This is a genomic window from Streptomyces sp. SAJ15, from assembly GCF_007595705.1.
Classification (GTDB): domain Bacteria; phylum Actinomycetota; class Actinomycetes; order Streptomycetales; family Streptomycetaceae; genus Streptomyces.
The window spans coordinates 1-230686 of the sequence record NZ_NISY01000005.1; the positions used below are offsets into that span (position 1 = coordinate 1).

A 230686-nucleotide genomic window follows, 5' to 3' on the forward strand; every position below is an offset into this window, starting at 1 on the left:
CTCCGGCACATGCACCGCGTGCAGCTCACTGGCGACCAACGCGTCCAGCGCCTCCTGCGGGAACCGACCCTCCTCGTCGACCTCCGCCGCAAACGGCGCGATCTTCGCCTCAGCCAGCGCACGCACCGTCTCCCGGAGCATCTCGTGCTCCTCCAACGGCCGGTACAGGTCGAAGTCCTTGTTCATGCTGCGCAACCCCGGTTCCTCGCGGTGGACGACGTCAAGTCCACGACATTACGGCACTCAGTACCCTCAAGTATGCACACTCAGTGCCATCCGACAATGCGGCCGGCATTTCGGGTGCTATGTTCCCGGCATGGGCGAGGAGCGCGGCGCAGGCCAGGGACCAGGGAGTTCGGCCACCAGGCCGTCGATGCGGGACGCGCTGATCGCCGCCGCCTTCCAGCTCTTCCTGGAGCGGGGCTACGAGGCGACCACGGTCGACGACATCGTCGCGCTGGCCGGCGTCGGGCGCCGCTCCTTCTTCCGCTATTTTCCCTCCAAGGAGGGCGTGGTCTTCCCCGACCACGAAGGTTGTCTCGCCGATCTCACGGCCTTCCTGGACGGGGCGGAGGAGGACCCCGAGCCGGTGGCCCGGGTCTGCGACGCCGCCCGGCTGGTGCTCCGGATGTACGCCGAGAACCCCACCTTCTCCGTGCAGCGGTACCGGCTCACCAAGAGCGTGCCGGGGCTGCGCACCTATGAACTGTCGGTGGTCTGGCGCTACGAACGCGCCCTCGCCGACTACCTGCGCCGGCGCTTCGCGGGCCGCTCCGACGGCGATCTGCGCGCCGACGTGATCGCGGCGGCGGTGGTCGCGGCGCACAACAACGCCCTGCGGTCGTGGCTGCGCTCGGGCGGGCAGGACGACGCGGAGGCGGGTGTGGACCACGCGCTGGAGTTCGTCCAGCACTCCTGGGGAGCGGCGGGCGAGGGCCCCGCCGCCGCGTCCCCGGGCGGCGACGCGAGCGAGGACGAGGACGTCGTGGTGGTGATCACCAAGCGCGGGACGCCCCTGTGGCAGGTGGTCCGCGGGATCGAGTCCGGACTCGACGGCACGGGCGGGGCGAACGGCTGAAGACGTGCCCCGCGAGGCCCGAGGCCCCTCCGGGGAGCCGATGGCCGCACCGATCGGGCCCCTTGAGCCACTCAGTGGGTACTGAGTGCCTTTACAGTTGACACTCGGTGCCATACGCTCGCGGTGAGCGTCCGTTTCTCTTCAAGTCCTCCGGCCCAGCGCAGGGAGATGACACCGTGTTCCACACCGTGGCCGAGATCACCGAGCTTGCCCCCGCCCCAGCCGTTCGGCTCGTCCCGGACGCGCCCCCGGCCCTGGAGGCGACCGTCGACGCCCCCGTGGCACCGCCCGCCGACGGCGGCTGGCCGGGCCAGGTCTACCTGGACGGGCTGCGCCGCGGCGAGCTGTACTTCCAGCGCTGCCGCTGGTGCCGGACCGCCTGTTTCCACCGCCTGCTGTGCCCGATCTGCGCCTCCACCGACCTGACGTGGGAGCGCAGCGCCGGCACCGGGGCCGTCCGGCACACCTCCGTCGTCCGTCGCCGCACCGGCAGCCTGCGCACGGTGGCCACCATCGACATGGCGGAAGGCTTCCGACTGCGCGCCACCCTCGCCGGAGTCTTCCCCGACACGGTGCGCCCGGGCACGCTGGTCCGGCTCGACGCGGAGGGCCTCCTCCCCCAGGCCGAGCCGGGCGAACTGGTCTTCCGGATGGCCGCCTAGCAGCGGTGCTTTGGGCCGCCAGTAGGGCTATGTCAGCTGGTCTTGTCGTATTGGGTGTCTGGTACTTCGCTGGCAGTTCATGACACCGAGCATCACCAGCCCCAGTGGCAGCTTGCCGCTGGCGGATCGAGCACGACTACCGCGAGCTGAAGACCGCTGTGGGCCTGGACCACTTCGAAGGCCGCTACGCACCGGAGGCGCCGCGGGGTGCGCGGTGCCTCCGGCCTACGCGATCGGGGTCGGTCAGGCGCGCACGAGGTACCACGCACCCTGGCCGTTGCAGCCGATACGGTTGTGGTCGGTGGTGCGGTAGCCGGGCGGGACGGGTGAGCCCGAGCAGACCCATACGCCTTCACGGGGCAGTTGGTGGTACCACGCGCCCTGGCCGTTGCAGCCGTTACGGTTGTGGTCGGTGTAGACGTACCCGGGCGCGACACGCACCCTGGCCGTTGCAACCGTTACGGTTGTGGTCGGTGTAGACGTACCCGGGCGCGACGGTTGAGCCCGAGCAAGCCCATACGCCGTCGTAGGCGGGCTGCTGGTACCAGGCGCCCATGCCGTTGCAGCCGTTACGGTTGTAGTCGGTGGTGACGTACCCGGGCGGAACGGGCGTCCCGGAGCAGGCCCACCCGGCTGTCGCGGCCTGCGACCCCCGTTGCGCAGCGGCGGCCGTCCCCGCCGTACCGGCGAGCATCGCGGTGGCGATCAGCGCGATCGCTCCGATCACCGCCGCGAGTCTGCCTCTGGCGACCGCCACCCCCGTACGTCTTCTCCCCACCCCGCGGGAGGCGCCGGCCGGTTCACAGCTCTGCGCCCACCCTGGCACACCACGCGGCCTCGACTGCCGTTCTCCGATGCTCATGCATACCCTCCCTGCAAGGACGGCGGCTCATGCCACTGTCACGACGGGCAGAACGTAGCAACGGAATTGCACGCATGACCGGCAGTGGCTGATTTGCCAGGAATAAAGGCTCAAGGCCGCTTCTTGACAGTGTTCGCACACATGAACCATTACCAAGCGTGCGCCTTGAGAGGGCCCTGGCCTCACGGCGGGAGCGCGGCGGGCCCAAGACCGAGTTCTGGGTCAAGCAGGTCAACCTAGCCGCTCGGCAGCCCCTCGCGGGCGAGGAAGTCCGCCAGGTGGGCGGTGCGGAAACGGGTCGCGTCCCAGGTCTCCCGGAGCACCTCACCGCCTCGCCAGACATAGCTGGGGGCCTCTCGCCCATCGGCGAGCCGCACCGAGCGCAGCTCGTACTCGTCGGTCTCGAAGGCGTCGAGGACCCTCCACTCGGCCGGGGTGAGGCCCGTCAACAGCACCCCGGGGGCGGAGCGGTCGGCGTCCGGTATCAGCCCCGGATAGAGCCGGCGGCCCAGGGCCGCGGCCCGCCACCCCGGGGCCTTGACCGGACCGTGCGCCGGCACCCGCCCCAACAGGGCGGTGAGGACCTCGGGGAACTGCAGCGTCCCGTAGGCGAACAGCGTGTCCGCGGGCTCCGACGCTCGACGCGCGTCCTCCGTCATGTGCTCTTCTCCCCTCTCCGTCTCCACTCTGCCGCGCTCGCGGCGGCACGGTTCACCCGCCGAACGGCCCGGGTGGCGGATGGTTCCGCCCGAGGGCCGTCCTCGCCTCCGTCGCGTCGGCGGCTCCTCCTCGTCGCGGCCCCGACGACGATCAGGACGGCCGGCCGCCCAGCACGCTGGGCGTGGCCCCCCGCCGGGCCACCCGCCCGTCGTGCAGCACCAACACGGTATCGGTGCGCTCCGCCACCAGCCGCAGATCGTGGCTGACCAGCACCAGCGCGAGGCGCTGCGCCGCGCGCAGCTCCAGCAGCAGGTCCATCACCGCGTCCGCCGTCTCCCGGTCGAGCGCCGAGGTCACCTCGTCGCAGACGAGGACGTCCGGGTCGGCGGCGAGGGCGCGGGCGATGGAGACCCGTTGACGCTGCCCGCCGGAGAGCTCGTGCGGGAAGCGGTCGGCGTGCTCGGTCGGGAGACCGACCCGCTCCAGGAGGGCGGCGACCCGGCCGGACACCGCGCCCTGCTCGCAGCGGCGGTGCAACCTCAGCGGGCGCCCCAGGGCCGCGGAGACCCGCAGGGCCGGATTGAGCGCGCCCAGCGGGTCCTGCGGCACGAGTTGCACCCGGCGCCGCTGCTCGCGGCTGCGCCGCCCGACCCCCGGCTTCAGCGTCACGCCGTCGAGTGACACCGAGCCGCCGGAGGGTCGTTGCAGTCCCACCAGCGCGCGTAGCAGCGTCGTCTTCCCCGCCCCCGAGGCGCCCACGACCCCGACCGACGCCCCGGGCTCCACGTCGAGATCGACCCCGTGCAGCACCGCGATCTCCCGGCGCCGCCCGACGTGGGCGGTGAGCCCCCGCGCGGACAGACCGCGCGCGAGTGCCGGCGAGGCCGCGGCCCCTTCGGTCGCGTCCGCCTCGCCGCCCCCCGGGGCACCCGGCGCGTCAGGCGCTCCGGACGGGTCGGGCGATCCGGACGGGTCGGGCGATCCGGACGGGTCGGGCGGGGCGACCGCTGAGCGTACGGGGGCACGGCCCCCGGCCGCCGAGCCCCCGCCCGCCGGGGCGCCTCCGGCCGCCGAGCCGCCGACCGGCGAGCCCGCGGCCGGCCCCGGACCCGCGCCCAGGTCCACCACCTCGTCCGCCAGCCGTCCCACGAACTCCGGGTCGTGGCAGGAGAGGAGCACCGCGAGCCGGTGCTCGGCTGCCAGCTGCCGCAGCAGATCGCCCACCTCGTCACGGAGCGCGGCGTCCAGGCCGGCGGTGGGCTCGTCCAGCAGCAGCACCCGCGGCCCGCGGGCCAGCGCACGGGCCAGCGCCACCCGCCGCTGCTGGCCCCCGGACAGCTCACCGCGACGGCGCCGCAGCAGCTCCGGGGTGCCGGGCAGCCGTACCTCCGTCAGCAGGCGCAGCAGGGCCGGCTTCGAGGGGTCGCGGGCCGTCTCGGCGAGCATCCGGCCCACCCGCATCCGCGGGTGGAGGCCCGAACCGGGGTCCTGGCCAAGGTAGGCGAGATGGTGCCGGCGTAGCTCCCGCAGCTCGGCCGGGGTGCGGTCGAGCACGTCCCGGCCCAGTACCCGGGCCGTCCCGGCCGTCCGGGTGGTGCCGTCGGGCAGCCGCCCGACGAGGGCCCGCAGCAGGGTCGTCTTGCCGGATCCGGAGGGGCCGACGAGCGCGGTCACCCGCCCGGCCGACGCGGTCAGCACGCCGTCCGCCAGCAGGACGCCGCCGTCGGCGGCCGTGACGGTCAGCCCCGCCACCCGCACCAGCGGGTCGACCCCGCCCGGGTCCGCCGTCGCGTACGCCGACGTCGAGTCCTTCTCGTGGCTCACCGGACCACCGCCGCCTTCCGGCCGGCCCGCGGCGCCAGGGCGTCCGCGGTGAGGTTGACACTCATCGCCAGCAGCCCGATGGCGATGCTGGGGGCCACGACGGCCCAGGGGTTGAGCAGGATGCCGGGCGCGTTCTCACGGATCATCAGTGCCCAGTCGGCGGCCGGGGGTTGCGGGCCGACCTGGAGGAAGCCGGCGGTGGCGACCACATGGACGGCGGCCACGAAGCGCAGCCCGAAGAGGGCGAGCACGGTGGCGCGCAGATTGGGCAGCACCTCCCGCACCACGAGGTGCCACAGCCGCTCGCCGCCCGCCACCGCCGCCTCGACATAGCCCGTGGTGGCCACCGGCGCGGCCGCGGCGGCCACGAACCGGACGGCGTACGGGGTGCCGAAGCACACCGCCGCCGCGATCACCGCGGACCGGCCGCCGTCCGGCCAGGACAGCGTGAGGAGCAGGATGCCCAACACGGCGGGGAGCAGCATCAGCACGTCCGCGGCCCGCTCCAGGAGTCGTCCGAGCCGTGGGCGCAGCGCCCCGACCGTGCCGAGGACCGCACCGAGCGCGGTGACCGCCAGGGCGACCACCAGCGAGGTGACGATCAGCTCCCGCCCGCCGACCAGCAGTCGGGACCACACGTCCCGGCCGATCTGGTCGCCGCCGAGCGGTGCGCCGTCGGCCCCCGCGTCCTCGTACGGCACGACGACCGGCTGGTCGATGGCCTCCGGCGCCAGCCACGGTCCGGCCAGCGCCACCGCCACGAACACCAGCGCGGGCACGACCCTGATCAGCGCCCGCGCCCCGGGACGCCGCGCCTCCCGGCGGGGACCTTCGACCGGCTCGGCCGCGTCCCCCGGCCGGTCGGGGTGTTCGACCGGGGCGTCGCGGGTCGGGGACGCGGAGACGGGTATCGGACCGCCGAGGTCGTCGGCGGCGGGTATCGGACCGCCGGGGTCGTCGGCGGCGGGTGGCTGTGCTCGGCGGGTCATGTCCGGCCTCCCGCGGCTCGGTCCCGTATGAGGTCGGCGATCAGCAGCACTCCGCTGATGACCGCGCCGGTCAGCATCACCACCGCCGCGATGACGGGGGTGTCCCGGTCGGTGACGGCCGAGGCCAGGACGCCGCCGACGCCGGGGTAGTTGAAGACGGTCTCCACGACCACCGCGCCGCCCAGGAGCATGCCGGTGGAGGTGGCGGCGCCGGCCGCGATGGCGGGGAGGGCGCCGGGGAGGACGTGGTGGGTGAGGACGCGACGCGCCGGGAGGCCGTCGAGGACGGCGGTCTCCACATGGGGGGCCTTGGCCTCGTCGGCGAGCGCCGCGCGGACGATCCGGGTGTTCCAGCCGATCTGCGGGATGGACAGGGCGAGCACCGGCAGCACCAGCATCTCCCAGGAGGCGGGTCGACCCTCCGCGTTCGCCGTGGTGACGGCGGGCAGCAGGTCGGTCCAGAGGGCGAGGACGAGGACCAGCCCGACGGCGACCACGAACTCGGGCAGTGCGAGCACGGCGGTGGCGGTGGCCGAGATGGTGCGGTCCACCGCGCCGTGCGGGCGCAGCGCGGCCCAGCAGCCCAGGGCGACCGAGACGAGGACGGTGAGCAGCAGCGCCAGTCCGCCCAGCAGCAGGGTGTTGGGGAACGGGCCGGACAGCAGGGCGCGCACCGGCTCGCCGCGGGCCGAGGTGCCGAAGTCCCCGGTCGGCAGGGCGGTCATCCAGTCCAGGAACCGTTCGGTCACCGGCCGGTCGAGCCCGAGCAGGGCGCGCCGCTCCGCGATCTCGGCCGCGCTCTCGCCGTGGTCGGAGGTGGCGTCCGCCGCGTCTCCCGGCAGCAGTTCGACGGCGGCGAAGACCAGCGCGAGCAGCGCGGCGAGCAGCAGGGCCCGCCGCGCCAGCAGGGCGCCACAGCGCAGCGCCCCGCGGACGAGCCGGGCGGCCGGGTGCGCGCCGCGCGGCGGCGTGCGGGGGGTGGCCTCCCGGTCCGTGTCGTGCCGGTCGTTCGCGGGGCGGCGGCGCAGCCGGTGCGCCGCCGCCTTCGCCACCTTCAGCGGGCCAGCCATGTCCGCTCAAGTTGGACCCGCCCGTAGCCGGGCAGTTCGGGCAGGTCACGCACGGGGGCGGCGGCCAGGTCGATGCCGTCGGCCATGCCCCAGAGCAGATAGCCCGAGCGCTCGTACTCGATCCGTTGGAGCCGGTCGAGCACCTTGCCGCGGGCGCCCGCGTCGGCGGTGCCGACCGCCTTCTGGTACGTGCGGTCGAACTCGGCGTCGCGCCAGCCGGCCTCGTTCGTCGCGGACTCGGAGACCATGGTCTTGCTGGCGAAGAAGACGACGGAGTCGTTGGTGCCCCAGTAGGTGGTGTAGAGGTCGCCCTTGAGCCAGGTCTGGTCCCAGAACTTGGCGGACTCCTGCTTGACCACCTCCACCTTGACTCCGGCCTCGCGCACCTGGGTGGCGAAGAGCGTGGCCGACTCGGCGAGGCCGGCGACGTCCTCGGTGGTGTGCAGCCGGTAGGTCCGGGAGAGGTCGAAGTCGGCCTCCTTCAGCAGCCGTCGGGCCCGGTCCAGGTCCCGGGTGCGTTGCGGAAGTCCCGTGTCGTAGGCCGGGTCGCCGGTGCCCAGCACGTCGTTGCCGACCCTGCCGTAGCCGCTGAGGACCTGCTTGACCAGGGCCTCGCGGTCGACGGCCAGCCGTAGCGCCTGCCGAACCCTGGGGTCGGCGAACGGGCTGCCGTCGGCGGTGCGCATGACGATGGGCAGCGCCAGGTCGTTCGGGCGGCGCACCACCTGGATGTCCTCGCGCCCCGCGACCGTACGGGCGGCGACCGCGCCCGCGTTGGAGGCGAGGTCGAGCTGGCCGGCGAGCAGTGCGCTGGCCATGGCCTGCGGGCTCTCGAAGATCTTCACCTCGATGGCGTCGAGGCGGACCTCGCCGCCGTACCAGTCGTCGTTGCGGACCAGCCGGGCGTTGCCGGAGCGGTACCAGTCGAGCCGGAAGGGTCCGGTGCCGGGCGCCTTGGCCAGCTCCTTCGCGTCGGTGTCGCGTTTGAGCACGAAGGTGGTGAGGCGGGTGAGCAGCGGCAGTTCGGCGTTGGCGTAGTCGGACCTGAGCACGACCGTGCGGCGGCCGTCCGCGGTGATGCCGGCGGCCTTGACGCCGGGGAGTCGGGAGGCGCCCCCGGGGGTGCCGCGCAGCCGGCGCAGCGACCAGACCACGTCCTCCGCGGTGACCGGCGTGCCGTCGTGGAAGGTGGCGCCGTCGGCGAGGGTGAACCGCCAGGTCCTGAGGTCCTTGTCGGCGCGCCAGTCGGTGGCGAGCCGGGCCACCGTGTTCCGGCGGCCGGCGCCGGGGGCGGTGAGGGTGTCGTAGAGCAGGCTGATGACGAGGTAGTCACTCTCGTTGGACTGCACGCCGTGCGGATCGCGGGTGATGGCTCCGGCGCGACCGAGGGCGCCGACGCGAAGCGTGCCGCCGGAACGCGGCTTCTCGGCGCCCCGCTTGGGGGAGGAGTCGCCGTCGGTGTCGTCGGCTCCGCAGGCGGTGATGAGGGCGGCGGCGCCGATTCCGCCGCCGGTGGCCATGATCTGACGTCTCGACATCTGCACGTCGTTCGTCCTCGCTCTAGCGTGTTGCCTCGTTTCGATGCGCCAAAGACCGCGTCCCCGCCGCGCATTCGCTACGGAGGATAGGGCCAATTCGACGTTTAGGTAAGGCTTGCCTAACTCTTATATGGCTGGTACGTTCCCCTCGCCATCCCCCTCATCGAGCGCGGCCGGCAAGCGGTTGCTCCAGACCGACTTCCCCGGCCGGCTTCCCGTGCCCCCTCCCCACGCTTCACCGGCACGCTCGGCCCCACGGGGCCCCACGGAACGGATGGAACAGCACATGGACTCGTGCCCCGCACCCGTCCGCAAGCTCGACCGCACCTCGATCCGAGAACTCACCGAAGCCGCCGACGCCCTCCTCGCCGCCTACCGCTCGCCCCACCACCCCCGACTCCTCCGCTCCCTCCCCGCCGCGGCCGCCACCCTCGGCCACTCCCTCCGGCACCTGGTCCGCCCCGTCGACGCGCCCGACGGCATCTGTCTGCTCCGCGGACTGCCCGTCGACGACGACGCGATCGGCCCCACCCCCGGACACTGGTCCACCGCGGGCCGCGCGGGCGCCTTCTGGGACGTCGTCCTGCTGCTGCTCGGCACCCTGCGGGGCCGGCCGATCGCCTGGCAGGGCCAGCAGAACGGCCGCTTCGTCCACAACATCGTTCCCTCGCCCGGCCACGAGCAGGAGCAGACCGGAGCCAGCAGCGACGTCCTGCTCAGCCCGCACACCGAAGACGCCTTCCACCCCGGCCGGGCCCATCTGCTGATGCTCGGCTGTCTCCGCAACCACGACCGCGTGGCGACCACCGCGGCCAGCATCCGCCACACCGCGCTCGACCCGGCGGACGTGGCGCTGCTCTGCGAGCCGCTGCTGCCGATCCTCCCCGACGACTCCTACGCCACGGCGCGCGCCAGCGCGCTGCGCCCGCCTCCCGTGCGCACCCTGTGGCCGTCCGAGACCGGTCTGACGCTGCGCTTCGACCCCGCCTACACCCCGCTGGACCAGGCGCCGCCCGCACACCGGGCCGCGTACGCCCGGCTGGAGCGGGAGTTGGCACGGGTCACCGTCACGGTGCGACTGACCCCCGGCGACATCCTGCTCGTCGACAACGACGTGACGGTGCACGGCCGGGTGCCCTTCCGGGCGCGCTACGACGGGACCGACCGCTGGCTGAAGCGGGCCTCCGTCCACATCCCCGACAACCGCACCCGGCCACCCGAGGAACTGCGGGAACACGGCTACGGGCAGGCCGCGCTGGTCGCCCCGGGCCCCGCCGACTGACCCGCGGCCCCGCCCGGCCCCGTCCCGCCTGGCCTCGCCCCCGCCTCGCCTCGCCTCGTACGGAACCGCACCCCCACGGCACCACATGCACCGCACGGCACCGCCTGCGTCGCACGGCACCACACAGCCCGCACACCGCACACCGCTGATGAGGAGTCCCATGCCCGGTGACGACAGCAAGCTGCGCATCCTCAGCACCACCGACCTGTCCGGCATCGACATACCGCTGACCGACGTGGTCAACGTGGTCGAGGGGGCCTATCGGGCGCTCGCCGACGGCACGTCCGTCACCCCGCCCAAGCTCACCGTCAAGCCCGCCGACGGCCGCTCCGTCGCCTACGCCATGCTCGGCCGCGACGGCACCCGGGCGGCCGTGGCCGTGAAGACCTCGTACAAACACGGCCTGAAGGAGGGCCGCGAACTCCAGCACTACTACACGGCGCTCACCCTCTACGACGACACCACCGGGCTGCCCATCGCGATGATGGACTGCGGACGGATCGGCGCCCTGCGCACGCCCGCGGTCTCGGCGCTGCTGGCCCGCGAGTGCGCCGCGCCGGCCGCGCGGACCGCGCTGGTCATCGGCACCGGCACCCAGGGCCGGCTGGCCCTCCCGTTCCTGCTGACCACCCTCCCCGAGCTGGACCGGCTGCTGCTGTACGGCACCCACCCCGACGGCATCGCCGCCGTGCGGGAGCGGTTGGCCGCGCACTTCCCGGACCGGGCGCTGGAGGTGGTTACCGAGCTGCGGGCCGCGGCGGCGGACGCGGACATCGTGCTCGCCACCGCGGGGCCGCTGACCCCCGCCGCCGTCGAGGCCGACTGGCTGCGCCCCGGGACGCTGTGCGTGCTGGTCGGCTACGGCATCCGGCCCTCCACGCTGCACCGGGCCGACCGAGTGATCGCCACCAGCGCCGCGCAGATGGCCGTCACCGGGACCGACATGGCCGACGCGCACGGTCGCCTCCCCACCGTGCACGCCGAGTTCCCGCAGGTGATCGCGGGGCGGGCGAGCGGCCGCGCCGGACCCCGGGAACGGATCTTCGCCTACAACAGCGGTCTGGTCGTCACCGACATCGCCCTCGGCCACCGGTTCGCCGAGCTCGCCATCGCCCGCGGACTGGGCACGGAGGTCGCACTGTGGCGGTGACGGAGACCCCTCCGGCGCCGCTGTCGCTCCCCGCGCACGACGACCCGCAGCTCGCCGCCGTCCTCGACGGCGAGCTGCCGCACGAGCTGTCGTACGCCTTCGGCGGCCCCTACCATCTACTGCTGCCCGAGCGCTTCGACGCCAACGCCGCCGCCTTCCGGACGGTGCTGGACGAGACGGGCACGGCGGGCCACATCCACTACGCGAAGAAGGCCAACAAGGCCGCCGTGTGGATCGAGCGGTGCGCGGCGACCGGCCTCGGTGTGGACGTGGCCAGCGCGCCCGAGCTGCGCGAGGCCCTCGGCCACGGGGTGCGGGGCGAGCACATCGTCGTCACCGGCCCCGCCAAGGCCGACGCGCTGCTGCGCCCCGCCGTGCTCCAGGGCTGCCTGATCACCGTGGACTCGCCGGACGAACTGGACCGGGTGATCGCCCTGGGGCACGGATCGCGCCCGGCCCGGCTGCTGCTGCGCGGCCTGCCGCCGGCCCAGCCGCACAGCCGCTTCGGCTTCGACCGCACCGAGTTGGCGGCGGCGCTGGCCCGCTGCCGGGAGGCGGCCGACGCGGTCCGGATGGAGGGGTTCTCCTTCCATCTGTCCGGCTACGCCGTCCAACCGCGGGCCGACCTCGCCGGGCAGCTCGTCGCGCTGTGCCGGCGGGCCCGCGCCCTGGGGCTGGCCGCCGACCGGATCAGCATCGGCGGCGGTTTCGCGGTGGACTACCTGGCCCGCGCCGACTGGGACCGGTTCACGGGCCTGGACGCCGAAGAGCGCGCCCGGCTCTTCCACGCCGGCCGGAGCTTCCCCTCCTTCTACCCGTACCACTCGCCGACCTCGGGGGCCAGCGCGCTGCGCGCCGTGCTGGCCGCCACCCCGCGCGGTGAACGCGCCCCGCTCAGCGCGCTGCTGCGCGACGCCGGCGTCGCGCTGCTGCTGGAGCCGGGGCGGGCACTGCTGGACCGCGCGGGCTGCACGGTCTTCCGGGTCCAGGGCGTCAAGTCACGGGAGTACGGGATCGTGACGGTCGACGGCACCAGCCTGAGCCTGAGCGAGCAGTGGTTCAACAGCGAGTTCCTGCCCGATCCGGTGCTGGTGCCGCGCACCCCGGTCGCCGGGCCCACTCGGCCCTTCGCGGCCTGCGTGGGCGGGGCCTCCTGTCTGGAGTCGGACATGCTCAGCTGGCGCAAGGTGCCGCTGCCGGCCCGGCCCGCCATCGGCGACCTGCTGGTCTACCCGAACACCGCCGGCTACCAGATGGACTCCAACGAGTCGCCGTTCCACGACCTCCCGCTGCCCCCGAAGATCGTCCTCGACCACGACGGCCGGCGCCGGCGCTGGCGGCTGGACCGGCACACCCCCCTCTGAACCGTCCGCTCTCCCCCCGGGAACCGACATGGACAACGCCCTCCTCCGCCCGACCATCGTGCGCCGGGTCTCCGAACTCATCGGCGCCACTCCCCTGTTCGAGCTGTGCCGCACCGGCGACGGCGGCCGGCTGCTGCTCAAGCTGGAGATGTTCAACCCGACCGGCACCGCCAAGATCCGGATGGCCCGCCAGATGGTGCTCGACGCCGAGGAGCGCGGCGCGCTCCGCCCCGGCGGCCACCTCGTCGAGTCCACCTCCGGCAACACCGGCCTGGGGCTGGCCGTGATCGCCGCGGAGCGCGGCTACACCTTCACCGCCGTCGTCGACCACCACGCCTGCGTCGACAAGCTCCGCGCCATGAAGGCCATGGGCACCCGACTCGTCTACGTCGCCGAGGACGGCACCGGAGAGCTGGCCACCGCCGCCCGCGAGGAGCTGGCCGAGCGGCTGGCGAAGGAGACCGAGAACGCCGTCTTCACCGAACAGCACAACAACCCGGCCAACGCGGTGGGGTACCACCGCGTCGCCCACGAGCTCGACCAGGCCCTCGACGGCCGCGTCGACGTGCTCGTCGGCGCCGTGGGCACCGGCGGCGGACTCTGCGGCACGGCCCGGGAGCTGCGCCGGACGGTGCCCGGAGTGCGGACCGTGGGCGTCGAGCCGAAGGGCTCCATCGCCTTCGGCGGCCCCGCCCACGACTACTACCAGTCCGGCACCGGCACCCCCGAGGGTGCTCCCATCGGCGCCCTCGTCGACTTCGCGCTGATCGACGAGGGCGTGAAGGTCGGCGACGTCGAGGCGTTCGCCACCGCGCGGGCGGTCGCCGCCCGCACCGGGCTGCTCATCGGCGGCTCCGCGGGGGGCGTGGTCCATGCGGCGCTGGCCCGTCTGGGCCGGCTGCCGCCCGGCGGCACCATGGTCGCGCTGGTCAACGACGGCGGCGAGAAGTACCTCGACACGGTCTTCGACGACGCCTGGATGGCGGAGCGGGACCTGCTCGATCCGGCCGTCGAGGAGGAGGTCACGGCGCGCCTCACGGCACTCCGCGCGCACCACGTCAGCGGCGGCGACCCGGGCGGCCGGAGCCGCGCTTCCGGTGGACACGAGCACGGTTCCGCGGGCGGCGGATACCGTTCAAGCGATCGGGAGAAGGAGGAGTGACCCATGCCGACCTCGACACCGACCCTGGACACCGGCCCGGTCGCCGCCTTCCGCCGCGACGGCCGCGAACTCGCCGTCCTCGCCGTGCCGCTGGCCCTCACCCAGCTCGCCCAGGTCGCGCTCACCACCACCGACACGGTGATGATGGGCGTCCTCGGGGTGACGGACCTGGCGGCCGGCGGGCTGGCCCTGGTCATCTTCAATCAACTGCGCACCATGGGCGTCGGCCTGGTCACGGCGGTGGGCAACCAGATCGCGGCCGCCTCGGCCCGGACCGAGTCCACCGACGAGCACGCGCGGGGCGAGGTGCGGGAACTGCTGCGCGCGGCGCTGGCGCTGGCCACCCTGGCCGGGGCGGCCGGCGCGGTGCTGATGGTGCTGATCGGCGAGGCCGTGGGCCTCCTCGGCCAGGACCAGGCCGTAGTGGACCGGATGCGTCCGATGCTGCTGGCACTGGCACCGGGGCTGCTCCCCTGCCTCTGGTTCCAGACGATCCGTCAGTTCACCGTCGGGCTGCGCCGCCCCCAGGCGCTGCTGCGCATCACCCTCGGCTCGGTCGCGGTGAACGCGGCGCTCAACTGGGGGCTGATCCACGGCAGCGGGCCGCTGCCCCGGCTGGGCCTGGCCGGCATCGGCCTCGCCACCACGGCGGTCCACCTGCTGTCGTTCCTGGCGTTGCGCGCCGCGGCGCGCCGCGACCCGGAGCTGGCCCCGATGCTGACCCTGGCCGCCTGGCGCGCCCGGCCCGCGACCGTGCGCCGACTGCTGGGCCTGGGCATCCCGATCGCCGCCACCTACGGCTCCGAGGCGGGCTTCTTCTCGGTCGTCGCGCTGGTCGTCGGCAGCTTCGGCAGCGCCGCCCTGGCCGCCCACACCGCCGTCAACCAGCTGGTGTACATCGTCTTCCAGGTGTCGGTGGGCCTCTCACACGCGGCCTCGCTGGGGGTGAGCCGGGAGCTGGCCCGGGGCCGCCCGGAGGCGGCGCGCCGCACCGCCCGCACCGCGCTGATCTGCGGCGCGATGGTGATGAGCGGGGTCGCGCTGGTGTACGCGACGCTGCCCCGACTGGTGCTGCGGCCCTTCCTGGACGGGGCCGAGGGCGGCGGCGCGGCGCTGGACACCGCCACCGGGTTGCTGCTGGTGGCGGCGGTCCTACAGTACGTGGACTGCGCGCAGAACATCGGCGTGGGGCTGCTGCGCGGGCTCGACGACACCCGCGGCGGGTTCCGCGTCACGCTGGTCGGCTACTGGCTGGTCGGCCTGCCCGCCGCGTGGCTGCTCGGCGTGACCGCCGACCTGGAGACCCTCGGCACCTGGTGCGGCCTGTTCGCCGGCCTGGCCACCACGGCGGCGCTGCTGCTCCGCCGCTTCCACCGCGCCCTGCCGTGACCGAGGGCGCGGCACCGGGAGCGGGGCCGGGGCCGGGGGCCAGCCCGTACGGCCGGAGGCACCGGCCATACGGGCAGGCCCGTCGTACGGCGGACTCCGCTCGTAGCGGGCTCCGTGCGTAGCGGCGGACTCCGTGCGTAGCGGCGGACTCCGTCGTACGGCCCCGCGCGGCGCACCGTCACCGCGCGGGGCCGCTCCACGCCGTCACTCCACGCCGTCACTTCGCGGCGTCGCCGCGCGTTCCCGCCGCGGTCAGCTCCTCGTCGGCGCGGGCGTCTCTGCCGCCCTGGGCGGGCAGCCGGGCGGTGTCGGCCGGCGGGTCGGTGACGCCGAGCAGGTGCAGCAGCGGGCCCGCCATGGCCGTGGTGACCAGCGCCATCACCACCATGATCGCGAACAGTCGGGCGTCGATCACCCCGAGTCGGCGGCCGACGTCGAGGATGACCAGCTCCGTCAGCCCACGGGTGTTCATCAGGACGCCGAACGCGGTGGCCTCGCGCCAGCGCAGCCCGGCCAGCCGCGCCGGGACCATGGCGCCCACCAGCTTGCCGGCCACGGCGACCGCCAGGATCGCGGCCAGTACGGCGAGGTCCGACCAGCCGAGCGAGCCGAAGTCGACGGACAGTCCGGTGACGATGAAGAACACCGGCAGCAGCAGGGTGCCGACCTTGCTCAGCGGCTCCTCGATGCTCTCCCGCAGCCCCTGTCGCAGCTGACGGGGCATCGCCAGGCCGAAGGCGAAGGCGCCGAAGATCGCATGGGTGCCGATCCAGGAGGTGACGTACGAGGAGAGCAGCGCCCCGGCGCCGACCACGGTGAACAGCCGCCCGGCCGCCGCCCGCTCCCCGGCCCGGTGCAGCGCCCAGCGCAGGAACGGACGTACGACGAGGGCCATGACCAGCGCGTAGAGGACGGTCAGCACGATCACCTCGACGACCCGTCCCCCGCCGTCGGCCTCGGCCACGGCGACGACCACGACCAGCAGACACCACGCCATGACGTCCCCGATGGCCGCGCACGCCATCGCCAGCACCCCGACGGGGGTGCGGATCATGCCGCTGTCGCTGAGGATGCGGGCCAGCACGGGGAAGGCCGTGATGGACATGGCGGTGCCCAAATAGAGCACGAAGGCACTGGTGCCGGTCTCCCCGCCGTACTCCGCGGCGAGCAGCACCGCGAGCCCGGCGCCCAGGGCGAAGGGCACCGCCATCGCCGAGGAGGCCATGGAGATCACCGCCCGCTGGCGACCGCGCAGCATGGCGCCGTCCAGTTCCCAGCCCGCCAGGAACATGAAGAGAAGCAGCCCGAGTTGGGCGACCGCGGACAAAAGTGGGCGGGCCTCGTCAGGGAAGATCCGCTGCGGAAGGTCTCCCGGTAACAGCCCCAGCACGCTCGGCCCGAGCGCTATGCCGACGGCGATCTCGCCGATGACCGGGGGCTGGCGCAGCCGGCGGGCCAGGGCGAGCACGCCGGCTCCCGCGAGCAGCACGATCGCGATGTCCGCCATGACGATCGCGTCCAGGGGTAGGGCGTGCGGCCCTGCCATCTGTCCTCCAGGGGTGGGGGGGGGCGACAAGCGCGCGCGGAGGCACGCAGGCACAGTCTGCGGAGGGCGGCAACCGGATTGCCACGCATATGCGCGATGCTTCCCGCCAAAGCCCGGAGAGCACTCGCCTCCGGGCGGTGAGACGTCCGCATCGTGGACGACGGACACCCCGGGACGGCGGACCACGGCCCGCGGCGGCCCCGTCGCGCCCGGATGGCTCGGCCGGGCTGCCGGGGGCACCCCAGAGCGCTAGCCTGAGCCCGAGCGTAACCCTGAGTGACAGCCCATGATCCTCCGCGATCCCGGCGGCCCGTCCGGCCCCACCGGCACCTTCTGCCAATCCCGCCGATCCCGTCGATCCCGTCGAAACCCGCCGATCCCGCCGATCCCGTTGATTCCGTCGATTGCATGGAAAAGTCCCCCACGCGACGCAACCGCTTGCCATGGTCGGCTGTCTAACCCGGCAGAAAAGTCAGGAGAAAGGACCGATCATGGGGGTATTCGCGGCATCGGGCCGCCGTGCGGGGGTCGCCTTGGGCGTGATGGGCATGGTGGTGCCGCTGTCGATCGCGCTGGGCTCCCCGGCGCAGGCGGCCCCGTCCTGCACCAAGGACACCGGGCCGTACCAGAAGCAGGTCGAGAAGTTCCTCGGCCGGCCGGTGGACGGCAGGCAGTCCCGGGGCGACTGTCTGGCGATCCAGAAGTTCCAGACCACCCATGGCATCAGCCCGAACGTCGGCTACGCCGGCTCGACGACCTGGGGCGTCATGAAGCTCATGAACGAGCAGAAGGCGGCCGGCAAGAACCCGAACAAGGCCGGTAAGTGCCCCGTCAACAAGGGCCGCATCGCCTGCGTCGACCTCACCCGGCAGCTGAGCTGGATCCAGGACGGCCGCAAGCTGGTCTTCGGGCCGCTGCCGGTCCGCACCGGCCGGGACAAGTTCGAGACGCGGACCGGCCTGAAGAAGATCTACTGGCGGGACATCGACCATGTGTCGGACCTCTACGACGTCCCGATGCCGTACAGCCAGTTCTTCGACGGGGGCCAGGCCTTCCACTCCATCGGCGGCAGCGTGTGGTCGCCGCCCGGTTCGCACGGCTGCGTCAACATGCGCAAGGCCGATGCGAAGAAGTACTGGAGCCTGCTGAAGAAGGGCGACGACGTCTTCGTGTACGGCCGCAAGCCCGGCACGTGACATCGCGCGGTGGACGGCGGCCCGGCCGGCGACGCCCCGGCCGGGGCGCCCCGGCCGGTGTCCCCGCTCCGCCGGGCGGCCTAGGCCAGCGCGTGCCCCGTGGTGCTGTCCACGTGGTCCGGGATCTCCCCCTCGTGGCGGTCCCCCGTCGTCGGCGTCCCGGTCGGTTCGAACATCAGGATCGATCCGCCGGGCGACGAGGGCTTGTGCTCGGTGCCCTTCGGAACGACGAAGGTGTCGCCCTTCCGCAGCACCACCGTCGTCTCCCGGCCGTCGGCGTCGCGCAGCGCGATGTCGAACCGGCCGTCCAACACCAGGAAGAACTCGTCGGTGTCCTCGTGCACGTGCCAGACGTGCTCTCCGAGGGTGTGCGCGATCCGCACGTCGTAGTCGTTCATCCGGGCCACGATGCGGGGGCTGTACACGTCCGCGAAGGACGCCAGGGCCTCGGTCAGGTTCACGGGTTGGGCGTGTGCGTTCATGTGATCGATCTTCGCCGCGGCCGGCGGATCCGTCTTGTACGGAGGTGCGCCCGCGGCGGGTCAGACCGCCGCGCCGCCGAACTCGCTCACCGCGTTCTCCACGATCGTGTTCAGCCGCGCGTGGTGGGCCCCGCGCCAGTAGACCCGGTCGCACTCGGTGCACTCGGCGAAGACGTCGTAGGTGGAGCGCGTGCCATGCTCCAACCGGTCGCCGACCTGCTCCTTGTCGGTGTCCCGGAGCCGGCCGTTGCAGGCGGTGCAGCGCGTCCAGGGGGCGAGGTCGGGGGCGAAGCGGCCCAGGACGTCCCGCAACTGCTCGTCGGGGCGGTCGCTGTAGACGTACGCCCCGGCCCAGATCTCGCGCCGGCGCAGCAGCCCCCGGTCGCGGGAGAGCAGCACCCGGCGCTGCTCGGCGGAGCGGGCGGCCAGCGCCGCGTCGCCGATGTCCTCGCTCTCGTACGCCGCGTCCACGCCGAGCAGTCGCAGCCGCCGGGCGAGCGTGCCCAGGTGCACGTCGAGCAGGAAGCGCAGCGGGGCGCCCGGCACCCGCTGCGGCCGGACGACGGCGTGCACCTCGACGACCTCGCCCGCGCGGGGCACATGGGAGACCGTCGCCTGCCGGCCGTCGACCAGCAGCCGGCCGACCTCGGTGAGCGGAACCCCCAGAGATTCCACGACGTGCCCGAGGGAGGAGGCCCCGTCCGTGCGGACGCTGGTGCGCTCACGACGCCGCTCGGGCACGGCGAAGAGACGCAGCTCAGGGGCGAGGGAAAAGTGGATCTCTGGTCCGTTCACACTGCCAGGATGCCACCTCACAGCACCCTCCACCTGCGGTTTTCGCCAGTGGTGAGCACCTCACGGCACACCGTGGCGTCGCCGCGGGCGGGTGGGAGCCCGGGTGCGCTCCGCTCCGCGTACGGCGCGTCACGTACGGGAGCGGAGCGACACCGGGCGCGTCAGGTGCGGGGAGGCCGGGCCACGGTGGGAGGCCCCACGCGCACGGCGAGTGCGGGCGTCACAGCCCGCGCAGCCGCTCCATATCGCGCCGGTCGCGCTTGGTGGGGCGTCCCGCGCCCCGGTCGCGAACGCCGAGTGCCGCGATCTCCTCGCGCGGGGGCGGCGGCGGGGAGTTGTCGACGTAGCACTGGACCGCCACCGGCGCCCCGACCCGCTTGCGCACCACCTTGGCGACGACCACGATCCGCTCCCGCCCGGCGTGGAAGAGCCGCACCTCGTCCCCCGCCTTGACCGCGTGGGCGGGCTTGACCCGCTCGCCGTTGACCCGCACATGGCCGCCGCGGCACGCCGTGGCGGCCAGCGAACGCGTCTTCGTCAGCCGCACCGACCAGATCCAGCTGTCGACCCGTACCGATCCGTCGGTCCCCTCGTCTGTAGCCATGCCCCCGACCCTACGTCGTCCGGGCCCGCGGCACTCAGAGGCGGATCTCCGGTGGGAAGCCGGTCCAGCGCAGCTCCTCCGGGAGGTGCCCCATGTCGTTGGCGAGGAGCACGGCGGACGGCCGGCCGGGGGTGTAACGGATCACCGTCAGGGAGCCGTTGCCGTGGTTGAGGCCCACCCAGCGCCAGTTCGGGGCCTCCAGGGCGGCGCGCACCAGCCAGCCGATGACGAAGTTGTGGGTGACGACCAACTCGTGGCGCGGCGTGTCGCCGGACACCGGGCCGGCGAACCGCTCCAGCGCGGCGCGGGCCACCGCGGGCCCCTGCTCCCGCTCCTCCGCCGGGAAGCGATGGACGAAGCCGAGCACGAAGTCGGCCACGTCGGGCGGCAGCTCCGAGCGCTTGGGCACCTGCGGGACGCAGTCGGCGGCCTCGGCCGCGGGCGCCACGGGCACCCCGTCGAGCTCCGCGCCGACCAGGCGCGCGGTCTCCGCGGCGCGGGGCAGCGGGCTGTGGTGGACCGCGGTCAGCGGCGCGCTCCGCAGCCGCCGCCCCAGCAGGACGGCCTGGCGGCGGCCGTTCTCGGTGAGTCCGCTCTGGTCCGGGAGGGCCTCGCCGTGCCGGGCGAGGTAGAGGGTTCGGGTGGCCGTTCCGTCCATGGGCCCGATCATGCCAGGCGACCGGGGCGCGGGCAGGCAGAATGGCGACATGTCACGACGCAGCTCACGCCCCCGGCGCGGCACCGCGCCCGCCCAGCCCGCCGGGCGCACCGCCACGCCCACCGCCCCCTCCGCCTGCCCCTGCGGGCTGCCCGCCGCCTACCAGGAGTGCTGCGGCCGGCTGCACACCGGGCAGGGCGTGGCCGCCAGCGCCGAGGCGCTGATGCGCTCCCGCTACAGCGCGTTCGTCGTGCGGGACGAGGCGTACCTGCTGCGGAGCTGGGATCCGCGGACCAGGCCGGAGCGGGTGGACTTCGACCCCGGGCTGCACTGGGATCGGCTGGAGGTGCTGGAGACCACGGACGGCAGCGCCTTCCACACCACGGGCACCGTGACCTTCCGGGCGCACTACCGCCACCGCGGTCACCCGGGCGAGATGGAGGAGCAGAGCCGCTTCGCGCGGCACGACGGGGCCTGGGTGTACGTCGACGCGCTCTAGCGGGCGCCCAGCCGCAGCCCTTCCGGCCGGGGCTCCACCGGTTCGTCGCGGGCCCGGGCCCACAGCGAGCGGATGTGGCCCAGGTGCCGGGCCATGCACGCCTCGGCGCCCTCCGCGTCGCCGGCCAGCAGCAGGTCGAGGAGTTCCAGGTGCTCCTCGGCCGAGGGCAGCAGCTCGCCGCGCTCGTCCAGGCCCGTCAGGCCGTACAACCGGGAGCGCTTGCGCAGCTCGCCGACGGTCTCCACCAGGCGCTCGTTGCCGGCGAGGCCGAGCAGGGTGAGGTGGAAGCGGCGGTCGGCCTCCAGATAGCCGATGAGGTCGTGCTCGCGGGCGGCGCGGACGATCTCCTCGGCGACCGGGCGCAGCGCCTCCAGGTCCTCGCGGGCGGCGGTGCGGGCGACCCGGCCGACCGTCGGGACCTCGATCAGGGTGCGGATCTCGGTGTACTGGTCCAGGTCCCGCTCGCTGACCTCGGTGACCCGGAAGCCCTTGTTGCGCACCGGCTCGACCAGGCCCTCGCGGGCCAGGTCGAGCATCGCCTCGCGGACCGGCGTGGCGGAGATCCCGAAGTCGGCGGCGAGGCCGGGCGCGGAGTAGACCGAACCGGGGCGCAGCTCGCCCGAGATGAGCGCCGCCCGCAGGGCGTTGGCCACCTGGTCGCGCAACCGCTCCTGGGCGGTGATGAGATTGCGCTGTTTGAGATCGCCCATGTCCCGGCCTCCGTGCTTTCGCGGAGCACCAGAGTACAATGTCACGTTTTCCCGGTTACCTCCGGCGCCGCAAGCCGGGCTCCTACCTGGTCGAGGTCGGCCTGTGCGAGGAAGGCGAAAGTCACATCGCCGTCAGCACGCGAGCGTGCGCGGCGGCCAGTGCGACGCGCACTGCCCGGTCTGCGGTCGTCTCGTCGACCGGCTCGCCGGTGAACACGAGCCGGAAGTAGATCGGCGCGGCGAGGGCCTTGAGGAGTTCGGCGGGGTCGGTGTCCGCGGGGAGTTCGCCGCGCTCGATGGCTCGGGTGACAACGGGTTCCGCCCGCCGGAACCGGTCGTCGAAGAGCGCGTGCTTGATTTCGGCGAGCCGGGGGATGCGTACGGCGTCTGAGAGGACCGTGGTCAGCAGGGCCCGGCCGGCTTGCGTGGTCATGGCGGCGACGAGGGAGCGGGCCAGCGCGCGCAGGTCACTCTCCACGGCCCCGGTGTCGGGGATCGGGATGTCTGTGGCGAAGTGGCCGGCCAGCGCGTCGGCGACAAGGCCGTCGGAGTCTTTCCAGTTCCGGTAGATCGTCGTCTTGTGTACGCCGGCCCGTTGGGCGACGCCTTCGACGGTGAGCGCCGCATACCCGGTCTTGGTGAGCTCGGTGATGGTCGCCTCCAGCACGGCGGCGCGCATCTTCTTGCCTCGCCCGACAGCAGGGGCACGCTGTGAGGACGACCCGACGGAATCCATTGCAACTCCAGGTTGCGTTGATGGCGGAACATGCGACAGGATCAGAATATCGCAACCTTGAGTTGCAATGTGGCTGTGCTCTTTCGGGCCGCAGGCACTCCCCTGACCCATGGATCGAGGCCCCCATGACCCGCGACTCCCGGGCAGCCGCCCGAGCCTCACTGTCCGACCACGACGCCGCAGCCGAGTGCAGCGATGCGTACGGCCCTCGCCTGATCGGCCATCGCTCCGCGAACTCGGTGCCGCGAACGGTTCCGCGCATGAGCTGGACGCCGGATTCCATCCCTGACCAGTCGGGTCGACTGGTCGTTGTCACCGGCGCCAACAGCGGCATCGGATACGTCACCGCTCGTGAACTCGCCCGTCGCGGCGCCCATGTCGTCCTGGCCTGCCGCAACCGTGAGCGCGGACGGGACGCGGTGGAGCGGCTGCGAGCCGAAGTCCCCGGCGCCCGCACCGAACTGCGCATGCTCGACCTCGCCGACGTGAAATCCATCCGCGGTTTCGCTGAGGGCTGGAGCCACGACCGGCTTGACCTCCTGGTCAACAACGCCGGCGTGGCCATGGTGCCGTTCTCCCGGACCGCCGACGGCTTCGAGTCCCAGTTCGGCATCAATCACCTCGGCACGTTCGCGCTCACCGGCCTCCTCATGCCTCACCTGCTAGCCGCCGCCGACCCGCGCGTGGTCACGGTCAGCAGCGAGGGCCAGCGATTCGCCCGATTCGACATGACCAACCTCAACGCCGAGCACCGCTACCGCGCGGCGTTCGCCTACGTGCAGTCCAAGCGGGCGAATCTCTACTTCGCCATGGAGCTGCAGCGAAGGGCCGATGCCGCCGGGCTGAGGCTGCGCAGTATGGCCGTCGCCCCCGGACTCACGCGCTCCAACGTGCTCACCGGCGGTGCCCACAGCACCCGAGGTCGCGTATACGGAGTCCTCACTCGCCTGCTCTTGAACGTCGCCTTCCGTCCCACACCAGAGGGCGCCAAGACCTCCCTGTACGCCTCAACCGTCCCCGATCTGCCCGGGGGGAGCTACGTCGTGCCCGATGGGCCGTTTCAGCTCCGTGGCGAGCCCGTCCTCCGCAACCGGGAACGCGCCATCCAGGACGCCTCTACGGCCCACCGGTTGTGGGTGCTCTCGGAACAGCTCACCGGCGTGCGCCACGCGGGCCTCGCAGAAAGCCTTCTCCCCCACGACGACGCCGAGTGGACCGGCCGTTCACCATCCTGAAGTGACCGCCGGGGACATCAGCGCCGGCGACGACGGCGAACTGTGGCCGCCCGGCTGTCACCTGGCATGGCCACTGCCGAGGTCATCCGCGAGCGCCCCCATCCACTCCTCGATCGCGTCGGGGGTCCGGGGCAGCGCGCCGGACATCAGCCGGGCGCCGTCGGCGGTGATGACCAGGTCGTCCTCGATCCGCACCCCGATGCCGCGCAGTTCGGCCGGCAGTGTCTCGTCGTCCGGCTGGAGGTACAGCCCCGGCTCCACCGTGAGCACCTGCCCCTCCGCCAGCACCCCGTCCAGATAGGTCTCCGCGCGGGCCCGCGCGCAGTCGTGCACGTCGAGGCCGAGCATATGACCGCTGCTGCACAGGGTGTAGCGCCGGTACAGGTCTCCTTCCGGGTCCTTCAACACGCCCCAGTCGGCGAGCCCCTCGGCGATGACCCGCATGGCCGCGCGGTGGAAGTCCCGGAAGCTCGCGCCGGGGCGCAGCGCCGCGATGCCGGCGTCCTGGGCGGCCAGCACCAGTTCGTAGACCCGGCGCTGGACGGGTGAGAAGCGGCCCGAGAGCGGCAGGGTGCGGGTGATGTCGGCGGTGTAGAGGGTGTCGGCCTCCACTCCGGCGTCGAGCAGCAGCAGTTCGGTCGGGTCGAGCCGGCCGTCGTTGTGGGTCCAGTGCAGGACGCAGGCGTGCGCGCCGGAGGCGGCGATGGTCTCGTAGCCGGTGCCGTTGCCCTCGGCGCGGGCGCGCAGTCCGAAGACGCCCTCGATCCAGCGTTCGCCGCGCGGATGGGACAGCGCCCGCGGCAGGGCGCGGACCACGTCCTCGAAGCCGGCGACGGTGTGGTCGACGGCGAGTTGCAGCTGGGCGACCTCCCAGGCGTCCTTGACCAGCCGGAGTTCGGCGAGGGCGGCCGCCAGCTCGGGGTCGCGCGAGGAGTCGCGGCCCGGCGGCAGTCGGTCGAGCCCGTCGAGGGGGGCGCAGCGGATGCCGGTCTGCCGCTCGGCCTCGGCCAGGTCCGGGCGGCGCCCCACCCAGAACTCGCCGTAGCGGCGGTCGCGGTAGAACTCCTGGCCGGCGCGCGGCGATCGAGGCCGCAGATACAGCACCGGCTCGTGCCCCGCGGCGCCGTCGGGCTCCAGGACCAGCACATGCCCGGCCTGGTCGGCGCCGGTGAGCCCGGTCAGCCAGGCGTAGCCGCTGTCCGGACGGAAGCGGTGGTCGCAGTCGTTGGAGCGCACCTTGAGTTCACCGGCGGGGATGAGCATCCGCTCGCCGGGGAAGCGGGCCGAGAGGCGGGCGCGGCGGGCGGGGGTGACGGCCGCGGCGGGCAGCCGGAGGTCGCCGGGCAGCGGGGCGGCGACCCAGCCCCGCCCCATGAAGTCGGCCAACTCCGGGGATATGGGCAGGTCATGGCTGCTGGTCTGGATGTGCGAACGCTCGGTCATCGGCGGGCCTCCCGGACACAGGTGGGTAACGGAGATGCGGAGTCGAAGCAGACGGGTTGTCAGTAACATTTCACATTACTATGTTACGGGTCACATTCCAGAGCCGCGCGGCACATTCCCCGTGCCGACCCCGCGGCGTCCATCGACGCGCCACCAGACCAACTCCCCACCCCACACCAGGAGTCAGTGGTGTCCCACCTCCCTCACATCGGCACGACCTCACGCAGATCCACCCGGGCGCGCACACGCGCCACCGGCCGCGGCGGCGTTCGCGGCACCCTCGGCACCGGGCTGCTCGCCGCGGCCCTCTCCCTCGGCTGCGCCCTCCCGCTCGCGCCCGCCGCGCAGGCCGCGCCCACCACCCCGGCGGCCTCCGCTCCGGTGGCCTCCGCCCCGACGGCCGGGGGCGACGAGCACGCTCCGACCGCCGGGGGCGCCCCGACGGCCGGCCGCGCCGCGCCCACCGGCGACGCCCACCCCTTCGACCACGCCGAACACCGCGCCACCGCCCCGACCGTGACCACCGTCGCGCCCCTCCCCCGCGGCGGCCAGCGGACCCTCGACGGCATCTCCCGAGGCCGTACACCCGGCGACATGTCCACCGCCAAGGCCCCCCGTTCCACCGCCCGCCCCGGCGGCGCCCCCTGCACCCTCGACGGCGTCACCGGGCTGTCACCCCAGGGGCTCGCGGACTTCCTCACCGACCCGGCGGTCACCGCCGACGGCTGTCTGCGCGGCCTCATATGGACCTGGGACGCCCGGCTCGCCCCGGTGATGTCCGACGCCCACGTCCAGGCCGTCGCCGGCCGCGCGGCCGCCCTCTCCCCCGGCCACGACGGCACGGACCGCAGCCACCTCTACGAGCTGTTCACCTATCTGCACGCGGCCGCGTACCACGACTTCTCGCGCGACGAGATCGACCACACCGACGCCCCCACGGTCGACGCGGTCCGCGGGGCCGTGGCCGCCTTCGGCTCCGCCGCCCGCACCTTCGAGGCCACCCGTGCCAACGCCGTGACGCTGCGCGAGGCGCTCTACGCCGCCAGCGCCCCCGGGCTGCGCCACCACCAACTGCCGCTGATCAAGCGCACCCTGGGCACCATGGCGCCGGGCGCCGCCACCGCCGGCGACCGGGACTGGGCGGGCGCCGTCCTCGCCGCGCTGTCGGTGAACTACCTGGGCGTCTACCCCGGTAACAAGGACACCGCCTTCCACACCGCGGCCGCCGCCGACGCCGGCTACCGCGCCGCCTTCCAGCGGTTCGGCGGCTACTCCCACCTCAAGGGCACCGTCAACGCCTGGGTGGCCCGCGACGCGATGAGCGAGTACGGCCGCTTCGGCCAGATCGAGGGCCTCAAGGGGGGCGTCGTCACCGACCTCGGCGCGCTGCTCACCACCACGAAGAACAGCTTCGGCGAGTTCTCCGCGCCCTGGGCCAGCGTCGCGAGCTGGCTCAACTTCTTCGAGGCGTGCGCCCCGTACGGCGTGTGCAAGAAGGACATAGAGAACCGGCTGTTCCCGAACACCTTCACCTACGACAAGGGCGCCATCAAGGTCCGCACCGGACTGTCCAAGGCCACCGTCGACCAGCTCTACTACGCCAGCAAGCAGGTCAAGGCGCAGTTCCACCGGGTGCTCGGCACCAGCCAGCCGCTGGCCGGCGACCCGAACACCACCCTCAACATCCACCTGTACGCCAGCCGCGCCGACTACGAGGTCTTCCACCCGCTGCTGACCGGGATGGGCACCGAGAACGGCGGCGTCTACATCGAGCGGGGCGCCACCTTCTACACCTACCAGCGACGGGTGCCGCAGGACTCCACCCTCACCCTGGAGGAGCTGTTCCGGCACGAGTACACCCACTACCTCAACGGCCGCTTCGCGGTGCCCGGCTTCTTCGGCGAGGGGCACTGGTACGAGGGGGACCGCACCACGGCCATGGACGAGGGCACGGCCGAGTTCTTCGACGGCGCGACCCGCGACGACGGCATAGCGGTGCGCAAGTCCCTGGTGCGCTCGATCATCCAGGACACCTCGGGCGGCGGCCCGCGGATGAGCGTCGCGCGGCTGCTCCACGCCACCTACGACGGCGACGGCTTCCGCTTCTACTCCTACGCGGGCACCTTCTTCGAGTTCCTGTGGCGGGAGCGGCCGGCCGAGCTGCGCACCATGTACTCCCTGCTGCGCGCCGACGACCCCGCCGGCTTCGACGCCTGGCGCAACCGACTGGGCGCGGACCGCGGCCTCCAGCAGGCGTACGACGCCTTCCTGGACCAGCAGATCGCCCACGTCGACGACCTCTTCGTGCCCAACACCACCTTCGTCCCCGTCAGCTCGCTGAAGTACCACCGCGCCGACGACGTCCGCATGCGGCTCCAGAGCGCCACCGGCGCCTACCCCAGCTGTGGGGACAACGGTGAAGCGGCGGGCAAGCGCCGCTTCACCTGCACCGGCCGCATCACCGCCAACCTGCGTGACGCGGCCGACCCCGGACAGGTCTTCAAGGACATGTCCGAGACCGTCGACTACTTCATCCTCGACCGGTCCCGGCCCGCGGCGAACAACTTCGCCGACATGAACTGTTCCTTCGGCTCGGTCGAGATCTGGTCCAACGGCCGGGCAGGCTCGGCCGACTACAGCTGTGAGGGGCCGCTGCGCGGCTGAGGGTCATCCCGAGGTCCCACAGTTGTTGCAGCTCCACCTACCGTCGGGGCCCTGGATCACCAGGGCCCCACACCTTGTGCACGTCACGACAGCCTGTCCCTTCGTTTTTCAGCGCTATCGGGAAAGACGCAGTGGCGGCGGTTCAGGCTGCCTCCGCGAGCGATTCAGATGACGTAAAACCGCCGTGGCGGTCGCACGGCCGTCCCGGACGGCCGTCGCGGCCGACGCGGTGGGGCGAACCACGGCGCCCGCCGCGAAGACCCCGGGGATCGAGGTGCGGAAAGCGGCGTCCACGGCCGGTCCGAGGGTGCCGGGATCGAGGGCGATCCCGGCGCTCCGGGCCAGCTCGTGCTCCGGGATCCAGTCGCCCGCGAACACCACCGCGTCGCAGCCGAGGATCGCGGTCGCGCCGTCGCCACGCCGCAGGCCGATGGATTCCAGCCGGTCCCGTCCGGTCAGGCCGGTCACCGTGGCGTCGGTCAGCAGCGGGAAGCCCAGCCATCCGCGCACCGCCCGGTCGAGGGCGGCGCCGGCCGGCGGCCGGGGCGCGTCGGTCACCATCGCGACGATCACGACACCGGCCTGACGCAGCGTCAGCGCCGCCCGGTAGCCCGCCCGCTCGGCCCCGACGACGACCGCCCGCCGGCCGATCGGCTGGCCGTACCCGCGCACCGCCCGCTCCACCTGCCCGGCGGTGAACACGCCCGGCGGCCGGCCGCCCGGCACCAGCCGCGCGGCGCGCGGCCGCTCCCTGGCCCCGGTCGCCAGCACCACCGCCCGCGCGGTGATCCGCTCCAGCCCACCCGGGCCGGTGAGGTCCACCGTGAGCGGACCGGCCCACCCGGTGACCGTGACCCCCGTCCGCACCCGGGCGCCGGCCCGCGCCGCCGCCTCGGCACGCCGCCGGACCGACGCCCTGCCGCCCGGCGGCAGACCCGCCGCGACGGCCGCGAGCCCCGACCACGGGGCGCGCCGCCGCACTCCCCCGACCACGGACTCCCGCTCCACCACCTCCACCGCGCCCGCACCCCACGCGGCGAGGGACGCGGCCGCCGTCAGCCCGGCCGGCCCCGCGCCGACGACGAGGACGTCGACCGTACGCGCCACGGGCTCGGCATCGGGGGCGGCGTGGGGGACGGCGTCGGGAATGGTCGCCTCGGGAACGGTCGCCCCCACGGTTCCGGCCGCCGTTCCGGCCGCGGTTCCGGCCGCGGTTCCGGCCGCGGCGCCGGGACGCTCCGGCCGCGCGCCGGCCTCCAGGAGGGCGCGTACGGTCGGGCCGCAGAAGGTGCCCTGGCAGCGGCCGGCGGTCGCGCGGGTGCGGCGGCGCAGCCCGGCGGCTGAGACGGGCGGCAGCGGACCGGCGAGGGCGTCGCGGATCTCGCCCAGGGTGACCCGCTCGCAGTGGCAGACGACCTGCCCGTACGCGGGGTCGGCGGCGATCGACTCGGCGCGCTGGTAGGGGCGTGCGGACGCCTCGCCGCTCCCCGGCATGCGCTCCGGGCGCGGCCCGGTGTCCGGGGCCCCCGGCTCCAGCCCGGCCTCGGTGAGCAGCCCGGCCACGTGCGCGGCGATCGCCAGCGAGGCGGTCAGGCCGGTGGAGCGGATGCCGCCGACGGTGAGGTAGCGCTGCTCGGGGTGGCTGCGGATGCGGTAGTCGTCCAGTCCGGTGGCGGCGCGCAGCCCGGCGTACACCGCGGTGACCTCCTCCGCGAGCAGGTCCGGCAGGATGCGCGCGCCGTGGGAGCGCAGGAAGGCGAGCCCCTCGGCCGTGGTGCCGGTGGCCCGCTTGTCGTCCAGGTCCTCGGCGGTGGGGCCCAGCAGCACGTTCCCGTGGACGGTCGGCGCCACCAGCACCCCCTTGCCGAGGGCGGTGGGCACCGGCAGCAGGATGTGGCGCAGCAGGGCGCGGGCGGGCTTGTCGAAGACGATCAGCTGGCCGCGGCGCGGAGTGACGGTGAAGTCGGCGTGGCCGAGCAGCCGGTCGATGTCGTCCGCGTACAGCCCGGCGGCGTTGACCAGGTACCGGGTGCGCAGCGGGCCGCGGCCGGTGGCGAGCTCATGGCCCTCGTCGGTGGTGCGGACGTCCGTCACGCGGCAGTCGAGATGCAGTCCGGCGCCGTGGCGCAGCGCCTCGGTGGCGTAGGCGAGGGTCGTGGTCCACGGGCAGATGACGCTCTCGCCGGGGATCTCCAGCGCGCCGAGCGCGCCGGGCCCCAGGTGCGGCTCGCGCCGGCGCAGCTCCGTGGCGTCCAGGAGCCGGGTGTCGGGACGGCCGTTGCGCCCGGCCTTGTCGGCGAGCGTCGGCAGCGCGGCGCGCTGCTCCTCGTCCCAGGCGACGAGCAGCGCGCCGGTCCGCTCCACGGGGATGCCGGCCTCGGCGGCGTACGCCGTGAGCAGCCCGTACCCCTCGCGCACCAGGCGGGCCTCCAGGGTGCCGGGGGTGGCGTCGAACCCGGTGTGCAGGATCGCGGTGTTCGCCTTCGAGGTGCCCTCGCCGACGTCGCCGGAGGCGTCGAGGAGCGCCACCCGCAGCCGGCGACGGGCGAGTTCACGGGCGATGGCGGTGCCGACGACGCCGGCACCGATGATCGCCACGTCGTGGACGCCGTCCGGCAGTCCGCCGCTGGTCGTTACGGTCATGGGTTCCTCGCGTGGTGGTGCGTCGGGGAGGTACGGCCGGCCGGTACGAACGGCACGACCGGTACCGGCGGTGGGGGCGGTCAGTGCGGGTCGACGGGCGACGGGCTCCGGTCGGTGAGCCCGGACGTGGTCGCGTCCCGCTCCAGCACTCCGGCCACCGCCGCGCGGAAGGTGTCGAGGCGCTCCGCCGCCTGGTCCGGGCCGATACGGGGTTCGTAGACGGCGGCCGGACGCCAGGCCGGGGCGGCCTCGTCGGGCGTCAGCCCCGGGTCGAGGCCCAGCCGGGCGGCGGCGGCCACGCCCAGCGCGGTGACGTCCGGCAGCGCGGAGACCTCCACCGGTCGTTGCAACAGGTCGGCCTGGGTCTGCATGAGCAGCGCCGAGCGGGTCAGGCCGCCGTCGACGCGCAGCCCGGTGAGCGGGGTGCCGGTGTCGTTCGCGACCGCGTCGGCGAGGGCGACGACCTGGGCGGCGATCCCTTCGCACAGGGCGCGGACCAGATGGCCGGGGCGGGTGTCGAGGCTGAGGCCGGTCAGCGAGCCGCGGACGTCGCCGCGCCACCAGGGGGCCGCCAGTCCGGCGAGCGCGGGGACGAAGGTGACGCCGCCGGCGTCCGGCACCGCGCCGCCGACCGCGTCGAGCTGGTCGGCGCCGCTGATCACTCCGAGGTCGGTGAGCCAGCGGACCGCGGAGGCCGCGGTGTAGACCTGGCCGTCGAGGCAGTAGTCGGTGCGGCCGCCGAGCCGCCAGGCGACACAGCCGGCCAGCCCGGAGGCGGAGCGGTGGGGGCGCCGCCCGGTCTGGGCGAGCAGGAAGGCCCCGGTCCCGTAGGTGCACTTGGCGGTGCCGGGCTCGGTCACCCGCTGGGCCAGCAGCGCCGCCTGCTGGTCGACGAGCAGCCCGGTGAGCGGGATGTCGGAGCCGAAGGCGGTGGTGGTGCCGAACACCCCGGCGGCGTCCACCACCTCCGGCAGCGGCTCGCCGTCGAGCCCGAACAGGTCCAGGGCGCGCGGGGACCAGGCGACGCGGTCCAGGTCGAGCAGTTGGGTGCGCCCGGCGGTCGCCGCGTCCGTGACGAACGCGCCGGTCAGCCGGTGGACCAGCCAGGTGTCGCTGGTGGTCACGGCGCCCTCGCGGGTCAGCCGGCGGCGGATCCAGGACATCTTGGGCGCCGCGAAGTACGGGTCGAGGGGCAGCCCGGTGAGCTCCCGCAGCTCCTCGGCGTGCGGGGCGAGTTCGGCGCAGACCGACTCCGCCCGCCGGTCCTGCCAGACGATCGCGTCGGTCAGCGGGTCGCCGGTGGTCGGGTCCCAGGCGAGCACCGTCTCGCCCTGGTTGGCCAGCCCCACCGCGGCGACCGGCTCGCCCGCCCGCGCCAGGGCGCGCCGCCCGGCGTCCAGCACCGAGGACAACAGCTCGGCCGGGTCGACCTCGACCCGCCCACCAGGGCCGTAGCGGGGCCGCACGGGCGCCTCGGCGGAGCCGATCACACCGCGCTCCGGGCAGACGACCAGGGCCTTGGTGCCCGAGGTGCCCTGGTCGACGGCGAGTACCGGGCGGGTCTGACCTGTGGTCATATGCCGGGGCTCCTTTGCCTTGCGCGGGTTGCTATAAGTGCTGGAGTGAGTAACCTCCGTAGCCGGCATCGACTCTAGACTGCGCCGGGGCAACGACCCCACCCCGTCGATCTTGAGGAACCATGAACGACAGCGAGTTCCGGCCGGTCTACCATCCGGCGGGCCACGACCACGGGTTACGCATCGCGATAGAGGACCTGCGGACCGGGCGCTGGATGTCGATGCGGGAGCTCCTGGCGCAGACCGTGGACCCGGGGCTGTGGACCCAGCGCACCCAGGTCCTGGCGACCGCGGCCGCCGGGACCAATGTGGTGGCCGCCTGGCGCGCGGAGGAGCCGGAGAGCGTGGCGGTGCTGGTCATGCACGCCCGTGTCACGGTGGAGCGTGCGGTGCGCGCCCGACGCGAGGGGCACCGCAGAACGCGGGAGTTATGGCAGGAGGCGTGGGAGGCGTGTCAGGTGGCCGCCCACAACGCGCCCGACGACCCGGTGCCGTGGGTGTGTCTGCTCGCGCTGGCCCAGTTGGACGGCCGGCAGCGGCTGCCGGAGCACCGGCTGGCGCCGCCGGAGGCGATGCTCTTCCCCGGCCCGTGGGGGCTGTTGCGCGAGGCGCACCGTCGCGACCCGTTCAACCGCGAGGCGTACCACCGGATGCTGCAGTTCGTCTACGCCCGGCGGACCGGCGGGCCACTCGCCGAGGCGGTCAATTTCGGCCAATGGGTGACCTCGTGCGCGCCCCCGGGTTCCGCGCTGCACGCTCTGCCGCTCTACGTCCACGTCGAGCGCTACCGCGAGGAGCACCGCCCGCGGCGGGCGCTGGACCTGCACTGGACCACGGACGAGGCGGTTCGGGACGCCCGGCTGGCGCTGCGCAACTGGTTCGACGCCGCCGATCCGGCGTCCCGTTCGCTGCTGGATCTCAGCCATCTGGCGCACGCGCTGTGGGGCGCGCTCCGATTCGCCGACGCGGCTCGGGTGTTCGCGGCGCTCGGCCCGTACTACACCCCGCCCCCGTGGAACTGCCGCGCCACCGGCCGTGACCATCCGGACGGGGCGGAGGAGGTCTTCCTCCGGGCCCGCGCCCGCGCGTTCGCGGCGTCACCCGAGGCGGACTCCGGCCCGCGCGGCTGACCGCGGCCGGGCTCCGCGCCGCGCTCTCGTCATGTCGACTTCTCGGTTTCTCGATGTCTCGCCTTCTCGTTCCGTGTCGCCCGCATCACCCCGAACCCCCGCCCCGCAGCCCCGAATCCCCGCACTCCCACACCCGCACCCCCGCACCCCCGGAGGAATGTTCATGCCTCGTACACCTTGGTCACGCCCGGATCCCGTCGAGCGACAGGACGACGAGGAGCAGCGGTTGCGGGAGCTGGGATACCAGCCGGTCCTGGCCCGACGCATGGGCGACTTCGGCAACTTCGCCATCAGCTTCTCGGTGATCTCCATCCTCTCCGGCTGCATGACCCTGTACGGGTTCGGCCTGAACACCGGCGGGCCCGCGGTGATGTTGTGGGGCTGGGCCGGGGTCGGCCTGTTCGTGCTGTGCGTCGGCCTGTCGCTGGCCGAGGTCACCAGCGCCTATCCGACGTCCGGGGCGCTGTACTACATGGCCGACCGGCTCGGCGGCCGCAAGTGGGGTTGGTACACCGGCTGGCTCAACCTGCTCGGGCTGCTCGGCGCGATCGCCGGAATCGACTACGGCGCCGCGCTGTTCATCGGCGCGCTGCTGGATCTCCAGTGGGGCTTCGACGCCACACCGGAGAAGACCTTCGTCATCTTCGTGTGCCTCCTGCTGCTGCACGCGGCGCTGAACCTGTTCGGCGTGCGGCTGGTGAGCCTGCTGAACTCGATCAGCGTCTGGTGGCACCTGGCGGGAGTGGGGGTCATCGTCACCGCGCTGACGGTGGTGCCCGGCCACCACCAGTCGCCGGAGTTCGTCCTCACCGAGTTCGTCAACGACACCGGCTGGTCGAATCCGCTCTATGTGGCGGCGATCGGGCTGCTGCTCGCGCAGTACACCTTCTCCGGGTACGACGCCTCCGCGCATCTGTCGGAGGAGACCTCGCGCGCCTCGGTGACCGCCGCCCGCGGGATCGTGCGCGCTATCTGGGTGTCGTGGATCGCCGGCTTCGTGCTGCTGGCCGGGCTGACCTTCGCGATCCAGGACTACGCCCGGACCCAGGGCGCCGAGGTGCCGCCGGCGCAGATCTTCATCGACGCCCTGGGCGTCGGGAGCGCCAAGGCGCTGCTGCTGGTGGTGATCGGGGCGCAGCTGTTCTGCGGCAACGCCGAGGTCGCCGCCGCCAGTCGGATGGTGTTCGCCTTCAGTCGGGACGGGGCGCTGCCCGGCTCGGGGCTGTGGCGCACGGTGAGCACCCGCACCCAGACGCCGGTGGCGGCCGTGTGGCTGTCGGTGGCGGTCGCCTGTCTGCTGGCGGTGCCGTCGCTCTACTCCAAGACGGCCTATGGCGCGGTGACGGCGATCAACGTCATCGGCATCACCCCCGCCTATGCGATCCCGATCTTCCTGCGGCTCCGGGCCGGGGACGCCTTCCAGCCGGGGCCCTGGCACCTGGGACGCTGGAGCCGGCCGATCGGCTGGGTGGCGGTGGTGTGGGTGGCGCTGGTGACCGTGCTGTTCTGTCTGCCGCAGAGCCGCCCGGTGACGGTCGACTCCATGAACTACGCCTCGATCGCGCTGGCCGTGGTGCTGGCGCTGGCGACCGTGTGGTGGTTCGTCGCCCGCCGCTCGTACGGCACCCCGTCCCCGTATGGCACGGCGCGCGAGCAGGCGGAGATCGCGGAGGGCATCGTGTGATCGGGGCCGGGAGCCTCACGGAAGCGCCTGGAGGTCCGCTGAGGTCCTTGGAGCCTTTGGAGCCTTTTGAGCCCTTGGAGTTTTTGGAGGAGGCTCCCCGACGACTGGCATGTGCTCCATGAAGCCGCGCAAGCGATTGCATATGCGAGATCGACACGCCTATCGTGGCGCACATGCAGCAGTACACCATCGGCCAGGCGGCGCGGTTGCTCGGGGTCAGCCCGGACACCGCCCGCCGCTGGGCGGACGCCGGCCGGGTCGCCACCCATCGCGATGAGTCCGGACGTCGGGTCATCGACGGCCGCGACCTGGCCGCGTTCTCCGTCGAGCTGGCTCAGACCGGACACGCCGACGAGGAGACCTCGTACACCTCGGCCCGCAACGCCTTCCCGGGCATCGTCACCGCGATCAAGCTCGGCGACGTCGCCGCCCAGGTGGAGATCCAGGCGGGGCCGCACCGGCTGGTCTCGCTGCTGACGCGGGAGGCGGTCGAGGAGCTCGGGCTGGAGGTCGGAATGCAGGCCACCGCCCGGGTCAAGTCCACCAACGTGCACATCGATCGCGTCTGAGGAGCCCCGCATGCCCCGTCCCCTCTCCCTCCCCCGGCGCCGCGCCGCTGCCGCCGTCCTGACCGCCGCGCTGCTGGTGCCGCTGGTCGGCTGCGGCGGCGATGACGACAAGAAGGGCGACGCCGGCGGGTCGAAGAGCGGCTCGGCCTCCGGCGCCAAGCTCACCGTGCTCGCCGCCGCCTCCCTCACCGACGTCTTCACCGAGGCCGGCAAGGTCTACGAGAGCGAGCACCCGGGCACCAAGGTGACCTTCTCCTTCGCCGGCTCCCAGGAGCTGGCCGCGCAGGTGCGCCAGGGCGTCCCCGCGGACGCCCTGGTCACCGCCGACACCAAGACCATGGACGGGCTGTCCGCCGAGACCGGATCGCCGACCGTGATCGCCAAGAACCGGCTGGTCATCGCCACCGGCGAGGGCAACCCGCACCGGATCCGCGCGCTCAGGGACCTCGCCGACGAGGATCTGAAGGTGGTCCTCGCCGCCCCCGAGGTGCCGGTGGGGCGCTACAGCGAGAAGGTGCTGGACGACCAGGAGATCACCGTCAGGCCGGTCTCGCAGGAGCCCAGCGTCCGCGCCGTGCTGTCCAAGGTGGAGCTCGGCGAGGCCGACGCCGGAATCGTCTACGCCACCGACGCCGACTCCGCGCCCGACAAGGTCGACGCGGTGGAGATCCCCGACGGCCAGAACGCCGTCGCCTCCTACCCGGCGGCCACCCTCAAGGACTCCCGGCACGCGGACGCCGCCGCGCGGTTCGTGACCTGGCTCTCCAGCCCCGCCGCGCAGAAGATCCTGCGCGGCGCCGGGTTCCAGCAGCCGTAGCCGTTCGCCCGCCGGCCCCCCGCAGGAACCGACCATGCCCCGCTCCGGAACCCGTACCCCACTGACCCTGGCGCTCCCGGCGTTGCTGGCCGTCGCGTTCCTGCTGCTGCCCCTGCTCGGCATCCTCAGCCGCACCTCCTGGTCCGATCTGGGCGAGCACCTGGGTAGCCCCGGGGTCACCGAGGCGCTGCGGCTGTCGCTGCTGGTCTCCTTCTGTTCGCTGGGCCTGTCGCTGCTGCTCGGGGTGCCGCTGGCCTGGCTGCTGGCGCGGGCGGACTTCCCCGGCAAGGCGTTGGTGCGCTCGCTGGTGCTGCTGCCGATGGTGCTGCCGCCCACGGTCGGCGGTGTGGCGCTGCTGCTCGGCTTCGGCCGGCGCGGGCTGCTCGGCCCGTGGCTGGAGGAGACCTTCGGCATCACACTGCCCTTCCACACCTCGGGCGCCGTGGTCGCCGCGACCTTCGTCTCCATGCCGTTCCTGGTGATCAGTCTGGAGGGGGCGCTGGCGGGGCTGCGCCCGCGGTACGAGGAGACGGCGGCGTCGCTGGGCGCCTCGCCGGTGCGGGTCTTCCGCACCGTCACGTTGCCGATGGTGGCTCCCGGCCTGGCCGCCGGCGCCGCCCTCACCTGGGCGCGGGCGCTCGGCGAGTTCGGCGCCACCATCACCTTCGCCGGCAACCTCCCGGGCGCCACCCAGACCCTGCCGCTCCAGGTCTATCTGCTGTTGCAGGGCGACCCGGAGGCCGCCACCTCCGTCTCGCTGCTGCTGTTGGCCATCGCCATGGCCGTGCTCATCGCGCTGCGCGGCCGCTGGACCGGCACCCCGCCGACGCGCGGGGGCGCGCCGGGCGGACGACCGAGCGTCGAGGAGCCGGCGCCGACCGACGCGGAGCCCTGGAACCCGGCCGGGGAGCCGTCAGCCGCCGGTGGGAGCCCGGCCCCAGGACCGGCCCCGGCCGGCGGCGTGGCACGGTCCGCGGCGGCCGGACGGGCGGTGCCCGCGACCGGGATGGCGGGGCCCGCGCCCGCGGCCGGCTCCCCCGCCGCGCCCGAGGCGTGGTCGCTGCGCGCCGAGGTGTCCGGCTTCACCCGGCTCGACCTCGACGCCGAGCCCGGCACCACCATCGCCGTCGTCGGCCCCAACGGCGCCGGCAAGACCACCCTGCTGCGGGCGCTGCTCGGGCTGACCCCGCGCGCCCACGCCCGACTCACCCTCGGGGAACGGGACGTGACGGCGCTGCCGCCGCACCGCCGTCACGTCGCCTGGGTGCCGCAGGACGGGGCGCTCTTCCCGCACCTCACCGCCCTGGGCAATACCGCCTACGGCCTGCGCGCCGGCGGCGTGCCGCGCGCCGAGGCCCGGCGCGAGGCACAGCGCTGGCTGGACCGGCTCGGCGTCGGCCAGCTCGCGCACCGCAGGCCCGGGCAGCTCTCCGGCGGCCAGGCGCAGCGGGTGGCGCTGGCCCGGGCGCTGGCCGCCCGGCCCCGGCTGTTGCTGCTGGACGAGCCGCTGGCGGCGCTGGACCAGACGACCCGGGCGCGGGTCCGGCACACCCTGCGCCGCCATCTGGCCGGCTTCGGCGGGGTGTGTCTGATCGTCACCCACGACCCGGTCGAGGCGGTGTCGCTGGCCGACCGGGTGCTGGTGCTCGACCAGGGGCGGGCGGTGCAGGACGCCCCGCCCGTCGAGGTGTCCCGCCATCCCCGCTCCCCCTGGGTGGCCCGGATGCTGGGCCGTAACGCCTGGTCCGGCACCGCCACCCCCGAGGGTCTGGAGCTGCCCGGCGGGGCGCGGATCGTGGCGGCCGAACCGCTGGCCCCCGGCACCGAGGCGTTGGCGATCATCGCCCCGGAGGCGGTCTCGTTGCACCGCGACCGCCCTTCCGGCAGCCCGCGCAACGTCTGGCCGGGCATGGTCCGCGAGCTCACCTCCGTCGGCAGCCGGCTGCGGGTGCTGGTCGGCTCCGAACGGGCCCCGGACCTGATCGCGGAGGTCACCCCGGCCGCGGCGGCGGAGCTGGGGCTGGTGGACGGCGGCGCCGTATGGACGAGCGTGAAGGCCACCGAGGTGACCCTGGTGGCCACCTGACCGGTCACGCCACGGCCCGCGGAGCGCCCCGACGCCCGGACGCCCGGACGCCGGCCGCCGGACGGGCGTCGCCCCGCGCCGCCCGGACGAGGGCTGCCACCCGGGCCGGAGCTGCCGCCCATACGGGAGCTGCCACCCATACGGGAGCTGCCACGCGGTCGTGGGCCGCCGGCCATACGAGAGCCGCCACCCGGCCGTGGGGTGCCGTCCTGCCGCGCGCCTCCGCCCGGTCTGCCGCACCATGTCCTCCGCCGCCCTCCGCCGTCCCGCCGTCCCCGCCCGGCTACAGCTCCGTGTCCTCGGCCAGTTGGCGCACCACGTCGCCCAGGTCGTGGCGGCGTGCGAAGGCCAGGCGCTGGCGGTGGGCACCGGAGCCGTGCCGGCGCAGCGCGGTCATGGCCCGGTCGACGCAGGGCAGGTCGCCGGCGGCCTCCAGGTCCGGGGCGAGCTCCTCGATCAGCGAGGCGGCGAGGGAGGCCGCCGGGCGCAGCGTCCCGGTCATGGGGTCGACTCCGCGGCCCTCGAAGCCGTCGCGGGCGGCTCGCCAGCGGGCCATGCGCAGTTGCTCGTCGGGGATCCGCGGCAGGGGCCGCTCCTCGCGGACCGCGCGCAGCGCCCTGGCCACCAGGGCCCGGCTGAGGGCGGCCTGGAGCAGGGTGCCGTCGAGGCTCGGGGAGATGTCGGCGGCCCGTAGCTCCAGCGTCGGCCAGTGCGAGGAGGGGCGCAGGTCCCAGTAGGCCATCTTCTTGTCGAGCGCCGCCCCGGTCCGGATCATCCGGTGCACGGTCTGCCGGTACTGGGCCGCGGAGGCGAAGACCGGCGGCATCCCGGAGGCGGGCCAGATGGTCCAGGAGATCGCCCGCCAGCTCGCGTGACGGGTGTCGTGGCCGTTCCAGAACGGCGAGTTCGCGCTGACCGCGAGCAGGGTGGGCAGCCAGGGCCGGATGTGGTTGCCGACCTTGATCGCGGTGTCCGGGTCGAGAGTCCCGATGTGCACATGGCATCCGCAGTGGACGATGGTGTGCATCAGGGCGCCGTACTGGTCGGCCTGACGGTGTCGGCGCGGGTCGTCCGTCAGCAGCGGCGGGCCCGGCATCGGCAGCACCGGCCCCGCGCCGGCCACCAGTCGACAGCCGAGCTCGTCGGCGGCCTTGGCGAGCCTGCGGCGTAACGCGAGCAGCTGGTCGCGTAGCTCGGCCAGGGTGTGGGTCACCGGGGTGGCCAACTCCATCTGGTGCCGGGTGCCTTCCAGCTGGAACGCCCCACTGCCGTCGGCCAGCCGGGCCAGCACCCGATCGGCGATTCCGGCGATCTGCCCGGTCCGGGCGTCGACGAGGAGGAACTCCTCCTCCACGCCAGTGGTCAACAGCATCGGCGACGCTCCCCAGGGCGTTCGGCGGATTCGGCATGTCCTGGCGGAACTGGGATCTGAGCGAGTGTTCGACTCCAGAATCCACGCACCACCTGGGGTGGGCAAGACGGCAAACACCTGGCAGCCGATGCCGCTATGGGTAGATTTATCGAGACTTGACACTCTGACGGAAGGCGCGACCATGGCGGGAACGGATCTGGGATCACTCCTCGGCGGCCTGCTCGGCGGTGGGCAGGCCGCCGCACGGGGCAATCTCCTCTCCGCGCTGCTCGACGCCCTGGGCGGCGGCAGCGGCGGGAACGCGCTGCCCGGCCTGCTCCAGCAGCTCCAGGAGGGCGGACTCGGCAAGGCCGTCGAGTCCTGGGTCGGCACCGGCGCGAACGAGCCGGTCAGCGGGCCGGACGTGGCCCAGGCGCTGCCGTACCAGGTGCTGGAGCGGGTGGCTCAGCAGACCGGCACCTCGCCGGAGCACGCCGCCGACGACCTGGCCCAAGCCCTCCCCCAGGCCATCGACAAGCTCACCCCGGGCGGTTCGGTCCCCGAGGGCTCACTGGAGGACCTGCTCCGGGAACGGGGGTGAGCGACGGGCCGCCTTCGGCGGGCGGTCAGCCGACGGCCGGACGGGCCGTGATGGTCACCGTCGCGCCCGGCCGGACCGCGGGGAGCAGCACCGCCACGCCGCCCGGTTCCTCGCGCACCACCGCGCGACCAGCCCCCGTCACGGACACCCGCGCCCCGTCCGGACAGACGGCGGCGGGCAGCTCGAGCCAGGTCCAGGCGCGGCGGGAGGTGCGGTCGGCGGTCAGGGTGAGGGCGTAGCCGCCGTCGGTCGCGTCGTAGGTCTCGGAGCGCGGCGCGCCGGCCACGGCGGTGGCGTACGGGGCGAAGGCGGGCTCCTTGCCGGGGGCGGGGGTGCCGTCGCCGTCGTAGACGCAGTAGCCGGCGCCGCCCGGGGCCGCGCAGGAGTACCACATGGCCCAGCCGGAGGCGAAGCCGCGCAGCGAGGCCACCTGGCGGCGGACCAGCTCGGCGTTGCCGGGGGTGGTGGCCCGCGGCGGGCCCCACTCGCCGACCAGCACCGGAAGCCGGTGGGCCACCGGATAGCGCCCGATGGCCGCCTCGTACGCCTCGATGAAGCCGCCCGTCGGGTCCCAGTCGGCGCCGGACTCCACGGCCGTGTCGTAGTAGTGCGGGGCGTAGCCCAGGCGGTCGGCGCCGGGTCGGGGATCGGTGAAGCCGGGCAGGCTGGTGGGCACGCCCTGGCCGACGAGGACGGTCGGCTCCAGGAACAGCCAGGCGTCGCGGTCGACGGAGCGGATGGCGGCGATCAGCCGCCGGTACATCGCCGGCAGCCGCCCGGTCTCCAGCCGGATCGCGGCGGCCAGCTGGTCCGCGGGGTCGGACGGGTCGCCGGCGATGGGCCCGAACGGCTCGTTGAAGAGGTCGTAGCCGAGCAGCGAGGGGTGCCCGCGCAGGGTGGCGGCGACCTTCGCGTAGACCGCGGCCTGGGCGGCGCGCAGGTCGGCGTCGTCGTAGAGGTGGGTGAAGGCGGCCTGCACGGCGGGTTGGAAGTAGTCGGAGAACCAGTCGTCGGGGTTGGGCTCGAAGGGCAGCCCGTCGGTGCGGGTGGCCCAGGCGGGCATCCCGTTGTGGCCGAAGGCGGGGCCGTAGACGTCCTGGTGCCAGTCGACGAGGACCAGCACGCGGTGTCGGTCGGCCCAGCCCAGGATCCGGTCGAGGTAGCGCAGATAGCCGGTGTCGTAGTGGCCGCGGCGTGGTTCGACCCGCTCCCACTGGATGTTCAGCCGCATCAGGTCGAAGCCGTCGGCCGCCAGCTTGGCCACCCGGTCCTCGGTCACGGTGTCCGTCTTGCCGAGGTTCAGACCGCGTGGCCGCAGCGCCCGGCCGTGCCGGTCGGCGAGGTGGGCGCGCCCGTCGGGGGTGATGACGGTGCCCACCGGGGTCGTGGCCTCCGGCCGCGCCGCCGCCGGCGGCGCCTCCACTCCGGCGGCGCGTGATCCGTCCGCCGCGGGCCCGTTCCCCGCGGGCCCGTACGCCCCGGGTCCGGTCCCCGCCGGTCTCACCGCCCCCGGCGGTGCGGCGGGCGTGGTTCCGGCGGCGCCGAGGAGCAGCGCGGCGGCGAGCGTGAGGGTGGTGGCGGCGCGGTGCAGACGCATGGCGTCCTCCCCTGGACCGAGCTCCCGCTGGAGCGTGTGGTGCGCCGATACTGACCGGCACGGCACACTGGAGCAAGGGTCGTGCCGACGACTGAGCGTTCGCCACAGGCGACTACCTGTGTAAATATGCACACATGGGGCGCTTCCGGCCTTCGTCGACCTCTCCCACCACCCCAGCGCGCGGTCAGTCGCGCGGCGAGCGCCCCCGTTCGATCCTGGGTGTCCGGAGTGTCGCGGGCCAGGCTCTGCTGCTCCAGGTGACCGTCATCCTGCTCATCGTGACGGCCGGCGTGGTCGCCCTCGTCCTCCAGGCGGAGCGCGACAGCACCACCGAGGCGCGCCGTCGTTCCCTGGCGGTCGCGCAGACCTTCGCCAACTCCCCGGGCATGATCGACGCCCTGCGCTCCCCCGATCCGAGCGCGATCCTGCAGCCGATGGCCGAGACCGCCCGGAAGAAGGCCGGGATGGACTTCATCGTGATCATGACGCCCGAGGGGATCCGCTACACCCATCCACAGCCGGAGCGCATCGGCAAGAAGTTCGTGGGCACCATCGGTCCGGCACGCGAGGGCAAGTCCCTCACCGAGACGGTCACGGGGCCGCTGGGCGTCGAGATGCAGGCGGTGGTGCCGATCGAGGACTCCGAGGGCGAGGTGGTGGGTCTGGCCTCGGCGGGCATGAAGACCCGCTCGGTGTCGAGCGTGGTCAACCGGCAGCTGCCCATCCTGCTGGGCGGCGGCGCCGCGGGGCTCGCCCTGGCCATGGGCGGCACCGCGCTGGCCACCCGCCGGCTGAGCCGGCAGACCCACGGCCTGGGGCCGGCCGAGATGGCCCGGATGTACGAACACCACGACGCGGTGCTGCACGCGGTCCGCGAGGGCGTGCTCATCGTCAGCGGCGACCATCGGCTGCTGCTGGCCAACGACGAGGCCCGCCGGCTGCTCGCCCTGCCCGAGGACGCCGAGGGCCGGCAGGTCGACGACCTGGGCCTCAATCCGCACATGACCGAGCTGCTGATGTCCGGGCGGCAGGCCACCGACGAGGTGGTGGCCACCGGCGACCGCCTGCTGGCGGTGAACCAGCGCACCACGGACCGCTTCGGCGGGCCGCCGGGCACGGTCGCCACCCTCCGCGACACCACCGATCTGCACACCCTCTCCGGCAAGGCGGCGGTGGCCCGCGACCGGCTGCGCCTGCTGTACGACGCCAGCGTGGAGATCGGCACCACCCTGGACGTGGCCCGCACCGCCGAGGAACTGGCCCAGGCCACGGTGCCGAAGCTCGCCGACTTCACCACCGTGGACCTGGTCGACGCCGTGCTGCAGGGCGAGGAGCCTCCCCTCGACGACATTCCCGAGCTGCGCCGCACGGCCATCAGCGGCATCCGCGACGACCATCCGCTCTATCCCGCCGGGCGGCTCATCAAGTTCGTCCCCTCCACCCCGCAGGCGCGCGGCCTGGGCAGCGCCCGGGGTGTCATCGCGCCCGATCTGCACAACGCTCCCGGCTGGCAGGCCCAGGACCCCGAGCGGGTGCGGTGGATCCTGGACTACGGCATCCACTCCCTGATGACCGTCCCGCTGCGCGCGCGGGGCGTCGTGCTGGGCGTGTGCAACTTCTGGCGCTCGGTCCGCCCGGAGCCCTTCGAGGAGGACGACCTGTCGCTCGCCGAGGAGCTGGTCGCGCACGCCGCGGTCTGCATCGACAACGCCCGCCGCTACACGCGGGAACACGACATGGCCGTCACCCTCCAGCGCAGCCTGCTGCCCCGCGGCCTCCCCGAGCAGAGCGCCCTGGACGTCGCCTACCGCTATCTGCCGGCCCAGGCCGGGGTGGGCGGCGACTGGTTCGACGTCATCCCGCTGCCCGGGGCCCGGGTCGCCCTGGTGGTGGGCGACGTCGTCGGCCACGGCCTGCACGCCGCCGCCACCATGGGCCGGCTGCGCACCGCCGTGCATAACTTCTCGACCCTGGACATGGCCCCCGACGAGCTGCTCAGCCACCTCAGCGAGCTGGTGGCCCATATCGACCAGGACGAGACGGCCACCGGCAGCGCCGCGATCACCGGCGCGACCTGCCTGTACGCCATCTACGACCCCGTCGAACGCTGCTGCGTGCTGGCCCGCGCCGGCCATGTGCCGCCCGCCGTCCTGCTGCCGGACGGCACGGTGGAGCTGCCGGAGCTGCCGGCGGGCACGCCGCTCGGCCTGGCCGGCCTGCCGTTCGAGGCCGCCGAGCTGCACCTGGCCGAGGGCAGCAAGCTGGTGCTGTACACGGACGGCCTGATCGAGCACCGCGAGCGCTCCATCGACACCGGACTCGACCTGCTCCGCGACACCCTCGCTGGCAGCGACGCCACCCCCGAGGAGACCTGCCGTTCGGTGCTGGACGTGCTGCTGCCGCCCCAGCCCGAGGACGACATCGTGCTTCTCGTGGCCGGCACCCGGGCCGTGGAGGACGACCGGATCGCCGAGTGGGACGTGCCGGCGGACCCCGCCGCCGTCGCCGTCGTGCGGTCCGAGGTCACCCGTCGGCTGGAGGAGTGGGGCATGGGCGAGGAGGCGTTCACCACGGAGCTCATCCTCAGCGAGCTGATCACCAACGCCATCCGCTACGGCGCCAGCCCGATCCGCGTCCGGCTGCTGCTGGACCGCTGCCTGATCTGCGAGGTCTCCGACGCCAGCAGCACCTCCCCGCACCTGCGGCACGCCGCGACCATGGACGAGGGCGGCCGCGGCCTGTTCCTGGTGGCCCAGTTCGCCGAGCGCTGGGGCACCCGCTACACCCCCACCGGCAAGGTCATCTGGACGGAGCAGCCGCTGCCGCCGGAGGTGCGCCCGCCGAACGGGGAGGTCCCTGGAAACGTCTGACGCCGTCCCCGTCGGTTATCGGAAGCGGCCGGCCCGCTCGCCCAGCTGCCGGACCGCGGTCTCCCACGCGCGCGTGACCGCCTGTCGGACGTACGCGTTGGCCGCCGCCATGTCGTCCGACACCGGGGTGCGGGCGCCGACGTGCACGTGCACGCGGGGGCGGCGCACCGGCGCCGTCACCAGCCCCGCGAGCTGCTTGGAGGGAGAACCGGAGACCACCCGGCGGGCGCCGGCCTGCCCGAGGGGGATCACCTGCGCCCCGGTCGCGCACACGAGCCGGGAGACACCGCTGCGGAAGGGGCCCGGGGCCGCCTCCCCGGAATCCCGGCGCGGCGGCAGGCGGCCCTCTCCGTAGATCAGGACGAGCCGACCGTCGCCGAGCGCCGCCGCTGCGCTGTCCAGGGCCTCGCCCGCCCGCACGGTGCCGCGGTGCACCGGTATGTGGCCTTCACGGCGCAGCACTCGGCCCAGGACCGGAACGCGCCACAGCCCGGCGGTGGCCAGCACCACCGGACGCACACCAAGGCGGTGCAGCGCGGCCAGCACGATCGCCGGATCGGCCAGCGACGTGTGGTTCGCGACGATGATGCTGCCCGGGGCGAAGTCCGTGCCGGCGTCGGTGGTGACGGTCAGCCGGCCGAAGGCCGGCACGAGCCGGGTGGCGATGCTGCTGAGCATGGACGTTCCTCGGGCTGGTGTGACGGTGCGCACTGACAGTCTCGCCCATCGACGCCTCGCGGCCCACGGCCGACCCCGGTGGACGCTCCGCCCCGGTGGCCCCCGTCAGGAGGTGGGCTGGAGGAGGAGCAGGGCGATGTCGTCCGCGTGCTGTCCGGTGGGGCGGGCGCGCCGGACGAGGCTGTCGATGAGGTGGTGGAGCGGCAGGTCGCTGGATCGGGCCAGATGCCGCGCGAGATCCGCGGTTGTGTGGTCCACGTCCGCGCCGGGGGTTTCGACGAGACCGTCGGTGTAGAGGGCGAGGATGGACCCGGCCGGCAGCGGCTGGGTGCTGAGCGCGTAGGGGAGTTCGACGCCGATGCCCAGCGGAGGTCCGGGGTCGACGGCCACGACCCGGGGATCCCGGCCGGGGCGGTGCAGGAGCGGCGGTGGATGGCCGGCGCTGGCGAGGGTGACCTGCCGGCCGGCGAGGTCCACCTGGGCGTAGAGGCAGGTGATGAAGCGCCCGGGGTCGAGGTCGGCGAGGTCGCGGTTGGTCCTGGCGAGGACCGTGTCGGGGCCCGCGCCGGCGGTGGCGTGCGAGTGGATGGCGGTGCGCACCTGCCCCATGAGGGCGGCCGCCGTCACGTCATGGCCCTCGACATCGCCGATGACGGCCGCGGCGGTGGTGTCGGTGAGCCGGATGAGGTCGTAGAAGTCGCCGCCGATGTCCATGCCGTAGCTGGTGGGCAGATAGCGGGCGGCGACGTTCACCCCGGCCACGGTGGGCAGGGCGTGCGGCAGGAGGCGCTGCTGGAGGGCGTGGGCGAGGTTGTGCTTGGCGTCGTAGAGCCGGGCCCGGTCCAGGGCCTGGGCGATGAGGCTCGCCAGCGGGGTGAGGATGGCGCGCTCGTCGGTGGTGAAGGTGTGCGGGTGGTCGTAGGCCAGGACACAGCACCCGACGGGGCGTCCGGAGGTGATCAGCGGCAGGAACGCCCAGGCGTGCTTGTCGCTGAGCTGCGGGGTGTCGGGGTAGTCGCGGGCCAGCTCGGCGCGGCTGGCGAAGAAGGAGGGGCTGCCGGTGGCCAGGGCCCGGCCGACGGGGGTGAGTTCGGCGTCCATCTGGAGCCCTTCGAGGCGCTCGACGACGTCCGGGGCGTAGCCGTGGTGGCCGATGGCCTTCAGCCGGCCGGCCTCGGTGGTGGACACGATCAGGCCGTCGGCGCCGAAGGTGGGCAGGATCAGCTCGGCGATCAGGTCGACCACGTCCTGCACGCTCACCGTCTCGGTCAGCGCGGCCGCGAGGTGCACCAACTGGTGGATCCTGCCCGCGGCGGCCGTGGTGACCGCCGCCGCCGTTCCGGGCGGTGGTCGCACCTCGGAGCGGGGGCGCTCCACGGCGGTGTCCTCGGAGTCGACGAGGATGCTGATGCCACTGGCGTCCGGATAGAGGCGGAGCGTGAGCCATCGGTCCGGCGGCCGCGCCACGGCGAGGGTCGCCGGCTCGCCGCTGAGCCAGGCCGCGCGGTACGTCTCCGCGCAGACGGGGTCGCCGAGCCAGGGCACCGACTCCCACAGCACACTGTCGAACAGGTCCTCGGGCGTACGGTCCAGCAGGTCGAGGGCGGCGTGGTTGGCGAAGGTGACGCGTCCTTCGAGGTCCAGGGCCAGGGCGCCGGTCGGCAGTCGTTCGACCAGGTCGGCCGCCGCGAGCGCGGACCGCACCGGACGCTCGGTGGCGAGTCGCACGGGGACCACGCGCGGCCGGTCCGGAATGACCGGGGGGTGGGGCGCCTCGTCCAGTACGCGGGCGACGCGCCGGGCGCTGAACAGCACCTGGCCGCGCTCCCGCCGGGAGATCCGCGGGGACCGACCGGCCGGCCACACCAGCGACAAGGCGCCCCAGCAGCGGTCGGCGCCGCGCAGCGGGGCGCAGGCGATCGCCATCCGGTGGGGCGCGGCCGCCGCGCCGCGCGGGTACAGGCGCGCCATGTCCTCCTGGCCGCCCACCCACACCAGGCGATCCTCGCGCACCGCCTCCGGCGCCGGGCTCTGGCGGGTGATCGACAGCCGCCACCACGGCTCGGTGATCTCGCCCGGAGCGCCGCAGGTCACGACCAGGACGAGAAACCGCCCGTCCTCGTCCAGCAGATAGACGCCTCCCCCCGACGCGCCGGCGCGGTGCACGGCCCGCACCAGGGCCTCGTCCAGCAGACCGGCCGCGTTCGGCCGGTCACCGCGACCGGGCACCGCGCCCCTCCACGCCGTGGTTCTCCGGCACCCCGTCCCCGGCCCCGTCGCCCCCGACGCGAGCCCCGTTCGGGTGCGGGCGCGCCGAAGCGGCCGGCCGCACGTGCCCACGCCGCAGCGCCACCACGCGGCCCGCGCAGCGACAGGTGTCCATAGGGAGACCATAAGTCCGAACGGGAGGGGCGGCATGTCGGTGGGAAAACCCGATGCCCCGGCCCGCGCCTGATCTCTAGACTCACCGTGCGCGCCACCGCCAGAAGGCGGCGCGCGGCCATGAGTTGACGCGGAACGAGTGAGGGGAGCCGACCGTGCGACACCGCACCGACGTCGTCGTTCCCTCCTCGCGGTATGACGTGATCCTGGTGTCCCGGTCCGCCCGGTGCCGGCTGCGCGGCCGGCTCCGGACGCCCGCGACGAACACCCGATCCTTCGTCTGATCCCCGCCCTCCCGGCTCACCTCGGCGTCGCCGCGCGAGTCGGGTCCGGGTCGGGGGTGTTCCGTCCGGGAATCGCGCCGCCCTTCTCCTCATGACCCACGAAAGGCCCCGGGCCGTGCGTACCGACCTGCACCACCGTTCCCCCGATCCGCTGACGACCGTCCGCAACCTCGGCATCCTCGCCCATGTGGACGCCGGTAAGACCACCGTCACCGAGCGGTTCCTCTACCTGACCGGCGCGACCCACAAGCGGGGTGAGGTCCATGACGGGACGACCGTCACCGACTTCGATCCGCAGGAGCGCGACCGGGGCATCACCATCTTCGCCGCGGCGGTGAGCTGCGTCTGGGCCGGCCATCGGATCAACCTCATCGACACCCCGGGCCATGTCGACTTCTCCGACGAGGTGACGCGCTCGCTGCGGGTGCTCGACGGCGCGATCGCCGTGTTCGACGCCGTCGCCGGGGTCGAACCGCAGAGCGAGGCGGTGTGGCACGAGGCCGTCCGGTGCGGGGTGCCGCGGATCGCCTTCGTCAACAAGCTGGACCGGGCGGGCGCCGACCTCGACACGGCCGTCGCCTCGATCAGGGACCGGCTGCGCACGGTGCCGCTGGTGACGCAGTTGCCGATCGGGCGCGAGCAGCACTTCACGGGCGTGGTGGACCTGCCGCGCATGCGCTCCCTGGTCTGGGGCGACGACCGGGGCACCTTCGTGGAGGGCCCGGTCCCCGAGGAGCTCCGGGAGGAGGCGCTGCGCCGGCGCCGGCTGCTGGAGGAGACGGTGGCGGAACTCCACCCGGCCGCGCTGGAGGAGTTCTGCGCCTCCTCGGAGGTCTCCGCCGACACCCTCGCGACCGCGCTGCGCGACCTCACCCACAGCGGTGAGGGGCTGGTGGTGCTGTGCGGCTCGGCCTACCGTGACCGCGGTGTCGAGCCGTTGCTGGACGCTGTCGTGGCGTATCTGCCGTCGCCCCGGGACGTACCGGCGGTACGCGGCACCCTGGACGGGGCGGCCCAGGAGCGGGCCGCCGACCCGGCGGCGCCGTTCTCCGCGCTGGTCTTCAAGGTGAACTCGACCGCCACCGGCCGGCTGACCTGCCTGCGGGTGTACTCGGGGACCCTCCGGAAGGGGGACACCCTGCTGGACATGGGCGTGCGGCGCACCGAGCGGGTCGGCCGGATCCTGCGGCTGCAGGCCGACCGGCACGAGGAGATCGACCTGGCCACGGTCGGGGACATCGTGGCCGTGGTCGGGCTGAAGGCCGCCCGCGCCGGGACCACCCTGTGCGCGCCGTCGGCGCCGCTGGTGCTCGAACCGCCGCGCGCCACCGACCCGGTGGTCTCGGTGGCGGTCGAGGCCCGCAGCAGCCTGGAGACCGATCGGCTGGCCGCCGCGCTGGGGCGGCTCGTCGAGGAGGATCCGTCGCTGGTGTCGCGGAGCGACCCCGAGACCGGCCAGACGGTGCTGTCGGGCATGGGCGAGCTGCACCTGGAGGTGGCGGTGGAGAAGATCCGCCGCGACCACGGGCTGGAGGTCGGCGTGGGCAGGCCGCAGGTGGCCTACCGGGAAACGGTGGCGCGCGGGGTGTCCGGGCTGGTCTACCGGCATGTCAAGCAGGACGGCGGGGCGGGCCAGTTCGCCCATGTGGTCCTGGACGTGGAACCGCTGGAGCTCGCCCCGGGCTCCGCCGGCGCGTTCGTCTTCCGGTCCACGGTCGTCGGCGGCCGGGTGCCCCGGGAGTACGTCCGCGCGGTGGAGGCGGGCTGCCGGGACGCCCTCGCCGAGGGGCCGCTCGGCGGTCACCCGGTGACCGGGCTGCGGGTCACCCTGACCGACGGGGCCACCCACGTCAAGGACTCCTCGGAGCCGGCCTTCCGGACGGCGGGCCGGCTGGGGCTCCGGGAGGCGCTGCGCGCCGGGGCGATGGCGCTCCTGGAACCCGTGGCGGAGGTCACGGTCACGGTGCCCGACGAGGCCGTGGGCGGGGTGCTCGGTGACCTGGCGGCACGGCGCGGCGGGATCTCGGGCTCCACGGCGCGGGGCGGTGCCACCGTCGTCGACGCCACCGTGCCGCTGGCCGAGCTGTTCGGCTACGCGACCCGGCTCCGCAGCCGCACCCAGGGCCGGGCCACCTTCACCAGCCGTCCCGCCGGCTACGCCCGCGTCCCGGCGGCGGTCTCGCGGGGGTTGCTGACGCGGTAGGCGCGGCGCCGGTCCCGTCCCGACGGACGGGACCGGCGCACAACGGTAGGGATGTGACGGTATATCAGCTGGAACTCCTCGCCGGCTGGGGCCGCCGGCTATCCGGTGGAACGCTGTCTGCACACGCCGGTACGGCGAGAGCGAGATGGCGTTCCACCGTCGCTGAGCCGCGACACCCCCCGCTGTCGTTCCGTCGGTTGACCCTTCACTGCGAGGGGTTGATCGACCTGGCGCCGGGCGCCCGCGCGACGTCGGGGTTCCGGTGGCATGTCTCAGGCGTCGTCCAGCACCGTCCGGATCACATGCCGGGCGTTCCGCGCCATCGCGGGGTTCGTCTTCCGGTAGTACGGCAGCGCGACCAGCGCCTGTGAGAGCGTCCGCCCGCGGCCGCGGATCCAGGTCGCCTCGTCCACGGCCAGCGCCTCGCGGAAGACGTCCCGCGCGTCGGCCGGCAGCAGGTTCCACGCCGGGAACAGATCGCAGGCCGGATCTCCGCTGCCCGCGCAGCCGAAGTCGATCACGGAGGCCAGTCGGCCACCGCCGTCGACCAGCACATTGCCCGGCATCAGATCGGCGTGCAGCCACACCGGCGGTCCGTCCCAGACCGGGGCCCGCAGCGTCTCCTCCCACACGGCGGTCGCGGCGTCGCAGTCGACGTCCTCCTCCGGGATCTCCCGCAGCCGCTCGATCGCCGCGCGGGTCTCCGCGTCGAGCGAGGCGACCGGCCCGCCTCGGTGCGCCCTCGGCGCGGCCGGCAGGGTGACGCCCCGCATCGCGACCACGAACGCGGCCAGATCCTCGGCCAGCGGCACGGGAGCGCTCAGCGCCCCCGCTTCGGGAAGCTCGCCCGTCAGCCACCGGTAGACCGACCACGGCCACGGATACCCCTGGCCCGGCACCCCGGCCCCGAGCACCTCCGGTATGCGCGTGGGCAGCAGGGGCGCGAGACGGGGCAGCCACTCCCGCTCCAGCGACACGTCCGCGGCCCCGCCCCGCACCAGCGGCAGCCGAACGACCATGTCATCGCCCAGCCGGTACATCGCGTTGACCGTGCCGCCGGACGGCCATCGCTCCACCGTCAGCCCCGCCCAGCGGGGGAACTGTTCGGCGATCAACCGTCGTACCAGGTCGTCGTCGATGGGATGCGTCCCGGGGTGCATCTGACCCGTGCTCATGGACGTCATCCGACCACCGTCCGCCGACGGGCGTCAAACGCCTTTGTGCGGCACCCGGTTCAGGAGCGGCGTCGGTCTTCCCGAACCGGTGGGGTCGACCGCCCCCACCGCACGCGGCCCCCCGTCCGCGACGGGGGGCCGCATCGAGGCTACGACCGGCGCGGCACCGGTATCACGTAGCGGCTGAAGACCAGCTCGCGCAGGACGTCGTCGCCGCCTTCGACGATCGAGACATAGCGGATGTCCCGGAGCAGCTTTCCGACGGGCGACTCGCTGGTGTACCCGAGTCCGCCGAACATCTCGGAGCCGACGCTCGCCACGTCCCAGCCCGCCTGGCCACAGAACATCTTGGCCGTCAGGGCGGACTTGAGCGTGCCCTGCCGGGCGAAGACGGTGGCCGCGTCGGGCCCCGTCATGATGGTGTCGTAGTCATGAGCCGCCCTGAGGCAGTGGCTCTTCATGACGTCGATCTGCATCTCCATCTGCCCCAGCCGCTGCGCGAAGACCGGGCTGTCCAGCAGGGTGCCGTCCCGGAACGGCTTGTGCTTGGCGTAGTCCATGCAGTGGTCGCGGACCCGCCGGGCGACTCCGATGGCGGTGGCCGCGATCAGGATCCGGCTGGCGTTGAGGCCGATCTCCAGCAGTCGGAGCCCGGAACCCTCCAGCTGGTTGGCGGCGGGCACCCGGCAGTGGTCCAGTCGCACCTGGTAGGTGTGCGAGGCGCGCACCCCGATGACGTCCCACCGCTTGACGATCTCGACCCCGGGCGTGTCCCGCGGCACCAGAACGGCGAGGTACTCCTCGGGATCGTCCGCCGACCGGGCGACGACCACGAGGAAGTCCGCGAAGTCGGTGTTGGTGGAGAAGGACTTCTCGCCGGTGATGACGAGTTCGTCCCCGTCCCGGGTGACCATCGTCTCGATCTTGCTGAGCTCGCTGCCCGCGTTGCGCTCGCTGCCCAGCGTCGCGCAGAACGATCCGCGCTCCGCCATGGGCTTCAGGTAGCGGGCCTTCAGCTCCTCGGATCCGTACAGCTGCACCATGCTGGTGCCCAGGACCGAGATGAACAGGGTGAACGCCACGCCGGCGTCGCCGTAGGCGATCTCGTTGACGATCTCGACACTGTCCTCGAGGCTGAGTCCTCGGCCGCCCAGCTCCTCGGGCAGCCACCAGTTCGCGAGCCCGGTGCCGCGGAACGTGTCGTACACCTCCAGGGGCTTCTCCGTCAGCGTGTCCGTCTGCGCCTGGCCACCGCCCAGTTCGTCCTTGACGAACCGGCGAACGGTCTTGAGATCTTCTGACTTCATCGTCCTGCCATTCATTCCGTGAACGCGCGCTGGATGAGGTTCTCGACGTCGAGGGCGTCGATCTCGTCATCCACCTGGTCCGCTGCCATGTCCTCGTCGTCGTCCCGCGGCTCTTCGTCCACCGCGTCCTGGGGGAACAGCCGCTCCCGCAGGTGTTCCGCCAGAGCCGCCGGGGTCGGGTAGTTGAAGATCACCGTTGCGGGGATCTGCAGCCCGGTGTCCTTCTTGACCTCGTTGCGGAACTCCACTCCGCTCAGCGAGTCGAAGCCGATCTCCTTGAAGGACAGGTCGCCGTCGATGTCGTCGGTGGAGGGGTAGCCCAGCACCATCGCCGCGGTGGAGAGCAGCAGGTCCAGCAGCTCGCTCGACTGCTCCTCGGGCGACAGCTCCGCCAGCCGCCGTACCAGCGGCAGCTCGGTGGGTTCCTCGGCGGGCTCGCGGCGCGGTGCCGCGACCATCCCGCGCAGCAGCGCGGGCACGGTGTCCAGTCGGCGCAGCGCGGTCTTGTCGAGCGCGGCGGGAACCACCGTCGCCGTGTCGAGCGCGAGCGCGGTGTCGAACAGGGACGTGCCCTTCGCCGCGCTCAGGGGCACGATCCCCAGCCGCCTGAACCGCGACAGATCGGCCTGGCCGAGCGTGCCCGCCATGCCGAGCTCCCAGGGACCCCAGGCGAGCGATGTCGCCGGCAGGCCGGCGGCCCTGCGCCGCGCGGCCAGGGCGTCCAGGAACGCGTTGGCCGCGGCGTAGTTCGCCTGGCCGGCGGTGCCGATCGTGCCGGCGACGGACGAGTAGAGGACGAACGCCGACAGCCCCAGGTCCCTGGTCAGTCGGTGCAGGTGCCAGGCGGCGTCGACCTTCGGCCGGAGCACCCGGTCGAGCTGTTCCGGCGTCAGCGTCTCCGCGCCGGCGTCGTCCAGCACGCCCGCCAGGTGGACCACCGCGGTCAGCGGCGACTCCGCGGGGATCTCCGCGATCCGTTCGGCCAGCGCCTCCGGGTCGGCCACGTCGCAGGACGCCTGGGTGACGTCGGCGCCCAGCGCGGACAGCTCCGCGACCAGTTCGGCCGCGCCGGGCGCCGCCGCGCCCCGCCGGCTGAGCAGCAGCAGGTGCCGCACCCCGTGTTCGGCGACCAGATGGCGGGCGAACAGCGCGCCGAGGGCACCGGTCGCCCCCGTCAGCAGCACCGTGCCCCGCGGGTCCCACATCGGTCGCTCGGCCGTCGCCGGCGGCGCCGGAGCCAGCCGTGGCACGTACGCCACGCCGCGGCGGACCGCCAACTGCGGCTCACCGGACAGGTCCAGCGACTCCAGCGCGCTCAGCGACTCCTCGCTGCCGTCCGTGTCGACCAGGACGAACTGGTCCGGGTGCTCCGCCTGGACCGACCGCACCAGGCCCCAGACCGGCGCGCAGGACAGGTCGGGGGTCTCGTCCGCGGTGACCGCCACCGCGTGGCGTGTCACGATCACCCGCCGGGTCCGGCCGAACCGCTCGTCGCGCAGCCACTTCTGCACCAGGTCGAGCACCTCGTGCGCGGTCGCCCGCGCCGCCGCGGGGACATCCGCCGCGTCGTCGCCGGCGGCCACCTGGGTGAGCTCCACGTCCGGCACCGACCGGCCGGAGCCGGCCGCGGCCGTCTCGGGCAGCGGCGTCCAGTCCACGGCGAACAGGGAGTCGGCCGCCGCGTCGCCGGTCAGCTGCTCGACGGAGGCCGGCATGACCGCCAGCGACGCGACGGTCAGCACCGGTGCGCCGCCGGGGTCGGTGATCCGCAGGGACACCTCCTGGGGCCCCGTACGGGAGATCCGGACCCGCAGCTCCGTGCCGGCCGGCGCGTGGAACGTCACTCCCGACCAGGAGTACGGCAGCAGCACCTGGGACGGGTCCGAGCCGGCCAGCAGGGACAGCATCGGGTGCAGGGCCGCGTCGAACAGGGCCGGGTGCAGGGCGAACCCGGGGGACGCGGGGCGCAGCCCGTCGGGGAGCCGGACCTCGCCGTAGACCTCGTCCTCCCGGCGCCATGCGGCGCGCAGGCCCTGGAAGGCCGGCCCGTAGGCGTAGCCGCGGTCGACGAGCTCCGGGTAGAAGCCGGTCAGCTCGACCGGCGTGGCTCCCGGCGGGGGCCATGCGTCGGAGGTGGACGCCTCCGGCGCCGGAGCCGGGTCGGTGGCCAGGTATCCGGTCGCGTGCCGGGTCCAGGGGGACTTCGCTCCGGCGGCCGCCCCGCCCGTCGTGGATATCGCGGATGTCGCGGGTATCGCACGGGAGTAGACCCCGATGGGGCGCCGGCCCCCCTCCTCGGCCGCGCCGACGACGATCTGGAGCTGGACGGCCTCGTCGCCGAGCGTCAGCGGCGCCTGAAGGGTCAGTTCCTCGACGCTCCGGCAGTCGACGCCGTCCAGGGTGTGCAGCGCCATCTCCAGGAAGGCCGCCCCCGGGAACACCACGTTGTCGAAGATGGCGTGGTCGGCCAGCCAGGGGGCGTCGGCCGACGAGACCCGGCCGCTGAGGACCAGCTGGTCGCCGACGGCGAGGTCGGTGGCGGCGGCGAGGAACGGGTGCTCGATCGCGGCGAGCCCCGCGCCGCCGAGGTCGCCCTGCGGTCGCGCGGGCTCCGCCCAGTACCGCTGCCGTTCGAAGGCGTAGGTGGGCAGCTCGACCTGGCGTCCGGAGACGCCGAGGGCGGAGAGGTAGGACCGCCAGTCGATCGGGACGCCCGCGACGTGCAGCCGCGCCAGCGCCTCGGCCACCGCACGCGACTCGGACCGGTCCTTGCGGACGATCGCGACCACGGGCAGGTCCGGTGCCGACTCGGCCAGGGCCTCCTGGGCCATGGCCGAGAGGACCCCGTCGGGGCCGGCCTCGACCAGGGCCTCGGCGCCGGCCGCCACCGCGGCGCGCACGCCGTCGCCGAACCGTACGGCCTCCCGTACGTGCCGCACCCAGTACTCCGGCTGCTCCAGCGCGCCGTCCTCGGCCAGGTCGCCGGTGACGTTGGAGACCACCGGGATGCGCGGCGCCGCGTACGCCACGGACCCCGCCACCCGCCGGAACTCCTCCAGCATCGGCTCCATCAGCGGCGAGTGGAACGCGTGCGAGACCCGGAGCCGCTTCGTCTTGCGGCCCTCGCCGGCGAGCGTCGACTCGATCCGCAGGACCACGTCCTCGGCACCGGAGATCACCACGGAGGTGGGGCCGTTCACCGCGGCGATCGAGGCGGAGTCGCCGTGGCCGTCCAGCGCGCCGCGGACCTCCTCCTCGTCGGCCTGGACCGCCACCATCGCCCCGCCGCGCGGCAGGGCCTGCATCAGCCGGCCGCGGGCGGCCACCAGACGGGCCGCGTCGGCGAGCGAGAAGACCCCCGCCACGTGCGCGGCGGCCAGTTCGCCGATCGAGTGCCCGACCAGGACCGCGGGCGCGATCCCCAGGGATTCCAGCAGCCGGAACGCCGCCACCTCGAACGCGAAGAGCGCGGGCTGCGTCATCGCCGTCTCGTCGAGCAGCCGCGCCGGCTCCGAGCCGGGCTCGGCCGCCACCACGTCGTCGATCGAGTGCTCCAGCAGCGGGTCGAGCGCGGCGCAGACCTCGCGCCATGCCTCGGCGAACACCGGGAAGGTCCGCACCAGGTCCCGGCTCATGCCGAGCCGCTGGCTGCCCTGTCCGGAGAACAGGACGCCGACGTTGGTCGCGGAGGTCGCCCCGCCGCCCACGATCACGCCCTGCGCCCGGCCGCCCCGGGACAGCGCCTCCAGGCCGGCGAGCAGCTCGGCCCGCTCGGAGCCCAGCACCACCGCGCGGTGGTCGAAGGCCGTACGTCCGGTGGCCAGCGTCAGCGCCACATCGCCCACCCGGGGTGCCCGCTCGTCGGAGACCGCCGCCCACAGGCGCTGTGCCTGACGCGTCAGCGCGGACGCGCCGCGCCCCGACACCAGCCACGGCACGACGCCGGCCGGCTCCTCGGGCGAGGCGTGCCCGGCCCGGCCCTCGTCAGCGGCCCGGGGGTCCTCGTGCGGGGCCTGGTCCTCGGGCTCCTCGGGGTCGCCCTGTTCGAGGATCACATGCGCGTTGGTGCCGCTGATCCCGAACGACGAGACACCGGCCCGGCGCGGCCGGTCGGCCCGCGGCCACTCCTGCCGCTCGGTCAGCAGCTCGACCGCGCCCGACGACCAGTCGACGTGGAGGGACGGCTCGTCGACGTGCAGCGTCCGCGGCAGGACACCATGGCGCATGGCCATGATCATCTTGATGACTCCGGCGGCACCCGCCGCGGCCTGGGTGTGCCCGATGTTCGACTTCACCGAGCCGAGCCACAGCGGACGCTCACGGTCCTGCCCGTACGTCGTCAGCAGCGCCTGGGCCTCGATCGGATCGCCGAGGGTGGTGCCGGTGCCGTGCGCCTCGACCGCGTCGACATCCGCCGCGGACAGCCCCGCGCTCGCCAGGGCCTGCCGGATCACCCGCTCCTGCGACGGGCCGTTGGGGGCGGTGAGGCCGTTGCTCTCGCCGTCCTGGTTGATCGCCGAGCCGCGCAGCACCGCCAGCACCCGGTGGCCGTTGCGTCGCGCGTCCGACAGCCGTTCCAGCACCAGCACACCCACGCCCTCGGACCAGCCGGTGCCGTCGGCCGCGTTCGCGAACGCCTTGCAGCGACCGTCGGCCGACAGCCCGTTCTGCCGGGCGAACTCGACGAACATGCCGGGCGTCGACATCACGGTCACGCCGCCCGCCAGTGCCAGGGAGCAGTCTCCCGACCGCAGCGACTGGGCCGCCAGGTGCATCGCCACCAGCGACGACGAACACGCCGTGTCGACGCTCACCGCCGGTCCCTCAAGGCCCAGGGTGTAGGCGATACGGCCGGACACCACACTGGTGTGGCCCCCGGTCAGGGCGTGCCCGCCGAGCTCGTCGTCCACCTCGTGCAGGCGCGGGAGGTAGTCCTGGCTCATGGCGCCCATGAAGACCGCCGTCCGGGTCCGGCGCAGCGCCGCCGGATCCTGACCGGCCCGCTCCAGCGCCTCCCAGGCCACCTCCAGCACCAGCCGCTGCTGCGGGTCCATCGACAGGGCCTCGCGCGGGCTGATGCGGAAGAAGCCCGCGTCGAAGTCGGCGGCGTCGGCCAGGAAGCCGCCCGCGCGGACGTGGTCCGCGCCGGGGTCGATCCGCCAGCCGCGGTCCTCCGGGAACGGCGAGATCGCGTCCGTGCCGTCGGCCACCAGCCGCCACAGGTCCTCCGGTGAGGACACGCCGCCGGGGAGCCGGCAGCTCATGCCGACGACCGCGATCAGTTCTTCGTCGGCGGCCGCCTGGTGGGGCCGCCGGTCGGCGCCCCGCTCGGCGGCGGGCCCGCCCAGTTCCTCGCGCAGATGCCGCACGAGCGCGCTGGGCGTCGGGTGGTCGAACAGCAGCGAGGTCGGCATCCGCAGCTCGGTCGCGGTGCTCAGCCGGTTGCTCAGCTCCACCGCCGTCACCGAGTCGAAGCCGAGCTCCTTGAAGGTGCTGTCGGCTTCGACCAGCCTCGGGTCGGCGAGCCCGAGCACGGCCGCCGCCTGGGAGCGGACCAGCGTCCACAGCTGCTGATCGGTCATCCGGGCCGGCGCGGCCGGCGCGGAGTCCGCGTCCGCGAGGTCCGAGGACTCGACGGCCCCCGACTCCCCCACCGTGACGGGCCGCGGCGCGGGCGGCTCGACGCGCTCCCCGCCGACCCAGTACGCCTCTCGTTGGAAGGCGTAGGTGGGCAGTTCCACGCGGCGGGCGCCCTCGAACAGCGGCCGCCAGTCCACCCCGACGCCCTTGGTGTACAGCTCGGCCATGGACAGCAGCAGGCGCCGCGGCTCGTCCTCCTGCCGGCGCAGGGTGCCCTGCACCACCGGGGTGACCGCGGTCTCCGCGGCGGCCACGGTGTCCTGGAGCGCCATGGTCAGCACCGGGTGCGGGCTGACCTCGACGAACACCCCGTGTCCGGCCTCGGCGAGCGCCGTGACGGTCTCCGAGAGCCGTACCTCCTGCCGGAGGTTCCGGTACCAGTACTCGGCGTCCAGTTCGGCCGGGTCCACGCGGCCGGCGGTGACGGTGGAGTAGAACGCGACCCCGCTGTCGGTCGCCGTGATGCCCTCGGCGACCCGCAGCACCTCGTCCCGGATCGCCTCCACGTGCGCGGAGTGGGAGGCGTAGTCGACCGGAATGACCCTGGCGCGGATCCCGCGCGCCTCGCACTCGGCGACGACCTCGTGCACCGCCTCGACCTCGCCGGAGATCACGACCGCGTTCGGGCCGTTCACCGCGGCGACCGAGACCCGGTCGCGATCCACGTCCGCGGCGGGCATGGCCAGCGACGCCAGCGTCCCGCGGCCCGAGAGGCCGGCGTTGATGGCGAGGCTGCGCCCGACCACCAGTCGGAGACCGTCGGCCAGGGAGATGACGCCCGCCGCGCAGGCGGCGGCGATCTCGCCCTGCGAGTGCCCCACGACGGCGTCGGGCACCAGGCCGACCGAACGCCACACCTCGGCCAGGGACACCATCACCGCGAACAGCGCGGGCTGCACCACGTCCACGCGGGCCAGCGCGGCCTCGTCGTCGAGCACATCCCGCAGCGACCAGTCGACGAGCCCGTCCAGCAGCCGCTCGCACTCCGACATCCGGGCGGCGAACACCGGCGAGGACTCCCACAGGCCGCGCGCCATCCCGAGCCACTGGGAGCCCTGGCCCGGGAACACCCACACCACACCGGGCCCGGCGGCGACGGAGCCCGTCACGAGGTCCGCCGATGCCTCGCCCGCCGCCAACGCGGCCAGGCCGTCCAGCAGTTCGGCGCGGTCCGCGGCGACGACGACGGCGCGGTGCTTCAGCGCCGACCGGGTCGTCACGGCGGAGTGGCCGACATCCACCGGGCGCAGCTCCGGGTCGGCGTCCAGCCACTCCCGCAGCCGCCCGGCCTGGGCGCGCAGCGCCGCCGCGGACCGGCCGGACACCACCACCGGAACCGGGGCGGAGGGCTCCGGTCCGGGCTGGGGCGGCTCCGGGGCGGGGTGGGCGGCGACGACGAGGTGGCAGTTGGTGCCGCCGACGCCGAACGAGCTGACGCCGGCGAGCCGACGGCCCTCGGGCCACGGACCGGTGGCCGCGTTCACCTCGAGCCTCCACCGCTCCATCGGTATCGACGGGTGCGGCTCGGCGTAGTTGAGGCTCGCCGGGAGAAGGTCGTGCTTCATCGCCAGCGCGACCTTGATGAGTCCGACGACCCCGGCGGCGGCGTCGAGGTGCCCGATGTTGGTCTTCACCGAGCCGACGAGCAACGGCCGCCGCTCGTCGCGGGACGGGCCGAACACCGATCCGAGCGCGCTCGCCTCGACCGGGTCGCCCGCCCTGGTGCCGGTGCCGTGCAGTTCGACGTACCGCACCTGCTCGGGCTCCACCCCGGCTCGGGCGCACGCCTCCCGCAGCAGCGCCTGCTGCGAGTCGCTGTCGGGGACGGTCAGCGCCTGGCCGTCCCCGTCGTGGTTCACCGCCCCGCCGAGCAGGACGCAGTACACCGGGTCGCCGTCGGCGACGGCGTCGGCCAGTCGCTTGAGCACGACCACGCCGGCGCCCTCGCCCCGGACGAAGCCGTTGGCGCGGGCGTCGAAGGTGTAGCTGCGGCAGTCGGGGGAGAGCGCGCCCGCGCGCGCCAGGGCGAGCGTGCTCTCCGGCACCAGGTTCAGATGCACGCCGCCGGCCAGGGCCAGCCGGGTCGTCCCCGACAGCAGGCTCTCGCAGGCCATGTGCACGGCGACCAGCGAGGAGGACTGGGCGGTGTCCACCGTCACGCTCGGCCCATGGAAGCCGAGGTGATGGGAGACCCGGTTGGCGATCACACCACGGCTCAGTCCGGCCAGCGAGTGGTGCGAGACGGCGTCCGGGCCGTGTCGGTGGACGAGCGAGGCGTAGTCGTCACCCGTGGCGCCCAGGAAGACCGCGGTGGAGCTGTCGCGCAGGCTCTCCGGCGCCGCGTGGGCGTCTTCCAGAGCCTCCCAGGTCAGTTCGAGTGCCAGGCGTTGGCGCGGGTCCATGGCCGCCGCCTCGCGTGGGGAGATGCCGAAGAACCCGGCATCGAAGTCGGCGACGCGGTCGAGGAAGCCGCCTCGGCCGAACCGCGCCAGCTCCGGGATGTCGTACCCCCGGTCCGCCGGCGCGTCGGTGATCGCGTCGACACCACCGTGCAATAACCGCCAGAAGGCGCGGAGGTCGTCGGCCCCCGGGACTCGACATGCCATGCCGACGACGGCTATCGCTCGCTCGTTCTCCGGGATCCTCTGGCCATCGGGCCGTCGCTCGGCCCTGTTCACGTGCATAAGTTCCGGATCTCCCCAGTCCCCAAGTGAGCTTCGCCATCCGAGATGAGCGAGGCTCACGCGTCGTTACGTTGTCGCGGCGTCGACCGCCGCGGAGACGACTCGCGTCATCCCGCGGCCTGCCGCTGCCACCTGCGTTCGATCGACCGCATCAGCCGCGGGTAGACGACCGCGACCCGCACCGGCTTGATCGCGGCCATATAGGCCGTTCCGAACAGGCCGTTCGGCTTCACCAGCGCGGCCATCTGGCCGCGGTAGCCGCCGGCCGGGTCCTTGACCCAGCCGACGTGCATCAGCACATGCACGGTCTTGTTGGCCAGCTCGGCCACGTACTCGTTGTCCGTCCGGTAGACCGCGGTGAACGGAGCCGCGCGGAAGTCCGGTCCCCGCGGCCCCTCGCGGAGGTCGGCCGGCAACCGATCGCGCAGCGAGGGCACTCGGCTGCCGAGCCCGGTGTCGGCCTTGTCCCAGCCGAGCAGCGACCCGAGTCGCCAGCGGATCGCGAAGAGCGCGCGGACGACCGGGTTGGCATTGTGCGCGCCGTCGCCGGACGTCATCTGCCGCACGAGTTCGTCGAGTCCGTCGGGACCGCCCGGCGTCGGCAACGCCCACACGTCCTCGACCTTGAAATCGCTTGCCAGTTCGTGAATGCGCCAGGGCTGCGAGGTGTGCGCGGAATTCGGGAGCCTCATGTGTGGATCTCCAGCCATCTCTGATCGATGTTACCTCGAAGCCTATTCCACGGCCGACTTGTCGGGCGCCACCGCGGCCTTTTCCGGCGCGGGCACATCACGCCGCGCGGGAATCGCCAAGCCGATCGGCACACCGATCAGCGCCACCACCGCCGCGGTGATGATCGCCGCACTGAATCCGTCATTGAACTCCTCCAGGGATCCGTAACCGCCGACCGCGGCGAAAACCGCCGTGGCAATGGCGATTCCGAAGGCGCCGCCGAGCTGGCGCAGACTGTTCAACGTGCCCGACGCCGCCCCGGATCCCTCGTCCGGAACCGCGCCGAACACCGCGGTCATCACCGCCGGAACCGCGATCGAGATGCCGATGCCGCCGATCACGAACGGCCCGACCATCTCGCTGTACGCCATATCCGGCTCCACGATCAGAGCGAGCCAACCCGACGCGAACGCCTGGAGCAGCAATCCGGCGGTGATCAGCGGACGCTCCCCGATTCGACTCACCAGTTTCCCGGCGATCGGCGAGAAGAAGAAAACGGTCACGGTCCACGGAACCAGCCGAAGGCCGGCGTCGAGCGGGCCGTATTCCAGCACGGTCTGCAGGAACTGCGCGTAGAAGAAAAGGCCGGCCATGGCGGAACCGAACAGCAGGAACATGGCGGCGTTTCCGGCAGAGAAAGCGCGGGACCGGAAGAAGTGAATCGGCATCAACGGCTGCGGGGTGCGCAGCTCCCACCACACGAATCCGGCCAGCGCGGCCGCGCCCGCGACGAATCCGCCGACGACCTCGACACTGCCCCAGCCCGCCGCGTTGCCCCGCACCAGGCTCCATCCCACCCCGAAGGCGGCGACGGTGGCCAGGCCGATGCCGCCGAAGTCGAGCTGTCGCGCCTCACCGACGCTCTCGCTGAGCTTGGTGATGATGAGCGGGACCATCACCACGCCGATCGGCACATTGATCCAGAAGATCCACTCCCAGGCGGCGGACTCGACCAGGACGCCGCCGACGACCGGACCGCCGAGCGTCGCCAAGCCCGTCACGGCCCCGAACAGGCCCATGGCCTTCGGCCGCTCCTCCGCGCTGAACGCGACGCTCAGATGCGCCTGCGCGACCGACACGACGGCCGCGGCACCCACTCCCTGCACCGCGCGGGCCGCGATGAGCCAGCCGATTCCGGGCGCGAGCGCGCAGCCGACCGACGCCAGCGTGAACACGATGAGCCCGCCGGTGAACACGCGTTTGCGGCCATAGCGATCGCCCAACGCCGCGCCTGCCATGAGCAGTACGGCGAAGGGCAGCAAGTAGGCGTTGACCGTCCATTCCAGTTCCTCGACGGACGCGTCCAGGTCGAGCCTGATCGCGGGCAGCGCGGTCGTCACGACCAGGGCGTCCAGTGCGGTTATCAGCGAGGCCAGTGAGGTCAGCACCAGTACCCACCGCTGTTTGACAGTCATGTCGCCTACTTCCTCGAATCGGTTGCGAGTCCATCTCGACGGGGCGCACCCGAAGAACGCTCCGGGCGCGCTCACCTCCCCGTGAATCCCCCGCAGCCGGCAGACCGGCACCGGAGCCCGCTCATGGCCTCCGGCACCCGGTATGCCGACTCATCACAGCCCCTAGGCCAGGCTCACCTCCGCCTTTCGGGGCCTGAGCTCAAGGCGGGTGCCGTGCTCCGGCACGATGACGACGCCACGGCTGCGCATCCCCTCCGGCCTCGGGTCGACCCGGCGGAGGTCGCAGGTGGAGAGCACCTCACGGAGCATGACCTTGATCTCATGGATGGCGATCCGGTCGCCGAGGCAGCGGGTGTGGCCGCCGCCGAACGGGATCCAGATGTTCAGGTCGGGCTTGGTGCCCAGGTAGCGCTCGGGGTTGAACCGCTCAGCGTCCTCGTAGTGGTCCGGATGCCGGTTCAGCAGATGGGCGCTGGCCCACAGCTCCATGCCGGGCTCGTAGCGCACTCCGCCGATCTCGATCGGCTTCACGACCTCGCGGAGGATGATGTTGGGCAGCGGCGGCCGCACCCGGAGCACCTCGTACACGAGCGCCGTGAGGTACTCGTCGCCGGTGCCCTCGTCGATCTCGGCGAGCACGCGCTGGAGAATCGCCGGTTCGCGGCTCAGGTACTCCAGAGCCCAGCAGATCACCGAAGCGGTGGTCTCGGTGCCGGCTATGAACATGGTCATCATCTCGTCGCGCAGCTCCACGCCGCTCAGCGGCGTGCCGTCCTCCTTTCGGATGCCGAGCATGACGGAGAGCATGTCGTTGCCGAGGTCGCCCGCGTCCAGGCGCTCCTTGACGGCCCTGGCGAGCAGCACGTCCGCGCGCGCACGGTGCCCCAGGAAGTCCCGCAGACCCGTGCGGCGGATCGCCGTGAGCGCTCGCAGCACCGCACCCGGCATGTCCTCGATCCGGAGCACCGTCATGATGTGGTTGTTGAACTCCACCACACCCATCAGCTCTTCGAGCATCTCGTCCCAGCAGGACGGGGTCACCTCGCCGAAGATGATCTCGCCGATCACCTTCATCGTGTAACGGTGAACCAGCGGGTGCAGCGAGATGACCCGGTTACGCGGCCACGCGGCGACCTCCTGCTCGGCCAGCTTGGTGGCCGACGCCTCGATGCGCTTGAACGCCTCGCCCTTGAAGCTCGGCATGATGGCCTTACGCCGGGTCAGGTGCTCCTCCTCGTCGAGGAAGGCGAGCCCGGTGTTGCCGAAGAACTTCTCCAGCACGGCACTGCCGTTCCCGGTGTGCAGGGTGTCCCTGGGGGCCAGGAACATCGCCTTCACATCGTCGGCGTTCGAGAGCAGGTAGATGTCGGACTTGGGCCTGATCTTCAGCCGGATCCGATCGCCGTACAGCTCACGGCACTGCGTCAGCCACAGCGTCCGGAGCGACCGGTACTTCCAGAGCTGCTTCAGCATGTGATCCGGCGGCCCCGGCAGCGCGGTGGCGGGGATGACGGTCTTCGGACGCGCCGCGGCATGGTTGACCGGACACCCAGCGGCCCCCGACGCGGCCCCGTCCTTCGTGGTCCCGTGCGCTGGGGACGCGCCATGAGGTGTGTTGGCAGTGTCCATTCCTGTAATCCTTTCTCGTGGACCGCGAAGTCACACGGTCCGTCCTGTTGCTGGCGCGGAAAGCGCGGTTCCGTTGGCCGGAATGCGACCCCGCTCCGCGCCGATCGCGAGCAGCGCGAGTCCGCCCGCCACGCCGCAGGCCGCCATGATCAGAAACGCGGTGTGGTAACCGGAGACGCCCGGCCGGGCGTCGAGCACCGCCGCGACCACCGCGACCCCGAGCGCGCTCCCGACCTGGCGGCACATCGTGTTCATCGCGGTCCCGGTGGCGAAGCGCTCGGGCGGCAGCGACAGGGTGGCCGCCGTCGACAGACACGGCAGCATGAGGCCGACGCCTATCCCGCCGATGACCGAGCCCGGGAGGAAGCTGGCCGCGTAGTCCGGGGTGCCGTCCGTCACGACCGCCCACCAGACGCCGCCGGCCGCGAACACGGCGCCGCCGCACATCCCGACCACCCGTACGCCGTACCGCGTCGCGAGCAGACTGGCGGGCACGGCGCACACGGTGGCCACCACCGGCCCCGGCGCCACCTCCAGCGCGCCGCGCAGCACCGAGTGGTCCCACATCCCGGTCAGGAAGAGCGTCGAAGCGCTGATCATCGCTCCGAACCCGGCGAAGAACAGCAGGGTCGCGAGGTTCCCGAGCGCCACGACCCGGATCCGCAGGATGGCGGGCTCGATGACCGGAGCGGGATGTCTGAACGCGCGCCGCACGGTGAAGGCGCCGCCGAGCAGCCCCACGGCGATCAGGCCGAGGACCCGTGGCCCGCCCCATCCCCAGTCCGGGCCCTGCACGATGGCCGCCACGAGCGCCGCGACGGTCGCGGCGAGCACCAGGATGCCGAGCACATCGGGGACCGAACGGCTCCGCTCCCGGACCTCCGGCAACGTCCGCACGCCGACGAACCACGCCACCACGCCGAGGGGGATGTTCACCAGGAACGCCCACCGCCAGTCGAGCTGCACGAGAAGCCCGCCGATGGGCGGCGCGAGGGCGGCTCCGGAGCCGCTCACGGCCGTCCACAGCCCGATCGCCGTTCCGCGGCGCTCCGACGGGAAGAGGGCGAGCAGCAGCCCGAGCGAACTCGGCATCATCAACGCCGCGCCGAGACCCTGAAGGACCCGCGCGGCCACCAGCACGCCGAGCGTGGGGGCGGCGGCGCAGCACGCCGAGGCCACCGTGAACAGCGCCAGGCCGGTCAGGTAGGCGCGCTTGCGCCCGGACTGGTCCGCCCACCGACCCCCGGGCATCAGCAAGGCCGCGAACGTGATCGCGTACGCGCTCAGCACCCAGGAGAGGTTGGTCAGGCTCGCCGACGGGAACGAGCGCTCCAGGTCGGGAAAGGCGATGTTGACGATGAGCACGTCGAGCGACGAGGCGAAGACACCGACGAGGACGACCGCGACGGCGCCGCGCCGGGACGCGCTGTCCTTCATGCTTCGATCCACCCCTCGATCACGGCCGCGGTCTCCGCGGCCGCGGCCCCGATCAGACCGAAGTGGTCGGCGGCGATGTCCACGTGCTCGCTCCGGTCCCGCCACACGGGCCAGTCCGCGGGCGCGTCGCCCCCGCCGAGCGACACCGTCGCCCGGATGAGCAGGGTCGGGGATTCGATCCGCGTCGCGGGCCGCTCGGCGAGCAGTCGGAGATAGCCGCCCATGGCGAGCCAGCCGGCATCGTCGAGCGGCACGACCTGCTCCGCCTGGCCGAGGACGTACGTCATCACCTGGGCGAAGACCCGGCCGGTCACCTCCTCGCCGCCCTCGGGCCCCGGGGTGTCGATCATGACGACGCCTTCCGGAGCCCTGCCCGCGCTCTCGAACCGGGCAGCCAGGGAGTGCGCGAGGGCACCACCGATCGAATTGCCGACCAGGACGAAGGGCGCGTCGCCGACGGCGCGGCGGATCGAGCCCTCGAGAACGGCCATCGCGGCGTCCCAGGACCCCGGCGCCGGATCGGTGCCACGGAACCCCGGAAGCGAGCAGACGAAGACGTCCCGCTCGCCCTCGAAGTGCTCGGCGAGACGCATGAACTGATGGGGACCGGAGCCGACCACGAACGAGGGCACGCAGACGAGCTTCGGCATTCGGGGGCCGGAGGCGAGCTGAACGGCGTAGTCGTCCGCGCCGGCCAGCTCCGCGGCCGAGGCGAAGGAGGGACGGAACCGCGACGCCGACGTCAACCAGGGCAGCGCGTCGAGCATCTCCCCCGCCGCGTGGGCGTGGCGAAGCAGCGCGCTGATCGTGCCATGGTCCTCTTGGCGCGCGGGCACGCCATCGCCGTGCCCGGACCCCGCCGGAGATCGGCCGACATCCTCGAGGATCAGCCGTGCGACCTCGGCCGGGGTGGGGTGGTCGAAGACGAGGGTTGCGGGCAGCCGCAGCCCGGTGGCCCGGGTGAGCCGGTTGCGCAGCTCGACCGCGGCCAGCGAGTCGAACCCGAGCTCCTTGAACCCCCGATCAGGCGCGATCGCGGCGCCGGAAGCGTGCCCGAGGACCGCCGCCACCTGCGTCTGCACCAGTTCGAGCACGACCTGCTCACGATCGGCCTCGGCCACCGCGGCCAGCCGCCGCACCAGCGACCCGCCCGTGGCCTCCGCGCGCCGGGCCGGGGTGCGCACCAGCCCACGCAGCAACGCGGGCAGCATGTCGGCACGGGCCTGCGCACGAAGCGCGGGCAGGTCCAGCCGGACGGGTGCCAGGAGCGCCGCGTTCAGCCCGAGGGCCTGGTCGAACAGCTCCAGCCCGAGCTCGGCCGACAGAGGAGCGACACCCATGCGCTCAAGCCGTGCGACATCCGCCGCGTCCAGCTCTCCGGTCATCCCGGTCGCGTCCGCCCACATGCCCCAGGCGAGAGAGCTCGCCGGGAGCCCGTCCGCGCGCCGCGCCTGCGCGAGCGCGTCCAACGAGGCGTTCGCCGCCGCGTAGTTCGCCTGCCCGGGGCTTCCGATCAACGCCGCCATCGAGGAGAACAGGACGAACGCCGACAGCTCCATCCCGGCGGTCAGCTCGTGCAGATGCCAGGCCGCGTCCACCTTCGGCCGCATCACCCGCACCAGCCGCTCCGGGGTCAGCGCCTCGACCAGACCGTCGTCCAACACACCGGCCGCGTGCACGACCGCCGTCAACGGCCGCTCCAGCGAGTCCAGCAGACCGGCCAGCTGGTCCCGGTCGGTCACGTCGCAGGCGGCGACGCGGGCCCGTGCGCCGAGCGCCTCCACCTCGGCGACCAGCGCGTCGACGCCCTCGGCCGCCGGCCCCCGGCGGCTCACGAGCAGCAGATGCCGCACGCCGTGCCGCTCGACCAGATGCCGCGCGAGCAACCCGCCCAGACCACCCGTACCGCCGGTGATCAAGACCGTGCCCTCGGGGTCCAACGGCGCCGGAGCCGTCGATGTCGTACCGGCCCGGACGAGGCGCGGCGCCAGCAGCCGGCCCTCGCGCGCGGCGAGCTGCGGCTCGTCCGGGTGGAGCAGCGCGCTCCAGGCCGGCGCGGTCTTCCCCTCGGCCTTGCCGTCGACCTCACCGCCGACGTTCACGTCGCCGTTGACGTGGGAGTCGGGGTCTTGGGAGTCGGGGCCGCCATCGATGTCGCCATCGATGTCGAGGAGCGCGAACCGGCCCGGGTGCTCGGACTGGGCGCTGTGCACCAGGCCCCACACCGCCGCCTGGGCCACGCGCGGCGTCTCGTCGTCCGCCACCGCGACGGCGTTACGGGTCACCACCGTCAGCCGCGCGTCGGCCAGCGACTCGCTCGCCAGCCAGCGCCGCACCAGCTCCAGCGCCCGCCCGGCGGACACCCGTGCAGCCTCCGCCGGATCACCGACGTCGGCCGGGGTCTCGACCGTGGCGACCACCAGATCCGGTACCGCCAGGCCGTCGGCGAGCGCCCGCTCCAGCCCGTCGAGATCGGCGTAACGGTCCTCCGTCCCGGGCAGGCCGCCCAGGATCGCCACCCGCGCCGGCGGCCGCGCCCCGGCCGGGACCGTGACCCAGTCGAGGTGGAACAGTGAACTCTGCCCGCCCCGGCTCGCCGCCTCCAGCTGTGCCGGCTCCACCGGACGGACGTCGAGCCGTGCGATGCTCGCGACCCGCTCGCCGTGCTCTCCCGCGATGTCGATACGCGAGGCGGACTCACCCGCCGGGGCGATGCGCACCCGGACCCGGGTGAGGCCGGGCCGGTCAAGTCGTACCCCCGACCACGAGAACGGCAGTACCACGGAGTCCCTTGGCATGTCGTCCAGCAGTCCGCCGTGCAGCGCGGCGTCGAACAGCGCCGGGTGGATCCCGAACTCCCCGACCGTGGCGTCGTCGGGGAGGGCCACCTCGGCGTAGACCTCGTCACCCACGCGCCAGGCCGCCCGCAGACCTTGGAAGGCCGGCCCGTACTCGTATCCGGCATCGGCCAGACGGGCATACAGCCCGTCCACCACCACCGGCTCCGCGCCGGCGGGCGGCCACTGGAGCGGGAACGCGTCCGACGGAACCGACGGCTCGACGTCCGCGGCCAGCCAGCCACGCCCGTGACAGACCGCCTCCGCCCGCTCGTCGTCACCAGAGTCCGGACGGGAGAAGACGGTCACCTCGCGACGGCCGTCCTCACCGGCCGGCCCCACCGTGACCTGCACCTGCCGCGCGGACTCGTCCTCCAGGACCAGCGGCGCCTCCAGCACCAACTCCTCCAGGACCGGACAGTCCACCTCACGGCCGGCCGCCAGCGCCATCTCGACCAACGCCACGCCCGGCACGATCACGGTGTCCAGCACCATGTGGTCCCGAGTCCACGGCTGCGCGTCCTGGGAGAGCCGACCGGTGAACACCCACTCGTCGCGGTCGCCGACCTGCACCGCCGCGGCAAGGACCGGATGCCCGACCCGGCCCAGCCCGGCGGCCCCCCGGGGTGAGCCAGAACCGCTCACGCTGGAACGCGTACGTCGGCAGCTCGACCCGCTGGGCACCGCTGCCGTCGAACAACACCGACCAGTCGACCCCGGCCCCCAGCACATGCGCCTCGGCCAGCGAGGTGACGAACCGCTCCATGCCACCCTCGTCACGGCGCAGCGACCCCACGACCCCGACCCGGTCCTCCGCGCCATGCGCCGCCGCGGTCTCCTCGACCGCCATCGTCAACACCGGATGCGGAGACATCTCGACAAAGACCTGTACACCGTTGTCGATCAACGCCCGAATCGCCGGCTCGAAGCCGACCCGACCGCGCAGATTCCCGTACCAGTACCCGGAGTCGAGCGTCTTGGTGTCGATAAATCCACCGGTCGCGGTGGAGTAGAACGGGATGCGGCCGGACGTCGGCTGGATCGGCGCCAGCACCTCCAGGAGCTCTGTCTCGATGGCCTCGACCTGGGCGGAGTGGGAGGCGTAGTCCACCGCCACCCGACGGGCCCGGATCTCGTCCCGCTCGCAGAGCGCGATCAGCTCGTCCAGCGCCTCCGGCTCACCGGCGATCACCACCGCGGCAGGACCGTTCACCGCCGCGACCGACACCCGACCCCGATACGGAACGAGCAACTCCTCCACCCGCTCCACCGGCAACGCCACCGACACCATCCCACCCAGACCCGCCAGACGCTCACGCACCAGACGACTCCGCAACGCCACCACCCGCGCCCCATCGCCCAGCGACAGACCACCGGCCACACACGCGGCGGCGATCTCGCCCTGCGAGTGACCCACAACGGCTGACGGCTCCACCCCGTAGGAGCGCCACAGCCCGGCCAGGGACACCATCACCGCCCACAACGCGGGCTGCACCACATCCACCCGCTCCAGCGACGGCGCCCCCTCCACCGACCGCAACACATCCTCAAGACGCCAATCCACGAACTCCGACAGCGCCTCACCACACGCCGCGATCGACTCCGCGAACACCGACGAGGAGTCCAACAACTCCACCGCCATACCCACCCACTGAGCACCCTGACCCGGGAAGACGAACACCGCCTTCCCACCCACCGACCTGCCCTCGACCACCCCGTCCACCGGCTCACCAACGGCCAGGGCCTCAAGCCCGGTCAGCAACCCCGCACGATCCGAAGCCACCACCGCCGCACGACGCTCCAACTGCGCCCGCGTCGTCACCGACGAGAAGCCGACGTCCAGCAGCAACAGCTCAGGCCGCGCGGTCAGGTGGGCCCGCAGACGGTCGGCCTGCTGCCGCAACGCCGCCTCACTCCGCGCCGACACCAACACCGGAACCACCGCCGGGGCGGCGCCCGGAGCCTGCGCGCCCGCCTCCGGATTCAGCGCTTCGACCGGTGCTTCCTCCAGGATCACGTGCGCGTTGGTGCCGCTGATCCCGAACGACGACACCCCCGCGCGGCGCACCCGCTCCGAGGCCGGCCACTTCCGCGCCTCGGTCAGCAGCTCGACCTCGCCCGAGGCCCAGTCCACATGAGGGGACGGCTCATCGACATGGAGTGTGGCGGGCAGCATCCCGTGCCGCAGCGCCATCACCATCTTGATCACACCCGCCACACCGGCCGCCGCCGAGGTGTGCCCGATGTTCGACTCGCTCCCCCGCTCGCGGCCGTACGTCGCCAGCAGCGCCTGGGCCTCGATCGGGTCACCGAGGGTCGTCCCCGTGCCGTGCCCCTCCACCGCGTCCACGTCCGCCGCGGTGAGCCCCGCGTTCGTCAGCGCCTGACGGATCACCCGCTCCTGCGACGGACCGTTCGGCGCCGTCAGACCATTGCTCGCACCATCCTGGTTCACCGCGCTGCCCCGCACCACGGCCAACACCCGATGCCCGTTGCGCCGCGCGTCCGACAGCCGCTCCACCACGAGCAGACCCAGACCGTCGGAGAACCCGGTCCCGTCCGCGGCCGCCGCGTACGCCTTGCAGCGCCCGTCGGGCGACAGCGCCCGCTGCCGGCTGAACTCCACGAAGAAGGACGGCCCGGAGAGCACGGTCACGCCGCCGACCAGCGCCAGCGAGCACTCGCCGGACCGCAGCGCCTGGGCGGCCAGGTGCAGCGCCACCAGCGAGGACGAACACGCCGTGTCCACCGACACCGAGGGCCCCTCAAGACCCAGCGTGTAGGAGATACGGCCGGACACCACGCTGGTCAGCACGCCCAGGCGGTAGCCCTCCAGCTCGGGCGGCATGGACTCGCCGTACTCCGAGCTGAACGCGCCGCAGAAGACGCCGGTGTCGCTGCCGCGCAAGGAGGTGGGATCGATACCCGCGTCCTCGAACGCCTCCCAGGCCCCTTCCAGCACCAGTCGCTGCTGCGGGTCCATCGCCAGCGCCTCACGCGGACTGATCCCGAAGAAGTCGGCGTCGAACTCACCCGGCCGCTCCAGGAAGCCGCCGCTGCGCGTGTACGCCTTTCCGAGCCGGTCCGGGTCGGGGTCGTACAGCTCCTCGACATCCCAGCCGCGGTCGGTCGGCAGTCCCGACACCGCGTCGCGACCGGACGCCACCAGCTCCCACAGCTCGTCCGGCGAGGTCACCCCGCCCGGGTACCGGCAGCTCATCCCGACGATCGCCAGGGGCTCGGTCTGCTGCGCCAGGAGCCGCCTGTTCTGCTGCCGGAGCCGCTCGGTCTCCTTGAGCGACTTCCGGAGCGCCTCGATGAGCTCGTTCTTCTCGGCGGTCATGCCTGTTCCTCCGCGTGCCGGCGCCCAGTGGGGACCTTGTCCTCGACCGTCCTCATGCCATGTCCTCGCCGTCCTGGGCAGCCATCCGGATCAGGGCCTGAGCGTCCATGTCATCGATCGACGCGGCTGTCTCGTGGCTCGTGTCGTCGTGCGGGTCTCCGCTCGCCAGCTCGCGCAGCGTGTCGAGCAGTCCCGCCTTGCGCAGGCGGTCGACCGGGATCGAGGCGAGCATCGCGCGGATCTCGTCCTCGCCCGACTGCCGCTGCCCGTTCGTCGCGACGTCCGGTATGACGAGCGGGATCAGATAGCGCGTGACCTCGGCCGGGGTGGGGTGGTCGAAGACGAGGGTGGCGGGCAGCCGCAGCCCGGTGGCCCGGGTGAGCCGGTTGCGCAGCTCGACCGCGGCCAGCGAGTCGAACCCGAGCTCCTTGAACGCCCGATCAGGCGCGATCGCGGCGCCGGAAGCGTGCCCGAGGACCGCCGCGACCTGCGCCCGGACCACGTCCAGGACGACCTGCTCGCGATCGGCCTCGGCCACCGCGGCCAGCCGCTGCGCCAGCGACCCGCCCGTGGACTCCGCCCGCCGGGCGGGAGCGCGCACCAGCCCACGCAGCAGCGCCGGCAGTGTCCCCGCCCGTGCCTGGCCGCGCAGTGCGGCCGAATCCAGTCGGACGGGCGCCAGGAGTGCCGCGTCCACCCCGAGGGCCTGGTCGAACAGCTCCAGCCCGAGCTCGGCCGACAGGGGGGCGACACCCATGCGCTCCAGTCGCGCGACATCCCCCGCGTCCAGTTCACCGGTCATCCCGGTCGCGTCCGCCCACAGGCCCCAGGCGAGAGAGCTCGCCGGGAGCCCGTCCACGCGCCGCACCTGCGCGAGCGCGTCCAACGAGGCGTTCGCCGCCGCGTAGTTCGCCTGCCCGGGGCTGCCGATCAACGCCGCCATCGAGGAGAACAGGACGAACGCCGACAGCTCCATCCCGGCGGTCAGCTCGTGCAGATGCCAGGCCGCGTCCACCTTCGGCCGCATCACCCGCACCAGCCGCTCCGGGGTCAGCGCCTCGACCAGACCGTCGTCCAACACACCGGCCGCGTGCACGACCGCCGTCAACGGCCGCTCCAACGAGTCCAACAGCCCGGCCAACTGACCCCGGTCGGAGACGTCGCAGGCCGCGACCCGCGCCTCACAGCCCAGGCCCGCCAGCTCGGCGACCAGCTCGGCCGCACCCTCGGCCGCCGGCCCCCGGCGGCTCACGAGCAGCAGATGCCGCACGTCGTGCCGCTCAGCCAGATGCCGCGCGAGCAACCCGCCCAGACCACCCGTACCGCCGGTGATCAGCACCGTGCCCTCGGGGTCCAACGGCGCCGGAACAGTCAGCACGATCTTGCCGATGTTGCGGCCTTCCCGCAGGAACCGGAACGCCTCCTGGCCGCGACGCACATCCCAGGTCCGGATCGGGGCGGGTTCGACCACGCCCTCCTCGATCAGCCGGGCGATCTCGACCAGCATCTCCTGGATCCGCTCCGGACCCGCCTCCAGCAGGTCGAAGGAGCGATAGCGCACGCCGTCGTGCTCGCGCGCCACGACCTCCGGGTCGCGGATGTCGGTCTTGCCCATCTCGATGAACCGGCCGCCGCGCGGCAGCAGTTCCAGGGAGGCGTCGACGAACTCGCCCGCGAGCGCGTCCAACACCACGTCCACCCCGGCCCCGCCGGTCACCTTCAAGAAGGCGTCCCGGAAGTCCAGATCGCGCGAGGAGGCGATGCGCTCATCGGCGACGCCCAGCCCTCGGACCGCGTCCCACTTGGGCGGGCTCGCCGTCGCGAAGACCTCTGCCCCGAAGTGCCGGGCGAGCTTCACCGCGGCCATGCCCACACCACCGGCGGCGGCGTGCACCAGCAGCCGCTCCCCGGCCCGTAGCCCGGCGAGGTCGACCAGGCCGTAGTACGCGGTCAGGTACACCACCGGAACCGCCGCCGCCTGCACGAACGACAGACGCTCCGGCATCCGCACGACCATCTGACGGTCGGTCACCGCCATCGAGCCGAAGCCGTCCGTCATCAGGCCCATCACGCGGTCGCCCGGCGCGAGATCGGTCACACCCGTACCGACCTCGAGGACGACGCCCGCCGCCTCGCTGCCCAGCGGGGCCTCGCCCGGGTACATCCCGAGCGCGATCAGCACATCGCGGAAGTTCAGGCCCGCGGCCCGCACCCCGACCCGTACCTCGTCCGCGCCCAGCGGCCGATCGGCGTCGGAGGCGGCAACCGTGAGGCCGTCCAACGAGCCCTTCCGCTCGATGGCGAGATGCCAGGCTTCACCGGTCGCCCCCGCGGGAGCACGCTCGAGCCGCGGCGCAAGCAACCGGCCGGCGCGCACCGCGAGCTGCGGCTCGTCGAGCTCCAGCAGCGACGCCCACTCCGGCTCGTCGCCTGCGTCGAGGTCCACCAGCACGAACCGGCCCGGGTGCTCGGACTGGGCGCTGCGCAGCAGACCCCACACCGCCGCCTGGGCCACGCGCGGCGTCTCGTCGTCCGCCACCGCGACGGCGTTACGGGTCACCACCGTCAGCCGCGCGTCGGCCAGCGACTCACTCGCCAGCCAGCGCCGCACCAGCTCCAGCGCCCGCCCGGCCGACACCCGCGCAGCCTCCGCCGGATCACCGACGCCGGCCGGGGGCTCAAGCGCGACCAAGACCGCGTCGGGCACCGCCGCGCCGTCGGCAAGGGCCTGCTCCAACGCGTCCAGATCCGCGAAGGGCTCACCGGCGACGGCCAGTTCGCCGAGGACCGCCAGCCGCGCCGGCCGCGGCGTCGCGGCCGTGACGTCGACCGTGACCCAGTCGAGGTGGAACAGCGAGCTCTGCCCGCCCCGGCTCGCCGCCTCCAGCTGTGCCGGCTCCACGGGACGGAAGGCGAGCCGGTTCACGCTCACGGCCGGTTCGCCGGCATCCCCGACGACCTCGATCCGCAACGCGGACTCGCCCGCCACGCCGATCCGCGCCCGAACCCGCGAGAGCCCCGTGCGTCCCAGCCGCACTCCCGACCAGGAGAACGGCAGATCCACCGGTGATCCCTGGTCCTTGTCCAGCAGTCCGCCGTGCAGCGCGGCATCGAGCAGCGCCGGGTGGATCCCGTACCCCTCGGTCGCGGCGTCGTCGGGCAGCGCCACCTCGGCGTAGACCTCGTCGCCCAGGCGCCAGGCCGCCCGCAGACCTTGGAAGGCGGGCCCGTACTCGTATCCGGCCTCGGCCAGACGGGCATACAGCCCGTCCACCACCACCGGCTCCGCGCCGGCGGGCGGCCACTGGAGCGGGAACGCGTCCGACGGAACCGACGGCTCGACGTCCGCGGCCAGCCAGCCACGCCCGTGACAGACCGCCTCCGCGCGCTCGTCGTCACCGAGCTCCGGACGGGAGAAGACGGTCACCTCGCGTCGGCCGTCCTCACCGGCCGGCCCCACCGTGACCTGCACCTGCCGCGCGGACTCGTCCTCCAGAACCAGCGGCGCCTCCAGCACCAACTCCTCCAGGACCGGACAGTCCACCTCACGGCCGGCCGCCAGCGCCATCTCGACCAGCGCCACGCCCGGGACCAGCACCATCCCGAACACCATGTGGTCCCGGGTCCAGGGCTGCGCGTCGATGGACAGCCGACCGGTGAACACCCACTCGTCGCGGTCGCCGACCTGCACCGCCGCGGCAAGGACCGGATGCCCGACCCGGCCCAGCCCGGCGGCCACCCGGGGTGAGCCAGAACCGCTCACGCTGGAACGCATACGTGGGCAGGGCCACCCGCTGGGCGCCGCTGCCGGCGTAGAACGCGGACCAGTCCACGCCCACCCCGGCCACATGCGCCTCGGCCAACGAGGTGGCGAACCGCTCCATGCCACCCTCGTCACGGCGCAGCGACCCCACGACCCCGACCCGGTCCTCCGCGCCATGCGCCGCCGCGGTCTCCTCGACCGCCATCGTCAACACCGGATGCGGAGACATCTCGACAAAGACCTGCACACCGTTGTCGATCAACGCGCGGATCGCCGGCTCGAAGCCCACCCGGCCGCGCAGATTCCCGTACCAGTACGCCGCGTCCAGCGTCTTGGTGTCGATAAATCCACCCGTCGCGGTGGAGTAGAACGGAACCTGTCCGGTGACCGGCTCGATCGGCGCCAGCACCTCCAGGAGCTCTGTCTCGATGGCCTCGACCTGAGCCGAGTGCGAGGCGTAGTCCACCGCCACCCGACGCGCCCGGACCTCATCCCGCTCGCACAGCGCGATCAGCTCATCCAGCGCCTCAGGCTCACCGGCGATCACCACCGCGGCAGGACCGTTCACCGCCGCGACCGACACCCGACCCCGATACGGAACGAGCAACTCCTCCACCCGCTCCACCGGCAACGCCACCGACACCATCCCACCCAGACCCGCCAGACGCTCACGCACCAGACGACTCCGCAACGCCACCACCCGAGCACCATCACCCAGCGACAGACCACCGGCCACACACGCCGCGGCGATCTCACCCTGCGAGTGACCCACCACCGCCGACGGCTCCACCCCATACGACCGCCACAACCCGGCCAGGGACACCATCACCGCCCACAACGCGGGCTGCACCACATCCACCCGCTCCAGCGACGGCGCACCCTCCACCGACCGCAACACATCCTCAAGACGCCAATCCACGAACTCCGACAGCGCCTCACCACACGCCGCGATCGACTCCGCGAACACCGACGAGGAGTCCAACAACTCCACCGCCATACCCACCCACTGAGCACCCTGACCCGGGAAGACGAACACCGCCTTCCCACCCACCGACCTGCCCTCGACCACCCCGTCCACCGGCTCACCAACGGCCAGGGCCTCAAGCCCGGTCAGCAACCCCGCACGATCCGAAGCCACCACCGCCGCACGACGCTCCAACTGCGCCCGCGTCGTCACCGACGAGAAGCCGACGTCCAGCAGCGCCAGCTCAGGCCGCGCGGTCAGATGGGCTCGCAGACGGTCGGCCTGCTGCCGCAACGCCGCCTCACTCCGCGCCGACACCAGCACCGGAACCACCGCCGGCGGGTTGGGCTCGCCGGCGTCCTCGGCCGGTGCCGGGTCCTCGACCGGTGCCTCTTCAAGGATCACGTGGGCGTTGGTGCCGCTCACGCCGAACGACGAGACGCCCGCACGGCGCACCCGCTCCGAGGCCGGCCACTTCTGCGCCTCGGTCAGCAGCTCGATCTCACCGGAGGACCAGTCCACGTGAGGGGACGGCGTGTCCACGTGCAGCGTGGGCGGCAACATCCCGTGCCGCAGCGCCATCACCATCTTGATCACACCCGCCACACCGGCCGCGGTCGAGGAGTGCCCGATGTTCGACTTGATCGACCCCAGCTTCAGGGGGCCGTGGGTCCGCTCGCGGCCGTACGTCGCCAGCAGCGCCTGGGCCTCGATCGGGTCACCGAGCTTGGTGCCGGTGCCGTGCCCCTCCACCGCGTCCACATCGGCGGCGTCCAGACCGGCGTTCACCAGCGCCTGACGGATCACCCGCTCCTGCGACGGACCGTTCGGCGCCGTCAGACCATTGCTCGCACCGTCCTGGTTCACCGCGCTGCCCCGCACCACGGCCAACACCCGGTGCCCGTTGGCCCGCGCGTCCGACAGCCGCTCCACCACGAGCAGACCCAGACCGTCGGAGAACCCGGTCCCGTCCGCGGCCGCCGCGTAGGACTTGCAGCGGCCGTCGGGCGCGAGGCCACGCTGCCGGCTGAACTCCACGAACAGGAACGGACCGGCGAGCACGGTCACACCGCCGACCAGCGCCATCGAGCACTCACCGGCCCGCAGCGCCCGCGCGGCCAGGTGCAGCGCCACCAGCGACGACGAACACGCCGTGTCCACCGACACCGAGGGCCCCTCAAGACCCAGCGTGTAGGAGATACGACCGGACACCACGCTCGTCGTCGAGCCGGTCAGCCGGAACCCCTCGATCTGGGGCAGGCTGCCCGCGGGGGCGGCCGCGTAGTCCGAGGGTCCGACGCCGCAGAAGACGCCGGTGTCGCTGCCGCGCAGCGAGGTCGGGTCGATGCCGGCGTCCTCGAACGCCTCCCAGGCGGCCTCCAGCAGCAGTCGCTGCTGGGGGTCCATCGCCGTCGCCTCGCGCGGGCTGATCCCGAAGAAGTCGGCGTCGAACTCGCCCACCCGGTCCACGAAACCGCCGACGCGGGTGTAGGAGGTGCCGGGCTGGTCGGGATCCGGGTCGTAGAGCCGCTCCAGATCCCAGCCGCGGTCGGTCGGCATGCCCGACATCCCGTCGTGGCCCCCGGCCACCAGCTCCCACAGCTCGTCCGGCGAGGTCACCCCGCCCGGATACCGGCAGCTCATCCCGACGATCGCCAGCGGTTCGCTCGCGCGGTCCTCGTGCTCCTGCAGCCGGGCCCGGGTCTCGTTCAGATCGACGGCCATCCGCTTCAGGTATCGAACGAGCTTTTCCTGCTGCGGATCGGTGCTTTCAGCGCTCATGTTCATTCCTCGTCATGCCTCGCCGAACTCGGCGTCGATCAACTGGAAGACCTCGTCAGCGGTCGTGGCCGCCTCGATCCGTTCGCTGGTGCTCTGTCCGCCCTGGGCTCCGCCGTCGGTGATGGAGGCCAGCAGCGTGCGCAGGCGTCCCGCCACCTGCTGCTGCTCGTTGGCCGTGATCGCGGCGAGCATGGCTTCGAGCTTCTTCAGCTCCTGATCGATGAACGACTCCTCTTCCTCGTCGCCGCCGACCTCGGAGAGGAGCAGCTGTGCCACCGCCAGCGGTGTCGGGTGGTCGAAGATGAGAGTCGCCGGCAGCCGCAGGCCCGTGGTCTGGGTCAGCCTGTTGCGCAGCCCGACCGCGCCCAGGGAGTCGAAACCGAGCTCCTGGAAGGGCCGCTCCGGGGCGATCGCCGCGGCGGAGGCGTGTCCGAGGACGGCCGCGACCTGCGCCTGGACCAGTTCGAGCACCACGCGCTCCCGGTCGGCTTCCGCCACTCCGGCCAGTCGCTGCGTCAGCGACCCGCCGGTGGGCTCCGCGCGTCGGGCCGGTGCCCGCACCAGTCCGCGCAGCAGCGGCGGCAGCAGCTCCGCCCGCGCCTGCACCCGCAGCGCGGCCGGATCCAGCCGGACCGGCGCCAGGAGCGCCGCGTCCACCCCGAGGGCCTCGTCGAACAGCTCCAGCCCCAGCTCGGCCGACAGGGCGATGACGCCCATCTGCTCCAGCCGCGCGAGCTCGGCCTCGCCGAGGTGACCGGTCATCCCGGTCGCGTCCGCCCACAGGCCCCAGGCCAGCGAGGACGCCGGGAGTCCCTGCGCGCGCCGCCCCGCGGCGAGGGCGTCCAGGACCGCGTTCGCCGCCGCGTAGTTCGCCTGCCCCGGGCTGCCGATCAACGCCGCCACCGAGGAGAACAGGACGAACGCCGACAGCTCCATCCCCTCGGTCAGCTCATGCAGATGCCAGGCCGCGTCCACCTTCGGCCGCATCACCCGCGCCAACTGCTCCGGGGTGAGCGCCTCGACCAGGCCGTCCTCCAGCACACCGGCCGCGTGTACGACCGCCGTCAACGGCCGGTCCAACGAGTCCAGCAGACCGGCCAGCTGGTCTCGGTCGGTCACGTCGCAGGCGGCGACGCGGGCCCGTGCGCCGAGCTCCTCCAGCTCGGCGACCAGCTCGGTCACACCCTCGGCCGCCGGCCCCCGGCGGCTCACGAGCAGCAGATGCCGCGCGTCGTGCCGCTCGACCAGGTGCTTGGCGAACAGCGCGCCCAGACCGCCGGTACCACCGGTGATCAGCACCGTTCCCGCCGGGTCCAGCGGCCGCGGCTCAGCCGGTGCCGCCGCGTCGACCCGCATGAGCCGGGGCGCCAGCAGCCCGCCGTCGCGCATCGCGAGCTGCGGCTCGTCGAGATCGAGCAGCCCCGCCCAGTCCGGCTCGCCGCTGTCGTCGAGATCCACCAGGAGGAACCGCCCCGGGTGCTCCGACTGCGCGCTGCGCAGCAGACCCCAGATCGGAGCCGCCGCCACGTCCGGCGCCTCCGCGCCGACCGCGACCGCGTGACGGGTCACCACCACGAGCCGGGTCCCGGTCAGCCGCTCGCTCGCCAGCCAGCGCCGCACCAGCTCCAGCGCCCGGCCCGCCGTCTCCAGCGCGGCTCCGGCCTCGTCACCCGTCGGGGCGGGGATCTCCACGCCGGTCAGGACCGCGTCCGGCGCCTCCGCGCCGTCGGCGAGCGCCTGCTCCAACGCGTCCAGGTCCGCGAACCGCTCCCCGGAGACCGACAGTTCGCCGAGGACCGCGACCCGCGCCGCGCTCGGCGACCCGGCCGGCACCGCCGCCCACTCCACCTGGTGGAGCGACCGCTGCTGACCACCGTGTCGGGCGGCCTCCAGCTGGGCCTGCTCGACCGGACGTACGTCCATCCGCTCCATGCTCGCGACGGGCCGGCCGTCCTCACCGGCGATGTCGAGCCGCAGGGCGGTCTCACTCGCCAGAGCGATCCGCACCCGCAGCCGGGTGAGACCGACCTGGTCCAGTCGCACCCGGGTCCAGGAGAAGGGCAGCCCGCCCGGAGCGTCGGCGCCCCGGTAGAGCATGCCGAGCCCACCGTGCAGCGCGGAGTCCAGCAGCGCCGGGTGCAGCCCGAATCCGTGGGCGGAGCCCGCGATCTCGGGCAGCGCCAGCTCGGTGTAGACCTCGTCACCGGAGCGCCAGGCCGCCTCTACGGCCCTGAAGGCGGGACCGTAGTCGAAGTCGGCGTCGGTGAGGTGCGCGTAGGTGTTCAGACGCGCGTACAGCGTGTCGACGGCGATCGGTTCGGCGCCGGCGGGCGGCCACTGGAGCGGGAACGGGTCCGAGGGGGTCGAGACTTCAGCGTCCGCGGCCAGCGAGCCACGCCCGTGGCAGACCGCCTCCCGCCGCTCGTCCTCGTCACCGGACTCCGGCCGGGAGAAGACCGCCACCTCACGGCGACCGCTCTCATCGGCCGGGCCCACGGTGACCTGGATCTGCCGTACGAGATCCTCTTCCAGGATGAGCGGCGCCTCGATGACCATCTCCTCCAGCACCGCGCAGCCCAGCTGCCGGCCGGCGGTCAACGCCAGCTCGACCAGCGTGACGCCCGGGACCAGCACCAGCCCGAACACCATGTGGTCCCGGGTCCAGGGCTGCGCGTCGATGGACAGCCGACCGGTGAACACCCACTCGTCGCGGTCGCCCAGCTGCACCGCCGCGGCGAGGACCGGATGCTCCACCCGGCCCAGCCCGGCGGCCGCCGCGTCGCCGGCACCGGAACCCGGGGTGAGCCAGAACCGCTCACGCTGGAACGCGTACGTCGGCAGCTCGACCCGCTGGGCCCCACCACCGTCGAACAGCACCGACCAGTCGACCCCGGCCCCCAGCACATGCGCCTCGGCCAACGAGGTGACGAACCGCTCCATGCCACCCTCGTCACGGCGCAGCGACCCCACGACCCCGACCCGGTCCTCCGCGCCATGCGCCGCGGCCGTCTCCTCGACCGCCATCGTCAACACCGGATGCGGAGACATCTCGACAAAGACCTGCACACCGTTGTCGATCAACGCCCGAATCGCCGGCTCGAAGCCCACCCGGCCACGCAGATTCCCGTACCAGTACCCGGAGTCGAGCATCTTGGTGTCGATAAATCCACCCGTCGCGGTGGAGTAGAACGGAACCTGTCCGGTGACCGGCTCGATCGGCGCCAGCACCTCCAGCAGCTCGGCTTCGATGGCCTCGACCTGGGCCGAGTGCGAGGCGTAGTCCACCGCCACCCGACGCGCCCGGACCTCATCCCGCTCGCACAGCGCGATCAGCTCATCCAGCGCCTCCGGCTCACCGGCGATCACCACCGCGGCAGGACCGTTCACCGCCGCGACCGACACCCGACCCCGATACGGAACGAGCAACTCCTCCACCCGCTCCACCGGCAACGCCACCGACACCATCCCACCCAGACCCGCCAGACGCTCACGCACCAGACGACTCCGCAACGCCACCACCCGAGCACCATCACCCAGCGACAGACCACCGGCCACACACGCCGCGGCGATCTCACCCTGCGAGTGACCCACCACCGCCGACGGCTCCACCCCGTAGGAGCGCCACAACCCGGCCAGGGACACCATCACCGCCCACAACGCGGGCTGCACCACATCCACCCGCTCCAGCGACGGCGCCCCCTCCACCGACCGCAACACGTCCACGAACTCCGACAGCGCCTCACCACACGCCGCGATCGACTCCGCGAACACCGACGAGGAATCCAACAACTCCACCGCCATACCCACCCACTGAGCACCCTGACCCGGGAAGACGAACACCGCGTTTCCGCCGACCACCTGTCCCTCAAGGACATGCGCGGCGGGATCGGTCGCGGCCAGGGCCTCCAGGCCGGCCAGCAGTTGCTCACGGTCGGTCGCCACCACGGTCGCGCGGCGCTCCAGCTGCGCCCGCGTCGTCACCGACGAGAAGCCGACGTCCAGCAGCGACAGCTCAGGCCGCGCGGTCAGATGGGCTCGCAGACGGTCGGCCTGCTGCCGCAACGCCGCCTCACTCCGCGCCGACACCAGCACCGGAACCACCGTCGGGGCGGCGCCCGGAGCCTGCGCTCGGGGCTTCACCAGCGCCGCGCTCGGTGCCTCTTCCAGGATCACGTGCGCGTTGGTGCCGCTCACGCCGAACGACGAGACGCCCGCACGGCGCACCCGCTCCGAGGCCGGCCACTTCTGCGCCTCGGTCAGCAGCTGGACCTCGCCGGAGGCCCAGTCCACGTGCGGCGACGGCTCATCGACATGGAGCGTGGCGGGCAGCATCCCGTGCCGCAGCGCCATCACCATCTTGATCACACCCGCCACACCGGCCGCCGCCGAGGTGTGCCCGATGTTCGACTTGATCGACCCCAGCCGCAGCGGGGCGTCCACGCGCTCGCGGCCGTAGGTCGCCAGCAGGGCCTGCGCCTCGATCGGGTCACCGAGCTTGGTGCCGGTGCCGTGGCCCTCCACCGCGTCCACATCGGCGGCGTTCAGGCCGGCGTTCACCAGCGCCTGACGGATCACCCGCTCCTGCGACGGACCGTTCGGCGCCGTCAAGCCGTTGCTCGCACCGTCCTGGTTGATCGCGCTGCCCCGCACCACGGCCAACACCCGGTGCCCGTTACGGATCGCGTCCGAGAGCCGCTCCACCACGAGCAGGCCCACGCCGTCGGAGAACCCGGTCCCGTCCGCGGCCGCCGCGTAGGACTTGCAGCGTCCGTCCGGGGACAGCGCCCGCTGCCGGCTGAACTCCGTCAGCAGGTAGGGGCCCGCCATCAGGGTCACGCCGCCGGCCAGGGCCATCGAGCACTCGCCGGACCGCAGCGCCTGGGCGGCCAGGTGCAGCGCCACCAGCGAGGACGAACACGCCGTGTCCACCGACACCGAGGGCCCCTCCAGACCCAGCGTGTAGGAGATACGCCCGGAGGCGACGCTCGTCGTGTTGCCGGTCAGCCGGTAGCCCTCCAGCTCCGGCGGCATCGTGCCGCCGTAGTCCGTGGTGACCACACCGCAGAAGACGCCGGTGTCGCTGCCGCGCAGCGAGGTCGGGTCGATACCGGCGCCCTCGAACGCCTCCCAGGCCGCCTCGAGGATCAACCGCTGCTGCGGGTCCATCGCCAGCGCCTCACGGGGGCTGATCCCGAAGAACTCCGCGTCGAACTCGCCCGGCCGCTCCAGGAAGCCGCCGCCGCGTGTGTACACCGTCCCGAGCTGGTCCGGGTCCGGGTCGTAGAGCCGCTCCACGTCCCAGCCGCGGTCGGTGGGCAGCCCCGAGACAGCGTCGCGACCGGACGCCACCAGCTCCCACAGCTCGTCCGGCGAGGTGACCCCGCCCGGGTACCGGCAGCTCATCCCGACGATCGCCAGCGGCTCGTCGGCCTGCGCCCGCCGCGGCCGCGCCGCGCGACGCGGTGCCTCCGCGACCCCACCGACCTCGGCGAGGATCAGCCGGGCGACGGCCATCGGGGTCGGGTGGTCGAAGATGAGGGTGGCGGGCAGCCGCACGCCCGTGTTCTGGTTCAGCCTGTTGCGCAGCTCGACGGCGCTCAGCGAGTCGAACCCGAGGTCCTTGAAGGCCCGTTCGGCGCCGACGGTGGCGGCGGAGGCGTGCCCCAGGACGGCCGCGACCTGCGCCTGCACCAGTTCGAGCACGACTCGTTCCCGGTCGGACTCGGCCACCTCGGCCAGCCGCCGCGCCAGCGAGCCGCCCGCTTCGGCGCGGCGGGCGGGCGTGGGCGCGAGGCCGCGGAGCAGCACCGGCAGCATCCCGCTCCGTGCCTGCACCCGCAGCGCGGCGAGGTCCAGCCGGACCGGCGCCACGAGCGCCGCGGCCAGCCCGATGGCCTGGTCGAACGCCTCCAGCCCGAGCTCGGTCGACAGCGCGCCGACCCCCATCCGCTCCAGCCGCGCGAGGTCGTTCTCGCCGAGCTCGCCCGCCATGCCGCGCGCGTCGGCCCACAGGCCCCACGCCAGCGAGGTCGCCGGCAGTCCCGCCGCGCGTCGCGTCGCGGCGAGCGCGTCGAGGGAGGAGTTCGCGGCCGCGTAGTTGGCCTGGCCGGGGCTTCCGATGAGGGCAGCGACCGAGGAGAACAGGACGAAGGCCGACAGCTCCATGTCCGCGGTGAGCTCGTGCAGGTGCAGCGCCGCGTCGAGCTTGGGACGCATCACCCGCGTCAGCTGCTCGGTGCTGAGTGTTTCGACCACCCCGTCGTCCAGCACACCCGCCGCATGCACGACGGCGGTCAGCGGATGCTCCAGCGAGCCGATCAGGTCGGCCAGCCGCGCGCGATCGGACACGTCGCAGGCCGCGACCCGCGCCTCACAGCCCAGGCCCGCCAGCTCGGCGACCAACTCGTCCACACCCTCGGCCGCCGGACCGCGCCGGCTCACCAGGAGCAGTCGCCGCGCTCCGCGCGCCCCCGCCAGGTGCCGCGCGAACACCGCGCCGAGACCGCCGGTGCCGCCCGTGATCAGCACGGTTCCGTCCGGGTCCAGCGGCCGCGCCTCCGGCGACGCCGTCGTGTCGGCTCGCCCGAGCCGCGGCGCCAGCACCGTGCCCTTCCGCACCGCCAACTGCGGCTCGTCCAGGGCGAGCAGCGCGCCCCAGTCCGGCCTGTCGTCCTCGTCCGCGTCGGCCGCGACATCGATCAGCACGAATCGGTCAGGATGCTCGGACTGGGCGCTGCGCACCAGCCCCCACACCGCCGCCTGCGCGATGTCCGGGGCTTGTGTGCCCACCGCGACCGCGTCGCGGGTCGCCAGCACCAGCCGGGTTTCGGTCAGCCGCTCACTCGCCAGCCACCGCCGGACCAGCTCCAGCGCGCGCCCGGCGGTCGCCCGCGCGGCCTCCGCCGTGTCACCCGTCGAGGGCTCGATCACGGTGACGACCGCCTCCGGCGGCGTGGCACCGTCGGCGAGTGCCTGTTCCAGGGCGTCCAGGTCGGCGTGGTGCTCGGCCGCGCCGATGTCGCCCGTGCCGGTGTGGCCCATGCCGAGGAGCGCGATCCGCTTCGGTCCGGTGACCTCCCCGGCCGCGGCCGGAACGGCGGCCCAGTCGACCTGGAACAGCGTGTGCTGTCCGCCGCTCCGCGCCCCTTCGATCTTCGCCTGCTCGACCGGGCGGACGACGACGGACTCGACCGACACGACCAGGGCTCCGGTGTCGTCGACCGCGTCGAGCCGCACGGAGGAGTCGCTGGTCGCGACGGAGCGGACGCGCAGCCGCGAGACGCCCCGCTGGGCGAGCCGGGCGCCGCCCCAGCTGAACGGCATCTTGTGCCGGCTGTCGTCGCGCTCGGTCAGCAGGATGACACCGCTCTGCAGCGCGGCGTCGAACAGCGCCGGGTGGATCCCGAACTCGCCGGCCGCGGCGTCGTCGGCGCCGTCGGGCAGGGCCACCTCGGCGTAGGTCTGGTCGCCGTCGCGCCAGGCGGCGCGCACGCCTTGGAAGACCGGGCCGTAGTCGTAGCCGAGGTCGGTCAGGTGGGCGTAGAGCGCGTCGACCGCGAGCGGCTCCGCGTCCTCCGGCGGCCACTGGGTGGGCCATGAGTCGGGCGACGGGTCCTCTGGCGCGGGCCGGGTCTCGGGGGCGAGGACGCCTCGTGCGTGACAGGTCACGCCCCGCTCGTCGTCCTCCGCTCCGGATTCCGGGCGTGAGTAGATCGCCACGTCCCGGCGGCCGTCCTCGCCGGCCTCGCCGACGGTGACCTGCACATGCCGTACGACGCCGTCCTCCAGGAGCAGCGGCGCCTCCAGCACCAGCTCGTCGAGGATCGGGCTCGCGGCGTGTCGGCCGGCGGCGAGGGCCAGTTCGACCAGCCCGGTGCCCGGCACCACCATGGTGCCCAGGAGGAGGTGTTCGGCGGCCCAGGGCTGCGTCTCGGTGGAGAGTCGGCCGGTGAACAGCCACTCGTCCCGGTCGCCGACGGAGACGGCCGCCGCGAGCAGCGGGTGGTCGAGCCGCCCGAGGCCGGCCCCGGCCGCGTCCACCGACCCGGTGTTCGGGGCCAGCCAGTACCGCTCCCGCTGGAACGCGTAGGTGGGCAGCTCCACCGGCCGCGCCCCGGTGCCCGCGTAGAAGGCCGCCCAGTCGACTCCGGACCCGGCTGCGGCCGCGGCGATGTGCGCGCGGCCGAGGAAGTCGGCGAACGCCTCCGGCTCCGGCTGGCGGGCGCGCAGCGCGGACACGAGCACCGCCTCGTCCTCGCCGTCGAGGCACTGGCGTGCCATCGCGGTCAGCACCGCGTCCGGTCCCAGCTCCAGGTACCGGCGTACGCCGAGGTCCCACAGGGTGCGTACGCCGGCGGCGAACCGGACGGCGTGCCGCACGTGCCCGACCCAGTACTCCGGGTCGGTCACCTCCGGGCCCACGGGCTCGCCGGTCACGTTCGAGACGATGGGGATCCGCGGCTCGTCGAACCGCAGCTCCCGTGCCACCCGCCGGAACTCGTCCAGCATCGGCTCCATGTGCGGGGAGTGGAACGCGTGCGACACCCGCAGCCGGGAGGTCTTACGGTCCTGCCACCGCGGCAGCCATTCCTCGGCGGCGTCGGCGTCCCCGGACACCACCACGGCACGCGGCCCGTTCACGGCCGCGATCTCCAGCCGGCCCTCGAAGTCGGTCAGCGAGGCGGCGACCTCGTCCTCGGTCGCCTGCACCGCCACCATCGCCCCGCCGGTGGGCAGAGCGCCCATCAGCCGGCCGCGCGCCGCGACCAGCGCGCAGGCGTCCGGAAGCGACAACACGCCCGCCACGTGCGCGGCGGCCAGCTCGCCGACCGAATGCCCGATCAGATAGTCCGGGCGTACGCCCAGGGACTCCACCAGGCGGAAGAGCGCCACCTCAAGGGCGAACAGCGCCGCCTGGGTGTACTCCGTGGCGTTCAGCAGGGCCGCTTCCTCGGTGCCGTCCTCGGCGGCCAGCAGGTCGCGCACGGACCGCCCGACGTGGGGGTCCAGCTCGACGCACACCTCGTCCAGCGCCTCGGCGAACCGCGGGAAGGCGGCCGCAAGCTCGGCGCCCATCCGTGCGCGCTGCGAGCCCTGGCCGGTGAACAGCACCGCGGTCTTGCCGCCCACCGGGCGGCCCTCGGTCACCCCCGCGGCGGGCTCGCCGGCGGCGAGCGCCGCCAGGCCCGCCAGCAGCCGCTCACGGTCGGCCGCGACGACCACCGCGCGCTGGTCCAGCAGCGCCCGGGTCGTCACCGAGGAGAGTCCGACGTCCAGCGGCGAGGCCGCGGGCCGGGCGGCCAGGTGGGCCCGGAGCCGGTCGGCCTGCGCACGCAACGCGGCCTCGCTCCGGCCGGACACCAGGACCGGCACCGCGCCCGCCGGCCGCTCCGCAGGCCCCTCGGCCGGCGCGTCGTCCTCCGCCGGCGCCTCGACCGGCGCCTCCTCGAGGATCACGTGCGCGTTGGTCCCGCTGATGCCGAACGACGACACGCCCGCACGCCGCGGCCGCTCGGAGGCGGACCACTCCCGCGCCTCGGTCAGCAGCTCGATCCGCCCGGCGTCCCAGTCCACGTGCCGCGACGGCTCGTCCACATGGAGCGTGGCGGGCAGCACCCCGTGCCGCATCGCCATCACCATCTTGATCACACCGGCGACACCGGCCGCCGCCGAGGTGTGCCCGATGTTCGACTTGATCGACCCCAGCCGCAGCGGGGCGTCCGCACGCTCGCGCCCATACGTCGCCAGCAGCGCCCGCGCCTCGATCGGGTCGCCCAGCTGGGTGCCGGTCCCGTGGCCCTCGACGGCGTCGATCTCGGCGGCGCTGAGGCCGGCGTTGGCCAGCGCCTGCCGGATCACCCGCTCCTGCGACGGACCGCTGGGCGCCGTCAACCCGTTGCTCGCACCGTCCTGGTTGATCGCGCTGCCCCGCACCACGGCCAGCACCCGGTGCCCGTTGCGCCGCGCGTCCGACAGCCGCTCCAGCACCAACAGGCCCAGGCCGTCGGAGAACCCGGTGCCGTCGGCCGCGGCCGCGTACGCCTTGCAGCGCCCGTCGGGGGCGAGGCCACGCTGCCGGCTGAACTCCACGAACAGGAACGGACCGGCGAGCACGGTCACGCCGCCGACCAGCGCCAGCGAGCATTCGCCCGCCCGCAGCGCCCGCGCCGCCTGGTGGATCGCCACCAGCGACGAGGAGCACGCCGTGTCCACCGTGACGGCGGGACCTTCGAGGCCCAGGCTGTAGGCGATCCGTCCGGAGATCACGCTGCCCTGGGTGCCCGTCAGCCGGAACCCTTCCAGCTCCGGCAGCATCGACCCGCCGTAGTCGGAGGTCACCGCGCCGGTGAACACGCCGGTGTCGCTGCCGCGCAGCGAGGTGGGGTCGATGCCGGCGTCCTCGAACGCCTCCCAGGCCGCCTCCAGCATCAGTCGCTGCGACGGGTCGGTCGCCAGCGCCTCGCGGGGGCTGATCCCGAAGAAGTCCGCGTCGAAGTCGCCGACGCCGTCGAGGAAGCCACCGGCGGTCGTGGACACCGTCCCGGCCTGGTCGGGGTCCGCGCCGAACAGCCGGTCCAGATCCCAACCGCGGTCGGTCGGCAGCGGCGACATCGCGTCGCGACCGGCCGCCACCAGCTCCCACAGCTCGTCCGGCGAGGTCACCCCGCCCGGGTACCGGCAGCTCATCCCCACGATCGCCAGCGGCTCGACGTCGCGCTCCTCCAGCTCGCGCACGCGACGGTTGGCCGTGCGCAGCTCCGCGGTCACCTTCCGCAGGTAGGTGCGGAGCTTCTGCTCGTCGGTCGATCCGCCCCGCATGTCGTTCGCGTTTTCGGTCATGCCGACCCGAGCTCCTTGTCGATCAGTTCGAAAATGTCGTCGTCGGATGCCACATCGAGGTCGTCGCCAGACCCTTCGTCGGCGTCGGCCGGCCGCCCGCCGGCCCCGCTGAGGACCGTCCGCAGTCGGTTGCTGAGGTAGCGCAGCCGCGGCTCGATCTCGGCGAGCCGCTCCTCGTCGCTCGCCACCGTGATCAGCATCGCTTCGAGCTTCTGCAGCTCCGCCTCGAACGGCGAGGGCGCCTGCTCCGCGACGCCGCCGACCTCCTTGAAGAGCAGCCGGGCGACCTCCACCGGGGTGGGGTGGTCGAAGACGAGGGTGGCGGGCAGCCGCAGCCCGGTGGCCTGGGTCAGCCGGTTGCGCAGCTCGACCGCGGCCAGCGAGTCGAACCCGAGCTCCTTGAAGGAGCGTTCCGGGTCGACCGCGGCACCCGAGGCGTGCCCGAGGACGGCCGCGACCTGCGCCCGGACCACGTCCAGGACGACCTGCTCACGGTCGCCTTCCGCCACCGCGGCCAGCCGCTGCGCCAGCGACCCGCCCGTGGACTCCGCCCGCCGGGCGGGAGCGCGCACCAGCCCGCGCAGCAGCGCCGGCAGCATCCCGGCCCGGGCCTGACCGCGCAGCGCGGTCGGCTCCAGCCGGATGGGCACCAGCAGCGCCGCGTCCAGTCCGAGCGACTCGTCGAACAGCTCCAGCCCGAGCTCGGTGGAGAGCGCCCCGATGCCGGTCCGCTCCATGCGCGCGAGGTCGGTCTCGTCCAGCTCGCCGGTCATGCCGGTCGCGTCCGCCCACAGGCCCCAGGCGAGGGAGCTCGCCGGCAGCCCCGCCGCGCGCCGCCGGTGGGCGAGCGCGTCCAGCGCGGCGTTGGCGGCGGCGTAGTTGGCCTGGCCGGGGTTGCCCAGCTGCGCCGCGGCCGAGGAGAAGAGAACGAACGCCGACAGCTCCATCCCGGCGGTCAGCTCGTGCAGATGCCAGGCCGCGTCCACCTTCGGCCGCATCACCCGGGTCAGCTGCTCCGGGGTGAGCGCCTCGACCACCCCGTCGTCCAGCAGGCCCGCGGCGTGCAGGACGGCCGTGAGGGGGTGCTCCAGCGAGTCCAGCAGACCGGCCAGCTGGTCCCGGTCGGTGACGTCGCAGGCGGCGACGCGGGCCCGCGCGCCGAGCTCCTCCAGCTCGGCGACCAGCTCGGCCACGCCCTCGGCCGCCGGGCCCCGGCGGCTCACGAGCAGCAGGTGCTTCGCGCCGTGCCGCTCGACCAGGTGCTTGGCGAACACCGCGCCCAGACCGCCGGTACCGCCGGTGATCAGCACCGTGCCCTCGGGGTCCAGCGGCGCCGGAACGGTCAGCACGACCTTGCCGATGTTGCGGCCCTCGCGCAGGAACCGGAACGCCTCTCGACCCCGGCGCACGTCCCAGGTGCGGATCGGCGAGGGTGTGAGCACCCGCTGCTCGAAGAGCGAGGTGATCTCGACCAGCATCTCCTGGATCCGCTCCGGACCCGCCTCCAGCAGGTCGTACGACCGGTACCGCACGCCTTCGTGTTCGCGCGCCACGACCTCCGGGTCGCGGATGTCGGTCTTGCCCATCTCGATGAACCGGCCGCCGCGCGGCAGCAGTTCCAACGTGGCGTCGACGAACTCGCCCGCGAGCGCGTCCAACACCACGTCCACCCCGGCTCCGCCGGTCACCTCCAGGAAGGCGTCGCGGAAGCTCAGGTCGCGCGAGGAGGCGATCAGCTCGTCGGGGATGCCGAGGCCGCGCACCGCGTCCCACTTGGGCGGGCTCGCCGTGGCGAGGACCTCCGCCCCGAAGTGCCGGGCCAGTTGCACCGCGGCCATGCCCACTCCGCCGGCGGCGGCGTGCACCAGCAGCCGCTCTCCGGCGCGCAGCCCGGCGAGGTCGACCAGGCCGTAGTACGCGGTCAGGTACACCACCGGAACCGCCGCCGCCTCGGCGAACGACAGACACTCCGGCATCCGCACGACCGTCCGCCGGTCCGCCACCGCCACCGGTCCGAACGCGTCGGTCATCAGGCCGAAGACACGGTCGCCCGGGGCCAGCTCGGTGACGTCGGAGCCGACTTCGAGGACGACGCCCGCCGCCTCGCTGCCCAGCGGGGCCTCGCCCGGGTACATCCCGAGCGCGATCAGCACATCACGGAAGTTCAGGCCCGCGGCCCGCACCGCGACCCGTATCTCGCCCGCGCCCAGCGGCCGGCCGGCGTCCGACGGAACGATCGCCAGGTCCTCCAGCGATCCCTTCCGCCCGATCGCCAGCCGCCACAGGTCCCCGGTCGCCCCCGCGGGAGCACGCTCGAGGCGTGGCGCCAGCAGCCGGCCGGCGCGCATCGCGAGCTGCGGCTCGTCGAGCTCCAGCAGCGACGCCCACTCCGGCTCGTCACCGGAGTCGAGGTCCACCAGCACGAACCGGCCCGGGTGCTCGGACTGCGCGCTGCGCAGCAGACCCCAGACGGGCGCCTGCGCCACATCGGGCGTCTCGTCGTCCACCGCGATCGCGTGACGCGTCACCACGACGAGCCGCGCCTCACTCAGCGCGTCCGTCGCCAGCCAGCGCCGTACCAGCTCCAGCGTCCGGCCGGCCGTCGCCCGCGCCGCCTCCGCGGGATCACCGGCCGCGGCCGGGGGCTCGACCGCGACCAGGACCGCGTCGGGCACCGCCGCGCCGTCGGCGAGGGCCCGCTCCAGCGTGTCCAGATCGGCGTGTCGCTCGCCGGCGACGGCCAGGTCGCCGAGGGCCGCCAGCCGCGCCGGCTGCCGGGCGGCCGTGACGTTGACCGTGACCCAGTCGAGGTGGAACAGCGCGTTGTGCTTGCCGCGCTGCGCGCTCTCCAACTGCGCCGGGTCGAGCGGGCGGACGGCGAGGGAGCCGACGGACACGACCGTGGTACCGGCGTCGTCGACCGCGTCGACGCGGAGCGCGGACTCGCCCGCCGTGCCGATCCGCACCCGTGCCCGCGTGAGGCCGGTCCGCCCGAGCCGCACTCCCGACCAGGAGAACGGCAGGTCCACCGGGGATCCCGCCTCCTTGGCCAGCATCGATCCGTGCAGCGCGGCGTCGAACAGCGCGGGGTGGATCCCGAACTCCCCGACCGCTGCGTCGTCGGGCAGGGCCACCTCGGCGTAGACCTCGTCACCGGAGCGCCACGCCGCGCGGACGCCCTGGAACAGCGGCCCGTAGTCGAGTCCGATGTCGGCCAGCCGTGCGTAGAGGCTCCCGATCGCGACCGGTTCCGCGCCGGGCGGCGGCCACTGCACCGGGAACGGCGCCGCGGGCTCGGCGTAGGCGGCCAGCCAGCCACGCCCGTGACAGATCGTCTCTCCCGGCTCCTCCGCGCCACCGGACTCGGCACGGGAGAAGACGGTCACCTCGCGTCGGCCGTCCTCACCGGCCGGCCCCACGGCGATCTGCACCTGCCGCGCGGACTCGTCCTCCAGGACCAGCGGCGCCTCCAGCACCAACTCGTCCAGCACCTCGCAGCCCACCCGGCGGCCGGCCGCCAGCGCCATCTCGACCAACGCGGTGCCCGGCACCATCGCCATCCCGAACACCAGGTGGTCCCGGGTCCAGGGCTGCGCGTCCTGGGAGAGCCGGCCGGTGAACACCCACTCGTCGCGGTCGCCCAGCTGCACCGCCGCGGCGAGGACCGGGTGCTCCACCCGGCCCAACCCGGCGGCCGTCGCGTCGCCGGCACCGGAACCCGGGGTGAGCCAGAACCGCTCACGCTGGAACGCATACGTCGGCAGGGCCACCCGCTGGGCGCCGCTGCCGGCGTAGAACGCGGACCAGTCCACGCCCACCCCGGCCACATGCGCCTCGGCCAACGAGGTGGCGAACCGCTCCATGCCACCCTCGTCACGGCGCAGCGACCCCACGACCCCGACCCGGTCCTCCGCGCCATGCGCCGCGGCGGTCTCCTCGACCGCCATCGTCAACACCGGATGCGGAGAGACCTCGACGAAGAAGCCGTTGCCCTTGTCGATCAGCGCGCGGATCGCCGGCTCGAAGCCGACCCGACCGCGCAGATTCCCGTACCAGTACGCCGCGTCCAGCGTCTTGGTGTCGATGAACCCACCGGCCGCGGTGGAGTAGAACGGAACCTGTCCGGTGACCGGCTCGATCGGCGCCAGCACCTCCAGCAGCTCGGCTTCGATGGCCTCGACCTGAGCCGAGTGCGAGGCGTAGTCCACCGCCACCCGACGCGCCCGGACCTCATCCCGCTCGCACAGCGCGATCAGCCACCGACACCCGACCCCGATACGGAACGAGCAACTCCTCCACCCGCTCCACCGGCAACGCCACCGACACCATCCCACCCAGACCCGCCAAGACGCTCACGCACCAGACGACTCCGCAACGCCACCACCCGAGCACCATCACCCAGCGACAGACCACCGGCCACACACGCCGCGGCGATCTCACCCTGCGAGTGACCCACCACCGCCGACGGCTCCACCCCATACGACCGCCACAGCCCGGCCAGGGACACCATCACCGCCCACAACGCGGGCTGCACCACATCCACCCGCTCCAGCGACGGCGCCCCCTCCACCGACCGCAACACATCCTCAAGACGCCAATCCACGAACTCCGACAGCGCCTCACCACACGCCGCGATCGACTCCGCGAACACCGACGAGGAGTCCAACAACTCCACCGCCATACCCACCCACTGAGCACCCTGACCCGGGAAGACGAACACCGCCTTCCCACCCACCGACCTGCCCTCGACCACATGTGTCGCGGGGTCGCCCGCGGTGAGCGCTCCGAGGCCGGTCAGCAGGGCGCCGCGGTCCGTCGCCACCACCACGGCGCGGCGCTCCAGCTGCGCCCGCGTCATCACCGACGAGAAGCCGATGTCCACGACGGGGACGTCCGGGTACTCGATCATGTGGGCCCGCAGGCGGTCGGCCTGGTGCCGCAGTGCCGCCTCACTCCGCGCGGAGAGCAGCACCGGCACCACCGACGGCGGTCGAGGCTCGCTCTCGTCTTCGGCCGGCTCATGGTCCGTGGCCGGGGCCTCCTCGAGGATCACGTGCGCGTTGGTGCCGCTGATCCCGAACGACGACACGCCCGCGCGCCGCGGCCGCTCCGAGGCCGGCCACTCCTGGGCCTCGGTCAGCAGCTCGACCTCGCCCGAGGCCCAGTCCACGTGCGGCGACGGCGCATCCACGTGCAGCGTGGCGGGCAGCACCCCGCGTCGCAGCGCCATCACCATCTTGATCACGCCGGCCACACCGGCCGCCGCCATCGTGTGCCCGAAGTTCGACTTGACGGACCCCAGCTTCAGGGGGCCGTGGGTCCGCTCGCGGCCGTAGGTCGCCAGCAGGGCTTCCGCCTCGATCGGGTCACCGAGCTTGGTGCCGGTGCCGTGCCCCTCCACCGCGTCCACGTCCGCCGGGCCGAGCCCCGCGTTCGTCAGCGCCTGCCGGATCACCCGCTCCTGCGACGGACCGTTCGGCGCCGTCAGACCGTTGCTCGCACCGTCCTGGTTCACCGCGCTGCCCCGCACCACGGCCAACACCCGGTGCCCGTTGCGCCGCGCGTCCGACAGCCGCTCGAGCAGCAGCAGTCCCATGCCCTCGGCCCAGGCGACACCGTCCGCGGCCGCCGCGTACGCCTTGCAGCGGCCGTCCGGCGACAGCGCCCGCTGCCGGCTGAACTCCACGAAGTTGTTCGGCCGCGGGAGCACGGTCACTCCGCCCACCAGCGCCAGCGAGCACTCCCTCGACCGCAGGGACTTGATGGCCAGGTCCACCGCGACGAGCGAGGAGGAGCAGGCCGTGTCCACCGACACCGCCGGCCCCTCGAACCCGAAGGTGTAGCTGACCCGTCCGGAGGCGACGCTGCCGGCGGCGGCGGTCGGGAGGTAGCCCTCGATCTCGGCGCTGCGGTCGCTCATCCCCGCGACGAATCCGTAGTCCTGGAACATCACGCCGCAGAAGACGCCGGTGTCGCTGCCCCGCAGGGAGGTGGGATCGATGCCCGCGTCCTCGAACGCCTCCCAGGCGCCCTCGAGCAACAGCCGTTGCTGGGGGTCCATCGCCAGCGCCTCGCGCGGGCTGATCCCGAAGAACTCCGCGTCGAACTCGCCCGCCCGGTCCAGGAACCCGCCCTCGCGCGTGTACGAGGTGCCGGGATGGTCCGGATCCGGGTCGTAGAGCCGCTCCAGGTCCCAGCCACGGTCGCCGGGGAACTCGGTGGTGCCGATGCGCCGTTCGGCCACCAGCTCCCACAGCTCGTCCGGTGACGTCACCCCGCCCGGGAACCGGCAACTCATGCCGACGATCGCCAGCGGCTCGCTCGCACGATCGAGGAGCTGTTGGTTCTGCCGCCGGAGGCGCTCGGTCTCCTTGAGCGACTTCCGGAGGGCCCCGACGAGGTCGTTCTTATCGGCGGCCATGACTACTCCTCCACGTTCGGGCGCCCAGGGGCAGCCACGCGTTCGACTGTTCTCATGCCACGTTCTGTTGGGCCGTCCGGGTCGGCGCGCTCGGCGGCCGGGCACCGGTCCACGCCTCGACACGGCTCGCCGATGAGCCGTCGTCAGGGTCGGCGACCACACACCGAGCACGGGAACAGTGCGAGTCCAGGGGCGGAGTCGACACGAAGTCGCATGGCCCGACGGGATACGTCGCACGGAAGCCGTGTCGTTCCGGGTCTGTCCTGGGACCTGCCGGGAAAGCCGAAAGCGGCCCGGATATCAGGTGGTCCACACGGCCGGATGGTTTAATTCCGAATATTCAGAATGCCCACAGCACCTTTGCCATGGATTTCGGATCCGACCGCCATACCCACCGATGAACGGCGACGGAGCACCGTCCCCTAGAATCGGTTCTGACCAACCCTTCACCCGCTTTGCGCATGGACCTGACATAGGCGCGCGGCGTTGTCCAACTCCCCAACCTCCGGCCCTCTCAGCCTCACCCGAGGGACGGCGCTCCTGGTATAAGTAAATGTACGTATCGACAACGGGGGAAACGGTGTCATACAGGCCATCGGATGATCATGAACGCATGCTCGACCTTGCCATCACGGCACTTCACGAGCACGACCCGGGACAGCTGTGGCCGCCGATCGTCGTCGAGTTACTCCGCGCCTGCGGCGGAGAGTTCCTCGTTCTGGAGTCCGCGTCCAAGGAATGGACAGGCCCCGCGGGCGTCACCCACTGGATGCCCGACGGTTCGCGCGAGAACCGCGCCGGCGATTACAGTCAGCGATTACTCCGTCACTGCTACCCCATCGCGCAACACTATGCTTCTTCCACGGACCGGACACCGGTAACCGCCTGCCAGGTCCTGGGTGAGGCTGAATGGCGAAACAGCAACGCGGCGGCACTGATGCGAAAGGCATTGGCCGCGGACCACATCCTGGCGCTCCCGCTCACCGATTCCTCCAAGCCCGTTAGAGGATTACTCGTGTATCGCTCGGGCAGCGGGTTCACCGACGACCACCTGGCCTATGCTCGGCGAGTACAACCACTTCTCGCCGGGGTCGACAGACAGGTCACCCGACTGCACCGCTGGCGCGCGTTCGGGGCCGACGCCCCCGACGAAAAAGCCGACGAGGCGCCTCACTCCGCCGCTCGCGGGCGAGCCGCCGACACTGCTGCGGGGCCGCGCCCCGGACCCGACGGCGAGGCCGGCGTCACTCCGGCCAAGGGGGCCGTGGAGGCCCGCCTGACGCCGCGTGAGATCACCGTGCTGGTCCTCCTCGCCGACGCGCTCACCGCCGCCACGATCGGCCGCCGCCTCGGCATTTCCGTCCGCACCGCGCAGAAGCACATCGAGAGCATCTACCGCAAGCTCGGCACCAAGGACCGCGTCTCCACCGTGCTGCGCGCCCAGGCGTGCGGCCTCATCCCCACCGAGCCCCCTCCCGCCAAGCCCAGCCCGCGCCCACGGCGAGCGGCGGGGTTGTCCCCCATGGCCACCAGCCTCTGAGCGCCCGGGAGGTCGCGCTGGCCGTCCGGCTCCCGACCCACGGCTTCCAACCCGCCGCCGAACCCGCCGAGCCCGCGTGCCGTCCCGCGTCCGACGGCTGATCAGCCGCGCCGATCGGCGCGCGATCGGGGTGGGACGCGCGACGGTTGGCGGCTGACCCCCCTGGGGCACGGCCGTGATGATCGTCGTCATGAACCCGAAGCTCGAAGAACGGCGACGATCGTGAAAGGACGGACGTGGTGAGGATGCGACTGGCGATCTGTGGATGCGTGGCCGCGCTGGGTGTGTGTGCGGGCACGGTGGCGGCGGTTCCCGCGCCCGAGGAGACCAGGGAGGTGCCGGCCGGCGGCATGAGCCCGGCGACCGGCCTCGATCACGCGGAGCTGCAATCCGCCCTGGACGGTGTGCACCGCGCGGGGGTCCCCGGGGTGTACGCCGAGGTGCGTGAGGCCGGCCGGACCTGGCGTGGGGCCTCCGGGGTCGCCGATGTCGAGACCGGCCGGCCCGTCCGGGCCGACATGCGGCACCGCGTCGGCAGCATCACCAAGACCTTCACCGCCGCCGCGGTCATGCAGCAGGTCGAGCGGGGTCGGATCCGGCTCGACGCGCCGATCGGCGGCTATCTGCCGCACCTGGTGCCGGGCGAGCGCGGCAGGAGGATCACGGTGCGGATGCTGCTCAACCACACCAGCGGCCTCCCCGACTACATCCCCTACGCGTTCCCGTCCCTCCAGGGGTTCCCGTCCCTGCCGGACATGTCGCCGAAGAGCCTGGACGACAACCGGTTCCGGGAGTTCCGCCCGGCCGAGCTGATCGAGCTGGGGCTCGCGGCGCCTCCCGCCGGCGAGCCCGGAGGCCCCACGGGGGTGTACTCCAACACCAACTACCTGCTCCTCGGTCAACTCCTGGAGCGGGTGACCGGTACCACGGCCGAGAAGTACATCACCCAGAACGTCATCGAGCGTGCCGGGCTCCGGCACACCGGGTTCCCGACCGGGACGCGCGTCAAGGGGCCGCACTCGCGGATGTACGAGGGCTTCTACGGTGTGGTCGACCCGCCCCGCGACTACAGCGTCTACAACATGTCCTGGACGGGGACGGGCGCCGCCCTCGTGTCGACCATGGAGGACCTCAACCGCTTCTACGCCAGGCTGCTCGACGGCGGGATCGTCAACCGTTCGTCGCTGGCGCAGATGCGGCGCACCATCCCGGTCCGCGCCCTGGACGGGTCGACGATCGAGTACGGCCTCGGCCTGCACAGGGTCGACATCCCGGGTTGCGGCACCTTCTGGGGCCACGACGGCACGGTCTGGGGGGCCGGAACGATGTCCCTGACCCGGGCCGACGGCAGGCGTCAGATGTCCGTCGCGGTCAACCTCCAGAGGTGGCACACGCTGGACTCCTCGGGGAAGCCGCGGCGCCACCCCGTCGACGACGCGCTGTCGACGCTGTACCGGCGGGCGATGTGCGGTGACGGAGACACCCCGGGACCGCCGTCACCGAGGTGACACGCCCGCCCCCACTCCTCACACGTGCCCCATCCCCCGGCCACCCCCGTGCGACCATGGCCACGCGATTCCGGGCCGCCCCGCGAGGAAGATCCTCGAAGCCCCCGGCGTTGACGCCTCGCGCAAGCCTTCGACGCACGCGACAGGAGTGGAAGACCGTCATGCCCAGCAACCCCTCCCCCACCGCCACCGCGCACATCGGCGTCACCGGGCTCGCCGTCATGGGGAGCAATCTCGCCCGTAACCTCGCCCGCCACGGACACACCGTCGCCCTTCACAACCGCACCCACGCCAGAACCAAGGCGCTGATCGAGCAGCACGGCCACGAGGGGGACTTCGTCCCCACCGAGACCGCCGAGGAGTTCGTGGCCGCGCTGCGGAGGCCCCGCAAGCTGATGATCATGGTGAAGGCCGGGGAGGCCACCGACGCCGTCATCGAGGAGTTCGCACCTCTCCTCGAGGAAGGCGACATGATCATCGACGGCGGAAACGCGCACTTCCTCGACACCCGGCGCCGTGAGAAGGCGCTGCGTGGACGCGGCATCCACTTCGTCGGCACCGGCATCTCCGGCGGCGAGGAGGGGGCGCTCCACGGGCCCAGCATCATGCCCGGCGGATCGGCCGAGTCCTACGCGTCCCTCGGGCCGCTGTTCGAGGACATCGCCGCCAAGGCCAAGGACGGCGCGCCCTGCTGCACCCACATCGGGACCGACGGCGCCGGTCACTTCGTCAAGATGGTGCACAACGGCATCGAGTACGCCGACATGCAGCTGATCGCCGAGGCGTACGACCTGTTGCGTCAGGTGGCCGGTTACGAGCCGGCGCGGATCGCGGAGGTCTTCCGGGAGTGGAACGCCGGGAGGCTGGACTCGTATCTCATCGAGATCACCGCGGAGGTCTTGGCGCACACCGACGCGGGGACCGGCGAGCCGTTCGTGGACGTGGTGGCCGACCGGGCCGAGCAGAAGGGCACCGGGCGGTGGACCGTGCAGACGGCGCTCGACCTGGGGGCGCCCGTCCCCGGGATCGCCGAGGCGGTCTTCGCGCGGTCGCTGTCCGGGCACACCGAGTTGCGGAAGGCCGCCGCCGCGCTGCCGGGGCCCGAGGGGCCGGAGCTGGAGGGCGAGGACGCGGAGCACTTCGCACAGCGGGTGGAGCAGGCGCTGTACGCCTCGAAGATCATGTCCTACGCCCAGGGCTGGAACATGATCCAGGCGGCGTCCGCGGAGTACGGCTGGGACATCGACCTGGGCGCGATCGCCGCGATCTGGCGCGGCGGCTGCATCATCCGCGCGGCCTTCCTGGACCACATCCGCAGCGCCTTCGCCGCCGATCCGGCGCTGCCCAGCCTGCTGGCGGACCAGCGCTTCGCCGACGAGATCGGGCACGCCCAGGCCGACTGGCGTTCGGTGGTCGCGGCCGCCGCCCGGCACGGCGTGCCCACCCCCGGGTTCTCCGCCGCGCTCGCCTACTACGACGCGCTGCGCGCCGACCGGCTGCCGGCGGCGCTCACCCAGGCGCAGCGCGACTTCTTCGGCGCGCACACCTACCAGCGCGCCGACCGCGAGGGGACCTTCCACACGCTGTGGTCCGAGGACCGCCGGGAGGTGGAGTCGTAGGCCGCCCCTCGACGGCCCCGCGGTCCTCGGGGCGGCGGGGTCGTGCCCGACCGTCGCGCGGCCCGGGGCGTCAGGGCGCCGCCGCGTAGCAGTGGACGGCCACCGTCCGCCGCGGGTCCCACCGTTGCTCGACCGTGGCCATCCGCCGCCACCCCAGCCGCTCGTAGAGGGCGGCCGCGGCCGTGTCGGAGGCCACGACGTCGAGCACCGGGTGCAGGCCGTGGCTCCGGGACTCCCGCACCGCCCGGTCGATCAGCAGGGCGCCGAGGCCGTGCCCCCGCGCACGGGGAGCGACGAACAGCCGGCCGACGACCGCGGCGCGCTCGGGGCCCGTGCCGTTCCGCTCGCTCCACAGCCCGGGAGCCAGATCGCCCTCCCCGCTGTGGGAGAGGCTGATGTGGCCCGCGAGGCGACCGTCGAGGGTGGCGACCCAGGCGCCCAGCGAGGAGGCCCGGGAGAGCCACTCCTCGGGCCGTTCGGGCCAGTTCACCGGATAGCCGTCGCTCCGGTGGACCTCGGCGAGGAGCCGCACGCAGTCCGGGAGATCACCGCCGGTCCTCCGACGGACCGCGCGGCCGGGCCGCCTGCCGGGCTCTCCAGGTCTCTCACTGTTCACCTCGGGAGGAAAGCACAGACCGCTCCACGGCGACCAGCCGATTTCGCCGTGGAGTCAGGCCGGCACATCCGACGGCTCGGGCAGGTCCGGGGCCCGGGGCACGTCCGACGCCGGCGGCGCGGCGGGCGACGCGTGCGGCATGTCGTCCGACGCCCGCGAGGTGTCCGTGGTCCGTGGCGCCTCCGCCGGCTCCGGCTCCCGTGGCGCCCGCGCCGCCAGCGGCTGGGCCCCGTAGGTGACGCGGATGACGCCGTCGGCGTGGCGCTCGGTGCGGGCCACCACGCCGAAGACGGTGCGCAGGATCTCGGGGGTGAGCACGTCGAGGACGGGGCCGGCGGCGACGACCGCGCCCTCGTGTAGGACGACCAGTTGGTCGCAGAGGCGCACCGCCAGATCCAGGTCGTGCAGCACGGCCAGGGTGGTGGTGCCGGTGGCCCGGATCAGTTCCAGCACCTCGAAGCGGGCCCGGATGTCGAGGTGGTTGGTGAGCTCGTCCAGCACCAGCAGCCTGGGGTCCTGGGCGAGCGCTCGGGCCAGCAGCACCCGCTGCCGTTCGCCGCCGGAGAGGGAGACGAAGTCCCGGTCGGCCAGCGGCCGGGCGCCGCAGCGGTCCAGGGCCTCCTCCACCACCCGGTGGTCCTCGGCGCCCTCCCTGCCCAGCAGCCCGTGGTGCGGGGTGCGGCCCAGTGCGACGATCTCCCGGACGCGGAGTCCGGTGGGGCTGCCGCCGCCGTCCTGGAGCACCGCCGCCGTGCGTCGGGCGGCGGCCCGCGGTGAGAGGCTCCACACGTCGTCGCCGTCCACCCGCACCACGCCCCGCTCGGGGCGCAGCGAGCGGTAGACGGCGCGCAGCAGCGTGGACTTGCCGCTGCCGTTGGGTCCCACCAGACCGACGATGTCGCCCTTGTTCGCCTCCAGGCTCACGTCACTCAGGATCGGCTGCTTGTCCAGGGTGACATGGAGCTGTTCCACGGTCAGTTTCATACGGAGTCCAGGCTCTTGTTGCGCCGCAGCAGCCAGAGGAAGAAGGGCGCGCCGAACAGCGCGGTCAGGATGCCGAGCGGGAGTTCGTTGGGCCGGGTCAGGGTGCGGGAGAGCAGGTCCACCAGGACCAGGTAGGTCGCGCCGACGACGGCGGCCAGCGGCAGCAGTCTGCGGTGGTCCGCCCCGACGGCGAGTCGCACCAGGTGCGGGATCATCAGGCCGACGAAGCCGATGCCGCCGGCGACCGCGATGACCGTGCCGGTGAGCAGGGAAGCGAGCACCAGCAGCACGGCGCGCAGCCGGTGTACGTCGACGCCGAGGGCGGTCGCCGACTCGTCGCCCGCCAGCAGGGCGTTGAGCCGGCGGCCGAACAGGGCCAGGGCCACGGTCGTGGTGAGGACCACGGTGGTGACGATGGGCAGTTGCTCCCACTTGGCTCCGGCCACGCTGCCCAGCATCCAGAACATCACGGTGCGCAGCTCGGTGGGGGTGGCGCGGAGTTGGAGGTAGCTGGTCGCGGCGAGCAGCAGATAGCCGACCGCCACGCCGGACAGCACCAGCCGGGTGGGGGCCAGCCGCCCCCGCTTCTGGCCGAGCAGGAAGACCAGCACCATGGCGCCGATGGCGCCGAGGAAGGCGGCCGTGGAGACGCCGAGACCGCCCAGCGCGCCGGCGGTGGTGGTGAAGACGATGACCGCCCCGAGCGAGGCGCCGGAGGAGACGCCGAGCACGTACGGGTCGGCCAGCGGGTTGGCGACCACCGCCTGGAGCACCACGCCGGAGACCGCCAACCCCGCGCCGACCAGGGCCGCGAGGACCACACGCGGGGTGCGGAAGTTCCAGACGATCTGGTCCAGGGCGGGGTCGGCCACCCGTCCGTCGCCGCTGAGGTGGTGCCAGATGATGCTCCACACGTCGCGCAGCGGCACGTTGACCGCGCCGATGCTGACGGCGATCACCATCACCGCCGCCAGCGTGACGAGCAGGAGGGCCAGGGTCGGCAGGAGGGGGGCCCGCCGGCCCGGGGAGGTCACTCCTTGAAGGCGTCGGGGTGCAGCATCCGGGCGATCCGGTCGACCGCCAGGTCGTTGCTCGGACCGAGGTAGGCCGAGTCGGACAGCGTCACGTACCGGTTGTTCTTGGCGGCCGGCCACTGGGGGAACTCCTTGAGCAGTTTGCGGGCGTAGGCCGCCGGGTTCTTGTCCTGGTAACCGATGACGACGAGGGCGTCGACGGACTCCGCGGCGACCTTCTCCTTGCTGAGGTCGGCGAAGGTGTTCTCGGTGACGGAGGAGAACGCGTTGGTGCCGCCGGACTTGGCGAGGATGTCGTTCCAGATGCCGTTGGCGGCCACGGCGCTGAAGTCGTTGGTGCCCATCTGCATGTTGGAGAAGACCACCATCACGCGGGGCTGCTTCTCGCCCTTCACCTTGGCGGCCACGGCGTCGATCTTCTTCTTGGACGCGGCGATGAGCTCTTCGGCGCGGTCCTGCTTCTGGAAGATTTTGCCGAGGTCGCGCAGCAGCGTGTAGCTGTCGTCGATGCGCATCCCGGAGGTGTCCTCGTCGCAGCCCTGGGGCGAGATGTAGGTGTTGGCGCCGACGGAGGAGAGGTCGTCGCGGGTGGCGAAGCCGTTCTCGGACTTGAAGCCGTAGGCGGTGGTGGAGACGACCAGGTCGGGGCGGAGGCCCAGCATCGACTCGCGCGGGACGTCGAAGGCGTCGTTGGGCTTGATGTCGCCGGTGGGCAACTTGGCGATCTTCTCGGCCCGGCCCTCGACCTCCGACTGCCCGTACGACTGCTGGTTGGCGACGATGCGGTCGCCGACGCCCAGGGCGAGCAGGGTGGAGACCTCGGCCACGGAGGCGCCGTTCATCACCACGACCCGGCTGGGGGCCTTGGTGTAGGTGGTGGACCGGCCGCAGTTCTCGAGGGTCACCGGGTATCCCTTGCCCCCCGTGCCGCCCGCCTTCGGCTTGTCGTCGTCGGACGACGAGGAACCGCAGGCGACGGCGGTCAGGGAGAGACCTCCGGCCATGACCGCGGCCACGAGTCGTCTGTTCAGCATCGGGGGCTCCTCGGGGAACTGGGACGGACTATGTACCAATAGTCGTGGCACGGTCCGCCCCAGTTCCCCGGGTTCACCCGGGCGGTCAGGACTTTTCGTGCTCACCGCCGTCCGTGGGCGGCTGCGGCAGGATTCCGGCCTTCACACAGTGATCAAGGTAACGGAACACCAGGGTCCGGTCGATCTCCGGGCAGGAGACGCCGGTGCCCGCGAGGCCGCGCAGGACATGGTCCGCGCGCACCCGCCCCAGCCGCAGGTCCACCTCCTCGCTTTCCCCGCTCTCGGTCTGGGCGTCGTCCGAGGAGTCGAAGAAGGCGAGCGTGGTGGCCGCCACGTCGGCGACGCGCGGCAGTTCGGCACGCCACCGGGCCAGCGGCATCGACCGCACCGGGTAGCCGTACTCCCGCACCCAGCCGTAGAGGTCGGCCAGCCGCACCGGCTCTACGGGGGCGTGGTTGAACACCAGGTCACCCGCGCCGTCCGCGGCGCTCGACAGCCGTACGACCGCCCGCGCCACGAAGTCGACCGGGGTCCACACCTCCGCCTCGAACAGCTCGGGCAGGATGCCGGCCGGAATGCCCGCGCGCAGCACGCTCCACAGGAAGTCCCGCTCGTTGACATACCCGGTGCCGGCCGGGCCGACGATCCGGCCCAGGCGGTGCAGGGTGACCGGCAGGCCGCGCTCGGCCGCCTGCTCCAGCAGCCGCTCGGACGCCCACTTGGACTGCTGGTAGCCGTAGATCAGCCCGGGGTGGGGGCCGAAGAACTCCTCGGTCACCTCGGGGGCGTGGCGCAGCGGCGGGGTGGTGGACAGGGTGGAGACCAGGTGCAGCGGCACCGAGCGGGCGGCGGCCATCCGCAGCAGCCACCGGGTGGACTCGGTGTTGGCGCCGCGCAGGCTGGCGTAGTCGCGCATGATGCTGACCGTCGCCGCGTTGTGGTAGATCGCGTCGACGCTCTCGGCGAGTTCGGCGAAGCGCTCGGGCGTCAGGCCCAGGTGCGGCCGGGCGAGGTCGGCGGGCTCCGCCGTGATCCGGTCCGGGTCGGCGGGGAGCGGCAGTTGCTGGTCGGCCAGCGCCCGTCGGACGCGCTCGGCGGCCTCCTCGGGGCCGCTCGCACGCACCGGGCAGACGATCTCGGCCTCGGTGCCGGCGAGGAGTTCGGCCAGCAGGTGGGAGCCGACGAAGCCGGTGGCGCCGGTGAGCAGGATCCGGCGCGGCGCGCCGCCGGCACGGGTCGCGTTCCCGGGCCGGATGTCCTCGTCCAGCACGGCGTCGGCGAGCACCGCCGCCGGCAGTCCGCCCTCGCTGGTCCGCTCCTCGCCCGCCGGCTCCAGGAAGCCGGCCAGTTCGGCCGCGGTCGGGTGCTGGAACAGCCAGGCCACCTTCACCTCGCGGTCCAGCTCGACGCCGAGCCGGTTGGCCACCTGGATCGCCTGGAGGGACTGGGCGCCCAGGTCGAAGACGTCGTCGCTCGGGGCGATGTCCTCGGCGCCCAGGATCTGCGCCCACACGCCCATGATGGTCCGCTCCAGCGGGCTGGCGGCCGCGGCCGCCGGGGCGCTGTCGGCGATGGCCTGGGGCGCGGCGGAGCGGGTTTCGGCCAGCGCCCTGCGGTCGATCTTCCCGGTGCCGGTGCGCGGCAGTCGGTCGGTGAACTCGATGGCGGAGGGGACCACGGCGGCGGGCAGCGCGGCACGCAGGTGTTCCCGGATGGGTTCCGCTTCGGGCTCCGCACCGTCGGCGGGCACGATGTAGGCGGCGAGCCGCCGGCCGCCGTCGGGGAGGATCTGGCCGACGACCGCGGCCTCACGCACCCCGGGGTGGCCGAGCAGAATCGATTCGACCTCTGCCGGGTGCACCCGATGGCCACTGATCTTGAATTCGCCGTCCACTCGGCCGACGAACCGGAGCAGTCCGTCCTCGCCGATCCGCACCAGGTCGCCGGTGCGGTAGGCGCGCGGCCGGTCCGGGAGTCCGTCCAGCGGGGCGAAGCGGGCGTTGTCCGGCTGGCGGGCGCCGCGGTAGCCGAGCGCCAGCGCGTCGCCGACGAGGTGGAGCTCGCCGACGGTGCCGCTGTCGTCGTCGGTGGCGTCGGCCGCCTCGGTGAGGACGGCGCGCAGCCCCGGCAGCGGGGTGCCGATCGGCACGTCGCCCGCGCTCAGCGCGGGGTCCTGGAGCTCGGCGGCGGTGGCGACCACGGTCGCCTCGGTCGGCCCGTAGGTGTTGAACAGCCGCACCGAGGTGCCCACCGACTCCCGCCAGCGGTCGACGCGTTCGGGCAGCGCCGCCTCGCCGCCGATGATGACGGTGTGCACCGCCTCGGGCAGGGTGGCGGCACCGGTGGAGACCGCGTAGGCCAGCTCGTGCCAGTAGGCCGTCGGCAGGTCCAGCATGCTGATCCGCAGCCGCTCGCAGGCCGCGAGGAAGCCGGGTATGGACTCGGTCATCTCCTCGGTGCGGATGACCAGGGTGGCGCCGGTGCACAGGGTCAGGAAGATCTCCTCGACACTGGCATCGAACTGCGGCGGCGCGAACTGGAGCACGCGGTCGCGCGTCTGCGGCCCGTAGCGCAGCCCGGCGGCCGCCGTGAAGTGGGCCAGCGCGCCGTGGCTGATCTCCACGCCCTTGGGCTGCCCGGTGGAGCCGGAGGTGTAGATGACGTACGCGAGCTGCTCCGGCGTGGGCTGCGCCGGCGGGGCGGCGCGGACCGGGGCCTCGCTCGCCGGGACGGCGCCCGCGTCGTCGACCAGCAGCAGCGGCACCTGCGCGGTCGCGCGGAGCCCGGCCGCGTGGGCCTCGTCGGTGAGGACGAGCGCGGCGCCGGCGTCGTCGAGCAGCGCGGCCAGCCGGGTCGCGGGCGTGGCCGGGTCGACCGGCCAGTACGCGGCGCCGGAGAGCAGCACGCCCAGGATGGCGGTGACGGTGTCGACGCCACGGGAGAGCGCGAGCGCCACCAGTGAGCCGGGGCCGATCTCCCGCTCGGCCAGCCGCCCGGCCAGGTGCTGTGCCTCGCCGAGCAGTTGCGCGTAGCTGACCCGGCGGTCCCCGTGCTCGAGGGCGATGGCGTCGCCTCGTCGCACCGCGTGCTCGGTGATGCGGTCCAGCACCGGGCGGGCCGGGCGCGGCAGCGGGCCGCCGTCGAGGGTGGCCAGCACCCGCCCGGTGGTGGCCACGGGCGCCTCGGCGGCGCCGAGCTCGCGGCCGGGGTCGGCGAGGAGGGCGCGCAGCAGCGCGAGCAGCCCCTCCTGGTGGCGGGCCAGCTCGGCCTCGTCGTAGAGCTCCGGGTTGGCGTCGAAGGCGATCCGCAGGGCGCCGTCGGCGCGGTCGTAGACGTTGACCGACAGGTCATCGACGGGACCCGCGGAGACGTTGTGGACGGTGGAGCGGTGTCCGGCGAAGCGCAGGTCGTACTCGAAGGGCATGATGTTCACGCCCGGGCCGGACAGCCGACGCTGCCCGCCGACCAGCTTCAGGTCGCGCCGGATGTGCTCGTAGCGGTAGCGCTGGTGCGGAAGGCCGGCGCGCAGTTCGGCGGAGACCCGCGCCACCAGGTCACCGAGGGTGTCCTGGGGGCCGACCGCGACGCGCAGCGGGAGGACGTTGCGGACGCAGGCGGGGACGCGCAGCGCGACGGAGCCCAGGCGGCCCATGACGGGCAGGCTGAGGACGACCTCGGGGGCGCCGGTGGCGTGGTGCAGATAGCCGACGGTGGTCGCCAGCAGCAGCTCGGACCAGGGCGCGGACAGCTCGCGGGCCCTGGCGCGCAGCGCCTCGGTCTCCTCGGGGCTCAGGTCGGTGACCCGACGCAGGAACTCCCGCGCCGGCAGTCCGGAGCGGTCGGAGAGGCTGACCACCTCGGGCCGGTCGGCGTAGCGCTCGGTCCAGTACGCGCGGTCCTTGGCGAAGCGCGGGGAGTTCTGGTAGGCCAGATCCTCCTCGCGCACCGACGCCAGGGTGCCGAAGCCGCTGTCGCCGACGGGCTCGCCCGCCGCCAGCGCGGTGTAGACCTCGGCCACCCGGCGGGCGACCAGGGACAGGCCGAAGCCGTCGAGCGCGATGTGGTGGACGCGGTGGTACCAGAGGTACTCCTCGGCGCCGGTCCTGAAGAGGGCGTGGCCGAAGAGCGGGTCGCGCTCCAGGTCGACCGGGCGGGCCATGTCGGCCGCCATCCACTCCCGGGCGGCGGTGTGCGGGTCGCCCTGGTCGGTGAGGTCGGCGTGGTGCACCGCCCAGTCGGTGACGGGGGTGGCGACGTAGGAGGGGCGGCCGTCCTCGACGACGAAGCGGATGTTGAGCGCCTCGGACTCGGCGACCGCTCGGCGTATCGCCTCGTCGAAGAGGGCGGTGTCGACCGGGCCGTGGATCAGCACGTACTCAGCCGTGTTGTACGCGGGGCTGTCCAGGTCCAGCTGCTGGCCGCTCCACAGGCCCTCCATGGCGGCCAGCAGCGGCTGGCGCGCCGCCGGCTCCGCGGTCCCCGTGGTCCCCGTGGTCTTCGCGGATGCCGCGGACTGGTCAGGCGTCGGCACGTGCGCCTCCGGACTGACGGTCCGACAGCAGCTGCCACCACTGGGCGAACGAGGTGCGCTCGGCCAGCTCCAGGAAGGTCACCGGCACCCCGGCGTCCCGCCAGCGCTCGGCGAGGGTGACGATGCGCAGCGAGTCCAACCCGGCGAACAGCGGGTTCTCCTCCAGGTCGACCTCCTCGGGGGCCTGGTGCAGGAACTCCGCCAGGTCGGCGCGGAAGGTCTCCAGCGTCAAGGTCTCAGACATGTGGTTCTCTCTTGCTCTCTTCGGATGCGATGCCGGGTGATGCCGGGATCGGCGGACGCGGATGCCGGATCAGTTGACCTTGCGTTCCGAATCGCCCCAGAAGCGGTCGCGCAGCTCCCGGCGCAGGATCTTCCCGCTGGGGTTGCGCGGCACATGGTCGATGAACTCGTACTTGGCGGGCAGCTTGAAGCTGGCGATGCGCTGCGCCAGGAAGCGGTGCAGGTCCCGCGGGCTGGGCCGGTCGCCGGGGGCGGCCACCACGAAGGCGTGCACGGTCTCGCCCCAGCGCTCGTCGGGGCGCCCCACGATCACGGCCTCGGCGACGCCCGGGTGTCGCTCCAGGACGTTCTCGATCTCGGCCGGGTAGACGTTCTCGCCGGCGACGATGATGGCGTCCTTGATGCGGTCGCTGATGAAGACGTAGCCGTCGGCGTCGATGTAGCCGGCGTCGCCGGTGTGGATCCACCCGTCGACCAGGGTCTCCGCGGTCTTGTCGGGCAGGCCCCAGTACTCGACCATGCGGGCCGGGGTGCGCAGGCACACCTCGCCGACCTCGCCGATCGGCAGCTCCTGCCCCTTGTCGTCGATGACCTTGGCGCCGATCCCGGGATACGGGTGGCCGGCGGCCTTCATCCGGGGGCCGCCGGGCACATGGTCGGCCGGGGGCAGACAGACCGCGGTGTTGCCGGTCTCGGTGAGCCCGTAGATCTGCGCGAACTCGCAGCCGAACATGGCGAGGCTCTCTTCGAGCAGCGACTCGGAGATCGGCGACCCGCCGTAGACGATCTTGCGGAGGGTGGTGAAGTCCTCCGGGGTGACGCCCGGTTCACCCAGCAGCAGCCGGAGCATGGCGGGCACCACGCAGGCGGTGGTGATCCCGAGCTCACGGATGAGCCGCACCGCCTCACCGGCGGCGAAGGCCGGCATCGAGACCACGGTCACGCCCGCGTTGAAGTTCTGGGTGGCCCACCACAGTCCGCCGACGTGGAAGCCCGGGATGCCGATGAGGGCGACGTCGCCCTCGCGCCAGTCGATCCAGTCGAGGTTCTCGCCGGCCAGCGCGTCGCGGATGGCGAAGCAGCTGCGGTGGGCGAGCACCACGCCCTTGGGCAGGCCGGTGGTGCCGGAGGTGTAGAGCTGGGCGAGCGGGGTGTCCGGCGTGACGCGGACCGCCGGGTCGGTGTCGGGCTGGGTCGCCTTCCAGGCCGGGAAGGAGTCCGGTTCGGCCTCGGTCGCGCCCAGCCGCACCACGGTGCGCGGCGCGGCGGAGCCCAACTGCTCCAGGACCGGGGCGAAGCTCTCCTCCAGGAAGAGCAGTTCGCTGCCGGAGTCCTGGAGGATGTGGCTCACCTCGGGGGCGGTCAGCCGCCAGTTGATGGGCACCAGGACGGTCTCGCTCTTGGCGCAGCCGAAGAGGATCTCGTAGTAGTGCTCGGACTCCTTGCCGAGGTACGCCACGCGCGCGCCCGGCTTCAGCCCGGCCGCACGCAGGGCGTGGGCGATGCGGTTGCTCTCCTGGTGCAGCTGCGCATAGCTGAGGGAGCGCCCCTCGCAGCGCACCGCCGCGGTCTGCGGCTGGCGCTCGGCGTGGAAACGCACGGTCTCGTCGAGGGTCTGCAGGTGGGGGAAGTACAGCCTGGTGTCGCGGGCTTGCGTCCCGGTGGAATCGGCCATGTCCGTCTCCGCGTCGGCTCCCCGGGCGGACGCCGCGAGGGCGCCCGCCCGGGAAAGGGATTTGCTATGTGATGTTGACGAAGGCGAGCGTCGCCTCGCCGTCGCACCGCCCGCCGTCGGCGTCCCGGTACCGATAGGACGTCTCAGCGACGAGGAAGGGTTTCCGGCCGCCGGGCGCCCGCCGGGTCACGGAGACGAATTCCATCTCTCCGGAGAACGAGCGGGGATTGATGGGGGTCCGGAAGTTGCTGTTGAACCGGGCGATGAGGATGTCGGGAAGCTGATGCCTCCAGTAGTCCTCCATCGTCCAGGACTTGAACTCCGCCAGCAGTCCCTGCTCGACCGACTTGGCGACCAGGTAGTACATCATCTGGTTGTAACAGATGTTGACTTCGACCGCGTTGAGATGCCCAGTGTCGTCGATGTAGCACGACTCGGGTATCGCGAACTCGGCACTCGCGGAGGCACGGCCGGACGTGAGCGAGACATCGGCCGACAGCAGGTACTTGCAGTGGTCCTTGTAGGGCCGCAGCACCTGTGCCAGCAGAGCGGGGTCCGACGGATGGACCTCCGCCGGAGCCAGCTCGGTCTGTGCCGTCATCAGGAAGCGGCCTTCTCGTACAGCTTCTTGGAGTCGTGCACGGTGACGCGGTGCGAGACCGTCGGCTCGGGGGCGCTGGTGTGCAGCGCGCGGTGGATGAGGCTGCGGTTGTCCCAGACGAGCATGTCGCCCTGCTCGAAGGTCTGGAGGTGGATGTTCTCGTGGGTGAAGGTGTCGTCGAGCTGACCGCTGGCCTCGAAGAGCCGGTTGAGCAGGTCGTTCTCGAAGGTCTTGCCCTTCTCGTCCTCGATGCTCATGGTGAAGCCCTCGGCGAGGTAGAGGATGGTCTCACCGGTCATCGGGTGGATGAAGGTGGTCGGGTGCAGCGCCGGCGGGGTCTTGGTCTCGACCTCCTCGATGATCTCGGAGATCGGGCGGTACACGTCCGACGGGCGGATCTTGAAGTACTTGCGCACGGAGTGCTGGCAGTTGGTGCCGCGGATCTCGTTCTTGAGGTCCTCGGGCAGCCGCTCGTACGCCTGGCCCATGTCGATGAAGTACGTGCCGCGGTTCTTGGTCGGAATCACCTGCGGGTAGATCAGGGTGATGCCGAACGGGTCGGGCATGAACATGTAGTCGGCGTGCCAGAACTTGCCGGTCTTGGGCACGCCGACCTGCTTGCCGTCCTCGAGGACGTTGGAGGAGACGAAGACCTCGGGCACCTCGGGGTGCTGGTACATCGGCTCGTAGTACGTGACCGGGGTGCCGAGTCGCTTGCCGAGCTCCAGGAACTGCTGCGGCGACAGGTCCTGGTTCTTCAGGACGGCGATCTTCTTGGTGTAGATGGTCTGCTTCAGGGTCTCGATGTCCGCCTCGCTGGCGGTGGCGTAGTCGAAGCCCTCGACGGTCGCGCCGAGCTTCTTGCCTTCCTGCGGCTTGATTTCCATGACTCTGGTGTGCCTTCCGTGATGCGAGGTGCGGACCGGCATGTGGCGCCGGTCGACAGGGGGGATGGGCCGGCGGTGGCCGGTCGGTTACTGGGCGAGCTTCTGGTCGATGAGCTCGGCGGTGGCGCCGAGCGTGAGGTCCTCGTGGAGCTCGTTGTCCTCCACGGTGACGCCGAGGTTGCGCTCCACCCGCAGGCTGATCTCGACCATGGTCAGGGAGTCGACATCCAGCTCGGCATAGGTGGCCTCGGGGTTGATCCGGTCGGCCGGCGCGTCGTGCAGCGTCGTCAGGATCGAGACCAGCTGGTCGTAGGTGGTCGTGGTCATGCGGGTGTTCCTCCGTTGTCGTGCGAGGGGCGTACCGGTGGCAGGGAGGGCCAGCGCAGGAGACAGGCGCCCCAGGTCAGGCCGCCCCCGAATGCGGTGAGAAGAATGCGGTCGCCGTCCTTGACGGTGCCGTCGCCGACGGCGTCGACCAGGGCGAGCGGGATGGACGCGGCTCCGGTGTTGCCCACGGAACCGATGTTGGAGACGCAGCGCTCCTTGGGGAGCCCGAGCTCCTCCGCCACCGTGTGCAGGATGCGGATGTTGGCCTGGTGGGGGACCAGGTGGTCCACCTCCTCGGCCTTCCAGCCGCCGAGTTCCAGCGCGGCGCGGGCCGAGGCCGACATCCGGTGCACGGCGTGCCGGTAGACCTCCTTGCCGCGCATGGCGAAGTGCTCGTCCTGGCGGCTGACGTCGCCCGGGGTCTTCCGCTGCCGGGAGCCGCCCGCGGCCACCATGATCAGCTCTTCGCCGCTGCCGTCGCTGCCGAGGTCGAAGTGGCCGACCGCGCCCGGCTCGTCGGCGTGGCCGGCGCGCAGCACCACGGCGCCCGCGCCGTCGCCGAAGATGATGGCGTTGGTCCGGTCCTCCATGTCGAGGATGGCGGAGTAGGTGTCGGCGCCGATCAGCAGCACCCGTTCGGCGACGCCGGTGGCGATCAGGCCGGCCGCCGAGGCCAGGCCGTAGACGAAGCCGGTGCACACGGCGCTCACATCGAACGCCGCCACCCCCTCCAGGCCGAGCTTGGTGGCGACCAGCGGCGCGGTGGCCGGGCAGGAGCGGTCGGGCGTGGTCGTGGTGACGATCACCGCGTCCACGGTGTCGACGCCGGCCGACTCCAGGGCCCGCCGGCCCGCCTCCGCCGCGAGGTCGGAGGTGGCCTGGCCGGGGTCGGCGAAGTGCCGCCGGCCGATGCCGGTCCGCTTGCGGATCCACTCGTCGCTGGTGTCCATGAACCGGGACAGCTCGTCGTTGGTGACGACGCGGGGCGGAACGTAACCGCCCAGTCCGCAGACGACGGCGGCGCGGTCCCGGCGGGCGGCGGCGGTCGGGTCGCTCGGTCCCGGTGCGGGGGGTGTCGAGGTGCGCATGACCTTCTCCTCGGTTGGCATGACGTGGGGGCGGCGGGAGGCGGGAGGGGCCCGGAGCGCGGGCGGGGCTAGTCGCCCTGCTTGCCCGGGATCTTCCGCAGGGCGAGGACCATGAGGACTCCGAGACAGATCCCGGCCGCGATCACATACACGGCGGTGCGGATACCGTCGAGTTGGGCATGGCGCAGCGCCTCGCCGGCGTGGCCGGACAGCCCGGAGTTGGCGACTGCCACCAGGATGGCCAGGCCCACCGCTCCCCCGACCTGAAGCGTGGTGGAGGCGAGCCCCGAGGCGACGCCCTGGTCGCCGGGGGCGACCCCGGAGGCGGCGACGATCCACATCCCGGTCCAGGTGGCGCCCTGACCGAGGCTGAGCAGCACGATGCCGGGCAGCAGCCGAGGGTAGGAGCCGTGGTCGGTGAGGGCGATCGCGAGGGCCACGCCGCCGACCAGACCCAGGGTCATTCCGCTGAGCAGGGTGGTGCGGACTCCCAGCTTCGCCACCGCGCGCTCTCCCAGCTGGGTGCCGGCCGCGACCATCACGGCGGGCACCAGGAAGGCGAGCCCGGTCTGCAGGGCGCTGTAGCCGTGCACCGTCTGGAAGTAGAGGGTCAGGAAGTACGGGAGCGAGCTGAAGGTGGCGCTGAAGACGGCGGTCAGCGCCATCGCCGACAACAGCCCCCGGTTGGCGAACAGACGCCCCGGGGTGAGCGGGTCCGCGCTGCGCCGCTCGACGACGGCGAAGAGGCCCAGGGAGACCGCCGAGGCCACCGCGCACAGCACCACCTCCCGGCTGCCCCAGCCCGCCTCCGGTCCGTGGACCAGGACGAAGACCAGCAGGGTGACTCCGGTGGTCGCGGTCACCGCGCCGGCGATGTCGAACCGCCGCTCCCGCGACCAGGGGGCGTCGGCCGGGAACAGCAGCCAGCCGGCCAGTGCGATCGCCCCGCCCAGCGGCACGTTGACGATGAAGACCGAGGGCCAGCCGAAGGCCTCCACGAGCACCCCGCCCAGCAGGGAGCCGAAGCACAGGCCGCCGGCTCCGGCCGCGCCCCAGATGGCCAACGCCCGGTTTCGGCGCGGGCCCTCCTCGTAGATGGTGTTGATCAGGGAGAGCGTGGCGGGGAAGAGCAGCGCGCCGCCGATCCCCTGGATGGCGCGCACCGCGACCAGTACGCCGCCGGATCCGGACACCCCGCCGACCAGCGACGAGGTGGCGTAGAGCAGGGCGGCCAGGACGAACATCCGGCGGCGGCCCAGCAGATCCGTGACCCGGCCGCCCAACAGCAGGAATCCGCCGGTCGCCACCACATAGGCGCTGACGACCCACTGCAGGTCCTGGTCGGAGAAGCCGAGCTCGGTGCCGATGCTGGGCAGGGCGACGTAGACGATGTTGAAGTCGAGCGAGATGACCAGCTGCGCCGTGGCCAGAACCAGCAGCGGCAGCATCTGCCGTTGCCGCGACGGCGCCATGGGCGGGCTTATAGCGGACATCAGTGGACGGTCTCCCCCGAGGTATTGCCGAGAACGGGCCGACTCCGGACGGCCCACCGTGCGCATCGCGCGAATCGAGCATATGTACCAGAGGGCGGCCGCCCCGGATCGTGCTCCCAATCTATGTTCGAAGACAACAGCTCTCGTTGATTTTTGGACTGTCCTAGGAGTCGACTTGCCAGCCGACGGACGCGACTCGCTCATGGCTTCCGGACAGGGGTGGATTCGGCCATGCGGAACTAAGCATTCCGCGCCAACGAGCCCGGATCTCCGCCGAGTTGCTCGAAGGATCCCGGCCGAATACGGGAGAAGCCTGTTCCACGCACAAAACCTTGTTCGACTGGTCGGATTCTACGCTCGTCCAGGCGAACGTTTTTCGCCACCCCCTACACTGACAAGCGCGCGCGAGTGGCCCAAACCGAGTCACGGGTGGCCGGAAAATCACTAGTTGAAGCTATGACCTTATTAGTCGGATGACATTGCCGTTTGGTTCCCGGCGCTACGAAAGTTCTTCGGAACGACTCAACGGCGGTCCCTCCGCCGGAGTCGGCCCTACGGTGAGCCCACCGTCTTGGGAGGGCATCCGATGGATTCGGCGTCCACTGACCGACCCGCCGGGGCCGCGCGGCGATGGCGACCCGCGGCCTCGGCCGCACGCCCGACACTGGTGCCGGTGGGCGCCGGCGTCCTGTCGCTCGTCTTGCTGAGCGGCTACACGGCGACCGGGGCGGCCGGCGAGCCACCGGCACGGATCGAGGTCGTCGACGCGCGCGTCGACTGGCCCGGACACCGTGAGGCTACCGCCGCCTTCTTCGACATACGCAACACGGGAGGCTCCGATGACACCCTGGAGTCCGTGGACTCCCCCGCGCTGGGCATCACGGTCCTCGGCCGCCGGAGCGGGTCGGGCCGGGACGCCCGGATGCGCCCGACCGGGCCGGTGGAGGTCCCCGCCCAGGGTCGGCTCCGGATGACCCGCGACACCCTGGACGTCATGATCCTCGACCCGCCCGCCCTGAAACCAGGCCAACGCGTCCCGTTCACCCTGTGGTTCCGGGACAGCGGGCCGATCCGGGTCACCGCGGTGACGGCCGGCCCGGGGCGGACCGGGCCCTGAACGCACGGCGGCCGCCGGCTCCCAGGGGAACCGGCGGCCGGTCGGTGGTGCGCTCCGGTCAGCTCTCGCCCATCAGCTTCCGGACCTCGGTGATCAGCGCGACCAGCGCCTTCCGCTCAGGGACCGTGGTGTCGGGGTGCCACAGGTCCATGAGCAGGGCGGTGCGCGGACGGGAGCCGGAGTTCCACGCCTCGTGCTCGAAGGAGTAGTCGAAGAGCAGGCACTTGCCCTCCTCCCAGGTGCGCGTCTCCCCCGCGACGGTGATCCCGCAGTCCTCCGGGATGTCCACCGCGAGGTGGAGGTTGATGCTGAAGTTCCACAGATCGCAGTGCGGGGCGATCCGGGCGCCCGGCAGCAGCGTCGAGAAGTGGCTCTCCAGCAGCGGGCACAGCTTCTCGGTGTCGACCGCGTACTCCTTCAGCACCTTGTACGCCGTCGGGGCCGTCGGCTGCGACGCCTCCACCAGGGCGCCCTTGCGGAACAGATAGAGCGCCTGCCAGTTCTGCTGCCGCGTCAGATAGTGCTCGTAGTCGGAGAACTCGCCTCGCTGCTCCGCCCAGGCCGTCTCCATCTCCTGCTTGATCGCGGCGTGGTTCGCCTCGAAGGCCCGGATGATCGGCTCCAGTTCCGGGTGGCCGTACGGGTCGTGCCAGGGCTGCTGGGATATCCCCGGCATGATCCACTTGGCGCCCTTCTGCAGCGGGTGCCGCTCGTTCTTCGGCTGCAGCATCCGCTCGACCCGCTCGATCGAGTCGGCGCCGTACTCCTCCTTGACCAGGGCGAAGGCGTTGTCGATCTCTGGCGTCATGTCAGTCTCCTGCCTGTTCACATGAATTCACAGCGTGCTGAGTATGTACCGGGCACCGATCGCCCGGCGGGCGGAGGGCCGCTCAGGCGGCCATCGCCAGCGGGTCCTCGCCGCGCTCCGCGGAGCGCAACAGGGTCGTCAGGTCCTCGCGGGCACGGGCCACGCGGGACCGCACCGTGCCGATCGGGCACCCCGCGGCGGACGCCGCCTCCGCGTAGGGCAGGCCGAGCAGCTGGGTGAGGACGAACGCCTCCCGGCGCGGGCTCTGCAGCGCGTCCAGCAGTTCCAGCAGGGCCACCCCCTCCTCGAAGCCGGGCAGCCCCGCCGGCTGCGTCCCCTCGGCGGCGGTCTGCCAGTCCGCGACGTCGGCGACCCGCGGGCGGGCCGCCGCCGAACGGTAGCGGTCCACGACCACCCGGCGGGCGATCGAGAGCAGCCAGGTGCGCGCGCTGGAGCGCCCGGCGAACCCCGGCAGGCTCTTCAGCGCCCGCAGGAAGGTCTCCTGAGTCAGGTCGTCGGCGCCGTTCACATCGCCGACGAGTCGGGTGACGAACCGCCAGACATCATCGTAGGTGGCGCGCACGAGGCGCTCCACGGCGAAGGGGCTGCCGTCCCGGGCGGCCAGCGCCCAGGCGGTCACCTCGTCGTCGTAGGGAGAGTCCGCCGGTACGGAGGGGACCGTATACGGGGCATCAAGCATGACAAATCGTCCTTCGGTGCCGCGGGTCGGCGTCAGCGGGCACGACCCGGCTGGGGAAGGTGGGTGCTCCGCGAGGCCCCCTGCCCGCGCCGGGCAGGCAGGACGAAGTCGGCCGCGAAGTCAGCCACGCAACGAACACCCGGCGCGCGCGGACCGCCGGTGACGGCGGCAGGCGGATACGCCGGTACTCCGCGCGTCGACGGCGCCGCGCGGTGCGGCACGGGTCAGGTCGACGGGCGGTTCAGCAGAAGGCGACGAAGGCGGGCGGTCCCCGACGGGAGAGGGCGTGCTGCAGGAGCGCCCCGCGCAGTCGACGCACCGGGCGCGCCCCCATGGCGAAGGCGCGGAAGCGACGGCTGGGCGCCCCGGCCACCGCCAGCAGGACGAGGCGAAGGGGGACGAAGACGGCCGCGAACAGACAGCGGCCGAGCCGGAAGGCCGCGGCCTCGCCGCGCCACAGCCACAGTCCGCACACCAGCGCGGCCAGGGCGTGGAGCAGCAGCATGCCGACGGCGCAGTGGCACTGGCACAGCGCCGAGATGCCGAAGGCGTCCGATGGAATGCCGGTGGTGGCGTGGCCGTGGTGCGCGCCGTGCGCAGCCTGGCCGTGCGTCGCCTGGGCGGCCTGGAGGTGGTGGTGGGCCTGGGCTGGGACCGGAGCGCCGGTCTCCTCCTCCGGCTGGAGCAGTCGGAAGAGGAAGTGCAGCCCCATCTGGGCGGCCACCGTGGCACCCGTCACCATGAGCGCGCCGCGCTCGCGGCCGGCCAGCCACCAGGCGGCGACAACCGTGACGAGGAAAGCGCTTGCCAACGAGAACCAGGACACGGAGGCGCCGGAGGCGAGGACATGGCCCAGGGCGGCGGTCAGCGTGCACACGGCCGCGAAGATCGCGGCACGCATGGCGCGGAGCGCCGTCCTCATGGTCATGGCACCATCGTGCCAGCCTCGCTCTTGAGAGGGGAGACCCGGCCATTGTTCGTGCCGGCACGGCGCTCTTTGGGCCAACAGGGCATAGAGAAGGCACAGATTGGGTAGCCTGAAATTTTTCTGTCGGGACGCCATCGAGGCACCATCGCGGCACCCCGTCACTTCCGTGACGCTGGCCACATCACCGACCACCGGATTCCCGGCGACTCAGGCACCCCACCCGTCATGGGACAAAAGTGTCCCGAATGGAAGTTGCCGACGGTACGTGCTTGGACCAGCTTTCCCATCCAGCGGGGAAACGCAGCCGGCCCCGGCTTGTCGCGCGACGACGGCTCGGCTGCACGGCGACGTAGGAGGAGCGGCCTTGATAAGGATCCTCTTGTGCGGACACAACCTGCTGATCCGCAGCGGTCTGCGAAAGATTCTGGAAGACGAGCCGGACATCACGGTCATCGCCGAGGTGGACGGCGCGGCCGAGGCCGTGGAGGTCGCCCAGCGGCTCGGTCCCGACGTCGTCTTCGCCGAACTCGACCCGCCGCACGTCGACGGCCTCCAGCTGGCCCGGCTGCTGACCCGCGCCACCACGGCGGACCCGGTCGGGGTCGTCTTCATCGCGCAGACCTTCGACTCCGCCCAGGCGCTGCGCGGTCTGTTGGCCGGTGCCCGCGCGTTTTTGGCCAAGAGCGATCCGCCCTGGCAGCTGGTGGCCGCGGCCCGCACGGTCGCGGCCGGCTACGCCGTACTGCCGCCGGGCGTGGTGGCCAGCCTGGAACCGTGGGCGATCCTGTGCACGGTGGACGCGCCCACCAGGTCGGACCGGTTCGGCGACCTGACGGCCCGTGAGTTCGAGGTGCTGCGGCTGATGGCCGCCGGGCTGTCCAACGGGGAGATCGCCCGCTGTCTCTCGCTCGGCGAGGCCACCGTGAAGTCCCATGTCTCCCGGCTGCTGGCCAAACTGGGTCTGCGCAACCGCTCTCAGGCGGTGGCCAAGGCCTACGGCGCCGGGCTGATCAGCGTGCCGCCACGAGCCGCGCGGTGACCGGCGCCGGGTCGCCGCCCCGCCCCGCGCCTTCGGGGCACGGCGCCGGGTCGACCGGCGCCCGGTGGGTCAGCGCGGTCCGGCCGTCAGGACGAAGCGGGTCTCCACTCCCGCCAGTCGGGTAAGGGCGCCGGGCAGTCCGAGGTCGAGCAGCGCGGTGAAGCCGGCCACCGTGCCGCCCGCCCGGCGGACCAGTGCCGTCGCGGCCGCCGCCGTCCGGCCGGTGGCGAACACGTCGTCGACGACGAGCACCTGCCGCCCCCGGCTGAGGACGTCGCCGCGGATCTCCAACCGAGTCCCGCCGGGCCCCGGTTCCCCGTCCTCGACCAGCGTCGCTCCCGGGAGCTTGCCCGCCCAGCGGATCGGGACGAAGCCGGCGCCGAGCCGGTCCGCCAGCGGGGCGCCGAGGATGAAGCCACGCGCCTCGATGCCCACCACCACGTCGACCATCCCCCAGTAGGGGTCCGCCATGGTCTCGACGAGCGTCCCGAAGAGAGCTGCGTCGGCGAGCAGCGGGGTGATGTCCCGCACGACGACACCGGCGCGCCGTCGGTCGGCGACCTCCCGGATCTTCCCGCGCAGTCTCGCCGTGACATCCATGCCGACGCCGTCCATGGTGTCGTCCCCCCGGAAGTGGTGTGGTTCCCCGAGCCACAGCGGGTGGCGGGCGTGTGAGCCGGTGCCGCGGGTGCCGATCGGCGGCCGTGGAGCCGCGCGTCGATATCGGCGTGCCGACCGCTGAGGCGTTCTCGCGATTGTGCCGAAGCGGTTCGCCGCGCACCATCCCTCTGGCAGCTGATTTCCATCGTCCGCCCCCGGAGGGCAGTGGGCCGCCGCTCCGTCGGAAGGATGAGTTCTCACGGCGGAACCGACGGTGGAAAGGGTGGATATTCGCTCCGGATTCATGGACGCCCCGCCGCCGTCACCGGTAGGAACTCCGCTGGCGGCCAATCCCCTCAACGACGGCGGAGGTGCCCGGTGTCCTTGCGTACCGTCGAAGTCGCGCATGTGCTGATCTCCCTCGTGCTGCTGGTGATCGTCGCGCATTGCGGCGCCTACGCGTTCAAGGTCGTGCGGCAGCCTCCGGTCATCGGGGAAATCGTCGGCGGATTGCTCCTGGGGCCGACGGTGTTGGGCACGATCGCTCCCGACGCGCAGGAATGGTTGATTCCGAAAGACGGTCCGAGCGCCCACGCGCTGGGCGTCTTCTACCATCTGGGGCTGTTGTTGCTGGTCTATCTGACCGGCGCCGAGCTGCGTGGTCGGGCGACCGGCCCGGAGCGCCGCACCATCGCCGCCGTGGCCGTCTCCGGCCTGGTGCTGCCGTTCGGCGCGGGGCTGGCCATCGGCCACGCCTTCACGTTGGGCGGCCTCTCCGGCGACAACGGCTCGCGCGGCACCCTGGTGCTGATCTTCGGCATGGCCATCGCCGTGACCAGCGTGCCGGTCATCTCCCGGATCATGCTCGATCTCGGCATTCTGGGAACCGCTTTCTCCCGCGTGGTGTTGGCGGTGGCGGTGCTGGAGGACGTCGTGCTCTATGTGATTCTCGCCGTGGTGCTGGGAATCGCCCAGGCGCAGTCCGGCGACACCTATGGAATCGGCGGAATGATCGGCGAGGAGTCGCTGCCGTGGGCCGTGGTCTACTTCAGCGTGGCCCCGCTGGTCTTCCTGGTGCTCCTCCTCTGGCGCGGTAAGCGGGTCTTCACCGTATCGGCCTCCGCGCGCTGGAACGTCCTCGCCCGACGCAGCCCCATCGCCTTTCTTCTGGTCTTCCTGTTCGGGCTGTGCCTGGCCTGTATGAGCCTGGGCATCGACCCGATGTTCGGCGCCCTGACGGCGGGAATGTGCGGCGCCGGGGTGCGGCGCACCGCGGCCTCCCGGGAGACGCTGCAGAACGTGTCGCTCGCCTTCTTCATTCCGGTGTATTTCGCGGTCGTCGGATTGAAGCTGGATCTCGTCCGCCATTTCGACCCGTTGTTCTTCCTGTGGTTCCTCACGCTCGCCTGCGCGGTGAAGTTCAGCAGTGTGTGGCTCGGCGCTCGGCTGGCCGGCCAGAGCGCCCCCGCGGCCGGAAACCTCGCCGTGGCGATGAACGCCCGCGGCGGCCCCGGCATCATCCTGGCCTCGGTCACCTTCGGAGCGGGCATCATCAGCGAGGAGTTCTTCACCTCGCTGGTGGTGCTGTCCATCGTGACCTCGCAGATCGCCGGGGTGTGGCTGGGCCGGACGGTCGCCCTGGAACGCCCCCTCCTGTCCCCCAGCCTGGAGGCTCCACCCCATGACGGAAGCGATGGATCCCACGGAGGCGACGGCCCCGACCGGGGCGCCGAGCCCGACGCGCCCGAGGGCCGTGGCCGCGCCGGCGACCCGGACGACGCGGCGGACAGCGCGGCGCGGGGCACGACCGCCTGACGTTCCGCGTCCGGTGATCCGCGTGGCGGTGATGGCCGGCAACGTCTTCTACCGCGCCGGGCTGGCGCACGTCCTCTCCGCCGAGGCCGCCTTCGAGATCGTCGCGGAGTGGTCGACGGTCTCCGAGGCGCGGGCGCGGCTCGGCCGCCGGCGGCCCGATGTCGTCCTGGTCGGGGTGGACACACCGACCGCGGCGCACATCGCCGATCTGACGCACCTGCGAGCGGCCGCGCCGTACGCGTGTCTGGTGGCGCTGTTGGCGCAGGACGACCCGCAGGCGGTCAGGCGCGTGCTGGCCGCCGGTGCCAGGGCGGCCATCCCCCAGTGCACCACCCCGGAGGAGCTGGGCGGCACCATCCGCGGGGTGGTGCGCGGCCGGGACCGGGTGGTGCTCTCCGTCTCCCAGCGCACCCTGGCCGGACTGCGGGCCCCGCGGCCGACCGTGCTCACCCACCGCGAACTGGAGATCGTCGTGCTGGTCGCCCGGGGGCTGCGCAACTCCCAGATCGCCGACGAGCTGGTGATCACCGAGGGCACGGTGAAGCGACATCTGTCCAATGTCTACGCGAAGCTGGACGCGGCCTGCCGCACCGAGGCGGTGCGCAAGGCGATGGAGCGCGGCATGGTCCCCCCGCTGCCGGCGGCGGAACCGGCCGCCGGCTATGAGACGGGGTACGGCGCGGTCGGATAGACCGGTCCGCAGAAGCCGGCCGGGGGTGGCAACCGGGGCCAGCCGGGGCCGGCGTGCCGGCTCGGCACGGCCCCTGGTCGGCCGGGCTACGAGGCGGCCGGGTAGGTCATCACGATCACCGCGTCCACGTCGTCCTCGGCCGCCTCGTAGAAGTGCGGCACGTCGGCGGCGAAGAAGACGAAGTCGCCGCTGCCCAGCACCACCGGGCGCTCCACCGGCCCGAGCCGCAGCACGCCCCCCAGCACCAGGATCCGCTCCATGGTGCCCCGGCTGTGCGGCGGGCTGTCGATCCGCCGTCCGGCCTGCGCGATGCGCAGCCGCCAGATCTCGCTCAGCCCACCGGCGCCCACCCGGTCCAGCAGCTCCTGCTTGCTCACCTCGGGGGCGCCGGTGCCGCGGCGCAGCACCGGGGACTGCGGGGTCGGGTCGACCAGCAAGTCCCCCAGCGGCAGGCGCAGCGCCACGGCGACGGCGGAGACGGTCTCGATGGTGGGGTTGCCCCGCCCGGACTCGATCAGCGAGAGGGTGGCCCGGCTCACCCCGGACAGCCGTGCCAGCTCCGCCACCGACAGACCGCGGAACTCGCGCAGCCGACGCACCTGGGCGCCGACGGTGACCCCTACGCCGCTCGCCGCGTCCGTCGCCTGTCTGTCCATGCCGGCTCCTGTATTCGTACGGAGTAGTCAACCTATCCCGCCCGGCGCGGGGACCGGCATATGCCTCACGGAGCCTGGGAGTTCACCGGCGGCGCCCGGTGCGGCGGGCGAGGTCCTCGACGAGCGCCCGGCACTCCTCGTACTCCCGGGCCCAGAAGACCAGGCCGTGCCGACGTACGTACATCACCCGGCTGCGCGGGGCGGCCCGCGCCACGGCCTCGGCCAGCGACACGCTGCCGTACTCCTGCGGCGGGATGACCAGCACCCCGGGCTCGTCGGCGTGTTCCAGGTCCCGCCCGAGGATGCAGTGGTTGTGCACGACGTATCGGGCGCCGACCCGCTCGCGCAGCAGATGGTGCAGATACGCCTCGGCGGAGGGGTGCCCGTCTCCCCGGCAGCGCAGGGTCCAGCCGGCGCGGCCGGTGATCTCCACGAAGTCGTCGGGCAGGAGGTTCTTGATGTACGAGCCGCTGGCCGAGACGAAGAACCGGCCGTCGTCGGCGCTGAAGCTCACATTGCCGGCCGAGTCGATCTGGTGGGGGAACGCGCCGGCCAGCGCCCCGAGTTCCTGTGCCTGTTCACAGCCGTCCTTGGGCGGCGGTTCGCCGGCCGGCAGCAGGTCGATGCCGATCCAGCGCGGACGGGCGGGGGCGGTGGAGCGCGCCACCGTGACCGAGGCGCGCGCCGGCTCGGCGGCCGGGGCGGTCCGCCCGGTGTACCGCAGGGCGCGGGGTCGCCGCACCAGCTCCGCGATCCGGGGGCGGATCCGCTCCGGTTCGGCCTGTCCCAGGATCAGGGGGGCGAGCAGATCGGCGATGCGGACCAGGTCGTCCCGCTCGTACCCCCTTCGGGTGATCTCCTGCACCCCGAAGCGGATGGTGTCGATGTGGTTGAAGGCGACGACCCGGTTGGCGGAGACGTTCGCCCGCACCAGGCGGTCCAGGATCAGCGGGCCGCTGCCGACGCTTCGGGTGTCGACGAAGAACATGTGGTTGGCGGTGAACCCCCGGTCCGCGGCCACCAGGGGCACTCCGCGGTCGTGCAGCAGTCCGGCGAGATCCTGGGCGTTCTCCACCACGCGGGCGGCGTATTCCCGTCCGTCGTACCAGATTTCGTGGAGCGCCACGAAGAGCGCGAGGGCGGAGGCGGTGTGCTGGCTGCTCACCATTCCGCTGGAGAGGGTGTAGCCGACATTCTCCATGAGGCTACGGTCGGAGCCCAGGATGATTCCCTTCTGCGGCCCGAACAGGGTCTTGTGGGTGTTCGCCTGGAGAATGTCGGCCCCTTCGGCGAGCGGGTTCTGGAACCGGCCGCCGGCGATCAGCCCGAGGGTGTGGGAGGCGTCGAAGACCAGCGGCACCTCGCCGGCGATCTCCTTCAGTTCGGCGAGCGGGAAGGGGAAGAGGTAGTTCATCGCGTCGACGTAGAGCAGCCGCGGCTTCTCCCGCGCGAAGACCTCCCGGGTGCGGTCGAGGTCGAGCGTGAGGTCGTCGTGGAACGCGTAGGTGCAGCTGCGCCGGCCGAAGGAGCGGCAGATCAGTTCGGTGAGGAAGTGTCCGCCGTCCTTGGTGGCCACCCGCATGACCGTGTCGCCGGGCTCGGAGAGCGCGGCGAAGGTGGTCTGCATGGCGTGCAGCCCGGAGAGGCAGCGGAACTCCGCGAAGGTGGCGCCGAAGAGCCGGCGGCACACCTCGGTGGCCGACGCCTCGATGGCGCTGACCCGGTCCAGGCCACGCAGCAGCAGGTTGTTCAGGCGCGCGGGCGATGACTCCCGCATGTCCAGGTGCTCCAGCAGATAGCGCTCGGCGAGCGGGCTCGCCAGGGCGCGCCGGGCCAGCGGGGAGAGCACCGTCTCGTTGGCGGTGAGGTGGAGCACCTCTCGCTGCTCCGCCTCCTCCTCGGCCATCAGGTCGGCGATGGCCGCGAGGGAGAGCGGGAAGGCGTCGTCTCGCTCGGACAGCATGATCCTCGGCTCCTCCGCGTGCGTCGGGGGTCGCGTGGGGATGGCGGGGCGCATGCGCGAGGGCCGACCGCCCGGGATGCGAGGATCCGTCGGCGGCCGGCCCGGCGCGGTGTGGTCAGTGGGCGTCGACGCGGACCGACAGGCCCGCCTTGAGGTTGTAGGGGTAGGCCAGGCTGGCGGCGTTGCGCGCCAGGGAGAGGTAGCCGCGGCTGTTCAGGTAGGCCACCACGTTGCCCACCTCACCGGCGTCGGCGAAGGTCGGGACCAGCGTGAGCTCGAACGGCAGCACGTCGTCCAGGGTGATCCTGATCTGCCGCCCGTAGCCGATGCCCGCCTTCTCCAGATCGGTGCGGTGGATGTTGGTCCAGATGTTGCCGAAGGGGTGGTCGATGGCCGAGACCACGCCGGTGAGTTCGGTGCCCGCGGTCTCCACCGCGGGCCGGCTGAAGCGGACGATCTCGCTGTCCTTCAGCGGCCGTCCGACCTGGTCCAGCGGGAATCCGGCGGCCAGGTGGGCGGAGGGGATGGCGACCATCTCACGGCTGTAGAAGGTGGGTTCGGGGCGCTCGGGAATGACCTCGGTGGAGCTGACCTCGTACGCCTCGATATAGCCGTGCTCCTCCAGGACCGGCGTCAGCAGGCCGTTGTTGGGCGCGATGTAGATGTACGAACCCTCCTGCCGCTCGAAGCCGGCGCCCGAACCCGCCCACTGGCCGCGGGCGCCGCCCTGGGCGGCCTGCCGGATGCGCACCGCGACGGAGCGGGTCTCGGTGCCGGTGGCCGGGTAGGTGGTGGTGGCGAAGACGGTGCCCTCGGGGAAGAACCGGGGGAGGTCGACGATGTAGCGGGAGCCCTCCTCGACGTCGAACGGCGTCATCGAATGACACACGTCCACGATGGTGACGTCCGGGCAGATGCTGAGCATGAGGCCCTTGCACTGGGCCACCGAGTCGTCCGTGGTACCGAGATCGCTCATAAAGGCGATGATGGGGCGGTGCGCTCCGTTCGAGGTCACGTGCGTCCCTCCTGCGATCGCTCCGGATTACTTGCGACGGGTCCGATGCTAGATACACGGTCCTTGGCGTGACCATTGGTCGGAGGTGGCAGGCGGAGGTACATCGAAAGTCACATTCGGGTCCACCTCCTTCGCGCCTTACCCGGTCGACCGGCGAATGTTAAATTTGCGCGCTCCGACGCCCCAGACGTTTTACGCACGGGAGGTCTGCGCCATGCGCGAGGCACGAGCGTCCGGATTTCCGACCGCGGATCTCGGCATAGTCGGCGGCAGCGGGCTCTACGCCCTCAAGGGCCTGGAGGACGCCCGGGAGATCACGCTGACCACGCCGTACGGCGAGCCCAGCGGGCCGCTGACGCTGGGCACGGTGGGCGGGCGGCAGATCGCCTTCGTCCCGCGCCACGGCGCGGGGCACCGGATCCCGCCGTCCGAGATCCCGGCCCGGGCCAACGTCTACGCCCTGAAGTCGCTCGGGGTGAGCGAGGTGATCAGCGTCAGCGCGGTGGGCAGCCTGCGCGAGGACTACGCGCCGGGCGACCTGGTGGTCCTGGACCAGCTCGTGGACCGGACCCGCGGGGCGCGCCCGGCGTCCTTCTTCGGCGACGGCATGGTGGCGCACGTCTCGCTCGCCGATCCGTACTGCGGGCGGCTGCGGCCGGCCCTGGAGCGGGCGGCCCGCGCGGCCCACCCCTCGGTCCACGGGGCCGGCACCTACTGCTGCATCGAGGGCCCGCAGTTCTCCACGCGTGCCGAGTCGCGGCTGTACCGCTCCTGGGGGATGGACGTCATCGGGATGACGGCGCTGCCCGAAGCCCGGCTCGCCCGGGAGGCGGAGCTCTGCTACGTCGGGCTCGCCCTGGTCACCGACTACGACTGCTGGCACCCGCGCCACGGCTCGGTGGACGCGCGTACGGTGGCCGAGGTGATGAGCGCCAACGTCTCCGTGGCCCAACGAACCCTGTCCGGCTTCGCCCGCTCCTCCACGCCGGACGACTGTACGTGCCACCGAGCGCTGGACGGCGCGGTGATGACCGATCGCCAGATACAGGCCGACTCGTCCGCCACCTTCCCCTCCAGGTGGGTGTCGGAAGTCACCATCCGGCCCTGACCTGGGATCTTTCGACAGTTCCCGTGATCTCCGGATACGTGTGCCTCAGGGGGCCGTTTCGCGCTATGGGGTCAACAGCGCGACGGCCCCGGTCACTTGACGAGGGCCGATCGACACATCCCCCTGGAGCCGACCAGGGGTACCGTTCTGAGTGCGACCTAAGAACGGTAGACGGGAGTCAGTATGCCCGACGACACCAGCACACGCACCGGGGGCGTGGGAGCGCGTATCCAGGAGATCAGGACCCTACGCGACTTGACACTCAGGGAGTTGGCCGCGAGATGCCACGTATCCCCTTCCATGCTGTCGCGCATCGAGAGCGGCTCCAGGGTGCCGAGCGAGCAGGTAGTGGCCGCCGTAGCCCGTGCGCTCAGCGTCACCGTCACCGTGCTGCACGGACAGCCGTACATCGAACAGTTGCGGAGGGATCAGCTTGATCGCCTGATCGCGCCGTTGAGCAACGCCCTCGACGACTGGGGCATCCCCCCGGAGGACGACGACCCGGCCCCGCGTTCGCTGCCCGAGCTCCAGGACGTGGTCAATCATGTCCGGCGGCTTCGGACGGATTCCGAGTACGCGGACCTGGCCGAGCTCACCCCGGCGCTTCTGTCGGAGCTCTCGCACGCCACCCAGCTGTACACCGTGGCCGGCCGCGACCGCGAGCTGGCGCACTGGCTCCAGGCCGAGGCGGCCCTGGGCGCGTTCTCCGTCGCATACAAGTTCGGTTACATGGACCTCGCCCGGCTCGCGCTGTGCCGGATGGCCATGGCGGCCGCACAGTCCGGCGACCCCCGGCAGGTGGCCGCCGAGCGGCTCAAGCGGGCGCAGCTGTCCACCGAGGGGCCCTCGATGGAGCGGGGGTTGCGCCTGGTCGCGCAGGCCCTCCGCGACCTGGATGACGACGGGACGCCGCAGACTCGGGCCATGCGCGGGGGTCTGCTCCTCAAGGGTGGGCAGTTGAGCGCTCTACTGGGAGACAAGGACGGTTCTCAGGCGCACCTGGGCGAGGCCGAGGGCATGGCGCGCGAGATCGGTGAGACCAACCACTACATGCTCGTCTTCGGGCCCACGAACGTCGCACAGCACGCCGTGGCTGCCGCTGGTGATCGGGATGAGCACGCCGAAGCTCTGTCGATCGCGAAGGAAATCCGCGTACCCGTGAACTACCCTGCCGCACGGCATGGGCAGCTCCTGATCGACAAGGCTCGCTCCCAGGCCCTGAGCGCACGCCTCGATGACGCGCTGGGGTCCCTGGAGAAGGCGCGGGAGGTGTCGCCGCTGCAGACCCGGTATCACCCGTCGACACGCCAGACGGTGGGCGTGCTTCTGCGGGCGCGTCCCCGGGCGTCGTCGCATCTGCTGGCCTTCGCCCGCTGGAGCGGCGTCTAACCAGATGATCACCCCATGTCAAGGGGGTTGGTGTTGCCTATCGGTCAACGCCAGCCCCCTTGTCCGTCGGCACGATGTGACAGCCAGCACTTCCCCCGTACCTGGAGCCGACCATGACGACTCGTTCCCTGCCGTGGAGGCCGCCCAGCAGCGGCGAGATCGAGACGCAGCCCGCCGGTGACCGATGGGACGCCGTGCGCGTGCCCTCGCTGATCGGCGAACGCGCCCTGACGCTCCTCGGCGACGACTCCGGGGCGGTCATCGCCGACAGCCATGGCGCGGTCTGGTACTGGCTGGTGGCGCCCGGGGCGGCCTCGGACTGGACGCTGTGCCGAGTGCTCAGTGCCGGGTCATACGTCGCCGTGCCCCCAGCGCACCGTACGGGCGGATCGGGGCTGCACTGGCGCGTGGCCCCGACGCCCGGTGACTACCTCACCGACCCCGACCGGCTGCACGCCGCGCTGCTCGCCGCTGCCCAGGCCGTGAAGCCCTGCCAACGGTGCGACCGGCTGACCGACCGGCCCGTGGCCGTCGCGGAGGTGCACGGCGCCAGCACCCCCGGCCGCACCGTCTACGCCTGCCCGGACTGCGCCCCGCACTTCCCGAAGCAGCTCGACCCGCTCGAACAGGCCGCCGCCGGCCGCCGCGCGCTGGAAGGGCGAGCCCGATGAGGTACAGCGACACGACACGGCCCGCCGGGCAGCAACTCCGCGCGGCCTTGCTGGAAGCCGCCGACCCCCAGACCACCCCCGTCCAGGAGGCGTGGAGGGACTACCTCACCCACGCCTCGGCCTGCCCCAAATGCCGTACGCCCACGGAGTGCACGGAGGGGGCGAGGCGCTTGGGCCTCTACAAGACGGTGATGGCCAGGGCGCGCGGCGGGGAGGTGGCCCGGCCGTGACCGCCGCCCGCACGGCGCCCCTGCCGGCGCCGACCTCGGACCTGGTGGTCGGCCGCCGCCCCTAGACCGGGTGGGCTCGTGCCCGGCTCCATGCCTCGGCCGGACACCACGCGCGCCCACCCATGGCCGCCGGCGGGGAACAGGGATGGTCCTTCCGCCGGCGGCCCACTCCAAGCCCCTGGGTAGCGTCTGGCGTGGGCGGCGCCCGCGCTCGCACCGGCTGGAATACGCACTCGCGGTCGCCGGTTGCAGCGGAGCATGCACCATCTTCAGGAGCCGCCCAGCGGCATACACCCACTGCTTGCCGGGCGCTTCAGCCCCTACCGGTTCGATCCGTCGGCGGTTGTCGACGACCACGCCCTCGGGCTGCTGTTGGAAGCCGCGCGGTGGGCACCGTCGGCGGGGAACTCCCAGCCGTGGGGCTTCTTCATCGGCAGGCCCGGTGAGCCGGAGCACGACCGGGTGCTCCCTCACCTCGCGCCGAGCTCGGCCCGCTGGGCGGTGGATGCCGGCCTGCTCGTCGTCGCGCTGACGCGTCGGCACGTCGATGACACGCGGCTGCTCTACTCCGAGTTCGCGGACTACGACCTCGGCCAGGCCATCGCCCACATGACTGTTCAGGCCCAGGCCATGGGACTGGCCGCGCACCAGTTCCGGGCCTTCGACCTGGAAGGGCTCACCAAGGAGTTGGACCCGAACCCGGGCTGGGTGATCGTCTCCATGGTCGCGGTGGGCAAGGCGGCTGGCGGACCTCCGGAGGGCCGTGAACGGCGCAGCGTCGCACACTTGCGCTCCGCTCCCTGGTCACCGGCGGAGTAACAGCCGAGTCGTGAGGGTGGCGCGTCCTCTTGTCCTCCGGCGCCGGCGACCTCCCGGCGGCACGACCGACCGTCGGGCCGGAGCCCAGGTTCTGTCGTCGAAGGTCACGCCCGTGCCGGTGGACAGCGCGGCGACCTGACACTTCACCCACCGCCCCGGCAGGCCGGCGGCTTGATCATGCGATCATGCGGGTTCTCGATCGACCGTGCACAGTCAACTGAGCAGACGGTCGAACGAGGGAGCCATCGGGCATCGAGCAATCGAGCGAGAACGGGAGTGCGGTGTGAGTGGGGCTGGGGGGCAGGACGGGTCGTCCGTGTCCGAAGAGGAGTGGGAGCGGTTCCTCCGTGAATCGGTGGCAGGTGCGGCCGGGGCCCCTGTGGAGCCGTCGGCACGCGCCCGTGAGGTGGAGCGGCGGCTGCGGGAGCGCCCAGGGCAGCCGGAGGGCTGGCGTACGTACTCACCGGCCCGGCCCCGGCGCAGGACAGGCTGGTACGTGACCGGGCTGGTGGCGGCCGTGGCCCTCCTGGTCGTGGGGCTCTTCCCGCAGCAGGTCGTCGGCTGGTTCGGTGGCGACGACGGCGGGCAGGACGGAGCGCCGTTGGCCGCCGAGTCGGAAAGCCCACGGGAGGCGCCCGGCGCCGAGCCGGATCTGCGCCCTACCCTCGCCGAACCCTTCCGGGGTTCGCCTGCCGCCCGCTGGGCCGACGGAGCGGCGGGGATCACGGTGCCACCGGCCAAGGCGACCGGCTGGATGGACGCCGCCCAGGTCGAGCGGGCACTGCGGCAGAGCCGGGACTTCCTGGTGGCCGCGGGGCTCGACTCCCGCGTGCTGCGCGGCGCGCGGCCCACGGAGGCGATCGCGCTGTTGAACCCGCGCCAGAAGGACGTCCAGGAGTATCTCCGTACCGCTCTGTCGTCGACGGCGCCCGCTCCCGAGACCGACCCGCTGCTGTTGTTCAGCCGCTTCCGGCCGGAGCAGGCCCGGCTGGTCGGTGACGTGGTCAAGACGCGCGGTCGGCTCACGTATCGGGAGGGGAAACGGGGGGCGGTCGAGGTGACCGCGGACGTCACCTTCGTGTACCCGGTCACCCCGGCGGGCGGCGGCGGACGGGACGCCGAGGTCGTCCGTACGATCGTGCGGCGCGAGGTGGTGATGAGCTGGGACGACCCGGCCAAGGTCATCACCGAACCGGGCACGATGTCCCTCGTCTCGTACGCGCTCGACATGACCAACGGCGGCTGCTCCGACCCGACTGGCTACTTCGTGCCGCCCTTCGGCACGGCCGGGGAGCACCCCGCCGAGGATGCCCACCAGGTCGATCCGTACGACCGCAGCAAGCCGATCGACACGAGCGACGGCACGACGGCCGCGGGCGACGGCTGCGCGACCGCCACCCGCTCCTAGAGTCTGTCGTGGCCAGCGGTTCGGGTGAATTTCGTTGCCCAGCGACGAACATGATGAGCATTCAGCCGCCATCCGGTTGCGCGAAAGTGCGTTTCGTGTCCTTTTCCAGAGGTCGATACGGTCCGATCCATGAAGTGGAGTTTTCAGTCGGCCGAAGAACTCGCGGCTGCCTTGCGTGCCGGTGAAGTGACCTCGGTGGAACTGACCGACGAGGCGATCGCCTGTATTGAGCGGGATGACAAGGCCGTCAACGCGATCTGTGTGCCGGACTTCGACCGCGCACGGGCCGCGGCGCGCGGTGCCGACCGGGCGCGGGCCCGCGGGGAGGACCGGCCGTTGCTCGGCATTCCGGTGACGGTCAAGGAGTCCTACGACGTCGCCGGGCTGCCCACGACCTGGGGCATGCCGCTCCATCGGGACTACATGCCGGCCGAGGACGCGGTGCAGGTGTCGCGGCTCAAGGCCGCGGGCGCGGTGGTGCTCGGTAAGACGAATGTGCCCTTGGGGCTGCAGGATGTGCAGAGCTTCAACGAGATCTACGGCGTCACCAATAACCCGTGGGATCACGGCCGCACTTCGGGTGGATCGTCCGGCGGATCGGCGGCGGCCCTGGCGTCCGGATTCGGCGCGCTTTCCATCGGCTCCGACATCGCCGGTTCGTTGCGCACCCCCGCGCATTTCTGTGGTGTCTACGCGCACAAGCCGACACTCGGGCTGGCGGCGAACCGCGGTATGGTCCCGCCGGCCACGCCGGCGTTGCCGGCCGAGCTCGACCTCGCCGTCGTCGGTCCGATGGCGCGCACCGCCCGCGACCTCGCGCTCCTGCTCGACGTCATGGCCGGCCCGGACCCGTTGACCTTCGGGGTGGCGTACGACCTGACGCTGCCGCCGGCGCGTCACGAGCGGCTCTGCGACTTCCGGGTCCTGGTCCTGGACGAGCATCCGTTCATTCCGACCGGGTCCGCTGTGCGGGCGGGCGTGAACCGGGTGGCCGACGCGCTTGTCGACGGCGGCGCCCGCGTCGAGCGGCACAGTCCGCTGCTGCCCGATCTGGCCGAAGCCGCTTTGACCTACACGCAGTTGCTGGTCTCGGGCTCCGTCGCGCGTTTTCCCGTCGAGGCGTACGAGCGGCGCGCCGCCGGACTGGGCGCGGACGACCGGAGTCTCGAAGCGGCGCGGCTGCGCGGCATGGTGTTCAGCCACCGCGACTGGATCGAGGCGAACAGCCGTCGCGAGCTCCACCGCCACGGCTGGCGGCAGTTCTTCGCCGAGTTCGACGCCGTGGTGTGTCCCATCACGCCCACTCCCGCGTTCCCGCACGACCACGACCCCGATCCGATGCGACGCCGGCTCGACATCGACGGCGTCGAGTACCCGTACTTCGATCAGCTGGTCTGGGCCGGTCTGGCCACCATGCCCGGTCTACCCGCCACCGCCATACCGACGGGCCTGTCCCCCGAGGGTCTGCCGGTGGGAGTGCAGCTCATCGGCCCGATGTTCGAGGATCGCACTCCGCTGCGGCTGGCCGAACTGCTCGAGCGGAGGATCGGCGGCTTCCAGGCACCGACGCGGGCTGAGAGGTACACGCGAGTCAAATGTGGTGACGGACGATAACTCCGCCTATGCATCCGGTACTGTCGGTCACCCCTGAGAGCCGGGTGCCGAGTCTGCCGCCGGGCCGTACGGTCCGGTAGGCGTGAGCGCGGGCCCGCCTCGTTCCTCCTTCCCCGCGCCAGCCCGGCGCCTGAGAGGTGCTCATGGAAGCCGTAGACACGCCCGAGAACCAAGAAACGTACGAGACGTACGACAAGCTCATCAAGCTGCTCGATCACCACGGTGCGCAGTACCGGTTGATCGACCACCCGCCGGAGGGGCGGACCGAGATCGTCAGCCCGATGCGCGGGAACGACGTCTCCGAGGCCGCGAAGTGCATCGTGGTGATGGTGAAGCTCGGCAAGAAGGTCACCAAGTACGTGCTGGCGGTGGTCCCCGGTGACGTACGGGTGGACCTGGGCAGCATCAAGGCCCTGCTGGGCGGGACGTACACGGCCTTCGCCTCGGCGGACATCGCCGAGCGGCTGGCCGGGAGCGTGGCCGGGACCATCCTGCCGTTCTCGTTCCACCCGGACCTGGAGCTGATCGTCGACCCGTCGCTGCTGGAGAAGGAGGAGCTCTTCTTCAACGCGGCGCGACTGGACCGGTCGATGGCGCTCCGCACCAAGGACTACGTCGCGATTTCGTCTCCTCGGGTGGAGTCGATCGCGGCCCCCGTGGCCTGACCACGGCTGCTCCGTTCCAGGGGCGTATCGGCTCCGCCGCGTTCCGGACACCTTTCCGGCGACGGCTCAGGGCTGCCCACGGTGTTCGTTATGCTGGTCACTAGTGTCAACATCCTGGACACCGTGGGCGATACGCCCCTTTTGATCGAGGCTTCCTCGAAGGCAGGAGCAGTCTCATGCCGGCACCCGAGGCCGTCGGCACGACATCCCGTGCGGGGGCCCGCGCGGTCCTGTTCAACGATCTTTCCGTGCTGCTGGTGGCCGTGATCTGGGGTTCCAGTTACGTCGTCATGCAGGACGTCGGGGAGTCGGTGTCGGCGGCGAGCTTCCTCGCGTTACGGTTCCTGACCGCCATCCCCGCCATCGCGCTGATCGCGGCGGCCACGCTGCCCCGCATCACCCGCTCCGAGCTGCTGTCGGGCATCGCCTTCGGCGCGCTGCTGTACGGGATCCTGATCCTGGAGACGGTCGGCGTCAAGCACACCTCGGCGGCCAACTCCGGTTTCCTGATCACCATTTCGGTGATCCTCGTCCCCGTCTTCGAACGCGTCATCAGCCGCCGCGACCAGCCGTGGATGGTCTACGCGGCGACCGTCACCGCCCTGTTCGGCTGTGGGCTGCTGCTGCTCGCGGACGGGCTGCATCCACGACCGGGCGATCTGATCATCCTCGCGGCGGCCTTCGTACGCGCCACCCAGATCACCCTCTTCGGCCGCAAGTCCGCCGGCACCGGCCCGCAGTCGCTGGCCAATCTGACGCTGGTCGAGTTCTGTGTCGTGTGCCTGCTGGCCACCGCCACCTCCGGCTTCAGCGACTCCCCGGTGTGGTCCGCCATCGGCTCCGTCTCCGGGGCGAACTGGCTGCTCATCGCCTATCTGGGCGTCCTGGGCACGAGTTACGCCTTCTTCGTTCAGCTGCGGGCGGCGCGCTTCTCCAGCTCCACCCGGGTGGGCCTCATCCTGGCCACCGAGCCGCTGTTCGCCACCGTCTTCGCCGTCGCGGCCGCCGGGGAGGGCATCGGCCCGCTCCAGGGGCTGGGCGGCGCGCTCATCGTGCTGGCGGCCACCATCGGCCGGCATTTCGAGGGACGATCGAAACCCGCACCCCCGACAGCGCCCGAACGGGCCCCGAAGAGTGAAAGGGTGGGCTGATCATGTCGGCAACGGAGGCGTACGGACCGCTCTTCGACGCGCATCTGCACATCATCGACCCCCGGTTCCCGCTCGTCGGCAACCAGGGCTTCGTCCCCGACCCCTTCACCGTGGAGGACTACCGACGGCGCACCGCCGGGCTGCGCGTCACCGGCGGCGCGGTGGTCTCCGGTTCGTTCCAGGGCGTCGACCAGAGCTATCTGCTGGACGCGCTGCGCACGCTCGGGCCGCGCTTCGTCGGCGTCACCCAGCTGGAGCCCTGGGTCAGCGACGAGCAGATCACCGTGCTGAACACCGCGGGCGTCCGGGCGGTGCGCTTCAACCTCTTCCGGCAGGGGCGGGAGAGCCTCGACGCGCTGCTGGAGTTGGGGCATCGGGTGGCGGCCGTGGCGGGCTGGCACGTGGAGGTCTACGTGGACGCCCGCGAGCTGGGTGAGCTGGCGGACCGGCTCGCCGGCCTGCCGAGGATCAGCATCGACCACCTGGGCCTGTCGACGGAGGGGCTGCCCGAGCTGCTGCGCCTGGTGGAGCGCGGCGCGCGGGTCAAGGCGACCGGCTTCGGGCGGGGCGATCTCGATGTGGCCGCCGCGCTGAAGGCGGTCGGCGAGGTCAACCCCGAGGCGCTGCTGTTCGGCACCGACCTCCCCTCCACCCGGGCCCGCGCCCCCTTCGCGGACGGTGATGTGGCGCTGGTGTACGAGGCCCTCGGCGAGCGCCTGGCCCGGATGGCGCTGCACGACAACGCCGTGGACTTCTACCACCTGCGCACGGCGGCACGCTTCCCCGCGTAGGCCGCACCCCCGCCCCCGCTCGCCGCCGCCCCGCGCGGGCCGGGGTCAGGCGTGGCAGGACAGCGGCCGGCCGCCGTTGTACGTGACCATGTCGGCGAGCGCGGCGACGGCGTCGATGGTGGCGCCGGGGGCCGCGCCGTCGAGTTCGGCGTAGGCGCGGTGCAGGTTGCCGACGATGCGCTCCTTGTCGGCGAGGCCGGCGTAGCGGCCGAGGTCGGTCTCGCGGGCGGTGTCGAGCGGGGACAGGCCGGCCTCGCGGCCGCGGCGGGCGGTGTCCTGGACGAAGCGGAGGTAGCCGAGGACGTCGTCGATCAACTCGGGGCCGGCGACCGGGCCGTGGCCGGCCACGATGGTCTCGGCGCCGAGCGGGGCGAGGACGTTCTCCAGGACGTCGACGGCGCCGGCGATGGAGCCCTGCACGAGGAACGGGGTGCCGCCGTTGAAGAGCAGGTCGCCGGCGAACAGGACGCGGCGCTCCGGTATCCAGACGATGGAGTCGTTGGTGGTGTGCGCCGCGGTGCCCACATGGCGCACCTCGCAGCGCAGGTCGTCCACCCAGAGCGTGACGCCCTCGGTGTACGTGAGGAACGGCGGCTCCGGCTCGAAGTCGCCCCACTCCACGTCGGTCCAGAACGGGGCGGAGCGGGGCGGGCCCCAGGCGCGGATGCCCTCCCGCACGCCCTCGTGGCCCACGACGGTGGCGCCGTGGAAGAGGTGGTTGCCGAAGGTGTGGTCGCCGTGGTGGTGGGTGTTGACCAGGGTGCGGACCGGCTGTGGGGTCACCGTCTTGATGGCGTCCAGGTAGGCGCGGGTGCGGCGTTCGGTCGAGCAGGCGTCGACGCTGATCACGCCGCGGCGGCCGACGAGGAAGCCGGTGTTGTTGATCCACCAGGTGCCGTCCGGCTGGACGTAGGCGTAGACGTCCTCGCTCACCTCCTCCACCCGGGGCGGGCCGGGCAGGGAGATGTCGTGGGCGCTGCTGCTCATCGGCGTCGTCTCCTCGGGGTCCGCGGACACGGAGCGAGTGGATCCGTGATGGTGGGCGAGCGCCAGACTAGTCAACCGGGACGGCGGGCGGACCAGCGCCTCGGGGCGTGAGCGGCGCCGTTCACCGTAGGTTGACGTCGCGTCAGCACGGTGGCACCGGTCCGGAGTCGGACCGGCGCCACATCCGCCGGGAGACGGTGTCGCTCGGACGTCCCGCTCAGTAGCCGGGTCCGGGAGTCGCCGGTGGCGGCGACTCGGGGGCCTCCGGACTCTCCGGTACCTCCGGACTCTCGGGGACCTCCGGAGAGGCGGGCGGCTCGACGGGCGCGGGGGACCCGGTGGGCTCCGGCGGCTTCTTCGTCTCCGGGGGCGGGGTCGGGCTCGGGCTCGGCGCGGGGCTGGTCGCCGGGCGCGGCACCAGCTGGTCGGCCTGGCCGGTGTTGCCCTTCTGACCGGTGGGGCGCTTGAACCACTCGCGCTTCTCCTGGTCGTAGAGGGTGAAGGCGTCGACCGGCTTGTCGCCCGGCGTGACCGTCGTCGTGTTCGACCGCTGGTAGGAGGGCCAGGGCTGGCCCTGGGGCTTGGGGTTCTCCTGGGCCACCGGCGCGGTCAGCGGGTTGCCGCAGGCGCAGCGGACCTTGGGCTCGCCCTTGGAGTTGACCAGGACCGCGGTCCCGGACTGGAGCACGGCCTGGAAGTCGGTGGCCGCGCCGTCGCGGAAGCCGTGGTTGGTGACGCGGGTGTCCAGGCGCAGTTGGACGGGGGTGAGTCCGCGCAGGTAGCCGGGGATCTCCTCCGCCTTGATGCCGAGGACGCCGGCGAAGGCGTCGGCCTTGGCCTGATCGCCCTTCAGGAACGCGACCTGCTGTTCGACATCGCAGCTCGCGACGTTGCGGGTGCCGCCGTACAAGCCGGTCTCGGTCCCGTTGGCGGCGCGGGTGGCGCCGGCCGGGCCGGTGGTGGTCTTGGGGGCGGGCGAGGGGGAGCCGGTGGGCTCGGAGTCCTTGGCGGTGGAGGCGGTGAAGGGGTCGGGGCCGCCGTCGCCGGCCGCCTGGAGGAAGATCTCCCCACCCGCCTGCTCCTTGCCCTTCTCCTTGTCGCCGTAATCGTCCCCGCCCCGGAGGCCGAAGTAGAGGGCGAGTGCGATCGCCACCACCGCGGCGCCGGCGATCAGCGCGATCCGCGGGACCGACTTCCACCAGGGCCCCTCCCCACGACCGCCGGGCTCACCGCCTCCGCCCCCGCCCCCACCGCCCCCACCGCCGCCGTCGGAGGGCGGACCGGACGGGGGCACGCTCGGCGATTCGTACGGCGCCGTCGGCTCGGCCGGGGCGGGGCCGCCGGGCGGGGCGCCGGATCCCGGCCGCTGCCCCGAGCCCTGCCCGGAGAGGGGGCCGGAGGGCGGGCCGGACGGCGGGCCCGAGGGGGGACCGCTGGGACGCTCTTTCGACGGCGGTTGGGACGTCACGGGTCCTACTCCCAGGCGTAGCGGATTCCTCCGGGGTCATCCGGAGCGTCTGGCGCCAACCGGACGACACCAGTTGGACGAGTCCGCATGAACCCGAGGGAACATACGGGACCATTCAGGCCATTGTCTGTTCGACCGTCGGCGGTGCCGCAAGCGCGACTGCGCCGACCGGGGCGCGCCGACCGGCCGCCGGTCAGGTCGACGGACGGTCGGGTAGGCCGCCCGTCGGGTAGGCCGCCGTCGAGCGGTGGGCCGGGCGCACGCTCCGTACGCCGCCGCCATCCGACGGCCCACGCACACCCGCTGCGGTATGCCACCGCCGCCACCCGACACGTCAGGCACACCCGCCGCCGTACGCCACCGCCACCGTCGCCACCGCCGCCTCGGATGGGCCGGCGCACCCTCCATACGCCACCGCCAACCGGCGAGCCGGGCACACCCTCCGTACGGTGAGAGACGTGAGTCAGACGCCGCGGTCCGCGCCGGACGGCGTGCGCCACAGCGCGCAGCACGCCCTCCGTGCCTGGTGGGACGCCCTGGCGGCGGTGGTGGCGGCGCTGGCCGCCATGTTCGCCACCGCCGCCCTGGGGCTGTGGGCGGCCGGGGCGGACGATCTGCCGGGGGGCGCCTTCCCCCGCGTGGTCGCCGCCGCCGTGGTCTCGGCGGTCGGCGGCGAGATCGGGCTGACCGGCGAGGTGGGGTTCGCCGGCGGCACCGACGCCGACCTGGACGTGATCCCGCTGTCGGTGTCCCTGGTCGGCGCCCTGACGCTGGGGGCGCTGTTCCTGCTGCCGTTGCGGCACCGTGCCGTGGCCGGTGGTTCGGAGATCCTCGGCCGGGCCGGCCGCACCGCCCTCCTGTGGCTGCTCGGGCTGCTGCTGGTGGTGCGGCTCGCGCGGCACTCGTTCCGGATCGGGCTGGGCGACGAACTCGCCGACGAGATCGGCGAGGCGCTGGGGGTGACGCCCACGGTGGGCTTCCGCGCCGCCGTCGCCCCGACGCTGGTCGTGGGCCTGCTGTGGCTGCTGGTCGTGCTCGCCCTCGCCCTGGCCGTGTCCCGCACGGCGCCGCTGCCCTCGCGACTGCTGTCCTTCCAGGACACCGTCCGCCCCGCCGTCTTCGCGGTGGTGGCGCTGCTGTTGGCGTATGTGGCGGCGGGGCTGGTCGGCGGCGTGATCGTGGCCATCGTTCGGGGCCGGCCGGCGGAGACCTTCGCCGTGCTGCTGCTCGGACTGCCCAATCTGGCCTGGATGGCGCTGGGCCTCGGGCTCGGCGGCGCCTGGGTGGGGCGGGTACCCGCCCCCGTCGGGCTGCCGATGCCCAAACCGCTGGCGGACGTGTTGCGGGAGACGGACGGCGGGGAGGCCACGGTGAACCTGGCCTCGCTCGCCGAACGGGACGGCCGCGCCTGGCTGCTGGCCGTCTGCGCCGCGCTCGCCGTGCTGGCGACCGGCGTGCTGCTCGCCCTGCGCTCCCCCGCCGGCACCCCGCCCTGGCGGCTCGCCCTGCGGCTGGGCGTCGCGCTGGCCGTCACCCCGGTCGCGGTCGGCCTGCTGACCCGTGTCTCCGCCGACTTCGGCCTCAACCTCTTCGGGCTGGGCGACCTCGCGGACCTCGGCGGTGAGGTCACCCTTCGTCCCGCCACCCTGCTCCTCCTCGGCCTCGGCGCTCTGTGGGGCGCCCTCGCCGGCCTCCTCGGCGGGCTGCTGGCTCCGGTCGGGCGCTGGCACGGGACGGAGGTGCCCGCCGACGAACGACCGGCCAGGACTCCATGACCGGGCAGGGCACCACGACAGCGCAGGGCATCGGTCACCGTGAGCGGGACAGCGCCTCCCGTACGGCCTCCTCCGTCCTGGCCACCAGGGCCGAGCCGTCGTCGGCGGTGATGATCGGGCGCTGGATGAGCTTGGGGTGGGCGGCGAGGGCGGCGATCCACCGGTCGCGCGCGCCCTCCTCGCGCGGCCAGTCCTTCAGCCCGAGCTCCTTGGCGGCCGCCTCCTGGGTCCGGGTGATGTCCCAGGGTTCGAGCCCGAGCCGGTCGAGCACCGCGCGGATCTCGTCCTCGCCGGGGACGTCTTCCAGGTAGCGCCGGACGGTGTAGTCGGCCCCCTCCGCGTCGAGCAGGGTGAGCGCGCCGCGGCACTTCGAACAGGCCGGGTTGATCCAGATCTCCATGCCCGCCAGGGTACCGCGAATCCCCCTCAAACCCCTTCTGGCCTGGGGCTTTTGTCAGTGGTGGGCAGTAAAATGGAGGCAGTTAGGACAGCGGGTTCCCGACCTCTCAGGAGGATGCCGATGGCCGTCGCCGCCACACCTCTCCCGGACCTCAGCCACCAGCCGGAGCTGCCGGACACGGCCGCGCCGCCCGCGCTGCCGACCCTGACCACCCTGCCGAAGCAGCGGATGCCCGCCGGCCGCCCGCGTGAGTGGTACGAGGCGTACAACCGCCGACTGAAGGCCATGCGCCTGGCCATCGCCCTGCTCAACTCGGGGGCGTACCGCCCCGAGCAGGCGCCCGACCACGTCATACGGACCACCGCCGCCCGGATCGGAGTGCACCCGCCCTCCGCCGTCACCTGCCGCATGGTGCGCGCCTTCATCCACTGCGACAGCCGCTGAGCCCGGCCCGGCTCGCCCCTGGTCCCCGGACGTGCGCCGTCCGGGGGCCAGGGGGCACCCTGGGGGCATGGCCCGGCGCAATGACGAGGTCGGGGCGCTGCTCCAGGAGTACGCCGACCTCATCGCGATCACCGGTGGCGACGCCTTCAAGGCACGCGCCTATGAGAAGGCCGCCCGCGCCATCGCCGGGTACCACACGGACGTCGGCACGCTCGGCCCCAAGGAGCTGCTGGAGATCCCCAACGTGGGGAAGTCGATCGCCGACAAGGTCGTGGAGTATCTGCGCACCGGCCAGGTGTCCACGATCGAGGAGACCAGGACCGCCATCCCCGCCGGCGTACGGGAACTCATCACCATCCCCACGCTCGGCCCCAAGAAGGCCCTGACCCTCTACCAGGAGCTGGGCGTCTCCACCGTGGACGAGCTGCTGGAGGCCATCCACCAGGAGCGGCTGCGCGATCTGAAGGGCTTCGGCGAGAAGACCGAGGCCAACATCCTGCACGGCATCGCGCTGATGCAGAAGGCCGGGGCCGGCGGCCGGATCCTGCTGTCGGCCGCCATGGACTCCGCGGAGCAGATCGTCGCCGAGCTCTCGGCGGTCACCGGGTGCGAGGGCTGCACCTACGCCGGCTCGCTGCGCCGGATGAAGGAGACCATCGGCGACATCGACATCCTGGTCGCCGCCACCCGCTCGGCCCCGTTCATGGCCGCGTTCCGGGCCATGCCGCACGTCGCGGAGGTCATCGCGCACGGCGAGAAGAAGACCTCCATCCGCACCACCAAGGGCCTCCAGGTCGATCTGCGGGTGCTGCCGCCCGACTCCTGGGGGGCGGGCCTGCAGTACTTCACCGGCTCCAAGGCGCACAACATCCGCACCCGCGAGATCGCGGTCCGGCACGGGCTCAAGCTCTCGGAGTACGGCCTCTTCCGCACCAAGAGCGGCCGCAAGGTCGCCTCCGAGACCGAGGAGGAGGTCTACGCCCGGCTCGGCCTGCCCTGGATCCCGCCGACGCTGCGCGAGGACCGCGGCGAGATCGCCGCCGGGCTGCGGGACGAGTTGCCCGAGCTGGTCACCGAGGAGGACATCCGCGGCGATCTGCACACCCACACCGACCTCACCGACGGGCTCGCCCCGCTGGAGGAGATGGTCGCCGCCGCGGCCGCCCGCGGCTACTCCTACTACGTCGTCACCGACCACGCCCCCGACCTCGCCATGCAGCGGATGACCGACGAGAAGATGCTGGAACAGCGGGAGCTGGTACGGCAGCTGGACGGCAAGCACCGCAGGATGCACGTGCTGCACGGCACCGAGCTCAACATCGGCCCCGACGGCGAGGTGGACTGGCCGGGCGACTTCCTCGCCGGCTTCGACCTGTGTGTGGCCTCCGTGCACTCGCACTTCACCCAGAGCCGCGAGGCCCTGACCCGCCGCCTGGTGCGCGCCGCCGAGAACCCGTACGTCTCCGTCATCGGGCACCCCAGCACCCGGCGGATCGGGAAGCGGCCCGGCATCGACGCCGACTTCGACGCGGTCTTCGAGGCGTGCGCCAGGACGGGCACCGCGCTCGAGGTCAACGGCAGCCCCGAGCGGCTCGACCTGAGCGACGAGGACATCCTGCGCGCCAAGCGGTACGGGGTGAAGTTCGCGCTCGACTCCGACGCCCACTCCGTCACCCATCTGCCGTACATGCGCTACGCGGTGGGCACGGCCCAGCGCGGCTGGCTGACCCAGGACGACGTCATCAACACCTGGCCGCTGCAGCGGCTGCGCCGCTTCGTCCGGGAGGGTCGGCGCCGCGCCGAAGAGGGGTAGGCGGGGAGGCGGGCGGAGGCCCGGGGAACGGCCTGGCGGGAGCCGGCCGACGGTCCGGCGCCGCGCGCGAAAGGCGGGCCGGCCGACGGTCCGGCGTCGCGCGAAAGGCGGGCCGGCCGACCCGGCCGTACGATGTCAGACATGGGAGAGCGGTCGTTCGCACCCTCCGCGCCTGTGCTGGTCATCGAGGCCGATGGCGGCTCACAGGTGATGAGTCCGAGCCGGTCCTACCAGGTGGGGCGCGATCCCACGAGCGACATCGTGTTGCGGGACACACGGGTCTCCTGGCACCACGCGGTTCTGAAGCCCGTCGGTGACCACTGGACCCTGGAGGACACCGGCAGCACCAATGGCAGCTACACCGAGGGCCACCGCGTGGTGCGGCTGGACGTCGGGCCCGGCAGCATGATCCGGTTCGGGAACCCCACCGACGGCCCGCTGGCGGTGCTCAGCGAGATGCCCCGTCCGGTGGATCGGCCGAGCTATGTCTCGGAGCCGGCGGCCACCGGGACCTTCCGGCAGCCGGCGACCGTGCGGGCACTGCCCTCGCGGGTGCTGCGGATCGGCCGGGACCCCGACAACGACCTGGTCATCGACGATCTGGTGGTCTCCCGCCGCCATGCCGAGCTGCGCTCCCGCCCCGGTGGCGGATTCGAGATCGCCGACGTGGGCAGCCACAACGGCACCTACCTCAACGGGCTGCGGGTCTTCGGCTCGGTGGCGGTCGCCCCCGGCGACATCGTGGGCATCGGCCGCTCGGCGTTCTGCCTGGTCGGCAACGAGCTCCAGGAGTTCCGGGACACCGGGGAGGTCTCGCTGGACGTGCAGGACCTGTCGGTGACCGTCGACCGGGGGCGCAAGGTGCTGCTGGACCAGGTCTCCTTCCCGGTCGGCCAGAAGTCGCTGCTCGCGGTGGTCGGCCCCAGCGGCTCCGGCAAGTCCACCCTGCTCAACGCGCTCACCGGGCTGCGCCCGGCGGAGCGGGGCACGGTGCTGTACGACGGCCGGGACCTGTACCGGGACTACGCCGAGCTGCGCCAGCGCATCGGCCTCGTGCCGCAGGACGACATCCTGCACACCCAGCTCACCGTGCGCCGCGCCCTCGGCTACGCCGCGCGGCTGCGTTTCCCCGGCGACACCGGGGCGGCGGAGCGGGCGGCCCGGGTGGACGAGGTCATCGGCGAGCTGGGCCTGGAGCAGCGGGTCGACCAGCCCATCCACAGCCTCTCCGGCGGCCAGCGCAAGCGGGTGAGCGTGGCGCTGGAGCTGCTCACCAAGCCCTCGCTGCTCTTCCTGGACGAGCCGACCTCGGGCCTGGACCCGGGCCTGGACCGCTCGGTGATGCATATGCTGCGCGGCCTGGCGGACGACGGACGGACCGTCATCGTGGTCACGCACAGCGTGCTGAGCCTTGATGTGTGCGACCGGCTGCTGGTGCTGGCGCCCGGCGGGCGGATCGCCTACTTCGGGCCGCCGCAGGAGACCCTTCCGTTCTTCGGGATGGGCGAGTGGCCGGAGGTCTTCGAGGCGTTCGACAGCGATGCCCGGCACGACTGGGCGGGCGGGTTCCGAGCCTCCCCGCTGCACCGGCAGTACGTCACGACGGCGAGCCGACAGCCGCAACTGCCGGCGCCGGAGCGCGAGGCCGCCCCGCCGACGCGGCCGCCCCACCCGCAGAGCTGGGGATCGCAGCTGGTCACCCTGTCTCGCCGCTATCTCGCGGCGATCTCCGCGGACCGCACCTTCCTGGCCATCATGATCGCCCTGCCCTTCATCATGGGCGCGATGACCCGCGCCCTGGCCGGGTCCGAGTTCACCGTGGACACGGCGATGGACGCCCTGCTGACGCTGTGTGTCGGCGGGGTGCTCACCGGGGCGGCGAACGCGGTGCGCGAACTGGTCAAGGAACGGGTGATCTACCAGCGAGAACGGGCCGTGGGCCTGTCCCGCTCGGCGTATCTGATGTCTAAGGTGGTGGTGCTGGGTTCGATCACGGTGGTCCAGGCGGTGGTGCTCACCCTGGTCGGTCTGAGTGGGGTGGAGCTCAACGCGCCGGACGGCCGAGGGGTGTTCCTGCCACCGTTGATGGAGATCTCCCTGGCCATGGCGCTGCTGTCGTTCACCGCGATGATGCTGGGCCTGGTGATCTCCGCGCTGGTGCGCAAGGAGGAGGTCACCATGCCCCTGCTGGTGCTGCTGACCATCGTCCAGTTCGTCTTCTGCGGGGCCCTGCTCAAGCTGGACGGCGTGCCGGGGATGGAGCAGATCGGCTGGCTGGTGCCGGCGCGCTGGGCCTTCGCCGCCATGGCCGGGACGGTGGACCTGGCACGCATCGTGCCCGGCCCGTCCACGGCGGATCCGCTGTTCGAGCACTCGGCGAGCACCTGGCTGCTGAACATGGGCATGCTGGTGGTGCTCTCGCTGGTCTTCGGCCTGCTGGTGTCCCGGCTGCTGCGACGTCATGAACCGGTCATCATGCGCAAATAGGGATGCGTGGAGGGAAGCCACCAGGCCGCGATGAACCCGCCGGAGCCGCCATGAACGCCGCATTCTCCTCATTCGGCGCCCCCGCCGAGGAGCCGCCGTTCGAGCCGACCCATATCGTGCCCCGCTACGGGCTGCCGACGTGGGCGGCGCCGGACGGCGTGCAGGCGCTGGACCCGCTGGACCCCTTGCTCCCGGTGCGGCTGGCGGAGCGCCGCGGCGACTGGGCCCAGGTGGTCTGCTCCAACGGCTGGGCCGCCTGGGTCGACGGCCGACTGCTGCTGCCCGTCCCGCGCGACCCGCCGACCGCGAGCCACCCGCCCCGGCACGCCGACGACCCCCGGCCGCTGCTGGCCCGGGTGGAGGAGACCCTGTCCCGCTACCGGCGGGCGGTGGAGGAGGTGGCGGCCGGGCGGACGGACGGCGAGGCGTTCCGCGGCGACACCGAGGGGCTGCGGCTCGGGGTCATCGTGGACGGCCCGGAGGTCTGGCTGTACGACGCGGAGCACGACGCCTGGACCTACGGCGACGGGGCGGCCCTCATGCCGTTCGCGGCGTCGGAGCAGCCGGTCTCGGGAGCGGGCCGCGCCACCGGGGCTCCGCCCACCTCGATCGACTCGAGCGGCCCGGGACCCTCGGGCGCCCCGGGCGCTCCGCCCGGCCCGGGATCCTCGGGACCCTCGGGCGCCCCGGCCGGCCCCGTATCCCCGGGGGCCTCGGGACCCTCTGGATCCACCGGACCCTCGGCCGGCTCCGGGGAGCAGGTGCCGGCCGGTACGAACCGGGGCGGGCGTAGCGAGGCCGATCGGAGCGGCGGCGGATGACGACGGAGCGGCGGGGGGCGGGTGAGGACCGGGAGCCGGAGCGGCTCACGGAGGTGGCGTTCGACAGCCACTCGGACCTGGTCGGCCGGCAGATCGCCGCGTACCGGGTCCTGGGCGAGATCGGCCACGGCGGCATGGCCGTGGTCTACCGCGCCGAGGACCTGCGGCTGGGCCGCACCGTCGCCCTCAAGCTCCTCTCCCCGCAACTCGCCCGCAACGACACCTTCCGCCAGCGCTTCGTCCACGAGTCGCGGATGGCGGCGGCCCTGGACCACCCGCACATCGTCCCGGTCTTCGAGGCCGGCGAGGCGGACGGCATCCTCTACATCGCCATGCGGTACGTGCAGGGACAGGATCTGCGCAGCCTGCTGCACCACGGCGGCCCGCTGTCCGTCGTCGCGGCCTGCCGCATCGCCGTGCAGGTGGCCTCGGCCCTGGACGCCGCCCATGCGCACGAGCTGGTCCACCGGGATGTCAAACCGGGCAACATCCTGGTGGCGGAGGGCACCGACTCCGACCATCCGGAACACGTCTACCTGACCGACTTCGGGCTGACGAAGAAGTCGCTGTCGCTGACCGGGTTCACCACGGTCGGCCAGTTCGTGGGCACGCTGGACTACGTGGCCCCCGAGCAGATCTCCGGCCGGCCGGTGGACGGCCGCTGCGACATCTACAGCCTGGGGTGCGTCGTCTACGAGTCGCTGACCGGCGCCCCGCCCTTCCAGCGCGACGACGACATGGCCCTGCTCTGGGCCCATCAGTACGACCCGCCGCCGCCGGTGACCGAGCGCCGCCCCGACCTGCCGCCCGGTGTGGACGAGGTCTTCGCCAAGGCGCTGGCCAAGGCCCCCGACGACCGGTACCGCAGCTGCCTGGAGTTCGTGGCCGCCCTGCGCCGCGCCGGCACCGCCCCGCGCGAGCCCGAGGACGCGGGCCCGCCCAGCCGGCAGCACGCCCCCACCCGGGTCGACCTCGAGCTCACCGGCCATGGCCCGCCGCCCGATCCCCCGGCCTGGGCGGCGCCGGTCTTCCCGGCACGCGGGCGTCCGGGCTGACCCCCGCGGCTCGTTCCGCCCCTCGACCGTGCCGGCTCAGGCGTGCCGCGCGAAGGCGGCGGTGACGGCCTCGCGGTCGGCGCCGGCGGCGAGCAGCAGACGGAGCAGGACCCGGGCCTTGTAGGGCTCGAGGAGGCCGCCGTTGAGCAGGCCGCGGCGCTGGAGGTCGGTTTCGGAGCCGATCGCGCCATAGGTGTGGCGCAGCACCGAGCCGCCGCCGGAGCGGGAGGTCAGGACGACGGGGACGCGCTCGGCCAGCGCGCCGAAGACGGGCGCGAGGGCGGACGGCACATGACCGACCCCGAAACCGGCGACCACCAGCCCGTGGTGGGTGTCCGCCAACCGACCGAGGTCGGCGCCGTCGTCGTCCAGGGTGACGGTGTGCAGGGCGACGCGTATCGCGTCGAGGCGGGCGGCGGCGGGGCGGGCGAGCGGCGGCTCACGCCGCTCCGGGCGGGCCAGGACCCGCACCCGTCCCTCGATGACCTGCCCGAGGGGGCCGACTCGCGAGCCGCGGGCGAGGCGGCGACCCGGGCGGCGGCGAGGCTCGCGACGCGCCGCCACGAACACCGGCCGCCCGCCACCGTACGCTCCCCCACGCGGGCGCGACCAGCGGGGCAGCGCCCCGCCAGGGGCGCGGGGAACGGCGCGACCAGCCCCCACCGACCCGCAGCAGGCAGCAGGCAGCAGGCAGCAGACCATCACCAGGCCACCCCGCAGCCCCCCGGGCACCGGGGCGGGCACCGGGGCGGGCACCGGGGCGGGCCGCCGCGTACGAACCTCACGAACACCGCCGGGCCCTCCGCAGGAGACCCGGCACCCGCTTGACCGGAGGCAGAGCGAAATGATTATCGTTAGCGCCCCCTACCCACCTCCGGAGGAGTCCCGTGCCCCGTACCCAGGAGCGCCTCGCCGAACCAGCGCGGCCAGGCCGGGCGATGGAGCCGCCGGCCGTGGCGCGGACGCGCCGTACCGCTTGGCCCGGCCGGGCAGGCCGAATCGGCTTCGCCACGCTGGTGGCGGCGGGCGTCGGGGTCCTCGGCAGCGGGCCGTGGCTGGATCCGCCCGCGCTCGAGGCGTGGCGCACCGTCTGCGTGGCGGTCGCGCTCCAGGCGTTGCCCTTCCTGCTGCTGGGGACGGTGGTGTCGGGCGCCATCAACGCCTTCGTGCCCGCGCGGGTGTTCTCCGCGGTGCTGCCGAAGCGGCCCGCGTTGGCCGTACCGGTCGCCTCCGCCGCCGGGGTGGTGCTGCCCGGCTGCGAGTGCGCCTCGGTCCCGGTGGCGGGGAGTCTGATCCGCCGGGGCGTGGCGCCCGCCGCCGCGCTGACGTTCCTGTTGTCGGCACCGGCGGTCAACCCCGTGGTGCTGACCGCCACCGCCGTCGCCTTCCCCGGCGCCCCGGAGATGGTCGTCGCCCGGCTGCTGGCCTCGCTGGCGGCCGCCGCGATCATGGGTTGGCTGTGGCTGGCCTTCGGCCGCCGGGAGTGGCTGCGGCCGCGCGGTGGGGCCGTGGGGCACCAGCCGGGGCACAGCCGGTGGGAGGAGTTCCGGCTCGGCTTCCAACATGACTTCCTGCACGCGGGTGGGTTTCTGGTGGTCGGCGCCATGGCGGCGGCGACCTTCAACGTGGCCGTGCCCCGCACCGTGTTGGACGCCTTCTCCGGGTCGCCCTGGCTCTCGGTCCTCTTCCTGGCCGGACTGGCGATCGTGCTCGCGGTCTGTTCCGAGGCCGACGCCTTCGTCGCCGCCTCGCTGACCGGCTTCTCCCCCACCGCCCGGCTCACCTTCATGGTCGTGGGGCCGATGGTCGACGTGAAGCTGGTGGCGCTCCAGGCGGGGACGTTCGGCGCGGGCTTCGCCGCCCGCTTCTCCACGGCGACGGCCGTCGTGGCCGTCGGTTGCGCCGCGCTGACCGGGTGGTGGCTGCTGTGAGGCGACAGTTCCAGATCCTGCTGCTGGGCATGGCGGGCGCGGCGGTGCTGCGCATCTCGCTCTTCGGCGACCTGTATCTGCGGTATGTGAAGGAGGGGCTGCGGCTCCCGCTGATCGCCACCGGGTGTCTGCTGTTCACGCTGGCCCTGGTCGGCGCGTGGCGGGACGGCTTCCCCTTCCCGTACGAGCAGCCGGCGGCCGAGACCGGCGAGGACCCGGGAGACGGCCCGCGTAGCCCCGGACAGGAGCACCCGCACGGGAACGAAAGCCGGCACGGGAACGAAAGCCGGCACGAGGACGAGAGCCGGCATGAGCACGAGAGCGGGCACGGCCACGACCACACGCGCGGGCCGCGCGTCGGCTGGCTGCTCTTCCTCCCCGTCGTCGGCCTGATGTTCGCCGCCCCGCCCCCGCTGGCCGCCTACACCGCCGAGCGGCAACGCCCCATGGCCGTCGAGGAGGAGTCGCAGTTCGCGCCGCTGCCCGCCCGCTCGCCGGTCCCGATGTCCCTCCTGGACTTCTCCGCACGGGCGGTGTGGGACACCGACCGCAGCCTCAGCGGCCGCACCGTGCGGCTGACCGGGTTCGTCACACCGGGCAAGGACGGCGGCCCCTGGTATCTGACCCGGATGCGGGTGAGTTGCTGCGCCGCGGACGCGCAGGCGCTCAAGGTGGCGATGTACGGCGGCGAGCCGCCGGCCGCCGGGACCTGGCTGGTGGTGACCGGCCGCTGGCACCCGCGCGGCAAGCTGGGGACCGACGCGGCGACCGCAGCCCTCGACGTGCGGGGGCTGCGCACGGTGCCCGAGCCGGCGAACCCCTACCGCGACGACGCCCCACGGTGACGCCCGAACGGTCCGGCCCGGTCACCGGCCCGGGCAACTCCCGCCGTGCGCGGTAGGATTGGTCGACCGGCGCGTCGGGGACCGGATGCGGTTCCGAGGAGGGGGATTTCAGGTGAGCAGCCTCAACAAGGGACCCAGGAAGGTCGAGGTGTCGCTCAAGTGGGACCCGAGCCCCTTCGGTTCGCCGGCCCACGATCTGGACATCATCGCGGCGACGTACACCGTGGACGCCCCCCGGGGCACGCCGGCGTATCTGGTGCACTTCGACAGCCGCTCACCCGACGGCACCATCACCCTCAACCGGGACAGCAGGACCGGTCAGGGCTTCGGCTACGACGAGGTCATGACGCTGGAGTTGGACCGGTTGGCTCCGACGTACGCGCGCGTCGTGATCGGGGTGGCCATCCAGCAGGGCCAGGGGCGTAAGACCTTCGGCGAGGTGCCCCACACCGCGGTGCGGATCCTGGACGGCGTCACCGAGCTGCTCGGGTCCGACTTCTCGGGGGTCGCCGGGGCCACCGCCGCCACGATCGCGGAGTTCCGGCGGAACGGCTCGGGCGAGTGGGAGTTCCACGCCACCGTCCGCGGCTTCGACGTCGACCCGGCGGCCTTCGCCGGGCTGATGGGCGGGGTCTGACCCCTCACACCCTCGCACGGGCCCGGGCCAGGGCGGTCATCGCCTGTCGCGTCTTGAGGACCTGTCGCGCGGGAGGCCGCAACCCGAGGTCGCCCAGGCCCCGCTCCAGCAGGTGCTGAGCGAGCGAGGCGACCGCCGGTTCGGATCGCAGCGACAGCTCCAGGAAGCGCAGTTCGTCGCCGACGGTCCAGAGCTCGGCGACGAGCGGATGGATGAGGTCCCGACGGGCCGCCTTCCACCGGACGGCGCGGATCGGGCCGAGCGCCGTCAGGTCGTCCAGCGTGGCGGCGGCGACTTCGGCGGTCGACAGCAGCATCCGCTGGTCGCGGCTGAGTTCCGGCTGTGCGGACCCGTTCTCGGCGGGCCGTTCGTACCTGCCGTCCACCTTGAGCGAGGCCGCCCACACGCGGTCGCGGCCGGCCCAGTCCTCCTCGACGGTGAACTCCCAGTCCTCGCCCTCCCGGCTCTCCCGCCAGTCCTCGGGGAGCGTGTCGGGGTCGCAGGGCCGGCGCTTGGCCGTGAGATCGCCCTTGTCGCCGTCCTCGTCCAGCCGGAGCCGGATCACCGCGCCCGCGTCGAGCAGCGGGAGGCGGACCGCGTCACCGTCGGGGCGCGGTCGGTCCCAGAAGTAGATCGCGCGCCGTTTGCCGTCCTCCGGGTCCAGCCCGAGCAGTTCGGCGGCGGCCTCGGTGGCGTCGCCCGACAGAATGACCTTGATCTCCACGTCCGCCGCACTCGCCATGGCCGACCGCCCTCCGCGTCGTGACTGCCCCCTGGCTCGTGCTCCCGCCTTGGCCTTGCCCGTGCGCTCGCCCTGGCTCGTGGCTCGCCGCTCTCCGGCGGGCCGGCCGGCGCCGACCCCCGCTCGTGGGCGTCCTCGCCCGCGGCGCCCCCTTCGATCGTCATGCGCCGTGGCGGGTGCGGCAACCGGACGGCGGCGACGCTCAGACCGGCAGGGTCACGTCCGCCGGCAGTGCGATGCCGAAGTCGGACGCCAACACCCGTACCACCTCCGCTCCGTCGGCCAGTTCGCGCCGGGTGCGGGTGCCGTCGGGGAGGATCTCCTCCACCTTCCGACCGACGAGGGCGAGGTGCCGGTCGACGAAGGTCCGCTGGACATACAGCTGGTGCTGGAACGGGGAGCGGGGGTTGGTGGCGATGTGCCAGTTGATGACCTCGTAGTCGGCGGGTTCGAAGGGCTCCACCGTGAAGGAGTACTGGTCCTCCCACTCACCGTCCTGGACGCTCTGCAGCACCCACATCTCCAGCGGCCCGCCGTGCGGCTCCAGCACGAGACGGTGGCGGCGCTGACCGGCCCGGACCTCCGCGTCGGCCACCAGCGGGATGGCCTCGTAGAGGCTGCCGGTGCTGCCGAAGCCGACGTCGGCGACGAAGGGGCCGCGCTCATCGCCCTCGGTGACCGTCACCAGGAGCAGCTTGTGGGTGCGCGGGCGCGTCTCGCCGGGGCGGGCGCCGACGAGGACGCGGGCGGTGAGCCGGGTGACCGTGAAGCCGAACGCTTCGAGGACGGCGGCGAACAGGGTGTTGTGTTCGTAGCAGTAGCCGCCCCGGTTGCCGCGGACCAGCTTGGCCTCCAGGTCGGGCAGCGCCAGGGAGGGGGCGCCGCCGAGGAACGCCTGGATGTTCTCGAACGGGATGTGGACCAGGTGGGCCCGCTGCAGCGAGCGTAGCGTCTCCGCGGTCGCCCGCCGCTCGCCGGACCACCCGATGCGCGCCAGGTAGGCGTCGAGGTCAAAGGCGGGGGCCGGTGCGGCCGGGGAGTCCGACGAGTTCGGCGAGTTCGGCGAGTCCGGGGCGGACTCCGAGACGGAGAAGGAAGCCGAGACGGAGGGGGAAGCTGAGACGGATGCGTGCGCTTGGGCCATGGCTTGACTGTAAGTGATCACTGGGGGGCGTTCCTCCGACGATGGGGTGGTGATCGCTGGTCCGGTGGGCCTAGGCCCGCCGACCGACGGCCTCCGCACCCGCCGGCTCCCGGTCGACGGGCCCCACGGCGCCGTCCACTCCCCCGGCCACCACCCCCACCCGGTCTTCGACCACCCGCTCTTCGACGGCCCGCTCCTCGACCGTCCACCCCTCGGGCGACTCCGCGCCGGAATCCCCGGTCCGGCGGCGCCGGAGGTCGGGGAGGACGGTGACGACACCGATGGCGGCCATGGCGGCGCCGAGCCAGAGCGGGGCCCGGAGGCCGAACTCGTTGATCGCGGCGCCGCCGACCGAGGACCCGATGATGATGCCGAGCGTGATGAACGAGGAGTGCACGGTGTTGACCAGCGGGCGGGCGTTGCCGGCGCGCTGGACACGCGTGGTCAGCGCCGGGTTCATGGTGACGCCGACCAGCCCGACGCCCATCATGAGCAGCACGGTCGGGACGGGGAGGTGGGCCAGCAGCGCGAACCCGACCAGGAAGAGCAGGTTGAGGAGCAGGCCGCAGAGCAGTACGGGGGCGGTGTACCGGTCGGCGAGGCGGCCGACGACGGTGTTGCCGACCACGGTGGCGGCTCCGTAGGCGACGAGCAGCAGCGGCACGGTCGCGGTTGCGAAGCCGGTGACGTCGGTGAGGATCGGGTTGAAGTAGCTGAACGCGGAGAAGGTGGCGCCGATGACGCAGGTGCTGGTGGCCAGCGTCAGCCACAGCCGGCGGTTGGCGAAGACGTGGAGCTCCCGCCGGAAGCCGCCCTCCCCCTCCACCGGGTCCAGCCGCTCCACCCCCACCAGGGTGCACAGCGCGGCGAGCACCGTCAGCAGCGAGATGGTCCAGAACGCCGCGCGCCAGCCCAGGTGCTCACCGACCACGGTGGCCAGCGGCAGCCCCAGCAGGGTTCCCAGCATCAGGCCGTTCAGCGCCACGGCGATGGACCGGCCACGCAGCTCCGGGCGGGCCAGCTGGACGCAGATCGAGATGGCGACCCCGAAGAACGCCTGCGCGGCGACGCCGGTGATGATCCGCGCCACCAGCATGGCCGGGTAGGTGGACGCGGTGGCGGCCAGCACATTGCCCACCAGGAAGATCCCGAAGAGCAGCATGAGCGCCGACTTCTGGGGCATCCTCAGCAGGGCCACGGTGAGGAAGGGGCCGCCCACGGCCATGGCCACCGCGAACGCGGTGATGAGGTAACCGATCCGGGAGATGGAGACGCCCAGCCCGTCGGCCATCTGCGGCATGAGTCCGGCGACGACGAACTCGCTGGTGACCATGGCGAAGATGCCCATGGCCAAGACGTATACGGAACGTGGCACGCGGTTGCTCCAGACTCGCTTGAACAGGCTTTTGGATCGCTTGGTTCAAAATATGGACGCAAGCACGCCCCCACACCCCGCGACCCCCGCACGCTACCACGTTCTGGACTGATTGATCTAATACTCCGCGTAGCGAAAGGCCCCGCCGGGTGACGGGGCCGCAAAACTGCTCAAAACGGACCGCGAAAAGCCTTGACTCGGGGCGAATAAGGAGGAAACTTCTTAGTACACCAGAAGACCGAAGAGAGCCGCACCGTCGATGGAGACGTCTATCGGCCCGAGTGACCCACTTATCGGTTCTGGCCAGGCCCCCGGCAGATCCGCTCGGTTTCAGGATCGTCAACGACGGTTGAGATCCATGGAATCGAGAAGGACTACCGGGGACTGCATGTTCGGGCCCTTTCGCGGCCCCGACGCCCATCTCCCCACTCCCCTTCGCGGGGCATCGCCCCGAGGGGATCAGCGCCCGCCCACTCCGGAACGGCGCGCCCCGCCCGGCCTCAGGGGCGGTAGACCTCGCCCGGCTCGGGCTCCGCCGGAGCCAGCAGCTGCGGCACGGTCACGAAGGTGTAGCCCTGCTTCTTGAGCTCCGCGATGATCCCCGGCACGGCCGGCACGGTGCCCTTGTATATGTCGTGGAGCAGGATGATGCCGTCCCGGTCGGCCTGCTCCAGCACCCGACTCTTGATGAGGTCGGAGTCGTTGGTGGAGTAGTCCTTGGCGGTGACGCTCCACAGCACCTGCGAGAGGCCGAGCTCCCGACTGATGCTGGTGACCTCCTTGTCGGTGCGCCCCTGCGGCGGACGCATCAGCACCGGCTTACGACCGGTGATCTTCGCTATCGCGTCCTGGGTACGGGAGAGCTCCTCGCGTATCTCGTCCCCGTCCAGGTCGGTCAGGATGCGGTGGGTCCAGGTGTGGTTGGCGACCTCGTGCCCCTCGTCGGCGATGCGGCGCACGACCTCCGGGTACTCGAGGACATGGTTCTTGCCGAGCAGGAAGAAGGTCGCGGGCACCTTCTCCCGCTTCAGCGTGTCCAGCAGCTCGGGGGTGTCCTTGCCCGGACCGGCGTCGAAGGTGAGCGCGATGCACTTGGCCTTGCGACAGTCGACCGACCCGAACTTCCCCTTCGCCCCCGACTCGGCGTCGGATCTGGCACTCTTCGGCGAGGTCGTGTCGACGGACGAGCAGCCGCTCAGTCCCAGCGTCAGCGCGGCGGCCGCCGCCAGGGCGGCGGCCACACGGGACCGTACCGTCGATGCACTCCTCGGCATGCCAGAACTCCCTTGGGACGAAGGAAACGCAAAACGTCACCCGGAGACACACTCCGGGTGACTGATCCCAGGACTATACAAGCGGTGTATACACGCCAGGTCGGCGGGGTCCGTTTTCGTCGAGAGAGCCCCGTTCTCCCTGGTCAGTCGCCATACACCCGATGTCGCCCCGAACGACGCCGACATCGCGGGCCGGCCCGCCCCGCGGGCTCGCCGAGATGTCCGGCCGCCCCCGCGCCCCAGCCGGCGCGAGGGACGCCCGCTCTCACCTCACGCCCACACATGGCGCAATGCGCCGCCGCAGCGGCGCGCCGCGCGGAGACTCGGGCGCGTGAAGGCGCGGCCCGGAGCACTGACGGCGGTCATGGTGACGCTCACCGCCACGACGGGGGTGATCGAGGCGGTCAGCTTTCTCGCGCTCGGCCCGGCCTTCACCGCGATGCAGTCCGGCAATCTGCTGTTCCTCGCCTTCGCGATCACCGGAGCCGCCGAGCTCTCCGCGAAGGCGTCACTGGCCTCGCTGATCGGCTTCCTCGTCGGCGCGGGCCTGGGCGCCCGGCTGGAGTCGAGCGTGGACGTCCGGGGCCGTCGCTGGTTCCTGGTGGCGCTGTTCGCCGAGGGCGCGCTGCTGGCGATCGCGGGGCTGGTGGGCTGGCGGCTGGAGCGGGCCCACCAACCGCTCAGCGGCTGGCACCACCTGACGACCGCACTGGTGGCCGCCGCGATGGGGATGCGAAACGTGACCGCGCTCCGGGCCAAGGTGCCGGACCTGCCGACCACCCTGGCCACCCGGTCCATGGCCGCCCTCGTCGGCGGCTCACCGCTCGCCCTGGACCACCGGATCGCCCCCGGCCTGACCAACGAGCTCCGGCGGGCGGCCGGGGTGGGCGCGCTGTTCGGCGGCGGCCTCCTCGGCTCCTGGCTGCTCCACGAGATCGGCGACCCGCCGGCGGTGCTCCTCGGCACGGCCGCCGCGATCGTGCTCGTCGCGGCCGGGTTCGGCCTCGCGCCGGGTCGCGACCGCCCCGCGCACGACTGACCCCGCCGGAGCACGGCCCGCTGTCCCCCGGCGGCTGACGCGTCCGGACTGCGACACTGTGGCCCATGGCGGAACTGAACGGACGGCCGGCCGACGCGGACGCGCTGCGCGCGCTCGGACTGACGAACTACGGCCACTTCACCACGATGCGGGTCGAGGACGGCCGGGTACGGGGCCTGGAGCTGCACCTGGAGCGGCTGGCCCGCGACTGCCGGACGGTCTTCGGTGTCGAACTGGACCTGGAGCGGGTGCGCGGCTACGCACGCCGGGCCGTGGCCGGCCACGGCGGGGCGCTCGTGGTGCGGGTGACCGTCTTCGACCCCGATCTGGACCTCGGTCGCCCCGCCGCGCCGGCGAGCCCCCAGGTGCTCGTCACCCACCGCCCCGCCGCCGCCTGGCCGCTGCCGCCGCTGCGCGCCCGGACCGTGCCGTATGTGCGCGACACCCCCCGGGTGAAGCACGTGGGGCTCTTCGGCGCGCTGCACGCCCGCCGGACGGCGCAGCTGGCCGGCTTCGACGACGCCCTGTTCACCGGGGAGGGGGAGCTCGTCTCCGAGGGCGGCACCTGGAACGCGGGCTTCGTCGACGCGGACGGCACCGTGGTGTGGCCGGAGGCCGAGGTGCTGCCGGGCGTCACCCAGGCCCTGCTCCAGCGCTCCGGAGAACACCGCACCGCGCCGATCACCGCCACGGAGGCCCGGGGGATGGCGGCCGCCTTCGCGACCAACACGGCCTTCGGCGTCCGGGCGGTCAGCGGGATCGACGACGCGTCGCTGCCACCGGAACACCCGGTGCTGGCCGCCCTGCGGGCACGCTATCTCGCCCTCCCCGGCGAGCCGTTGTAGCGGTCCCGGCGTGTCCCGGCGGGCTGCGCCGTGACCACCGGACATCGCCGCCGCGGGCGGACGGCGCCTGTACGGCTCGAAAACCGTACGGGCCGTACCGCCCGGTCGACGGCCGCGCGTCCACGGGGCGGCGGCGGGGCCGGGCGTCGACGGGGCGCTGGTCGGCGGCGGGGCCGGATCAGGAGCCGGGGCGCGCGAAGCGCGCGGCCACCACCACCGCGCCGAGGACGGAGAGCACACCGCCGCCCAGGAGCGCGAGACGCAGCTGATCCGTCGTCACCCCGCCGTGGAGGGAGAGTCCGGCCAGGGCCGCACCACAGGCCGCCCCGGCCAGCCGGCCCAGGGAGAGCCGGGCGGAGGCGTCGCCGTGCCGGGCGGCGGGCACGGAGTTCAGGGCGGCACGGGAGGTGGCCGGGAAGAGCAGCCCCAGCCCCAGGCCGAGCAGCAGGCCCCCCGGGAGCAGCGCCCAGCCGTGCAGCGGTATCCCGAAGGGGGCGTAGACCGCGAAGGCCAGGGCGCAGGCCGCGAATCCGGCCAGTGCCGGACGGCGCTCGCCGTGCCGGTCGGTGAGTCGCCCGGCCGGCGGGCCGAACGCGCCGATGCACAGCGCCAGCACCATCGGGGCCGTCGCCGCCTCCAGCACGCTGTAGCCGGCGGCGTGTTGGAGGTACTGCTCCATGGCGAAGAAGGTCCCGATCATCAGGGCGAAGGTCACCGCCGCGACCGCGGAGGCGGTGTGCACCGTGCGCATCGATCCGGCCGGGGCCGGTGCGGCCTCCGACATCGGCGCGGCGCCGGGCACGGCCGGTGCGGGCGGTGAGGACGGTGCGGACGCGGGTGGTGAGGACGCGGCCGCCGGCGCCGCTGCAGGACCCACCTTCCAGAGCACCGCGCCCAGCGCCGCCAGGCCCATCGGCAGCAGTGCCCACCAGTTGGCGCGCCAGCCCCACACCTCGGTGAGCACCCCGCCCAGCAGCGGGCCCACCAGGTTGGACAGCCCCGAGGCCGCCCCCCAGACGCCCAGCGCGGTGCCCCGGCGCCGCGCGGGGAACCCGGCGACCGCCCCGGCGAGCGCCGCCGGGCTGGCCAGCCCGGCCCCCGCGCCCTGGATCACCCGCGAGACGACCAGCAGCGCGAAGTCCTGGGCGAGCGCGCCCACCAGGGTGCCGGCGCAGAAGAGCGCCAGTCCGACGACGGCGATCGGCCGGGGTCCGAAGCGGTCGACCAGCCGTCCGCCGGGCAGCAGTCCGAGCGCGTACACGGCGAAGTAGGCGGTCAGCGCCCAGGAGGCGGTGTGCGCCGACACGTCCAGCGCACCCCCCACCTCGGGCAGGGCCACGGTCACCACCGTGCCGTCCATCTGCAACAGGGCGGCGACCGCGGTGCACACCGCCAGTTGGACCCAGGCCGCGCGCGGCACCGGCACCGGCGTCTGGGGCGGCGCCGCGGGTGCGCCGGGCTCTCCGCCGCCGGCGTCCGGGGCTCCGCTGCCCGTCGCCCTCGCCGGGAGCGGCGTCGTCTCGGCCATCGTGGTCAACTCCTCTCCCGGGTGGGGCCGGATCGCCCGGCCGGCCACCACGCCCGTTCTTCCAGCAGCCAGGTGATCGCGGGCACCAGCACCACCCGCACGAGCACGGTGTCCAGCAGCACGCCCAGCGCCACCGTGAAGCCGAGCTGGAAGAGCATCACCAACGGAAGGATCATCAGCATCGAGAAGGTGCCGGCGAGGATGACGCCCGCGCTCGTGATCACGGAACCGGTGGTGAGCAGCGCGGTGCGCATCGCGGTCCTGGTGTCCCGGTGGCGGGTCTCCTCGCGCACCCGCGCCATCAGGAAGATGTTGTAGTCGACGCCGAGGGCCACCAGGAACAGGAAGGCGAAGGTGGGTTCCACCGGGTTCAACCCGTGCTGGCCGAGGAGTTCGCGGAAGACGAACACCGAGATCCCGAAGGCGCCGAAGAAGGAGACGATCACGGTGGCGATCAGGTAGAGCGGCGCGACCAGGGCTCGCAGCAGCACGATCAGCAGTGCCAGGACGATGACGAGCACCAGGGGGACGATCAGCCGCAGATCGCGGTCCGCGGCGTGCTTGGTGTCGAGCTGCACGGCCGGATCGCCGCCGGTCGTCGCCCGGACGCCGGTGGGCAGCCCGCCGTCCAGCGCCTCCCGTACCTCGCCGATCCGGGCCAGGCCGGTGGCGTCGTACGGATCGGCGTCCAGGACCACGCGCAGCTGTCCGATCCGGCCGTCCGTGGAGCGGGCGGGGAGCACGGTCGCGGAGGCGACGTCGGGCACGGACCGCACCTGCCGGGCCGCGCGGGTCAGATCGGACTCCCGCAGTGGGCCGTCGACGCGCTCCACCAGCACGGTGGTGGGTGCCGCGGTGCCGGCCGGGAACGCCTCGGAGATGGCGCGGTAGCCGGCGGCGGAGGAGGTCTCGGCGCGGAAGGCGTTCAGCATGCTCATGTCCTCGGTGTAGCTCGCCAGTCCCGCCGAGCCGGCCGCGAAGAACGCCAGGGTCGCCGCGACCGCCCAGACCGGGCGGCGGAACACCGCCGCCACCACGCGCCGCCACGGCCGGGAACCCCGCTTCCCGGCCGCGCGCCGCAGCAGCGGTCGGTGCCCGAACAGCACCAGCAGCGCGGGCAGCAGGGTGAAGGTGCCCAGCAGGACACAGCCGGTGCCGACGATCCCGACCGGGCCCAGGACGCGGGTGGAGCCGAGGCGGGCCGCGAACAGCGCCGCCAGCGAGGCCATCACGGTCAGCCCGCTGAAGAGCACCGCGGGCCAGGCGCGGCGCACCGCGCGGACCATCGCGGCGCGCGGCTCCGGGTCGCTCCGCAGCTCCTCCTGGTAACGGGCGGTCAGCAGCAGGCAGTAGTCGGTGCCGGCGCCGAACATCAGGATGAGCATCAGCGACACGGCCTGGTTGTTGACGAGCATCCCGCCGTGGGCGGCGAGCGCGTACACCAACCCGGCGGCCAGGACATACGCGAAACCGACCACGACCAGCGGGATGAACGCCAGCAGCGGCGAGCGGTAGACGATGAGCAGCAGCGCCAGCACGAGACCCGCGGTGGCCAGCAGCAACCGCAGGTCGACATCGCCGAAGACCGCGATGGCGTCCGCGCTGATGCCCGCGGGCCCGGTGATCTCGGTCGTCACGCCGTGGGGCGGGTGCAGGGCGTCCCGCAGCGACTCGACGGTGTCCCGTACGGCACGCCCCTTGGTGGCCGACACCGGCACCACGGTCACGGCGACCGAGGCGTCGCGGGAGACCAGCCCGCGGGTCGGACGGCCGTCGGCGGTGAACGGGGCGACCGGCCGCTGGGTGCCGGGCACCGCCCGCAGCCGGTCGACGTCGGCGAGCACCGCCCGCCGATCGGCCTCGGTCAGCCCGCCGGGGCGCCGGTGGACCACCAGGGCGGGCAGGGAGTCGCCGTCCGGGAAGCGCTCCTTGAGCAGCCGTGACACCTGGGTGGACTCCGCGGAGCGGGGCAGGAAGGCGGCGGCGCTGTTGCTCTCGACGTCCCGCAGACGGGACTGGTACGGACTCGACGCTCCGGCGATCAGCAGCCAACCGAGCACGACCAGCCACAGGACGGCGCGCCGTCGGGAACGCCCGGGCGGGCGTGGTGTTCTCGCTGGTGCAGGGGTGGTGCCGTCAGTGCCTAACCGCACGGAGAGACCGCCTTAGACTCTACGACCAGAGGGCGACAAGCAATGCAGATGCTAGACCGGTCGTCAGGTCATGGACAAGTTGTCTAAGGGGTGGCGTGGTGCTGAAGGATGCGCACGAGTCCAAGGCGTCGGGGACCAAGCCGTCGCGCGGTTCCGACTGGGACCGGACGCTGGCCGAGCACAAGGAGCGGGTGCGCACCGCCATCGGTCAGGCCGCCGTGCAGATCGCGGCGGAGCAGGGGCTGGCCGGCACCACCATGGCGAAGATCGCCGAGCGGGCCGGGGTCTCCCGGGCCACCGTGTACAACCACTTCCGCGATGTGGAGCACGTGCTGCTGGAGGTGGTCCAGGAGGAGGTCAACCGCTTCTACGCCAACCTCAGCGAGCGGATCGCCGAGGCGGTCGGCCCGCAGGCCCGGCTGGAGGCGTTCCTGCTGGCACACCTGGAGTACTTCGCACAGCCACAGCGGCGCTCCGGCGCGCTCCAGCTCCAGGCCCTGGGCATCAGCCCGGCCGTACGGACCCGGATGACCGCGCACACCGACCGGCTGCGGGCGCTGCTGACCGAGGTGCTGGAGGCCGGGCGCGCGGAGGGCGTCTTCAGCGCGGGGACCAACCCCCGGCGCCATGCCGAGCTCGTCATGCATCTGCTCTCCGGCGCCCGTGAGCAACTGCTGCGCGGCGACGCCCCGGTGGCCGAGATCGCCGCGGACCTGATGCTGCTGACCCGCTGCGGGCTGGGTCAGCCCGCGGGCGGGGCGGCGGCCCGGGAGTAGCGGAAGACGCAGACGTGGTGCCCGTCCGCCTGGCGGCGCAGGCTCTCGATCGTCAGCTCCGGGAAGGCCCGCCGGGTGGCCTCGAAGTCCAGCTCGCACAGGATCGGCCGGGCCTCGGTCTCGCCGAGGTCCTGGGCCGCCGTCAGACACATGCAGGTGCGGCACACCTCCATGCAGGCGTCCTCGTCCTCGGTGGAGACGTCGACGGCCTCCTCCAGAAAGCCCATGGCCGCGAAGCGGGGCAGCGCCTTGCCGATGCCCTCGGCGAGTGAACACCCGGTGATCAGCGGCCCCATGCGGGCGGCCTGGCGTTCCGGGTAGCCCTCCAGGAGCACCTCTCGCGCCTTGTCCGTGCCGTACTCGGCCTCCAACTCCAGATAGCGGCGCAGCCGCTCCCGCAGCATCGCGCGGGCCTGCGCCCTCTTGTCTCCCCTCGGCTGCCCGCCGGGTGTCACCGCGCCCTCGGCGTGGTCGGTGTCGCCCGCGCTCTCGGTGCCGTCCGTCACGCGTGACCTCCTTTTCGTCGTTTCGCTCGGCTCGTTCGGCTCGTTCGGCTCGTTCGTCTCGGCGGCTCGGCGGCTCGGCGGCTCGTTCACCTCGTACGTTCCGGCTCATCGGGTTCCACCGGCTCGTCTGGACGCCCCGGCGGGTCCGATCGTCGCGCCCCGCTCCCGTGCGGTGGTTACGGACGGTCATCCGCGTCCGGCGGGGCGCGGGCCGAGCGGCAGCGCCGGCCGGGCGCGGATCGCGGTGAGCACCTCCTCCGCCACTCGACGGCCGTCCCGCACGCAGTCGTTGACCGCGACCCCGTGGCAGGCCGCGCCCGCCAGATGCAGCCCCGGCACGCCGGCGACCTGTCGCAGCACGGCGCGGATCCGTCCTCCGTGACCGAGGTCGTACTGCGGGATCCCCTCGGTCCAGACGTGGTCGTGCACGAACTCCGGCCGGCCCGCGGCCCGGTAGAGGGTGGAGAAGTCGAGGTGCGCGGCGGCCACGGCCTCGTCCCCGGTCAGTCGGGCGAACTCCGGGTCCTGCGCGCCGCCCGCGAAGGCGCGCAGCAGCACCGCTCCGGGCGGCGCGGAGTCGGGGAAGATGACCGAGCTGTGGACGGCGCCCAGGATGCGGGTTCGCTCCCCCGGCACCGTCAGATAGCCGAATCCGCGTGGTACCACGCCCAGTTCGCCGCCGGGGTAGCCGAGGGCGAGGACCCGAACCGCCGCGTGCCGCAGGGCGGCCAGGACCTCGGCCGCGGTGGGCAGGTGCGGGCCCAGCAGGCGCGCGGCCGCGGGCGCCGGCACGGTCAGCACGACGTGGTCGGCCGAGACCGGCTCCGCGCCCGCCACGGCCAACCGCCAGCCGCCGTCCGGCGTCGGCTCGATGCCGGTCACCGGTGCCGCGGTGCGGATGTCGGCCGTGAGGCGGCGGGCGAGGGTGTCCACCAGCACCCGCATGCCGCCGTCGCGGAAGCTGGTCAGCCGCGGGCCGGGCGCGCCGGCGGCGGGCGGGAGCCGTCGGGCGGCGGCGGCCTGGCGGCGGCGCGCCCGCAGGGCGGCCAGCAGCAGGCTGCGGTGCTCCCGCTCCAGGGTCCTGATCCGCGGGAAGGCGGCGTCCAGGCTGATGACGGCCGGGTCGCCGGCGGTGACCCCGTGGACCAGCGGGGCGGCCATGAGGTCGGCGGCGCGCCGGCCGAAGCGGCGGGCCAGGAAGGCGTGGACGCTCTCCTCGCCCGCTGCCCGGCCGACCAGCGGCTCGACCGCCACCCTGGCCTTGGCCCAGGGGGACAGCAACCCGCTGGCGAGGAACGCGGGCACGCCGTCCGGGAGCGGGCACAGCCGGCCGTGGCGCAGCAGGAAGCGGTCCCGCGCGGCGTCCGCCGCGCGCACCAGGGCGGGCGCCAGGCCCAGCGCCTCGGCGAGGGTGCGGGTGTCCGAGCCGTTGTCGATGAAGCCGTTGGGGCCGAGGTCGACGGTGTAGCCGTCGGCGCGGTGTACGGCGATCTTGCCGCCGACGGCCTCCGCCGCCTCCAGGACGGTCACGGCGGGCGCGGCCGGCGCGGTGCTCAGCTCGAAGGCGGTGGTGAGTCCGGTGATGCCGCCGCCGACCACGGCGACCCGCGGACGGGTCCCGGTCACCGCTGCGGGTGCAGCGGGGGCTGCCGGTAGGGGTGGGCCGGGTTGAGGATCTCCCGACAGCTCTCGTTGACGCAGCCGTGGCAGCGCAGTCCGAATTGTGGACCGGCGCAGTCGCCGGAGCGCAGATGGTCGGCGACGACCTGGGCCAGCGCGTCGAGGAACAGCGGGTCGTCATTGGGCGCGGGCGCACGGTGGAATTCCGTTATTCCGGCGTTCCTGGCCACCTCGGCGAACTCGATGTCGATCTCCGACAGCGTATCGAGGTGGTCCGTCGTGAAAACGATTCCCACTATCAGAACCCGACGCCGGCCCTGTTTTCCCAGGGCTTCCAACACCGATTCCGTGTTGGGCCCCTGCCAGGAAACGGGGCCCACGTCGGCCTGGAAACACAGCGCGTATTGCAGGTCCTCGTCGAGCTCGCGCATGACATCGCGCACCGTCCCCGCGACTTCCTGAAGGTAGGGATCCCCCTGATTGATCACCTTCCTGGGGAGCGAGTGGGCGCTGAAGAGTACAACTGCGTCCCTGCGTTCCGTTTCCGGGAAACTCCCCAGACCTTCCCGCACCTTCGCTGTCATGGCTCGAACAAATGACGGATGAGCCGACCAGCGGTCGATGACGCTCCACTGGAAGGTGTTCGCCAGCCCCAGACGGCGGGCGTCCCGCCAGAGCTGACCCAGGCTCGAACCGGTGGTCGAGCAGGAGTACTGGGGGTACTGCGAGAACGCCACGGCCCGGCGCACCCCGTCGGCGGCCATCTGCCGCAGCGCCTGCTCACTGCTCGGTTCCGTATAGCGGAAGGCCAGGTAGAAGCGGTGCGGCGCGGTTTCCGGGCACAGCGCGTCCAGGCGCTTGACCATGCCCTCGCCCTGCCGGGTGGTCCAGTCGTACAGCGGTGAGCCGCCCCCGATGGCCTGGTACAGCCGCTGCAGCTTCGGCGTGCGGCGGCGGGCGATGAACGGACCCAGCCGCTCCTGGGCGGGCAGTTGGATGATCTCCCGATCCAGGAAGAGATTACGCAGAAACGGCCCCACGTCGCTAAGCGTACGAGGACCACCGAGGTTCAACATCACGACCCCGGTGGGATTTTGATCAGCCATATGTGACACACCCCCGATTTCTCATGCACGTTCATTGCGGTGTGGTTCTCCGGCGGCGGTTCTCCAGGACTCTAGGCACATCCTTGACAGCAATACAACCCCCTTACAGACTGTCAAAGGCCCCGTGTACAGAGCGAGGTACCGGGCGCCACAGGGGGGAACCAACGGGGAACGGAGTACCGGGGATGAGTCTGTTTCTGGACGCCGCGCGGGGGAAGGACACCGCTCGGGCACCCATCTGGATCATGCGCCAGGCCGGCCGCTACCTACCGGAATACAACGCGATTAAAGAGCGTCACGGCTTCTGGGAGATGTGCCGAAATCCCGAGCTCGCAGCCGAGATCACGCTCCTGCCGCTGAAGCGATTTCCGCTGGACGCGGCGATTCTGTTCAGCGACATCATGACGCCGCTCGCCGACATGGGCGTGACGGTCGACTTCGCCCCGGGCCCGGTCATCGCCGACCCGGTGCGCACCGAAGCCGACGTGGCGCGGCTGCGGGTGCCGGAGCCGGGCGCCGTGGCGCCCTTCGTCGCCACGGCGGTCCGCATGGTCCGCGAACACTGCCCGGTGCCGCTGATCGGCTTCGCCGGGGCGCCGCTGACCCTCGCCACCTACCTGGTCGACAGCGGCGGCGCCCGCGACGGCCACGCGGCCTTCCGCGGCTGGCTGCACCGCGAGCCGGTGGCCGCGCACCGACTCCTCGCCAAGCTGACCGAGCTGACCATCGGCTATCTGCGCTCCCAGATCGCGGCCGGGGTGCAGGCGGTGCAGCTCTTCGACAGCTGGGCCGGGGCGCTGAGCCCGGCCCTGTACCGGGAGTTCGGGCAGCCGTACGCCGCCCGGGTGCTGGACGCGCTGGGCGAGTCGGGCGTGCCGCGCGTCTACTTCGCGGTCGGCGCCCACCATCTGCTCGCCGACGTCTCCACGCTGTCGGCGGAGGTCTTCGGCATCGACTGGCGCACCCCGCTGGACACGGCCCGCCGGGCGCTGCCCGGCCGGACGCTCCAGGGCAACCTCGACCCCACCGCGCTCACCGCCGAACCGGTGGCCCTGGTCGAGCGGGCCCGCGAGGTGCTGCGGCAGGGGCTGGGCGGCCCGCACCTCTTCAACCTCGGCCACGGGATCCGCCCGGACGCGCCGCCCGACCACGTCGCGCGGCTCATCGAGGCCGTGCACTCCTTCGACCGGCACGCCGCCGCCGAGTGCCGGGAGGCCGCCGAGTGCCCTGAGGCCGCCGCACGCCACGCCGACGACGCCGGGCGCCGGCGCACCGGCACGCCGTACGCCCCGGCCGAGCGACCGACCGAGGCGGGACGGCCCGCCCGGACACCCCGGGGGGCGGACGCATGACCCACCGTGTCTCCCGACCCGCGCCCCATCGCGACCAGGTGCTGGGGCTCATGCTGGACGCCCAGGCCGAGCTGATCGCGGCCTTCGAGGAGTGCGACGGGGCCGCCCGGTTCCGTGCCCAGGACTGGACCCGACCCGGCGGGGGCGGCGGTCACGCCCGGGTCCTGGAGGCCGGCGCCGTCTTCGAGCGGGCCGGGGTCAACGTCTCGGCCGTCGAGGGCGGACGGGTACCGGAGGCCATCCGGGAGGCCCACGGGCTGGACGCGGACTCCGGGTTCTTCGCCACCGGACTGTCCACCGTGCTCCACCCGCGCAACCCCTGGGCCCCGTCCTTCCACGCCAACTTCCGCTACTTCGAGGTCGACGGGGACCGCACCTGGTGGTTCGGCGGCGGCGCCGACATGACCCCCTGCTACGGCTTCGAGGAGGACGCCCGCCATCTGCACCGGACGCTCAAGGAGTGCTGCGACACCTACGACCGGGCGTTCTACGCGGACGCGAAGAAGGCGTGCGACGACTACTTCCACCTCCCCCACCGCGGGGAGGCCCGGGGCGTCGGCGGCATCTTCTTCGACCATCTGCACCCCGAGGGACCCGATGGCTGGGACCGCGGCTTCGGGCTGGTCCGGCGCGGCCTGGACGCGCTCCTGCCCGCCTATCTGCCGATCGTGCGGCGCCGCATGGACACCCCGTACGGCGAGCGGGAACGGCGCTGGCAGTTGCACCGGCGCGGCCGCTACGTCGAGTTCAACCTGGTCTACGACCGCGGGACCCAGTTCGGGCTGCAGACGCGGGGCAACACCGAGGCGATCCTCATGTCGCTGCCGCCGATGACCGCCTGGAGCTTCGACCTGCGCCCGGAGCCCGACAGCCCCGAGGCCCGGCTCTCCGACTTCCTGCGGCCCCGCGACTGGCTGGCCCTGGAATCCCTCGAACCGGCAGAGACCCGACGATGACGGCGCTCGTCATAGGAGTGAGCCACCGCGTCGTCCCGCCGGCGGTCCTGGAGCGGTTCGCGCTCACCGCACCCGACACCGCCATGCTGCTGGACCGGCTGTCCGCGATCCCCGCGATCGCGGAGGCCGCCGTCCTCGCCACCTGCAACCGAGTGGAGATCTACGTCGAGACCGGGCAGCCGGACCCGGAGCCCTACGCCGTCGCGGCCCCCGGCCCGGGAGCCGGACCGCACGACGCCGCCGTCGGCGACGCGCTGGCCGGGCTCGGCGCCCTCACCGGCAACTCCACCGAGGAACTGCGCACCCACTGTTACGTCCACCGGGGGCCCGCGGCCGTCGAGCACCTCATCCGGGTGAGCTGCGGCCTGGACTCCATGGCGCTCGGCGACGCCCAGATCCGCGGGCAGATCCGCGCCGCCTACACCCTCGCGGCCCACCACGGCAGCGTCGGACCCGTGCTGCACGGGCTGTTCCAGCACGCCCTGCGGGCCGGCAAGCGCGCGGAGAGCGAGACCAGCGTCGGCCGGTCCGCCGCCTCCATGGTCGGCGTCGCCCTGGACGTGGCGGCCGAGGCCGTGGGATGGCTGGCCGGCCGCCGGGCGCTGGTCGTCGGCGCCGGGACGCTCGGCGCGCTCAGCGCGGCCTCGCTGCACCGCGCCGGGGTCACCGACGTCACCGTGGTCAACCGCAGTCCGGAGCCCGCCCGCCGGCTGGCGGCCCGGCACGGCCATCGCAGCGCCGGTCTGGAGGAGTTGCCCGCGCTGCTGTACGACACCGACCTCGTCCTCTCCGCGACCGGCGCCAGGGAGCCCGTCGTCACCCGGGAGCTGGCGGCCCCCGCCCTGGCCGGGCGGGCCGCCGACCGCGGCCCGCTGGTCCTCGTCGACCTGGCCCTCCCCCGCGACGTCGATCCGGGCCTGGCGGCCGAGCCGCGGGTACGGCTGATCGACCTCGCCGCGCTGGACACCCGGTTGAAGGAGACGGCGGCCCTGGTGCCGGTGGACGACGCGTACCGCATCGTCGCCGAGGAGACCGCCGCCTACCACGACGGCAGGCGGCGGGAGCGGGTCACCCCGCTCATCGTCGCGATGCGCAGCAACGCGCTGTCCATCGCCGAGGCCGAGGTGGATCGGCTGCTCGACCGGGCGCCGGCGCTCACCGGCTCGGTGCGCGGCGAGGTGGAGCGCACCGCCCGTCGGATCGCGGAGAAGCTGATGCACCGGCCGACGGTGCGGGTGCGGGAGATGGCCGCGCAGCCGGACGGACACGCGTATGTCCAGGTGGTCCACGATCTGTTCGGGCCGGCCGAGCCGGCGGGACCACCCAGGCCGGGGACGACCGCCGAGCCGACGGGATCGCACGGGCCGGGGACGAGCGCCGAGCCTACGGGACCACCCGGCCCCGGGACGACCGCCGAGCCGACGGGACCACCCGGCCCCGGGACGACCGCCGACCCGTCCGAGCCGCCGGGGCCACCGCCCGCGCCGACATCCGCGACCACGCCCGCGACCCACCCCGCACCGAAGACCGGAGGCGACCGACCATGACGACCGGCATCTCGACCCGGACCCTGCGCATGGGCACCCGGCGCAGCGCCCTGGCCCTGGCCCAGTCGGCCGGCTGCGCCGAACGGCTCACCCTGCACACCGGCGTGCCGGTGCGGACCGTCGGCATCACCACCGAGGGCGACACCAGCACCGCGGCCATCACCTCGATGGGCGGCACCGGGGTGTTCGTCCAGGCGGTGCGGAGCGCGCTGTCGGCCGGGCGGATCGACTTCGCCGTCCACTCCTACAAGGACCTGCCGACCGCCGTGCCCGAGGGGATCGTCGTGGCGGCCGTACCGGCACGAGAGGATCCGCGCGACGCGCTGGTCACCGCGGACGGCCGCCGGCTGGACGAGCTGCCCGACGGCGCCCGCGTCGGCACCGGATCGCCGCGCCGCGCGGGGCAGTTGCTGGCGCTGCGCCCCGGCCTGGAGGTGGTCCCGCTGCGCGGCAACGTGGACACCCGGCTGGGCCGGGTGCACTCCGGGGAGCTGGACGGGGTGGTGCTGGCGGCGGCCGGCCTGGCCCGGCTGGGACGGCTCGGCGAGGCCACCGAACTGCTCGCCCCGAGCCGCTTCGTGCCCGCCCCCGCGCAGGGAGCGCTGGCCGTCGAGTGCCGCGCCGACGACCCCGACCTGGCCCGGCTGCTCGGCGTGCTGGACGATCCGGCGACCCGTACCGCGGTCGCGGCCGAGCGGGCGGTGCTGGCCCGGCTGGAGGCCGGGTGCAGTGCGCCCGTCGGCGCGTACGCCCGGGTGACGGGGGCGCCACCCGGCGCCGAACTCGACCTGACCGCCGTCCTCACCTCCACCGACGGCCGGCTGCGCACCCTGCGCACGCTGCGCGCCGCACCGCCCTACGAGGCCCCGACCGTCGGCCACGACCTGGCCGACGCGCTGCTGAAGGCCCACGCACGCATCGAGGGAGTCGCCCCGTGACCCTGTACACCGAACCGCCCGCCGAACCTCCCGGACCGCGGCGGCCCACCGTCCGCCCGCGGCGGCTGCGCGCCACCGCCGCGCTGCGCGGGCTGGTGGCCGAGACCCGGTGGCATCCGCGGCAGCTGATCCTGCCGCTGTTCGTCAAGGAGGGCGTCGAGGCGCCGCAGCCGATCCGTTCGATGCCCGGCGTCGTCCAGCACACGCTGGACTCGCTGCGGAAGGCCGCGCGCGAGGCGGCCGACGCCGGCGTGGGCGGGCTGATGCTCTTCGCCGTCCCCGAACGCAAGGACGCCACCGGCTCGGAGGCGTTCCGGCCCGACGGCATCCTCCAGCGGGCCATCCGGGAGACCGTGGACGAGGTCGGGGACGAGACCGTCGTGATGAGCGACGTGTGCCTGGACGAGTTCACCGACCACGGCCACTGCGGTCTGCTCACCCCGGACGGCCGGGTGGACAACGACGCCACCGTGGACGCCTACGCGGCGATGGCGGTGCTGCACGCGGAGGCCGGGGTGCGCGCCGTCGGACCGAGCGGGATGATGGACGGTCAGGTGGGCGCCATCCGACGTGCCCTGGACGAGGCCGGCCACCCCGACGTCGCCATCCTCGCCTATACGGCGAAGTACGCGTCCGCGTTCTACGGGCCCTTCCGGGACGCCGTGGAGTGCGATCTGCGCGGGGACCGCAGGGCCTATCAGATGGACCCGGCGGGCCGGCGCGACGAGGCGCTCCGGGAGCTCGCCCTCGACGTGGCGGAGGGCGCCGACCTGGTGATGGTCAAGCCCGCCCTGGCCTACCTCGACATCGTGCGGGCGGTGGCGGACACCTCGCCCGTGCCGGTGGTCACATACCAGATCTCGGGTGAGTACGCGATGGTGGAGGCCGCAGCCGCCCGGGGGTGGCTCGACCGGGAGCGGGTGATCCGGGAGACCCTCACCGCCGTCCGCCGGGCCGGCGCCGACGCCGTCCTCACCTACTGGGCCCTGGAGGCCGCCCGTTGGGCCGCCGACGACGACCTGTGACACCGACGGCCGGGGGCCGCCGGCCCCCGGCCGGGGCACCCGCGGCGAAGGCCCGGCGCCGACCGGCCGTATGGCCGACCGACTGACGGGCTGACCGGCTGGCCGACTGACCGACTGACCGCTGGTCGACGCGGCGGCCGGCGCGACGGCACGGTCGGGCGCGCCGTGGCGCGAGGCGCGCGGACCGGCCCGCCCGGGCCGGTCCGTGGCCGAGCAGTCCTGGATGGAGCCCGGCCAGCCCAGCGGCCCGGCCCCGGCCGCCCGTGTCAGCCATGCGGCCTCTCGAAGACGTCCGCCGTCGGGCCCCTTCCGGGCCACGCGTCCCGGTGCGCCACCCGGCGCCGGCGAGACCCGGACGGACGCCCGGAGTCCGGCCTTCTCAGGGCCGACGGGCGCGGGCGCTCCCGTGAGGCGGGTTCAGGGGCGGGTCAGCCGGAGGGCGTCCTCGCGGCTGAGGAAGGCGAGTCGGGCCCGCTTCTCGGGGAGGTAGACCTCGGGGATGTCGATCTCGGGCAGGGTGACCTCGGGGCCGGTCACGAAGCCGGAGCGGACGAAGCGGGCGATGGCCTTCTCGTTGCGGGCGTCGGGTTCGACCACGATGCGCAGCACCTCGGGGTCCGCGAGCGTGAAGCCGAGCAGCGCGCACATCACCGCGGCGGTGAAGCCCGGGCGGGCACCGCCCTCGGCGGGGCCGAGCATCAGGTGGGCGCCGATGTCGCCGGGCTGGACCTCGTAGCACTCGCTGACCCGGTCGGCCTCGGGCTGGTACGTCTGGAACAGCGCCACCGGCTCGCCGTCCAGGCGCACCAGGAAGGCGTGGTGCGTGCTGCGGGAGTCCAGGTCCTGGTAGATCTCCCGCACCTGCTCGCGGCTGAGCTCGCGCATCCCCCAGAACCGGGCCCGCTCCTCCGACGCCCAGGCGTGGATCACGTCGATGTCCCGCGCGGGGTCCACGGGGGTGATCCGGACCGTCCCGAAGCCCTCGACCGTCTGCTCGTACGCGGCGGCGCGGGCGGCGGGCCCGGTGGCCTCGGGGGTCCGCGGGACCTCGGTGGCCTCAGTCGTCATGTCTCTCCTCGATCAGGTGGTTCCAGTCGGTGATCACGGGGGCGAGCCCGCCGCGCACCCACAGCGGCAGTTGGTCACGGTGGTGGGCGTCGCCCGGCACTCCGGAGGCGCCGAAGGGGACCACCCAGAGGCTGTCCTCGCGTCGCGCCAGGTCCCAGACGTAGCGGGCGGCGGGGCCACGGGCGCTGAGATCGGTGGCGCCGGGGACGCTCATGGTGGACAGCACGCAGTCGTGGTCGCCGGAGAGCCCCGGCCACTCCTCGGCGGGCTCGTCCGGCAGGGCCTGCCAGGGGGCGAGCCGGTGCAGTTCGCCCCAGGTGACGGGGGCGGCGTCCGAGCCGGCGGCGGCCTGCTCGGCGGCCACCTCCTCAAGGGCGGATCTGGCGGCCTCGGCCCGGTCGATGCCGGGCAGCAGCTCGGTGGTGAGCAGGGTCTCCAGGGCGAACGCGACGCGCGGCAGCAGCGCCAGCCAGGGCCAGAAGACGTGCGGATACGGATAGGCGAACGCGGCGGGGTCGGCCAGCGCGGACAGGTCGGGGTGGGCCGCCAGCCGGCGCACCACGGCCGAGCGCACGGCGGCGTACGCGGCGGCGTCCGTGCTGTCGGCGTCCATCCGGCGGTCCCAGCGGAGCAGCCGGTCGCGCAGCCGGGCGGCGTCGGGGCCGAGTCCGCTCACCTCGCCGAGCAGGTCCAGCAGGCGTCGCGCGGAGGCCAGGTGGGTGTCGGTGTGGATGGCGGCCATGTCGCCGGCGGACCAGTCGGCGGACGCCGCGAGAAGTTCCCCGATCCGCGCCGCGCGGTGCGGCGGGGCGAACTCGACGCCGAGCGGGCCGGCGAGGCCCCGCTGGTTGGCCATGACCGCGTACCCGTCGACCGGCTCGCGCGGCGGTTCGTGCCAGCCCTGCCACTCATGGCCGGGCTGCCACGCGGGCACGGCGCGCAGCCGGTTGTCGCGGTGGCGCAGCGGGACGGCGCCGGCGACGCGGTGCAGCAGCCCGCCTTCGGTGTCGGCGGCCTGGACGACGTTGACCGGCTCGGCCCACTGGTCGAAGGCCCGGTCGACGTCGGCGACGGTCCGGGCCCGCAGCAGCGCGGGCAGCGCGCCGAAGCCGAGCTCGCCGCGGACGCGCGGGGGGTAGCGGAGGCTGATCGCCCGGCCCGCGCCCTCCGGGTCGGCGGTGCCGTCGGGGCCCTCGGTGGTCTCCGGGCCCCCGACGATGACGGGCCCGCGCTCGGTCTCGATGATCTCGACCTGGACCGGGTCGCCGTTCGCGACCTCGATGGTCTCGACGTGCCGCGTGGCGGGGCGCCAGCCGTCCGGGCCGAGGGCCTCCACCTCGTCGGCGCCCGCGCCGCGGCGCAGCCGCTCCTGGTAGAGGTCCTGGTAGTCGGCCATGGCGTTGGTGATGGCCCAGGCCACCGTGCCGGTGTGGCCGAAGTGGGCGAGGCCGGGGACACCGGGCACGGCGAGGCCGACCACGTCGTACTCGGGGCAGGCGAGGTGGATCTGCTGGTAGACGCCGGGGTCCTCGATGAACCGGTGCGGGTCGCCGGCGATGAGGGCGGCGCCGGTGGCGGTGCGGTCGCCGGCCACGAGCCAGCCGTTGCTGCCCGAGGTGCCGGGGCCGTCGGTGGCGAACAGCTCGATGGCCTCGTCCCCGAGCCGGCGGGCCACCTCCTCGCGCCAGAGCTTGGTGGGGAAGCCGGCGAAGAGGATGTGGGTGGAGAGCCAGACGCCCAGCGGGGTCCAGGGCCGCCAGTGCCCGGGGGTCAGCCCGGTGGCGGCGAACTGGGGGGCGCGGCGGGCCCCGGCCGCGAGCCCGGCGTTGACCCCGTCGACGTAGGCGGTGACCCAGGCGGCGGTGTCGGCGTCGAGGGAGCGGAAGCAGCGCCGCGCGGTGTCCTCCAGCCGGGCCTGCCGGGCGAAGCGGTCCCAGCCGACGGCTTCGACGCCCAGGAAGGCGGCCGTGGTGCCCCCCACGCGGTGCCGCTCGACCTCGAGTTGCCAGGCCCGGTCCATGGCGGCGTTACGGCCCTGGGCGAAGGCGAGCTCGTGGGGGCTGTCCGCGCGGAGATGGGGGATCCCCCAGGCGTCCCGATAGACCTCGGTACTCACACGTAACTCCCCATCTCCTTTAGGTTAGGCTGGCCTAACTTAAAGGACCGTTGCACGGAAAACAATTTCGCACGGGGATTCGCCCGGGAAGACTCCCGACCGACGTCCCGGTCGATGGGGAGGAGCAGGCAGTGGGGCATGGCTGGGAGGGCGTCGTCCTCAAGCTGATGCGGGGCAAGGACTTCGTGTTCACGGTGACCGGCGCCGAGCAGGTCACCGAGCGGTACCGCCGGGTGTCGCTGACCGACGGCGGGATGCTCGCCGCCACCGGGGTGCACCCGACCATGTGGGTGCGGATGTGGTTCCAGGACGCGGGCAAGCCGCACCAGCGGGCCTACACCCTGGTGGACCCCGACCCGGCCGCCGGCACCTTCAGCCTGGAGTTCGCGCTGCACGACGGCCGCGCCAGCGACTGGGCGCGGAAGGTCGAGCCCGGTGACACGATCGAGGCGACCGTCCAGGGCACCGGCTTCACGATGCCCGACCCGCTGCCGTCCCGGCTGTTCGTGATCGGCGACCCGGCGTCGCTGCCGGCCGTCAACTCGCTGCTCGACGCGGTCGGCGAGGTGCCCGCGACCGTCTGGTTCGAGACGCCGCACGCCTCCGACCGCGAGCTGCCCTTCCGGGTGCGCCCGGACCACCACGACCTGCGGCTGGTGGAGCGCCGGGACGCCGGCGCGCATCTGGTCCGGGAGGTGAAGGCGGCGCTGCCGGGGCTTCTCGCGGACACGGCCAACGCCTACGTCTGGATCGCCTGCGACGCCCTGACCACCCGCACCCTGACCTCGTTCGTGCGCAAGGAGCTGGGGCTGCCCAAGGACCGGGTCAACGCCCTCGGCTACTGGCGCACGATCTGAGCCGCCCGCCCCGAGAACGACACCGTGCCCGCCCGGCGAGTTCGCCGGGCGGGCACGGTGCTCGTGTGGGGAGAGCGCACGGGGGGCTTCGGTCGTCCGACGCCCGGTTCAACGGGCGCCGGACGCCTCGGCCGTCGAGCTCACGCGGGGTCAGCCGACCTTGATGCCGTAGCGCCAGAGGCTGTTCACCCGGGCCCGCTCGGTGGAGTTCGGGTAGGCGTTGGTGCAGGACGGGCCGGGGCCGCCACCGGACATCAGCTCGCTGCACGGGCCGCGGTAGTTGTCCGGCAGACCGAGCACGTGACCGGTCTCGTGGGCGGTCACACGGGTGGAGTCGTACTGCTGGTTCTGGCGGTAGTCCAGGAAGATGTAGCCGCGGCCGTGGCCGTCGGTCGAGGCGTACGAGCCGCGCGAGTCGTTGCCCTCGTAGTAGCGGAAGTCCGCGTTCGAGCCTTCCTGGAGCTTCACGTTGGAGACCGAGGAGTTCCAGATCTGCGCGCTACGGGATATCTGGGCGCGGAAGCTGGGCGCGCTGGAGGCGTTGTAGACCACGGTGACGGCCGTGGCGCCCGGGTTGGCGGCGCGCTTCTTGGCGACCGACTTCATGACGGCCTGGTAGAACGCCTTGTTGTTGGCGGCGTTCTCCTTCGAGCCCTCGTACTGGGCGTACGAGGAGACCGCCGCGCTCTTGGTCGCGGTGGTGGTCTGTGCGGTGGCGCTCTGGGCGGGGACGGCGGCCAACGTGGCGGCGGCCAGGCCCAGTCCGGCAAGAGCGGACAGCGCGGTCCTGCGGTGTCTCATGGGGGGCTCCTACTCGTCTGAGACGGGTTCGGTACCCGGATCGTCGGGGACGGTGGGGCCCCTGGGGATGATGTCAACCGGCGATAGCCTCATCGCATCACCGTCGGACACCGGTGCGAGAAAGGTGAAACCCGTATCTGAATTCGCTGGTGTGACTCAGGCCACCGCCTTACTCTCAGTGCATGGAGCTGGAGGTGAGACACCTGCGCGCGATCTGCGCGATCGCCGACACCGGGAGCCTGCACCGGGCGGCCCGCCAGCTGGGGCTGACCCAGCCCTCGCTGACCACGCAGCTCCAACGCATCGAGAACTCCCTGGGCGGGATGCTCTTCTCGCGTGAGCGCACGGGCTGCCGACCCACCCCGCTGGGCAGCGTGGTGCTCAGCCGGGCCCGGCCGCTGATCGCCGAGATGTCCGCGCTCATCACCGAGGCCAAGGCGGCGGCCGCCCGGGCCGCCGGCCCCCGGCTGCGGATCGGCTCCACCGCCAGCCGCGCGCTGCCCGGTTGGCTGAGCCGGCTGCGGGTGCGGCTGCCGGACACCGAGACCACCCTGCACATGGACGTCTCGGCGCAGCGGCTGCTCCGCCTGGTCGCCGCCGGACAGTTGGACGTCGCCTTCGTCCACGAGGTGGAGGGCTCCCCGCTGCGCGTGCCGGAGGGCCTGACCCTGGAGGTCCTGGTCGAGCGGGAGCCGCAGTTCGTCTCCATGGCCGTCGACCACCCCGCCGCGCGGCGGCCGGTGGTCGACCTGACCGACCTCGCGGGCGACCGCTGGATGGCCGACCCGACGGTGGACGGCGAACTGGACGGCTTACGAAGGGTGCTGAAGGACGCCGGGCTCGACCCGCATGTGCTGCACGGCGACTACCTCACGGCGTCCACGCTGGTCGCCGTCGGCGAGGTGGTCACCCCCTGCCAGCCGACCTCGCGGTCCCGCTCCGACATGGTGATCCGGCCGCTGCGCGGCGACCCGCTGGCCGTCCGGCTGCTGCTGGCCCGGCGCGTCGGCCCGTACCCCGAGGACATGGACGCGATCTTCGCCGACCTGGACGCGGCCTACTGGGAGGCGGCCTGGCAGTCCGCCGCGTACCGCCAGTGGCTCATGAGCTCGGGCGTGGACCGCGTGCCGACGGCCGGGGCGGCCGGCCCGACGGTTCCGGGTCGGTTCGGCACGGCGCGCGAGCGGGTCGAGGTGGCGGGCCGCGGCGCGGCGCGGCCGACCGCGCGGGACGACCACGCCCCGACGGTTCCGGGTCCGCTCGCGCCGGTGGCGGGCGACGGCCCCCCGCCGGCGGGCGTGGTGCCCGCGGCGGGCCGCCGTCTGCCGCGTCCGCGGCTAGGGCTCGACCCAGTTGTGTGAGCGGGCGATGTCCAGCACCCGCTGACGGATCAGCAGGATCTGCGCCGCGGTCAGCTCCGGGGCGGCCTTGAGGAACGCCTCCGTCACCTCGCCGAGCAGCTCCTTCTCGGAGAGCACGTCGCACAGCGGCTCGTCCTCGGGCCCGACATGCTGTCGGCCGGCGCCTTCGACGGCCGGCGCGGCCCGGCGGGTGGCGTGCGCGACGCCGCCCGCGGCGGCCGGCCGATCCAGGATGCGCACGCTGGACGCCTTCAGACCGCGGTCGCCGGTGTCGATCTCGAACTCGACCAACACCCCGGGGCGGAGCAGCGACTTGTCGTCCAGCAGATCGTTGACGTGCATGAAGACGTCTTCGCTGGCGGAAGTCGACGAGATGAACCCGTACCCCCGGAACTCGTCGAAGTTCAGCACCTTGCCCGTCGCCGTCGCCACACCAACCCCACAATCACTCGCCGGCCACAATCCACACAACACGCCCAATGCGCCGCTCCATCCTTGCCGCTGCCGGGCGGTGGGGTCAACCTGCGCCGGCTCAGCCGGACAGCGGCAGCGCGACGGTGATGTCGATCTCGACGAGCTGGCCGGGGACCCCCGGCACGGCCACGCCCAGCAGAGTGCTGGCCGAGGTGCACGCCGGTGCCGCTTTTCCGTGCGCTCAGGCCCGTAGGGCGTGCACCACGCCGTCGTCGTTCCCGATGAAGACCAGTCCGCCGGCGACCGCCGGGGAGGACTTGATGTCGGCGCCGGTGCGGAACCGCCAGCGTTCCTCGCCGCTGCCGGCGTCGACCGCGTAGAGGGTGCCGCTCTTGGCGCCCACGTAGACGACGCCGCCGGCGACGGCCGGGGAGGAGTAGACGATGTGGCCGACCTGGTAGGCCCAGCGGCGCTCGCCGCTGGCGACGTCGACCGCGTACAGCCGGCCGTCGTCGCTGCCGACGTGGGCCGCGCCGCCGGCGATCGCCGGGGAGGAGCCGACGCCGGCGCCGGTACGGAGGCGCCAGCGCGGCTCCCCGGTGTCGGCGTCGAGCGCGTACAGGCTGCCGTCGTAGCTGCCGACGCAGACGACCCGGCCCCACATCGCCGGGGAGGACTTGACCTCCCCGCCGGTGGGGAACCGCCAGCGCCGCTCGCCGGTGCGGGCGTCGATCGCGTAGAGGCCGCGGTCCCTGCTGCCGACGTAGACGACGCCCGCCGCCACCACGGGCGAGGAGCGCACCCAGCCGTCGGTGGGGAAGCGCCAGCGCCGCTCCCCGGTGCGGGCGTCGATCGCGTGCAGATGGCGGTCGTCGCTGCCGACGTAGACGACCCCGCCCGCCACGACGGGAGAGGAGTTGACCTCGCCGTCGGTGTCGAGGCGCCACTTCTCCTTGCCGGTCGCGGCGTTCACCGCGTAGAGCGCGTAGTCGGCGCTGCCGATGTAGACGACGCCTCCGGTGACGGTGGCGGAGGAGTAGACGCCGTTGCCGGTGGTGAACTGCCAGCGGATGTCGCCGGAGGCGGCGTCCAGGGCGTAGAGGCTGCCGTCCTTGCTGCTCGCGTAGACCACGCCGCCCGCGGCCACCATGGCGGCGGTGACCGCGCCGCCCGTGGTGAACCGCCACGCCACCCGCCCGGGCGTGCGTCGCGAGTCGCCGGAGTCCCGCCCGGGGCTGTCGTCGACGCCGTCGCCCTCCCCCGCGTCCAGCAGTCGCCGGGCGCCGAGGCCGGTGGCCGCGGCGACGACCGTGCCCACGAGCGCGGCCAGCACCCGTCGCCGCGTGGCCGCGCGGCCGCCCGCCCCGGCGTCCGATCGGCCCGGTGGCGGGGCCGCCGGGCCGACGCCGTCGCGCGGCGGGGCCCCCTCCCGTACGGCGGGCGGTACCGGGTCGGACGCCGTCGGCCCGTACGGGGTCCCGGCCTCGCCGCCCGGTCCCGCCGGGCCCCCGACGAGGGGCGCGGCGCCGGGGCCGGTCTCCGCTCGGTCGGCGCGGCCGTCGGGGGGCGGGCCCGGGACGCCGGGGGCCTGGCCGGCCCGTGCGGCGGCGGCGCGGGTGTGCGCGCGGTCGACGGCGTCGGCGACCGGCGTGGGCAGCCAGTGGGCGCCGCGGAGGGCGAGCACCACGGTCTCCGCGCCGGCGCCCGGGGCGTGTGACGCGGCATCGGGGACGACGCGCTCGGCCAGCTCGCGCAGCAGCTCCGGGACGGTGGGGCGGGCGTGCGGGGCCTTGGCCAGACAGCGGTCCACGACGGGGCGTACCTCCTCGGGCACGTCCGTGAGGTCCGGCGGCTCGTGGACCGCGCGGTAGCCGAGGGCCGGGGTGGCGCCCTGCCCGAACGGGCCGCGGCCGCAGGCGGCGAAGACGAGGACGGCCCCCAGGCAGAACACGTCGGCGGCCGTGCCCACGGGCTCGCCTCTCAGCTGCTCGGGGGCCATGAAGCCCGGGGTGCCGACGACGAGACCGCTGCGGGTGAGGGTGCCGGCCGCCTCCGAGGCCACCGCGATGCCGAAGTCGATGACGCGCGGGCCGTCGGCGGCCAACAGCACGTTGGACGGCTTGAGGTCGCGGTGGATCAGCCCGGCCGCGTGGATGGCCTGGAGCGCCTCGGCCAGCCCGGCGCCCAGCGCCCACACCGAGCGCGCCGGCAGCGGGCCGTGCCGGGCGACCGCCTCGGCCAGCGAGAGCCCGGGGACGTAGAGCGTCGCGAGCCAGGGCGGGACGCTGCGCGGGTCGGCGCCGACCACGGCCGCGGTGAAGGCGCCGCTGACGGCCTGGGCCGCGGCCGCCTCGCGGGCGAACCGGGCGCGGAAGCCGGGGTCGTCGGTCAGCTCCGGCCGGATGACCTTGACGGCCACCGCGCGCCCGCCCGGGGAGCAGCCCAGATAGACCCGACCCATGCCGCCGGCGCCCAGCCGGGCCGTGATCCGGTAGGGCCCCACCCAGCTCGGGTCCCCGGCTGTCAGCGCTTCGAGCATCGGCGTTCCCCCCACGCGGTGCCCCCTCAGGGAGCCGGCCGCCCTCCCACCGTCGTCATGAATGGTGTCCGGAAACCCTCCCTCCGACACCCGTGGTGGGCGACCGGCTCCCGTCGCGTCAGCGGTCGACGGCGTCGGGGCAGAGCCGGCGGGGCTCCGTGTCGCCGCGGAGCCTGGCGTCCACGCAGCCGCCGGGCAGGCCCTTGTGGGCCGAGGTGCCGAAGTTGGCGGTGACGGTGAGGGTGCCGTCGCCGAACTCGGTGCGCTGCACCAGCCGGTCGGCGGTCAGGGTGCGGAAGTCGGTCATCGGCTCGGTCCCGGCGGCGCGGTGCAGCGGCGCGAAGTACTTCTGCAGCGCGGCGAGCTCGGCGCCCCGCTTCTCGATCGACGGTCCGTCGAGGACGACGTTGAGGGGGGTGTTGTAGAGCATCGCCAGCAGCGCACGGGTCGTCTTCTGCTTCGGCAGCTTGTCGTACGACAGCTCCCAGCGCTCGGTGTTGACCAGGGAGTCGTGCAGCGCGGTCTCGTACAGCGGGACGCGGTAGGCGGGGTCGTACATCGCCTTGGCCACCGCCGCGGGGAGCTCGGCGGGCTTGAAGAAGACGGCGGGGGCGTTCGCGGGCGCGTAGCCGCCCCACTTCTCCTTGTCCTTCTGGACCTGCCAGAGCCCGTCGGCGACCGGGGTGCCGGAGCCGTGGTCGAAGGCGAGCACCTGGTTGGCCCAGCCGCCGGCGGACTCCGAGCCGAGCACCAGGCGGTCGCCGGCGGACAGCCGCTCCATCCGGGCCAGGCGGTTGGCGCGGTCGCGCGCCCGGTTCATGGGGTGGGCGGGGTCGTGGTCGCGGAACAGCTCGCCGGCGGCGTCGACGTCCAGGAAGTAGCTGTCGGCGCCGTTGGCGGTCATGGCCCGGGTGCGGTTCGCGAGGTGGTGGCGGGTGGGTTCGGCTCGCTCGAACGCCTCGGTGCTGAGGTAGCAGCCGCGGTCGTGGAAGCCGGGGACGGGCTTGCCGTCGGCGCCCTGGACGCAGAAGTCGGGGTAGACCGGGTCGGGCCAGACGGAGGTGGGGGCGTCCGCGGTCTTCGGGTCCTGGCCGTTGGCGAAGGAGTCGTAGGGGCCGACGAGGTAGCCCGCCTTCTTGGCGGCGGTGACGGCCGCCGCGTCCATGGGCCGGTCGTCGGCGTCATAGCCGAGCCACATGCGGGAGACGCCCAGCGCGCGCAGCCGTCGCACCCCCTCGGCGGTGCGTGCCTCGCCCCACAGGTAGGCGTGGAAGGCGCCCAGGAGCTTCCCGGTGGCGGGGGTCTGCCGGATCTTGTCGCGGAGGCTGCCGAGCTGTCCGTGCTCCTTGAGCCAGCCGCGGTAGTCGGCGGCGGGGGCGACGGGGGAGCCGTCGGTGAGCGCGAAGGCGACGGTGTACGCCCTGGTGCCCTCGGCGCGGGAGAAGTGGTGGGTGGCGGTGGTGCGCAGCCGGCCGCGCTCGGAGGTGAACCGCAGCGAGGTGCCGATGTCGGTGGGGACGAGGTAGCCGACGCCCAGGCCCTTGCCGAGGGTGTGCCCCCACAACGGTAGGGACAGCGCCGACTCCATGGCCAGGTCGGCGTCGGTGAGCTGGGCCTCGGACGAGTTCCAGAAGCGGTCGGCGAGGGGGATGGAGAGCCCCTCGCCGCGCGGCAGTTGGACCGCGGAGGCGGTGCGATCGGTGCCGGTGACCGGCCAGGCCAGCCGGGAGTCGGTGCCGCCGGTGGCCGTGTGGGTGACGAGGAGGCGGCCCCGCTCGGTACGGGCGGTGACGGTCAGCCCGCGGTCGGGGTAGCTCCAGCGGGCGCCGCCCTTCACCGGGGTGGCCCGACCGGGCCGGCCGAGGTCGGTGGCGGCGGGGGCGGACAGCTCCACGGCCCGGCCGCGGGTGTGGGCGGTGACGCGCAGCGAGACGGTGTCGACGGTGACGGTGCCGCCCCGCACGGGGAGGTCCAGGACGTGCCCGTGGAGGTGGGCCGTCGGCGCCGCCACCGGCCCGGCGTGGGCGGTGGAGACGACGGGGACGCAGGTCATGGACGCCGCCAGGGCCACGGCCGCGGCGCGGGCGGTGCGGGATGAGGTGATGGTGCGCATGGGGACTTGATAACGAGCGGTTGTAAGAGGCTTTCTAAGAAGCGGCCTCGGGGGCTGCCTCGGGAGCGGCCGCGGAGGCTGCCTCGGGAGCTGGCTCGGGGACCGTCCAGGAAGCGGCCTCGGGGACCCTCCGGGACTTTAGGAAGCGGCCTCGGGGGCTTCCCGGGGTGCGGCCTCGCCGGGCAGCCGCAGCCGGAAGCGGGCCCCGCCGTCCTCGGGCCGTTCCGCGGTGAGTTCGGCGCCGTGCGCGCGGGCGATCTGCCGGGCCATCGCCAGCCCGAGCCCGGAGCCGGGCAGGGCGCGGGCCTCGCGGGAGCGGTAGAAGCGGTCGAAGACGTACGGCAGGTCCGCGGCGGCGATGCCGGGGCCGTGGTCGCGGACGGTGAGCTCGACGGTCCGGCCGGAGAGGGTCAGCGCCACCTCGACCGGGGTGCCGGGCGGGCTGAACTTGGCGGCGTTGTCGAGCAGGTTGGACAGCAGCCGGGCCAGCCGGGCCGGAACGCCGCGCACCACGCACGGGGCGAGCTCGGCGCCGAAGGAGGTGTCCGGCCAGTGGCCGCGGGCGTCCTCGACGCAGCGGGCCGCCAGTCGGTCCAGCCGCAGCGGCTCCACCAGCGGCTGCGGCTCCTCGTCCCTGGCCAGCTCGATCAGGTCGTTGACCAGCCCGGTGACCTCGCGTAGCTGCCGGCCGAGGGCACCCGCGGCCCGGTCACGCTGGGCGGGGGTGAGTCGCTCGGCGCGGGCCAGCAGCTCGGCGTTGGTGCGCAGCGCGGTGAGCGGGGTGCGCAGCTCGTGGGAGGCGTCGGCGACCAGCCGGCGTTGGGCGGCGACGGACTGTTCGAGCTCGCCGAGCATGGTGTTGAAGCTGTCGGCGAGCCGGGTGACCTCGTCCCGGCGGTGGGCCTCGGCCGCGGGCAGCTCGATGCGGTGGGCGGGGTCGCGGGTGGCGGCGATCCGCTCGGCGGTGGCGGTGAGCCGGGTGACCGGGGCCAGCGCCGCGCGGGAGGCGAGATAGCCGAGGACGGCCGCCAGCAACACCCCGGCGGCGCCGACGGCGGCGAGCAGCCCGCCGGCCCGCCGTACGCCCTGGTCGACGGTGTCGGCGCGGATGGCCAGCTGGAGCGCGCGGTTGCCGGGCTGCGGGGTGGTGAGCATCCGCATCCGGTGGCCGCGCAGGGTGATGTCGCTGTAGTACGCGGCGCGGCCGCCGGCCGCGACCTGGCGGGTGGCCTCGCCGACCGGCAGCACCAGGTCCTCGTCGCGCGGGCCGCCGGGGGTGCCGGTGCGGTCGGTGACGATCTGCGCGCAGGCGGGCGCGGCCAGCCAGACGCACTCCCCGTACAGCGGTCCCGGCCCCTGGCCGCGCTTCTCCTGGTGGACGAGGGTGGCCTGCTGGGTGAGCTGGAGGTCGAGCTGGCGCACCAGCTCGTGGCGGATGACGACATAGGCGGCCGCGCAGCCGCCGAGCGCCACCAGCGCCACCGCCGCCGAGGTGATCAGCGCCAGTCGGGTGCGCAGCGGTCTGCGGCCGAGCCGGGGCGGACGCCACGTCAGCCGCAGCCGGGGCGGACGCCACGCACGGCGGGGGCGCGGGCGGCGGGGGCGCGCGGCGCTCACCGCTCCGCCAGTTCGTAGCCGACGCCGTGCACGGTGTGCACCAGGCGCGGGGCGCCGCCGGCCTCCAGCTTGCGGCGCAGATAGCCGATGTAGACGGCGAGCGAGTTGGAGCCGGGCCCGAAGTCGGTGCCCCAGACCCGCTCCTGGATCAGCTCGCGCGGCAGCACCTGGCCGGGGTGGCGGAGCAGGATCTCCAGCAGCGCGAACTCGGTTCGGGTGAACTCCAGCCGCCGCCCGTCGCGGACCCCGGTGCGGGTGGTCGGGTCGACGGTGAGGTCCGCGAAGGACAGCAGTCGGTCGGCGGCCTCGGCCGCGGCGGGCTCGGGGGCGGCCCGGCGCAGCAGCGCGCGCAGCCGGGCCAGCAGCTCGTCGAGGGCGAACGGCTTGACGAGGTAGTCGTCGGCGCCGGCGTCCAGCCCGGCCACCCGGTCGCTGACCTGGTCCAGGGCGGTGAGCACGAGGACCGGGGTGCGGTCCCCCAGCGCGCGCAGCCGGCGGCACACCGCCAGCCCGTCGAGCACCGGCATGGCCACGTCCAGCACGAGGGCGTCGGGCGGGTCGGCCGCGACGGCGGCGAGCGCGGCCAGCCCGTCCGCCGTCTCGCGGACCGCGTAGCCCTCGACGGCCAGCCCGTCGGCGACGGCGGCCCGGACCTCGGGGTCGTCGTCGACGACGAGCACGGTCTTGGTGGCGGCGGCGGGCATGGGCGGGGTCTCTCTGTGGCGTGGATCTTCCCTACCCTGTCAGAAGCGTCTCTTAGAACCTTCTTAGGGGGCGTCTGCGGGTCCGTTGTGGCTGGTCGCGCGGCTCCCCGCGCCCCTTCGGGGCCCTTCCTCGCTGAGGGTGAAGCGCTCGGTGCGCCAGGACCTGGGGGCCCACCAGGTGGTGCGGCCGAAGACGGCCATCAGGGCGGGGACCAGGAGGCAGCGGACGATGGTGGCGTCGACGAGCACGGCCAGGGCGGTGCCGAGGCCGAGCATCTTGGTGAGGGAGATCTGCGAGCTTCCGATGGCGATCATGACGACGGCGAGCAGGACGGCCGCGGCGGTGATGACGCCGCCGGTCTGCGAGACGCCGGCGAGGACGGCGCCGCGGTGGTCGCCGGTGCGCTGGTAGTTCTCCTTGATCCGGGAGAGCAGGAAGAGGGAGTAGTCCATCGACAGGCCGAAGGTCAGGCAGAACATCAGCACCGGCAGCGAGGTCTCGATGAAGCCGGTGGGGGTGACCCCGAGCAGGCCGCTGAGGTGGCCGTCCTGGAAGACCCAGACGGCGGCGCCGAACATCGCGGTGAGGCTGAGGGCGTTGAGGATCACGGCCTGGAGCGGCAGCACGAGGGAGCCGGTCATCAGGAAGACCATCAGCAGGGTGACGACGACGATGAAGAGCAGCGCGTAGGGCAGGAGGTCGCCGATGACGGCGCGGCTGTCCACGAGCATCGCCGCCTGGCCGCCGACCTTCACGTCGAACGGCGTCTCGACCGCGCGCACGTCCTCGACCAGTCGCTGGCTCTCGGCGGAGATGTCCTCCACGTCGTGGGCGGGCCAGACCGTCAGATAGCCGGTGCCGGACACGGTGCGCTGCGCGGCGATGGCGGGGGTGGGCGGCGCGACGCGCTCCCCCGCCCGGTAGCTGCCGGTGGGGGCGTCGACGCGGGCCACCTTCGACACCTTCGACAGCCGCGCGGCGTAGGTGCTCAAGGAGTCGGCCGGGGCGTCCTCCACCAGCACGTCGACACCGCCGGTCGGGCTGCCCGCGAAGGACTCCCTGATGGTGTCGTGTACGGCCCTGGCCTGCGCGGAGCTGCCGAGTTGGCGGTCGTCGACGGTGCCGAACTCCACCTTGAGGAAGGGCAGCCCCAGGAGCACCAGCAGGGTGGTGACGGAGACCGCCACGACCGGGCCGCGGCGCATCACGCCGCCGGTGAGGGCCCGCCAGCGCCGGTCGGCCGCCGCCTCGCGGGCGGCCGGGTCGCCGCGGACGATCCGCAGCGCGTTCACCCGGTGGCCGAGGAGCCGCAGCAGGGCGGGGAGCACGGTGAGCGCGGCCAGCGCGGCCAGGATGACCACGGAGATCCCGGCGTAGGCGAACGAGCGCAGGAAGTACATCGGGAAGATCAGCATCGCCGCCAGCGAGACCGCCACCACGAAGGCGGAGAACAGCACGGTGCGGCCGGCGGTGTGCAGGGTGGCGCTCAGCGCCGCGGACGGGTCGGGGTCCTTCTTGAGCTCCTCCCGATATCGCCGGACGATCAGCAGCGCGTAGTCGATGGCGAGGCCGAAGCCGAGCGCCGTGGTGAGGTTCTGCGCGAAGATCGAGACGTCGGTGAACTCGGTGATCAGGAACAGCACCGCGCTGGTGCCCATGATGGCGATGACGCCGATGGCGAGCGGCAGCAGGGCCGAGACCACGCTGCCGAAGGCCAGCACCAGGATGACCAGCACGATCGGCAGCGCGATGACCTCCGCCTTGACGAGGTCGTCGGCGGTCTGGCGCTGTGCCTCGTTGCGGACCGCGACGGTGCCGCCGAGGGAGACGTCCAGGTCGCCGATCCGGCCCTGGTAGTCGTCGTCCAGCCGGTCGAACACCTTGCCCGCCTGTGTCTCGTCGCCGGTGATGCGGGCGACGATCAGGGCGTGCCTCCCGTCCTCGGCGCGCAGGGCCGGGTCCTCGCGCTGCCAGTAGTGGACGACGCCGGTGACCCCCCGCTCCGCCGCCAGCCGGTCCGCCAGTCGGGTGCCCTGCGCGGCGACCTCGGCGTCGTCGGCGCCGGTGTCGGCACCGGTGTCGACGAGCAGCACCAGGTTGGGCCGGCTGGCCGGGAACTTGGCGTCCATCACCTTCGCCGCCCTGCTGGACTCGGCGGCGGGATCCTCGGTGCCGCCGAGCTTCAGCCGGTCGGTGAGCCCGCCGCCGACCAGCACGGCGCCGATCAGCAGCAGGACGGTCAGGGACAGTAACAACCGTGGACGTGCGGTGATGCGCAGCAGCAGTGACATGCGGTACCCCAATTCAGCCTGGATGCGAGGAGCGGGACTCGGTTCAGGTCGGGTCGGGACGGGCCGCCGCCCCTGGAGCGGGGCCGGGGGCGGACGACCGGGCGCCCCGGGCCGGGCCGTGAGCCCGGTCCGGGGCGCGCCCCGGGTGCGGTCAGGGCTTGGTGACCGCGAAGACGAAGGCGGAGCCGAACTTCACCAGGCGGTAGTTGACGAAGCCGGCCTTCTCCAGCTCCTCCGGCAGCGTCGAGAGGTCGGTGCGCCGGATGCCGGTCAGCTTCACGCCCAGCTTGCTGGTGGGGTAGTCGTTGAGCGCGAAGGTGGAGGCGGTGTAGACCCCGCCCGGCTTGAGCAGCCGGAAGACCTCCCGGTAGGCCGACTGCGGGTCGGCGTACAGGTGCAGCGAGCCGGGGTTGCTGACGCCGTCGAAGACCTCGTCCCGGAACGGCAGCCCGCGCACGTCGCCGCGGACCAGCTCCACGTTGGGCCGGCCCACGGTCTCGTGGAGGGCCTTCTTCAGCATCGCCACCGAGATGTCGAGGCCGACCACGGTGGCGTTGGGCACCGCGCCGGCCAGCCGGTCGGTGAAGTAGCCGGCGCCGCAGGACAGGTCGAGCCAGGCGCCGGTGCGCTCCTCGTCCAGCTTCAGCCAGTCGTTGTAGACCTGGAACTCCTCGGCGTAGCTGGGCACATGGCTGCCGAAGCCGGCGAACAGCCGGGCGAAGAAGGGCCGCATGGCGACCTCGTAGAGCCGCACGAACGCCTTGGACTCCATGAGCTTCTGGGCGGTCGTGGGGGCGGCCGGGTCGGGCTTCCCGGCCTCCTGGATCATGTCGATGAAGCCCTCGGTCGCCGTGGAGGTGCGGCCGCAGGAGGTGCAGGCGATCTCCAGGGCCGAGGTGCGCTCGATCGTTCCCGCGCAGGCGGGGCAGGCGAGGAGATCCAGCAGCTGGACCGGCATGGGTGGTTCTCGCTTTCCTTGACAACGGGTGGGGTGCGGGTGGTCGGGGCGGGGCCCGCCGGTGCGGTGGTGCCGCCCGGTCAGGCCCCGGTCAGCTCGTCGATGAGCTTCGCCAGCTGGTCGACGTGCGGGGTGGTGAGCATGGTCAGGTGGTCGCCGGAGGTCTCGTGGACCTCCACCGGGCGGGTGGCGAAGCGGCCCCAGCCGCGCGCCGGGTCGTCGAGGATCCAGGACAGGGCCGGGGGCGGCACGTTGTCGCGGTGCAGTTCGGCGGCGCGGAAGAAGGTCAGCGTGCCCTCGTGCGGCTCGGCCGGCGCGTACAGGCTGCGCTGGTCGGCGATGTAGGCGCGGACGAAGCCGTTCAGCTGGGTGTCGTCGTCGAACTCCGGCGGCAGCACCCGCTGTTCGGCCAGCACCTGGCGCAGCCGGCCCAGCTGCTCGCCCTCCGGCAGCGCGCGCAGCTCCTCCTCGCCGAGCTCCAGCTCCCGCCGGAAGATGCGGGCGAAGACCCGGGCCAGGGTGGCCAGCCAGGCGGCCTGGTCCCAGTCGTCGAAGTGCTCCCGGCGCTCGGGCAGCGGCGCGGCGGTGTCCACCAGGCCGACCAGCCCGACCTCCTTGCCGAGCCGGCGCAGCCGGGCCGCGAGCTCCATGGCGATGTGCCCGCCGAAGGAGTGTCCGACGAAGTGGTACGGCCCTTCGGGCTGGTTCTCCAGCACCAGCGGCAGGTACTGGTCGGCCAGCTCGGGCACCAGGGTGGCGGCGGCGATGTCCTGGGTGAAGGACGGCTGGAGGCCTTGCACCGCCAGCCGCTCCGGCAGCGCGCCGACCAGCTCGTGGAAGTAGACGAGGTTGCCGCCGGCGCCGGGCAGCAGGTACAGCGGGGTCTCGCCGCCGGGTCGCAGCCGGATCAGCGAGCGCCGGCCGGTGTCGCCCTTCTGGTCCAGGGTGCGGGCCATCTCGGCGATGGTGGGCCCCTGGATGAGAGTGGCCAGCGAGAGCCGGCGGCCGAACTGCCGCTCCACCTCGGCCAGCAGCATCACCGCGAGCACCGAGTTGCCGCCCAGGTGGAAGAAGTCGTCCCGCACTCCGAGGGAGCGCGTCCCCAGGACGTCCTCCCAGAGCACCGCGAGCCGCATCTCGGTGAGGCCGCGCGGGGCGATCCACTCGGCCTCGGCGCGGGCGGCGTCGGCGGGGGCCGGCAGCGCCCGGCGGTCCACCTTGCCGTTGGGGGTGTAGGGCAGCTCGGGCAGCTCCCGCAGGGAGGCCGGGAGCATGTACCCGGGGAGCCGCTCGGCGAGGTGGGCGCGGAGCTCCGGCACGGAGAGCCGGGCGCCGGGCCGGGCCACGGCGTAGCCGGCGAGCTGCCGGTCCACGCCGTCGCCGTGCACGGTGGCGGCCGCCTGGGCGACGTCGGGGTGGGAGCGCAGCGCCGCCTCGATCTCGCCGAGTTCGATGCGGTAGCCGCGCACCTTGACCTGGTGGTCGGTGCGACCGATGAACTCCAGGGTGCCGTCGGGGCGGTAGCGCACCAGGTCGCCGGTGTTGTACATGCGGGCGCCGGGCGCGGTCGCGAACGGGTCGGCGGTGAAGCGCTCCTCGGTGAGCTCGGGGCGGCCCAGGTAGCCGCGGGTGACCCCGGCCCCGCCGATGTGGAGTTCGCCGGGGACGCCGACGGGCACCGGGTTGCGGGCCGCGTCCAGGACGTACAGGGCGGTGTTGGCGATGGGCCGGCCGATGAGCGCGGAGCCGTCGGGGTCGACCCGGTGGGTGGTGGACCAGATGGTGGTCTCGGTGGGCCCGTACATGTTGTGGACGCGGGCGTCGGTGAGCCCGACGAGCCGCTCGGCGAGGGCCGCGGGGAGCTCCTCGCCGCCCAGCAGGAGCAGCTCCAGCCGGCCGAGGGCCTCGGGGCCGCCGGGTTCGGCGAGGATCATGGCGGCCTGGGAGGGGGTGCACTGGAGTCGGGTGACGGCGTGCTTCTCGATCAGCGCGGGCACCGACAGCGCGGCCTCGGCGCCGCGCTCCGCGTGCTGTTCGCGCGCCCGGGCCAGCAGCGGCAGCGCGTCGAGGACGGTGTCGTCCTCGAGTCCGAAGTCGATGAGGCAGGCCACCTCGTCGACGCCGGTGTCGGCGATGGCGTCCAGCCGCTCGACGACCCGCTCGGTGGTGCCGAAGAGCGCGGCGGTGTCGTAGAAGCGCTCGAAGGCGTGGTCCAGGAGGGTCTGGAGGTCCTCCTCGGGCAGGGCGCCGAGGTCGTCGCCGAGGCCCATGGTGCGGGCGAGGTTGCCGATGAGGCCCAGCGAGGAGGCGAGGTAGTCGCGGAAGGGGCCGCGCACCCGCTCCCGTACCGCCTCGGGGTCCTCGCCAAGGAAGGTGTGCACCATCAGCGTCACCCGGCCCGGGCCCTGGTGTCCGGCCTCGGCCCGGGCCCGCCGGTAGATCTCGACCTTGGCGGCGAGGTCGGCGAGGTCCTGGCCGAGCAGATGGGTGAGGACGTTGGCGCCGGACTCGCCGGCCGCGCGGAAGGTGTCCGGGCTGCCGGCGGCGGTGACCCACAGCGGCAGCTCGGCCTGGACGGGCCGGGGCAGCGCCCGCACGGCGGTGGGCTTGCCGTAGCCGTTGGGGAGTTCGACCGAGCCGCCCGCCCACAGGGTGCGCAGGGTGTCGATGCCGTCCAGCATGACCTGCTTGCGGTCGGCGTAGTGCTCGGGCGCCAGCACGAAGTCGTCGGCCTGCCAGCCGGAGGCGACGGAGATGCCGGCCCGGCCGCCGGAGAGGTTGTCGACGACGGCCCACTCCTCCACCACGCGCAGCGGGCTGTGCAACGGCAGGACCACGCTGCCCGCGCGGATGGCGACCCGCTCGGTGACGGCGGCGAGGGCCGCGCCCACCACGGACGGGTTGGGGTAGATCCCGCCGAAGGCGTGGAAGTGCCGCTCAGGCGTCCAGACCGCCTCGAAGCCGTTGCGGTCGGCGAACCTGGCGCCCTCCAGCAGCAGCCGGTAGGCGCCGGGGGCGGACTGGCCGGTGGTGTCGGAGGCGCTGGCGAAGTAGAAGAGGCTCAGGTCCGCGACCTTGCCGGGGCGACGCCCGGTGTGCCGCGGCGCGTCCGGCTGGAGCACCACGGTCGAGCCGTGGCTGAGGGTCCACACCAGCTCCAGCACGGAGATGTCGAAGGAGACGGTGGTGACGCCCAGCCAGGTGCCGGCGCTCTCGGCGCCGAACTCCTCGCTCATGGCGGCCAGGAAGTTGACCACGTTGCGGTGCTCGACCATGACGCCCTTGGGGCGGCCGGTGGAGCCGGAGGTGTAGATGACGTACGCCAGGTCCTCGGGCCCGGCGGCGGCCGGCTCCCCGGCGGCCGTGTCGACGGTGGCCGGCTCCCCGGCGGCCGTGTCGACGGTGGCCGCGGCCTGGTCCGGCTCGTCCAGGCAGAGCACCGCGGTGCCCTCCGGCACGGTCAGCCGGGGGCGCAGCGCGGAGACGGTGAGCACCAGCGGCGCCCCGGCGTCCGCCAGGATGTGGTCGTTGCGCTCGGCCGGGGCCGACGGGTCCAGCGGCAGGTACGCGGCCCCGGACTTGAGCACCGCGAGCAGCGCGGTGACCAGCCGGGGGGTGCGCGGCAGACAGAGCCCGACCAGGGTGCCGGGGCGGGCGCCGCGCTCGCGCAGCAGTCCGGCCAGCCGCTCGGCCTCCGCGTCGAGCTCGGCGTAGCTGAGCCCGCCGTCGCCCTGGACGACCGCAGGCCGGTCGGGGGTGGCCGCGGCCTGCCGCTCGACCAGCTCGTGGACGGTGGCGGCCGGGACGTCGAGCGCGGTGTCGTTCCAGTCGGCGACCATGCGGCGCCGCTCCTCGCCGCCGAGCAGCTCCAGCCGGGAGACGGGGGTGTCGGGGGCGGCGAGGGCGCCCTCCAACACGGTGCGCCAGTGGTCGAGGTAGCGGCGTATGGTCGCCGCGTCGTAGAGGTCGGTGGCGTACTCCAGGGTGCCGCGCAGCCCGTCGGGGCCCTCCTCGGCGATGAGGGTGGTGTCGAACTTGGCGGTGCCGGTGTGCGTCTCCTCCAGCCGGCAGCGGAAGCCGGGCAGCTCGAAGGTGTCGGCGGTGGCGTTCTGGAGGATGAACATGTGCTGGAAGAGCGGGCTGTAGCTGAGCGTCCGCTCCGGCCGCACCACCTCCACCAGTTGCTCGAAGGGCAGGTCCTGGTGGTCGAAGGCGGCCAGCGAGGTGGCGCGGACCCGATCCAGCAGCTCGGCGAAGGCGGGGTCGCCGTCGGTGTCGACCCGCAGCACCAGGGTGTTGACGAAGAACCCGATGAGCGGCTCCACCTCGGGCCGCAGTCGGTTCGCGACCGGGGTGCCGACGGCCAGGTCGGTGGCGCCGCTGAGCCGGGAGAGCACCAGCGACCAGGCGGCGAGCAGCACCATGTACGGGGTGCAGCCGTGCGTGGCGGCCAGCTTCCGTACCCCGTCGAGGAGTTCGGCGGGCAGGTGGTACGGCTCGGCGGCGCCGCGGTAGGACTGGACGGCCGGGCGGGGCCGATCGGCGGGCAGGTCGAGCAGCGCGGGCAGCCCGTCCAGCCGCTCCCGCCAGTAGGCGACGTCGTCGGCGAGCGCCTCGGGGGTGAGATGGGTGCGCTGCCAGCCGGCGTAGTCGGTGTAGCCCACGGTGAGCTCGGGCAGTCCGACCGGCTCGACGCCCTGGGCGTAGCCGCCGTAGAGCGCGAAGAGCTCCCGGTAGAGGATGCCCAGCGACCAGGCGTCGGCGCTGATGTGGTGCACGGACAGCAGCAGATGGGCGCGGTCGGGTCCGTCGTGGACCAGGACGGCCCGCAGCAGCGGGGCGGCGCCGAGGTCGAAGGGGAGCCGGGCCTCGGCGGCGGCCAGCTCGGCGACGCTCTCGCCGGCGGCCAGGTGCCGTTCGGGCAGCGGGACCTCGACGTCCGCCAGGACCTCGGCGTACGGCTGCCCCTCGCCGACGCGGACCACGGTGCGCAGCGCCTCGTGGCGGCGGACCAGCTCGGTCAGGGCGCGGCGGAGGGCGGCCACGGCGGGGGCGTCCAGCCGGCCCTCCAGGGTGATCCGGCCGGAGAGCACATAGGCGGCGGCGCCGCTGTCGGGCAGCATCTCGGCCATCACCCACATGCGCTGCTGGCCGTAGGAGAGCGGCGGCGGGCCGGCGGCGCGGTCCAGCGGGGTGACCGGCGGCCGTTCGGCGGCGCGGCCGCCGCGCACCCCCTTGAGCAGGGCGATCAGTTCGTCGCGGCGGGCGCTGACCCTGCCGCGCAGCTCGGCGTCGAGGGCGCCGGGCGGGGCGCTGAAGCGCAGCCGCCCGGCCTCCTCCCAGAGCCGGATGTCGCGGGCCCGCAGCTCCGCGAGGAGTTCGACCGGTGATGTCACAGCTCTCCCTCTTCCCGAACGTCGTCAGCGTCGGCGGTCGCGGTGGACGGGCCGTCGGCGGCCCACAGCAGCGTCTCCAGGCTCTCGGCGACACCGGCCACGGTCGGATGGGCGAAGACGACCTGCGCGGTGACGTCGACGCCGTGTTCCTCGCTGAGCCGCAGCGCGGCGCGGGTCACGGCGAGCGAGTGCCCGCCCAGACGGAAGAAGTCGTCCTCGACGGCGACCTCGCGGACGCCGAGGACCTCGGCGAAGACGGCGGCCACGGACTTCTGCAGCGGGGTGCTCGGCTCGGTGCCGCCGCGCTCGGTGTGCTCCGGCTCCGGCAGCCGCCTGCGCTCCACCTTGCCGGCGACGGTCAGCGGCAGCGCGTCCAGCGGCACGAAGACGGTGGGCACCATGTACTCGGGCAGCCGGTCGGCGCAGTACCGGCGCAGCGCCTCCACCGACGGCGGCTCGCCGTCGGCGGCCACCACCCAGGCGATCAGCGCCTGGGCGGCGCCGGTGCCGCGCGCCTCGACGACGGCCGCCTTGACACCGGGGTGGGTGAGCAGCGCGGCCTCGATCTCGCCCGGTTCGACGCGGAAGCCGCGCACCTTGACCTGGTGGTCGATGCGGCCGAGGTACTCCAGCTCGCCGTCGGCGCGGTAGCGGGCGAGGTCTCCGGTGCGGTACATCCGCTCGCCGGGGTGGAAGGGGTCGGGCACGAAGCGCTCGGCGGTCAGGTCCTCGCGGTGCAGATAGCCGCGGGCCAGGCAGTCGCCGGCCACGCACAGCTCGCCGGCGACGCCGCGCGGCACCGGGGTGCCGTGCGGGTCCAGCAGGTAGATGCGGGCGTTGTCCACGGGGCGTCCGACGGGGGGCAGCGCCTCCCAGTCGGCGGGCGCGGCGGGCAGCGTGTGGGAGGTGATCACGTGCGCTTCGGAGGGCCCGTACTGGTTGTGCAGCGCGGCCCCGGTCCGCTCGAAGAAGGCGCGCAGTTCGGCGGTGGCGTGCAGTTGCTCGCCGGCGGTGAACACCTCGCGCAGCGCGGTGGGCCAGGTCCGGCGGGCGGCGCCGACCTCGGCGAGCTGCTGGAGGGCGACGTAGGGCAGGAAGAGCCGGGTGATGCCCTGCTCGTCCAGGTACGGCAGCAGCCGCAGCGCGTCGCGGCGGGTGTCGGCGTCCACCAGGACGACGGTGCCGCCGGCCGCCCAGGTGCCGAAGGTCTCCATCATGCAGATGTCGAAGTGGAGCGGGCTGAACTGGAGCACCCGGTCGTCCTCGGCGAACGGGAAGGCGCGGGTCTGCCAGGCGAGCAGGTTGGCGAGGGCGCCGTGGCGCATGGCGATGCCCTTGGGGCGGCCGGTGGAGCCGGAGGTGTAGATGACGTAGATCAGGTCGTCCCGGCCGGTGGCCGGGGCCGGTTCGGCGGCGTCCTGCCCGGACCAGTCCAGGGTGTCCAGCCGCAGCAGGGTGGCGTCGGCGGGGACGTCGAGGGGCGCGTCGGCGAGCACCACGGGGCAGCCGGCCTCGGCGAGCATCTCGGCGGTCCGCTCGGCGGGGTGCTGCGGGTCCAGCGGCAGGAACGCGGCGCCGGCCTTGAGGATGGCGAGCATGGCGACGAGCTGTCGGACGGAGCGGTGGGCGTAGAGGCCGACGAGGGCGCCGTGGGTGACGCCGCGGTCGGTGAGCAGTCGGGCCAGCCGGTTGCTCTCGGCCTCCAGTTCGGCGTAGCTCAGCGTCTCCGCGCCGAAGGCGAGCGCGGTCGCCTCCGGGCGCAGCCGGGCCTGTTCGGTGAGGTAGCGGTGGACGGGCCGGTCCAGGTCGATCTCCCGGACCTCGCCGCGCCCGGCCGTCTGGAGCTCCTCACGCTGGTCGGCGGTGAGGAGCGGGAGCCGGTGGACGGGGGTGTCGGGCTGCTCCAGGGCGGCTCGGGTGAGCCGCTGGAAGGCGGCGGCGAGGCGCTCGGCGGTGGACCGGTCGAAGAGGTCCTCGGCGTACTCCAGGGAGCAGTCCAGCGACGCGCCGCGGTCCTCGGCGAACAGCGTCAGGTCGAACTTGGCGGTGCCGTTGTGCACGCCCTCGCGGGTGACCTCCAGCTCCCCGACGCGACCGCCCTGGTAGGGGGTCTCGTAGTAGGTGAGCATGTTCTGGAAGACCGGGGCGTGGCTGAGCGACCGCTGCGGCTGGAGTTCGGCGACGATCCGCTGGAAGGGCACGTCGCGCTGTTCGAAGCCGTCCAGGAAGGTGCGCTGGACCCGGCCGAGCAGCTCGGTGAAGGTGGGGTCGCCGGTGAGGTCGACGCGCAGCGGGAGGGTGCCGACGAAGAAGCCCACCAGGGAGGCCGCCTCGGGGCGTTCGCGGTTGCTGACCGGGGTGCCGACGACGACCTCGTCGGCGCCGGCGTGCCGGGCCAGCACCGCGGCCCAGCAGGCGAGCAGGAGCACATACGGGGTGACCCGGGCCCGGCCGGCGAGGTCGGTGATCCGCGCGGTGTCCTCGGGGCCGAAGGCGAAGTCGACCAGGCCGCCGCGGAAGGACTGGCGGGCGGGGCGGGGGCGGTCGGTGGGCAGCTCCAGCAGCGGCGGCGCGCCGTCCAGCTGCCGCTTCCAGTAGTCCAGCCGGCGGTGTTCGGCGACCGGGGACCGCGTCGCGCGCTGCCACTCGGCGGCGTCGGCGTAGTGCACGGACAGCGGGGGCAGGCTGGCCGGCTCGGCGTCGGCCTCGTAGAGCGCGAACAGCTCCCGGAAGAGCACCGACAGCGAGCCGGCGTCGGCCGCGATGTGGTGCACCGACAGCACCAGGTACGCCTCGTCGGGCGCGGTGGTGACGAGCAGGGCGCGCAGCATGCGGCCCTCGGCAAGGTCGAACGGCTCGCGGGCGGACTCCCGGGCGATCCGGGCCAGTTCGGCGGCCCGCTCCCCCTCCGGCAGCGCGCTGAGGTCGACCTGTCGCACCGGCGGTGCGGCCTCGGCCAGGACGACCTGCTCGGGGCTGCCGTCGGGGCCGGAGCGGTAGGCGGTGCGCAGCGCCTCGTGCCGGTTGGCGACGAGGGTGAGGCAGCGGACCATCAGCTCGGGGCGCAGCGCGCCGGTGAGCCGGACGCCGCCGCTGATGACGTACGTCGGCTGGTGGCCCTCGACCTGGTCCAGCAGCCACAGCGCCTCCTGGCCCGCGGAGAGCGGGAAGGTGCGGCCGTCGCGCGGCAGCGGGGTGATGGGCGCGGCGGCCCGCGCCTCGGCGGTGAGGTGGGCGAGCAGGCCCGGCTTGTGGGCGCGCAGGCGGTCGCGCAGCTCGGGGGTGAGCGCCCCCTTGGCCGCCGAGACGCGCAGCTCCGCGCCGTCGGCGGTGACTCTGATGCGGGCCGCGGCCAAGTCGTCCCACAGAGCCGTCAGTTCGGCCGCCTCGTTCATGGGTCCCCCGTTCACAGCGTGATCTCCTCTCGTTCCCCGTCGTCGGCCGGCTCGTCCAGCACGTCGGCGAGCAGGTCGAGTACGTGCTGGGTGAGCTCCTCGATGCTCGACCCCTCCAGGAAGCGCACCACCGGCACCACGACGCCCAGGTCGGCCTTGACGCGGTTGCGCAGGTCGAGCGACATCAGCGAGTCCAGGCCCAGTTCGGTGATGGGCTGCTGCCGGTCGATCTCCTGGGCGTCACTGCCCAGGACGGCGGCCAGCCGCTCGGTGAGGTACGCGGCGCCGAGCTCCAGGCGCCGCTCGGCGTCCGCCTCCGTGAGCTGCCGCAGCAGCTCGGCGGAGCCGGTGTCCCCCGCCTCGCCGAGGAAGCCGGCGAACTGCCGGGTGCTCCGGGCGGTGGGGAAGGCGGCGAAGACGCCGGGCCAGTCCAGGCGGGCCACGGTGACCTGCTCGGGGTCCTGGCGCAGCACCCGGTCGAAGACCTCCAGCCCCTCGGCGGGGGTCATGCTGCCGACGCCGACGCGGGCGAGCTGGTCCAGGCCGTCCTCGCGCACGGCCATGCCGACCTGGTTCCACGGGCCGTAGCCCAGGGCGACGCCCGCGCGGCCGGCGCCGCGCCGGTGGTGGGCGAGCGCGTCGACGAAGGCGTTGGCGGCCGCGTAGTTGGCCGCTCCGACGCCTACGGGTCCGAACACCGCGGGCAGCGCCGAGACCATGAGGAACATCCGGGCGTCGGCGAAGGTCTGGTGCAGGTTCCAGGAGCCGGCGACCTTGGGGGCCGCGACCTCCCGCAGCCGCTCCAGCTCCAGGCCGCTGAGCATGGCGCCCCGGACGACGCCCGCCAGGTGCACCACCCCGACCACCGGCGGCAGGCCCGCCTCGGCCAGTCGGTCGCGCACCGCCTCCACCTGGGCCGGGTCGGCCACGTCGGCCGTGGCGATGTCCACTCGGGCGCCCAGCGCGGTGAGCTCCTCGACGGCGGCGCGCTGGGCGTCGGTCCTGACGCCGCCGCGCCCGGTCAGGGTCAGGAAGCGGGCGCCCCGCTCCACCATCCGGCGCGCCAGCACCAGGCCGAGGTCGCCGAGGCCGCCGGTGAGCAGATAGGTGCCGGCCGGGTCGAGCCGCGGCAGCGGGTCGGCGGGCGCGGTCAGCGCCTCGGCGCGCACCAGGCGCGGGGCGAGCAGCCGCTCGCCGCGCAGCGCGAGCTGGTCCTCGGTGTGCTCCCCGCGCTCGGCGGTGAGCAGGGCGGCCAGCCTCGGCACGGCCGGGTCGGCTGACGGGTCGGCGGACGGGTCGAGGTCGACCAGGCCGCCCCACAGCTCGGGGTGTTCGACGGCCAGCACCCGACCCAGGCCCCACACCGGGGACTGGAGCACGCCGGAGGCGGTGACCGGCGTGTCGCCCGCGGGCTGCGCGCCCCGGGTGATCAGCCAGATCCGCCCGCCGCGGGTGGGGTCGTCCAGCTCCAGGGCGCCGCGGACCAGCGCCAGGGCGGCCTCGCTGCCGCCCCGCTGGGCCGTGACGACCTCGTCGGTGGTGGCGTCGGGCAGCTCCGGGACGTCCAGCGGCCAGAGCAGGGCCACGCCGTCGAGCGGCCCGTCCGCGACGGCCCGGTAGAGCGCGCGGCGTATCCGGGCCGTGTCGGGCGCCTCGTCGGCGTGCACCACCTCGACCCGGTGGCCCGCGCCGGCCAGCTCCGCGGCCAGCGCCTCGCCGGTGCCGGTGGCGTCGGCGAGGACCAGCCAGCGGCCGGCGGCCGCCTCCGCGGGGGCCGGCGGGCCGGGGACCTCGGTCCAGTCGGTGCGGTAGCAGAGCTCGACGCCCACGTCGGTGGGCTCCTCGGCCGACTCCACCCGGCGCATCCGCAGCCCCTCGGCGCGGGCGACCAGCCCGTCGTCGTCGTACAGCCGCACATCGGCGACGAGTTCGCCCTCGGGCTCCGCCTCGGGGGTGCGCACCACATGGGAGTGGACGGTGCCACGGGGGCGCCGGTAGGGCTCCAGCGAGCGCACCCCGATCGGCAGGGCGAGCACCGCTCCCCCGGTCAGCGCCTCCGGGGCGAGCGCGCCCAGCAGCAGGAACGCGTTGTCCAGCAGGGCGGGGTGGAACTCGTAGGCGTCGTCCTCGGGCCCGGTGGGCAGCCGCAGCCGGCCGAGCACCTCGCCCTCGCCGACCCACATCCGCTCCAGGCAGCGCATCCGCGGCCCGTATCCGGCGCCCGCCGTCTCGACCCGGTCGAAGAACTCGCCGGCGTCCACCTCGGCGAGGCCGCGGGCCTTGACGGCCTCCATGTCGGGGTCCCAGACCGGTCCTCGGGCCGCCGCCTCCCGGGGGTCCGGCGCGGGCACCGGGAGCGCGACCGGGGACGGGCCCTCGCGGCGCGCCGTGGCGGCGCCCTGGACCTCCGGGTCCCCCTCGGCGAGGGTGCGCAGCCGGTCCAGGTGCGGCAGGCCCGCCAGCACCTCATCGGCGGGCGGTCCGAAGTCCAGCAGGCAGGCCAGCTCGTCCACGCCGATCTCGGCGAGCCGGCGGACCAGCGGCAGGCAGGACTCGGGCGAGCCGATCAGCGACCGGGAGGAGGCGAACCGGTCGTAGAGGAAGCCGGTGAACTGGGTGAGCTCCTCGTCCGGCAGCGCGGTGATGTCGATGTCGTCACCGCGGCCGCGGCTCTTGGCCAGCCCCTTGAGCAGGCCCAGGTTTCCCTTGAGGTAGCGCACGTAGGGGTCGCGGGCGAGCTGGGTGACGGCCTCGGCGTCGGTGCCCACGAAGGTGTGGAGCATGACGGTGACCCGGCCGTCCTGCGGCGGGAACCCGGCGTCGGCGCGCGCCTTGCGGTAGCGGGCGATGTTGTCGGCGAGCCCGTCGACGCCCTGGTCGAGCAGGTGGGTGAGGAGGTGGGCGCCGACCCGACCCGCCTTGGCGAAGCTGGCGGGCGAGCTGGCGGCCGTCAGCCACAGCGGCAGCTCCGGCTGCACCGGGCGCGGATGGGTACGGACCCGGATGGGCTTGCCGGTGCCGCTGGTGGCCGGGGTCGGCTCGCCGCGCCACAGGGCGCGGAGCACCGGCAGCGCCTCGTCCAGGTGCTCGTTGCGGCCGGCGTAGCGGTCGGGGAAGAAGGCGAAGTCGTCCGGGTTCCAGCCGGCGGCCAGCGAGATCCCGGCGCGGCCGCCGGAGAGGTTGTCGACGACCGCCCACTCCTCGGCGACCCGCAGCGGGTCGTGCAGCGGCAGCACCACGCTGCCGGCCCGCAGCCCGATCCGGCTGGTCTCCCGCGCCAGGGCGGCGTGCAGCAGGGCCGGGTTCGGATAGAGCGAGCCCAGCGGGGTGAAGTGCCGCTCCGGGACCCAGATGTTGAGGAAGTCGTGCTCGTCGCCGAAGCGGGCGCTTCGGACGAGCAGCTCGTAACGGTCCTCCCCGTTCAGCGCGTTCTCGTCGCTGGCGAAGAACATCAGGCTGAATTTCATGATGTGCGCTCCCCGTTGCTCGCCTCGGTGCGTGCGCCGCCGTCGGACACCGCGGACTCCGGTGCCGCGGTGCGGACCAGCCGGGCGGTGGCGTGCCGGGTCCACCCGGAGGTGTCGGCCGTGCCGCGGCTGTGGACGCTGAAGGCCAGCGGCTGGCCCGGCCGGCCGTGCAGCCCGACCTGGACGACGCGCGCGCCGTCCGGCGGGACGCTCAGGACGCTGTGGTACGCCACGTCCTGGAGGGTGTACGTGCTCTCCGGGTCCAGCTCGCGGGCGGCGGCCAGCGCCATCTCGATGTAGCTGGTGCCGGGGGCGACGACCCGCCCCTGGATGCGGTGGTCGTCCAACACCGCCACCTGGTCCCGGGCCAGGGCGCGCTGCCACACGTGCCGGCCGGGATCGCCGGCGATCCCCGGCAGCCGGCGGCCCAGCAGCGGATGGCGGCCGGCGGCCGCCCCGTCCCAGGCGCCCGCCCCGTCCGTGGCGGCGGCTGCGGCGGGCGCGCCCAGCTCGTCGGGCAGCCAGAACCGGCGCCGCTGGAAGGGGTAGGAGGGCAGCTGGACGCGGCGACCGCCGCGCCCGGCGCGGGCCGCCGACCAGTCGACGGACACGCCGGCGGCCCATGCGGCGCCCAGCGCCTGGGCCAGGGCGCGGCCCTCGGCGCGGCCGGCGCGCAGCGAGGAGACCCACAGCGCCTCGCCCGCGTCCTCGCCCGTGGCCTTGGTGCCCTTGGTGCCCTTGGTGATCCGCCGGGCCAGCGGGGCCAGCACCGCGTCGGGGCCGATCTCGACGCCGAGCGCGCAGCCCTCGGCGGCGAGGGCGGCGATGCCGTCGGCGTAGCGCACGGCGTGCCGCATCTGGTCCACCCAGTAGTCGGCGGTGGCCATCCGCGGGCCGGCCGGCGCGCCGGTGAGCGAGGAGATCAGCGCCAGCCGCGGCGGACGCAGCGTCACCTGCTGCACGGCCCGGCGGAACTCCTCCAGCACCGGGTCGAGCAGCGGCGAGTGGAAGGCGTGCGAGGTGCGCATCTCCTTCGACGTCCGGCCCTGCTCCCGCAGGCTCTCGGCCACCGCGGCGACCGCCTCGGCCGCGCCGGAGAGCACCACCTCCTCGGGGCCGTTGACGGCGGCCAGCGCCACCCGGTCGGCGTACGGGGCGAGCGCCTCCAGCGCCTCCCGCTCGCCGGCCCGCACCGCCCGCATGGCGCCGCCGGCCGGCAGGCCCTGCATCAGTCGGGCGCGGGTGCCCAGCAGGGTCAGCGCGTCGTCGAGCTCGAAGACCCCGGCCAGGCAGGCCGCGACGTACTCGCCGACGCTGTGGCCGAGGAGATGGGTCGGCTCGACGCCCAGCGAGCGCCACAGCGCGGCCAGGGCGTACTCCACGGCGAAGATGGCGGGCTGGGCGTACTCGGTCCGGGCCAGCGCCTCGGCGTCTCCGATCACCTCGTGCAGATCGAAACCGAAGCGCTTGTCCAGGACGCGGGCGCACTCGTCGAACGCCTCGCGGTACACGGTCCAGTCGCGGTAGAGCTCGGTGCCCATGCCGGCCCGGTGTGAGCCCTGCCCGGTGAAGAGGAAGGCCAGGGCGGGGGCGCGGCGCGGGGCCCGGCCGCGGGCCACGGCGGCCGAGTGCCGGCCGCTCTCGGCGAAGCGCGCCAGGGCCTCGCCCGCCTCCTCGGCGGTGGCCGCGGCCACGGCCAGCCGGTGCGGCCACAGGGCGCGGCCGGTGGCGGCGGTGTGCGCGATGTCGCCGAGCGGTTCGGCGGTGTCGGCCAGCAGTTCGGCGTAGCGGGCGGCGAGCTCGCGCAGCGCCTGGGGGCCGCGGGCCGACAGGGTCAGCACCTCGTCGGCGGGGCCGTCCGCGGCACCCTCGGTCGCGTCGCCGCCGAGGGCGCCGGACGAGCCCGGCGGGGCCGCGGCGGGCGCCTCGGACAGCACCACATGGGCGTTGGTCCCGCCGAAGCCGAAGGCGCTGACGCCGGCGGTGCGCCGCCCGGCGGGCCACTCGCGCGGTTCGACCGGGATCTCCAGCGGTGTGTCGAGGTCGGCGATGTGCGGGTTGAGCCGGGTCAGGTGCAGATGCGGCGGGATGGTGCGGTGCTGGAGCGCCAGCACCACCTTGATGAGGCCGGCGATGCCCGCCGCGGACTCCAGGTGTCCGACGTTGGTCTTGACCGAGCCCAGGTAGCAGGGCCCGGCGGTCTCGCTCCGGCCCGGCCCCCGGGTGAGCACCTCGGTCAGCGACTCGTACTCGACGGGGTCGCCCAGCGCGGTGCCGGTGCCGTGCGCCTCGATGTAGCCGAGCTCGTCCTGGGACACCCCCGCCGCGCCCCAGGCCGCCCGGATGACGTCCTGCTGTGCCTGCCCGTGCGGGGCGGTCAGCCCGTTGGACCGCCCGTCCTGGTTGACGGCGGAGCCGCGGATGACGGCCAGCACCCGGTCGCCGTCGGCCCGCGCGCGGGACAGCGGCTTCAGCACCACCACGCCGCAGCCCTCGGACCGCACGTATCCGTCGGCGCGCTCGTCGAACGCCTTGCAGCGGCCGTCCGCGGCCATCATCCGGGCCCGCGAGAAGACGGCGGTGTAGTCGGGGCTGAGGATGAGGTTCACCCCGCCGGCCAGCGCCAGGGTGGCCTCGCCGCGGCGCAGCGCCTCGCACGCCTGGTGCACGGCGACCAGTGAGGAGGAGCAGGCGGTGTCCACGGCCATGCTGGGGCCGCGCAGGTCGAGCAGGTAGGAGAGCCGGTTGGCCGCGATGCTCAGGGCGTTGCCGGTGCCGTAGTGGGCGTCGAGCGCCTCCTTCGCGCCGGCGGTCAGCCGCGTGTAGTCGTTGTTGCTGATGCCGACGTAGACGCCGGTGGCGCTGCCGGCCAGCGCGTCGGGGACGAGCGCGGCGTTCTCCAGCGCCTCCCAGGCGACCTCCAGCAGCAGCCGCTGCTGCGGGTCGATGGCGGCGGCCTCGCTGGGGGCGATGCCGAAGAACTCCGGGTCGAAGTCGGCGACCCGGGACAGGAAGCCGCCCCAGCGGGTGCTGGTGGTGCCGGGTCGACCCAGCCGCGGGTCGTAGAGCGCGTCGGCGTCCCAGCGCTCCGCGGGCACCTCGCCGATGGCGTCGGTGCCCTCCAGCAGCAGCTTCCAGAAGTCGTCGGTGTCCTCGGCGCCGGGCAGCCGGCAGGCCATGCCGACGACGGCGATCGGCTCGTCGCGGTCGGGGGCGCCGGGGCCCGCCGGCTCCGCCATGGGGGCGTCGTCGCCGGCGAGGTGGCGGGCGATCTCCTCGGCCGTGGGGTGCTGGTAGAGCAGGGCGGCGGGGAGCCGGCGGCCGAGCGCGCGCTGGAGGGCGCCGGAGATGGCGATCGCGGAGGCCGAGTCGACGCCGTAGGCGCTGAAGCTCGCGCGGGGATCGAGCTGCTCCGGGGCCAGCCCCAGGTGGTCGGCGACGGTCTCGGTCACCAGCCGTACCAGGTCGTCATGGCCGGCCTCGCCCGTCTGGGCGGACGAGGTCGCGGGGCCGGCCGGGGTCGGCGCGGTCCAGGTCGCGACCGTGGCCAGGGTGCCGTCGAGGTAGCCGCGTTTGGCGGCTCGGCGGGCGATCTTCCCGCTGGAGGTCTTGGGCACGGCCCGGGTGCGCAGCAGGACCAACGCGTGCAGCGGCACGTCGTGTTCGGCGGCGACCGCCGCGGCCACGGCGGCGCCCAGCCGCGCGGCGTCCGCCTCGTCGACCTCGTCGCCGCGCACCTCCTGGACGACGACGACGCGCTCCTCACCGGTGGAGCCGTCCGCGCCCGCCTCGGGTGCCAGGGCGAAGGCCGCGGTGCAGCCGGGCCGGAAGAGGGGGTCGACGCCCTCGACGGTGCGCTCGATGTCCTGCGGGTAGAGGTTGCGCCCGCGGACGATGATCATGTCCTTGATGCGTCCGGTGATGCAGAGCCGGCCGTCGGCGGAGCGGAAGCCCTTGTCGCCGGTGGCCACCCAGGTGGCGGCGGCGTCCGCGGGCTCGTCGGCCCGCCGGTTGCCGAAGGTCTCGGCGGTCTCCTCGGGCCGCTGCCAGTAGCCGTGTCCGGCGCTGGGCCCGCTCAGCCAGACCTCGCCGACCTGCCCGTCCGGCACGGCGCGCCGGGTCCGCGGGTCGACGACGGCCAGCCGCTGGTCGAGGTGGGCGCGGCCGACGCCGACCACCGCGCGGGAGCCGGGCGTGCCGGGGGCGACCTCGACGATCCGGTCCTGCTCCAGGGCGGCGCCGTCCAGGTGGTAGACGGTGGCGCCGTCGCCGGGGCGGTCGGCGGAGACGAAGACGGAGTTCTCGGCGAGGCCGTAGCCGGGGTACCAGGCGGTGTCGCGGAAGCCGTGCTCGGCGTAGGCGCGGGCGAAGCGCTCCAGCGTGTCGGCGCGGATCGGCTCGGCGCCGTTGAGCGCCACCTGCCAGTGGCTCAGGTCGAGCCCGGCCCGGTCCTCGGGGCGGGTGCGGCGCACGCACAGCTCGTAGGCGAAGTTGGGCGCGCAGCTCAGGGTGCCCTGGTGGTCGGAGAGCGCCCGCAGCCAGCGGATCGGCTCCAGCAGGAACGCCTCCGGCGGCATGTAGACCAGCTCGGCGTGCCAGAACAGGGCCTGGAGCAGGTTGGCGATCAGCCCCATGTCGTGGAAGAGCGGCAGCCAGGAGACGAAGACCGGGCGCTCGCTGTGGCCCATCGCCTCGGCCATCATCGCGCAGTTGTGCAGCAGGTTGGCGTGGCTGAGCATCACGCCCTTGGGGTTGCCGGTGGAGCCGGAGGTGTACTGGAGGAAGGCCAGTTCGTCCGGTTCGACGGTCGGTTCGCGCCAGTCCTCGGCGGCGGAGAGCGGCACCCGGTCGGTGGCCACCCAGCGCGCCTGCGCGTGGTAGGTGCCGGCCAGTTGGTCGTGCAGCCAGCCGGGGGCGGCGACGATCGACGCGCCCGAGTCCTCGGCGACCGCGTTGAGTCGCGCGGCGTGCTTGTCGGAGCGCGGCGGATAGGCGGGGACGGCGACCATGCCCGCGTACAGGCAGCCGAAGAACGCGGCCACGAACTCGGGCCCCGACGGGTAGAGCATCAGCACCCGCTCGCCCGGGGCGTTCCGGCGGCGCAGCTCGGCGGCGATGGCGCGGGCGCGCAGATCGAGGTCGGCGTAGGTGAGTCGTTCCGTGACGGCCTCGCCGTCGGCCAGATAGGTGAACGCCGGCCGCCGCCCGTCTTCCGTGCTCCGCAGCCGAAGGAGCTCCACCAGGTTCCCGGCCGAGGGGGCCGGCCGCGCTATTGAGGGATAACTGCTCACGTCTTCCTCTTTCGGACAGGCTCAGGACACATGCGCCGCGGGCACGCCGGCACACCGCCGGAAGCCGTCGTGTCGAATTCACGACGGCTTCCGTCGGGTGATGGGCGAGAAACTACTCAGCGGCCTTTTCGGCGTCCTCGGACTCCGGCGGCGACTGCGGCGGGTAGAAGAGGTCACGGGCCGGCTCGGCGCGCTTCAGGGCACCGACGAATTCATCGGTGTCGACCAGCGGAATCAGCTTGCTGTTGCTGAAGGCGCCGGTCGAGTAGCCCGTCAGCACGGCGGCGTGGGCGGCCTCAAGGTCCGGGAAGTCGACGACGACGGCGAAGTTGTACTCGACGTCGCGGGTGAACCAGTAGTTCACGACCTTTCCGCCGAGGGAACCGTAGAACTTGAAAGCGTGCTCGTCCCGGGCGACGATGCCCTCGGGATTGTGCAGCACACCCCGGACGACTTCCTGTGAATACTGGGCAAGAATCAGGTACTGCACGACAACACCCCTCAAGGAAAAACCAGCTTTCCGCAGATGCTGCCTGGCGGGCCGAGACCACGACAGACCTCTGTCAGCAAGACGACAGGCCCTGTCGCGCTGCGGCCACGGGGCGGTGTCCGGGCGGCGGGTTCAGCGACGTGAGCGGCGGTGCGGCGTCGGCGTGTCCCGAACACGGGTCAGGGGCGCAGACGGGGTCCGCGCCCCTGACGGGCGGTGGCCGACGCCCCGGTGCGCCGCTGTGGGCACCGGGGCGTCGACACGTCACTCCACGGGAACGAGGTGGAACATCACGCTGTCCGCCGGCACGGAGATGGGGTGCGCTCCCTCCACGCGCCAGCCGGCCTCCTCGAAGACCGGGCCCCACTCCTCCAGGGTGGGCAGGTAGTCGCCCATCACGGCGTGGGCGAACTCGAAGGCCATGCTGAAGATGGGCATGTCGCGGTCCCCGTACGCGGTCGTGCGGGTCGCGTCGGCGAGCAGGAAGTGCTTGAGGTCGGGGAAGACCTCCCGGATGCGGCGCAGGGAGGCGACGGCCTCGGCACGGGGCCAGAAGTCGTGGCCCATCATGAACGAGGTCAGCAGGTCGACCCCGGCGTACTCGGGGCGCGGCTCGAGGGCCGTGGCGTCGCCCTGGGTGATGGTGATCCGGTCGGCGAGGCCCGCCTCCGCGACGGCCTTGGTGGCGACGTCGATGGCTCCGTCGGCCGCGTCGATGCCGAGACCCCGCACGCCGGGCCGGGACTGGGCCAGCCGGATCAGGCGCCCGCCGCTGCCGGAACCGAGGTCCGCGACGTAGCTGAAGTCCAGCCCGTTCACGACCGGCAGGAAGACCGGGTCCCACCACTCCGCGTTGATCTCACGGCAGGCGACGCTGATGGCGGCCGCGTCGCGCCGGTAGAAGGAGCCGACCCGGTTGTCGGTGCGCATCAGGTCCGGGAGGGTGCTGAACAGCTCCCCGCACCCGCGGGTCATCCAGTGGAACAGGGACTTGGAACGGTCCGCCTCCGCGAAGTTCGGGCCGGGCCGGACGGCGTCCTCGTGGTCGGGGTCCCGGCTGACCACGTCGGCCGACGCGAGCACCCGCACGAGTTCCCGCAGGGAGGCCGCGTCGAGCCCGCGTCCGGCCGCGAACTCCCCCATCTCCAGGGAGCCCTGCTCGCGTATCGCGTCGAAGACGCCGATCTCCCACGCCGCGCTGATCGACCATGCCGCCAGGGCGTGGTTGTACACCTCGGTCATCGTCGCGCCAGTCTTGTTCACGCCGTACTCCTCGTGGGGTTCTGTTGCTTCTGTTGCTTCTGTTGCTTCTGCTGCGGTTGCTTCGGTCGGATCGGTGGGATCTGTCGGTCCGGTGGTTCCGGCGGATGCCGGTGGTGGGCGGTCCATGGGGGGCCTTACGCGGACACGCGGCGCAGCGCGTCGCGGATGTGCTCGGCGACGGCCTGCTCGTGCCGGTGGAGGAAGAAGTGGTCGTCGTCCATCAGGTGCAGCCGGAAGTCGCCGTCGGTGTGCTCGCGCCAGTTCTCCACGGACCAGGTCGGCACCTGGTCGTCGCGGGTCCCGCCGAAGGCGGTGACCGGCATGGCGAGCGGCGACCGCGGTCGGTAGCGGTAGCTCGCCAGGACGGAGAAGTCGGCGCGGATCCGCGGCAGGCACAGGTCGAGGAGGTCCTCGTCCTCGAACAGTTCGCGCGGGGTGCCGTTGAGTCGCCGCACCTGCGCGACGAACTCCTCGCGGGGCAGGTCGTGAATGCGCCACTCGGGGCGTTCCACGTCGGGGGCCGCGCACGCGGACACCGCGAGCAGCCGCGCGGGGGTCCCCGTCGACTCCGCCAGGCGGTGGGCGATCTCATACGCGAGCATGCCGCCCATGCTGTGCCCGAAGAGGGCATAGCGGTCTCCGGCCCAGGGCGCGATGGCCGTCGCCAGGCGTTCGGCGAGGGTGTCGAAGTCCTTCTCGGGCTCTTCGTGGAACCGGTTCTCGCGGCCCGGGAGCTGCACGGGGACGAACGTCGCGTCGGCGTCACCGCGGTGGGCCCAGGTGCGGTAGAGGCCGGCGCCGCCGCCCGCGTAGGGGAGGCAGAAGACCCGGACCGGCGCCTCGGGGTCGGGCAGGCCGAAGGGGAACACTACGGCGGGGTCGTCGCGTGTGGGGCTCATGAGGTCCTTTCCGATGAGCGAGCGGTGGCCGTCGGGCCTGCCCGCGGGGGGATGGTCGGTGGCGCCCGGGGCGTGGCCGGGTGGTCTCCCGGGCAGCCGGTGTGCCCGTGGGGTCAGGAGCCGGGGGTCGACGTGGGGTCGAGGGCGGCGGCGCAGGACGCGACGGTGGGGTTCTCCAGGACCGCGCGTACGGAGAAGTCGACCTGCCATTCCTGGCGGACGCGGGAGGCGATGCGGGTGGCCTTGATGGAGTTGCCGCCCAGGACGTAGAAGTCCTCGTGGAGGCCGACCTCTTCCAGGCCGAGGGTCTCGGCCCACAGCTCCGCCATCCTGCGCTGGGTCGGGGTGGCGGGCGCCGTGTCCGCGCCGACCGGGGCGGTCCGCTCGGGCTCGGGCAGCGCCGCGTGGTCCAGCTTCCCGTTGGCGGTCAGGGGCAGCGAGTCCAGGGTGACGAAGGCGTTGGGCACCATGTAGTCCGGCAGCCTCTTGCGCAGCAGCTCGCGCCAGTCGTCCGCCACCTGTCCGGCGTCGGGCGCCAGGACCAGGTAGGCCACCAGGAGCTGGTCGCCGGCTCCCGCGCCGTCGCGGACGACGACGGCGGCGTCCTTCACCGCCGGGTGGTCGCGCAGCGCGCTCTCCACCTCGCCGGTCTCGATGCGCAGGCCGCGGAGCTTGGTCTGGCCGTCCACCCGGCCGACGAACTCCAGCCGTCCGTCGGGCCGCCAGCGCAGCAGGTCCCCGCTGCGGTAGAGGCGGGAGCCGGGCACGTCGGAGAAGGGGTCGGCCGGGAAGCGCTCGGAGGTGAGCTCCGGGCGGTTGAGGTAGCCGCGGCCGACCTGGACACCGCCGAGGCACAGCTCGCCGGGGATGCCGACGGGGACGGGCTGGCCGTTGCCGTCGAGCACATGGAGCCGCACGCCCCGCACCGGGCGCCCGACCGAGGGCCAGTTCCCGTCGGCCGCGCACTCCTCCACCGTGGCCCAGATGCTGGTCTCCGTGTGCCCGTAGACGTTGAACACGCGGACGTCGGGGCACCAGCGGGCGAGCAGCTCCGGGGAGACCGATTCGCCGCCGAGCACGATCCCGCGCAGGTGGGGCAGCCGGGCCCGGGCGTCCAGCGGCAGGGCGGCCAGCGCGGAGGGGGCCATGACGAGCCAGCTGACGCGCTCGCGTTCCAGCAGGTCGACCAGGGCCGGTCCGGGCATGACGTCGTCCCGCGTGGCCAGGCAGAGGACCGCGCCGGTGCCGAGGGCGAGGAAGACCTCGAACACCGAGGCGTCGAAGCTCGGGGAGGCCCACTGGAGCACCCGGTCCCCCGGGCCGGCGCCGAACGCCTCCCGCTGGGCGAGGCAGCTGTTCACCGCTCCGCCGTGGGTGACCAGGGCGCCCTTGGGCCGTCCGGTGGACCCCGAGGTGTAGATGACGTACGCGAGGTCGTCGGGCTCGACGCCGCCGGGGAGGGCCCGCGTCGGCCACCGGTCGAGGGCCGCGCCCGGCTCGTCCAGCAGGATCCGGGGGACGTCCAGCTCGGGCAGGTGTCCGCACGCCGTGCCGCTCGTCAGCAGCAGGGAGAGCCCGGCGTCCCGGCTCATGAAGGCCAGGCGCTCCTCGGGGTAGGCGGGGTCGAGCGGCACGAACGCGCCGCCGGCCTTGAGCACCCCGAGCATCGCGACGATCAGGTCCGTCGAGCGGTCCAGACAGAGACCGACCCGGAGGTCGCGGCCGATGCCGTGGTCGCGCAGCAGGTGCGCCATCTGGTTGGCGCGCTCGTCGAGCTGTCGATACGTCAGCGTCTCGGCGCCGAAGGTCAGGGCCGGGGCGTCCGGGGACAGCGCCGCCCGCTCTTCGAAGAGCTGCTGGAGGCAGAGCGTGGACGGTGCCGCGGTCTCGCCGCGTCCCCACGCGTCGATGGCGCGCCGCTCCTCGTCGGTCAGCAGGGAGATCTCCCGCGGCGGGAGCGTGAGGTCGGCGGCCAGGGTCTCCAGGATCGTGGCGTAGTGGCCCAGCAGCCGCTCGACGGTGGCCGCGTCGAAGCGGCTCCTGTCGTAGCCGATGCGCAGGCTGATCTCCTCGTCGGGGATGACGAGGACGGCCAGCGGATAGTTGGTGTGGTACCTGTACTCGCCCCGTCGGACGGTGAGTTCGCCGCTGCGGTTGCCCAGGTCGCCCATCCTCGGCACGTTGAGGATCGTCATGATGCTGTCGAACAGCGGCTCGCCCGGCTCCGCGTCGCTCCACTGCTGCACCTCGGCCAGGGGGCTGGCGAGGTGCTGACGTACGCCGGTCTGGGTGGCCTGCATGCGCGCGCAGGCCTCGACGAACGGGCGGTTCGGGTCGAGGTGGGCCCGCAGCGGCAGCGTGTTGATGAACAGTCCGAGCGTGTCCTCGATCCCGTCGAGCTCGGCCGGGCGGTGCGTCATGGTCATCCCGAAGACGACGTCCGACTGGTCGGTGTAGCGGCTCAGGAGCAGGCCCCAGGCGGTCTGCAGCACGGTGCTGAGGGTGAGCCGGTGCTCCCGGACGAGGCGGCGCAGGGCGTCGCCGGTCTCCCTGGAGAGCGTTCGCGTCACCTCCGGGTTCTCCCGGTCGTCGCCTCGCGCCCCGTTCGGCCGCTCCGCCAGGTGCTGCGGGGCCGCCACGGCCAGCGGCGCCGGCCGGAAGCCGGCGAGTTGGGCGCGCCAGAACTCCTCGGTGCCGCGCGTGTCCTGGCCGCGCAGCCAGGTGACGTAGTCGTGGTACGGCCGCACGCGGGGGGTGGGCGGCGTCTCGCCCCGCACCAGGCGGTCGTAGTGGACGAGCACGTCCTCCAGCAGCATCAGGGCCGACCAGGCGTCCAGCAGGATGTGGTGGTAGCGCAGGACGAAGATGTGGCGCCGCTCGGCGACCCGGATGAGGTGCAGCCGGAACAGGGGCGGGCGGTCCAGTCGGAAGCCGCGACCGCGGTCGGCGCGCAGGAAGTCCTCCAGGCGCTCCTCGACGCCCGCCGCCTCGCCGGTGTCGGCGTCCCGCCAGTCGTGTCGCTCGACGCGCGCGGAGCCGTGGGCGTGGACGACCTGCGCCGGCTCGGCGATCTCCTCCCAGTGGTACGACGTGCGCAGGATGGTGTGCCGGTCGACGGCCCGCTGCCAGGCCCGTTCCAGCGCGTCGGGGTCCAGGTCGCCGTCAAGGGTCTGGATGATCTGGTCGACGTAGAAGGACGTACCGGGGTCGAGGATGGTGTGGTACAGGAGGCCCTGCTGGAGCGGGGAGAGGGGGTGGACTCCCTCGATGCTCGTGGTCATCGGCTCCGCCTTTCTGTGGTGCTGTCGTCGGCTGGGGTGTCGTCGGCCGCGTCCGTGCGAGCCTCGGGTGCGGGCTCGTCGGTCATGACGGCGCCGAGACGCGAGAGGAGCCGTCGCAGGTCGCCCTCGGCCAGATGGCTGCCGGTCACGCCGGAGGGCGTGGGGGCGTCGGGCGCCGGGGCCGGCCGGTCGCGCTCGTCGGCGGGCGGCGGGGTCACCGTGCCGGCCGACGCGGCGAGTTCGGCGATCGTGGGGTGGGCGAAGAAGTCGGCCTCGGTGAGCCGGATGCCGGCCTGCTTGGCCCTGCTGACGATGCGCAGGCTGGTGATGGAGTCGCCGCCCAGCCGGAAGTAGTCGTCCTCGACGCCGACGGGGTGGATGCCGAGCAGCGACTCCCAGATCGCCACGAGCGCGGCCTCCCGGTCGTCGCGGGGCGCGACGGCGGGCCCGAGGGTGTCGGGGCGGTCGTAGACGGTCTGCCGGTCGGCGGACCGGCCCTCGCGACGGGCGCGGGCCGCGGTGTCCGCCGCGGACGAGCGCCTGCCGCCGGCCTCGCCGGCGTGGACGTACGCGTGGTGGACGCCGGTGCGCAGCACGTCTTCCAGGGCGCGGAACGCGGGTTCGGGCTCCAGCATGCCGAAGCCGCTCTCGCGTACCCGGCGGCCGGCGTGCTCGTCGAGGGTGGCGACCATCCCGGAACCGCTCCACGGCCCCCATGCCACGCTGGTCGCGGGCAGTCCGAGGAACTGCCGGTGGTGGGCGAGGGCGTCCAGGAACGCGTTGGCGGCGGCGTATCCGCTCTGGCCGCGCGAGCCCATGAGGGCGGCCACGGACGAGTAGAGGACGAAGAACTCCAGCTTGGCGTCGTGCGTCAGCCGGTGCAGGTTCCAGGCGCCGCGCATCTTGGGGGCCATGACCGCGCGCAGTCGGCCGGCGTTCTGCCGCCGCACGCTGCCGTCGTCCAGGACGCCGGCGGCGTGGATCACGCCGCGCAGCGGCGGCATGGCGGCGGCCACCTCGGTGAGGACCCGCGCGACGGCGTCGAAGTCCGCGACGTCGGCCTGGTGGACCACCACCTCGACGCCCGCCCGCCGCCACTGCGCGACGCGCTCCCCGGCGGTCCCGGAGGGCGCCGTGCGTCCGACGAGGGCGAGGTGCCGGGCACCGCGCCGCACCAGCCAGTCGGCGGTGTGCAGGCCGAGCGCGCCGAGCCCGCCGGTCAGCAGGTAGGTGCCGTCCGGTCGCACGAGTTCCTCGGGGGCGGCCGTCCCGGGCGGGGCGACCCGCTCCGTTCCCGCGACGTACCGCCGGCCGTCGCGGATCGCGACCTGGTCGTCGTCGCCGCGGGCGAGCGCCTCGGCGGTCAGCGCCGCGGCCTCGCTCCGCGGCGACCGCCCGGCCGGGTCGAGGTCGAGGAGGACGCAGCGTACGTCGGGGTTCTCGGCGTTGGCGATGGCGGCGAGGCCCCACAGCGGGGCGTGCGTGACGTGGACCGGGTGGGCGGAGAGCGACCGTGTCCCGCGCGTGGCCACCAGGACCCGCGCACGGTGCCCGGGGGCGCCCAGTGCCTGGAGGACGGCGAGAAGGGCTCCGGTCCCGCTCTCCTGGGCCCGGTCGAGGTCGTCCGCGGTGGGCTCCTCCCGAGGCTCGTCCAGTCCCCACAGGAACGCCACGTTCGAGGGCGGTTCGGACCCGGCGTGCTCCCGGAGGAGCGTGGCGACGCCGTCCGCGTCGCGGGCCGCGGCCTCGACCAGGGTGACCCGCTGCCCGGCCTCGTCCAGCTGTGCGGCCAGGGCCGCCCCCACACCCCCGCGGTCGGCGAGGATCAGCCAGTCCTCGGCGGCCGGTGTGCCGGCGGGCTCGGCGTCCACGGCCTTCCACGCGGGGCGCCGGACGACGGCGGTGTCCCGGCGCAGCAGGGCGTCCGCCGCGACCCGGCGCACCCAGAGGCCGTCCAGCCGCAGCACGGCCTCGCCGTCGTCGTCGAGCAGCAGGACGTCGGCGACGACCGTGTCGCCGTCGGGGCTCTGCTCCGGGTGCTCCCGCACGCGGCACCACAGGGGTGCGGACGGCGGCTCCTTGTGGAAGCGCAGCGCGTCGAGCCGGATCGGGACCCGCACGCCGAGTTCGGCGTCCGGCCGGGCCGACCAGGCCAGGGCCACCACGGCCTGGACGCACGCGTCGACGAGGCCCGGGTGCAGCAGGAACGGCCCGTCCCCGCCGTCGTGGGGCGGCGGCACCATCCGGATCAGCAGCTCGCCTTCACGGCGGGTCAGTTCGCCGAGGCGACGGAAGCCGTCGCCGAGCTCGGCGCCGCTCTCCCGCATGGCGGTGTAGAAGTCCGCGCCGTCCAGTCGCCGGCCCGGCCGGTCGAGCAGGTCGCCGAGCGCGGGCGGTGGGACCTCCGCCTCGGACCCGGTGCGCACGGTGCCCACGGCGTGTGTCGTCCAGGCCCGCTGGTCGGTGGTTCCGGCGGGCGCGCTGACCACGCGGAAGGCCCGCGGCTCGGTGTCCTCGCCGGCGGCGGGGGCCGGGGCGCCGTCGGGCCCGTCCGGGCCGTCGATGATCAGTTGGATGTCGCGCTCGGCGTCGTCCAGCGCGAGCGCCTGCGGGAAGGAGACCCCCTCCAGCACGGCGTGCCCGCCGGCCCCCTGCCGCGCGGCGAGGTCGTGCACGGCGGCGACGGTCATGGCGAGGTGGGACGCGGCCGGGACCACCACCTCGTCGAAGAGCACGTGGTCCGCGAGGAAGGCCGGGGAGTCGGCCGTGAAGCGGGTCTGGTGGACGGTGTCGCGCAGCGCGGGCGAGCTCAGCCGGGTGCCGGGGAAGACGGGCGTGCCCGCCGGCCGTGAGCCGCGTGCGCCCCGGGTGTCCCGCCAGTAGCGCTTGCGTCCGAAGGGGTACGTGGGCAAAGACACCCGGCGTCCGCCCGATCCGGCGTGCACCGCCCGCCAGTCGATGTCGGCCCCGGCCTCGTACAGCCGCCCCAGGGTCTGGAGGATCTGCCGCCCGTCGTCGGCGCGGCGGGACAGGGAGGGCAGCCAGAGCCGATCCCCTCGCGGGTCCAGGCCCTGCTTGGTGACCAGACGGGTCAGGACGGGGTCCGGTCCGATCTCCAGGGCGGCGTCGAAGCGCCGCTCCAGCAGCGTGGCCACGGCGGGCAGGAAGCGGACCGCGTCGCGGGCGTTGCGCCGCCAGTAGTCCGCCCCCGCCATGTCCTCACCGCGGACGCGCCCGCCGGTCACCGTGGAGATGACGGGGATCGTCGCCGGCGCGTGCGGCACATCGGCGGCCAGGGCGCCGAACGGCTCCAGCATCGGGTCCATGAGCGCCGAGTGGAACGCGTGCGAGGTGGTGAGGCGGCGGACGCCGACGCCCTCGGCCTGGGCCCGCGTCAGCAGCTCGTCCAGGGCGTCGGCGGCGCCGGAGACGGCCGTCTGGTGCGGGCCGTTGACCGCCGCGACGCTCAGCCGGCCGTCGAAGGGGGCCAGCAGGGCCCGGACGGTGTCCTCGTCGGCCGCGACGACGGCCATCCCGCCCTCGCCGGGCAGCCGCCCCATCAGGCGGCCGCGTTCGGCGACCAGCGTCAGGGCGTCCTCCAGGCGCAGCACTCCGGCGGCGCAGGCGCCCGACAGCTCGCCGATGCTGTGGCCGAGGACGACGGAGGGCGTGACGCCCCACGACCGCCACAGCGACACCAGCGCGTAGGCCAGGGAGAACAGGGCGGGTTGGGCGTACTCGGTGCGGTCGATGAGCGTCGGGTCGGCGTCGTCCGCGTACAGCAGGTCCGTCAGGGACCAGCCGTACCGCTCCCGCAGCAGCCCCGCGCAGGTGTCGAGCGCCTGGCGGAACACCGGCTGGGTGGCGTACAGACCGGCGCCCATCCCGACGTACTGGGAGGCCTGCCCGGTGAAGAGGAAGGCGGTGCGGAACTCCCGGCCGCCGCCGCGCGGCGCGGACCCGGTGGCCGGCGCCCGCCAGGCGGCGAGCTGGGCGGCGAGGTCCTCGGTGTCGGACGCGGCGAAGAACGCGCGGTGGGCGAAGTGGGCCCGTCCGGTGTCGGCGGAGTACGCCAGGTCCGCGCAGTCGAGCTCGGGGTGGAGCTCCAGGTGCCGACGGTAGCGCTCGACGACGCGGCCCAGGGCGGCCTCGTCCCGCGCGGACAGCGCGACCGGGTGCGGGGCCGGGCGGACGGTGTCCCCGGCCGGGGGCGGGGGCGGGGCGACGGCGGGGGCCTCGGCGACGATCACGTGGGCGTTGGTGCCGCCGATGCCGAAGGAGCTCACTCCGGCCGTGCGGGGCCGCTCGCCCCGGGGCCAGGGGCGGGCCTCGGCGGGCACGTCGAGCAGCAGCTCGTCCCAGGAGACCTGCGGGGTGCGCTCCCGCAGGTGCAGATGGGCCGGGATCTCCTGGTGCTGGAGCGACAGCACCACCTTCATCAGGCCCGCGACACCGGCGGCCGCCTCCAGGTGACCGAGGTTGGTCTTCACCGTGCCCATCAGGAGCGGGCGTTCCGGTGAGCGTCCGCCGCGGTAGGCGGCGCCGAGCGCGTTCGCCTCGATGGGGTCGCCGATGGGGGTGCCGGTGCCGTGGGTCTCCACGTAGTCGACGTCCGCGGGCGCCACCCGTGCGGCCTTCAGGGCGGTGGTGATGAGGTCCTTCTGGGCGCTGCCGCTGGGGACCGTGAGGCCGCTGCCGCGGCCCCCGTGGTTCACCGCGGAGCCGCGCAGCACGGCGAGCACGGTGTCCCCGTCGGCCTGGGCGTCCGACAGTCGCTTGAGCACGACCATCCCGGCGCCCTCGCCGCGGGCGTACCCGTCGGCCGCGGCGTCGAAGGCGCGACTGCGCCCCTGGGGCGAGAGCACCCCGGCCTGGGACAGGTCGACGGTCATCTCCGGGGAGACCATGAGGTGGACGCCGCCGGCCAGCGCGAGGTCGCACTCCCCGGAGCGCAGGCTCTGCATCGCCAGGTGAACGGTCACCAGCGACGAGGAGCATCCGGTGTCGACCGCCAGGGACGGGCCGTGGAGGCCCAGCAGGTACGAGATGCGACCGGCCGCCACGCAGAACAGGTTGCCGGTGGCCATGTGCCCGTCGAGCCGGGTCAGGTCGGCGGTCTGCAGGAGTTTGTAGTCGTCGATGCCGATGCCGACGAACACACCGGTCTGGGATCCCCGGAGGCTGGTGGGGTCCTGCCCCATGTGCTCCAGGGCTTCCCAGGCGACCTCCAGGAGCAGCCGGTGCTGCGGGTCGAGCGTCTCGGCCTCCCTCGGGGGGATGCCGAAGAACTCGGCGTCGAAGGTGTCGATGGCGTCCAGGAACCCGCCGCGCCTGGCCCGGGTGGTGCCGGGGCGTGCCCCCTCGGGGTCGTGCAGGCTCTCGGCGTCCCACCGCCCCTCGGGGACGGTGGAGGTGGCGTCCGTCCGGGACCGCAGCAGGTTCCAGTACGTCTCGGGGTCGTCGACTCCTCCGGGGAAGCGGCAGCCCATGCCCACCACGGCGATCGGCTCGGGAGGCGGGGTGGTGTTGGACCGCTGGCGGCGCAGGCGCTCCTCGAGGAGGCTCCGCTGGGCGGCGGGGAGCGCCGCGATGCGGTCGGCGATGCTAGTCATGGGTCGTGTCCCCTCCGGGCTCGTTCCCCAGCGTGAGCTGGTCCAGGTACCGGGCCGCCTCGTCGGCGGACAGGCTCTCTACCTCGGCGAGCAGTGCCGCCATGTCCTCCGGGTCCGCGGGGTCCGAGGTGTCCGCGGCGTCGGTGTCGTGGGCGGTGTGCGCGCCGTTCGCGTCCCGCGGGGGCTCGGCGTCCGCCTGGTGCGCGCCCGGGGTGAGCGCCAGCTCGTCGAGGAGGTGGGCGGCGAGGGCGGCGCAGGTCGGGTGGTCGAACGGCAGCGTCCCGGGGATGGTCAGTCGGTCTCCCAGGTCCTCGCGCAGCCGCGTCACGAGTTTCAGCTTCATCAGTGAGTCCAGGCCGAGTTGGAAGAAGCCCGTGTCGGGGTCGACGGCGTGGTCCGCGGAGAAGCCCGCGATGTCGGCCACCAGGGCGCTCAGGTGGGCGATCAGCTGCTCCAGCCGGTCGCCGGGTTCGGTCGCGGCCAGCCGGTCGGGCAGCGACAGCGCGGCGGCGGTGTCCTCCGCGTCCGGTGCGGCGTCCTCGTCGACGGCTCCGTCCGGACCGTGTACGAGGGCGAGCAGGCCGCTGTTGGCGGTGGCGGGCAGCCAGCTGCGGTACGCGGCCCAGTCGACGGAGTACACACCCAGTTGGGCGGTGTCACGGGCCAGGATCCGGTCGAGCAGCGGTGCGCCCTGTGCCCGGTCGATGGTCCGGGCCCCGCGCTCGCTCCACCGGTAGCCCGCCGCGGCCGTCGAGTCCGTCATGCCGACGCCCTGCCAGGGGCCCCAGTTGACGCTGGTGGCGGGCAGTCCGAGTGCCCTGCGGTGGTGGGCCAGGGTGTCCAGAGCGGCGTTGGCGGCCGCGTAGTTGCCCTGCCCGGGGGAGCCGAGGACGGCGACGAACGACGAGAAGAGCACGAAGAAGTCGAGCGGCAGCTCACGGGTGCACACGTCCAGGTGGTGAGCGCCGTGCACCTTGGGTGCCAGCACCGCCCGGTACCGGTCCCAGTCCTGCTGGAGCAGCGTGCCGTCGTCGAGGACGCCGGCGGCGTGGAGGACGCCGCGCAGCGGCGGGCGTTCGCGGCCGAAGGACGCCACGAGCTCGCGCACCTCGTCGGCGCGCGTCACGTCGGCGTGCACGACGTCCACCCGGGCGCCCGTCGACCTGAGCTCCGCCAGCGCCGCGCGGGCTTCCGCACCGGGCGAGCCGCGGCCGACCAACACCACGTGCCGGGCTCCGGCGTCGACCATCCAGCGCGCGGCGACCAGGCCGATTCCACCGAGTCCCCCGGTGATCAGATAGCCGCCGTCGGCCCGCATCGCCACCGGTCCGGTCGTGCCGGACTTCTCCTCCACGGCCGTCACCCGCGCCACATGGCGCCGTCCGGCGCGGAAGGCCACCTGGTCCTCGCCGTCTCCCGCGAGGAGTTCGGCGACGAGAGCGGTGCCCGCCGTGTCCCCCGGGGCCGGGTCGAGGTCCACGAGACCGCCCCACACCTCGGGGTGCTCCAGGGCGACGACGCGCCCGAGGCCCCACAGCGCGCCCTGACCGGCGGAGCCCTCGACGGGGGCTTCGCCCACGGGCTGCGCCCCCGACGTGACCAGCCAGACGCGCGGTGCCCTTCCGTCCTCCCAGGAGGCCAGGGCGCGCACCGTGGCGAGCGCCGGGCGCAGCGAGCGCTCCAGGTGCTCCCCGAGGGTCGCGTCCGGTGCGTCGCCCACCAGGTGCAGCACGCCGCGGCAGGCGGGGCCGGACGCGCGGACGGCCTGGCGCAGGGCGTCGGGCAGCTGGGTCTCGGGGTCCGTGGGGACCGGGAGGACGGTGCAGCGCTGTCCGGCCGTGCGCAGGGCCTGGGAGACCGAGCGGGTCAGCGGCCCCTCCGGGTCGTCCGTCAGCACGATCCAGGCGTGGCGGTCGGCGGTCCCGGTCGTGCCGGTGAGCGGCCGCTCGTGCCACCCGAGGTGGTGCAGCCACGGGTACGCGTCCTCGTCGCCGGCCGTGAGCCGTCGCAGGAGCGCGGGGAGCAGCTCGCGCTCCGCGTTCGACAGTCCGCCGCGGCGGGCCATCTCGTCGGCGACCCGGTCCACCTCGCCGCGGGCCAGCAGGTCGAGGAGCGTGCCCGCGGCGGGCTCCGTCGCGGTCAGCGGCGCCGGGGTGATCCAGTGCCGTTCGCGCTGCCACGGGTAGTCCGGCGTGGTGACCAGGCGCCCGGCCGCGGGGCGTACGGCCTTCCAGTCGATGGGGTGCCCCTGGGCCCAGAGGGTGCCGACGGCCTCCCGCAGAGCCCGCCGCTCCCCCGTCTCACGGCGCATGGTCGGAACGACGACGCCCTCGTGGCCGGTGTGCTCCAGGCTCTGCGCCGCCGGCGCCACCAGCACGGGGTGCGGCCCGAGTTCCACGAACGTCCGGTGTCCGGCGGCGGCGAGCGCCTCGACGGCCGGGGCGAACCGGACGGGCTCGCTGATGGTCCGCACCCAGTACGCGGCGTCGAAGTGCGTTCCGGGGCGGAACTCCGCGTCGATGGTGGAGAACACCGGGATGTCGCACGCCCGCGGCCGGACGTCGGCCAGGAGGCGGCCCAGCTCCTGCTCGTACGCGCGCATCCGCGAGCTGTGCGAGGGGTAGCCGACGCGCAGCTCCCGCCGGAAGACCGCCGGGTCGAGGCTGTCGAGCAGCGCGCGCAGGGCCTGGGTCTCGCCGCTCACCAGCGTGGTGCGGGGGCCGTTGACGGCGGCGATGGACACCTCGCCGGAACCGGTCTCCAGGAGCTTCGCCACGTCCGGCGCCGCCAGGCCCACGGCGGCCATCCGGCCGGTGCCGGTCGCCTTCTGCAGGGTGCGGCCCCGGTGCAGCGCGACCAGCAGCGCGTCCTCCAGGGTGAGGGCGCCGGCGCAGTAGGCCGCGGCGATCTCACCGGCGCTGTGTCCGATGACGGCGGCGGGCCGGACGCCCCAGGAGCGCAGGAGTTCGGCGAGGCCGGCCTGGAGGGCGAAGAGGGCGGGCTGGGTGATCTCCGTCTCGTCGATGCGCGAGGAGTCCTCGGGCGCGTGCAGTTCCGCGATCAGGGACCAGCCGGCCTGTGCGGTCAGCCAGCGGTCGCACCGTTCGAGGACCTCACGGAAGGCGGGTTCGTGGGCGAGGAGTTCACACCCCATGCGCGCGGCCTGGGCACCCTGTCCCGAGAAGAGGAAGACCGGTCCGGTCGTCGTGCGCCGGGCCTTGCCCGTCATGAGGCCCTCGACCGCGCGGCCGGCCTCGTACGCCTCCAGCAGGTCGGCGAGTTCCCCGGCGGTGGTGAAGACGGCGGCCGCGCGGTGCTCGTGCTGGTCGCGGGCGTGGGCGGCGGTGTGGCTCAGGTCGTCGAGGTCGACCCGGCCCGTCCCCTCGACCAGTCCCCGGGTGTCGCGGGCCAGTTGACGCAGCGCGGGGGCGCTGTGGGCGCTCAGCGGCAGGACGCGCACGCCGTGGGCCGGTACGGCCGGGTCGGCGAACTTCTCCGCCGCGGGAGGCAGCTCGGCCGGGTTCAGGTCGGCGGGGAGGACCTTGCGCCAGGTGAGGTCGCGTCCGGCGCGGTACAGCTCGCCGAGGGCGCTCAGCAGGGTCTCGCGGGCGCTCTCGTCGCGCCGCTGGGAGGCCAGCACGTGGACTCGCGCGCCGCGGTCGGCGGCGACGGCCGTCACCGGGCCGGTGAGCACGGCGTGCGGGCTGATCTCCAGGAAGTGGTCGTAGCCCTGGTCCAGGAGCAGGTGCACGGCCGGCGCGAAGAGCACGGGCCGGCGCAGGTTGTCCGCCCAGTAGTCGGCGTCGAGTTCGGCGCCGTCGACGACGTCCGCGGTCACCGAGGACACCATCGGCAGGGATGCCGTGGTGGTCCGGATCCCGCTCAGGGCGGCGCGCAGTTCGGGCAGGAGCGGGTCACACTGCGCGCTGTGGGAGGCGACGCTCATGTTCACGCGTCGGCATCGCACGCCGCGGGCGTTCAGGTCGGCCAGGAGCGCGTCGAGGGCTTCGATGTCGCCGGACAGGACCGAGGTCGTGGTGGAGTTCGCGCCCGCGGCGTCGACGCCGGGGTGGTCGGCGAGGAGCCGGGGAACCTCGGCGAAGGGCACGTCCACGACGGCCACGGCCCCGTCGCCCTCGATCCGGCTCATCAGGCGGCTGCGCTCGCACACGACCCGCACCGCGTCATCGAGGCTGAGGGCGCCCGCCACATGGGCGGCCGCGACCTCGCCGAGGCTGTGTCCGACGACGGCGTCGGGCTCGACGCCCCAGGAGCGCCAGAGGGCGGCGAGCGCGATCTGGACGGCGAAGACGGCGGGCTGCAGCACGGCCGTGTCGTCGAGCCTGGAGTCCGCGGCGCCGCGGCGCAGTTCCTCGACGACGGAGATCCCGGACCGAGCGTCGATCAGCGCCGCGCACTCCTCCAGCGCCGCGCGGAAGACGGGTTCGCCGTGCAGCAGGTCGAGGCCCATGCCGCACCACTGCGAGCCCTGGCCGGAGAAGACGAACGCGAGGCGGGAGGGGGCCGTCGTGGTGGGCGGGGTGACGCCGCCGGCGATGTCGCGCAGGGTGCCGAGGAGTTCGTCCCGGGTGCGGACCGTCGCCGCCACGCGGTGCGGGTGGCCGCTCAGGTTCAGTGCGGCGGACGCGCACCAGTCCGCGACGGAGTGCGTGGGCGTGTCGGCCACCGCGTCCAACAGCGCGCCCGCCGTCGTCCTCAGGTCCTCGGGGGTGGGACCGGACAGCGCGAGCGGCTGCGCGGGGCTGGTGGGCGGGCCTTCCACGACGACGTGGCAGTTGGTGCCGCCGAAGCCGAAGGAGCTGACGCCCGCGAGGAGCCGGTCGCCGCCGTGGGCCGGCCAGTCGGTGGGCTCGGTCGGGACGGCGAGGCGCAGGTCGGCGAAGGCGATGTCGGGGTTGGGCGCGGTGTGGTGGAGGGTCGCGGGCAGCACGCGGTGCCGCATGGACAGCACCACCTTGATGAGCCCGGCGATGCCGGCGGCCGCCTCCAGGTGGCCGATGTTGGTCTTCACCGAACCGACCAGCAGGGGCGCGTCCGCGGGCCGGCCCGCGCCGAGGACCGTACCGAGGGCGTGCGCCTCGATGGGGTCGCCGAGCCGGGTCCCGGTGCCGTGCGCCTCCACGTACTGCACGTCGTGCGCGTCGACGCCGGAGCGGGCGTAGGCCGCGCGGAGCATGGCCTCCTGCGCCGCCGGGTTGGGGGCGGTGAGGCCGTTGCTGGGGCCGTCGTTGTTGACCGCGCTGCCCCGGATCAGGCAGTGGATCCGGTCCCCGTCGGCCAGGGCCGCCGAGAGGCGCTTGAGGACGACGACACCGCCGCCCTCACCGCGGACGTAGCCGTCGGCGGAGGCGGCGAAGGCCGCGGACCGCCCGTTCGGGCTCATGGCGCCGAGCTTCGACATCGCGGCGCTGCCCTCCGGGGCGAGCACCAGGTTGACGCCTCCGGCCAGGGTCAGGGTGCTCTCGCCGGACCGCAGGCTCTGGCAGGCCAGGTGGAGGGCGACGAGCGAGGAGGAGCAGGCGGTGTTGACGCCGATGCTGGGCCCCTGGAGCCCGAGGGTGTACGAGACGCGGGCGGGCACGATGCTCGGCTCCTGGCCGGTGGCGGTGTGCTGTTCGATCGCGTCGAGGCCACGCCCGGCCAGACGTGCGTAGTCGCTCCACAGGGTGCCGAGGAAGACGCCGGTACCGCTGTCCTTCAGGGAGGAGGGGCGCACTCCGGCGTTCTGCAGGGAGCTCCAGGCGAGTTCGAGGGAGAGCCGCTGCTGGGGGTCCATCTGCGCGGCTTCGCGCGGACTGATCCCGAAGAACCGCGGGTCGAACTTGTCGACATCGGTGAGGAAGCCACCGCGACGGGTGCTCAGCTTCCCCTGGGCGGCCGGGTCCGGGTCGTACAGGGCCGCGGAGTCCCAGCGCTCGGCGGGCACGTCGGTGACGGCGTCGGTTCCGGAGCGCAACAGGTCCCAGTACGCGTCCACGTCGGGGGCGCCGGGGAAGCGGCAGGCGATGCCGATCACGGCGATGGGCTCGTCGTCCGGCGCCGCGGCGCCGGGCCCGGGCGACGTCGCGGACGGCTCGGCCACGGGCCCGCCGTCGGCGAGTGCGCCGGAGAGGCTCGCGATCGTCGGGTAGTGCCAGGCCACGGTGGGCGCGAGCGATATCCCGAGGTGCGCGGCCAGTCGCGCGGTGAGGGCGGTCATGCCCTCGGAGTCCATCCCCAGATCCCGGAACTGGGTGTCCATGTCGGCGTCGCGGACCGCTGTTCCGACTTCTTTCTCTACTTCTTGCCTAAGCCAGTCGGCGATGCCGTCCACGGTACGCACTTCCGCGCCCCCCGCTCCATGATGATGAATGACAACCAAGAGAGAAACATGACGTGAAACTGACCGGTTATTTACCCGGAAGGCGGAACCTCTCGCCGGAAGCCGAGCGCATACGTGGGCAGCACGGAACCACCGCAACGCGGAATGCTCTCGACCCGGAAAACCGAAGGCCGCGAGTGAAGATCAACTTCTTTGTAACCCGACCGACGAAGACCAGTCAATCAATTTCCGAGGCCGAACAGTTGATTGTCCGTTACATCCGGGTATCGACCCATGGAATCCGTCACATTGACGGCATAACAGAGCCACTCGACAACGACGCGCGACCGGCGAGACGCAATCGATGCGAGCAGCGAGATAAATGCAACTAGATGTAGTTTGCAATTATTACCCCATGGCAATGCGGCGCCGATTCAACCGCGTCACTTTGGAGTTTCTTTACCGAAGCAGAACGACGGACGGGCACCGACGGCGATCCAAGGCCGTCAGTGCCCGTAGAGAAGGAGGTATCTTTCAGGAGGAGCCGCCGGGCGGCACCCCCTCGCCGGAAGGACCGAGACGCGGAAGGAATCGGTCGCCATCAAGAGATTGCAAAGCTTCGGTCATGGTGCGTACATGAATCTCCTTCTCATGGCGCTCGAACATCAGAGAAAGCGCGTCGCGCAGCGCTCGCGTCTCGGAGACGAGCGCCTGCGCTGCCCGCAGAGCCGTGTACGTCCCCGTGGTCTGGGTGGGGTTGACGCTGCTCAGACGCTTCAGCACCGCCAGGTAGGCATCCACCACCTGGCCTTCGGCCTCGGTGAGAGCCGGGACTCGGGGACCTTCGGAAAACATCATGGACGCGACCGCCTGTCTGTACTCGACTTCTCCATGCCCTCTCGGCGACCTCTCCCGCGCCGGGTGGCGGCCGGACCGAGCGCGGTCCGCCGGCACCCGGCGCGCCGGTTAGACCAGCTGGTTGTTGCGGGGCACGACGACCTGGTCCACGATTCCGTACTCCAGGGCTTCCTGGGCGGTGAGGATCTTGTCGCGCTCGATGTCCTCGCGGACCTTCTCGAGCGGCGCGTTGGAATGCTTGGAGAGGAGCTCTTCGAGCTGGTCCCGCATCCGCAGGATCTCCGCGGCCTGGATTTCAAGGTCCGAGACCTGGGCGCGCCCCAGTTCGGTGTACGGCTGGTGAATGAGGATCCGGGCGTTGGGCAGCGCCATACGCTTTCCCGGAGTGCCCGCCGCCAGCAGGACTGCGGCGCCCGAAGCGGCCTGCCCGAGGCACACCGTCTGAATGTCGGGCTTCACGTACTGCATGGTGTCGTAAATGGCCGTCAGCGCCGTGAACGATCCGCCCGGGCTGTTGATGTAGAGGGCGATGTCCCGGTCCGGGTCCATCGACTCCAGGCACACCAACTGCGCCATGATGTCATTGGCCGACGCGTCGTCGATCGGCGCGCCCAGGAAGATGATGCGCTCCTCGAAAAGCTTGGCGTACGGGTCGTATTCACGGGTCCCGTGAGCGGTGCGCTCGACGAATCGCGGCACCACATAGCGCGCCTCGGGGCGGGGCAGTCGAGCGGCGGCGTGGTCGGCGGTGTTCGGATTCACGAAGTCCTCCTGGTTCAACTGGCGGAAACCGCCCGACGGGCGATTGTCGAAGCTACGAAATGTGCGCACCGCGCGGACCGCGGACCGCGCGAGGCGAGCGAGGCGGTGCCGTACCGCACCTCGCGGTGTGGTCGGTTACCCGGAAGCGGGCCTTCACCGCTGCGTCGTGGCGCCGGCCCCGGCGGGGGCCGCCGGGTCGCCGGGGGGTGCCGGTGTCGCCGCCCAGTCCTCGACGGCCTGGTCGATCACCCGGGCGACATCGGCGAGCCGAGCCTCGTCCATCATCGAGTAGTGCGTGCCGCCGGCCCACGCGACGGGCACCGGACGCCCGACGACCGTGGACCAGCCGAGGCAGTCCGGCGCGGCGTTCCAGCCGGTCTCGTCCCGCGCCCTGATCATCAGCAGCGGCGCGGCACAGGGCCGCGCCTGCCATCCCCCGTCGAAGATCCCCTGATGCCAGGCGTAGACGTCCCAGAAGGGACGCAGGTCGGCGCCGGTCAGACCGGGCGTGTCGCTCGCCACGGCGATCAACTCCGCCGCGTGGTCGAGCAGTTCGTCGACCGAGGTGGCGCCCGTGCCGGAGAGGTCGACTCCGAGGAGGCCACCCACCTCCGTGGCCGGGTCGGTCGTCCGCCCGTCCAGGATGTCGTGGGTCGCGCTGTCCAGAAGGATGACGCCCGCCGGAGCGTGCCCCCGCTCCTCGCTGAGTCGCGCCATCTCCACGGCCACCGGGCCGCTGAAGGACCAGCCGACGAAGATGGGCGTGGCGTCGGAGTCGGCCGCGCGGAACTGCGCGAGGTAGGTCTCCGCGATCCCCTCGATGGATCGGGGGGCGGCGGGGTCGATGCCCGACGCCTGGAAGGCGTACACGGAGCAGTCCGAGGCCAGGTGCGGCCGCAGCGCACGGAACGACGCCGCCGATCCGCTCGCCGGGTGGATGAAGACCAGCGCGTGCCGTCCGCTGGACTCCCTGAGACGGACCAGGTTCCCGCCCACTTCAACAGCTCCTTGTTCGCTCTCGTACACGGTCGACCGACGGGCAACGCGCGCGTTCCCCCCGGCGAAAACGTTGTCAGCCAAATGTACAGGACGTACAGAACGTAGGATACGCAGCATGGCCTATGAGATTCCGGTGACGCAAGCCAGGTCCGAGCTGGCGGAGCTCATCAACCGCGTGGTGTACGGCGGCGAACGCGTCGTGGTGACCCGGCACGGCAAGCCGCTCGTCGCCCTCGTGTCCGCCGCGGAGCTGGAGCGGCTCGAATCCGCCCAACAGGAGGCTCCGGAGCAGGTGATCGAGACCGTGTCCGTCGTGTCGGAGGTCCCCCCCACACCCGCCGAGCCGCTCCAGTTCGGCCTCGTCGCCGAGTACCAGAGGCCCTATGGGAGCTACGGGTCGTACTGAGCCCGCACGGCGGGCAAGTCCGCCGCCCGGTGCGCGCCGACACCCGGCGGCGAACGGCCGCCCCTGAAGGGGAACGGAGAACCGCGCGACCAGCCACCACGGTCACGCAGTCGATCGACGGCATGGCGCGGCACGTCCCGCGGAGCGCTGAGCCGGCTGGCGCCGGACGTTGGCGCGCGTGGCCGGCGCCGGGCGCGGCGCGCGTCGTCGATGCCGGGCGTAGGCGCGCGTGGCCGATGCCGGGCATGGCGCGTGTCCTCGATGCCGGGCGTAGGCGCGCGTGGCCGATGCCGGCGTGGCGCGCGTCCTCGATGCCGGGCGTAGGCGCGCGTGGCCGATGCCGGGCGCGGCACGCGTCCTCGATGCCGGGCGTAGGCGCGCGAGGTCGGCGCCGGCATGGCACGCGTCCTCGATGCCGGGCGTAGGCGCGCGTGGCCGATGCCGGCGTGGCGCGTGTCCTCGATGCCGGGCGTAGGCGCGCGTGGTCGGCGCCGGGCGCGGCGCGCGTCGTCGATGCCGGGCGTAGGCGCGCGAGGTCGGTGCCGGGCGCGGCGCGCGTCCTCGATGCCGGGCGTAGAGGGCGCGGGTTGGCGCCGGGCGGCGCGGCGCCGGTGGCTACCGCGCGGCCGGGCGGGCCGACGCCTCGTCGGCGGTGTGGTCGTCCGGCTGGGCGAGCGCGCGGTCGACCAGGGTGCCGGAGGCGCCGACGTAGCGTTCGGGGGCGCACAGCTCGGCGAGTTCCTCGGCGGTGAGGACGTCCGCGATCTCGGGGAGTCGTCCGAGGGCCTCGGCGAGCGGTCGCCCGGTGCGCCGCGCGGTCGTGGACGCCTCGTCGAGAAGGCGTTTGGCGGCCGTCCTGCCCAGCTTCGGGGCGAGCACGGCGCTGACGCGTTCGGAGACGACCTGGCCGCCGGTGAGTCGGAGGTTGTCGCGCATCCGCTCGGGCCGCACCTCGATCCCCTCGGCCAGCTCCGCCATGGTCGAACCGGCGCCGCCGACCAGGCGCAGGCACTCGCGGAGCAGCAGCCACTCCGCGTGCCAGCCGCCGGCGGACCGCTCGTCCTCCGAGACCAGCAGCTGGGTCAGTGCGCCGGCCAGCGCGGGGACTTGGAGAGCGGCGCTGCGGACCAGGGTGGCCAGCACCGGGTTGCGTTTGTGCGGCATGGCCGAGGACGCGCCGCGGCCGGCCACGGCGGGCTCGGCGACCTCCCCGATCTCGGTCCTCGCCAGGGTCTGCACATCGACCGCGATCTTCCCCAGGGCCCCGGCGGTGAATCCCAGCGCGGCCGCCAGGTCGGCGATCGGCGTGCGCAGCGCGTGCCAGGGCAGCCGGGGGCGGGCGAGCCCCGTCTCGTCGGCGAACGCGTCGGCCAGCCGTACGGCGTATCCGGCGGGGTCGAAACCCCCACGGCTCTCAGCGCCTTCAGTGCCCTCAGCGCCCAGGGGGCCTTCGGGGAACGCGGCGGAGTCCAGGCGCGCGTACTCCAGGTATCCGGCCAGCGTGCCGGCGGCGCCGCCGAGCGAGACCGGCAGCCCGTCCCGCTCCACCCGCGCCAGCCGGTCGTCTGCGTCCCGCACCAGTTGGCGCCATCCCGCCGCCTTGAGTCCGAAGGTGACGGGCACCGCGTGCAGGGCGAGGGTGCGCCCGGCCATCACCGTGTCGCGGTGCTCCGCGGCGAGCCGGGCCAGCGCGTGCGCCGTGCGGCACAGGTCCTCGCGGATCAGGCCCACCGCCCGGCGGGCGACCAGCATCGCGGCGGTGTCGAAGACGTCCTGGCTGGTGGAGCCGCGGTGGACGTACTCGGCGGCCGCCGGGTCGACGGCCGCCACCGCCTCGGTGAACATCCGTACCAACGCCACCACGGGGTTGGCCGACTCGCGGGCCGCCACGGCCAGCGCCCGTACGTCCAGCCCGCCCGCCCGGGCCACCTCCGTGATGGTCTCGGCGGCCTTCGGCGGCACGGTGCCCAGGCGCGCCTGGGCCCGGGCCAGCGCGGCCTCGGCGTCGAGCATGGCGGCCAGCCACGCCTCGTCGTCCACCGCCCGCTCGACCGGGGTCCCCGCGCGTACCGGGGAGAGCAGCCCGGCGTCCACCGGGGCGTCCGTCCTGTCGGCTCTGCTGTTCATGCGTTCACTCCCAGGGAATCGGTGACGGGCTGGTCCGACTCGCCCTCAAGGGAGGGGAGCTGTCGGATCGCCCGCGCGATCGCGTCCGAATCGCCCAGGGTGACGGAGTCGACGCCGGGACGGATACCGGCGGCGATCACCCAGTGGACATATCCGGTGGGGACGCCGTACGCGAACCGGCGCGGATGCGCCCGCCCGTCCGCCTCCACCAGCCGATAGGGCCGCTCGGCGACCGCGAGCCCGCCGGCCTCCCGCCTCCCGCCGCCGTCCCCGCGATCGCGGTACGGGGCCGCCGCCGAAGGCCGGCAGCCGGCGCGGCGGCGGAGGGGCGGTGCGGCGCGGATCCGGCTGGTGTAGCCGTCTCGATCAGCGCCGCGAGGTGTTCGCCGCCCCGGTCAGGGGTGACGGGCCTCGCACACCAGCCGCATGTCCCGGTGGGCCAGGTGCCAGACCGTGTGGTAGCTCTCCAGCAACGGCGAGGCCACATGGTCCAGTTCGCCCTTCTCCACCTGGAGCAGCGCGTTCTCCAGTCGCTCCGGGTAGCTCGCCCACAGCGGGGCGGCCGACGCGACCGCGTCCAGCGCGCCGCGCGCCTGCTCATGGAAGTCGCGCAGATCCTGCCCGACGGTGTCCCGGGCGCCCGCCTGGTACCCCGTCACCAGCCGCTTCAGCGTTCCGTCGTGGGCCTCGAAACCGGCCAGCGCCGCCCCGAGCGCGGCGCTCCCGGCCGGGTCGAGTCCGGCCAGCCATGCGGCCACCGCGGACGTCGCCGCCTCAGTGCCCTCGGGTGTGAGCCCGTACATCTCGCCGCGCGGGCTGCGCACCAGCCGCACTCGGCCGGCCTCGACCAGCCGGGTCAGCGCGTCCTCGGGCTCCGCCACTCCCCAGGCGGGGAAGCGCTCGGCGCCCAGCCAGCCGGCCACCCGCAGCGCGTGCAGGATGCCCCCGTCGACCTCGTGCATGCTCATCCGTCCGTCCTGCCTTTCGTGTCGTCTCCGTGCCCCGGGTACGCCCGGGGCCCGCGGATAGCGGATGCGTGCGGGCGCACGCGTCACAGATACGCCTGGGCGTGGGCGACGGCGAGCCGGGCCAGCGGGCCGTCCACCCGCAGTCGCTCCCGCGCCTCCGCGGCCGCTCGCCGCGTCACCGTCCTCACCCACGCCTCGGCGGGTCCGGAGACCACGTCGGTGGCCTCCGCCGGCCCGAACGTCCATCGCCCGAGCGGGCCCGCGTCCAGGTCGAGCCGGAGCGTGTGTCCCGGCGGCGTCCGCACCCGCGCCCGCAGCAGGGCGAACCGGAGCGTGTCATGGCCGAGGGAGGCCACGTGCCACGCCTCCGCCGTGAGCCGGTCCGGTGTGCCGAGCGCCCGTCCCAGGTCCCAGCCGTGCGCCCAACTCTCCATCAGCCGCGCCTGGGTGAAGGCGCCGACCGAGAGGCCGAGCCCCCAGGGCACCCGGGCCCGCGGCCCGGCCCCCGCCAGCGCGGCCAAGGTCGCCTCCTGCGCCCGGCACAGCCAGGCCACCAGCTCGTCCCGCCCGCGGCCGGCCCCCCGCGCGGCCCCGGCCGCGGTGAACGCCGCCGCGTCCGGATACGGGCGCAGCGCCTCGGCGAAGCTCCGCGGCCCCCCGGTGACGGTGTCGGCCGCGACCTCCTCGGTGTCCGCCAGGTGTCCGATCTGATGCCGCACCGTCCACCCCGCGGCCGGGGTGGGCAGCTCCAACTCCCGCTCGCCGACCCCGGCCAACAGCGCGCGCACCGCCTCGAACTGCCGCCGCAGGTCCCGCAGCGCGGTGCCGGGACCGGGGTCGACGCCCGGGTCGAGCCCCGAGGGTGCTCCCGACTCGACCGCCGGGCCGGCCTCCGGACCCGTCGCCGCGGCGGCGGCCCCCACCTCCCCACCCGGAGCCGGAACCCCGGCGACCCCCGCCGACCCCCCACCCCGCGACCGGTCGGCGTCCGACCCCGCTCCCGGCGCCGGCGGTGCCGTGAACGCGGCAGCGTCTGCCGCCCCGGGCGCCCGTACGGCTCCCGGAGGGGTGTCGGCGGTCGCGGGGGGCTCGGCCCCGCCGGGCCGTTGCGGTGCCCGCGCGGTCGGGTGGCCGGGCGCGGGCCCGGCCGGTGGTGCGGTCACCGGGCGTCTCGTCGGGCCGTGGCGATGGCCAGGGACCAGCGGGCGTGCTCTCGTTGGTCGGTGGCGGGGAGCGCCACGAACGCGAGACGGCAGTCCGGCAGTCGGGTCCGCCAGGGACGGGCGGGGTCGGGGGCGGGGTGCAGATACGCGACCCGGCCGCCC

At 73.4% G+C, this 230686-nt stretch carries 148 protein-coding genes and 5 pseudogenes (1 of these 153 cut by a window edge); 56 read left to right on the plus strand and 97 right to left on the minus strand.

Annotated features, from left to right (window positions below; all coding sequences use genetic code 11):
• Positions 1–186 (minus strand): acyl-CoA dehydrogenase family protein (locus CD790_RS15465; protein WP_186319066.1); only part of this gene is annotated, 186 nt, incomplete at its 3' end.
• 187 nt (positions 187–373) lie between these two features.
• On the opposite strand from CD790_RS15465, the gene CD790_RS15470 reads away from it, so the two are divergent.
• On the plus strand, positions 374–1078 hold the full coding sequence (locus CD790_RS15470) for a TetR family transcriptional regulator (RefSeq protein ID WP_144384091.1): 705 nt from the start codon (positions 374–376) through the stop codon (positions 1076–1078).
• Positions 1079–1254: 176 nt separating this feature from the next.
• Positions 1255–1740, plus strand: coding sequence for a Zn-ribbon domain-containing OB-fold protein (locus CD790_RS15475; protein WP_260867601.1), 486 nt, complete (start codon positions 1255–1257; stop codon positions 1738–1740).
• 243 nt (positions 1741–1983) lie between these two features.
• Here the strand turns inward: CD790_RS15475 and CD790_RS34615 are convergent, their stop codons facing one another.
• The 6 genes from CD790_RS34615 to CD790_RS15510 all read right to left on the minus strand — a co-directional run bounded on the left by CD790_RS34615 (position 1984) and on the right by CD790_RS15510 (position 8683).
• Entirely contained in the window at positions 1984–2181 is a 198-nt protein-coding gene (locus CD790_RS34615; protein WP_186319072.1) for a hypothetical protein, read from the minus strand.
• Positions 2182–2838: 657 nt separating this feature from the next.
• Positions 2839–3261, minus strand: a complete 423-nt coding sequence (locus CD790_RS15485; protein WP_144383816.1) for a gamma-glutamylcyclotransferase family protein — start codon at positions 3259–3261, stop codon at positions 2839–2841.
• 151 nt (positions 3262–3412) lie between these two features.
• Positions 3413–5086 (minus strand): ABC transporter ATP-binding protein, encoded by a 1674-nt coding sequence (locus CD790_RS35765; protein WP_260867602.1) that lies wholly within the window; start codon positions 5084–5086, stop codon positions 3413–3415.
• Complete coding sequence (locus CD790_RS15500) at positions 5083–6075, minus strand: ABC transporter permease (RefSeq protein ID WP_144383817.1); 993 nt, start codon at positions 6073–6075, stop codon at positions 5083–5085. The genes CD790_RS35765 and CD790_RS15500 overlap by 4 nt, the downstream gene beginning before the upstream one ends.
• The gene (locus CD790_RS15505) at positions 6072–7145 is read right to left on the minus strand and encodes an ABC transporter permease (protein WP_144383818.1); all 1074 of its coding nucleotides are present in this window, start codon (positions 7143–7145) and stop codon (positions 6072–6074) included. The genes CD790_RS15500 and CD790_RS15505 overlap by 4 nt, the downstream gene beginning before the upstream one ends.
• The gene (locus tag CD790_RS15510; protein WP_222108258.1) at positions 7130–8683 is read right to left on the minus strand and encodes an ABC transporter substrate-binding protein; all 1554 of its coding nucleotides are present in this window, start codon (positions 8681–8683) and stop codon (positions 7130–7132) included. Before CD790_RS15510 ends, CD790_RS15505 begins: the two co-directional genes overlap by 16 nt.
• Positions 8684–8969: 286 nt before the next feature.
• On the opposite strand from CD790_RS15510, the gene CD790_RS15515 reads away from it, so the two are divergent.
• From CD790_RS15515 to CD790_RS15535, 5 genes are all read left to right on the plus strand, one after another.
• Positions 8970–9965, plus strand: coding sequence for a TauD/TfdA family dioxygenase (locus CD790_RS15515; RefSeq protein WP_144383820.1), 996 nt, complete (start codon positions 8970–8972; stop codon positions 9963–9965).
• A gap of 160 nt (positions 9966–10125) precedes the next feature.
• Positions 10126–11115 carry an ornithine cyclodeaminase family protein gene (locus tag CD790_RS15520; RefSeq protein ID WP_260867603.1) on the plus strand — a complete coding sequence of 330 codons (990 nt, stop codon included), beginning with the start codon at positions 10126–10128 and terminating at the stop codon, positions 11113–11115.
• A complete protein-coding gene (locus tag CD790_RS15525; protein WP_144383822.1) occupies positions 11106–12479 on the plus strand; it encodes a Y4yA family PLP-dependent enzyme in 1374 nt (457 codons plus the stop codon). Before CD790_RS15520 ends, CD790_RS15525 begins: the two co-directional genes overlap by 10 nt.
• A gap of 28 nt (positions 12480–12507) precedes the next feature.
• Positions 12508–13641, plus strand: coding sequence for a cysteine synthase family protein (locus CD790_RS15530; RefSeq protein WP_144383823.1), 1134 nt, complete (start codon positions 12508–12510; stop codon positions 13639–13641).
• A 3-nt stretch (positions 13642–13644) separates the two neighbouring features.
• Complete coding sequence (locus CD790_RS15535; protein ID WP_144383824.1) at positions 13645–15030, plus strand: MATE family efflux transporter; 1386 nt, start codon at positions 13645–13647, stop codon at positions 15028–15030.
• A 217-nt stretch (positions 15031–15247) separates the two neighbouring features.
• On the opposite strand, the gene CD790_RS15540 is transcribed toward CD790_RS15535, so the two are convergent.
• Complete coding sequence (locus CD790_RS15540; RefSeq protein WP_144383825.1) at positions 15248–16576, minus strand: cation:proton antiporter; 1329 nt, start codon at positions 16574–16576, stop codon at positions 15248–15250.
• Between the two features lie 491 nt (positions 16577–17067).
• Here CD790_RS15540 and CD790_RS15545 point away from each other — a divergent pair, with 491 nt between their 5' ends.
• Positions 17068–17772, plus strand: coding sequence for a L,D-transpeptidase (locus CD790_RS15545; protein WP_144383826.1), 705 nt, complete (start codon positions 17068–17070; stop codon positions 17770–17772).
• An 80-nt stretch (positions 17773–17852) separates the two neighbouring features.
• On the opposite strand, the gene CD790_RS15550 is transcribed toward CD790_RS15545, so the two are convergent.
• From CD790_RS15550 to CD790_RS15565, 4 genes are all read right to left on the minus strand, one after another.
• Positions 17853–18254: a cupin domain-containing protein gene (locus CD790_RS15550; RefSeq protein ID WP_144383827.1), complete on the minus strand. Its 402-nt coding sequence runs from the start codon at positions 18252–18254 to the stop codon at positions 17853–17855.
• A gap of 60 nt (positions 18255–18314) precedes the next feature.
• On the minus strand, positions 18315–19049 hold the full coding sequence (locus CD790_RS15555) for a Mut7-C RNAse domain-containing protein (protein ID WP_144383828.1): 735 nt from the start codon (positions 19047–19049) through the stop codon (positions 18315–18317).
• A 220-nt stretch (positions 19050–19269) separates the two neighbouring features.
• Positions 19270–19653 (minus strand): RNA-binding S4 domain-containing protein, encoded by a 384-nt coding sequence (locus CD790_RS15560; protein WP_144383829.1) that lies wholly within the window; start codon positions 19651–19653, stop codon positions 19270–19272.
• A 34-nt stretch (positions 19654–19687) separates the two neighbouring features.
• Positions 19688–20311 carry a histidine phosphatase family protein gene (locus tag CD790_RS15565; RefSeq protein WP_144383830.1) on the minus strand — a complete coding sequence of 208 codons (624 nt, stop codon included), beginning with the start codon at positions 20309–20311 and terminating at the stop codon, positions 19688–19690.
• 49 nt (positions 20312–20360) lie between these two features.
• Between CD790_RS15565 and CD790_RS15575 the strand changes: the two genes are divergently transcribed.
• Positions 20361–20810, plus strand: a complete 450-nt coding sequence (locus CD790_RS15575) for a YchJ family protein (protein ID WP_186319036.1) — start codon at positions 20361–20363, stop codon at positions 20808–20810.
• Here CD790_RS15575 and CD790_RS15580 read toward each other — a convergent pair.
• Positions 20807–21520 carry a GntR family transcriptional regulator gene (locus CD790_RS15580; protein ID WP_144383831.1) on the minus strand — a complete coding sequence of 238 codons (714 nt, stop codon included), beginning with the start codon at positions 21518–21520 and terminating at the stop codon, positions 20807–20809. The two genes, CD790_RS15575 and CD790_RS15580, sit on opposite strands and share 4 nt — an antisense overlap.
• Positions 21521–21641: 121 nt before the next feature.
• Positions 21642–22199 carry a TetR/AcrR family transcriptional regulator gene (locus CD790_RS15585; protein WP_144383832.1) on the minus strand — a complete coding sequence of 186 codons (558 nt, stop codon included), beginning with the start codon at positions 22197–22199 and terminating at the stop codon, positions 21642–21644.
• A gap of 317 nt (positions 22200–22516) precedes the next feature.
• On the opposite strand from CD790_RS15585, the gene CD790_RS15590 reads away from it, so the two are divergent.
• Complete coding sequence (locus CD790_RS15590; RefSeq protein WP_144383833.1) at positions 22517–23491, plus strand: oxidoreductase; 975 nt, start codon at positions 22517–22519, stop codon at positions 23489–23491.
• 57 nt (positions 23492–23548) lie between these two features.
• On the opposite strand, the gene CD790_RS15595 is transcribed toward CD790_RS15590, so the two are convergent.
• The gene (locus tag CD790_RS15595) at positions 23549–24934 is read right to left on the minus strand and encodes an aminopeptidase P family protein (protein ID WP_144383834.1); all 1386 of its coding nucleotides are present in this window, start codon (positions 24932–24934) and stop codon (positions 23549–23551) included.
• A 291-nt stretch (positions 24935–25225) separates the two neighbouring features.
• On the opposite strand from CD790_RS15595, the gene CD790_RS15600 reads away from it, so the two are divergent.
• Entirely contained in the window at positions 25226–27598 is a 2373-nt protein-coding gene (locus CD790_RS15600; protein WP_144384095.1) for a collagenase, read from the plus strand.
• A 114-nt stretch (positions 27599–27712) separates the two neighbouring features.
• Here CD790_RS15600 and CD790_RS35185 read toward each other — a convergent pair whose 3' ends face one another.
• From CD790_RS35185 to CD790_RS15610, 3 genes and pseudogenes are all read right to left on the minus strand, one after another.
• Positions 27713–28774 (minus strand): NAD(P)/FAD-dependent oxidoreductase, encoded by a 1062-nt coding sequence (locus CD790_RS35185; RefSeq protein WP_260867642.1) that lies wholly within the window; start codon positions 28772–28774, stop codon positions 27713–27715.
• Between the two features lie 69 nt (positions 28775–28843).
• Positions 28844–30241, minus strand: a pseudogene (locus tag CD790_RS35190) (FAD-dependent oxidoreductase); the annotation flags it as partial.
• Between the two features lie 80 nt (positions 30242–30321).
• The gene (locus CD790_RS15610; RefSeq protein ID WP_144383836.1) at positions 30322–31818 is read right to left on the minus strand and encodes an FGGY family carbohydrate kinase; all 1497 of its coding nucleotides are present in this window, start codon (positions 31816–31818) and stop codon (positions 30322–30324) included.
• 122 nt (positions 31819–31940) lie between these two features.
• On the opposite strand from CD790_RS15610, the gene CD790_RS15615 reads away from it, so the two are divergent.
• From CD790_RS15615 to CD790_RS15635, 5 genes are all read left to right on the plus strand, one after another.
• The gene (locus CD790_RS15615; RefSeq protein ID WP_144383837.1) at positions 31941–32948 is read left to right on the plus strand and encodes a hypothetical protein; all 1008 of its coding nucleotides are present in this window, start codon (positions 31941–31943) and stop codon (positions 32946–32948) included.
• A gap of 163 nt (positions 32949–33111) precedes the next feature.
• Positions 33112–34632, plus strand: a complete 1521-nt coding sequence (locus tag CD790_RS15620) for an amino acid permease (RefSeq protein WP_144383838.1) — start codon at positions 33112–33114, stop codon at positions 34630–34632.
• Positions 34633–34805: 173 nt separating this feature from the next.
• Positions 34806–35201 (plus strand): molybdopterin-binding protein, encoded by a 396-nt coding sequence (locus tag CD790_RS15625; RefSeq protein ID WP_144383839.1) that lies wholly within the window; start codon positions 34806–34808, stop codon positions 35199–35201.
• Between the two features lie 10 nt (positions 35202–35211).
• Positions 35212–36018, plus strand: a complete 807-nt coding sequence (gene modA / locus CD790_RS15630) for a molybdate ABC transporter substrate-binding protein (RefSeq protein WP_144383840.1) — start codon at positions 35212–35214, stop codon at positions 36016–36018.
• Between the two features lie 34 nt (positions 36019–36052).
• A complete protein-coding gene (locus CD790_RS15635) occupies positions 36053–38104 on the plus strand; it encodes an ABC transporter permease (RefSeq protein ID WP_144383841.1) in 2052 nt (683 codons plus the stop codon).
• Positions 38105–38387: 283 nt separating this feature from the next.
• On the opposite strand, the gene CD790_RS15640 is transcribed toward CD790_RS15635, so the two are convergent.
• The gene (locus CD790_RS15640; protein ID WP_186319037.1) at positions 38388–39476 is read right to left on the minus strand and encodes a glutamate--cysteine ligase; all 1089 of its coding nucleotides are present in this window, start codon (positions 39474–39476) and stop codon (positions 38388–38390) included.
• A 181-nt stretch (positions 39477–39657) separates the two neighbouring features.
• On the opposite strand from CD790_RS15640, the gene CD790_RS15645 reads away from it, so the two are divergent.
• A complete protein-coding gene (locus CD790_RS15645; RefSeq protein WP_144383843.1) occupies positions 39658–40056 on the plus strand; it encodes a YidB family protein in 399 nt (132 codons plus the stop codon).
• Positions 40057–40081: 25 nt separating this feature from the next.
• On the opposite strand, the gene CD790_RS15650 is transcribed toward CD790_RS15645, so the two are convergent.
• Positions 40082–41653 carry a cellulase family glycosylhydrolase gene (locus CD790_RS15650; RefSeq protein WP_144383844.1) on the minus strand — a complete coding sequence of 524 codons (1572 nt, stop codon included), beginning with the start codon at positions 41651–41653 and terminating at the stop codon, positions 40082–40084.
• A 134-nt stretch (positions 41654–41787) separates the two neighbouring features.
• On the opposite strand from CD790_RS15650, the gene CD790_RS15655 reads away from it, so the two are divergent.
• On the plus strand, positions 41788–44523 hold the full coding sequence (locus tag CD790_RS15655) for a SpoIIE family protein phosphatase/ATP-binding protein (RefSeq protein ID WP_144383845.1): 2736 nt from the start codon (positions 41788–41790) through the stop codon (positions 44521–44523).
• Between the two features lie 15 nt (positions 44524–44538).
• On the opposite strand, the gene CD790_RS15660 is transcribed toward CD790_RS15655, so the two are convergent.
• Positions 44539–45201, minus strand: coding sequence for a lysophospholipid acyltransferase family protein (locus CD790_RS15660; protein WP_144383846.1), 663 nt, complete (start codon positions 45199–45201; stop codon positions 44539–44541).
• A 105-nt stretch (positions 45202–45306) separates the two neighbouring features.
• Entirely contained in the window at positions 45307–47430 is a 2124-nt protein-coding gene (locus CD790_RS15665; RefSeq protein WP_260867605.1) for a SpoIIE family protein phosphatase, read from the minus strand.
• A 552-nt stretch (positions 47431–47982) separates the two neighbouring features.
• Between CD790_RS15665 and fusA the strand changes: the two genes are divergently transcribed.
• The gene (fusA, locus tag CD790_RS15670) at positions 47983–50070 is read left to right on the plus strand and encodes an elongation factor G (protein ID WP_260867606.1); all 2088 of its coding nucleotides are present in this window, start codon (positions 47983–47985) and stop codon (positions 50068–50070) included.
• Positions 50071–50342: 272 nt separating this feature from the next.
• Here the strand turns inward: fusA and CD790_RS15675 are convergent, their stop codons facing one another.
• The 14 genes and pseudogenes from CD790_RS15675 to CD790_RS35220 all read right to left on the minus strand — a co-directional run bounded on the left by CD790_RS15675 (position 50343) and on the right by CD790_RS35220 (position 96038).
• A complete protein-coding gene (locus CD790_RS15675) occupies positions 50343–51245 on the minus strand; it encodes an aminoglycoside phosphotransferase family protein (RefSeq protein ID WP_144383849.1) in 903 nt (300 codons plus the stop codon).
• A 149-nt stretch (positions 51246–51394) separates the two neighbouring features.
• On the minus strand, positions 51395–52552 hold the full coding sequence (locus tag CD790_RS15680; RefSeq protein WP_144383850.1) for an acyl-CoA dehydrogenase family protein: 1158 nt from the start codon (positions 52550–52552) through the stop codon (positions 51395–51397).
• Positions 52553–52563: 11 nt separating this feature from the next.
• Positions 52564–60876 carry a type I polyketide synthase gene (locus CD790_RS15685; protein ID WP_144383851.1) on the minus strand — a complete coding sequence of 2771 codons (8313 nt, stop codon included), beginning with the start codon at positions 60874–60876 and terminating at the stop codon, positions 52564–52566.
• Between the two features lie 107 nt (positions 60877–60983).
• Positions 60984–61568, minus strand: a complete 585-nt coding sequence (locus CD790_RS15690) for a DUF2867 domain-containing protein (RefSeq protein ID WP_144383852.1) — start codon at positions 61566–61568, stop codon at positions 60984–60986.
• Positions 61569–61610: 42 nt separating this feature from the next.
• Positions 61611–63023, minus strand: a complete 1413-nt coding sequence (locus CD790_RS15695) for an MFS transporter (RefSeq protein WP_144383853.1) — start codon at positions 63021–63023, stop codon at positions 61611–61613.
• A 162-nt stretch (positions 63024–63185) separates the two neighbouring features.
• Positions 63186–64496, minus strand: coding sequence for a cytochrome P450 (locus CD790_RS15700; protein ID WP_186319038.1), 1311 nt, complete (start codon positions 64494–64496; stop codon positions 63186–63188).
• A gap of 186 nt (positions 64497–64682) precedes the next feature.
• Positions 64683–66089: an MFS transporter gene (locus CD790_RS15705; protein WP_144383855.1), complete on the minus strand. Its 1407-nt coding sequence runs from the start codon at positions 66087–66089 to the stop codon at positions 64683–64685.
• The gene (locus tag CD790_RS35770) at positions 66086–69472 is read right to left on the minus strand and encodes a type I polyketide synthase (RefSeq protein WP_260867643.1); all 3387 of its coding nucleotides are present in this window, start codon (positions 69470–69472) and stop codon (positions 66086–66088) included. Before CD790_RS35770 ends, CD790_RS15705 begins: the two co-directional genes overlap by 4 nt.
• The gene (locus CD790_RS35195; protein ID WP_222108252.1) at positions 69354–72269 is read right to left on the minus strand and encodes a type I polyketide synthase; all 2916 of its coding nucleotides are present in this window, start codon (positions 72267–72269) and stop codon (positions 69354–69356) included. The genes CD790_RS35770 and CD790_RS35195 overlap by 119 nt, the downstream gene beginning before the upstream one ends.
• Before the next feature lie 52 nt (positions 72270–72321).
• On the minus strand, positions 72322–76032 hold the full coding sequence (locus CD790_RS35775) for an SDR family NAD(P)-dependent oxidoreductase (protein WP_260867609.1): 3711 nt from the start codon (positions 76030–76032) through the stop codon (positions 72322–72324).
• A pseudogene (locus CD790_RS35215) lies at positions 75980–78778 on the minus strand (type I polyketide synthase); the annotation flags it as partial. The gene CD790_RS35775 and the pseudogene CD790_RS35215, both read right to left, overlap by 53 nt.
• A 12-nt stretch (positions 78779–78790) precedes the next feature.
• The gene (locus CD790_RS15725; RefSeq protein ID WP_399217686.1) at positions 78791–89545 is read right to left on the minus strand and encodes an SDR family NAD(P)-dependent oxidoreductase; all 10755 of its coding nucleotides are present in this window, start codon (positions 89543–89545) and stop codon (positions 78791–78793) included.
• Between the two features lie 68 nt (positions 89546–89613).
• Complete coding sequence (locus tag CD790_RS34625) at positions 89614–93831, minus strand: SDR family NAD(P)-dependent oxidoreductase (RefSeq protein ID WP_313956512.1); 4218 nt, start codon at positions 93829–93831, stop codon at positions 89614–89616.
• A gap of 38 nt (positions 93832–93869) precedes the next feature.
• The gene (locus CD790_RS35220; protein ID WP_144383858.1) at positions 93870–96038 is read right to left on the minus strand and encodes a type I polyketide synthase; all 2169 of its coding nucleotides are present in this window, start codon (positions 96036–96038) and stop codon (positions 93870–93872) included.
• A 613-nt stretch (positions 96039–96651) separates the two neighbouring features.
• Between CD790_RS35220 and CD790_RS15740 the strand changes: the two genes are divergently transcribed.
• The 3 genes from CD790_RS15740 (at position 96652) to gndA (ending at position 100705) form a co-directional block, all read left to right on the plus strand.
• Positions 96652–97578: a helix-turn-helix transcriptional regulator gene (locus CD790_RS15740; RefSeq protein WP_186319040.1), complete on the plus strand. Its 927-nt coding sequence runs from the start codon at positions 96652–96654 to the stop codon at positions 97576–97578.
• Between the two features lie 350 nt (positions 97579–97928).
• Positions 97929–99086: a serine hydrolase gene (locus tag CD790_RS15745; protein WP_260867645.1), complete on the plus strand. Its 1158-nt coding sequence runs from the start codon at positions 97929–97931 to the stop codon at positions 99084–99086.
• Positions 99087–99247: 161 nt separating this feature from the next.
• On the plus strand, positions 99248–100705 hold the full coding sequence (gene gndA / locus CD790_RS15750) for an NADP-dependent phosphogluconate dehydrogenase (protein ID WP_144383860.1): 1458 nt from the start codon (positions 99248–99250) through the stop codon (positions 100703–100705).
• A 70-nt stretch (positions 100706–100775) separates the two neighbouring features.
• Here gndA and CD790_RS15755 read toward each other — a convergent pair whose 3' ends face one another.
• The 12 genes and pseudogenes from CD790_RS15755 to CD790_RS15810 all read right to left on the minus strand — a co-directional run bounded on the left by CD790_RS15755 (position 100776) and on the right by CD790_RS15810 (position 115218).
• A complete protein-coding gene (locus CD790_RS15755; RefSeq protein WP_144383861.1) occupies positions 100776–101321 on the minus strand; it encodes a GNAT family N-acetyltransferase in 546 nt (181 codons plus the stop codon).
• A gap of 201 nt (positions 101322–101522) precedes the next feature.
• Positions 101523–102305: pseudogene (locus CD790_RS15760) on the minus strand (ABC transporter ATP-binding protein); the annotation flags it as partial.
• Positions 102302–103267 (minus strand): iron ABC transporter permease, encoded by a 966-nt coding sequence (locus tag CD790_RS15765; RefSeq protein ID WP_144384099.1) that lies wholly within the window; start codon positions 103265–103267, stop codon positions 102302–102304. The pseudogene CD790_RS15760 and the gene CD790_RS15765, both read right to left, overlap by 4 nt.
• Before the next feature lie 68 nt (positions 103268–103335).
• Complete coding sequence (locus CD790_RS15770; protein WP_144383863.1) at positions 103336–104373, minus strand: ABC transporter substrate-binding protein; 1038 nt, start codon at positions 104371–104373, stop codon at positions 103336–103338.
• 85 nt (positions 104374–104458) lie between these two features.
• A complete protein-coding gene (locus tag CD790_RS15775) occupies positions 104459–108904 on the minus strand; it encodes an amino acid adenylation domain-containing protein (RefSeq protein WP_313956513.1) in 4446 nt (1481 codons plus the stop codon).
• Positions 108891–109148, minus strand: a complete 258-nt coding sequence (locus tag CD790_RS15780) for a phosphopantetheine-binding protein (protein WP_144383864.1) — start codon at positions 109146–109148, stop codon at positions 108891–108893. The genes CD790_RS15775 and CD790_RS15780 overlap by 14 nt, the downstream gene beginning before the upstream one ends.
• A 69-nt stretch (positions 109149–109217) precedes the next feature.
• A complete protein-coding gene (locus tag CD790_RS15785) occupies positions 109218–110822 on the minus strand; it encodes a fatty acid--CoA ligase (protein WP_144383865.1) in 1605 nt (534 codons plus the stop codon).
• Positions 110823–110886: 64 nt separating this feature from the next.
• Positions 110887–111423, minus strand: coding sequence for an FcoT family thioesterase (locus CD790_RS15790; RefSeq protein ID WP_144383866.1), 537 nt, complete (start codon positions 111421–111423; stop codon positions 110887–110889).
• Positions 111423–112310, minus strand: a complete 888-nt coding sequence (locus CD790_RS15795) for a TauD/TfdA family dioxygenase (RefSeq protein WP_144383867.1) — start codon at positions 112308–112310, stop codon at positions 111423–111425. Before CD790_RS15795 ends, CD790_RS15790 begins: the two co-directional genes overlap by 1 nt.
• Before the next feature lie 87 nt (positions 112311–112397).
• Positions 112398–112637, minus strand: coding sequence for an acyl carrier protein (locus CD790_RS15800; RefSeq protein WP_144383868.1), 240 nt, complete (start codon positions 112635–112637; stop codon positions 112398–112400).
• A complete protein-coding gene (locus CD790_RS15805) occupies positions 112634–113725 on the minus strand; it encodes a beta-ketoacyl-ACP synthase III (protein WP_144383869.1) in 1092 nt (363 codons plus the stop codon). The genes CD790_RS15800 and CD790_RS15805 overlap by 4 nt, the downstream gene beginning before the upstream one ends.
• Before the next feature lie 68 nt (positions 113726–113793).
• Positions 113794–115218 carry an MFS transporter gene (locus tag CD790_RS15810; protein ID WP_144383870.1) on the minus strand — a complete coding sequence of 475 codons (1425 nt, stop codon included), beginning with the start codon at positions 115216–115218 and terminating at the stop codon, positions 113794–113796.
• A gap of 673 nt (positions 115219–115891) precedes the next feature.
• On the opposite strand from CD790_RS15810, the gene CD790_RS15815 reads away from it, so the two are divergent.
• The gene (locus CD790_RS15815) at positions 115892–116335 is read left to right on the plus strand and encodes a copper chaperone PCu(A)C (protein ID WP_260867610.1); all 444 of its coding nucleotides are present in this window, start codon (positions 115892–115894) and stop codon (positions 116333–116335) included.
• A gap of 58 nt (positions 116336–116393) precedes the next feature.
• On the opposite strand, the gene CD790_RS15820 is transcribed toward CD790_RS15815, so the two are convergent.
• The 3 genes from CD790_RS15820 to CD790_RS15830 all read right to left on the minus strand — a co-directional run bounded on the left by CD790_RS15820 (position 116394) and on the right by CD790_RS15830 (position 118771).
• On the minus strand, positions 116394–117143 hold the full coding sequence (locus CD790_RS15820) for an aspartyl/asparaginyl beta-hydroxylase domain-containing protein (protein ID WP_144383872.1): 750 nt from the start codon (positions 117141–117143) through the stop codon (positions 116394–116396).
• A gap of 82 nt (positions 117144–117225) precedes the next feature.
• Positions 117226–117843: a sigma-70 family RNA polymerase sigma factor gene (locus CD790_RS15825; RefSeq protein WP_144383873.1), complete on the minus strand. Its 618-nt coding sequence runs from the start codon at positions 117841–117843 to the stop codon at positions 117226–117228.
• Positions 117844–118084: 241 nt separating this feature from the next.
• A complete protein-coding gene (locus CD790_RS15830) occupies positions 118085–118771 on the minus strand; it encodes a hypothetical protein (protein ID WP_144383874.1) in 687 nt (228 codons plus the stop codon).
• A gap of 379 nt (positions 118772–119150) precedes the next feature.
• On the opposite strand from CD790_RS15830, the gene CD790_RS15835 reads away from it, so the two are divergent.
• On the plus strand, positions 119151–119810 hold the full coding sequence (locus tag CD790_RS15835) for a response regulator transcription factor (protein WP_260867611.1): 660 nt from the start codon (positions 119151–119153) through the stop codon (positions 119808–119810).
• Between the two features lie 69 nt (positions 119811–119879).
• Here CD790_RS15835 and CD790_RS15840 read toward each other — a convergent pair whose 3' ends face one another.
• Positions 119880–120410 carry an adenine phosphoribosyltransferase gene (locus CD790_RS15840; RefSeq protein ID WP_186319041.1) on the minus strand — a complete coding sequence of 177 codons (531 nt, stop codon included), beginning with the start codon at positions 120408–120410 and terminating at the stop codon, positions 119880–119882.
• Between the two features lie 378 nt (positions 120411–120788).
• On the opposite strand from CD790_RS15840, the gene CD790_RS15845 reads away from it, so the two are divergent.
• Positions 120789–122225: a cation:proton antiporter gene (locus tag CD790_RS15845; RefSeq protein ID WP_144383877.1), complete on the plus strand. Its 1437-nt coding sequence runs from the start codon at positions 120789–120791 to the stop codon at positions 122223–122225.
• A 31-nt stretch (positions 122226–122256) separates the two neighbouring features.
• Positions 122257–122916, plus strand: a complete 660-nt coding sequence (locus CD790_RS15850) for a response regulator transcription factor (RefSeq protein WP_260867646.1) — start codon at positions 122257–122259, stop codon at positions 122914–122916.
• Positions 122917–123002: 86 nt separating this feature from the next.
• Here the strand turns inward: CD790_RS15850 and CD790_RS15855 are convergent, their stop codons facing one another.
• The 3 genes from CD790_RS15855 to CD790_RS15865 all read right to left on the minus strand — a co-directional run bounded on the left by CD790_RS15855 (position 123003) and on the right by CD790_RS15865 (position 126511).
• On the minus strand, positions 123003–123572 hold the full coding sequence (locus CD790_RS15855) for a helix-turn-helix domain-containing protein (protein ID WP_144383878.1): 570 nt from the start codon (positions 123570–123572) through the stop codon (positions 123003–123005).
• Between the two features lie 82 nt (positions 123573–123654).
• The gene (locus CD790_RS15860; protein WP_144383879.1) at positions 123655–125535 is read right to left on the minus strand and encodes a fluorothreonine transaldolase; all 1881 of its coding nucleotides are present in this window, start codon (positions 125533–125535) and stop codon (positions 123655–123657) included.
• 115 nt (positions 125536–125650) lie between these two features.
• Positions 125651–126511: an adenosyl-fluoride synthase gene (locus tag CD790_RS15865; RefSeq protein WP_144383880.1), complete on the minus strand. Its 861-nt coding sequence runs from the start codon at positions 126509–126511 to the stop codon at positions 125651–125653.
• 253 nt (positions 126512–126764) lie between these two features.
• On the opposite strand from CD790_RS15865, the gene mtnP reads away from it, so the two are divergent.
• From mtnP to CD790_RS15920, 10 genes are all read left to right on the plus strand, one after another.
• On the plus strand, positions 126765–127658 hold the full coding sequence (gene mtnP, locus CD790_RS15870; protein ID WP_144383881.1) for an S-methyl-5'-thioadenosine phosphorylase: 894 nt from the start codon (positions 126765–126767) through the stop codon (positions 127656–127658).
• Between the two features lie 183 nt (positions 127659–127841).
• Complete coding sequence (locus tag CD790_RS15875; protein ID WP_144383882.1) at positions 127842–129047, plus strand: helix-turn-helix domain-containing protein; 1206 nt, start codon at positions 127842–127844, stop codon at positions 129045–129047.
• Between the two features lie 113 nt (positions 129048–129160).
• On the plus strand, positions 129161–129718 hold the full coding sequence (locus tag CD790_RS35780; RefSeq protein WP_260867612.1) for a hypothetical protein: 558 nt from the start codon (positions 129161–129163) through the stop codon (positions 129716–129718).
• Positions 129715–129948 carry a hypothetical protein gene (locus CD790_RS15890; RefSeq protein ID WP_144383883.1) on the plus strand — a complete coding sequence of 78 codons (234 nt, stop codon included), beginning with the start codon at positions 129715–129717 and terminating at the stop codon, positions 129946–129948. The genes CD790_RS35780 and CD790_RS15890 overlap by 4 nt, the downstream gene beginning before the upstream one ends.
• Before the next feature lie 258 nt (positions 129949–130206).
• Complete coding sequence (locus CD790_RS15895; RefSeq protein WP_144383884.1) at positions 130207–130767, plus strand: nitroreductase family protein; 561 nt, start codon at positions 130207–130209, stop codon at positions 130765–130767.
• Between the two features lie 316 nt (positions 130768–131083).
• Positions 131084–132175, plus strand: coding sequence for a hypothetical protein (locus CD790_RS15900; protein WP_144383885.1), 1092 nt, complete (start codon positions 131084–131086; stop codon positions 132173–132175).
• 129 nt (positions 132176–132304) lie between these two features.
• Complete coding sequence (locus CD790_RS15905; RefSeq protein WP_144383886.1) at positions 132305–133789, plus strand: amidase; 1485 nt, start codon at positions 132305–132307, stop codon at positions 133787–133789.
• A 143-nt stretch (positions 133790–133932) separates the two neighbouring features.
• Positions 133933–134454: a YbaK/EbsC family protein gene (locus CD790_RS15910; protein WP_144383887.1), complete on the plus strand. Its 522-nt coding sequence runs from the start codon at positions 133933–133935 to the stop codon at positions 134452–134454.
• A 176-nt stretch (positions 134455–134630) separates the two neighbouring features.
• Positions 134631–135605 carry a DMT family transporter gene (locus CD790_RS15915; protein WP_144383888.1) on the plus strand — a complete coding sequence of 325 codons (975 nt, stop codon included), beginning with the start codon at positions 134631–134633 and terminating at the stop codon, positions 135603–135605.
• 2 nt (positions 135606–135607) lie between these two features.
• Positions 135608–136396 carry an amidohydrolase family protein gene (locus CD790_RS15920; protein WP_144383889.1) on the plus strand — a complete coding sequence of 263 codons (789 nt, stop codon included), beginning with the start codon at positions 135608–135610 and terminating at the stop codon, positions 136394–136396.
• A gap of 45 nt (positions 136397–136441) precedes the next feature.
• On the opposite strand, the gene CD790_RS15925 is transcribed toward CD790_RS15920, so the two are convergent.
• The gene (locus CD790_RS15925) at positions 136442–137383 is read right to left on the minus strand and encodes an MBL fold metallo-hydrolase (RefSeq protein ID WP_144383890.1); all 942 of its coding nucleotides are present in this window, start codon (positions 137381–137383) and stop codon (positions 136442–136444) included.
• Positions 137384–137600: 217 nt separating this feature from the next.
• The gene (locus CD790_RS34630; RefSeq protein ID WP_186319042.1) at positions 137601–138677 is read right to left on the minus strand and encodes a DUF6777 domain-containing protein; all 1077 of its coding nucleotides are present in this window, start codon (positions 138675–138677) and stop codon (positions 137601–137603) included.
• 632 nt (positions 138678–139309) lie between these two features.
• On the opposite strand from CD790_RS34630, the gene CD790_RS15945 reads away from it, so the two are divergent.
• Complete coding sequence (locus CD790_RS15945) at positions 139310–140626, plus strand: streptophobe family protein (RefSeq protein ID WP_260867613.1); 1317 nt, start codon at positions 139310–139312, stop codon at positions 140624–140626.
• A gap of 34 nt (positions 140627–140660) precedes the next feature.
• Here the strand turns inward: CD790_RS15945 and CD790_RS15950 are convergent, their stop codons facing one another.
• Positions 140661–141026: an arsenate reductase family protein gene (locus tag CD790_RS15950; protein WP_144383892.1), complete on the minus strand. Its 366-nt coding sequence runs from the start codon at positions 141024–141026 to the stop codon at positions 140661–140663.
• Between the two features lie 120 nt (positions 141027–141146).
• Here CD790_RS15950 and CD790_RS15955 point away from each other — a divergent pair, with 120 nt between their 5' ends.
• The 5 genes from CD790_RS15955 (at position 141147) to CD790_RS15975 (ending at position 147646) form a co-directional block, all read left to right on the plus strand.
• A complete protein-coding gene (locus CD790_RS15955) occupies positions 141147–141470 on the plus strand; it encodes a hypothetical protein (protein ID WP_260867614.1) in 324 nt (107 codons plus the stop codon).
• A 67-nt stretch (positions 141471–141537) separates the two neighbouring features.
• Positions 141538–143283: a DNA polymerase/3'-5' exonuclease PolX gene (gene polX, locus CD790_RS15960; RefSeq protein WP_144383893.1), complete on the plus strand. Its 1746-nt coding sequence runs from the start codon at positions 141538–141540 to the stop codon at positions 143281–143283.
• A 141-nt stretch (positions 143284–143424) separates the two neighbouring features.
• Positions 143425–145770, plus strand: a complete 2346-nt coding sequence (locus CD790_RS15965; protein ID WP_144383894.1) for an FHA domain-containing protein — start codon at positions 143425–143427, stop codon at positions 145768–145770.
• Positions 145771–145820: 50 nt separating this feature from the next.
• Positions 145821–146591: a hypothetical protein gene (locus tag CD790_RS15970; protein WP_144383895.1), complete on the plus strand. Its 771-nt coding sequence runs from the start codon at positions 145821–145823 to the stop codon at positions 146589–146591.
• Complete coding sequence (locus tag CD790_RS15975; RefSeq protein WP_144383896.1) at positions 146588–147646, plus strand: serine/threonine-protein kinase; 1059 nt, start codon at positions 146588–146590, stop codon at positions 147644–147646. The genes CD790_RS15970 and CD790_RS15975 overlap by 4 nt, the downstream gene beginning before the upstream one ends.
• 36 nt (positions 147647–147682) lie before the next feature.
• On the opposite strand, the gene CD790_RS15980 is transcribed toward CD790_RS15975, so the two are convergent.
• Positions 147683–148117 carry a hypothetical protein gene (locus CD790_RS15980; RefSeq protein WP_260867615.1) on the minus strand — a complete coding sequence of 145 codons (435 nt, stop codon included), beginning with the start codon at positions 148115–148117 and terminating at the stop codon, positions 147683–147685.
• A 416-nt stretch (positions 148118–148533) separates the two neighbouring features.
• Between CD790_RS15980 and CD790_RS15985 the strand changes: the two genes are divergently transcribed.
• From CD790_RS15985 to CD790_RS15995, 3 genes are all read left to right on the plus strand, one after another.
• Positions 148534–149577, plus strand: a complete 1044-nt coding sequence (locus tag CD790_RS15985; RefSeq protein WP_260867616.1) for a permease — start codon at positions 148534–148536, stop codon at positions 149575–149577.
• The gene (locus CD790_RS15990) at positions 149574–150422 is read left to right on the plus strand and encodes a TIGR03943 family putative permease subunit (RefSeq protein ID WP_144383897.1); all 849 of its coding nucleotides are present in this window, start codon (positions 149574–149576) and stop codon (positions 150420–150422) included. The genes CD790_RS15985 and CD790_RS15990 overlap by 4 nt, the downstream gene beginning before the upstream one ends.
• Before the next feature lie 85 nt (positions 150423–150507).
• On the plus strand, positions 150508–151059 hold the full coding sequence (locus CD790_RS15995) for a TerD family protein (RefSeq protein WP_260867617.1): 552 nt from the start codon (positions 150508–150510) through the stop codon (positions 151057–151059).
• 4 nt (positions 151060–151063) lie between these two features.
• On the opposite strand, the gene CD790_RS16000 is transcribed toward CD790_RS15995, so the two are convergent.
• The 4 genes from CD790_RS16000 to CD790_RS16015 all read right to left on the minus strand — a co-directional run bounded on the left by CD790_RS16000 (position 151064) and on the right by CD790_RS16015 (position 155594).
• Entirely contained in the window at positions 151064–151801 is a 738-nt protein-coding gene (locus CD790_RS16000; protein ID WP_144383899.1) for a hypothetical protein, read from the minus strand.
• A 202-nt stretch (positions 151802–152003) separates the two neighbouring features.
• A complete protein-coding gene (locus tag CD790_RS16005) occupies positions 152004–152945 on the minus strand; it encodes an arylamine N-acetyltransferase (protein ID WP_144383900.1) in 942 nt (313 codons plus the stop codon).
• Positions 152946–153015: 70 nt separating this feature from the next.
• Positions 153016–154320 (minus strand): MFS transporter, encoded by a 1305-nt coding sequence (locus tag CD790_RS16010; RefSeq protein ID WP_186319043.1) that lies wholly within the window; start codon positions 154318–154320, stop codon positions 153016–153018.
• A gap of 500 nt (positions 154321–154820) precedes the next feature.
• Positions 154821–155594, minus strand: a complete 774-nt coding sequence (locus CD790_RS16015; RefSeq protein WP_144383901.1) for a polysaccharide deacetylase family protein — start codon at positions 155592–155594, stop codon at positions 154821–154823.
• A 331-nt stretch (positions 155595–155925) separates the two neighbouring features.
• Here CD790_RS16015 and CD790_RS16020 point away from each other — a divergent pair, with 331 nt between their 5' ends.
• Positions 155926–156633 (plus strand): YoaK family protein, encoded by a 708-nt coding sequence (locus tag CD790_RS16020; protein ID WP_260867618.1) that lies wholly within the window; start codon positions 155926–155928, stop codon positions 156631–156633.
• Between the two features lie 65 nt (positions 156634–156698).
• A complete protein-coding gene (locus CD790_RS16025; protein ID WP_144383902.1) occupies positions 156699–157478 on the plus strand; it encodes an aminotransferase class IV family protein in 780 nt (259 codons plus the stop codon).
• 178 nt (positions 157479–157656) lie between these two features.
• Here the strand turns inward: CD790_RS16025 and CD790_RS16030 are convergent, their stop codons facing one another.
• Together CD790_RS16030 and CD790_RS16035 are read right to left on the minus strand one after the other, a co-directional pair.
• Complete coding sequence (locus CD790_RS16030; protein WP_144383903.1) at positions 157657–159006, minus strand: MFS transporter; 1350 nt, start codon at positions 159004–159006, stop codon at positions 157657–157659.
• A 5-nt stretch (positions 159007–159011) separates the two neighbouring features.
• Complete coding sequence (locus CD790_RS16035; protein WP_144383904.1) at positions 159012–161159, minus strand: MMPL family transporter; 2148 nt, start codon at positions 161157–161159, stop codon at positions 159012–159014.
• A 95-nt stretch (positions 161160–161254) separates the two neighbouring features.
• Here CD790_RS16035 and CD790_RS16040 point away from each other — a divergent pair, with 95 nt between their 5' ends.
• On the plus strand, positions 161255–161935 hold the full coding sequence (locus CD790_RS16040; RefSeq protein ID WP_186319044.1) for a TetR/AcrR family transcriptional regulator: 681 nt from the start codon (positions 161255–161257) through the stop codon (positions 161933–161935).
• Here CD790_RS16040 and CD790_RS16045 read toward each other — a convergent pair.
• From CD790_RS16045 to hemH, 3 genes are all read right to left on the minus strand, one after another.
• Positions 161902–162441, minus strand: a complete 540-nt coding sequence (locus CD790_RS16045; protein ID WP_144383906.1) for an L-2-amino-thiazoline-4-carboxylic acid hydrolase — start codon at positions 162439–162441, stop codon at positions 161902–161904. The two genes, CD790_RS16040 and CD790_RS16045, sit on opposite strands and share 34 nt — an antisense overlap.
• A 186-nt stretch (positions 162442–162627) precedes the next feature.
• A complete protein-coding gene (gene hemG / locus CD790_RS16050; protein ID WP_186319045.1) occupies positions 162628–164067 on the minus strand; it encodes a protoporphyrinogen oxidase in 1440 nt (479 codons plus the stop codon).
• Positions 164064–165167: a ferrochelatase gene (gene hemH / locus CD790_RS16055; RefSeq protein WP_144383908.1), complete on the minus strand. Its 1104-nt coding sequence runs from the start codon at positions 165165–165167 to the stop codon at positions 164064–164066. The genes hemG and hemH overlap by 4 nt, the downstream gene beginning before the upstream one ends.
• Before the next feature lie 185 nt (positions 165168–165352).
• On the opposite strand from hemH, the gene hemE reads away from it, so the two are divergent.
• From hemE to hemB, 5 genes are read left to right on the plus strand one after another with little or no spacing between them, the layout of a single operon-like run.
• Positions 165353–166519, plus strand: coding sequence for a uroporphyrinogen decarboxylase (gene hemE, locus CD790_RS16060; RefSeq protein WP_144383909.1), 1167 nt, complete (start codon positions 165353–165355; stop codon positions 166517–166519).
• A complete protein-coding gene (gene hemF, locus CD790_RS16065; RefSeq protein ID WP_144383910.1) occupies positions 166516–167475 on the plus strand; it encodes an oxygen-dependent coproporphyrinogen oxidase in 960 nt (319 codons plus the stop codon). Before hemE ends, hemF begins: the two co-directional genes overlap by 4 nt.
• Complete coding sequence (gene hemA, locus CD790_RS16070) at positions 167472–169022, plus strand: glutamyl-tRNA reductase (RefSeq protein ID WP_144383911.1); 1551 nt, start codon at positions 167472–167474, stop codon at positions 169020–169022. Before hemF ends, hemA begins: the two co-directional genes overlap by 4 nt.
• The gene (gene hemC / locus CD790_RS16075) at positions 169019–169960 is read left to right on the plus strand and encodes a hydroxymethylbilane synthase (protein WP_144383912.1); all 942 of its coding nucleotides are present in this window, start codon (positions 169019–169021) and stop codon (positions 169958–169960) included. The genes hemA and hemC overlap by 4 nt, the downstream gene beginning before the upstream one ends.
• Positions 169957–170985 carry a porphobilinogen synthase gene (gene hemB, locus CD790_RS16080; protein WP_260867619.1) on the plus strand — a complete coding sequence of 343 codons (1029 nt, stop codon included), beginning with the start codon at positions 169957–169959 and terminating at the stop codon, positions 170983–170985. The genes hemC and hemB overlap by 4 nt, the downstream gene beginning before the upstream one ends.
• 417 nt (positions 170986–171402) lie before the next feature.
• Here the strand turns inward: hemB and CD790_RS16085 are convergent, their stop codons facing one another.
• Both CD790_RS16085 and CD790_RS16090 read right to left on the minus strand, forming a co-directional pair.
• Positions 171403–172053, minus strand: coding sequence for a GNAT family N-acetyltransferase (locus CD790_RS16085; RefSeq protein ID WP_144383913.1), 651 nt, complete (start codon positions 172051–172053; stop codon positions 171403–171405).
• Complete coding sequence (locus tag CD790_RS16090; protein ID WP_144383914.1) at positions 172043–174169, minus strand: penicillin acylase family protein; 2127 nt, start codon at positions 174167–174169, stop codon at positions 172043–172045. The genes CD790_RS16085 and CD790_RS16090 overlap by 11 nt, the downstream gene beginning before the upstream one ends.
• A gap of 131 nt (positions 174170–174300) precedes the next feature.
• Between CD790_RS16090 and CD790_RS16095 the strand changes: the two genes are divergently transcribed.
• Positions 174301–175026 carry a siderophore-interacting protein gene (locus CD790_RS16095; protein WP_144383915.1) on the plus strand — a complete coding sequence of 242 codons (726 nt, stop codon included), beginning with the start codon at positions 174301–174303 and terminating at the stop codon, positions 175024–175026.
• Positions 175027–175176: 150 nt separating this feature from the next.
• Here CD790_RS16095 and snpA read toward each other — a convergent pair whose 3' ends face one another.
• Positions 175177–175827 (minus strand): snapalysin, encoded by a 651-nt coding sequence (gene snpA, locus CD790_RS16100; protein ID WP_144383916.1) that lies wholly within the window; start codon positions 175825–175827, stop codon positions 175177–175179.
• Between the two features lie 182 nt (positions 175828–176009).
• Here snpA and CD790_RS16105 point away from each other — a divergent pair.
• A pseudogene (locus tag CD790_RS16105) lies at positions 176010–176934 on the plus strand (LysR family transcriptional regulator); the annotation flags it as partial.
• 230 nt (positions 176935–177164) lie between these two features.
• Here CD790_RS16105 and CD790_RS16110 read toward each other — a convergent pair.
• From CD790_RS16110 to CD790_RS16210, 21 genes and pseudogenes are all read right to left on the minus strand, one after another.
• Positions 177165–177620 carry a cold-shock protein gene (locus tag CD790_RS16110; protein ID WP_144383918.1) on the minus strand — a complete coding sequence of 152 codons (456 nt, stop codon included), beginning with the start codon at positions 177618–177620 and terminating at the stop codon, positions 177165–177167.
• A 100-nt stretch (positions 177621–177720) separates the two neighbouring features.
• Positions 177721–177825, minus strand: a pseudogene (locus tag CD790_RS35785) (RidA family protein); the annotation flags it as partial.
• An 18-nt stretch (positions 177826–177843) separates the two neighbouring features.
• Entirely contained in the window at positions 177844–180141 is a 2298-nt protein-coding gene (locus tag CD790_RS16120; RefSeq protein ID WP_144383919.1) for a PQQ-binding-like beta-propeller repeat protein, read from the minus strand.
• Positions 180142–180259: 118 nt separating this feature from the next.
• A complete protein-coding gene (locus tag CD790_RS16125) occupies positions 180260–182254 on the minus strand; it encodes a glycoside hydrolase (RefSeq protein WP_144383920.1) in 1995 nt (664 codons plus the stop codon).
• Positions 182255–182392: 138 nt separating this feature from the next.
• Entirely contained in the window at positions 182393–183772 is a 1380-nt protein-coding gene (locus tag CD790_RS16130; protein ID WP_144384108.1) for a HAMP domain-containing sensor histidine kinase, read from the minus strand.
• Positions 183773–183867: 95 nt separating this feature from the next.
• Entirely contained in the window at positions 183868–184575 is a 708-nt protein-coding gene (locus CD790_RS16135) for a response regulator transcription factor (protein ID WP_144383921.1), read from the minus strand.
• A 63-nt stretch (positions 184576–184638) separates the two neighbouring features.
• Positions 184639–186867 (minus strand): MMPL family transporter, encoded by a 2229-nt coding sequence (locus CD790_RS16140; protein WP_144383922.1) that lies wholly within the window; start codon positions 186865–186867, stop codon positions 184639–184641.
• Between the two features lie 151 nt (positions 186868–187018).
• On the minus strand, positions 187019–187825 hold the full coding sequence (locus CD790_RS16145) for a class I SAM-dependent methyltransferase (RefSeq protein WP_144383923.1): 807 nt from the start codon (positions 187823–187825) through the stop codon (positions 187019–187021).
• A gap of 80 nt (positions 187826–187905) precedes the next feature.
• Positions 187906–193221 (minus strand): MupA/Atu3671 family FMN-dependent luciferase-like monooxygenase, encoded by a 5316-nt coding sequence (locus CD790_RS16150; protein ID WP_144383924.1) that lies wholly within the window; start codon positions 193219–193221, stop codon positions 187906–187908.
• Positions 193218–196631 (minus strand): non-ribosomal peptide synthetase, encoded by a 3414-nt coding sequence (locus tag CD790_RS16155; RefSeq protein ID WP_144383925.1) that lies wholly within the window; start codon positions 196629–196631, stop codon positions 193218–193220. Before CD790_RS16155 ends, CD790_RS16150 begins: the two co-directional genes overlap by 4 nt.
• A complete protein-coding gene (locus CD790_RS16160) occupies positions 196628–200083 on the minus strand; it encodes a bifunctional LLM class flavin-dependent oxidoreductase/SDR family oxidoreductase (protein WP_144383926.1) in 3456 nt (1151 codons plus the stop codon). Before CD790_RS16160 ends, CD790_RS16155 begins: the two co-directional genes overlap by 4 nt.
• Positions 200080–205374, minus strand: a complete 5295-nt coding sequence (locus tag CD790_RS16165) for a type I polyketide synthase (protein ID WP_144383927.1) — start codon at positions 205372–205374, stop codon at positions 200080–200082. The genes CD790_RS16160 and CD790_RS16165 overlap by 4 nt, the downstream gene beginning before the upstream one ends.
• 112 nt (positions 205375–205486) lie before the next feature.
• Complete coding sequence (locus CD790_RS16170; RefSeq protein ID WP_186319046.1) at positions 205487–205864, minus strand: GYD domain-containing protein; 378 nt, start codon at positions 205862–205864, stop codon at positions 205487–205489.
• 264 nt (positions 205865–206128) lie between these two features.
• Positions 206129–207127: a class I SAM-dependent methyltransferase gene (locus CD790_RS16175; protein ID WP_260867620.1), complete on the minus strand. Its 999-nt coding sequence runs from the start codon at positions 207125–207127 to the stop codon at positions 206129–206131.
• Positions 207128–207261: 134 nt separating this feature from the next.
• Positions 207262–208026, minus strand: a complete 765-nt coding sequence (locus tag CD790_RS16180) for a thioesterase II family protein (RefSeq protein ID WP_144383929.1) — start codon at positions 208024–208026, stop codon at positions 207262–207264.
• Positions 208027–208139: 113 nt separating this feature from the next.
• The gene (locus tag CD790_RS16185; RefSeq protein ID WP_144383930.1) at positions 208140–211307 is read right to left on the minus strand and encodes a non-ribosomal peptide synthetase; all 3168 of its coding nucleotides are present in this window, start codon (positions 211305–211307) and stop codon (positions 208140–208142) included.
• Positions 211304–216919 (minus strand): type I polyketide synthase, encoded by a 5616-nt coding sequence (locus CD790_RS16190; RefSeq protein ID WP_144383931.1) that lies wholly within the window; start codon positions 216917–216919, stop codon positions 211304–211306. The genes CD790_RS16185 and CD790_RS16190 overlap by 4 nt, the downstream gene beginning before the upstream one ends.
• On the minus strand, positions 216912–223262 hold the full coding sequence (locus CD790_RS16195; protein ID WP_186319047.1) for a type I polyketide synthase: 6351 nt from the start codon (positions 223260–223262) through the stop codon (positions 216912–216914). Before CD790_RS16195 ends, CD790_RS16190 begins: the two co-directional genes overlap by 8 nt.
• Before the next feature lie 513 nt (positions 223263–223775).
• A complete protein-coding gene (locus tag CD790_RS16200) occupies positions 223776–224099 on the minus strand; it encodes a hypothetical protein (RefSeq protein ID WP_144383933.1) in 324 nt (107 codons plus the stop codon).
• A gap of 108 nt (positions 224100–224207) precedes the next feature.
• The gene (locus CD790_RS16205) at positions 224208–224861 is read right to left on the minus strand and encodes an ATP-dependent Clp protease proteolytic subunit (RefSeq protein WP_313956517.1); all 654 of its coding nucleotides are present in this window, start codon (positions 224859–224861) and stop codon (positions 224208–224210) included.
• A gap of 153 nt (positions 224862–225014) precedes the next feature.
• Complete coding sequence (locus CD790_RS16210) at positions 225015–225857, minus strand: thioesterase domain-containing protein (RefSeq protein WP_186319048.1); 843 nt, start codon at positions 225855–225857, stop codon at positions 225015–225017.
• Between the two features lie 118 nt (positions 225858–225975).
• On the opposite strand from CD790_RS16210, the gene CD790_RS16215 reads away from it, so the two are divergent.
• Positions 225976–226266, plus strand: coding sequence for a type II toxin-antitoxin system Phd/YefM family antitoxin (locus CD790_RS16215; protein WP_144383935.1), 291 nt, complete (start codon positions 225976–225978; stop codon positions 226264–226266).
• Between the two features lie 615 nt (positions 226267–226881).
• Here the strand turns inward: CD790_RS16215 and CD790_RS16220 are convergent.
• The 5 genes from CD790_RS16220 to CD790_RS16240 all read right to left on the minus strand — a co-directional run.
• Entirely contained in the window at positions 226882–228393 is a 1512-nt protein-coding gene (locus tag CD790_RS16220; protein WP_144383936.1) for an adenylosuccinate lyase family protein, read from the minus strand.
• Positions 228390–228602, minus strand: a complete 213-nt coding sequence (locus CD790_RS16225) for a hypothetical protein (protein WP_399217627.1) — start codon at positions 228600–228602, stop codon at positions 228390–228392. The genes CD790_RS16220 and CD790_RS16225 overlap by 4 nt, the downstream gene beginning before the upstream one ends.
• A gap of 186 nt (positions 228603–228788) precedes the next feature.
• Positions 228789–229361: a hypothetical protein gene (locus tag CD790_RS16230; RefSeq protein ID WP_144383937.1), complete on the minus strand. Its 573-nt coding sequence runs from the start codon at positions 229359–229361 to the stop codon at positions 228789–228791.
• Positions 229362–229444: 83 nt separating this feature from the next.
• Positions 229445–230284 (minus strand): maleylpyruvate isomerase family mycothiol-dependent enzyme, encoded by an 840-nt coding sequence (locus CD790_RS16235; protein ID WP_144383938.1) that lies wholly within the window; start codon positions 230282–230284, stop codon positions 229445–229447.
• A 236-nt stretch (positions 230285–230520) separates the two neighbouring features.
• Positions 230521–230686, minus strand: the 3' end of a protein-coding gene (locus CD790_RS16240) for an AMP-binding protein (RefSeq protein ID WP_144383939.1). Its footprint extends 3560 nt past the window's final position; only the last 166 of its 3726 coding nucleotides appear in the window; the start codon falls outside the window, past its right edge — the gene reads right to left on this strand; it ends in the stop codon at positions 230521–230523.

Bases quoted from the DNA above. Each gene is read 5' to 3' on its own strand.
- CD790_RS15470 (WP_144384091.1), top strand. From the start codon at position 374: ATGCGGGACGCGCTGATCGCCGCCGCCTTCCAGCTCTTCCTGGAGCGG.
- CD790_RS15485 (WP_144383816.1), bottom strand. From the start codon at position 3,261: ATGACGGAGGACGCGCGTCGAGCGTCGGAGCCCGCGGACACGCTGTTC.
- CD790_RS15500 (WP_144383817.1), bottom strand. From the start codon at position 6,075: ATGACCCGCCGAGCACAGCCACCCGCCGCCGACGACCCCGGCGGTCCG.
- CD790_RS15505 (WP_144383818.1), bottom strand. From the start codon at position 7,145: ATGGCTGGCCCGCTGAAGGTGGCGAAGGCGGCGGCGCACCGGCTGCGC.
- CD790_RS15510 (WP_222108258.1), bottom strand. From the start codon at position 8,683: ATGTCGAGACGTCAGATCATGGCCACCGGCGGCGGAATCGGCGCCGCC.
- CD790_RS15515 (WP_144383820.1), top strand. From the start codon at position 8,970: ATGGACTCGTGCCCCGCACCCGTCCGCAAGCTCGACCGCACCTCGATC.
- CD790_RS15520 (WP_260867603.1), top strand. From the start codon at position 10,126: ATGCCCGGTGACGACAGCAAGCTGCGCATCCTCAGCACCACCGACCTG.
- CD790_RS15530 (WP_144383823.1), top strand. From the start codon at position 12,508: ATGGACAACGCCCTCCTCCGCCCGACCATCGTGCGCCGGGTCTCCGAA.
- CD790_RS15535 (WP_144383824.1), top strand. From the start codon at position 13,645: ATGCCGACCTCGACACCGACCCTGGACACCGGCCCGGTCGCCGCCTTC.
- CD790_RS15540 (WP_144383825.1), bottom strand. From the start codon at position 16,576: ATGGCAGGGCCGCACGCCCTACCCCTGGACGCGATCGTCATGGCGGAC.
- CD790_RS15545 (WP_144383826.1), top strand. From the start codon at position 17,068: ATGGGGGTATTCGCGGCATCGGGCCGCCGTGCGGGGGTCGCCTTGGGC.
- CD790_RS15550 (WP_144383827.1), bottom strand. From the start codon at position 18,254: ATGAACGCACACGCCCAACCCGTGAACCTGACCGAGGCCCTGGCGTCC.
- CD790_RS15560 (WP_144383829.1), bottom strand. From the start codon at position 19,653: ATGGCTACAGACGAGGGGACCGACGGATCGGTACGGGTCGACAGCTGG.
- CD790_RS15565 (WP_144383830.1), bottom strand. From the start codon at position 20,311: ATGGACGGAACGGCCACCCGAACCCTCTACCTCGCCCGGCACGGCGAG.
- CD790_RS15575 (WP_186319036.1), top strand. From the start codon at position 20,361: ATGTCACGACGCAGCTCACGCCCCCGGCGCGGCACCGCGCCCGCCCAG.
- CD790_RS15580 (WP_144383831.1), bottom strand. From the start codon at position 21,520: ATGGGCGATCTCAAACAGCGCAATCTCATCACCGCCCAGGAGCGGTTG.
- CD790_RS15585 (WP_144383832.1), bottom strand. From the start codon at position 22,199: ATGCGCGCCGCCGTGCTGGAGGCGACCATCACCGAGCTCACCAAGACC.
- CD790_RS15590 (WP_144383833.1), top strand. From the start codon at position 22,517: ATGAGCTGGACGCCGGATTCCATCCCTGACCAGTCGGGTCGACTGGTC.
- CD790_RS15595 (WP_144383834.1), bottom strand. From the start codon at position 24,934: ATGACCGAGCGTTCGCACATCCAGACCAGCAGCCATGACCTGCCCATA.
- CD790_RS15610 (WP_144383836.1), bottom strand. From the start codon at position 31,818: ATGACCACAGGTCAGACCCGCCCGGTACTCGCCGTCGACCAGGGCACC.
- CD790_RS15615 (WP_144383837.1), top strand. From the start codon at position 31,941: ATGAACGACAGCGAGTTCCGGCCGGTCTACCATCCGGCGGGCCACGAC.
- CD790_RS15620 (WP_144383838.1), top strand. From the start codon at position 33,112: ATGCCTCGTACACCTTGGTCACGCCCGGATCCCGTCGAGCGACAGGAC.
- CD790_RS15625 (WP_144383839.1), top strand. From the start codon at position 34,806: ATGCAGCAGTACACCATCGGCCAGGCGGCGCGGTTGCTCGGGGTCAGC.
- modA (WP_144383840.1), top strand. From the start codon at position 35,212: ATGCCCCGTCCCCTCTCCCTCCCCCGGCGCCGCGCCGCTGCCGCCGTC.
- CD790_RS15635 (WP_144383841.1), top strand. From the start codon at position 36,053: ATGCCCCGCTCCGGAACCCGTACCCCACTGACCCTGGCGCTCCCGGCG.
- CD790_RS15640 (WP_186319037.1), bottom strand. From the start codon at position 39,476: ATGCTGTTGACCACTGGCGTGGAGGAGGAGTTCCTCCTCGTCGACGCC.
- CD790_RS15645 (WP_144383843.1), top strand. From the start codon at position 39,658: ATGGCGGGAACGGATCTGGGATCACTCCTCGGCGGCCTGCTCGGCGGT.
- CD790_RS15650 (WP_144383844.1), bottom strand. From the start codon at position 41,653: ATGCGTCTGCACCGCGCCGCCACCACCCTCACGCTCGCCGCCGCGCTG.
- CD790_RS15655 (WP_144383845.1), top strand. From the start codon at position 41,788: ATGGGGCGCTTCCGGCCTTCGTCGACCTCTCCCACCACCCCAGCGCGC.
- CD790_RS15660 (WP_144383846.1), bottom strand. From the start codon at position 45,201: ATGCTCAGCAGCATCGCCACCCGGCTCGTGCCGGCCTTCGGCCGGCTG.
- CD790_RS15675 (WP_144383849.1), bottom strand. From the start codon at position 51,245: ATGAGCACGGGTCAGATGCACCCCGGGACGCATCCCATCGACGACGAC.
- CD790_RS15680 (WP_144383850.1), bottom strand. From the start codon at position 52,552: ATGAAGTCAGAAGATCTCAAGACCGTTCGCCGGTTCGTCAAGGACGAA.
- CD790_RS15685 (WP_144383851.1), bottom strand. From the start codon at position 60,876: ATGCACGTGAACAGGGCCGAGCGACGGCCCGATGGCCAGAGGATCCCG.
- CD790_RS15690 (WP_144383852.1), bottom strand. From the start codon at position 61,568: ATGAGGCTCCCGAATTCCGCGCACACCTCGCAGCCCTGGCGCATTCAC.
- CD790_RS15695 (WP_144383853.1), bottom strand. From the start codon at position 63,023: ATGACTGTCAAACAGCGGTGGGTACTGGTGCTGACCTCACTGGCCTCG.
- CD790_RS15700 (WP_186319038.1), bottom strand. From the start codon at position 64,496: ATGCTGAAGCAGCTCTGGAAGTACCGGTCGCTCCGGACGCTGTGGCTG.
- CD790_RS15705 (WP_144383855.1), bottom strand. From the start codon at position 66,089: ATGAAGGACAGCGCGTCCCGGCGCGGCGCCGTCGCGGTCGTCCTCGTC.
- CD790_RS35195 (WP_222108252.1), bottom strand. From the start codon at position 72,269: ATGACCGCCGAGAAGAACGAGCTCATCGAGGCGCTCCGGAAGTCGCTC.
- CD790_RS35220 (WP_144383858.1), bottom strand. From the start codon at position 96,038: ATGGCCGCCGATAAGAACGACCTCGTCGGGGCCCTCCGGAAGTCGCTC.
- CD790_RS15740 (WP_186319040.1), top strand. From the start codon at position 96,652: ATGCTCGACCTTGCCATCACGGCACTTCACGAGCACGACCCGGGACAG.
- CD790_RS15745 (WP_260867645.1), top strand. From the start codon at position 97,929: ATGAGCCCGGCGACCGGCCTCGATCACGCGGAGCTGCAATCCGCCCTG.
- gndA (WP_144383860.1), top strand. From the start codon at position 99,248: ATGCCCAGCAACCCCTCCCCCACCGCCACCGCGCACATCGGCGTCACC.
- CD790_RS15765 (WP_144384099.1), bottom strand. From the start codon at position 103,267: ATGGTGATCGCCGTCAGCATCGGCGCGGTCAACGTGCCGCTGCGCGAC.
- CD790_RS15770 (WP_144383863.1), bottom strand. From the start codon at position 104,373: ATGCTGAACAGACGACTCGTGGCCGCGGTCATGGCCGGAGGTCTCTCC.
- CD790_RS15780 (WP_144383864.1), bottom strand. From the start codon at position 109,148: ATGTCTGAGACCTTGACGCTGGAGACCTTCCGCGCCGACCTGGCGGAG.
- CD790_RS15785 (WP_144383865.1), bottom strand. From the start codon at position 110,822: ATGGCCGATTCCACCGGGACGCAAGCCCGCGACACCAGGCTGTACTTC.
- CD790_RS15790 (WP_144383866.1), bottom strand. From the start codon at position 111,423: ATGACGGCACAGACCGAGCTGGCTCCGGCGGAGGTCCATCCGTCGGAC.
- CD790_RS15795 (WP_144383867.1), bottom strand. From the start codon at position 112,310: ATGGAAATCAAGCCGCAGGAAGGCAAGAAGCTCGGCGCGACCGTCGAG.
- CD790_RS15800 (WP_144383868.1), bottom strand. From the start codon at position 112,637: ATGACCACGACCACCTACGACCAGCTGGTCTCGATCCTGACGACGCTG.
- CD790_RS15805 (WP_144383869.1), bottom strand. From the start codon at position 113,725: ATGCGCACCTCGACACCCCCCGCACCGGGACCGAGCGACCCGACCGCC.
- CD790_RS15810 (WP_144383870.1), bottom strand. From the start codon at position 115,218: ATGTCCGCTATAAGCCCGCCCATGGCGCCGTCGCGGCAACGGCAGATG.
- CD790_RS15820 (WP_144383872.1), bottom strand. From the start codon at position 117,143: ATGACGCCAGAGATCGACAACGCCTTCGCCCTGGTCAAGGAGGAGTAC.
- CD790_RS15825 (WP_144383873.1), bottom strand. From the start codon at position 117,843: ATGCTTGATGCCCCGTATACGGTCCCCTCCGTACCGGCGGACTCTCCC.
- CD790_RS15830 (WP_144383874.1), bottom strand. From the start codon at position 118,771: ATGACCATGAGGACGGCGCTCCGCGCCATGCGTGCCGCGATCTTCGCG.
- CD790_RS15840 (WP_186319041.1), bottom strand. From the start codon at position 120,410: ATGGATGTCACGGCGAGACTGCGCGGGAAGATCCGGGAGGTCGCCGAC.
- CD790_RS15850 (WP_260867646.1), top strand. From the start codon at position 122,257: ATGGCCGGCAACGTCTTCTACCGCGCCGGGCTGGCGCACGTCCTCTCC.
- CD790_RS15855 (WP_144383878.1), bottom strand. From the start codon at position 123,572: ATGGACAGACAGGCGACGGACGCGGCGAGCGGCGTAGGGGTCACCGTC.
- CD790_RS15860 (WP_144383879.1), bottom strand. From the start codon at position 125,535: ATGCTGTCCGAGCGAGACGACGCCTTCCCGCTCTCCCTCGCGGCCATC.
- CD790_RS15865 (WP_144383880.1), bottom strand. From the start codon at position 126,511: ATGAGCGATCTCGGTACCACGGACGACTCGGTGGCCCAGTGCAAGGGC.
- mtnP (WP_144383881.1), top strand. From the start codon at position 126,765: ATGCGCGAGGCACGAGCGTCCGGATTTCCGACCGCGGATCTCGGCATA.
- CD790_RS15875 (WP_144383882.1), top strand. From the start codon at position 127,842: ATGCCCGACGACACCAGCACACGCACCGGGGGCGTGGGAGCGCGTATC.
- CD790_RS35780 (WP_260867612.1), top strand. From the start codon at position 129,161: ATGACGACTCGTTCCCTGCCGTGGAGGCCGCCCAGCAGCGGCGAGATC.
- CD790_RS15890 (WP_144383883.1), top strand. From the start codon at position 129,715: ATGAGGTACAGCGACACGACACGGCCCGCCGGGCAGCAACTCCGCGCG.
- CD790_RS15895 (WP_144383884.1), top strand. From the start codon at position 130,207: ATGCACCATCTTCAGGAGCCGCCCAGCGGCATACACCCACTGCTTGCC.
- CD790_RS15905 (WP_144383886.1), top strand. From the start codon at position 132,305: ATGAAGTGGAGTTTTCAGTCGGCCGAAGAACTCGCGGCTGCCTTGCGT.
- CD790_RS15910 (WP_144383887.1), top strand. From the start codon at position 133,933: ATGGAAGCCGTAGACACGCCCGAGAACCAAGAAACGTACGAGACGTAC.
- CD790_RS15915 (WP_144383888.1), top strand. From the start codon at position 134,631: ATGCCGGCACCCGAGGCCGTCGGCACGACATCCCGTGCGGGGGCCCGC.
- CD790_RS15920 (WP_144383889.1), top strand. From the start codon at position 135,608: ATGTCGGCAACGGAGGCGTACGGACCGCTCTTCGACGCGCATCTGCAC.
- CD790_RS15925 (WP_144383890.1), bottom strand. From the start codon at position 137,383: ATGAGCAGCAGCGCCCACGACATCTCCCTGCCCGGCCCGCCCCGGGTG.
- CD790_RS15950 (WP_144383892.1), bottom strand. From the start codon at position 141,026: ATGGAGATCTGGATCAACCCGGCCTGTTCGAAGTGCCGCGGCGCGCTC.
- CD790_RS15955 (WP_260867614.1), top strand. From the start codon at position 141,147: ATGGCCGTCGCCGCCACACCTCTCCCGGACCTCAGCCACCAGCCGGAG.
- polX (WP_144383893.1), top strand. From the start codon at position 141,538: ATGGCCCGGCGCAATGACGAGGTCGGGGCGCTGCTCCAGGAGTACGCC.
- CD790_RS15965 (WP_144383894.1), top strand. From the start codon at position 143,425: ATGGGAGAGCGGTCGTTCGCACCCTCCGCGCCTGTGCTGGTCATCGAG.
- CD790_RS15970 (WP_144383895.1), top strand. From the start codon at position 145,821: ATGAACGCCGCATTCTCCTCATTCGGCGCCCCCGCCGAGGAGCCGCCG.
- CD790_RS15975 (WP_144383896.1), top strand. From the start codon at position 146,588: ATGACGACGGAGCGGCGGGGGGCGGGTGAGGACCGGGAGCCGGAGCGG.
- CD790_RS15995 (WP_260867617.1), top strand. From the start codon at position 150,508: ATGCGGTTCCGAGGAGGGGGATTTCAGGTGAGCAGCCTCAACAAGGGA.
- CD790_RS16000 (WP_144383899.1), bottom strand. From the start codon at position 151,801: ATGGCGAGTGCGGCGGACGTGGAGATCAAGGTCATTCTGTCGGGCGAC.
- CD790_RS16005 (WP_144383900.1), bottom strand. From the start codon at position 152,945: ATGGCCCAAGCGCACGCATCCGTCTCAGCTTCCCCCTCCGTCTCGGCT.
- CD790_RS16015 (WP_144383901.1), bottom strand. From the start codon at position 155,594: ATGCCGAGGAGTGCATCGACGGTACGGTCCCGTGTGGCCGCCGCCCTG.
- CD790_RS16025 (WP_144383902.1), top strand. From the start codon at position 156,699: ATGGCGGAACTGAACGGACGGCCGGCCGACGCGGACGCGCTGCGCGCG.
- CD790_RS16030 (WP_144383903.1), bottom strand. From the start codon at position 159,006: ATGGCCGAGACGACGCCGCTCCCGGCGAGGGCGACGGGCAGCGGAGCC.
- hemH (WP_144383908.1), bottom strand. From the start codon at position 165,167: ATGGCTGATCAAAATCCCACCGGGGTCGTGATGTTGAACCTCGGTGGT.
- hemE (WP_144383909.1), top strand. From the start codon at position 165,353: ATGAGTCTGTTTCTGGACGCCGCGCGGGGGAAGGACACCGCTCGGGCA.
- hemF (WP_144383910.1), top strand. From the start codon at position 166,516: ATGACCCACCGTGTCTCCCGACCCGCGCCCCATCGCGACCAGGTGCTG.
- hemA (WP_144383911.1), top strand. From the start codon at position 167,472: ATGACGGCGCTCGTCATAGGAGTGAGCCACCGCGTCGTCCCGCCGGCG.
- hemC (WP_144383912.1), top strand. From the start codon at position 169,019: ATGACGACCGGCATCTCGACCCGGACCCTGCGCATGGGCACCCGGCGC.
- CD790_RS16085 (WP_144383913.1), bottom strand. From the start codon at position 172,053: ATGACGACTGAGGCCACCGAGGTCCCGCGGACCCCCGAGGCCACCGGG.
- snpA (WP_144383916.1), bottom strand. From the start codon at position 175,827: ATGAGACACCGCAGGACCGCGCTGTCCGCTCTTGCCGGACTGGGCCTG.
- CD790_RS16120 (WP_144383919.1), bottom strand. From the start codon at position 180,141: ATGCTCGAAGCGCTGACAGCCGGGGACCCGAGCTGGGTGGGGCCCTAC.
- CD790_RS16125 (WP_144383920.1), bottom strand. From the start codon at position 182,254: ATGCGCACCATCACCTCATCCCGCACCGCCCGCGCCGCGGCCGTGGCC.
- CD790_RS16135 (WP_144383921.1), bottom strand. From the start codon at position 184,575: ATGCCCGCCGCCGCCACCAAGACCGTGCTCGTCGTCGACGACGACCCC.
- CD790_RS16140 (WP_144383922.1), bottom strand. From the start codon at position 186,867: ATGTCACTGCTGCTGCGCATCACCGCACGTCCACGGTTGTTACTGTCC.
- CD790_RS16145 (WP_144383923.1), bottom strand. From the start codon at position 187,825: ATGCCGGTCCAGCTGCTGGATCTCCTCGCCTGCCCCGCCTGCGCGGGA.
- CD790_RS16160 (WP_144383926.1), bottom strand. From the start codon at position 200,083: ATGAAATTCAGCCTGATGTTCTTCGCCAGCGACGAGAACGCGCTGAAC.
- CD790_RS16180 (WP_144383929.1), bottom strand. From the start codon at position 208,026: ATGAGCCCCACACGCGACGACCCCGCCGTAGTGTTCCCCTTCGGCCTG.
- CD790_RS16185 (WP_144383930.1), bottom strand. From the start codon at position 211,307: ATGACCACGAGCATCGAGGGAGTCCACCCCCTCTCCCCGCTCCAGCAG.
- CD790_RS16190 (WP_144383931.1), bottom strand. From the start codon at position 216,919: ATGACTAGCATCGCCGACCGCATCGCGGCGCTCCCCGCCGCCCAGCGG.
- CD790_RS16200 (WP_144383933.1), bottom strand. From the start codon at position 224,099: ATGATGTTTTCCGAAGGTCCCCGAGTCCCGGCTCTCACCGAGGCCGAA.
- CD790_RS16215 (WP_144383935.1), top strand. From the start codon at position 225,976: ATGGCCTATGAGATTCCGGTGACGCAAGCCAGGTCCGAGCTGGCGGAG.
- CD790_RS16220 (WP_144383936.1), bottom strand. From the start codon at position 228,393: ATGAACAGCAGAGCCGACAGGACGGACGCCCCGGTGGACGCCGGGCTG.
- CD790_RS16230 (WP_144383937.1), bottom strand. From the start codon at position 229,361: ATGAGCATGCACGAGGTCGACGGGGGCATCCTGCACGCGCTGCGGGTG.